Source organism: Bacteroidota bacterium, from assembly GCA_016718825.1.
In the GTDB taxonomy this organism is placed as follows: Bacteria; Bacteroidota; Bacteroidia; order J057; family JADKCL01; genus JADKCL01.
In genome coordinates this window covers 57,672-288,357 of record JADKCL010000005.1, presented here as the reverse complement: position 1 = coordinate 288,357, position 230,686 = coordinate 57,672, and the positions used below count along the sequence as shown (strand labels likewise).

Sequence of the window (230,686 nt, the reverse complement as noted above, 5' to 3'; positions counted from 1 at the left end):
TTTGAGCATATAAACCGCGTCTTGCAGGTGATGCACGCGACATACGGGCACGTGGTTGAGCGCGCCAGCACTCGCCTTCATTGCGTCGGCGCTGATGCGCGCGCTCCCTTGCTCGGGTATCACGATGGCATCCACACCCAAACACTCGGCCGAGCGCGTAATGCCGCCGAAGTTACGCACGTCACTGACTTGGTCGATCATGAGGAGCAGCGGCTCCTTGCCTTTGGATTCGAGTCCGATGAGGACTTGCTCCAAATCGGCATACGGCACCAAAACGGTGAACGCGACGACACCTTGGTGGTTCATATTGCGCGCCAAGCGGTCGAGTTTCTCGACCGGAACAACCTGGATCGGGATGTTGGCCTTCTGCGCAAGGTCATATACATCGTTGCGCAATTCGCTGTCAAGGCCCTTTTTCATGAGGATCTTGTCAATTGCACGGCCTGCCTCCATCGCTTCCATGACGGTGCGGGCACCGTAGATGAAGTCTTTTCCTTCCAATTTCTCCTCGTCACGCGCGTCGTCGCGGCGAGGCGGACGGCTGCTTTGCCCAGCGTCACGACGCTCTGGTGCCGGTCCACGACGGTCATCACGCCTGTCGTTGCGGGGGCCGCGCTTGCCTGAATCCCTATTTTCTGGCTCTGCCATTTTTACTCCTTCTAAAGTATTCAAAACAAAATGCAGGATCGTGGTCAGAACCGCAACCCTGCATTTTTGAAATTCAATTGATCATTCGATCACCACTGGGACCGAGTCGCTGTCTTTGGGGACGTTGAGTTCGATCGGCTGAGGTGCTTTTTCCTTGGGTGCTCCGCCGCCTGCGGCTTCTGCCTTGAACTGCTCGGCCATCGCTTTGTATTGCGGGTCCTTGCTGTCGTCAAAGGCAATTTGTGCTGCACGTGCTGCGGATTCGAAGTCTTTCATTTCGCGCGCCTTTTGCATCACAAATGGCACTGCGCTCATGAGACGGTCGTATTCCGGAAGCTTGATCTCGGACTCGTTGAAGTAAGCGACCCAGGCTTCGGCCTTTTTCAAGACCTTTTCGAAGTTTTTCTTGACCATTTCCACGTTGTCCAAACGCTCCCAAACGGTCGAGGCAAACATCGGATAGATCGCGTCATTGCCACGGGCTGCGTCGCTGATGCTGTCGTCGGCCATCGTCAGAAGCTGGGCAGCCTTGGTTTTGGCCTCTTCCATCTTCTTCTTATTCTTGGCGATCACGGCGTTCAAGCTGTCGGCCTTCTCTGGCGTGGCATTCTTCATCGCGGTCATCATCTTGTTTTGGTTGCCAAGGCAATCCATTTCGTCTGCAAAGGCATTCGCAGCGCGGAAGATCATGCTCGACATGTTGCCGATGATGGTGCGGCGGATGTGGTCATCCAAGTACATCGTAGAATCCGACAAGCCTCTGTAACGGAACTTGTTCATGAGCAAGTCATAAGAAATGTCTGCCTGCACGCGACCCGAACGGGAGTAAGGATCGGTGGCTGGACATGGGAACTTGCTGAAGTCAACCGGAACCACGCGGTTGGCCAAGCCTTCGACTTGGAACCAAGGCTGCAATCCGATGTAGCTGCTCGGTGGAATGGTGCTGCTGAAATAGATCGGACGATCCCAGCCATTTTTGGCATTGGTCATGATGATGTCCAAGATCACCCAGTCTTGCTTCAGGAGGTAGCTTTGTGAGCCGCCACGTGTGGCAATCGGCCAAACGACTTCCGGCGCGATCAGATAGGGAGCGTATTCGGGCAAAACAGTGCCATTTTCAAGCACCTTTTTGCGATCAACCGGGATACGCACCACTTCGCCGCGCTTCCACTGACGGAATGCACCGACATCGCCGATATAGTCTTGCTGTGGCGAAGAGATCGGAAGCGGCGGAGATTCGTTGCTTTGCAACTTCATCTGATCGATGTACCAGTCGGTATTGAGCAAACTCAAGTTCACGACGCGCACGTCCGTTCGCACACCCTCGACCTCCTGAATATACCACAAGGGGAAGGTGTCATTGTCGCCGTTGGTGAAGATGATGCCGTTTTTCTTGCAGCTGTTGAGCAAGTTGTAGGCCGAATCAGGTGCTACATATTGTACGTGACGGTTGTGATCGTCCCAGTTTTGCGCGGCCATGATCACGGGCGAACCCAATGGAAGCAAGGAGAGTGCCATGGCAATGGGTTTTCCAAGCTTGACCAAATCGCGAAGCATGTCATAGATCGCTACAACAGCCAATCCGACCCAAATCGCAAAGGTTTGGAAGGAACCAGCATAAGAATAGTCACGCTCACGCGGCTGTGCAGGGGTTTGATTCAGGTAGAGGATAATCGCAAAACCTGTAAAGAAGAAGAGCAGCAAGATGCTCGTTGCATCCTTGTAGCGTTTCACAAATTGGTACACCATTCCAAATAAGCCCAAAAGCAACGGGATCAGGAAATAGTGGTTTTTGCCTTGGTGGTTCAGCATTTCATGGGGTTGACCCGAGAATTTGCCGAATTCGAAACCGCTTTCCCAGCCCATGTCTTGGCTATCCCCTTCGCGGCCTGCGAAGTTCCACATGAAGTAGCGCAGGTACATGTGACGCACCTGATAGTCAAAGAAAAACTTCATGTCGTCGCCGAATGTCGGCTTGTCATCCGCAGGCGAATCCGAACCGCCTTTGCGTTTGACATAGTTTTTATACCCGAATTCGCCGCCGTAGTGGCCACCTTGGGCAGAGTGCATCCTTGGGAACCAGACTTTACCGGAGGTATAGTCTACGTCTTGTTTGAAGCCATACCAGAGGTAGCGGTCTTCAACACGAGAGACAATTTTGGTTTCTGCATCGACTGTGACCTTGCGTCCATCCTTCAGTTTGGTCACAAAACGGTCGCCGTCGTTGGCGGCAGGAACGGTGAACCCTTCGGCCACACCATTTTTGACATTCAGGCTGCCGCCATCTTTCAAGGTGTAGGCGCCATTTTCCAAAACACGTGGCTCCTTCACTTGGACATAAGCCTCGCGCTTGTATTCGACCTTTTGATTGCGGCCGTCTGCGGCATCGTTGTAGCGCACACCACGCAACAGCGGCGAGTCGCCGTATTGCTCACGCTTCAGGTAGCTGATCATCGATGCTGCCGAACTTGGATCGTTTTCGTTGATCGGTGCGCCGGCACCTGCACGAATCACAATCATAGTGTAGCTGCTATAGCCGACTACGATCACGAGCATGCTCCAGCAAGCTGTATTCAAGATCACGCGCAGGGCGTCACGATTGGCAAACAAACGGTTGCTGACCTTCTGATTTTGCGTGACAAAAAGTCCGGCAAACAGCGTCCCCAAGGCCAAAATCATGAAGACAACGATTCCAGTTCCGAAGCCCATTCCCCATCCGGATGCTTCATAAATTCCGGTTTCGACGTCCATCCGCTCGGAACCGACCATGATGCGCTCAAACAACCAAGCAAATTCAGCAGACTTCTGAATGACACCATATTGAATGAAAGCCAAAATCACGATCGAAGTCATGAAGGTCACGACGATGCCAACCGGATTGATTTTGAATTTCTTGAAGTAGTACACGAATGCCAGCATCGGCACTGCGAGCAAGTTCAGCAAGTGCGTACCGATCGAGATGCCCATCACAAAGGCGATCAAAATGATCCACTTCATGTTGTCGGGTTCGTCGGCGCGTGCCTCCCATTTGAAAATCAGCCATACGACCGCGGCAGTAAAGAAGGAACTCAAGGCATAGACCTCGGCCTCCACCGCGTTGAACCAAAACGAATCGGAAAATGCGACAGTCAAGGCAGCTACGAGGCCGGAACCCATCACGACAAGCGTTTCGTTCATGTCCAATTCCTTCTTGCCATAGGCCACGAGCTTGCGTGCCAAGTAAGTCGTGATCCAGAATGTGAACATGACGCAAACCGCACTTGACAGCACGGAGACCATGTTGACCCACCATGCTACCGTCTCAGGCGTCTTTGCAAACATGGCAAAGAAACGTCCCAAAAGCAGGAAGAATGGAGCGCCCGGAGGGTGAGGAACCTCAAGCTCATTGGCGCAAGCGATAAATTCGCCGCAATCCCAAAAGCTGGCCGTGGGGGCCATCGTGAGGTAATACGTGATGAATGCCACCAAAAAAGTGACCCATCCAAATAAGTTGTTTACCCTGTTGTATTGCATTTTTCCTTGTATTGTTTCCGCAGCCCGGCCTTCCTTTTCAGGTCAGTTGGATGCGCTCCACTGAATCAGCGGAAACGCAGCTGCAGTGCTTTCTTAGAGTCGGATGTAGGGATAATTCGGGGTGTGGTACACGTCTTCGTAGAGTTCGCTGGCGTCGGGATATGGAGATTCCTCGGCAAACTTCACGCTTTCTTCCACCACCACTTCGATTCGGGCCTCGATGGCCTCCAATTCGGCGGGGGTTGCGATGTCGTGCTTGTAGATGTATGCCCTGATTTCCAAGATCGGATCTTCGTTCTTGAAGTGCTCGAGTTCTTCCTTGGTACGGTACTTGGCCGGATCCGACATCGAGTGGCCTTTGTAGCGGTAGGTCTTCATTTCGAGGAAAACCGGACCGTGATCGGGCGTACGAACGAGTTCGACGGCCTTTTTCATTTCTTCATAAACCGCCATCACGCTCATGCCGTCGACTTGCCACGAAGGCATGTCATAGGCGAGACCGAGCTTGTAGAGTTCGGTCACGTTGCTCGTGCGCTCGACCGATGTACCCATGGCATATTCGTTGTTTTCAACGACATAGATCACGGGAAGCTTCCAAGTCATGGCAAGGTTGAAGGCTTCATGCAGCGCGCCTTGGCGGGCTGCACCGTCACCAAACGCACAGACCGAAATCCGTCCGTCGCCGGTGTATTTGCTGGCAAATGCAAAACCTGCTCCCAAGGGGATGTGGGCGCCCACGATACCGTGCCCACCCAACATGTAATGCTCCTTGCTAAACATGTGCATGGAACCACCCTTGCCTTTGGAACTGCCGGTGCGTTTACCATACATCTCGGCCATGACCTGATTGGCACTCACGCCGCGGGTCAAGGCCATGCCGTGGTCACGGTAGGCGGTGATCAAATAATCATCCTTGTGGATCGCAGACTCGATGCCCGAAGACACAGCCTCCTGTCCAATATACAAGTGGCAGAAGCCTTTGATCTTTTGTTGCATGTACATCTGGCTCGCCTTCTCCTCAAAGCGACGCTGCAACATCATTTCTTCATACCAATGCAGCAGCAACTCCCGGGAGTAGGGCTGGGCCGCCTTCGTCTTCGTACTCGTTTTTGCCATGCTTAAACGCGATTTCATCAAATGAGCGGCCAAATTAATCAATTTTTTCAGATATCTAACGGAACCAGCACCTTAAAAAGGCTTAATGAAAGTGAAGGTTCCGAAAGGTGCCTGCACAAGTCAATCACGGCTGCATTCGCGGCGATGCAAGGGCGCCAAATGGTTTTGGATCGATTGCGAAAAGCATGGATATTTGAGCTTTTCCTTCGAATTTCATTCACCATCGCGCTGCATTCTCCATGAAAACCTTCGCCATTCGCCTACTTCCTGGCCAAGATCTCAAGGTCGAACTCCTCGCTTTTAGCAAAAGTCAAGGCCTGCAAGCTGCCTGCATTTTGACTTGCGTAGGTTCGCTCACAAAGACGGCGCTGCGCATGGCGGGACGGGATTTCATCCGAACCTGGGAGGAAAAAATGGAGATCTTGTCACTCTCGGGCACACTTTCGGCAGAAGGCGCCCACCTTGCACCTCGGCATCGCCAACGGCGAAGGGCAAGCCTTTGGCGGTCATCTCGTAGAGGGTTGCCTGGTCTATACAACAGCCGAGATCGTGATTGGCGAATTGGAAGATGTCAAATTCCTGCGGGTTGTCGATCCGGCGACGGGGTACAAGGAGTTAGAGATCGGGAAACGGTTTGGGGAGTGATGAATCCCTTCGAAACGAATGCGCGGCTCAAAACGATACCCGCTTGTAAATGTCTGCCATCCTGATCCTTACACCTAACGGGATCAATTCGACAACGGCATCCAAACCAAAGTAATTGGTAAATCCCCAATCGCCGTTTTCATTTTTGTGGGCGACATACACCCGCGGCTCATTTTGCTCGACCAAGACATACGTTCTCAGCGATGGAATCATCTGGTATTTAAAAAATTTGCTTCCGCGGTCATACTTTGAGGTTCCTCTGGACAAAACTTCCAGAATCAAGCTCGGATTGCGAATCAGATTCGGCATGGATGGGTCGCTTTCCAAGGGCCCACAAAAACGCTTGCGTCGGGGTACAACACGGCATTCAATGATTCAACTTGGATCATCAATCCACTTTCAAACACTTCACAACCCCGGGCCTGAAGGCGTCGATCATCGCGTAAGCGCTATCAAGGGCGATGCGACTGTGCGCTGGTGTTCCACCTGACATCGCATAAATTTCACCATTGTAGAATTCGCTCTTGTACTCTGCTTCCTCTTCCAAAGCGACATACTCTGACAACGACAAACGATGGATTTCTTCAAGATATGCCATATCTCAAATTTACGGATTACTACCCAATTCGCAATTGTGGGCGTTGTTCTTGAGAAACATCGGCCAACCATCCAATTTGCGGTTTTTAGTATCGACGCAGGTAATTTGACCATCGGTTGATGTCACATAAACCCGTCCGTTGACCACGATGGGCTGATTGCGCACTTCCGTTTCAGTGGGGTAAGACTTCCTCAATAAACCGTCCAATTTATTGATAATCAATATTTCACCTTCCAGTGTGCTCGTGACCAAATACCGATCAAGTACCATTGGAATCGTAGCAAGATGGCCGCCCTCCAACTTCAAATTCCCTGGGATCAGATAACTCCATACCATTCCACCACTGCGGACATCGAGGCAAACAACAAGGTCACCCAAGCAGCTGTACAGGTACATGCTGTCAACGACGACGGTCGATCCTACAAAATTTTGAAGGGACGAGATATTGGATTGCCCGACAAGTGTTTCGGCCTTTTGATAACCTGAGACGTCCGGCGTAAAGAAAAAGCCATTCGCTGCGTCCCATTCGGAGCTTTGGTCCTTCAGCAACGAAAGGGCTTGTACCTTGCTATCCAAGTAGGGCGCCTCCCGCACGAGGAGCGTACGCTTGATCCGAAGGCTTCTTTTGTCCAATTCGACAATGGCTTCGCTCACTTTCCCTTTGACCTGCAAGCGTTTGGTGGTATATATGCTGTTCCCGGCAATCGTCGGCAACGAAGTGGCCTGCAAGGTGCTTGCTTTCAGGATCTTTCCCGTTTTTGCCTCAAGCCGGTAAATGGTGCCAGTGAAAGTCGTGAGGTAAATTTCATTCCCACACAAAACGGGTGTAGTCATCACATCACCGTCCAACCATCGTTGCCATTTAACCTCACCCGTCTTGACATCCAATGCAGCAAATGGATGGCTTGGTGCCAATTTTTTGAGCTGCTCAGCTTTTGCCGAAGTGGGTTCGTTCATCAATTTGGGATAGGCTGTAAAAACCAGCTTCCCATCCGAAACGGGATGCGAAAGCAAGGGATCGCCGATCCATTTTGCCCAAATTTGTTCCCCAGAAAACTTATCCAAGGCAAAAATGGTACAGGATTCGGTGTTGAAAATCACGGTCGAATCCAAAACGAGCGCGGAACTTGGGCCATCGTCACTGAGGTCGACGGCCCAAATCACTTTGCCAGAAATCGCGTTGAGCGCATAAAATTCTCGGGAAGTAAACCCACCGGAAGTATAAAGCACTCCGTCGGAGTAGGTTGGCGTGGTCAGAAATGAGCCAACGTTCATTTTCACTTGATACCCCAACTTGGTTTTGCTGGAGGTAATCTTTGGCGATTGTAGGGGAATGGTCCTTCCATCATGAAATGGATTCAGGAAGGGAATCGCATCAGGATCGTTGAGAATGGCGATCTCTTCTTGGATGGAAAGCGGTTTAGTTGATTCTCCAGTTGTTGCCAAACATTCAACAACGGGTTGCGGGCAGGGTTCCTCCACGATTTGTTGCTGCCCTTCCAAATCCTTGTGGGAAATAACCGCCATTTTCGATGGTTCTGTTCCGTTTTGAAAGTAGAAAACCGAAACGGTGCCTCCAACAGTGAGGAACAGAAGTAAAACGACAATCCAAAATGTATGCTTTTTCATGATGTTGTAGCTTTTGTACATTCTACATCACCTAATACCGACAGCTGCAAAAGGTAACCCAGAAACGCAGAAAAAAAACTGAAACCCTTTTACATCAGCGGGTTCAAATGTTGATTGATCAATTCTCATTTCTTGATACAATCCCAAACATTCTCGAAAAAGCCGAGCGGAATACGAAACATGGGCTTCAATTCTTAACGATTTTCAGAACACATGTATTGCATTGCCAATTAATCATTGTGAATTGTCCATTGCACAGTGATCTTTGCCACAATGCACTTCTCCCACCTTCACCTCACCCACTTTCGCAACTATGCGGGCCTGAGCCTTGAGCTCTCACCCGGCATCAATGTGATCACGGGCAACAACGGCGAAGGCAAAACCAACATTCTGGAGGCCGTCCATTATCTCAGCATGACCCGTGGATGGCATTCGAAGACAGAAAAATACGCCCTGAAGGAAGATGAACAGTACTTCATCGTCGAAGGCTATCTCGAGGATACCGACGGCCGGCACAATGTCCAATGCAACTATCTGCCGCCCAAGGGCAAAAAGATGATCCTCGACAAACGGCCGCTACAAAAGATGAGTGACCACATCGGCAGGATTCCGAGTGTGGCAGTGCTGCCGAGTGACACGCAACTCATCGATGGTGGCCCCGGTGTACGCCGCAAATTCATGGACAGCCTGATTTGCCAATACAGTCAGGAATACCTTCAAAAGCTCATCGCCTACGAACATGCGCTGATGCAACGCAATGCCCTGCTCACGCTCATGGGCGAGCGCCGCAAGTGGGATCCCGAACAATTGCAGCTCTGGAGCGCCCAATTGATCGAGCCGGGCATCTTCATTCTCGAAAAGAGGCGGCAGTTTCTGGCGAAGTTCCTCCCGGCATTTCTGGAGTATTTCCGTTGGATCGTTTCCGACAAAGAAACACCCACCATTACGCTGGAATCGCAATTCGTGGAAAACAATGCGGCAGAATGGCAGGCGCGCTTCAAGTCCGACGAAGACCGCGACCGCTATTCGCAACGCACCAATTCGGGCATCCACAAAGACGACCTCGTGTTGCAGATTGACGGACAAGGCGTGAAGAATTACGGTTCGCAGGGTCAGCAAAAGACTTTCGTGATCGCGTTGAAAATGGCGCAGTATGCCTTGCTCGGTGAAGAAAAGGGGCTTGCGCCGCTGCTTTTGCTCGATGACATCTTCGACAAACTTGACATGCATCGCCTCCGCGCCATCGCCCGCATGCTCGACGAACGTGTCAAAGGGCAGGTTTTGATCACCGATACCAGTCTCGAGCGCTGTGCAAGTGTTTTTTCCGAGGTAAAAACCCGCGAAATCAAGTATTTTTACGTCGCAGCTGCTACCGTAAAGCCTGCACCCTTAAATGGCAATGCGTAGAAATGACATGTCGCTCGGCGAAGCGATCGAACTTTACCTCCAATCCAACGGATTGAAGGAGAAAGTGCAGGTCGAGCAACTGATCATGGATTGGCCGCGCATCATGGGCAAAGCCATTGCTGAAAACACCGAACAGATCTGGTTTCGCTCGGGTATCTTTTATGTGCGCATGAAAAATCCCGTCTGGAAAACCGAGCTGGGCTATGCCAAGGGCAAGATCAAGGACATTTTGAACAAGGAGCTTGGAGCGGAATTGGTGGAAGAAGTGAAGGTGATGTAAGCTGTGGATCAAGAAATCACAACCGACAAAAAATTATGAAAGACGAAGAACAACACGATGATGCAGAACGGCGCCGCCAAATTCAAGATCTCAAGCGCCAAGTCATCCGCAAGATCGATGGCCTTAAGGATCCGATTTTGCTGTCGTCGATCCTCGAACTGATCGAGGACGCTGAAAGCGATTTCATGGACGCTGAAAAAGACCCCGAGATCGTGGAGGCCTCCCTCAATGAACGGGATCATCCCGGAAACCGCACCAAAGCTGCCCCCATCAACCGCCCCAACAAAAGCGACGCCGACAGTTGGTTGGACGGACTGGGCAGGTAAGTGAACAGTGAAAAGGGAATAGTGAAAAGTTTTGACACTTTTTGTGCTGTGGTGGAGAGATGAGAGTTGAGAGTTCCCGAATGTCTTTCAACTCTCCCCTCTCCATGTTCAAAATGCAATCCCATTTTCAATTCTCCATTTTCAATTCTCCATTTTCAATTCTCCATTTTCAATTCTCCCTTGATCAAAGACATACATGCTCGGAAGAAACTGTAAAACAATGCCTTAAACCCTAACCTCTTCGAACATGGAAGATGAAATGCTCTCGGTGATCATGTACGTCGTTGGTTTTGCCGCGATCGTACCCATCGTCCTGTTGCGCCGTTGGTTCCGTTATCTCAAGGCACCCCACGATGTGATTCCTGATTCGGAGAAGAATTCCATGTTTTTGGCGCATTTTTTTGCGCAGGCGATCTTCGCGATCATCACAACGGTCTCATTGCGAGGACAATGGCCCGAGTTTGATACATGGCTTGATGAAAACGGGCTGATGATCTTCCCGGTCATCGCGATGATGATGCTGCTTTATTCTTTGACCTTATGGGTACTGATTCAGGCGGCGTTGCGTTTATTGAATCCACGGTACAAGGCTTGGAAGAAGGCGGGTTATCCGAAGGATTCCTTCAAAAATTGACTGCTACGCCGTTTTGCCCATTCTCAGGATCATCGGAAAGGTAACGGTACGCTTCTGATGCGATTCACCCCATGCTATTTGGAGTTCGGGGAGGAACTTGTGCAAAGGATTGGTTCCGGTCTCCCGAATACAATTTTTCACAGCCGACCACGTGTTGAGGTAACCCATCAAATGGTCAATATCCCATTCGTAGGTGCACTGAAATTTGGGGGCGTGGATCTCTTCGAATGGGAACGGAATTGTTCGGTAATCTTCATCGAGGTAACGTCGCTCTGCATCCCAAAAGTCATGGATCGTATGACTGTAAAAGTGCCCAATGACGGCATCCACAACTTCATTGATGCTGAATAACGGATAGCCAATCACAGCAATGCGTGCATCAAATGATGCAACACGGTTCACCTCTGCATAAAACCGATCAAAATCAAACCAGTGGATTGCCTGGGCAACCGTGATCAAATCGATGGAGCCATCTGGCAAATCTGTCTTTTCGGCAGGCTGTCTGGAGAAATACAGTGACGGAATTTGGGGAGCTTGTGCCAGTTGATTCATGCTGATATCGGTCCCATCCACCCGGTCAAAATAGCGTACCAATTCAACCGCCAATTGCCCGTTCCCTGTGCCGCAGTCCCAGGCCCGCTCCCGTCCCGGCGTGTTGCTCAAAACAAAATCCAACAATTCCTTTGGATAAGTCGGCCTGAAGCTCGCATATCCTCCTGAATCGGTTGAAAATCGGTCTTTCATCGCAAATTTCCGCCCAAACGGCGCAATTCGATTTCAGCGGCCTTGGCCGCAAATTCCAGGTTCACAAGCCGGTAGCCCGACTCTTCGAAGCTGTTCTGTGCCTGCTTCAGTTCCAAAATCGTCGCCTGTCGCAGGCTGTATTTTTGCACCATCAAATCGAGCAGTCGCTGCGAGAGTTTGACATTCTGACGTTCATTTTCGAGCAAGAGCAGTGCATTTTGATAGGTCTGCCAGCTTCGCCACAGTGCGGCTTCGCGGTCTTGCAGCAATATTTCGCGGTCCAAAGTTGCATTCCGGGTAGCCAACGCTGCCACCTGCTCCTGCCGCTTCAAGCTGCTGCCGTTGTAAATCGGGACGTTCAGGCTCAAGCCTGCATAGGGACCGTAGTTGCGACTCGCCAACTGAAATCCGCCGTTGCTGATGTTGTTGCCGAAGTTCACGCCTGCATTGGCACGCAACGTGGGCAGGCGCTGCGCACTCACCTCGCGCTCAAGCAATTGCTGCACGGCTATTTCCTGACTTGCGGCCACGATTTCGGGATTCATCCGCAGTCCCGCCACCAAGCTGTCGTAATTCAGAGAGGCATTCACCGCGATGCTATCCGACAAGCTGATATCACTCTGAATGTCTTCGTTGAGCAAGTTGAGCAATTCGGATTTGGCCTGTGCAATGGTCAATTCCTGATTCAGGCGTTGCTGCCGAAGTGAATTCAGGTCCAATTGCGCCTGAAATACATCCGCATCATTGGCCAATCCGGCGCTTTGGCGTACGGTGACGATTTCCAGGTTTTTGTCGGCGACCGCAATCGAACCGTCGATGGTTTTGAGATAGGCCTCCTGACGGCGCACGTCATAGTACTGCGTCATCACGCTCGCCACAGTGTTTTGAATCTGTGCAGTAAGCAGTTGTTGACGTTGTCCTGCGATCTGTTCCAAGCGATCCTTGGTGGCTTGGATGCGCATCCCGTTGTAGAGGACCATGGTCCCGGCAACGTTGGCCGAAAGGTTGTTTCCCAGGGCCCCGTTGCGTTCGATGATGGTGCCTGTCGAGAGTTTCTGGTAGATATTGGTGACTTGTGCTTGGTCGGATGCGGTGGCTGTGACGGTGGGCAAGCCTCCGGCGACGCCGTAGTTGTTCAATATTTCTGCAGCGGCAGCATCGTTTCGCATGACCTCGATGTCCAGACTTTTGCGCAAAGCGATCTGAATGGCATCCTCCAAGGTCAAAACCCGCTGGCCAAAGACCCCCGAAATGCCGCAAAAGCCCAGCAGCAATAACAGCAAGAAGGACCTGCTGCGAACAGCGAAGTGATTGATTGTCTTATACATGGCTTTCTCCTTCCTCGGCTTTGTGCTTTCCGGAAACATAAGAATAGATCGCTGGAATGACCATCAGCGTCAAAATCAAGGAAAACATCAAGCCGCCCACGATCACGATGCCCAGGGAAATGCGGCTTGTGGCGGCATCACCCAAACTCAAGGCAATGGGCAATGCACCAAGTGCCGTTGCCAAACTTGTCATCAAAATCGGGCGAAGACGGTTCGTGGCCGCATCAATCACGGCTTCGACCTTGGCCAATCCCTGTTTGCGCTTCTGATTGGCGAATTCGACAATGAGAATGCCGTTTTTGGTCACCAAACCGATCAGCATGATCATTCCAATTTGGGAGAAGATGTTGAGGGTTTGATCAAACACATACAGGCTCAACAAGGCACCTGCCAAGGCGAGCGGCACAGTGATCATGATCGTGAGCGGGTCGAGAAAGCTCTCAAACTGCGCAGCCAATACCAAGTAGATCAGCAACAATGCCAATCCAAAGGCGAAGGCAATGTTGGAGGAGCTCTCTGCAAAATCCCGCGAAGGGCCGCTCAAAGCGGTCTGAAAACTCTCGTCCAGCAATTTTTCGCTGATGGCGCGCATCGATGTGATGCCGTCGCCAATCGTTTTGCCTTCGGCCAAGGACGCGGAAATTGTGGCGCTTTTGAATCGGTTGTAGTGAAACAAGGTCGGCGGACTGCTGCTTTCCTCCAAATGCGCGACGGCAGTCAAAGGAATATTTTCGCCGCGGCTGTTGCGGACATACAGCTTCTCGATGTCGGCCGGTTGGCTACGTTCGTCTCGCTCGACTTGTGCAATGACTTGGTATTGCCGGCCACCCATGATGTAATAGGCCAACCTGCGTCCACTGAAGGCAGCCTGCACGGCCGCGGCGACATCGGTCGTCGACAAACCCAGATCGCGGGCCTTCATCCGGTCGATGATGAGCTGCAATTCCGGCTTGTTGAATTTCAAGTTCGCATCCACCAATTGGAAAGTCGGGTCTTTGCGGGCCTCGTCGAGGAACTTTGGCAACACGGTCTCAAGTTTGGCGAAGTCCAGATTTTGCAGGATGAATTGCACCGGCAAGGCGCCGCGGGAACCGATTCCCACGGCAATCGTCTGTTCCTGCAGGGCAAAAATGCGCGCATTGTTGAAGCGTGGGAGCTTTTTGTTGATTTCGCCGACGAGTTGAGCTTGCGTCCGCACGCGCTCATCCTTGGGAACAAGTCCAAGACGCCCAAATCCGTTGTTGACGCCCGTGCCAAAAAATCCGGGCGTAGCTGTGAAAACGAAGGAGCGCTCGGGAATCGAATCGTAGAGGAAGTTGGCGACGTTGTCTGAAATCTGCTGCATTTCGTCGTAGCTCGTTCCTTCGTTGGCGGTCAAGGAAAAACGTAAGCTGTTCCGGTCTTCCGTGGGTGCCAATTCGCTTTGAAGGTTGCCAAAGAAGAACCAAATCATGAATCCGCAAACGCCCACGATCGCCCAAGCGGCCCATCGGATGCGCATAAATGACGTCAGCAAGCGCTTATAGCCGTTTTCCATTCCCTTGAAAAAGGGCTCGGTCATGTCATACACCTTGCCATGGCCCGCCTTTTTCCGGTGCAGCACCACGTTCAACACCGGCGTGATCGTGAGCGAAACGAAGGCCGACACCAACACCGCGCAGGCAACGACAATCCCGAATTCGCGGAAAAGACTGCCGACAAAACCTTCGAGGAAAATCACCGGCAAAAACACCACCGCCAATGTGAGCGAAGTAGAAACGACCGCAAAGAAGATTTCCTTGCTGCCCTCAAGCGCCGCCCTGCGAATGGGCAAGCCCTCTTCGAGCTTCCGGAAAATATTCTCCGTGACCACAATCCCGTCGTCGACCACCAAGCCCGTCGCCAAGACAATGCCGAGCATCGTCAAAATGTTGATGGAAAATCCGGCGGCATACATGATAAAGAAGGTCGCCACCAAGGAAATCGGAATGTCGATCAGCGGGCGAATGGCAATCAGCGCATTCCGGAAGAAAAAGAGAATCACCAAAACGACCAAGGTGAAGGCGATGATCAGCGTTTCCTTGACCTCCGAGATGGATTGGCGCACCAACTTGGTATTGTCAATCAGCACATTCAGGCTGATATCCGATTTGTTGGCTTCCTTGATTTCTTCAAGACGCTTGTAAAATTCGTCGGCGATGGCAACGTAGTTGGCACCGGGTTGCGGCACGACAGCGAGTCCGACGCCGTTCACGCCGTTGAGTTTCCAGCTTTGCTCCAGAATTTCGGGACCGATCTCCACTTTGGCGATGTCGCTCAGGCGCACGATGCCTTCAGGACCCTCCTTGATCAACAAATCCGCAAATTGTTGCTCGGTACTCAACCTTCCCATCGTGCGAATGGTGAGTTCGGTGGCATCGCCATAGATTTTACCGGCTGGCAATTCGACATTTTCCTTGGCCAATGCGTTGCTGATGTCGGTGAAGGCAATGTTGCGGGCACTCATGGCATCGGGTTTGATCCAAATGCGCATGGCATACCTTTTTTGTCCGAAAATGTTGATCGCGCTCACCTCGTTAATGGTCTGAAAGCGCTGCAACAGGACGTTTTCTGCATAATCGCTCAATTCCATCAGGTCTTTGCTGCGACTTTGCACCGCCAAGATGATGATGAAGTCATTGCTCGCCTCGCTTTTGCTTACGATCGGGGGCGAATCGATGTCTTGTGGCAAGTTGCGTTGTGCTTGGCTCACTTTGTCACGCACGTCATTCGCGGCATCGTCCAAGTCTACGCCGAGGTTGAATTCGACGGTGATGTTGCTGGATCCTACCTGACTGCTTGAACTGATCGATCGAATGCCGGGGATGCCGTTGATGCCCTTCTCAAGTGGCTCGGTGATTTGACTCTCAATGATATCTGCATTGGCACCGGTATAATTGGTGCGTACGGTGATGATCGGCGGATCGATGGCGGGATAGTCGCGGACGCTGAGGAACGAAAATCCCACGATCCCAAACAGGATAATGAGGAGGTTCATCACCGTCGCAAGCACCGGCCGCTTCAACGAAAGTTCGGAAATGTTCATTTTGCGTCGATTTGTTTGACACTCCTCACCTTCAAAGGCGCATTGGGACGGGCAAAAAGCACACCGTCCACCACGAGGGAATCGCCCGGGGTCAAGCCGCTGACGACCTCAACCATTCGATCTTGGCGCATCCCGGTTTCCACCGGAACAAAAGTCGCCTTGCCTTCCTTGACCAAGACAACTTTTTTGCTCATGGCATCGGGAATGATCGCATTCGAAGGAATCATGATGCTTTTGGCATTGCCTTTACGGGCGATGTACACCTTTACAAATGCCCCTGGATTGGCCTTGTCGCCAGCGAGGATCGCCCTTGCCTTGAGGTTACGCGTGTCGCGATTCGCTTGCGGTTCAATGGCCCAGACCGTTGCTGTTTGCCGCGTTTCCTGATCCAAATCCGTGCGAATGAAAACCGTGTCACCTTTCTGAATGTAGCTACTGAACTCCTCCGGGACGTTGAAATCGACTTTGAGCTGTTGCACTTGCTGCAAGGTCGCAAGCGTCGTCGCAGGCGTCACGTAGGCGCCAGGGCTCACTTGACGCAGGCCCAAAGTGCCTGAAAACGGGGCTTTGACTACGGTTTTCTCAATCAGCGCCGCCGAATAATTCAGGTCGGCTTCGAGCGAATTGACCTGCCCAACGGCGATATCATAGTCAGCTTGATTCACGCCGTTGACGTCCAGCAATTTTTTTAAACGTGCCTCAGTTTGCTTGGCGAGGTCGAGCTGAACCTTGGTTTTGGTGACCTGCGCCTGCAAATCGGCATCGTTGATCCGGGCAATCACAGTTCCCTGGGCAACGTTGCCGCCTTCGGGGACATTCAAATAGGTCAAACGGCCGCTGACTTCGGGATGCAATTCGACAAATTCATTCGCAGCCACCTCGCCATTGACCTCGAGTTCACTCGAAATCTGGGAAGTTTGCACGATCATCACATCGACCACGGTCGGAGGTTGACCACCCGCCTGTTTGAGCGGTTCCTTTTTGCCACCGCATCCAGCAAAAAGCAAGACGCCCACAACCGCCACTGTCGGCAAAATTCGGCGAATGGGTTGATAAGTTGTATTCATAGCGTAACCGGATGCGACAAAAGCTTTAGAACCATGTATCGGAAATTTGAATGACCATTCCCAAACTCCGATTGTTTCAAAAAAGGTGTTGCGACATGCATTTGCCGCAAAGGTCATGCGAATCAAAGGAAGTGGGGCAAACATTAACATTTGCTAACATTGTCATTGACCCGAGACCGAGCGGCAATTTTACTGGAAAATTGAGGATGGAAAGCGGAATCGGCGAGGGAATTGCTCACGAAAAGGAATTTTGTGCCCAACAAAAGCCACAATTCAGCTGGCATAGCCCCTCAAACGTGGAAAACAATGAAGGTTGCGCATAAAAATCATTCGTTTATAAATCGTCTATTGGGGCCACAGGAGCATGATTCCACGGTCAACTTTGAGATTTTTTTCAAGAATCAGAAAAAATTTTCACCAGAAAGTTTGCGGAGAAAAAAACGATAAATATCTTTGTGGCCCGAATTAAAAACGGAATTGGCCGATAGTATAATGGTAGTACAGCAGGTTTTGGTCCTGTTCGTCAGGGTTCGAATCCTTGTCGGCCAACAAAAATAGCTCATGGCCTCCGAAGTCAAAATATTTTCCGGCACTGCGTCCAAGTATTTGGCTGAGGAGATCGCGGGTCAGCTCGGCAAGCAGCTCGGCGCAGTCACTGTCACTCGTTTTCAGGACGGCGAACTCGAGCCTTCTTACAATGAATCCGTAAGGGGCGATGTGATCTTCTTGATCCAAAGCACCTTCGGTCAGGCCGAGAACTTGATGGAGCTACTTTTGATGATTGATGCGGCGCGGCGTGCGTCTGCAAAATCGATCATCGTAGTGATGCCTTACTATGGCTATGCGCGGCAAGATCGTAAAGATAAGCCGCGTGTTTCTATTGGGGCAAAACTGGTCGCCAACCTGTTGACGACCGCAGGTGCTGATCGCATTGTGACGATGGACCTGCATGCTGGGCAAATTCAAGGGTTTTTTGACATTCCTTTGGATCATTTGTACAGCATAGGTGTGTTCTTTCCTTATTTGGAGAATCTGGGTTTGGAAAACGTGGCGATTGCCGCGCCTGACGCCGGTGGGGCCAAGCGTGCGCGTGAGTACGCTAGCTTTATGAAATGCGACCTGATCTTGATTGACAAGTTTCGGGAACGCGCAAATGAAGTGGCTTCGATGAAGGTGATCGGTGAGGTGAAGGGCAAAAATGTCCTGATCATCGACGACTTGGTCGACACTGCCGGCACGCTCTGCAAAGCAGCTGACCATCTGATGATGGAAGGCGCGGCTTCTGTAAGAGCAGTGGTCACGCACCCGATCCTGTCTGGACCCGCCTACGAGCGTATCGAGGAAAGCAGCCTTACCGAACTGATTACCACGAATACGATTCCCTTGCGCGGAACGTCCTCCAAGATCAAAGTACTTTCCGTGGCGCCAATGTTGGCCCGCGCTTTTGAGAAAATTACGAATTACGAGTCGATTAGCTCACTCTATAAGCAATGAAAACAGTAGAATTGAAAGGCACTACGAGGTCTGCCATTGGCAAAAGTGCCATGAAAAAAATCCGTCGCGCTGGCAACGTTCCTGCCGTGGTCTATGGACAGGGTGAGCCTACTGCAGTTGCAGTCGATTTCCAAGCCATGACAAAAGTCCTGCACTCACCCGAAACTTACGTGGTGAAGCTTGACTTGGAAGGCAATACCACCACCGCCATCGTGCGTGAAGTGCAATACCATCCTGTCACCGACAAAGTCCTTCACGTTGATTTTCTCCGCGTGACCGATTCTGAGGCCGTCGAAGTGGACCTGCCAATCAAATTGGTCGGCACTGCAAAAGGCGTTCTCGCCGGTGGTCGCTTGGTTCCAATGCTCCGTAAATTGAAAGTCAGAGGTCTCGTCAACGAGCTTCCTGATAATGTCGAAGTTGACATCAGCGGCTTGGAAATGGGCAAAACCTTCCGTGTGGGCGAGATTCCAGTATCTGGTCTCACCATTACCTCTCCTGCTCCTGCCGGCGTTGCGATCATCGAGATCCCAAGGGCTGTGCGTCAAGCAGAAGAAGCTGCCAAGAAATAATTCCAACCCAGGTTGGTTTTTCATAAAAAGAGCTGATGGTGCAAATCATCGGCTCTTTTCTGGTTTTCGGACATTTGATTGCCCAATCCTACAAAACCACACCGTTGTCCTTGCCCTGATTTCCCGTTAAGAAACACCTGCATCGATGAAGTTCCTGATCACAGGGCTCGGTAACCCCGGTCCAGCTTACCACTACACCCGCCATAACATCGGTTTTATGGTATTGGATCGGCTTGCCGAACGGATGGGCGTGTCATTTGTCCCCGATCGACTGGGCGATACCTGCACCATCAAACACAAAGGAAAGCAACTTTTCTTGCTCAAACCATCGACCTATATGAACCTGAGCGGCAAAGCTGTGCGCTACCACCTCCAAAAACACGGTATCACTCAAAATGAGCTGCTCGTCATTACAGATGACTTGGCTTTGCCATTCGGGAAAATCAGGATTCGTGCCAAAGGTTCGGGTGGAGGTCACAATGGGCTTGGCAATATTCAGGAGGTCCTGGGAAATGAGAACTATGCCCGAATGCGGTTTGGCGTCGGCAGTGAATTTTCAAAAGGTGCTCAGGTGGATTATGTATTGAGTGACTTTCCTGCCGAGGAAAAGGCCGCATTGCCTCCCTTGCTGGACAAAATGGGGGATGCGATTCTAGGCTTCGCGACCATTGGCCTTGAAAGGGCGATGAATATTTACAACGGATAAAGGCCGAAAAACCTTCAAAAGGTCAATTTTCGCTGGGGAAATACAGTTGGTGGTCTTCTTCGTCCTCGATTTCGTAGGGAATAAAAACAAAACCACCCTCGGTTGGCAGGATCACGAAAATGCAAGCACGCTCTTCAGGATCACCAAACGTTTCCAAAAAGTCTTCCAGCTTGTCTTCCTTGACGACGCCACGTTTTACAAAATCTTCGAGAATCGAGACATTGTAATTCCAATTGAGGTGGTCCTTTTCCTTGGACAAAAACGGCTTCCCGACGCTCACGGGATCTTGGTAAGCGATGTAAACAGGAAATTCGGAGATTTCCTCGTTGATGACATGGGTTGAAAAGGAACGCATCATCGGTCCGATGATACGGATGTCATTGCGAATGGCCTCGAGGGCGGGATTTTCAGTGGATTGGGAACTTATCATTGCTTTCTAGCCAATCAAATAGGTTTTCCAGATGTCAAAATTAGAGAATGTCGAGCGAACCCAAGCCTTCGCGCACAATTTCGACGTCATCGTCGCCTTTGCTGCAGTCGATCACGGTGCTCAGCGCACTCAAACCCCAACCGCCATCGATGATCATGGTGACCAAGTGCCCGAATTCGGCCTCGATCTCGTCGGGATCGACGGGGTACTCGTCCCCCGCGATGGGAAGGCTCGATGTGAGAATCGGCCTCCCGAGTGCCTGAACAATGGCCAAGGGAATCGGATGATCGACAATACGGACGCCAACGGTTTTGCGGCGTGACTGAAAATGCTTCGGAATATTCTTGGAAGCCTCCAAAATGAAGGTATAGGGTCCCGGACAAGCACGACGCATCATCTTAAAAACACCATCCCCAATGTGAATGGCATACTCGCTCACGGTTTTCAAATCAGGGCAAATGCACGAAAATTGTGACTTGTCAGGGTCAATTCCCTTGATTTGGCACACCCGTTCCAATGCCTTTTTGTTTTGAATGTCACATCCCAAAGCATAAACGGTGTCTGTCGGATAGATTATCACGCCGCCATCTTCCAAACACTTTACAGCTTGTTGAATGAACCTTGGCTGCGGATTTTTAGGATGAATTTCCAGTCGAATTCCCATAGACGGCAAATATCGCAAAAAACAGGGGATTGTAACGAATTGTCTGGATTAGAGAAGCTTCAAATCTGCGATTCAAGGACAAAATGGGACACGATCGCTTCCCAAAGCATGACGTTGCCCCTTGCCAAAAAGAAAGAGAGGCAAATGGAAATTTGAAGGTTGCGAAATAAGTCTTAGATTTGGATGATTAAAGCCTTACATTTTTGAAGATGAAGAGATTTTCTCATTTGGTTCTTGGACTCTTGATCGTGCTCACTGCTACTCAAGTGGCCTTTGGACAAAAAGGTCTCAAACTTGGTTTTGTTGCATTGCCACAGACTTCGTGGATGCTCAACAAGGATGATCAAGCGGTTCCGCAGGATCAGTTCAAGTACAAAACAACGTTTGGTATGGCAGCAGGCCCCATGGTCGGCTACAACTTTGGGGACGGCATCGGCTTTAAGTTGAATTTCATTTATTCGGCACAAGGCCAGAAATACAGCAACCTCAATAGCGAAGGCACGTTGGTCAACCACACCCGCCGCCTGAACTATATGAAGCTTCCGCTTTTTCTGAGCTTCAACACCGGCACAGAATTCAACAAACTGATCTTCGCAGCAGACTTGGGTTTTCAAGTTGATTTTTTGCTGCGTGCCCGTTATTACAACGACGATCAGAGCTACACACCTGATGAAATTCTCTGGAACCCCAACGTCAGGGATTATCCTAGCACCTACAAGCAATATTCGCTGTTCAATTACGGCCCCGTTGCAAGTGTCGGCTTGGACATCAAGCTTGCTTACAACATCATGGGCAATATCAGGTTGCGCGGCGACTACAACCTGAGCGATGCTGAAAATAAAAATTCGGCATACAAACTTTACACCAACGGTATTCCTGACGACATCAGGATTTGGGATGAGTCCCGCGCGGTGACCAACAACTTGACAGGTGGCCTCATGATTGGCATCACCTATACCTTCACTGAATATTGATTTTGCCTGCATCTGCGGCACTCTAGGTAAATGGCCAACCAGCGCAAGAACGTTCTGATCATTTACACGGGTGGTACTATTGGAATGATCAAGCGTGAGCAAGATGGTTCCTATATCCCCTTTGACTTCAACCTGATCAAATCCGAATTTCCGGAGTTGGACAAACTAGGTTGCTCGGTCGAATTCGAAAATTTTGACCCGCCGCTCGATTCATCCAATATCGGACCTCCGATTTGGATCAAGATCGCCAACACCATTGGCGTCAACTACGACAAATACGATGGTTTTGTGGTCTTGCATGGCTCAGACACGATGGCGTATACCGGGTCGGCGCTCTCCTTCATGTTGGAAGGCTTGGGCAAACCGGTAATCATGACGGGGGCACAGCTTCCGATTAATGAAATCCGTACCGACGCCAAGGAAAATTTAGTCACGGCCCTTCAAATCGCCTCCCATCCCGATTGCCCGATCCGCGAGGTTGGAATCTATTTTGAATACAAACTCTACCGTGCCAACCGCACGCAAAAGGTGCATGCCGACGTATTCTCCGCATTTAATTCGTTGAATTTCCCTCCCTTGGTTGAGGCTGGGGTACACCTTTATTTCCGGCATCCAACACCCGTGGATGCTTGGCAGGACAAGGTGTTCAAAGTGCAGCCCAAACTCGATACACGTGTGGCGCACGCACGATTCTTTCCGGGAATGACCGCTGAAACCCTGGATGCCGTGCTGTCGCATCCCAACCACCGTGGTGTGATCGTACAAAGCTACGGTGCGGGCAATTTGCCGACCGATAAGGCATTCATTGAAAGCATCAAACGCAGCATTGACCAAGGCAAAATCATCCTGAACATCACGCAATGCATGGGCGGATCGGTTGAAATGGGCAGGTACGAAACAAGTGCAATGTTATTGTCGGCGGGGGTTTTGCCTGGGGCTGACCTGACATTCGAAGCAGCGTTGACCAAAATGATGTATCTATTCGGCAAATACGATGACCTTGAAACAGTCAAGCGTCTGCTCGTACGCAACATCCGCGGAGAGATGAAGGCCGAACGTGCCTATACGGACTGAATCCGTACTCCTTTTCTTCCTTCAATCGATAATTTTGGCTTTCAAGGGCAATTCCAATTCCAGCAAGTCCATCCATTTGCGCTAAATTTGGCCGTGGGGAAAACCCATCTTGCAAGAGGGCGAGACCCGTCTAACTTTGCAGGCTCATTTGGAAATCAGGATTATGAAGAATCGCAAAGAAGACGCGCTCGAATACCATCGCAGGGAACCCAAAGGCAAAATCGAGGTCACCTCAACCAAACCGGTTTCCACACAGCGCGATCTTTCATTGGCCTATAGCCCGGGCGTCGCCTATCCCTGCCTCGAAATCGCCGCCGACAAGGACAAAGTTTACGAGTACACAGCAAAAGACAACCTTGTCGCCGTCCTTACCAATGGGACTGCGGTCCTGGGTCTCGGCAATATCGGTCCTGAGGCCTCCAAGCCGGTGATGGAAGGCAAGGCAGTGCTTTTCAAAAAATTTGCAGGTATCGATGTGTTTGACATCGAAATCAATGCCAATACCGTGGAGGAATTTGTCGCCGTCGCCAAGGCGCTCGAGCCGACTTTTGGTGCCATCAACATGGAGGATGTCAAGGCACCCGAAGCGTTTGAAATCGAGCAGCGACTTGTCGCCGAGATGAACATCCCGGTGATGCACGACGATCAGCATGGTACAGCAATCATCTCTTCGGCCGCATTGATCAATGCATTGGTCGTCGTCGAAAAGAAAATTGATGAAGTCAAATTTGTCGTGATCGGTGCTGGTGCAGCTGCCCTCGCCTGCTTGAATCTTTACATCGAGCTCGGTGCCAAGGTCGAGAACATACAGGTTTTTGACCGGGACGGACACATCCACAAAGATCGAATCGACGTCAACCCCTACCAGGCCAAATATGCGCATTCGGCACAAATGACTCTGCTGGAGGCATTTAAAGATGCCGATGTCATGATTGGTTTGGCGGCAGGCGGATTGGTGAGCAAGGAAATGGTGAGCGTAATGGCACCCAATCCTATCGTGTTTGCGTTGGCAAATCCTGACCCGGAAATCACCTATGAAGATGCAATGGCCGTAAGGCCAGATGCGGTCATGGCAACCGGACGCAGCGACTATCCCAATCAGGTCAACAACGCGCTGGGCTTTCCTTATATCTTTCGTGGGGCCCTCGATGTACGCGCCACGACGATCAACACACCGATGAAAATTGCCTCCGCGCGGGCGATTGCCGAACTTGCTCATGAGTCCGTACCGGAAATTGTGATCGAGGCCTACGCGGAAAAAAATATCAGCTTTGGACGTACCTATTTGATTCCCAAACCACTTGACCCACGCCTGATCACTTGGGTATCAAGCGCGGTGGCACGCGCAGCGATGGAGAGCGGCGTCGCCAGAAAACCCATCGCCGACTTCGAAGCCTACAAAGTACAGCTCGAAAAACGTGTCGGCATCTATGAAAGTCTTTCCAAGTCGATCATTGCCAAGGCTCAAAAACAGCCCAAACGCGTTGTATTTGCCGAAGCCGACACCTACAAAATCCTGAAAGCCGCCCAAATCCTGCACGATGAGGGCATTGCCATTCCGATTTTGCTGGGCAACAAAAACAAGATTCAGGCGATTATCGATGAAAACAATCTGGATCTTTCCGGCATCGTGGTCATCGATCCTTGGCACGAGGATGAAAAGCGCGATCATTATGGCAAGCTTTTCCATGAAAAACGCAAGCGCAAAGGATTAACGCTTCATGACGCCTCCAAATTGATGCGGGAACGCAACTACTACGGGGCAATGATGGTCGAAACCGGTGATGCGGATGCATTTGTATCGGGCTTGACCAAAACTTATCCGACGAGCATCAAGCCTGCTTTGCAGGCAATTGGGCGTCCGGCGGGTGATGGCATCCTTGCTGGCATGCACATCATCAAAACCAACCGCGGACCGTTTTTCTTTGCCGATACCACCATCAATAAAAAGCCAACTGCCAAGGACCTCGTGGCAATTGCCGAAATGGTCGAGGGTGCCGTGCGGTTCTTCAATCACATCCCGCGGATCGCGCTGATCTCCTATTCCAACTTTGGGAGCAACATCGACGAAACCACAAGTGTAGTCATTGAGGCCACGAAGATTCTGCGTGAAAAACACCCGGATTGGATTCTCGACGGGGATGTCCAAGCCAACGTGGCAGTGCGTCCAGACATTTTGGAAGAAAATTACAGTTTCAGCGTGCTCGCCAAATCCGGCGGCGCCAATACGTTTATTTTCCCCGACCTCATGAGTGGAAACATCGCCTACAAACTCATGGACGAGCTGGGCGAATTCGAATTGATCGGCCCAATCCTCTTGGGAATGAAAAAGCCTGTTCACATTCTGCAATTGGGCAGTTCGGTGACAGAGATCGTCAACATTGCAGCCATCGCAGTCGTCGATGCACAGCGGAAGGGAGGCATGAAATGATCGTATTCCTGAATGGCAAACTGGCACACAAAGATCCGGCCTTTGTCGTCATCGAATGTGGTGGGGTCGGCTATCAAGCTCGAATCTCGTTGAATACCTATTCCAAGATCGGGAATGCGGAGGCGGTCAAATTGCATACGCATCAGGTTATCAAGGAAGATGCCCACGAATTGTATGCATTCTCCGACCTCAAGGAAAAAGGCTTGTTCATTCAATTGATCAGCATCCAAGGCGTCGGGGGCAATACCGCCATGACCATCCTTTCCAGCATTGATCCGAAGGAATTGTTTCAGGTGATCGAGACGGAGAATCTCAACCGCCTGAAGCAAGTCAAAGGCATCGGCGCCAAGACAGCCTCGCGCATTATCCTCGAACTCAAAGGCAAACTGGTGATGGACGGTGCCGCAAGTGCCGCCAATCCTGCCAATAAGCTTCGTGAGGATGCCATTTCCGCATTGGTGAGCCTGGGAATGCCCAAAGCAGCCATGGAAACCCGCGTGGATGCCATTTTGAAAGCCGCTGGTGCAGAGACACCAACGATCGAGAAGGTGATCAAAGATGCTTTGAAGGGCTAATCCAAAGCCAGTACATTTCCGAGTTCTCCTTGTCGAATCATTTTCGGCCAACCTCTGCTTGACTTTCTTGCGAATGGAGGTCCACCAAGATTGGATGAATATCTAAAAAGTGAAAACCGCTGAGCCCATCTCGATGATCGGCCCAGCGGTTTTTCTTTCTGTCAACCTTGCTTATTGCACGACCAACCTGAACAAGCTGCGTTGTCCTTGCTTGGAGACAACCTCGACCATATAGGTTCCGGCAGCAATTGCTGAGATGTCAAATGCCACTTCTTGTCCGAGGCTCGGCAAATTCTGCTGCACCAAGCGATGTCCATACATATCAGAGATGCTGATGGTCAAGCTTTGCGCAATCGGATTCTCCGTCCGCAGTTTGAATTCGCCACGGGCTGGATTTGGATAGATCGACAAGCCGTAGTTGCTCAGTGACGGATCGACCGTTCCAACCACAACCACGGTCATCGTATCAGACACCGCCGAGCAGCCATTTGCATCCGTGACAGACAGCGAATAGACGCCGCTGGTCAAGGCCGTATGCGTATTTGCAGTCGCTCCGCTGATGCTGCTACCACCCAGCAACCACTGGTAGGTGGTCCAAGTTTGGGTTGAGGTCAGGACGTTGCCCGAAGCCGTAAATGTCGGATTCAATGCGGCAAATGTACCAACCGTCACGGATTGCGTTCCTGTGCAACCATTGGCATCCGTGATGGTGACGGTGTAGGATCCTGCTGCCACGCCTGTCAAGTCCTCGGTCGTTGCACCATTGCTCCAAAGGAAGGTATATCCCAAACAATCGTTGCCGCCTGCGGCGGTGATATCTGCCGAACCGGTTGATGCGCCGAAGCAGGAATTTGTGGTTGAAACCACTGTTGCAGCAACAGGTGTCGGCTCAGTGAGCGTCACAGTTGCTACTGCGGTACCACCTGCGCCGTCGGTGACGGTAACCGTTGCGGTTCCGGCACCCAATCCTGTTGCGGTTGCCGTGATTTGACCATTGCTCCAGAGATAAGTATAGCTTGGGCATCCGCCACCGCCGGTTACGGTTGCAGTACCATCTGCTGCGCCGGCGCAGGAGACATTAAATCCGCAGTTGCTCACAGTTGCCGACGCCGATGCAGTGACGGCCTGCGCGACTACTGTCACGACGGCTGTACAGCTACTCGTATTCCCTGAAAGGTCAGTCACCACCAAAGTCACGGTATTTGCACCTGCATTGGCACACGTGAACACCGTTTGGCTCAAGACCAATGTGTCGACCGTACAATTGTCAGTGCTGCCATTGTCAACTGCTACAGCAGTTGTGCTGCCATTGCCATTCGCATCCAAACTCACTGTCACATTCTGGCAGCTGGCATTCGGTGCAATGCTGTCATTCACAGTGATTACAAAGGAGCAAGTTGCAGCGTTGCCGGCTGCGTCATCTGCCGTATAGGAAACTGTTGTGGCGCCCAAGGCAAATGTACTGCCTGGCGTCTGCGTACCTGAGGCATTGACTACAGCACAGTTGTCCGTTGCTGTCGGGGCCGTCCAAGAAACGATCGCATCGCAAGTGTTGGGACTTGTCGAAACCGTCGCATTGGGAGGGCAAGCAGCCCAAACTGGGGTTTCAGCATCGGCCACGGTCACCGTGAATGTACATGTAGCTGTATTGCCAGCACCATCCGTTGCCGTAAAGGAATTGGTGGTCACGCCGACGGCAAAGCTTGTACCGCTGGCACCGCCCGCAGTCTGTGCGGTCGTTGCTGAACAGTTGTCAACACCAGCAGGCGTTGTGTACACAAACACTGCGCCGCAAAGTCCTGCGTCGTTGATGGTATTGGCATTCGGAGGACACGTGATCGTTGGTAGTTCCGTGTCATTGACGGTCACTGTAAATGCACAGGTAGCGGAGTTGCTGACGGCATCCGTTGCGCGGAAGGTATTGGTCGTCACACCAACCGGGAAGGAGGCACCGCTGGCCAAACCTGCAATCTGTGTCGTCGTTGCACCTGCACAATTGTCCGTTCCGACCGGAGCGGTGTAGGTTACCGTTGCAGCGCATGAACCCACGGTGTTGCTCACGCTGATATTCGCAGGGCAAGTGATCGAAGGCAATTGGGCGTCATTTACCGTCACTGTGAATGCACAGGTGGCAGTGTTACTGGCGGCATCCGTTGCGCGGAAGGTATTGGTCGTCACACCCACGGGGAAGCTGGAGCCACTGGCCAAACCTGCGGTCTGGGTCGTGGTTGCGCCTGCGCAGTTATCTGTGCCGACCGGTGCGGTGTAGGTCACCGTTGCCGAGCATTGGCCTACCGTGTTGCTTACGCTGATATTCGCAGGGCAAGTGATCGAAGGCAATTGGGCGTCATTTACCGTCACGGTGAATGCACAGGTGGCAGTGTTACTGGCGGCATCCGTTGCGCGGAAGGTATTGGTCGTCACACCCACGGGGAAGCTGGAGCCACTGGCCAATCCTGCTGTCTGGGTCGTGGTTGCGCCTGCGCAGTTGTCGGTGCCGACCGGTGCGGTGTAGGTCACCGTTGCCGAGCATTGGCCTACCGTGTTGCTCACACTGATATTCGCAGGGCAGCTAATCGTTGGGAGTTCCGCATCGGTTACCGTCACCGTGAAAGCGCACGTAGCAGAATTACCCGAACCATCCGTTGCACGGAAAGTATTGGTTGTCACACCTACAGGGAAGGTCGCGCCACTCGGCAATCCAGCGGTTTGGGACGTTGTCGCCGTACAGTTATCTGTGCCAACGGGTGAGGTGTAGCTCGAGATTGCTCCGCAAATTCCGAGCGAACTTGAATTCGAGATATTGGCTGGGCAACTGATCGCAGGCAGGATTGGATCGATCACGTTCACCGTGGCGCTGCAAGTGCCCGTGCGGCCAGCACCATCCGTCACGGTAAGCACAACCGTATTGGAACCCAATTGAGCACAATTGAAGTTCGTCGTGTTCAAACTCAAAGCCAAGGATCCAACCGAAGTACAATTGTCGCTAGACCCATTGTTGACTGCGGCTGCCGTTGTTGTACCCGTTCCGCCTGCATTGAGGTTTACAACGACCGTTTGACATACGGCGGTCGGATCAACCAAGTCGGCAACCGTCATTGTGATTGCATTGCTTGTTGCCAAAATTGGCAGTGCACAAGGATCACTTGAGGTAACCTCGCAGGTAACGATATCACCCGTAATCAAAGTTGCGTTGGTGTAGGTTGAACTATTGGTACCTACGTTGCCGCCATTCAACAACCATTGGTAGCTTGGTGTGAGACCAGCGTTGGTCGCTGTGGCAGTGAAGCTGGCAGAACTTCCGGGGCAAATCGTGCTTCCGGGGCTCGCGACAATGCTCACTGTCGGTGTAGTGTTGGTGACCACAGTAATGGTAAGCGCATTGCTTGTGGCCAAAACTGGCGCTGCACAAGTCTCACTGCTTGTAAGTTCGCAGGTGATCACATCACCGTTCAGAAGGCCGGCATCACTGTAGGTTGATGCGTTGGTACCGACAGGCGATCCATTTTTCAACCATTGGTAGGTCGGGGTGCTGCCACCATTTACAGGAACAGCTGTGAACGTCACGTTTGTTCCAGCGCAAATTGAAATGCCCGGATTGGCCGAAATCGTCACCGAAGGTGTCAAATTTGGATTCACCACCATCGTAAGCGTGTTGCTCGTGACGGTCGAAGGGACTGGACAAACCGCGTTGCTGGTGAGCTCGACCGTAATCAAGTCCCCATTGAGCAAACCATTGTCTGTATAAGTAGCTGAATTGGTTCCCACATTGGAGCCATTCTTCTTCCATTGGTAGGCTGGCGTGGTACCGCCATTGACTGGCACTGCCGTGAAGGTCACGTTGGTACCTGCACAGATTGTGGTTCCAGGGTTGGCGCTGATCGTTACCGAAGGTGTGACCACCGGATTCACGGTCATTGTGATCGTGTTGCTGGTAGCAGTGGGAACCGTTGGGCAGGGAGCATTGGTGGTAAGGATGCAAGTGATCAGGTCACCATTCACCAGTGCAGCATCGGTATAGGTAGTGCTGTTGGTTCCAACAGGCAAGCCGTTTTTCTGCCATTGGTAGGCAGGCGTGGTGCCGCCGTTGGTAGGTACCGCTGTGAAGGTCACGCTCGAGCCCGCACAGATTACATTGCTTGGTGAAGCTGAGATGATGATGATGGGTGTCACAATCGGATCCACGGTCATCGTCACCGTATTACTTACGACCATTACCGGGTTGGCACAAGTTGCATTCGAAGTCAATTCACAGGTAACCAAGTCGCCATTGGACAATGCAGCATTGGTATAAGTCGCGGAATTCGTGCCTACGGCACCACCGTTCAGTTTCCATTGGTAGGCTGGCGTTGTCCCGCCATTGGTGATGACTGCCGTGAATGTCACGCTGGTGCCTGCGCAAATGGTTGAGCCGGGATTGGCAGAAATTGAGATAGTCGGCAAGACATCGGGATCACCTGTGCCTTGGATGCTGAAGTCGTAAGCGGCTTCGTCTGCATCATCGCTGTTGAGCGTAACCGTGGCGGTACGCAGACCTGCAGCGGAAGGATTGAACGTGACAACAAACGTCGCCGAGCTATTGCCAATGACGGTCGCTGGCGGAGCTGTTGTGACCGTAAAATCAGCCGCATTGGTTCCCGTAACGGCGACACCCGATATGTTGAGTGTCGATGTACCTTGATTTTGGATCGTGAACGTACGGGCGATTGTTCCAGTACAAGCGAAGATGTTGCCAAAATCCGTATGGTCGCCGAGGGAAGGTGTGATATCGCCATCGACGATGGTGATGGCGTTGCCGAGGATATTGATTTCCGCTGGCGCAGGAACACCGAACTCATCGGCACCAATATCAGGCGTAGACGCAGATCGCACATCGGTGTCAATGTCAGTCGGGACAGTAAGGATCGGTGTACCCAAGTTGTCCAGAGCAACGTTGCTCAACAACGGCAAGTGCAAGTCAGGCGCGCCGACAAAAACAGGCGCGATGCTCAAAGAGTTCAGGTTGCCACCAAATCCAGCTTGGATATCGGCAAGGTTGGCGCGTGCCGACCCAATGAATCCAAGGTTAGGACCAGTAGTGAAGTAGTTGTTGTAGTTGATGTTACTGAACACCGTGTTTGCAGCGCCGCCGTAGATCGCAAACCGATCCGTACCTACGGTCTGATTGTTCACGAAAATATTGTTCCGCAGGTCGATCGATGCTGCTGTCACGACTCCCGAAGTTACATTGAACGCCGCTGGTAATCCATTCACCGTCTGGCTCGTAGTCATGTTCACCGTGTTGTGGAAGATATTGTATCCACCACCTGCCGTGACAACAATTCCGTAGCCGTTGTCGTTTTCACCAGCAGAAATACTGTAGCCGTAGCTCGCTACATCGGAAACAAAGTTGTTGTGAACTTTGATGTTAGCAGCTGTAAGGGTGGAACTCAATTGGATACCGTTCGAACCCCAACCAACAGTATTTGTGCTCTTGATGTTGGATACGTTGTTACGGTCAATCGTAATGCCGCCGCTTGCTCCAGCAATTTGAATACCTGAAGCGGGACCACTTCCACCATACGACGATGTCAATGCAGAAATCGTGTTGTTACTGATGTTGGTGTTCGCTGCGGCCACGCCAGCTACATAACGAACACCCACCGGCATGGCAAGTGTACCGCTCATCGTGGTAATCGTATTTCCGGTGATGTTAGCGTTGGAAGTCCCAGTTGCGATGAAGATTGCATTGATATTCGCCGCATCAGCCGTATTGACGATGTTGCCGATGTTGTTGTTGGAGATCGTGATCCCATCAACACCTTGCGCATAGATTCCCACCAATCGGATGGAGTTTGCGCCAGCGGTATTCAGGTCGTTTTGGGTAATCAACGTACCTGCACCGTTTCCTGGCACTACAGCAGTGATGGCATAGATTCCGATGAAGGCCTTCTGAACATTATTGTTCTGTATCGTGATATTGTTGAAATAGCCTGCCGTTCCCGAGGTCACACCATCAGATACCACCACTGCGGTGTTAGTTTGGGCACCGTTGATCAGAATGCAGTTTTTCAGCGTGGAATTTATGATAGGGGTCGTACCAATCGATCCAAACCAGAATACGGATGGATTAGTGACACTCGTATTGGAGATCGTGAGGTCACGAGAATTGGTTCCACTATTGGAGCCATCCACGGTGACATAGTTGCCGAGCACCTTGATCAGCGCCGTCGTAGCCGAACCGGTAACCGTGCTTGTGGTTGCAGCTGCAGGTCTGATCGTAAGCGTATTGATCGCCGAGGCGCTTGCGTTTTGGTTGACCGTGATGGGGAAGGTCTCCGAAACCGAATAGGTTGCATCGATCAAGCTGAAAACGACTGGGCCTGTGAGACAGGCCGTGTTGTAGGCATTCACAGCAGCTGTCAAAGTCGGGAAGGCCCCTGTGACACCAACTGTATAAGTTCCGTTAAGTGTCAGACCCACAGTTGTCGTATTGGGTGTCGTCGGAGGTGTCGTAACCGTGTTCACATCGGTGGCAACCAAGCCTGTGCCAGGATTGCCGCTGACATTTGGAATCGCGACAATGTCTTGGGCAATCACAAAATAGGAAATCACGTCACCACCAGTCAAGCCACCCATGGCCGCTGCTGAGATCGTGAAGGTCCAAGTACCGTTGGTAGCGTTGCCGCTGCTCAGCACACCTTGCGTGGAAACATATCCACCGGCATTCTTTCTGAAATATACTCTTGGTTGGAGAATGCCTGCTGTAGGAACACCCTCGACGTCGGTGATGGTGGCGGTGAATGTGCGGTCGCCCGTGCTGCAACTCAATGTCAACGGTGTGTAGACAATAATGGGTGCATCAACAGAAAATTCATCGGCGCCCATATCAGGTGTTGTCAAACTTCTCGTCGCACAGTCGATGTCAGTGGTTACCGCCGGGGCCGGCGTACCAAGGTCATTGAGCGCTGCATTCGAGGCAGAAGGCAGACGCAAATTGTTCAACCCGGCAAATACTGGTGCGATGTTCACAGCGTTTGCATCACCACTTGTTGCGGTTTGCCAGTTGGCGAGGGTAGCTGCCGTGGTTCCTGCTGCCAAACCAGCCGTGGTTCCTACAAAATAGTTTCCAGGGCCCGCTCCAGCCGAGAAAAGATCGTTGTAATTGGAGGCAACCGATGTGAATGGACCCGAAAATTGGTAGCCAATGGAAACAAGGCGCACCGTAGCGCTTGTATTCCCCACCTGGGTATTGGAGAAAATATTGTTTCGAATCGTCAGGTTGGTCGGTGCGGTCGCCGCGGTGATCGCGAGACATGCCGAAACTTGCGAGGCAGCGGTAGCGCCGGTGATCGTCCCTTGCATCGAAACCGTATTGTGCAGGACATTGACGGTCGCAGAACCACCACCCAGCAAAATTCCCGCTGCGAAGTCTCCAGAAGTGCCATTTGCCGAAACTCCGGAAATCATGTTGTTGGCGATCAACGTTGTGCCCGAGGTGGCTGATGCAAGCGAGATTCCAGCTGCCGAGAACGTTCCTGAATTGATGACAGAACCAATTACATTGTGCGTGACCGTTGCATTCGTGACTTCGTTGCCCGCGGATGTGGTTGTGGACTGCGTTGCGATGAAGCCCATCGAGATCCCAAAAACGTCTGGCGAACTCGCTTGTGCAATTTCGCTGATGCTGTTGCCAGTGATCGTGATGTTGTTTTCAAATCCCACCAAAATACCGCCCTTGCTCACGTTGTTAGGAGCAGGCGTAATCATCGCGTTTTGGCTGATGATATTCCCGGTATTTTTTGCGCCTGCACTCGCACCTTGTGAATAGATACCGTATTGGAGGTTGCCAATGGCATTGTTCACAAAGGCATTGTTGTTGTTGCCATTTCCCAAACTCGTGGTTGAGATGGTCGACGATCCTGAACCGATGCCAAAAAGCGTTGTTCCAGGAGCATTGCCCGCGATATTGCAATTTTTGATTACGTTGTTAGTTGCACCATCAACACCATTATTTTGGAGCCAAACCACCGCTGAAGATGTACTGGTATTGTTGTTCACGATACCCAAGTCACGCGTCGCTGCGCTGGGTGGACAAACAGTGTTTGCCGTGTTGCCAATCGAACCGTCGATCGTCACAAAGTCAGCACCGTTCAACCGGATCAAGGCGCCGGTATTGGTTCCTGAAATGACAAATGGACCCGTTGGCTTGATTGTCAACGTGTAAGGACCTGCTGCGCAACCATTGTAGTTGATCGCATTCAGGGCATTCGATCCATCTTCTGTAATAATGTTGCCCGTGATGTTCACCAACAAGTTTCCGCTCATGCCATTCGTATTGATTTGGCTGAACAAACCACCCGCTGAAGTCAATGTGGTGATGGTTTCGAGCGGACCGACGTTGACCGTTCCGGCGAGGCCGTTGATCAAGGTATAACTGTTAATCACGCCCGTCAAAGGGAACGCACCGGCAGTCAATGCCACACTTGTGGGTGCAACCGCAAATGTGCCCGAATTGATTCCGATGTTGGGGATACCGTTTTGGTCTTGTGCGACCACAAAATACTGAATGACATCGCCAACAACCGGCGCACCGCCAAACAAAAGGCTGTAGTTGGTCGTGAAGCTAAATGGCGAACTGCCTGCGCCGGTGGCTTCGACAAATTTCCAACCATCGGTGCCGCTTGTATTGTCTACAAAAGTATTTGCGTTGCCAGCCTTTTTGTAATAGAGGCGTGGCCTTGTGCCAGCCGTGATGTCAACGAGGCTCGCATCGGTAATCGTAACAGGCGCCAATGTGCGGTCGGTCAAACAGGCAGCATTCGAAAACAAGGTATAGGAAATCGTCGGGCCGGAAACATCGGAAAGGAGGAATGCCCCTTCGTCGGCTCCGATATCCGGCGTGCTGACGTTGCGGGTATTTCCGTCAAAGTCATCTGTAATACCTGCCACTGGACTGCCGCCACTCTCGACCTGCGTGGCAATCGATGGGTCGATGTGCAGGAAGTTGGAGTTACCGCAAGTGGTGCTCAAGAAAGGCGGATTCTCAGTCACGGAGCCGTTGTCACGGGCACTGACCCTGAGTTTGTAGGCCGCCAATGTTTGGTCATTGTTCGTGCCGTCAAAGTAGATCACATTGGTGGCGCCGGGTGTGCCTGCAAAAAATAAGTTGTTGTTGGATGTAGCGCCATAGCTCGTGAGCGTTGTGGTGCTTCTACGATGGGCAGCGGTGAAGGCTGCACCATTCGCTGTGCCGAGGTTGACAAAAATATTGTTGCGCAGGGTGACGGTAGGCGTAGTGCTCACAGACACTGCACTTGAGCCAAACAACAAACCCGCTGAGGTCGCGGCAATTCTTACGGTATTGAAAGAAGCATTGACCGTGGTGCCACCTGTAATGTTGAGGCCATTGACCGGATTGGCAGCGTTTGCAATTGGGGCCCTGAGGTCGCCAATCAGGTTGTTAAACACATTTACCAAGGTGCCGCCTGAAACCAAGAGACCATTGACCGAAGAACTGGCATTGCTGCCAGACAAATTACAAATGGAATTCTTGAATACGTTTGTTGCGGTAGCTCCCGACACGACCAAGCCGCTCACAGCTGCCCCTGCTGTTGATGACAATGTGCTGATTGCATTTCCATTGATGTTGACTGCAGGGGACGTATTGGAGCAGGTAATACCCACCACTGCGCCGCCTGTGCCTGTTGAGGTTAAGTTCGTTATCGTATTGTTGGCGACGTTCAATGGGTTTCCTCCGTTGAAAGTGCTTCCAATTTGAATGCCGGTAATCGTGGATTGACCGGTGAGGTTGGTCAATGTATTGTTGGAAATATTGGAGGTTGTGCCGCCAATGTAGGCATAGTTGATCACAAGGATCGCGGAAGTTCCGCCCGTCCAGTTGTTGAACGTATTTCCAGTACAATTTTTGGAAGGGCTTGAACCTGAACCATCTGAATTATTAACACCGGTAATGCCAGTCGCTCCTGTCACCGTGATATTGGAAAAGTTATTGTTGGTCACCGTGTTGGTGGTGCCGTTGGGAGAACTTGATCCGGTCGTGGTACAGGTAACTGTGCCGCCTGCGCCAGCCTTGTTGTAGGCTGTCACGATGGCATTATTAGTAATGGTCTGCGATCCAGCTGCAGGCATCGAATAGCCATGGTTGATAAAGGTTGCACTACCCGTAGTGTTGACGTTGAGGTTGGTGAACGTATTGTTTGCAACGGTGTTGTTGAGTGGCGTACCTGTAGAGGTAATGTAGGTATGCGTAGAAGATCCGGTCACGGAATGCACGATCCCGCGGATGTCATTGCCCTGTATCGTGGTAGTACAAGTGTTTGCACCACCCGAGGATGTGATACCAGCAACGGCGCCTGAGGTTGCAGCACTGAATGTAATAATGCCCCCGATTGCGTTACCGATTTGGTTGTTGGTGATGTTGTTGGTCGTCACGATAGCACCCGTATTTGAAATGCCAGTGAGACCGCCACTCGTAGCCGTTGATGTCCAGTTGCGCAGGATGTTGCCCGTGATATTCAGCACGCCATAAGCACCCGTATTGGCAATTCCCACCATCACTGAGGATGACGCCACGCCGCTCACAGCACTGTTCAGCAAGGCGTTGTTGGTGATGTTTAATGTCGCACCTATGGATGCGGCAGCGGTGTTAGTGAATATGTGTTGAAAGGTGCCACTTGTGAAGCCGCTGCTCAAAGTGATTTGATTACTGGAGATGGTATTGGTAAAAGTTCCTATGGGTGCCGCTGTTGTAAAATCCTGTACGATACCCCGGAAGGTTGCCGCGGTCCCCGATACCGTTGCACTTGTGATGTTGTTGAAGGAGACATTGGAGGTGGTCTGATGGTTCATCAGAATACAATATGAAACACCAGAATTTGAAACGTACGAACTCAGGGCAGCCGCGCCACCCCAGTTTGTGATCGTATTCCCTGTCAGCGCGGAAGTTCCACCGACGTCATTACCACTGTCTTGGTTGGCAGCGGTGCCCGAACCGATGAAGGCAATACCCATGTTCACGTTGCTGATGGTATTTCCATAAACGCGGTTGCCACTGTTGGGTGCCGTGGTATTGTTGGTGATGTCCGCAGTGGTCGTGGGTACCGTGGCACTGTGTCGCGTGTTGCTGTAAATGCCCCAGGTATTCGTGTACGTGCGGCTCAGCGAGATGGAGTTGCTGGCAAATGCGTTGTTTTGGCTGCCATCCGTGGTTGAAACATACAGCAGGGCGATGCCCCACTCCGTCATGGTATTGCTTGCCGCCGGCGTGTTCACCGTATTCAGCGGATTCTCGATCATCACAAAACCCTGAATGCCAATGTAGTCGGCACCGACGAGCTTGAAGATCGCATCCGTCAACGATCCCACCGTGAGCGCTGCAGAGGCAGTCACCGTATTGCCGTTACCGTTGATCTGTACATTGTTGGCAAGGCTCGTAGGAAAAGTGCCTGTGATCAAAATATTGGAACCCGCACCACCAATCACGTAGCCACCTGCAGGAGCAGTTTGCGCATTACCCGGAAGCACGTTGAAGATCACCCCGCCTGCACCCACACCCTGCACGTTCAGGTCGGTGATCGCAGCATTCAAATCGGGGTAATCACCCGGAATGTTTTTCGTGCCGGTCAACTGTGCTTGCGCAAGTCCAGCGAAAAAAATGGTAGCGAGTAGTAGATATATTTTTCTCATACGAATAATGGTGATCATTGGAAACTAGTGGATTGAATGGTTGAGTGCCTTGTCCGCAGCGAACATGGCTTCCAAGGAATTAAGTAGGCCCAATTCTTCATTGAAGGGCAGAAACCGTCCATGCGGATTCATCCAGCCTTGTTTTTGGGGGCCAATTTTAACTTCAAGCATATCTTGAGACGACAGGTTTGTCGAGAAGCGGCTTATTATTTAGAAAGTAAGCAAAAGAAAGAATCGTAGGAATTCTCATGGCACGAAGCTACGGAAATAAAACTCCGAACTTAAAATAACCTTAGAGCAATAAAGATCATCCAGTGAACCCCGCACCTGCAATTGTTCAACAAAATCGTCACCCTGTTGATGGGAATGGCGTTTGAAACTCGAAATCACCGAGGAAAAATATTCCAAAAGTGACGGTTGCAAGACAGTTAGACAAACGCGGCACCAGTTCGTCAGACTTCCAAATTCCCGATTATTCTACGACGATCTCATCCGCAAAGATCCAGGCATTGCCGCCCGCTCCGAGGTGCCAAGCAGGACATTTACCGTAATTCACGGCTTTGATCTTAACGTACCTGAGCGGCATCTGACCTGTTTTCATGACAAATTCAGTTCGAATAGCCCCATCTGAAGTGTCCGCCACCATCGTGTTGCGTACAACCTTGATGCTACCAAAGTTCTTCCCATCGTCGGAAAAGGCAAACTGCACTTCCCTGGGCATCCAAATCCAGGAATTGATGTCTTGCAAGAATCCCACTTTGACGGTGCTGACCTTTGTCGGCTTGCCAAGGTCCACCACCACCTCCATGTCATGCTGATAACCCTGCCAACGGCCAGTGCGGAAATTCAACGGACCGCGAAGGCCATCAATCAGGGCATTGTCGCCGCCAGCGGCGTATTGGTTTTCATATTTGGAAAGCAGCTGAAGCTTGCGGTTCGGGTCGATTTTGAAGAATTCGGCGCGGGCAACAGGACTGACGTTGCCACTTTTGTCAACGCAAATCGCTTGCAGAATTGTATTTTCCTTGATTTCGAAGGGTCTTGCGTAAGCGGGCGATGCCTGTGTGGGCAGGCTCCCGTCTTGCGTGTAGCGGATGGTCGCGCCCGGCTCCGCACTTACACTTGCGATGCGCACGCTCAGCGTGTCCGTGAACGTCTGCGAACGCGTCACAAAAAACGGCACCGGCGCGATTTGTGGACCATAGATTTCGCTCGTGGGGCGACGTGGATGGCCACCTGCAAAGCAGATCGCGGTTCGGTCCGGTATCGGCGCCTCCCCCATTTCAAATTCCAGTTTGCCACCCTCCATGATCGTTTTGTGGTCGATCACGAGGCCTTCAAGTCGCTTGCCGTTGAGCTTCGCAGATTGCGGAAAAGGCTTGCCTTTGTCCGTTCCGGGCGCAAGAATCTCAAACTGTTTTCCATTTTCCAGATGGATGACCACCCGCGGGAAAATCGGGGCAATAACATGGTATTCAGGAACTCCCGGTGTCACGGCATACAGCCCCATCGCGCTCATGACATACCAGGCACTCATTTGCCCGCAGTCTTCGTTGCCACTGAGGCCGTCGGGTTGGTCGTGGTACATTTCGTTGAGAATCTGGCGAATGCGTTCCTGGGCTTTCCACGGCGAATCGGTGAAATTGTATAACCACGCCATGTGGTGGCTCGGTTCGTTGCCATGCGCATACTGTCCGATGAGACCCGTGATGTCGGCCTGCTCGCGGCCCGTCGTGGCTTTTTCGGCCGTGAAAAGCTTGTCAAGGTGGGCTTCAAGTTTGTCCTTGCCGCCCATCAAGGTGATCAGGCCTTCGATGTCTTGCGGCACGGCCAAGCTGTATTGCCAGGCATTGGCCTCGGTGAAGTTGAAATTGACCTCCCGCGGATCAAACGGCTCCTGCCAGCAACCATTCATCTTGGCCCGGAAAAAGCCCGTCTTGGGGTCGAATAGGTTTTTGTAATACTGCGCCCGTTTGTAAAAAATCACAGCAATCGAATCATGCCCCATGGCCTTGGCCATTTCGGCGATGCACCAATCATCATAGGCATATTCCAAGGTTTTGGAAACGCTTTCGGCCTCGTCACCTGCCCCGATATGGCCCTGACGCTTGTAAAATTCGAGTCCGAAATGGTCCATGTCCGCGCTGTGCACCATCGCCTTCAAAGCCAATTCGGCATCAAAATCCCGCAGGCCCTTCATGTACGCATCCGCAATTACCGAAACGCTGTGGTAGCCGATCATGCATTCGGTTTCATTCCCGGCGAGCTCCCAAACCGGCAACCGACCACCGTCTTGGTACATCCGCAAAAAGCTGCGAATGAACTCCCCCGTGCGCTTCTGCTCGATCAAGGTGTACAGCGGATGCGCGGCGCGATAGGTGTCCCAAAGCGAAAAAACGGTGTATTGCGGATCCTTCGCCGAATGAATTTTGCCATCCATTCCTCGGTATTGGCCATCGACATCGCTGAAGAGGTTCGGGACGATGCTCGTGTGGTAAAGCGCCGTATAAAAAATGCGTTGCTGCTCCCGAGTGCCGCCTTCGATGTCGATTTTGCCCAATTGCTGTTTCCAGCTATCAATGGCTTTTTGTTTGGTTCCTTCGAAGTCCCAGCCGGGAATCTCGGCTTCGAGGTTTTTGCGGGCACCTTCGATGCTCACGGCGCTGAGGCCAACTTTGATGAGCACACTTCCTCTACTACAAAGATCAAAATTGACCTTTTGCAGGTTTGAAACCATGGAATCTTGCGGAAATTCATCCTTCCAAGGCCCCCCACAACGAAATGGCTGATTAAACGCCATGACAAAAAACAATTTCTGATCCTTCGCCCAGCCCGACGAAAAGCGATACCCTTCGACGACAGAGTCATTCACGATTCGCATTCCGTTTGCTACCGTCACATCGCGGTAGCCCAAATCGAGGACCATTTGGCTTTTGTCGCATCCTTTACCGAAAGTGTAGCTGTGGAATCCGCAATGAGGTGTCGCTGTCAATTCTACTTTGGCGCTGTCCTGCACATTTTGCACCGTGTACCAGCCCGGTCCAGCGCTTTCATTCGTCTTTCTGAAAGCGTACATGTCAGCCGGCAATTCCTTGCCCTGCTTCTCAAGCTTGTCTTCGTAGCTCAACCGGCGCGAAACTGGAAACAACTGGATATCTGCATAGTCACTTACCCCCGTACCACTTAAATGTGTATGCGAAAATCCAAGAATCAAGCTGTCGGAAGCATGGTACCCGGAGCAGCCATCCCAACCATCCCGACGTGTATCCGGACTCAATTGCACCATCCCAAACGGCACCGTCGCACCCGGATAGGTATGGCCATGTCCGCCCGTGCCGATGAAAGGGTTGACCAAATCAATGGGATTTTCGGAAATCGGCGTTGTCTCCTTGCAGGCATTGAGCAACAAAGCCGATGCGAAAAGCAGCAGCACCCAAGAAATGGCGAAAGTGGATTTTGGCATAACTACAAAGATGCCGGATTTGAGGGGAATGGCAAGTTGGTTGTTGGGGTTGAATAAGGCAATCGATCCAGACCAAAGTGACGAGGACCCCGAACCTTACAAGTGTTTGATTTCTTCCAAGAACTCCTCGATCGGCGTACCGACCTCTAACCTCGCCTCTTCCTGACGACGTTGGATCAGGTCCAATAGATGCTGTGGCGTCGGCTCAGATTCCTCCAACACGGCGCGCACGCGCTGCAATTTGGCTGGATCTTCTACGGCCATCAGCATCTGCAAGGTCTCAAGCTTGAGCGACAAAAAGCTATCTGCAACTTTCATGGTATCGAAGATAAGGAAAAGTCAATTTTGTTTCGGTGGCTAATTATCAGCTAACTTGACATTCATAAGGGTAAGCACAAAGTTTCAAATTGAACACAAAACGCATCCTATGGATATCAGCGATGGCCGCCAACGCCGTCATTGCCTGCAATTCCCCCAAACAACATCAAGTTTGGATCCAACAATTGAGTGCAGGCCAACGCGAACTGTATCCAGGGAAAATGCAAATTCTTCCCGATTCAAAACGCGAATGGGTTGGAGACAGCGCGATGAGGACAATGGCGCCCTATCCATTGTTGGCGCAAAATCCAGCATTGCTCAAGGAGAAACTTGGCCTCGAACTTGACGCGCAAGCCTTGCAAGACATTGAAATGGCAGTGGAGCACTGGTCCAAAGGCAATTGGCAGCAAGAGCAGGGTTACCAAACAAGCCAAACTTGGCGGGCAGAATCCCCTTTTGCTCCTGGCGCAATGGGTTTGACAGCGGAGGAATTCCCCCTCGAGAGACCATCCCTATTGCATCCTTCGGACTCAGCATTCCTGGAAAATCCGCGCCATACGCCTGCATGGCCACAAGTCAGCTTTCGCAGCTTGCGCATCATCCGCAAAAGTCCGCTATGCTTGTTGGCAGTGCATGGCGAAATGTGCCACGCATCGCTGTACACCAATTTTCACGACTACCTTTTCTACAACCGCAATGGCCTTTTGAGGGCGATGGTTCACTTGGAGGATGCTTGCGAGGATGGGAGAGCTTTCGCTTATGCCCGCTATCAATGGAGCGACAGCTTGCAAATTGAGCGATTGGATGTCTGGTCAGCCGATGAATCCATAGAAACCATGGAGGTCCATGCACGTCAGGACATTTATCAATGGTAGAATAGGCTGGCGATGGAAAATCCCCCCTCAATTCCCCCCAACCGGCACACAAAACGTTTTCCAAGCCAGCGCCGCAGCGCCTAAAATTGCAGCCGACCTGCCCTGAAGGGCCGAAGGCAGCAATTGGGTGCGTCCCTTGAAGACGCCCAATACGTTTTCTTCCAAGGCACGCCTTGTCGGGGCGAGCAATACATCCCCTGCGCCGGAGACGCCGCCGTAGAAAAAAATCGCCTCCGGACTCAGCAAGGCCACGGCATCCGCCAAGTGCCGTCCGAGCAATTCGCCAGTGAATTCAAAAATTTCCTGCGCAATCGGATCGCCTTCCATCGCAGCTTGGGCCACATTTTTTGGACTTAGTTTTTCTGCCGAAAGTTGGCGCAATTCGCTGGGATATTTGCGGCCGGTGAGAATCTCCACCGTCGTCTGCCGGATGCCACGCGCACTCACATACGCCTCCAAGCAGCCGCGCCGCCCGCAAGTGCACAAGCGCCCGTCCCGTACAGCGATCGTATGCCCCATTTCGCCGGCAAATCCGGAATGCCCATAGAGCAATTCGCCATTGACGACGATGCCACTGCCCAAACCTGTGCCGATGGTGATCACCACAAAGTTTTTCATGCCGATTGCGCCACCATAGATCATTTCGCCGATCGCGGCCGCGTTGGCGTCATTGGTAAGGACGCAAGGTACGTTCAAGGCTTCGCTGAACATCGTACGCAGGTCCACATTGCCTTTCCAGCGCAAATTGGGGGCTTCTTCGACCATCCCCGAATAAAAATTCCCATTCGGAGCACCCAAACCGACGCCACACAAATCGCCATTGCCGCCCATATCGTCGATGCGACAGCGGATCTCATCGGAAAGTGCCTGCACCAACCCTTGTGGCTTTTCAAACGAACGCGTTGAAAACCGCATCTCCGACAGGATTTCGCCACGTCCATTGACCAATCCCAACGTGGTATTGGTCCCCCCGATATCAGCCCCGATTACGATTTTATCTTTCATAAGCCTGCGCTTGAATTCTCTTTCGTCCGATTCCAGCCCCGATCCAGCCATAAAATGCAAGGTACAGATAACATGCCGCTGGAACGACATAAGAAAGTTGAAAACTGCCAAAACTGTCGGCCAAGGTTGCCTGCAATGGAGGTACCAAGGCACCCCCGACGATCGCCATCACCAACAACGAACTGCCTTGACTCGTGTATTTGCCCAAATCCGCAATGGACAAGGAGAAAATATTGCTCCACATGATCGAGTTGAACAATCCGGCGCCGATCACACACCAAGCTGCGAGATGACCGCTGCCGAATGCCCCGACCATCAGCAAGACGATATTCACCAGCGAAAAGATTCCCAACGTGCGTGCAGGCGCATCCCGACCCGCCAGCAATCCGACGTAGGTGACCAGCAAAAGCAACAAATAGATACCCAATTCGGTCAAGGGAAGTGTTTGGTAGGAGAAAACGCCGCCTTCTGTTTTGATGCCGGTGACGAAGTAGATGAAGAAAAAACATGCCGCAGCAACCACGGCCATGTAGACCGCCTTTTTGACCGTTTCCAAAGTTGTACTCAGCGAAATGGCCCCCAACAACCTGCCGATCATCAATCCTCCCCAGAAAAAAGGCAACATTCCGGTGGCTTGCTCCTTGGTCATCCCGAGGACATTCGGATCGCGCAGAAAATCAATGAGAAAGGTCCCGGTGGACACTTCGGCGCCCACATAGACAAAAATCGCAATCACGCCGAGAACGAGGTAGGGAAAACGCAAAACGCCGAGGCCTTTTTCGGCTTTTTCTTCATTTTTGAAGGGCGGCATCGCGGAAAACGCCACAAAAGCAGCGCAAATCACAAACAAGGCCGAATAAATCAAATAAGCGGAGGCGACGGCCGTCGGACTCTTGTCCCCGGTCGAAAACACCTTGAAAATCAGAATCGCGGCGACCAGCGGCCCGACCGTGGTACCCAACGAATTGAAGCCTTGGGCAAAATTCAAACGTCCCGAGGCGGATTCAGGGCTACCCATGATCGCAGCGTAGGGATTTGCAGCAATTTGGAGCATGGTCACACCCGCAGCAAGGACAAACAGCGCAAAAAGGAAAAACCCGTAGGAGGCCATTTGCGCTGCCGGATAAAACAAGGCACAGCCAAGTCCGCAACCGAGCAAGCCAATCACCATCCCCGTTTTGTACCCAATGCGGTTGATCGGGTCACCCATCGTCAGCGAAACGATGTAGTAGATGATCGAAATCACGAAAAATGCGCCAAAAAAGGAAAACTGCACCAAGCTCGATTCCAATGCGCTAAGCTGGAAAATGCCACGAAAGGTGGTCACCAACACGTCATTTGTGACCGTGATGAACCCCCACATGAAAAATAGCAAGGTGAGCAATGCAAATGCGCCCCTGTAATCGCGTGATGTTTCGTTTTGTGCCATTCAGCAAATTCGACTTCATCGAAGATAGCGAGTTTTTTGCAATCTAAAACGATAAAGCTGAAGTTTTCTTACATGCCGTTCTAGCGAACTGGCTTCAACTCATCTCAATCCGCGTCTTCAAAAACTCAAAGTACTTTTTGTCCTCCCCTTCGAAGATCTCTTCGCCGGCCAATCCATAGGCGCGGGTCAGTTCATCGGCGGCGCGGTCGAGGTCGCCCAGTTCCCATTGGCATTGTCCCAGACGGAGATGGAGAAAGGGGTTGCCGATGGCGTCGGGCAAATGCATGGCATTGGCGAGGTTGTCGCGGCCTGCAGCGAAATCGCCGCCCATGAAATTGGCATCGGCAATGGCGCCCAACACCCACAAGGAAGCTTCCCAATCGGCCTTTGGTTCGGGGATCAAGTCATAAGCCTCCCAGTATTTGCGGATCGCATCTGCATATTCGCCGCCATCTGCCAAGGCATCGGCCTTTTCGCAGAGAGTCTCAATTTCTTCGTACACTTTGTCGCTCAATTCAGCCATTTTCTATCTTTTTTCAGTGAAATATTCGGTCAAAACTGCCTTGAGTGCAGCCACCTTTTCAGGGGCAGGTACCCAGGTCTTGGTTTGTTCGTTGGATTGCCAGGTCGGATGGAAGGTCATTTTGCTCGGTTCCTGACGAATGGCAGAGAGGTGAAACTCGACTGCGCCGGTAATTTCAGCAATACCGCGGACATTGTCGGCGGTGACACCGCCTCCGGGCATCACGATCAACCGGTCCCCGGCTTGCTTTTGCAACCATGCCAAATTCTCCGCGCCCTCCTGCGCCGAACCCGCCAAACCGCTTGCCAGCAATCGGTTGCAACCCGTCTGCAACAAATCCGCCAAGCCGGATTCACGATCCGTCACGCGGTCAAAGGCCCGGTGAAAGGTCACCGGCATCGGCGCTGCCGTTTGCACCAACAGGCGCATCCGCGCAACGTCAATCCGCCCATGGGGCAGCAAGATGCCCGCTACGATGCCCGCGGCTCCCATCTCCCGCGCTGCTTCTGCTTCGATCAACAGCGTTTCAAATTCGGCATCGGTGCACAAAAAATCGCCCCCTCGTGTGCGCAGGAGCACATGCACAGGAATTTGCACGGCCAAACACACGCTCGCAAGCAGCCCGCCCCCGGGCGTAAGTCCGCCCAAATCCAAGCCGCTGCATAACTCAAGGCGGTCTGCACCTGCTGCTTCAGCCGCCAAGGCGGCATCCAGACTGTCAACTACTGCTTCTATTGTAAATTGGGAGGGCATAATTAGAAATGAAAAATTAGAAATTAGAAATTAATTGCCTGCTTGTTGCAAACTGAAAACGTCCATGAAACCGCCGATTACTCATGACTTTCAAGGCTGCTAACTACGTCAACACTTCCTGATGTGCTACCTTATCCTATTCTCATTTCTCATTCATTTCCCCTTGTCCCAAATCTTCGCCACAGCATCCACGATTTGAATTTCGCATTCTTGGACGGGTGTGCGGGCTTTTTCGATCGTGAGGCGGTATTGATCCTTGCGTGCGGCATCGGATTGGCCCTTTTCGAGCATGTCGAGCAGACCGATTCCCACCGTGCTCAGGTCTTGCAATTGCTGCGAGATCGGCAACATCGGCCGGATGGCAGGCGCGTTGGCTGCCTGATTTTCGAGCTCCTTGTGGTTGTTGCGGAAGACATCGAGCCAATTTTTCACGACCATTCCCTGAATCGGGTCTGATTTGGCGAGGAATTCATCGACGGCGCGTCCAAACTCCCGCGGCAATTCCGGATCGGGCACACACATGTCAGGAAGGCGGGTCAAGGGCGTTTCCGTCGAATAGGCAATTCCTTGGCCATGCCGTTTGTACCCCTGCAACGGGCCAATGACCGCGCACAATGTCCGCAGCGGACCCGTTGTCTCGCCAGCCAAGGCACGGCGCATGAGCACCTCGGCGTAACGCAAGTGCGTGAGTCCCAATTCCTCGAGATTCAAGCTCACCTTCGCGAGCCGGCGGTACATATCGGCGACGTCCTTGACTTCCGCAGGTGACCAAAGCCGCTCGGCAATCGCGCAAGTACGCGGCCAAATCCGTGAATCAATCGTCTCCGGGGAAACCAATTCGGCCCACATCGTCGCCTCGCCGCCCAAAACATGGGCTTTTGCTTTGGCATCCAACACCACATCGGCCGGCAATGGATCGTGCCCGTAGTGGAAACTCGCCGACTGACAAAGGTCGATGTAGTAACCGCTGCTGAGCATCACGTCATAGCCTGCATTCGCTGCCTTGATCAGAGCTTCCTTGCCGCGCCAGCTTTGGATCACGATGTTGGTCGGCATCGAAGGTTGCAAAATTTCGTCCCAGCCAACCATGCGCTTGCGGTTTTCCGTCAGGATTTCAAGCAGACGCTGGTTGAAATAGGCTTGAACGGCATGGTTGTCGGCCAAGCCTTTGTCCTTTTTAAGTTGATTGACCTCCGCATTTTTCTCCCATTGCTTGCCTTCGTTTTCGTCACCGCCGATATGGAAATATTCGTCGGGAAACAGGGCGCACATTTCGGTCAGGAATTCGTCCAGGAATTTGTAGGTGGTTTCATTGGCGGGGTTCATGGCGGGGTCAAATACCCCGAATTTTTTCTCGATCGCGTAAGGTCCCGGCGCACTTGCGAGCTCGGGATGGCCGACAAACCAAGCAGTGCTATGACCGGGAATGTCAAATTCGGGTACCACTCGAATGCCACGGGCATCAGCGTAGGCGATCACTTCTTTGACTTGCTCTTGGGTAAAATAATCGCCGTTGGAGCCCATTTGATGGAGCCGGGGGAACTTTTTGCTTTCGATGCGGAAGCCTTGGTCTTCGCTGAGGTGCCAATGAAAGACGTTGAGCTTCATTGCGGCCATGCCGTCAAGGTTGCGTTTGATCACATCCATCGGCTGCCAATGGCGGCAAACGTCGATGAGCAGTCCGCGCCAGGGGAATCGCGGCGCATCTTCGATGCGGCAAGCGGGAAAATAAAAGCCTTCGCCATCCACACTGAGCAATTGCAGTACAGTTTCCATTCCCCGGAGTGCGCCGATATCGGTCACCGCCTCGAGCATCATACGTGAAGGGGTAATTACCAATATATAGGACTCATCCTCATGGAGTTTGAGTTCCCCGGGGTGGTCGATCAGGACATTCAAACCATCGACCGGAAAGGAAATGGTGTTGGGAAAATCAGGAATATTGAGGCCGGTGCGTCCGTCGAGACGTTGCAAAAACCGCCGTACACCATCGTCCGCACGGGTGGGAGTCTTCTCTCGAATACTTGCCACGAACTTGGCGGTGACGCGAAATTTCCCTGTGCCCGGCTTGACGACTTTGGGGACAGGCATCAATTGATCCAACTGCGCAAACATTGCATTGGCTGAAAGCAGAAGGATCAACGAAAAGACAAGAACCTTGATTCGAGGCATTGACGGTGGATTTTGCTGGAAAATTAGGCAAAAATAGGGCCATAAAACAGCCATGCGCGACTTTGAGGGGTCACGCATGGCACTATTTCCCCGAAACGGGGATGTCAAAATTCTACAAAGCGGGAGGTTTATTCAGAAAGCGCGATGAGCTCCTGCATGATTTTGGCCATGCCCGTGGTGGCGGGTTCCTCGATAAACCGGTACTTGGAGCCGGAAACCATGTCGGGTTTGTTGGGATCCACGATGAAAACCGGTGCGTTTTTGGGCGCATAGGTCACCAAGGTATTCGCCGGATAAACCACGAGCGAGGTGCCGACCACCAAAAACACATCTGCTTCCCTCGAAAGGTAAACAGCGTTTTGAAACTCTGTCACATCCTCGCCAAACCAAACAATGTGCGGGCGCAGTTGCGAGCCACGTTCGCATTTGTCGCCGACCACGATGTCCTTGCCGCCTTCCAAGAGATACAACAGCTTGGGATCGAGGGTGCTGCGGGCATAGAGAATCTCCCCGTGCAAGTGCAGGATTTTGGTCGAACCGGCCCGCTCATGGAGATCGTCGATGTTTTGCGTGATGATTTGCACGTCGAAATACTGCTCGAGGTCCGCCAAGGCTTTGTGCCCGGCATTGGGATGGCATTTCACCATCTGCCTGCGCCGTTGATTGTAAAATTCGAGGACAAGCTCGCGGTCCTTTTGCCAGCCTTGCGGAGAGGCAACCTGGGTCACGTCGTGGCCTTCCCAGAGGCCGTTGCTTCCGCGAAAGGTCGCGATTCCACTTTCAGCGCTGATGCCCGCGCCGGTGAGCACTACAAGTTTCTTTTTCGTTTTCATTTGCTTTTCGTTGGCAGATCACCTCTCAGAATTTGCTTTCATTCGGGGATTCGCCATCGCAAAATTAATGCAGGAACTGCCGAAACAGGACGCCGTTCGGCCAGTGAATGTAACCGATTACATCCTCAATGCGATGACTTGGGCCTGATCCACGCAAAGGCAAACCTGTAACGACCCATTTCCGCAAAAGAAAAAACCGGAAAATGGCAGTCAACCATTCCCCGGATTTTATTCTGGCAGTGGAGCTATCTTGAAAAATGGTTAAGATTCCAAGAGGTAGAAAAAGTGGAACCTTTCCTAAATAGCTAGAGAACAATAGCGCGCACTGCCAATTATCAATCAACAATTGGCACAATCTTACATTCTTTCCATTAGAATTACAACCCTTTTCATGAAAATTTGACCCAACTGGCAATAGAAAATGGACAACCAACCTGCTCAATCCCAGATAAAATGGTGAATTTCATGAATCTGATCGCAACAAGCGGCATCCGCCATCGCGTAAGATTCCAGGCAGAATTGCTCGTAGAGAATGCTTAATTTTCCGTCGTGCAACGCATCGCAACAATTTTTCGGGATAAATTCTTTTGGATTGGCGTCGTTTTGATCGCGACCATCCAATGGACGATGCTCGCATTGGGCACCCCCTTGTACGAGATCGATACCAATTCTTTCATTCGTGGCGGGCTGAGTTGGGACATTTATCACAACCCTTTGTTGAATATTTACATCGCGGTTTGCACAAAAATCTGGCCCGATGTCTGGTTCATCGTGGGGCTCCAAAGCCTGTTTTTTGCGCTGTCGGCAAGCTTTTTGGCAACAGTGTTGTTTCATGGCCGGCAATGGCTGTTGGTGATCGCATGCTTGTTGGCGGCGCTTGAGCCGCTGACCATGTTTTACAACCATTCCATGCTGGCGGAGAGCTTTTTTACCAGCTTTGCGCTGCTCACCGTGGCGATGCTGATCTTGTGGATGCGCTATGGACGCTGGCAAGACGCCCTTTTCTTGGGACTTGCCATGGGGCTATGCTTTATGGCAAAGTTGAGCGCGATGATCCACATGCCGTTGCTCGCGCTCATGCTTGTGCGTGCGGGCTTCCCGCTCAAGGCGCGCTTACGTGGACTGATGCTTACATTGTTGCCGTTTGCAGCCTGCTATATGTTTGTCTTTGTGGGACAGCGAACGATCAACGAAGGCGATATCTACACGGTCGAAGGGCGGGTGCGCTGGGACTTCTCTTCGGCCTTGTATGACAGCACCGAAGCCGGCAATCCCGAATTTGCCCGATGGGTGCATCCTTACCTCTTTCAAAACGGAAAATTTGTCGCTCACCGCGAACTGCGTCGGGAATTGACCTATCTGGGGTACAAGGACTGCGTTGCAGACTGGGAACGACGCGGTTACGCAGCGCACGAAGGCATCAACAGTTGCGACAGCCTGTTTGGGATCGTCGCCAAGCAGATCATGGATCGCCATTTTTGGGAAGCCGAAAAACAATTTGTTACCGACAATTTCCACTTTGTCCATTCACTCAATTACATCGACTACCGCTTCACGCCCGGCCTGCATTATTACCATCCGCAAGCGGAATATGACTATATCGACAGCCTCATGGCGGTCAACTACGGCTACAACCTCGCCGACCATGCCAATGAAATCCCCAAAATCTGGCGCAGCCTTGAATTTGGCAATGTGTACATGCCTGTGGTTTGGTGGCTTTGGTGGCTTGTTTTGGTCGCCGGATTGGTACTTTGGATCCGCCGCAGAACGACTTGGGAATTGCTGGTGATGGGCATGCTCACAGCGATTCCGATTGTCTTTCATCTGGTTTATATCTCGTACCGCCCCCGATTTCTGGCGCCCTACTTGGTTTTGATGCTGATGCTCCTGCTTTGGGAGGGGGGAATGGTGATTCCGACAACTAAAAAGGCCACCCCAATGGAGTGACCTTTTTGGCGCTGAAAAAGATGAAAAGGAATTACTGTACGATGAGTTTCTGAACCTCCCGACACTTAGCGTTGATACATTCCACAAGGTACATTCCGGCTGGGAGGTCGGAAACATCCAATGCGAAATGGTGTTGGGACGGGCCGAGTTGGAATGACCGCAAGCCACGGCCATTGAGGTCCAAAAGCCGGACCTCAGTTTTACCTGACCAAGTTGCATCCAACTGGACATTCACCTGCTGATGCGCCGGATTGGGGTAAAGGCTGAAGTTGCGCTCCAACTCAGTTGGACCGTCGATGGCTACAAGGTCAAATGTGTTCAGCGTCGTATTGGTGACCACCGGCGCATTGTAGTCAAAGTAGATCGAAGCAGTGTTGGTGATCTGCGTTCCCAGGGGAAGGTTGTCCTTGAGCTTGATGCGGTACATGAGCCAACCATGGCTTGCCGGTTCGTTGATATGGCTATCGGGCAGCATGATGTGGTCGAATCTGAATTCAAGAAAGCCTGGGGCGTCGATGTCCCATGTGAAGGGATGGCTTGCGCCGAGGACTTCGATGGAAAGTGGATCCAAATCGGCATCAAGTGTGTCCATCAGCCTGACCGTGAAGGCAGTATCATTGCCGGTGTTTTGAAATTCGATGGTGTAGGTGAGCAGGGAATCGACATCGGGTTGAAGTTGGCCCTCGGGCACGACCGTTTTGCGGTTGGGATCGTAGGCTGCAATGACGGTTGCGCCGGCGGTATAACTGTTGTCTGATGGAAAAACATCATTCGCAGACGGCAAAATCTCAACCGTATGCGACCAAGGCGTCCCAAAAACGGCATTCGTCGGGATGGAAAATGACGCTTGCAAATAACCAGCTTGATGTGGATGCAAAACCCCGATATTGTAGGTGAGCGTCCTTGTGCCAGGATTGTAATTCGTGAGATTGGAACCGCCATTCAAGAGCGTCATAAGCGGATCATGGACAAAACTCACGGTGGCATTCAAGGCAGTAGAACCTGCATTTTGATACCCGATGGTGACCAATTGGGGCGCTGTTGGACGCGCTGGACCGCTCCAGAACTGTACCCTCAAATCGGAGGTTATACTCGTCGCTTGATCGTAGAAATCATTTCCTGCATACGTTGTTCCGGCAGCCACATTTGGCAGGGTGATGGTGCCGGGTGCTACGGGACAGGCTACTGCGAAATACTCGGGAACCACGGTCTGCTCAATGGTGACACTTCCGGGAAGAACATATTCTTCGTAATAGCCTTGATAATTGGTCGGAACCCAGCTCGAACCAACTTCGACGACAGTTCCACCAAAAGGCAGATCGCCAAGATCGTTCGTGCAGTTGGCATTCATGTCTCCGTAAATGTTACCCGTTACCAGGCCGTAGCAATTCTGGGGAAGTTCCAAGTCCTCATAGGAATAGTCCTCGCAGCCATTTGCATCTTGCACCCGGAGTCCGTGGTAGCCAGCGGAAAGGTTGGAAATCGAATTTGTCGTTTGCCCATTGTTCCAGAGGTAGCTGTAGGGAGAAGTACCGCCCGTCACGGCAACGGACATGGCACCGCCGGTATTGTTGCAATTGGGCACGGTTTCGGTAAGCGTCAAGGTCAGTGGTTCGGTACGCGCAACATGTCGTTGAGCAATTTTGGTGCAGCCGAAGGCGTCCGTAATCGTGACGGAATAGTTGCCATAACTCAGATTGGTAATCGCGGGTGCAACCGTACCGTTGCTCCATTGATAGGCATAAGGTGGCACTCCGCCACTCACGGTCACAAATGCAGACCCATTCGCCTGAAGGCAGGTTTCATCCGTACCTCCGACAGCGGCCGTGATCCCGTTTGGCAATTGACTAACCCATGCCCAACGTGTTGCTGTACAGCCCACGGCATCGGTAACGGTCACTTGATACGAGCCAGAATTGAGTCCGGAAGCTATGGCGGTGTACTGCGGCGGAGTTGTACTCCAGAAGTAGCTGTACGGGGCAGTACCTCCCGTCGCGACAACGCTCGCCTGTCCATTTGCGCAGGTAGTTCCCACAGAACTTGTCGTCAGCTGCACCGGTGAAGTATTCTGTATGACGGCATATAACGACGAGTCCATCTGCGGGGAGATGTAACAGCCCGTAACATCATCGGTGATCGTCACTTCATAAACACCTGCGGATAGCCCTGTAATCGCGCTGGTAGATTGCCCATTGCTCCAGAGATAGGAAAACGGCGGATTTCCACCCGTTACGTTCACAGTTGCAGCTCCGATGCCGCCGTTGCAGACATCATCCGTAGTTGTGAGGACCGGGAGAAATGGACGTGGAATCGTAATCCATTGTGCAACCCATCCCGCAGCAGCATCTTCTACAATTGCGCGATAATCCCCACCGCCTACACCAGTAAGTGTATTGGTGGGGGTCGTTTGCATCCCGTTGGGGCCGAGCCAGTAGTACGTATAAGGTGGGGTGCCGCCAATAACATTGACGGTAGCGCTCCCATCCGCGCCGCAGGCCGGGGTGGAAGACGTAGAGACAATCTGAAGGGCTTGCGCAGGCACAGTCGCGCAGATCAGAATGTTGAACAGCAGAAACAATAGCAGCTTGTGCAAAATTTGTTTTTTCATTTTGGTGAAATGTTTTGTGAATTGTTTGCTCAAAGTTGCGGCGGTGGCGCAAATTGCCCAAACCTACTTTGCAGAAACATTACCCGACCAAAATGAACAATAAATCCATAGTTCATTATTATTCAATTGATTAAACAAAATAACTTGGACTCTAATCAAATCATCCATCAACTCACCAAAGGCTTCAGATCCTTCAGTTTTGCAGCCATCGTCTGCTCCTGAAATTCCTCGACCTGGAGCCGCGGCTCCCATTTCCGGATGATTTCTGCCGCGGAATGGGCATCGTCCCAACCGTTATAGACATGCAAGGGTTGCCAAACATCTTGGTCAGTCGAACGATAGGAAACCACACACAATGGCCGAAGGTCTAATTCGCAGTATTCAAACAAAATTTGCCCGTCTACGGCAAAGCTGCCCGCCCTTTTCCACGGCGCAATAATACCCGAAATGCCCCAAGTGGTCTGAATTTCGCCAGTTTGTCGGTCAAACTGTAGGTATTTGCCCTTGAGCGAATAGGCTGCTCCGAGAAAATACCAAGGCATGAAGGCGTAGGCAATGCGCAAACTCACACTTTTGTGAAGCCCAAGCACATCCATCACCGAATAAACCAGTTGCTTGTCGAGCATCCAATAAATGCCAACGGCGATCACCAACCAAGCCAATACGAACCGCAAAACGTAATTGGGTTTAAATTCCAAACGTTCGTAATCAGGCTCAGGCAAACGGTGAATCATCCTCGAATTTGCAGAAAAATCGCATTTGGGCAGGCAACTGCGTCCATAATTATCCTACCACAAAAACGGCACAACTGCCTTCCGCTCCTTGGGATAATCGGGAAATTTGTCCAAGTACCAGCGATGATGGTCGATCGCTCGTGGCAAAACATTGGCAGCCGTCCAGACGGCGAAGCTCAAGGTCGCGATGTTCCAGCCCATCAGCCCGAATCCGATCCATTCGACGACTTCTCCCAAGAGATTCGGGCAACTCACAAACCTGAACATGCCGCCCTTGGGAATCTTGTAACCTGTTTCGCCAGGCTTGCGCAAGCGCAACAATACCGTATCCGAATGCAAATTGATCACGGCCCCCACCAAAAACAGGACGGCACCGATCAGAAACTGCGGTGACAGGAACCAATTTTCAGGATAAGTCGCATAGTTGCCCAGCCATCCGCCGAGAATGCCGCCATTGACCAAGTTGAAGAAAATCGCCGAAGACATGATCGCGATCGGCATGCGTTTGCCTTGGGTTTTCGTGCGAAACGGGTAAATCAGATCACGGTGGATGTAATGCGCGACATAGCAGCCGACCAAAACGTAATGCACGATCGATTTTTCGCCATTGCCCAGAAAAAAAAGTAACGGCACCAAGATCAACCCCGGCATTTCCATCAGGAGCCATCCCAGCCGATTGGAAACCGTGGGCCCCCAACCCGGTTTGACGTGCCGGCCATAAGGCGCAGCCACGAATTGCAGGGCCACGAATGTCCCCACCGCAACGGCGATCCAACCGACGATCAACCAGAAAATTATCTCTTGTGCAACCATTTGACCGGTAATCTCATCAAATAACCGGTGAAAAAGAAAGAACCCCCGGAAGACCTTGGTCAAAATTTTGACCTAACTTGGCCGAATCGGCTTGCCCAACTTTGCCCTCAATTGCTTGATTGATCGATCTCCTGCATGAAAAAAATCTCTCTTTTGGTATTGTTTTGCCTGTTGTGGTTCAGCAGCAACGCCCAGAAATTTACAATTAGCGGCTTCGTGACTGATGCCCAATCCGGCGAAAAGCTCATCAGCGCCCGTGTTTTTGACCCGCAACGGAAAGAAGGCGCGATCACAAACGCCTACGGATTTTACAGCATTACCACGGAAGGTGGTGACGTTGCGCTTTCCTGCTCCTATGTCGGCTACAAAACGTTTACGACCGGGTTCAGCCTCAAAGGCGATACCACAATCACGGTAGCCCTCGAGCCCGAGGGCGTGCAATTGGACGACGTTCAAATCACTGGCGAAAAGGACATCGCTGAAAATTCGCAGATGAGCCAAATCGATGTGCCGGTGGAAATGATCAAAAAAATCCCGGCGCTCATGGGCGAGGTGGACGTGATCAAAGCCCTGCAATTGCTTCCCGGCGTGCAATCGGGCAACGAAGGCAGTACAGGATTTTATGTGCGCGGTGGCGGTCCTGACCAAAATCTCATTTTGCTCGACGGCGTTCCGGTTTACAATGTTTCCCACCTGTTCGGATTTTTCTCGGTGTTTCCGGCGGATGCGATCAGCAACGTGAGCCTGATCAAAGGCGGATTTCCAGCCCGGTATGGCGGTCGCTTGAGTTCTGTGATTGACATCAGCCTCAAGGACGGCAACATGAAAAAGTGGCATGGCGAAGGCAGCGTAGGCATTGTCGCATCCAAGCTCACCATCGAAGGGCCGATTTGGAAGGACAAAACTTCGCTGATGGTCTCCGCGCGCCGCACCTACATTGACCTGTTGGCGCAACCACTGATCGCGGCATCCTCCGGCGGCAACACCCGCGCCGGCTACTACTTCTACGATGCCGTTGCCAAGGTCAATCACCGCTTCAACGACAAAAATCGCCTCTATGCCAGCTTCTATGGCGGCAACGACAAAGCCTACCTCTCGGACAAGCAAACCGAGAATTTCAACGGAATCGAATATGCTTCCCAAACGAAATTCGATCTGGGATGGGGCAACAAAATTGCAGCCTTGCGCTGGAACCACCTCTTCAACGACAAGCTATTCGCCAATTTTGCCGCGACCTACAGCACCTTCCGTTTCAGAGTCGGCGCTGACCAATCCGATTCAGAAACTGCGAATGGCCAAACCATCACCAACCGCTTTGCATTGGGCTACGATTCCGGCATCCGGGATTGGAATGGCAAGGCGGATTTTGATTGGTATCCATCACCCAACCATTTTGTGCGTTTTGGCGGCTACGGCATCAACCACAGATACACCCCGGGCGTGAGCAATTTGGTGATTGAATCGGGCGGATTCAACATCGACACGGTCCTGGGCGCAACGCCGATCAATGCCAATGAATTCGGGGTTTATATCGAAGACGATTTTAAGATCGGCAGCCGCCAAAAGATGAATTTGGGCCTTCATGCCTCCGGGTTTTTGGTCGATGGCGAATTTTACCGTTCACTGCAACCGCGCCTCAGTTACCGCTTGATGATCGACGAAAACTGGGCAGCCAAGGCCTCCTTCTCGACCATGTACCAATATGTGCACCTGCTCACCAATGCGAGCGTCGGCTTGCCAACCGATCTTTGGGTGCCGAGTACCAAAACCATTACGCCACAGACCGCTTACCAAGGTGCCGTCGGCATCGCCCGCACATTCAAGGATCAAGGCCTGGAATTCAGCGTCGAAGGCTACTACAAATACATGACCGGCCTCGTCGAATACAAAGAAGGAGCGGCATTTTTCACGGAAAGCAGCGATTGGCAAACCAAAGTCGTCCAAGGAAACGGCTGGGCCTACGGCTCCGAATTTTTCCTGCAAAAGAAATTCGGGAAGACGACGGGATGGATCGGCTATACCTTGAGCTGGAACAAGCGCAAATTCGAGGAATTGAACCACGGCAATGTTTACCCCTACAAATATGACCGGCGGCATGACGCCTCCTTGGTGATTGCGCACGAATTCAACAAAAAGGTGGACGTCGGCCTGGTTTGGGTCTTTGGCACGGGGAATGCGACCACGCTTCCCGTGGCGAGTTACCAAGGCAATGCGATGAATCAACTGAGCCAACTCGGGTATCCGACAACCGTGGATTATATCTCTTCGCGGAATGGCTATCGCTTGAATCCTTACCACCGCCTCGACCTGAGCCTCAACCTCAACAAGGAGCTGAAAAGGTTCACGCGCACCTGGTCATTTTCCGTGTACAACACCTACAGCCGTCGCAATCCCTACTTCCTGTACTTTGACAACGACCCGCGCACGGGATTGCGCGTGCTCAAGCAGGTGAGCCTTTTCCCGATCATTCCATCCGTTGCTTACCGCTTCAAATTCTGAGCTTTATGAAATCATTCGCTAAAAATATCGCCCTGCTTTTTGCCCTATCGCTTTGGTTTGCCCGCTGCGAACAAATCATCGAGATTGACCTGCCGGACCAAGATCCGGTGTTGGTGGTCAACAGCACATTTACGCCCGACAGCACTTGGGCCGCAAGCGTCACCAAAAGTCAAGGCATCCAGGTTTCCACGCCACCCGCGGCGGTCACCAACGCCACCATTCTGATTTTGGAAGGCGGAAATGTCATTGACACCCTGCGCCACGAGGTCGATGATGTGTACAAAGCCGTGTTGGGAACGCATCCTGTGGCTGGGCGCTCCTATACGCTGCGCGCCTCCGCGCCAGGCTTTGCAGATGTTACCGGAACCGATGTCGTGCCGGCACCCACGACCGCCTTTGACATGGCTTGGCGCGATTCCGTTTCCTACAACCAATACGACGGTCATTCTGGCGAATTCAGCTTCAAAATCACGGACCGGCCCGGCGAAAAGAATTTCTACATCCTCAATATCTACCGCTTGGATACCATCATTGAATTCGGGGATACGATGGTCTATTTTGGTCCGGCATACGTGTTGGTGCAAGATCCGATCCTTTCTTATGACATCAATTCGAATGGCGTTTTGTTTGACGACGCAACGTTTGACGGGAATACCCGCACGATCAAAGTGCAGATGCAAAGCGATGAACACGCGACTGCTTCCGTGCTGATTTTCGGGCTGTCGACGGTCTCCGAATCCTATTTTTTGTACACGAAAACGCTTACTGCTTACACTACGACAGGCTTCAATCCGTTTTCGGAACCGGTGTTGATCCACAGCAACATGACCCCGGGAATGGGAATTTTTGCCGGCTATGCGGCGACATTTGGATTGGTGCCTTGACGGATCGAAATTGTGGTCAAATCGAGGGTCGTGAAGGCATGAAAGTATTCCACTGGGCAGTTTGGGCTGTTTTGTTATCGTTTTTTGCAGCCTGCAAAAAGGACAAAGCACCCGTTGGAATTGACTTTCGGGCAGAAATGCGCGCGTTGGTGACTGAAATTTCGGTGAATGCCCGTCAGCGGGACGCAGACTTCATTGTCATTCCCCAAAATGGACAGGAGTTGCTGTCGACGACGGAGGATGCAAGTGGGCCCTTGGCAACGAATTATGTTGCTGCGATCAGCGGCATCAGCCGGGAAGATCTGCACTATGGCTACAACAAAGACGATCAAGCCACGCCGGAACCCGACCGCCTGTACGTCGAGGAATTTTTAGACAAGGGAAAGGCTGCCGGCCTGCCGATCCTGGTCACCGACTATTGCAGCAGTCCCTCCAATGTCGATGACAGCTATGCGCAGAATGACGCCAAAGGCTACATCGGATATGCCGCAGACCGCCGCGACTTGGATGCGATCGCGGCTTATCCCGGACAGCCGCACCATGTCAATGCGGATACGATTCTCCAACTCGCTCAAATCCAGAACTATCTTTATCTGATCAATCCCGCACAATTTGCGACGCGCCAAGCCTATATCGATGCGGTCAGAGCCACCAATTATGACCTGTTGTTGATGGACCTGTTTTTCAATGACGGATCAGAATTCACCCAAGCCGAGGTCGAATCCCTGCGCGACAAAGCCAATGGCGGTCGCCGTTTGGTGATCTGCTACATGAGCATCGGCGAGGCCGAAGAATACCGCTACTATTGGAATCCCGACTGGAAATACGGCAATCCCGAATGGCTCCGCAAGGAAAATTCGGCATGGAAAGGCAATTACAAGGTCTGGTATTGGCATAGCGAATGGAAGGCCATCCTTTTTGGCCAAAGTGACAGCTACCTCACCAAAATCCTTCACGCGGGGTATGACGGCGTCTTTTTGGACATCATCGACGGGTTTGAATATTTTGAGAATATCTAAATCTCCGGACGGCTTTCTGTTGCGTTGCCCATTGGCAAATCCCAACCCTTATCGCTAATTTTGCATCGTTTTCGAAAACTGGAAATCATCAAAAATCACAAAGAAAATGGCAATTAATCTCCAAAAAGGCCAAAACGTCAGCCTCTCGCAAGAATCACCCGGTATCAACAAGATTCAAGCCGGCCTCGGCTGGGATACACAGAGCTTTTCCGGTGCTGCATTTGACTTGGATGTCATGCTTTTCCTCACCGACGGCGGTGGCAAAGTCATCAGCGACAGCCACTTTGTCTTTTACAACAACCTCAAAAGCCCCGACGGTGCCGTCGAGCATACGGGAGACAACCTCACCGGCGATGGCGATGGCGACGACGAAGTGATCTTGGTCAACCTCGGCCAAATCGAGCAAAGCGTCGAAAAGGTCATCTTCACCGCGAGCATCCACGAAGCCGAGTCACGCCGTCAAAACTTCGGACAAGTCCAAAATGCCTATATCCGCTTGGTCGACTTGTCGAGCAATGCGGAAATCATCCGTTATGACCTCAGCGAGGACTTTTCCGTCGAGACCAGCCTCGTCGTCGGCGAACTCTACCGCCGCAACGGCGAGTGGAAGTTCAAGGCCATCGGCCAAGGCTACAAAGACGGCCTCGTGGCGCTCTTGCGTGCGCACGGAATCAACGCGTAGGGAATGGAGAATTCAGAATGGAGAATTGAGAATGAACACATTGGCTTCATTCTCAATTCTCCATTTTCCATTCTCAATTATTTGAAAAAGCTGAGATTGAGGTAAAATCCCCAGGGATACAAGGTGAAGTCAAGCCCTTCAGAGTTTTGTTCCTGCACGTGGAGCAAGCGACTGAGCATCAGTTTCACGCCGGGCTCCAAGGCGAGGCCTGAACCGCCGGGCAATTTCACTTCCTTGACGATGCCCGCACCCAAGGAAAAGTTCAACTTCGAATGGTCACGCAATTCGCTGGGGGCATAATCGACAAACTGCGGATTGGGCAAAACGCCGCAATGATGGGTGTATTGCTCGACTTTCCGCTGAATATTGTAGCTGAACATCGGCTGCAGCTTCAGAAAAACAGACATCCGGCGGATGTAGAACTTGAAAGCCGGTTCGAAAACCAGGTTGTAAAACCGAAAGTCGCGACCGGGCAAAGTATCGTTCACCGCCATGAAAGTCGGGAAGCTGTCCAAGGCGCAATCCGTTCCGTAGCCGCCGCTTTTGGGCCAAAAGACATGCTCCAATCCAAAATAAGGAGAAAACTGGACGCCATTGTCGGCCTTCAGATTGATGTAGGCGCCATATCCCAAATGATGTCCGGCTTCAAAAAAGCTGTAATTCTGCGCCCGAACGTAGTTTTTGGAGGCAAACTGAAGCTGATAACCAAACCGGATTCCGAATTGCGGACCCTCCATTTCCGGCGCCGGCGGCGCCTCGGGTCGGGTCTTGGGCAAAGGTAATTCGGCTTGGGCCAGGAGGTCTCCAGCGCCAAGTATCCCCAAAACCACGATGATCCAAATTCGAAACACCTTCATTGGAGCAATATTCAAAGGCAACAATTCATCTTGTTACCCAAATTATCCTTTGCGTTGCACAATTCAGGCTATCCTTAAAACGAAAACTCGGCTATTTCCCCTTGGTTGGATCGCCTTTTTGTGCATTGAGGCTGACCGCCTGCTGGATGAATCCCGTGAGAACTTCAGGGTTCACCTCATCCTTTTCCTTGATTTTGAGGTGTTTCATGCGGTCACCTTCGCCTTCTAGGAGGCCATCGGGATCTTGAAATTCGGCACCGCGCCAGAAGCCAACGGTGACATGCTTGGAGGCTCCGCGGAAAAAAATCATCGGGCCTTCGGCTGTTTCCCAAACCGGTTGCGCCCATTTGATGCAGGCTTTCACAGTTGGATAAGCCGCTGTGATCAAGGAACTGACCAAATCAAAACGCTCCTTTTGCCAATCCGCATTCAATTTGCCATCGCGGTAGGTCAAGATATCATTTCCCTTGTCGGGTCTTGCTGTTGTTGCCATTTTTTATCGTTGATCCATTTTCCAGATCCAAACCTAATTATTTAACCGCACTTTTGGATTAGCAAAGTGGAGATTTCGGAAAAATGATAGTTCGTATGATATCAATCGCGAGGGGCCCCCCCCCCCCCCCCCCCCCAACGTTCGCGAAGTCAAATACAGCTCCCATAGAAAGTTCGACAGTTCCCCAAATCGATGGACTTGATTCCCTTCTCAGGCCCCTGTGGCGGCATTTCCTCCACCTGCCTTGTCAGCGTATCGGGCGGCACCGTGGTCGAAGGGGTGGATTGCCCGCCTAGGGGTAGGATGATTTTCACCGACTTCACCGAATCAACATGCACGGTGTCGTTCTTTGCAATGAAAACATCCGCCTGACCTGCTTCCTTTTTGGGCTTTGCAGGGTCAGGCGGATGCTGAGTGGGTTTTACAGGTGGCTTTGGCGTTGTCGCCGCTCCTGACCCTGCGCTTACTTTTTTCCGTTCAGCGCCCAGTTGTACTCATAGAAGCTCTGGGTGAAGTTGGCGGGAATCGCGGTAATGCGGTATTTGTTGACGTACTCCAAAATCGATGGCTTGACGGCAAGGAAATCATCCTTGTACCAGTCCAAAATTTGGGAAAACTGAACTGTTTTGTTGCCGGTATTCACCTTGATGAAGCTGGTATTGTTCAGTGCAGCTTTGGTGATGGCCTCCAATTTGGTCTCGACGTTGGTCGGGGTGAAAGCATAGTTGGCAATCGGTGGGCAGCTTTTGGCAGCGCAAACCAAGGCAAAGTGTGTGCGTGGATCCTTGAACACCGGACGGATTTTCTTGTTTTCGATGTCGCTGAGCGTGATTTGTGTGCCCGCAAGGTTGAACTTGATGGCATCAAAAAATCCCGTAACGTCGGTTGGCTTGGCGATGGGATAGTGATCGACCACGTTCTTGATCACCAAAATGTTGTAGGCATTGATCAAAAATGCCTTGGAGGTAGCATCGTCGGCAGCCGTCATTTTGTAGGTGCCGATCATTGCCACGAGATCCTTCAACTCGGCGGCGTTGGCCTTGATTCCGGCATAGTCAACCATGCCGGCGCTGATGTTTTTGGCAAAAAAGGCATCCGCTTTTGTGAAGAAATTCGGAGCCTGTGCTTGACCCATGAAACAGGCCAACAGGAGGGCGGTGAAGAGAATGAGTTTTTTCATACGACTGATTTTCCTTGAGAATTCCATTGTGCCAAGCCCCAATGGACTTGCTTGATCGATCTTGCAAAATTCGGGCCGAAATTTTTATTAAGGGTCACCGAACTTCCAAATTCGGGAAATGGGTTGGGAATGACAAGACTTTGGGAAAATTTCGCATCTCAGGGCGGGTCAAGTTGCGACATTGGGGTGTGGCTACTAGTTTGGCAGGGATGACCGCAGTGCAACGGCAATGGCTTCAATTTACCGGACTCCTGATCGTCGGGCTGCTGTTGCTATGGCTGGCCTTGAGGGGGCAGGACTTGACGGCGATCGGTGCCGAAATGACCCGCGCACGCTGGGAATGGATCGGTCTCGGGCTGCTGCTCACGCTCGTGGGGCATGTGAGCCGCGCGCGGCGCTGGCAATTGCTCATCCGCGCCTCCGGGCATGAGGCGGGGTTGATGGCATGTTTCATGACCATGATGACGGGCTACCTGAGCAATCTTGGCATCCCAAGGATTGGCGAAATCAACCGCTGTGTGGCGCTGAACCGGCTTTCAGGTGCGCCCGTGCTGGCCTTGGGCGGTACGGTGGTGGCCGAAAGGGCCGTGGACATGCTGACGTTAGGTGTTTTGGTTGTCGCAGCCATGTTTGGAATGGGTTCCCAGGCGTCAGTGTTCTTTTTTGATGAATTGATGCAGCCGCTTTTTGCCGCTCTGAGCTGGAAACTGGTCTTTGTCGCCTGCTTGGGAATCATCGGTTTGGTTGTGCTTTACGGCGTTGCTTTTCGCCGACGCAACAGCAATCGTCCAGGTTGGTCCTCCAAAATCCAAGGCTGGGCAAAAGAAATCTGGAACGGTTTGATGGCAGCCCTCAAGCTACGCCCGAAGGCACTTCTTGAATTCACCGGCCACACTTTGCTGATCTGGCTGAGCTACTATTCAGCCCCGTTGTGTACACTGATGGCCCTGCAAGTGGATTCTACGAACTTACCATCGCTCGCATTCTACGTTTTCATCTTCGGGAGCTTGTCGAGAACGGTTCCGTTGCCTGCGGGTTCGGCAGGGGCCTACCATTACATTGTTTCGGGTTGGATGATGTTTCTAGGCTATTCGCAATTGGTCGGCATAAGCGTGGCGACTTTGAACCATGCTGTACAAACTGTTTTCTACTTGGTTGTCGGGGCATTGGGTTTGATGGGATTCTTCATCCTGCTGCGAATGCAACCATCTAAAAATCAAAGCCAACCGATTTCAAACAACAAAACTCCTACGCTGTAACTGAATGCATTCGCAGCAAAGGAAAACAGCAGCGCCTTGGGCCATTTCGCTTTGAAAATCAGCATTGCGCAGAGCATTTCGACGACGACAACGCCAATTTCAAGCAGCCAAACATTTGCATCGAATTGTGTCAGGATCAGGTTCAGCACCGGATTGGTGAATCCATTGACAAGAATACAAAATACAACGGCCGACAACCACCCTTCCTTTCGCCAAAAGAGGAGAAAAATGGGCAATTCGAAGAGAATCGTCAGCAGAAGGTAAACGAGCAACGCCGGCAAAGCGATGGATGTTTAATGGTGAACTAGAATGCGAAAGGAAATATCAGCTGTGGACAGCTTTGCGCCGACGCACCACAAAAAATGCGATCAAGCCCAACAAACAGACCGCGGGCAATAGCGCAAACCGAATGATTTCTTGTGATTGGGATCCGACGGTGCCTTTTTTCATTTCGATGACTTCCTCGTAATCGACCATCTTCATGGTAGCCACAAGCTTCACCTCTATTTCGCCATTGCGAATGCTGACCACCTCGATCCGTTGCACGAGGTAGGCAAAGTCGGGTTCCATCTCCATTCTGCTTCCACCGAATTTGACGGTTGATTGAAACAGTTTGCCAGTGGAATCACGTGCGAAAATGAAGGACTTGTCTCCATATTCCGAAGTAGGCTGCGAAATTCCGGGAGAGAGCGGCATTTCCAGAAGCGAATCCGGATCATAGCCGCCATAACCCTCGTAAGTCTGGTATTGCACGAAAAATTGATAACCGGGAAACTTATCTCCGTTCATCAACTCGACATGCACGTAAATCCGTTGCTCGCTGTTGTTGTCGTCAGCAATGTCAGCTCTTAATCCGCTGCTGATCAGCAGCAAAGCTGCCAAAATGAAAAAATGCAGTTTGGAACTCATTTTCATCCTTTTTATTGTGACAACAGAACGCGAAGTCTTGGAATAAGATACAACCATTCGGCAATCGGCAAAATTCCTCAGTGCAGAAGCATCAGGCGGCCAAAGGCTTACGACGCAACAAAAAGAATGCTACCAACCCTGAGAGGCAAATGACGGGAATCAAAACGACGATCCAATTCACTTTCCCACCACCGCTGACATCGCCCTTCAGGATTTCCATCACTTCACCGTTGTGGCCCATGCGTTTCCTTGCGACGACTTTGAACTTCAATTCACCCTTGCGGAGGCTGATCACTTCAATTTGATCGACATAGTGGGAAACATCGACACCGCGCTCGGTTGTCATTCCACCGATTTCCTTCTTCGAAACATACTTCCGTCCATTTTTGTCACGCGCATACAAAAACGAACGTGCACCGCGTTGACCTGTGCTGATTGCTTTGCCAGGCTCCATCACCACATCGACAAGTGAGTCGGGTTTGTGCCCCATGTCATAATGATAACCTTGAAAACGGATATAAAATTCGAAGCTCGGAAAGCGTGCGGCGTTCATCAACTCCACCTTGACTTCGACTTCGTCCCTTGTCGCGATATCGGCCCAAACTGCGCTATTGCCAACAAACATGCACAGAAGAGCCAAAAGGAAACCCAACTTTTTCATCTAAATCTTCAGTTTTGAACAAAGGTATAAAGACATTCGCCGAATAGAAAAACGCATTAGCGCTGATCACCACTTTTCCGGCGACGCAACACAAAAAACGCGACCAAGCCGGTAAGGCAGAAAATCGGGACCAAGATGATCAACCAAGTAGACATTTCACCACCGCTGACATCTCCTTTGATGATCTTGAGGACTTTGTCGTCTCCGCTCATTTTTTTGCGCGCTGCGATTTTGAACTTGATTTCGCCATTTTTGACACTGATCACCTCAATCTGATCGAGATAATAGGCCACATTGGGGCCAAAATCCGAGTCTACACCACCCACTTCGGTTTTGGAGACGAATTCGTTTCCTTTTTCATCACGCGCGTAAAGCAACGATTGATCGCCCCTTCCACCCGTTTCAGTGACGAGCCCAGGCTCGAGCACGATGTCGGTCAGTCCATCGGGCTGATAGCCCATATCGTAATGATAGTTTTGGTACCGGATGAAGAACTCGAATCCCGGGAAATCCTTCCCATTGATCAGTTCAACTTTGACGTCGACTTCTCCTTCGTTGGCGACGTCGGCCCATGCAGTTTGGGTTCCAAAGAGGAATAAAATTGCGGCAAATAAGACGGTGAAATTCTTCATTTTATACTTTTTTTGAGCGTATCGACGATCCATCGGCTCCGAAACTTCAATAATCATTCCAAAAATCAAGTCTAATCTATTTCCTCAACCTGTTGGTGGAATTCAAACTTGTACTTTTCCGCCATTTCCTTTTGAGCAGCTTCTACAGCGGCAAACAGACTGTCTTCTTGATGCTTGAACGCATCGCGGACATCATTTGCATGCTCCAATTGCTCCAAAGTGGCACTGTGACTCGTAATGACAGGCAAAATTTGTCGAAAATCCTGATCCAAACCTTTGATATAATGGCCAACCAACCCTTTTGCTGCTTCAAGGAGCTTGGTTTGTCCATCAAATGGCTTCATGGCTTCCAACTTTTTGAGTCCGACACGTGAACTGTCCAGTGCATCTTCCAAAGCGGCAATGGCTCCAAGGCTATCCCCTTCGTCGGCAGTCATGACAAATTCATCAAAATGCGCCACCACATGCGCTTGTACGTCCACAATCGCATCGTTGTAAGCAACGGCGGTATTTGGCGTGACGCGGTTGCATGCTGCAAACAAGAGGAGAACTCCCAACATGGGTGCAAGGAAAGCGCGGGTTTTCATTTTCGGCATCGGAATTGGAATCCAAATGCAATGTAAAGCATTTCGATCGACTTCAAAAATGATTGTATTGTGTAGCTGGAAGACATTTCCGGATTGCGAAATCCTTGGTTTCTCATGAACTTCCCCAAAATTCAATGATTCCTCCATGCGTCATCTCGCGATATCCAGTTTTTTAAGCTTGCTGCTTTTCGCTTCTAACTCCGCTTTGGGGCAGACCTTTTTGGAGACAAACCCAGGCACTGGTCCGCAGACCTTCGCTGAATTCCAACGAAATCTCGACGAATGGTCACGCAAAACCGACTTGAAAGCCGTCAAAGGTTGGAAATGGATCAAACGCTGGGAAGACTTTAACGCCCATCGCATGAATCCCGATGGCAGCTTCCCCGATCCGGCGACCTATGCCATTGAATCCCAAAAAGTTGCAGACGCAAAATCCGCAACTGCAAAAGCTGCCGCTGCCGACAGCTGGCTCCCGCTCGGTCCAGACCATTATGCCAATCCTGCCTTCCCGGAATGGGAACCTGGTATCGGGCGCATCAATTGTATCGCCTTCCATCCGCTGGATCCGAATACCTTTTGGGTTGGCGTAGCGCAAGGCGGGGTATGGAAAACCGTCGACGGCGGCCAAAACTGGACGCCATTGACCGACAATTTGCCCATGCTACGCATCAGCGACATCGCTGTCAATCCGGTCAACACAGATGAAATCTACATTTCGGTGGGTGACTACGCCTATTTCGGGGCGGGGCTTTCGCTGGATAACCGCAAGCGGCATACCCACTATGGCTTGGGCGTGTACAAAACGACCGATGGCGGCACCACTTGGAATCCGACGGGATTGTCTGTTTTGCAAACGGATGCTGATTTTTCCCTGACAAGGCGGGTTTTCATCCATCCGAGCAATACCTTGACGCTGGTTGCTGGCGGCACTTATGGCATTCGCAGGTCTACGGACGCAGGCGTGAGTTGGGTAAGTGTGCACGACAGCATCATTTGGGATTTGGAAAAGGACCCCGTTGATCCGCAGGTCTTGTATGCCTCCACCGGCTACCGTTCGTCGTTGGACATGGGGACGGTGAGCATCATGAAATCCACGGATTTTGGCCAAACTTGGACGGTTTTGCCGACGGGAATTGCCGGTCGCGGCGTGGTACAACGCATCGAATTGGCGGTTTCACCGACCGACCACAACTATGTCTATGCGCTTTGCGCCGGGATGGACGCCGGCTTTGCCGGACTCTACCGCAGCACGAATGCAGGCGCATCATGGACCCAACAAAGCTCCACACCCAATATTTTGGGCTGGGACGATGGTTTTGGCACAGGTGGGCAAGGCTGGTATGACTTGGCTTTGTTGGTCGATCCGTCGGATCGGAACAAAATCTACACGGGCGGTATCAACGCCTGGGGCAGCACCGATGGCGGCGTCACCTGGGACGGTGTCTCCTACTGGATCAATGCCTATGGAAACAGCCTCCATGCCGATCAGCATCAGTTTGCCTACAATCCTTTGAGCAACAATTTTTATATCTGCAACGACGGTGGATTGTACAGCACGCCTCAAATCACGATTGGGTCTTGGTTTGATGCCATCAATACGTCGGGCTATTTGTGGCCCACTACGTGGACAAAACTCAGCGCCGGAATGCAGGCCACGTCCTTCTACCGTTGCAGCACGAGCCCGGGAAATCCGGGGAATTTGCTCGCGGGTGCACAGGACAATTCGACCTATTTTTATAACGGAACTACCTGGAGCAACGTGATCGGTGGCGATGGAATGGAATGCATCCTTCATCCGACAGATCCCTTGACGTTTTATGGAAGTTCGCAGTATGGCAATATCGTGGGCACGAATGATGGCGGCGCAAGTACATTCGGCGTTTCTTGGGGCATTGCAGAAACAGGCGAATGGACGACACCCTACGTCATGCATCCCAACGATCCGAATACACTTTTTGCTGCCTATGGAAATCTCTGGAAGAGCACAGACGCGGGATCAAGCTGGAATGCAATTTCCAATTTCCCCGTCATTCCGGCCTATGGGCAGCCCAATATCAGTTCGGCACTCGCAGTAGCCCAAAGCGACCCGGACTACATCTATGTTACGAAACGCTTCTATTTTGCCTATTCCGAACCGAGTGCCTTGTGGGTGACAACCAATGGCGGATCGACATGGCAAGACAGAACTGCCGGGCTGCCGGATTCCCTTTACCTGACCTACATCGCGGTCGATGCCGACGCACCTGCCACAGCATGGGTGACAGCAGGCGGATTCGTCTCCGGCACCAAGGTTTTCAAAACGACCGATGCAGGGGCGACTTGGACCAACATTTCCATCAATCTGCCCAACCTGCCGGTGAATTGCGTTGTGCATGACCGACTCCACCCCAACAACCCTGTCTATGTCGGGATGGATGTCGGGGTTTACTACCTTAACGACACGCTGAGCGCTTGGCAGTTGTATGCCCAAGACCTGCCCAACGTGATCGTGAGCGAATTGGAATTGGATGCGACCAATCAACAACTGGTCGCGGCAACCTTTGGACGTGGACTTTGGGGTGTGAGTCTCAAAGACGAAATTTCGGTAAAAAACGATCCATCTAGTCCGCGTTTCTTGACGATGTCGGTGTCGCCTAATCCTAGCGATGGGCGCTTTGAGATCGGCTTTATGGGCAATTCGGACACGGAAATTGTCGTGGAATTGGTCGATGTGATGGGCAGGAAGTTGAAGCGGGAGGTGCTTGCGCCATTTCAAAGCGGGCACCGGTTGTCTTGGGCAACGGATGTGCCTGCGGGCAGTTACTTTGTGGCTGCGACGGGAAATGGGAGCCGCCTTGTGCGGCGCGTGGTGATCGAATGAGGCGGGGAAGGCTTGCTGATTTCGAGGTTTTGGCCTAATTTTAGTCCAAATTGATTGGGAATGTCCATCAAACGCAAGATCGATATCGACAGTCTGCCGCACTATACGGTGGAGGACTGGAAGGAATGGGAAGGTGAATGGGAACTCATCGACGGGATTCCGCATGCTATGGCGCCGATGCCCACGGTCCGGCATCAAGTGATCAGTGGAAACACCTACCGGCACTTTGCAAATTTGCTGGACAATTGCGGCGATTGCAGCGTTTACCTCCCGATCAATTTGCGTGTGGATGATTTCACCGTGCTGCATCCTGACCTCTCCATCGCCTGTGGACAAAGTGAGGACTCCGTTTTTTTTGATGCAATTCCAACGATGGTCATGGAAATCCTATCACCATCGACCGCTTTCAAGGATCGGAATTCGAAGCCCAAAGCTTACGCCAAATTAGGCATCGCCTGGTATTTGATCCTCGACCCCATTGAAGAATACGTTGAAATCTGGAAGCTGAAAGGCGATTCCTACCTGTTTTTGGGTCGCTTCCATTCTGAAAACTTCGAATTTGACCTCGGAAAATGCAACGTCACCGCCGACTTTTCCAAGCTTTGGTAGGCTAGATTTTGCCACGGAGGAATTCGCCGTAGGTAAAGAGCTCTGTATCATCTGCCGGATACCTTTCGAGGAATTCAGTGATCGCAGTCGATAAGCCTTCGTCGGTCCCTGTCCACTGCTTCTGATTCAGTCTGCCGATCAGCATCAACATTTCGCTGTCTTTTTCCATGGCATGCGATTCGAGCAGGGCTGCGTAATCGTGCTTGACTTGCTGGAGGCGGTAGTCGAGGGTCTCGTTGTCGCGTAGTTCCAGGCGCAGGGCAAGCTCAAAAATGTCGATTCGGAGCCTGAAGCCATCATCCGCAGCCGTCAAAGATTCGTGCATACGCAGTTTAACGACGTGCTTGATCGCGGCTTTGTAATGCTTGAGGGTGTACTCCATCAAGCCGAGGTTAAGGTAGATGAAGATCAAATACTGCGGCATGGCTGCTATCGAATCGATTGCTTGCATTTTTTCCAACACCTTGATCGCTTCGGCTTGGTCCTTGCCAGAGTAATTCAAAAACAAGCTGTTGTAATAAAACAACTCATACTTCGATTGCAACATATGCCCATATTGATCCATTGCTATCCGCAAACGTTCGGCATAGGCAAGCGAAGCGTCGATCTTTCCATTCTTGAAAAGGGCGTTAATGATGTAGGTGAGCATTTGGAGCTTAACATCATGGTTGCCTTTGTTAAAAAGTCCCTCTTGCAGCAATGCATCATAGGTTTCGATCATATAGGCTTCCAAGGCCAAATAGTCCCGTTGTTCGAGCAAAATTTTACTTACCGCATCGTATACCCTGAACCGAAATTTGGGATCCGCCATGATAATTGCATCAATTGAAAACTCTTCGACTGTTTTTCTTAGAATATTCATGACACTGGCGTCGCCTTTTCCGAGATTTTGGGATCGGCGAAGGCGATGGTTCATTGTAGCGAGCACATTGTCGATTTCCCAAAGTTGGTTGAGTCGTCGACGATTTTCTGTTCGCTTTTTTATATAGATAGCCGGATCAATCCAAGTGACTTCCAATGAAAGGCTGATAAATTCGCCAAGGACAATGTCCAGTAACTCTGGCAAATCTAGCTTGGACACCTTCTTCTCTGCCTTATGCAAATAGTATTCAGCTATCTCAAATTGCATCTTCCTCCGAAACAGCATTGCAAGTGTGAGCTCGTGAACAGCGCAAATCGTTTCGTCCTTTTCCCAATGCAACAATGACATGCTCTTACCTAATTCCTGAAGCAAACGGTTCCGAAGACGGTGATACGTATTGGGTCTTGCGTTCTTCCCATAGAGCTGCTTAACCGCCGAACGATCTTCAAATCTGTCTCCCTCCTTACGAATCAGGTCAAAAAGCTGAATGTCCTTCCGGTCGGGATCTTCATGCGACCGCAGGGCAAAGAGTTTGAAGTTTCGTTGCTCCTCTTTGGTCATGAGACCAATGATTTTGTTCAGAATATCTGCCATATTTTTACTTTGGATGCGTAATCAAATCAAAAAAGAATTTGGCCTTTTACCTAGGATTCCCGTACGTTTATTTGTTGTATCTTAGGTTTGTCAAAAATTACTGAACAGATAATGCAGTACAGGTTCGTCAGGATCGCTTTGCTTTTGCTCACCCTCATGGGTTCAGTCCCGCTTTCAGCGCAGTATTCGTTTCACATTTCTTGGGACAGCTTGAACGTACCAAATCCCTCTGTAGTCAATGTAAATGATACTTTCAGGTATGATTTAACCATCAACAACCTGACCAACAGCGCATTCAACGATTCATTGTATTTCAATCTCCGTACAAATCTTGGCGGCCCCTTCAGGATTGCCGCATTTGACTCTGTAGCCATTGCGGCGCTTGGCTCGCAGGCCTTCAGCATTCCAGATACTGCGAGTGCGCTGCGCTATGGAGGTGGGGTAAACGTTGTTGTGATTTGGCCGACTTCTCCGGCACAGATCACCACGGACAGCTTGATTGACACTTTGACGGTCATCATTACAAGCGTGGATCCTGCCTTTTCGCAGTGGCTTCCAATCGACGTTTTCCCCGTTCCGAGCCAGCAAGAGGTATTTTTCAGATTGCGAGACAACAAGGTTGTCATCCGAAGATCAGAGATCATCAATCTCTCTGGATTGGTAATTCGCAGCTACGATGAATTGCCCCGGAGTATGTCGGTGGAAGACTTGGCAGCGGGCATCTATTTCATCCGAATCGAGGATGAACTCGGCCGAACCGCCCACCTGAAAATGGTCAAACAATAGCTTCAACTTTTTTTTCAGGTTCCTACAACCCAATCCGAATTCTTCCGTAAGTTTGCTTTGTACTGCAAAGTGCTTTGAATATGGAAGATATCAAGGAACATCTCAAAGACATCTCGGAAATGCGCGCCATGATGGAACGCAATTCGAAGTTCCTCTCCCTGAGCGGGCTCTCAGGCGTGAGCGCCGGGCTCGTAGCACTTGCAGGAGCCGTCGCCGCTTGGTGGTACTTTGGGAAGTCCTTTGATTACATCCGCACCCCGCTGCAACATACCCGCGAAGAAGTCTATACCTTCTTTGCAGCCGATGCGGGTCTCGTAATGTTGCTTGCAGTGAGTTTGGCAGCATTGTTTTCCAGGAGAATGGCCAAGAAAAAAGACCTTCCCCTCTGGACCGCAACAAGCAAAACCTTGCTGATCAACCTCTTGCTCCCCCTTTTCGCCGGCGGAGCCTTTTGCCTCATTTTGCTCTGGCACGGCGCCGTGGCCTTCATCCCAGCCTCCATGCTGCTTTTTTATGGGATGGCATTGTTGAATGCCAGCAAATTCACCCTTCCTGAAATTCGCTACCTTGCCCTCACCGAATTGGTTTTGGGCCTCGCTTGCGCCGTATGGATCGGCCACGGACTCGTATTTTGGGCCTTGGGATTCGGAATTGCCCACATCGTCTATGGCGCGGTGATGTACTTCAAATATGAACGGTGAAAGAACACCTCGATCATATCAACAAGGTTTTTGAAAACCGCATCCGGCTGGCGATCATGTCGTTGCTGATGGTGGCGGATGACATCGACTTCAATACCTTCAAGGAAAAGCTGGACTTGACGGATGGCAACCTGGCGAGCCATACCACCAAGCTTGAAGAATGCGGCTATGTCGAGGTCAGTAAAAAATTCGTCGGGAAAAAGCCCCATACGAGTTACCGGGCGACGCTCTCCGGCAAAAAGGCCTTTCGGGACCACTTGGATGCCTTGGAGCGGATCATCCGCGGGGGTGGCCTGAGTTGAACCGCATTTTTTTTGAATTTTCACTTTGCACTACAAAGCACTTTTTAAAATATGAAAACCTCAGACAGTTTTGCAGCTTGGGCGGATTGGTACCGGGACTTCCAATCCCGGCAATTGCCCATCGATTGGAACAATTTCGAACGGATTCCTCCGGAAATCCATCCGATTGTCGCCAACAGCATCCGACAATTTCAGCTCGGCGAAAGTTCGGAGGCGCGCAACCTCAAGGCCAAGGTCGCCAAACTGATCAAAAAGGGCGGCGATCCGGCCTACCAAGACGCGATGGATTGGTTCATCTTCGAAGAAAACCGCCATTCGCGGCTCCTCGGCAGGTTCATGGCCCTGGAAAACATGCCCAAGGCCGAAGGTCAATTCACCGACAAGATTTTCCGCCTGTCACGCCATGCCTTTGGTCTCCGCAACAGCCTCATGATCCTTGTCTCCGCCGAACTCATCGCGGTACCTTATTATACGGCGCTCAAAAACGCCACGCGCTCCCCGATCCTTACTACCATCTGCGACCAAATCCTCCGCGACGAATCCATGCACATTCGTTTTCAAGCCAAAGCAATCGCCATGTTGCTCGACGGCAAAAGTGCGCTGCGGCGCAAAATCGCGCACTTCAGCGCACGCATCATGCTCGAAGCTGCCTTGGATGTCGTTTGGTTCAACCATGCCGACCTTCTGAGGCTCTCCGGGTACCAATTCGCGGATTTGCGGCGGGAAAGTTTGGCGCAATTCAACTGGGCTTGGGCAATGATCAATGGGCTCGAAGCCAATCCCGAACCCAAAAAAGTCGCCGCCGCCCAAGACAAAAACGAAGCGCTGGAATCCGGTCTTTCCCGGCAGCGCCTTTCCCGCAAGGCCCTCTGGGCAGACCAAGTTTGATCCACCTTCAGCGCATTACCTGAAATGAAACTGACCCGCACATTTTCTGCCTTGCTCCTTCGCATTCCCGTTTTCCGCCGTCGTTATTACAAATTTTCGCTCATCCTTTTCCTGTTACAGTCATGAAAAAGCACCTCGATTCGCTCATTCTTTTGCTTCCGATCCTGATCTGGGGACTCAGTTCCCTGTTGTTGGGAGACCAATTCACCTTGCCCAACCGCCTCATGCTCGCTACGCTTTGCACTGCCGCGGGCGCCGGCGCCATGCTCACGCAACGAAAGCTTCCCGGCGTGCTATCGCTCGTTGCAGGCTTGGGCATGCTCGCATCCGTTCCCGTCGAACATGAAATTCCAAAATCAGCCATCACCCTGCGCTTGAGTGAATATGACATTTCAGGCGAATCCAACACTCCACTACTGCCCATTTCGGAGCTGATTCCAGAAAACGGTGCAGATCTCATCAGCTTAAAAACCAACCCTGACCAAGCGAATTCGCTCCAAGCGATTCCAAAGAGCCATCCCTATATCTACACACATTGCGGAACGGGGCGCAGCTTTCTGTCCAAGTACCCGATTTTAGGTATTCAGGAAAAGCAGCGATTGGGCGCGACGCAAGTTTCCGGCGAATTGCAGGCGGGAGATACCGCCATCGGCTTTGTGATGTTGGATCTATCCGGCGCACATTCAGAGTCAGAAGCACGCAAATTGATCGGGGAAGCGCTTGCAGAGGACCAAAATACCCGCATCGCCTTGATCGATACCGGGAAAACCGGCACACGTATTCCCTTGGAATGGATCACGTATACCACGGGATTTGCAAGGAGCCAACGTCCTTGGACGACCTTCACCGGCAGCTTTGACGTGGCGCATGACGATACGACCCAAATGCTGCTCTATTCACCCGAATTGCGTTGCAAAGGCTTTGAACAACCCATTTCAGGAATTCCAACCATCCAAGGAACCTATGTCATCGGTAGCTGAACCCACGCTTGAACGGCGGTCAGATCGTCGGTCAAGCCTTCATTTTCCATCGCAACTCCGCGAACAATTGCTGATGCTGGCCCTCTTCGGACAAACAACGGCAGGTTTGTGTGCCGGAACACTGATCCTCGGAAACTTTTGGGTCAATATTCCCTGGTGGACAGCTTTGGTGATTGGCACCGTCGTCAGTGCACTGTTCTTCGTCGTCACGGGTTTGGGAAAAGTCGAATTTCCGTTGATCGCCTCCTTGGGATTGCAGGGTTATATTTTCCACGAATCGCATGTCGGTTCGTTGATGCTCGGATTTGCATTGGCGGTCTTTTTCAGCATCGTCGTCACACTTGCGGGCGCCACGGGCCGCACGGATTCGTTTTCAATCGTCGGAAGGGTGATTTACCGCATTCTGATTCCGCTGGTGATTGTTGAATTGTTGGTGCTCATTCCCTTCATATTATTTGTGATCGGCTTCCTGCTGACGTTTGATCTTACGGGATTCGGGTGAACAAATTTCAACATGTTCCCCTTTGAAGTCCGACAAAATCTACTCTTGGCAGCCTTGCTGACGCAATTGGTAGGCCTATCCATGTTTCTGATGTCCTACTACGGCGGTTCAATTCCAGCGACAGATACGGCAAGGCTCCTGATTTACATGCAAATCATGATTACCATGGTTTGGCTATTTACAGGAATCGGCAAAAGCCTGGAATTCTTTTGGGCATTCATACATATCGCATGGTACGTTCAAGGCGAGGAATACCGACTTTCCTACCAAGATGTCCTCTTCTTCATCGCACTCGGGCTTGTTCTCGTATCGGTCTTCCTCTACCTATTGGCCATGCGGGGGAAAATGGAGACCTTTCAACGCCCTACACCGACATTGCCGGACTTTTATTTCCGTTCATTTTGCTCGAAGTGCTTGGGCTCCTACTCGTTTTGGCGGTGGTGATTTTGCTGGCCTTTGACGACGGACGGGGATGGGGACCAAGTTTTGGGTAGGATTTCGCGGTTCTCGGTCGAACCAATATCCAACACCCTCCAAATGAAAAATCCAATCTGGTTTCCCGTCTTCCATGTAAATTCCCACAATGAAATCCATGGATGAATTGATGCAGCAATTTCCGCGGCAAGGTAAAGTGGCTTGGATCGGCCTTCGACCTGAGCGCAAAGCTGCTTTGAAAGTGGTCTCCGAAGTCGTTGCCATTGCCGATCGTGGCCTCGAAGGTGATCGGAAATCGGAGAAAAAAGGCGGAAAACGACAGGTCACGCTCATTCAAGGCGAACATTTGGATGGCGTAGCCTCGATGCTCGGCATTGACAAAGTCGATCCCGGACTCACCCGGCGCAACATTATCGTGCGAGGTATCAACCTACTTTCCCTCAAAGGCCAACGCTTCAAAATAGGGGAAGCAGAGTTGGTCTTGACTGACGAATGCCATCCCTGCTCACGCATGGAAGAAAATTTGGGTCCCGGCGGCTACAATGCCATGCGCGGCCATGGCGGATGGTGCGCTGTGGTTGTCAATGGCGGTTTGATCAAAGTGGGGGACGTCGTCCAACGGATCGCAGCGGTTGAAAAAGGACAGGAAACTGCAAGCGTTTGATTTGGCGTTTTCAGCCTTCGCAAAACACATTCGCCCAAAATCGCAGCTTAGCCTTTGTCCACAGCAATGTTCAGATTGGGAAGGCTGACAACAAACTTGGTACCGACACCTTCTTCGGAGAACATTTCAATCGTGCCCTTCATCTTTTCGACCGCATTCCGGGTGATGTACAGGCCAAGGCCTGAGCCGAAACTCTGGTTGCTGGCACGGTAAAACAATTCGAAAATGCGCCCTTGGTGCGCGGCAGCGATCCCTACGCCGTTGTCTTCGACGGTGATCTGACATTCTTGGGGAGTAGTATTGACCGTGACCTTGACCCAAGGGTCCGGCTTCTTCAGGTCTTGGTATTTGACGGCATTGGACAACAAATTCCCAAGGACAATGCCAATGTGAAAGCTGTCACCAATAAATGCAGGTCCCGGCGACAATTCGATTTGCTGCGCAACGCGTCCTGCGTTTTCCATGTATTTCAGTCCTTCGCCCACCTCGGCGATCAATTCGTTGAAATCAACACCTTGGTTGCGAATCTCCAACCGTGCAATCTTGCTGAACTCCGTCAAGTTCCGGATGAAGGTGTCCAACTTGATGACACTTTTGTCCATCAAGTGCAGATAGGTTGCCAATTCGGGATCCTTGCTTTCGGACTTCAGGATCTCGATGAGTCCCATGAGGGAATTGAGCGGGGCTTTGAGGTCATGCGAAGCCCGGTAGACAAAACTGTCGAGTTCGTGATTGCGTTGCACGAGTTCCCGCTCGGTTTTTTGCGTTCGGTGACGTCCCGCGCCATCAACAGGGCTTCGCCCGGACCGCTTGGCGTGAGCCGAATCTCGAGGTCACGGAGATTTCCTTGAAGTTCAAGCTCGCATTCATAGGCCACCAAATCACCCGAGGTCAACGCCAATTGCACCTGTCGAATGGCTTCTGCAACAAACTCCTCCGGGAAAAATGCTGCCAAATTTGCGCCATCCTCCTTGGGAAACAATTGCGAAAGCGGGCCCGATTCAGGCATTTTGAGGTCGAGAATGGTGCCCGCAGGATCAACACGGGCGATCAAATCCGGAATGGCCTCGATAATTGCCTTGTTCCGTTGTTGTGATTCGAGGATTACGGCATCGGCACGGACGCGCTCGGTGACATCCCGGTAAAACCAGACGCGACCGACGACATCGTCCCGCACGCGCAAGACTTCGGTAAACCGCTCCACAATCCGGCCATCCTTGAATACGAGGTTTTCCGTATGGTTTTGGTCCGGATTGGACATCAGGAAGCGCATTGATTGAACCACCGAGGTTGAATCCACCAATTGGCGCCTGCTTGCGGCGATGACTTCGTCTGGTTCGCCGTTGAAGGCAAAATCGCGGTCCAGATCAAAAATGTTCAAGTAGGTATTGTTGCAATCGATCAACGTGCGGTCGGGCCGGGTCACGAGTATACCGACCCCCGTGCTTTCAAAGACGGCCTTGAGCAAGGCGATCGAGTTGGCAAGCTGAGTTTCGGCCTTCCTGCGTTCCAAGGATTCAAAAAACACGGCCAGCAAATCGCCGACAGAGGCTAGGAATTGCTGGTCTTCGATGGTCCAATCCTGACCTTCTCGCTCCGCGGATAGCACACCATGCAGCCGGCCGGCGATGCGCAATGGCACATCCAACACGTTGCGCTCCCTTTCACCCACGAGGTAAGGAAGTTGGAATCCTTTTGTCAGCGGATTTCGATTTGCATGGGGAATATGAATGACACGTTCCGTGGCGAGCTTCTCAAAATAGGCGGGGCTTTGGCCGGCGGAGACGACCGTGCCTTTCTGATGGATGTCCAGTGCCCTAAAAAAGATGTCTTCGCAGACCAATTGTTGGTTGGCATTTTCAAGTCGCCAAACAGCACCCCGGTCGGCGTCCAAAGAATAAACGACTTCTTGGGTCACCAAGCGCAAGGCAGCCTCAAAGTCACTCCCCAACATTTCTTCGTGCAGCGAGAGTTTGACGAGGGCCGCATTTTGGCGGCGCAGCCGTTCGTGAGCCTGCTCCATGGCCTCGGCATTTCGCCTCGATTTGGTCACATCCCTGAAAAACCAAATTCGACCCAAGGTCTCCTCGTTTTCGATCACGGGCTGGGACCGCAGTTTTACAAAACGCCCATCGCGCAAGGCCAACAATTCTGAAATGTTCTTGGTTGGTTCCAAATGGGCTTCTGAGTTGATTCTCAGAATTTGGCTTGGGTCAAGGAGCTTCCCTTGCAACAGCGGAATCCAAGAGGAAACCGTAGAATCCCCCGGTTTTTCATCGCCGTTTCGCCAGAAGTTATGGAATACAGCATTGTAGGTCAGCACCTCACCAGAAACATCTGTCACGACGATCGCATCGGTTGCCGTACCAAAGGCTGCGCGATTGATGGACCTCAACCGCAATTCTCGCTGGCTTACCGACCAATATTCCAACCAACCCGTGGCAATTCCCGCACTCGCAATCAGCAAAATGGTGATCGCCATCACTGCAAAGGTCAATGGACTAAAAACTGGATTCTCAACCAACAATGCACCGACAATGACCCCAATCGTATGCAAAACGACCACGGGCAGGAGCCATCGCCAGTCACGCATCAAAATCAGGGAAGCAAAAAGCATGATTTGATAGCTCGAAGCGTAGGATTGTGCAAGGCCATTCGCAAATGCCAATACCAGCATCCAGACCGTCAACAGAATGCAAAACAAATAGGTCGCAGGCATGGCTTTGCGCCGCACACGTGCAGATACGAAACTGGCAATGATGACGGAAAAGATGATAGCCGACAGCGCCCATCGCATCCACATCGGATCAAAAGACGCTTCAGGAAAAAGATAGCGATAAGGTGGCAATATCAATCCCACAAACGCTCCCAAGCCCCTGATGAGCCAAATCGTGTTTTGGTGCAGAAATACCTGCGCCTGTCCTAGCTTCATTCTTCTAAAATAATCCTACACGCGATGAATGTCGTTTTAGCGTTGGTTGCCAAAAAAACACCTGTATCGCGGTCAAGGTAGGAAAAAAATCAACGAAGAGGCTTGGTGCATCGAATTTGACGGGCGCTTTGTGTATTTTTCCAACACATCTGCATTCTTAATGGGTAAAACACCTTCGGATGGCATGAATACCACGCGTTTACTCTTCTTCCTGCTAGTTTCACTCGGGCTCTCGTTGGTTGCCACGGCCCAAGGTATCCAATTTGAATCCGGCGAATTTGAAGCGGCGCAAGCCAAGGCGGCCAAACAAGGAAAAATGTTGATGCTGTTTGTCTGCGGGGACGTCCTTGAAGTTTGCGAGATCATGGAAAAGGACATTTTTGTCGAAAAGGAAATCGGCGATGCCTTCAACCCCTACTTTGTGAGCTTTCGGCTCGATGCCCAACAGCTCGAATCCAGCCCCTATTTTGCTGGTGTGCGGGTTCTGAGCATTCCCGAATTCATCTTTTTCGACAGCAAGGGCAATGCCCAATACCGCGAGAAAAAGCTGCACGACCACGACGAAATGCTCGCAATGGCGACAGCAGCCCGCAACAAAACGTTGCATCTCGACAGCCGGACAGCGCGGTACAATACCGGCTACCGCGAGCCTGCCTTCGTCCAACGCTATCTCATCGAAATGGATGCCGCCGGTCACGACGTGCACGTTCAATGCCGCGAATACCTTAAAAAAATCCCAAGGGAAGCCCTCATGGAAACTGAAAATTGGATCATTGCCACCATCGGCACGCAGTCGGTCACCGACGCCGAGTACCAACACGTATTGACCAACAAAGCAGCTTTTGTGCAACAATTTGGCGAGGCTCCCCTGCAGGAATTTCTCGGCGGCGTCTTCAGCAAAAGTTTGAACGATGCCGCAACGGCCCAAAATGGACAACTTTTTGCCGCCTGCAAAAAAGCCGCGCAACAGCTTTGGGAGCCATCCGAGGCCAACCAAGTCATGCTGCAAGCCGAACTCGCCTACCATCACGCCGGGAAAAATTGGGTGGCCTACCAAAAATCAGCCGAGGCGCTGTTTGCAATCTACAAGGGCGACGACGCTGCCCTCTACAACGATGCCGCTTGGGCCTTTCACGAGCATTTACAGCAGCAAGAAGCCCACAAACTTGCCCAAAAATGGGCGCAACGCTCCACCGAAATCCAGCCTGCAAGTTGGAACCATCACACCTTGGCCTCCTTGCAATTGAAGAATGGAGATCTCGATGCCGCTGAAAAATCAGCAAAAACATCCCTCGAATTGTCAGAGCCAGAATCCAATGAGGCCAAAGAAGCCCAATTATTGCTGGAAAGGATCAGGAATTCCCGTTGATTTGCGGCATGAAACTACGGTACGTCTTGGGCATCTTGCTGCTGAGTGCATTTGGATTCGCCTGCAAACCATCACCACAGCCCAAACCGGCTGAGGCTGCAAAAACCATCGTAGCACAAGATTCTGCAATCGAGAGCAACACCACGTCTGCCGATGGCGAGCCTGTCAAAGCAGCCTTGGATTCGATTTTGCAAAAAGCAAGACTCGGAGACTGCAACGGCATGGCTCCGCTACTTGTTTACCGAGAGGGAGATGGAAACGATGCCTGGCACCGCGGCCTGCGTTATGAAATTCCTGAAGAGCAGCTTGCTGCGGAAAAAGAATGCGCGAAGCTGCAAGTGTTGGTCACTGGACTACAGGCACATGAATACTTGGAATTTGCGACTGAGAAAGAACGGGAAGGAGAATGGTTGATCTGGAAAGTAGCCCTGCACTATCAAGACGGGGAAAATGACGAGAAGGTCTTCGCATTCCTGAAAATTGGTACTCAATACCTTTTGGGAGACATTGATTAAAGTCCAAACCGGAATATTCCAGGAACAATTAAGCGATTGAGTTGATTCTGGCATAGTTTTTATAACTTCATTCCCTGAATCTCTCAGAGAATGCAAAACAAGATGAGAAAACTGGCGATTTTGTTCCCAATTGTGTTGTTCGCGGCATTTTTCCAGATTGCCGGCGCTCAGGTCGTCGGCGTTGGTGCCAATGAACAACCCTTGACAGCCAAGGAAAAAGCAGAAGCCGGGACCAAGCTCGCGGTCGAAAAGGCGCTCAAATATGCCCAAGCACGCAATTATGAATCCTTTGGCCGGATGTCCTTGTATGCGGGACGCGAACCGAACCGCACCATGAAAGTCAAAGTGAACATGCAAGACAGTTATGAGCGCCTCGATCTGGAAAATACCGTCAATTACATCCATCACATCCTGGAAAAGACGGTGATCTGGAATGCGACCAACTTCCGGATCGTCAATGCAGTGAACGAAAGGTACTTTTATTGGGATATTGAATTCACAGATGAGAAGATGAAAACCAAGGTTTTCACAATCCTCCTAGGTGAATTGAAGGGCGAATTCCTCTTTGCACGCTTTGAGAAGAAGTGAGCTGAGCATTCCCCGAATTTGTAGTATTTGCAGAGAAATCTTTATCTTCGTCCAAAAGCAAAAGAAATGCAGAAGTTTATTGGATATGGCATGGCCTTCGTAATGGTTGCTTCACTGATGTTGGCAACGGGCTGCGGAAGAGGCTACATGCGCGTGCGCCGCACCAACGCAGGTGACAGGAGCGTGACGATTGTTCACCGCCCAAAATACAAAGGTGTTTATGGGAACACCAAGCCGCAGATGTCTGCGCCCAAAGTCGTCCCCAACAGGAAATAATTCCTTGCTGAGTCATCTCAGCTAAAAGCACCAATGCACGACCGCCTGAGGCAAATCGTGCATTGGTGCTTTTTCTTTTGCCGTTTCCGGCGAATTCTCGGTGATTAATTGGTCGCAGCTGCGTCCTTTTTCCATTTGATGCCGCAACCAATTGCCTTGGTAAACTGCGGCTCAGGGGACTGACCTGATTCCAATTTGGCGATAGCCTCCTCCAAATACTTGGTACCGACTGCCGTTGCATCCTGTGCATTGTCGTCGATCGCGCCTACATAACGCACGATAAACTTGCCATTTTCATTTTGCAGCAAATACACATGCGGGGTGCGGGTCGCTCCATAGGCTTTGGCAGAAGCTTGTGTTTCATCAAAAAGATAAGGGAAAGTGAATCCTTTTGCCTTGGCACGCTTCTTCATGTTGGCAGGGCTGTCGTCAGGATACTGCTTGATATCGTTGGGGTTAATGGCTACGACGGGGTAGCCTGCCGCCTTGTACTTGGCGTCCAAAGCGATGATCCGATCCTCATAAAGCACCGAATAAGGGCAATGATTGCAGGTAAAAATCACAATCATGCCTTTGGCATTCGGGAATTTGTCGAGGGAAACGGTTTTTCCGTCGATGTTTTTCAACGAAAATGCCGGAGCTTCCTTGCCGACCAAATCAGCATCCACTTGGGCTTTTGCTGTGAAATTCAGTAGCGTGAACAATGCCAACGCCATCAAAACAATGCTAGTTTTTTTCATTTTCCTTTGTCGATAAAAGCGAATTGATAGTAGTAATCAGATCTTCGTAGGTATAGTCTCCTTCATGAAATTGCCGAATCCCCTTCGAATGCTGGACAAACAGCGTGGCCGGAATCGAACCCGACCATTTCGGATCGACCTTGTCGATGTAGCCGTCAAATTTGGGTTCATCCAAAAACAACACCTTGGAATACAAATTCTTCTTGGCGAGGAATGGAACCAAATGGGATTCGAATTGTGCCTTGAAATCCAAGCTCAAAAAGATCACTTTCACCTTTTGAGACTCCAATTCCCGCTGTGCACGGTCAAAATAAGGCATTTCCGCGACGCAAGGCCGACACCAGGTACTCCAGAAATTCAATACATAAAGGGTGTCATTGTCTACCTGCGTCAATGCCTCAAAATCACTGAAACGAATGCTCTCAGGACGTTGTGCACGAACGTTGGTTGCCAAAGCAACACAGCAAAACAGGACGACAATTGCATTCTTCATCTACAGCAAACAACCAGAAGTTCCAGATAAAGTTAAACATTCCCAACCAAAATTAATATTCTCCCTCCAAGAGGAATGCCAAACCGTCTGTCCTTCAAGGCACTTGAAAGCACCAATCGGGGTCAGGTTTGTCTATAATTGATTGTCAATTTTCATTTAGAGGTCTATCTTTGTGCTGCTGTGGTAGCGGTTTGCATGATTGTTGACCGCTTTAATAGGGAATCCAGTGTAAATCTGGAGCAGTCCCCGCTGCTGTAACCCTGTCGCAATCGTGGAATGCGGCAATTCGGAGAAAACGCCACTTTCCGCTTGCGGAAGGGAAGGTTCCGAACCAGGGAAGTCAGAAGACCTGCCACCGCAATTTAAGGTTCATTGCTTTCGGGAGAAGAGCCGTGGAGCCACCTTCGGGTATGCCTCCGCAGCCAATCTACCGCCTTGGTTATTGGAAAATTGTTGATTTGCTATGAAGGCCGCTCTAAAATTATCCTTGCTTCTTAGTCTGCTGATTGGGAGTGCCCATGTGGTGCTTGCACAAGCGCCGTCACAGGTGATTGTGGCAAATGGCGGCATTGGCGGGGACTCCAACCTTGTGCATATGGCGGCTTGGAATCTGGGCACGGGGAACTATTCCGTTTTCGATTCTATTGAAGCAGGATCTGTGCAAAGCGTCTTTATCTGGGGAAGGGATGCGTATGTCTGTGCAGACAGCATGCTCATCCGGTACAACCTCGATACTTATCAGCGTGAGGCGTCTGCCGTGATCAAAGGGGTGCGCCGTGTTGCCGTTTGGGAAGACAAAGTCCTTGTTTCCAAGGGCGTCGGCGCAATTGGCGATCATTTCGAAGTGCGGTACGCTGCCAATTTGGGGCCGTGCTTTGGGGTGCCGACGATTGGTGGCAATTGCAATGGCGTGGTCGTCGTCGGTGACACCGGCTATGTTGCCAATCCGGTGTCTTTTGTGAATACTACAGGAAATCTGGCGGTGGTAGACATGCGTGGCGCAGCCCTGCACCGCGTCATGGACATGGACACCATGGGGAAATTCATCGACAGGCTTTACGTTCACGAAGGAAAGGTTGTCTCCACCAACATTGTGAAATTCAACAATCCGCTATGGGGATGGATCTCTCAATACGACATCGCCAATGGCACATTTACGCACCACAAAGTCAACATGCCGCTTTCCCAAGGTGCCGGCATTGACAACGGTAAGCTTTACGCCAATTTCGGAGGCAATGTCGGCGGATTTGATTTGGCATCAGGGCAATTGACAGATCCGGTGGTGGTGCCGGGCACTTGGACCGCCATGGTCCTGGACTCCGTCAACAACCGCTTTTACCTTTCGCGTTCCGATTTGGAGACATATGGCTGGCTGATTCAATTTGACTACAACGGAACAAGGCTGGATTCTGTCGAAACCGGCGTTTCTCCCGTTGCCTTGGCAGTAGATTACAACATGACCGTCGGAAACCAACCTCGCAACAACGCCAATTTTATCAAGGCTTATCCGCAGCCTTTCGCTGACGAATTGATCGTCGATTTACGCCACGTGAAAAGTCCTGCACAACAGGTGACGATCCACGATCTCGCTGGAAAACTCATTTACACCACCAAGGTCGCAGGAAACGAATTCTTGAAGATTGAACTTCCTCACCTTGCCGCGGGAGCATATATTCTCACCCTGAGAACGCGCGCTGAAGCATTGACGCTCAAGGTGATCAAGACTCCAAAATAGGCTGATGAAAATTTGGGGTCAAATTTGGAGAGTATTGTTTTGCCTGGGATTCGTCCTCGTCAACAACGCGGTCTTTTCCAATAACTTGCGATTTGGAACAGTCTCGTGCGACCGTACCTCGCTGCAAACCACCATTTCCTGGGACAATGGGTGGAACCTCCCCAACGGAACGGGCAACCACGATGCGGTCTGGCTTTTTGCCAAAATCAAACCCGCCCTCGGCGAATGGCAGCATCTGCGCTTCTCCACCACCCCTGCCGCACATTTCTGCGGCAATCCAGGCTTACTTTCCTTGGAAACAGCCCAAAATGGCGAAGGCATCATGGTCCGGAATGTCGGCAATGGCGCAGGCAATCTAACTTCTGTCTCCTTGAACCTGGCTTTCGAAGAGAAACTCAGCCCCGGAATTTATGAAATACAAGTCTTCGGTATCGAAATGGCTTTTGTTCCTGAAAGCCCGTTTTGGGTCGGCGACGGGAGCAGCAACTTTGCCCTCCATGACTCCGCAAATGGTCAACCTTATTTTTTGACCTCCGAGAATGCCATTCCTTCCGATGCACTGGGCGCAGATGGCGGAAAAGCACCTGCCGCTACGATTCCGTCTGCCTATCCCAAGGGATTTGCGGGTTTTTACCTGATGAAATATGAATTGAGTCAGGCGCAATACGTTGACTTTCTGAATACACTCACGTTTGAACAACAGAAGGCGAGGACGGCTTCGGATCCGGAAGGGGCCACAGGCACGCTCGCGCTCGCAGGCGTGAATGCGAACCGCAGCGCGGTCGTACTCGCAGCGCACGGGCACCCGGGTGAATCCACGGCGCGGTACGCATGCAACCTCGACGGGGGCGCCAACAATGGTGATCAAGACGGTCAAAACCGGGCCTGTAACTGGCTCAGTTGGCCAGACTTGGCAGCCTACCTCGATTGGGCGGCCCTGCGGCCCATCACCGAATTGGAATATGAAAAGGCTTGCCGGGGCAATCTCGCACCTGAATCCGGCGAATTTGCTTGGGGTACTCCCGAAATTGTCGATGCCAACGCTGTTTTAAATGATGGTTCGCCTGCCGAAGGGGTATCTGATTCAGCAACCTTCAATGCGGGCCTGGGCAGCCACGGTTACAACGGCCCGCAAGGCCCGCTACGTTGCGGCTTTGGAGCAAACTCCGCGAGCGACCGCCTGCAGGCTGGCGCAGGATTTTATGGCCACATGGAATTGAGCGGCAACCTCTGGGAGCTTTGCGTGAGTGCGCGCACAACCGGACTCAATTTCCAAGGCGGGCTGGGCGACGGAACCATCAGCCCCACTGGCGAAGCCAATGTCAACGATTGGCCTGGCCCGGAGGGGGTTGGATTCAAAGGCGGGGCTTGGAACAGCGGGATTATCCCCGGATTTCGTGATTTGGCGGTTTCGGATCGGTTTTACATTGATTGGGCATCGGATGTCCGGAGAAATACTGCAGGAGGGAGAGGAGCGAGATGAGTGCAAGGAAACAGTCTGAGGAAACAGGTCGAGCGCTTGCGTTGGCCACCAAGGCACCAAGACACCAAGTGCTGGGTTTCGGTCGCTGCCTTTTTTCGGGCCTGTTGAAATTCGCTTTTGGTTTTCTGATTCTTCCTTGCCTCCTCCCAAGCCGTTTTCTCCCAGGCGCCTTATCGGGGCGGGAATGGCGATGGCTATGAAATGGGAAGCACCTTGGTGAGTGTTGCTTGGGACATTACTGAATTCGATTCGCTGACGGTGTTTCCAAATTTGGTTTCTTCTGGCGATATCGTTTTCATTGCCGTGCAAGGCATTCGGAGCAAACTTGAAATTTTGACGCACGATGTCGGCGGCAACTTGGTCTGGCAATCCGAGCAATGGAACCTGGACGAGTCCGTCATCATCGAAATGCCCACTGAAAATCTTGCTGCAGGCGTCTATGTGCTGGAAATCCGGGTGGATGGGTTTGCCGAAAAACGAAAAATCGTGGTACAGCGAAAATGAGTAGCTGGCTACGAATTCTCGGATTGATTTGCTGCCTTTTGGGGTCACTTCCTTCGAATGCGCAGGTGGATTCGATGCGTTCCAAGCCGGATGCGGTCTTTTCAACGGAGGAATCAGACACCCCAGACATTGAAAGCACTTATCTGACAAGTCCCTTGGAGGCTGTCATCATTCGCACGCATTGGGGGCCGCAAAATTCAGTGACAGGCGCTCACTACTGGATTTCTGATTCGCTTACCCAAGCAAATGGAAAAATGGGAAGTGTCGCCGATATCCTACGTGAAATGCCTTCGCTGAGCCTGAAACGCTACGCTCCTGGCGGACTTTCGAGTCCGACGATGCGGGGAACGGGTGCGGGTCATACGCAAATCTATTGGGAAGGCTTGCCGCTGAATTCGCCGATGCTGGGGCAGCAGGATTTTGCGCTCAGCGGTGGTGGATTGTTTAACCATGTCGAGGCACGCTACGGCGGCAATTCCTTGGTGCAGGGCTCCGGCGGACTCGGAGGGGCCATCCTGCTAGGGTCAGCACCGCAGGTACAGTACTTCAAGCCGGCTTTGATTTCCTATTCGCAGCAAGTTTCCTCCTTTCGGAATCTTTCTTCGAATCTAGGCTTGCAATTCGCGGGCAAACGCTTCAGTAGCAGCACCAAGCTGTACTGGAACTCCGGCCGCAACGACTTCCCTTTTGTGAATACAGGGCAGGCTGGCGAACCCGTTCAGCGCCTCGAAAATGCTGCAATCCGGCAGTTGGGTGGAATGCAGGAAATTCAAGGCTTTGTCAAACGCAATGATTTCAACCTCAAGGTCTGGACCTTTGCATCTGAACGGGAATTGCCGCCGACCATGCTTTCGGGCAATACGCGGGAATCGCAAAGCGACCGCGCGGTTCGTGCGATGCTGCGCTGGCGCAAGTACATTCCGCAGGCCTACATTCAAACGAATGTTGCCTATTTTCGGGAATCGCTCACTTACCGCAACCCTACGGCCGGAATTTTGGCGCCATCCTCCTTTGACCGGTTCATTGCCGAAAGTCAATATGTACGCCATTCCGGCGGTGAACCCGCCTTCAAGTTTCAAAATGCAGGTTTGCGATTTGTACATGATCAGGCGCGTAGCGATGGCTTCACATTGGCAGCGCAACAAAATCTCTGGTCAACATTCGCCCATGGCGAATTGACGTTGGGTAAAAAGAAGACCTCCAAAATCGGTCTGGTCTTGCGGGAAGAGCTTTACAATCAACGCCTGTCGCCCTTGCTGGGATTGTTGGGCTGCAGTTTTGGCAACAAAACGCGGTTATCGGGCAGCATTTCCCGCAATTACCGCTATCCCACGCTCAATGACCGCTATTGGGTGCCGGGCGGCAATCCCGATCTGCGACCGGAGCAAAGTTTGTCTGGAGAATTTTCGATCCTACGTTGGCTACCATGGACAGAAAACGGCATTCTGGAATATTCACTCGGCGGCTATTGGAATGAGGTCGACGATTGGATTCTTTGGCTTCCGGGCAATGGAAATATCTGGTCACCGGAGAATGTGCAGCATGTGCAGGCGCGCGGAATCGAGGCCAATTTCCATTGGAAAGGTCCTTTCCAAAACATTTACCCGTGGATGTACCACGACATTTCGGTGAATTACAACTTCAACGACAGCCGGAACCAAGACGGAGATTTATTGATTTACACGCCAAGGCACAATGCGACGTTTCGCCTCGGCTTGCAATGGGCACGCTGGAGCCTGCAATATTTCCAGGATTGGAATAGCCGCCGGTACACCACGGCCGACAACAGCGATTTCATCCCGGGATTCAGCACTGCAGACGTGAGTGTGGGTTGCCGCCTCGGGAAAGCCGTGGAATTACAGGAATATCGTTCGCCAACCAAAGAAAAAGTCCAGATGAACCCGCATCTGTTCAAGCATTTCCATCTGCAAGCAGGTGTCCGCAACCTGTGGAATGCCCAGTTTCAGACCGTGGCATGGCGGCCGATGCCCGGAAGATCCTACTTTTTGCGACTGGATGTCGATCTTTGGAAGCAACGGGGGGGAATTGAAAATGGAGAATGGAAAATGGAAAATGGAGACTCGTAAGATCGGCGCAGCAATCAGCGAAGCTAATCCCCGCGTGTTCCAGTCTTTGGAAATAGCGAGGTGGGCCCTGCTGTTTCTCTTGGCAACTACCACATTCCTTGGTTGCAAGGACAAGCCTGAGCCCGAGGTTCCTTTTGACTATGCAGATGGTGTTTTGGTGGTCAACGAAGGGAATTTCCAAGGTGGGAATGCAAGCCTGGGTTTCATCCGACTGACGGACGATTCGCTTCGGGAGGATATTTTTGAACTGGAGAATGCGCGGCCGTTGGGCGATGTCGCGCAGAGTGTTACCATCGTCGGCAACCGTGCTTACATCGTCGTCAACAATTCGGGGAAGATCGAAGTCGTGGATTTGCCCAGCCTGAAAAGCAGTTGCACCATCACAGGACTGCAATCGCCAAGGTATTTGTTGCCGATTGGCAACAACAAGGCCCTGGTGAGCGATCTTTATTCCAAGTCGATTTCGGTGGTCAATCTTGTGGGATGCAATGTAGAAGGCACGATCGCGACAGGCGGTTGGACGGAAGAAATGTTAATGGTCGGCAACCGCGTGTTTGTCACGCAAACCGGAACGGACAAATTGCTGGTGATCGATCCGAGCACGCTCACTTTGACCGACAGCGTCTATGTTGGACGGGAGCCCAACAGCCTCGTTCAGGACCAAAACGGCAAACTTTGGGTGCTTTGCGGCAATGCCTTGGGACAGGCCGTCCCGCAGTTGGTCCGGTTGAATCCCGACTCGCTGAATCTGGAAGCCGTTTTCCCATTTTCGTCAGCAACCCAAGCACCGAGCAAACTCTGCATCAACATTGCGGGGAATCAACTCTTTTTCCTGAACGGAGGCATCTTTCAGATGGCAATCACGGACGGGAGCTTACCGACGCAAGCTTGGATTCCGCAGGGTAGTCATACGTGGTACGGCTTGGCGGTGGATCCGCTTACGGACTTGATCTACGCAGGTGACGCCCTTGATTATCAGCGACGTGGCGTGGTGTATCGCTATACAACCGGATCTTCGACGCCGCTTGCCAGCTTTCCATCCGGCATCATCCCCGGTGAATTTGCCTTTTTGCCTTGAGAGAATACTTTGAAGGAAACCCAGCCTCGATTAAGGCTGTCTTTCATGGGAATTGCAGGCTTGCTCTAGGCAAACTGCCTTCCCAGCCATTGCCCGATTCCGATTCCCAGAAAGCAGACAGCAACCGATGCAACCACATAAACGGCCATCAAAGCAAGTTTTCCGCTTTCCCAGAGTCCGACAGACTCCAGACTGAACGTCGAAAAGGTGCTGAATCCGCCGCAAAATCCCGCCGTGATGCCGATGCGAAGCACGGGGTGAATCTGAAACTTATTCGAAACAAATCCGGCGACGAATCCCAAAATCAGGCAGGCAACGATGTTGGTGAGAAAAGTCGCCAATGGAAAACCTGCGGCAGTCGTTCCCAGCCATTTGCCCATCCCAAGTCGTGCAAGGGAACCCATTCCACCACCTAGGAAGACTGCGAGCCATTCCATCATAGCATTCGAGCTTGGATCCTCGTATGGAGTGCGCCCCCCATCAAAACATCGGTGATGGTTTCGATGAGATGGTCCATGTAATGGCCTTGTTCGTCAAAATGTACAATGATCCTCACATCCAAGTCATACAATGGGCTTTCCTTGACGATATGCGCCTCCGCTTTACGCAAAACACCAGTGCCTGCATCGAGCTCAAAGCTCTGCAAGCGAAGCTTGGCGTCCTCTTTGGTATGGGCAATTGCGTGGACAGATTGGCCCTTTCGATCCACATTCAAATTTTCCGAATGGTAAGGATTGTCAAACATGTATTCAAACAGATGCCCGAATTCCTCGGGATTCAAGCCAATTTTTGTTTCTCCAGCAGTGGCAACGCCATGCAAACAATCGAGTTCAAAAACCTTGGTTTCCGTCTTGGGACTTCCAGCATCATCAAACTCCGTGACGGATTTTTCCCAACGCAGTCCCGGTCGGCAGGTAGCCGACAATTGCTTCCAAAACAGCGCTTTGTAAAACGCACCGTCTTGGGCCTTGCAGACGACCGCTGTCAGCGTCAGAAACAGCAAAATCCCAAAGACTTGCTTCATTCGATCACAAGGATTTCACCGGTCATTTCGGCAGGAATCGGCAGGCCCATCAGATGCAAAATGGTCGGAGCCAAGTCGCCTAGTTTGCCGTCCTTCAACTTGTATACTTTGTCAAAACCCTTTGGTGCATGCAATATCAATGGAACCAAGGCCGTTGTATGGGCAGTATGCGGACTTCCATCGGGGTTCATCATGCAATCGACGTTGCCATGGTCGGCCGTAACCAAGACATGATAGCCATTTGCAGTGGCAGCCTCAACGACTGCCTTGGTGCAGGCATCCACGGTTTCGCAAGCTTTCACAGCTGCGGCAAACACGCCCGTATGGCCAACCATATCGGGGTTGGCAAAGTTCAGGCAGACAAAATCAACATCGCCCTTTTGCAATTCAGGGATGATCTTGTCGCGAATCTCGGCAGCACTCATTTCCGGCTGAAGGTCATAGGTGGCGACCTTCGGCGATGGGCAGAGAATCCGGGATTCTCCCACAAATGGCTCTTCCCTGCCGCCATTGAAGAAAAAAGTCACGTGCGGATATTTCTCAGTTTCAGCAATGCGAATTTGTTGCTTGCCATGTTTGGCCAAGGTTTCGCCGAGACCCATTTGCACATTGTCCTTTTCAAACAATACGTGGATGCCTTTGTAGGTATCATCATAGCGCGTAAGCGTGCAATAATGAAACGTATTGGGACGCATCCCAAGTTCGGGGAACTCCTGTTGCGTCAGCGCTGTCGTGAGCTGCCGGCCGCGATCCGTGCGAAAATTGAAGAAAAGGACACCGTGATCTTTGTGCAACAAACCAATCGGCGTTCCATTCTTGACGATGGTCGCGGGTTCGATAAATTCATCGGTGACGCCGGCAGCGTAATTGGCATCGATGGCTTCCATGGCCGAATGGAACCCTGCACCTTGACCAAATCGAATCAGGTCAAAGGCAATTTTCGTGCGTTCCCAAGCCTTGTTGCGGTCCATCGCATAATAGCGTCCGACCACGGAAGCGATGCGACCAATGCCCGTTTTTGCCATTGTCGCCTCTAGATCTTGGATGTAGCCACGCCCGCCATTGGGGTCCGTGTCGCGGCCGTCCATAAACATGTGCAAGTAAACAGGCGGCAAATTGGGTTCCTTGGACAGGATCTCCAAAATGCCCTTGAGATGATCGATGTGCGAATGCACGCCACCATCGCTCAACAAGCCCATCAGATGGAGCGGCTTTTGATTGTCGCGGCAGTAATCAACCAACCCTTTGAATTCCTTATTCGCAGCAAACTCGCCTGATTCGATTGCCAAGCCGATGCGCACAAGGTCTTGATAAACAACCCTTCCAGCACCAATATTGGTATGCCCGACTTCACTGTTCCCCATTTGCCCTGCGGGCAAACCCACTTGTTGCTCGCTTGCATACAAGCGTGCATGCGGGCGAATGCGCAAGGATTCGTCGTAGAATGGGGTTTGTGCTGCTTCTATGGCGCTGACCTTGGGGTCGCGGGCAATACCCCAACCGTCCATGATCACGAGGACTACTTTTTGGCTCATGTTGCAAATTTAAAAGAAAACCTGACCTTGCAGGATCAGAAAGGGAAACTCTTCGTCCTTCCAAAGTGTTCAAGGCAAAGGGTCAAATACTGATTCCAATGTGTCCCACATTCGCATTCTTCCTTTAAATTTCTTTTCTTGGTGAAACATTTGGCATGGAATGTGTACCCATTGAAGCATTATGAAAACTCTGAAAACACTGCTCGCATTTTTGATCGCTTTGCTTTTTGTAGTGGCTGGAACACAACGCGCAAAAGCACAAAGCACTCCTGATGAGGCTTTTAGCAAAATTGCGGCTGCAATTCAAGCGGGAAATTCAGATGCGCTGACTGCCTTTTTTCAGTCTCCCGTCGAGCTAACCCTCCCCGGTTCAGACCAAGCGTATTCTTCGCAGCAGGCATCCTTTGTTTTGAAGGAGTTCTTCTCTAAAAATGCCCCAAAATCATTTGCTGTGATCCACAAAGGCAATTCAGGTGCGACCAACTACGCGACAGGTACATTTGTGAGTGGAGGCGGCACCTATGACACCAACATCTTCCTCAAGAATGTCGGCGGTGTCTATAAAGTCACGCAGTTGCGTTTTGAAGCCGAATAATCAAGGTGTATAGAAATATAGGAGGAGCCGTCCAGAAATTGGACGGCTTCTTTCTTTTGAGACATAACGGAGCATTTTCGGCTGTTGAGTAAGTCAGCGCAATCAGATTCGATCCGCAGGTGCAAAGCGCCGCATTTGTTTCAAGGCGACATTCACCAACAAAATCAAAACAGGAACCTCGATCAGCGGACCGACCACGCAAGCAAATGCCTCCTTGGATTCGATCCCAAATACGGCGATCGACACTGCGATTCCCAATTCGAAGTTATTGCCGGCTGCAGTAAAAGCGAGCGAAGTACATTTTGGATAGCTACCACCGAGTTTCTTTGCCGCAAAGAATGCCGCAAAAAACATGATCACAAAATAGAGCGTCAAGGGCAGTGCAATCCGCAATACATCCAAGGGAATGTCCACTATCATCTTGCCCTTGAGGCTGAACATCAACACAATCGTCAGCAATAAAGCCACCAAGGTAATCGGACCGATACGTGGCAGGAATTCATTTTCATACCAAGCCATTCCTTTGGCTTTTACCAGCACGAACCGCGTGGTGATGCCCATCAAAAATGGAATTCCGAGGTAGATCAGCACACTTTCGGCGACTTGGGCAATTGTGACATCGACCCGCGAACCGGGCATTCCAATCGCCTTGGGCAGCACGGTCACGAAAATATAAGCGTAGAAGCTGTAAAACAGGATCTGGAAAATGCTGTTGATGGCCACAAGTCCGGCGACATATTCGCGGTCGCCCAGGGCAATGTCGCTCCACACAATGACCATCGCGATGCAAGGCACGATGCCAATCATCATCAAGCCAGTGAAATATTCGGGTTTGTCCGGCAGCAGCAACCATGCCAGCAAAAACATCAGCAGCGGTCCCACCACCCATGTCAGGAACAAAGATAAAAACAGCAGCTTGCCGCTTTTGAAGACCTTGGGCAGTTGCTCAAACTTGACCTTTGCCAACGGCGGAAACATCATCAAGATCAATCCGATCGCTAAAGGATAATTGGTCGTGCCCGACTGGAATTGGTTGATAAAATCCTGTGTGCCCGGAACAAAATAGCCGATCCCGACGCCGATCAGCATGGCAAGAAAGATCCAAAGCGTCAAATAACGGTCGAGAAAAGACAAGCGCTTGGGTGTCGGAAGTGCGTTTTCAGTCATTTTTAGGGTCGAATCAAAAGCGTGTTCTTCGGAAAATCTCAGAATGCCTTGCGCAACATTTCCGCAAAAATGTCGGGCAAAGGGCTGCGTTCGATGGCCGTGGCCGTGCGCTCAATGTCGTAGGCAACGCGGATGAATTCCACTTTGATGCTGTCTGACAGCCGCATGGAAGTATTCGGCTGAATGTCGAGCATCACGTAGCAGGCACGCACGTCACCATCCTTGGGTTTGCCGACTGAGCCGATGTTGATCGCATGACGGAGGCTATCTTGCCCGGGATTGGGCAGCACACGGTGGTAGGGTTTGTGGGTATGCCCAAAGGCCAAAATGTCAGCCCCTGCTTCCTCCATGATGCGGTGCAGGCTCTTTTCTTCCCGGTCTTCAAAGAGGTATTCGTTGATTTTGCGCGGGCTGCCATGCACGAGCAAAAGTCGGAAACGTTCGTCGTTGAATTCAAAGTCGAGGGCAAAATGCCTGGGCAAGTTGCGCAGGAATTCTCGGTGGGTGATGCCGATTTCGAGGTTGGTGTAGCCGATCGACAAAGCGCCGTTGGCGCGGTCTAGGTCGGTTTTGTAGGCGCAGCCGCAATCCGACGAATTGTTTCCGACACCTTCGTCGTAATTGCCGGCGATCGTGGGAATCTTGCGGTGGCGAATCAGGTCTACCACCTCGTTGGGGAAAGTAGCGTACCCTACGAGGTCACCCAGGCAATAGATCGCATCGGGATGACGGCTGTCGATGTCGAGCAACACGGCCTCCAAAGCGGGCAAATTGGCGTGAACATCGCTAAAAAGTGCAATTTTCATGAGAATCGAAGCTTAGCAGTTGCAATCAAAACACTGTGTGGTTGCGAGAAAAAGCCCTTCGAATTTTGCCTTGACCTCTGCCCATTTCTGGGTGTCGAGACAATAATTGACATTCAGGCCATTGATTTCGCCTTTGATGAGACCTGCTTGTTTGAGCTCTTGCAGGTGTTGGGAAACCGTTGCGCGGCTGAGGGGCAATTCGTTGGCGATGTCGCCCGAAATGCAAGATTGCCGCTCGGCGAGGAGCTTCACGATCGCTACCCGTGCAGGATGCGATAGGAGCTTGGCATACAGCGCGATCTCCTGTAAGTCGATGTCAAATGCGGCGGTTTTGGCAAACATGTCTCTTTCCTATATGTATGCCGTAAACATACGGCATAAAAGAGAGAAACAAAAACTTGCACCAGCATTAGGCCATGAAATTCAAGCGAATATTCTCAGAAAGAAGATTGTATGCGCAGAAATCCTCAGGAACATGTAGCTCCCATCTGCCTTTGAACCAAGCAAATAGGTTATTCCATACAAATGAAGATTCACGTAATACAGCCGGAGGCTTGCTGTCGATCAGCCTTTGGCCGGAGGCCAAGGCTTCCTCAAATCCGGTTGGTCTCTTTCAGTTCACGCAACTCGCGGATGCGCTTGCGCACCTCGACGATATACATGCTGCCCGTATAGGTTTTCAAGAAGTCAATGTAGAGCGACATTGCTTTTGCTTTGTCCTTCAAGGTATAATCGAAAATCTTTGCCTTGGTGTACAAGGCATCGTCGCCGTAGATATCGGTTGGAAAATCTGCAACGATCTTGTCGAGGAAGGTCAAGGCCTTGTCCACTTGATTTTGCTGCAGGTAAATATTGGCCTTTTCCCAAATGATTTCGTCGGCGAGGCTGTTGCTTGGGAAGGCGAATGCAATGCTGTCCAGCAGTTCCAAAGCCGGGGTGAAGTCGCGCTGATACACCATCAACTGCGCCTGCGCAAAACGACCCAAGGGATACGTGGTCGTATCCAAGCCGACGTTGTCCTGGATCAGCAAAAACAGTTGAATCGCATCGTTGCTGATGTCATTGCTCGTATTGTCCTTGATCGTCTGAAGACGCGCCTTGCTGTATTCAAAGTCGCCTTTGAAATAGCTGAGACGACCTTGTTTGTACTTGGCTTCGGCTCCAATTTGGCCTTCCTTCCAAGCCTCGGCCACTTCGTTGTACTTGAACTTGGCTTGTGCGTATTCCTTTTTCATGAGCAGGACATCGCCCGTGAGCAAATTCACTTGTGCCAACTCCTGCGGCTTCAATTGCTGTTGCGTCGCCAAGTCCAATTCTTTGAGCGCCGGGTCCAATTCAAAGAGGTAAAAAGCCAGCAACTTTGCCTTGCGGTACATCGCATCGTAAAATACGGGGCGGCGGCCAAACTTGGCAAACAGGTCGTCGTAGGCGGTGACGGCTTCACGAATGCCAACCGTGTCGACGGGGAGTGCCTCAAATGCTTGCATTTCGCCATTGACAGCCTTTTCCTGAAAAGCGCGCATGTAATACGGCGAACCTTCATGGCTCTCGATCACATAGTCGAGGGCCTTGTTGCTCATTTTGTATTCCTTGTTGTTGCGGAGGGTCAAGGCGTATTGGAATACCCGGCCGCCGTCTTCGTTGTTGACCTTGTCGATGCTTTTGCATTGCACCAAGGCTTCGTAGAAGTTGCCACTCAACACATAAAAATCAAAAACCATCGAGCGTAGCCCGACATCTTTGGCGCTTTTGCCCACCGCGTCGAGCAATACCTTTTCGACGATGTCTTTGGACTTGTCGTTGACCAACGTGAGAATATTGGTTTTGATGGTATTGACAAACGAGGGATTCAGATAATACTGCTCCAAATATTCCTGTGTGGCCAATTCGTATTCACCCAGCAATTTATAGAGATGGCCAATTTCAGCACCGAAGACATATTTGCTGCGGAGGGTCTTGCGCCCCTGCAAGTACACGCGCAAGGCCAGTTCATTCTTCCCCAAATCGACCAACCAAGATCCGACGTCCATAAAATCGGCTTCGGACTGAAGGCGTTTGGAAATCACTTCACCTTCCGTGCTTTCGGCCTTTTTGAATTCGCCTTGAAGACGATAGGCATCTGCAAGCACAAACGGGTAATAATGATCGGTCGGGTTGCGGCGGGCGGTTTTGTCCAAAAATGAAACGGCATCGGCATATTGACCGAGCTTTTGCATGCAATCTGCGATGCGCAGGTTATAGGTTCGGTTTTCTGGCTCCTTTTTTTGCAGCTTTTCGTAGAGTTGCAGCGCATTTTCGTACTCTGCGGACAGATAATACTTGTCAGCCAGCTCTGGTTCGCCCGTCTGGGCCAACATCCACAGCGGGAACAAAAAGCCCACAAAAACCAATAACCACCGTCTCATGCTCGATTTTAATTGCTATACGCAGAAATGGCCCCGAGAGGTATGGGAAAGAAAAAAATTCGAGGTCTCCATGCACCAACGACACGAAGACCTCGAAAAATGAAGTCGTAACCGAGATTCTGGCCTCAGGCTCCGATCATCTTCTTGTAGTCAGTGGCGTTCATGAGCGAGTCACGGGATGCGCCTTCGGCAATTCTCACCTTGATCATCCAGCCGTCACCATAAGGATCGCTGTTGACAACCTCGGGGGTATCGTTCAGCGCACTGTTCACTTCGACAACCTCGCCGCCAATCGGCATAAACAGGTCTGAAACGGTCTTCACCGCCTCAATCGTGCCAAAGAGATCATGCTCCTCCAAGGATTCGCCCAACGTTTCTACTTCGACATACACGATATCACCCAATTCGCCTTGGGCAAAATCAGTGATGCCTACGGTAGCAATTTCTCCGGAAATACGAACCCATTCGTGGTCCTTGGTGTAAAGCAAATCGGCTGGATAACTCATCGTTTCAGGTATTAATTTCAGGGAGCGAAGCTATATTTTTTTCCGCAAAAAAGCCACGAGAAAAAGTGAATAGTGAAAAGTGAATAGTGAAAAGTACGGTTGCGTAGCCGCTTGGGGAATTGAAAGTGCTTCTTTGGAGCTCAAAATCAACGACATATCGCCTGGATGCACTGGACACCGCAGCGATGGTCAGTAACATTTGCTACCGAACTTACAGATGCTTCGCTACCAATGACCAAAACACCCTGAACTCTGAACTTACAAAGTAAACCTCACCTGAAAGCCCACCGCAGTATAGCTGCTCGGGAAGCTCGTAGAAATCGCCGGGCGGTTGCGCGTGTGCTCGATGTAGAAGCGCACGTTGAGTTTCTGATTGATCACGTAGTCGATACTTGGCTTCACGATCAACATGAAGTTACCTGCTGTGAAGTCGCTGTTCCCTTCGAAGTCAAGCTTGCGGTTGCGGGTTTTGCTGTCGCGCAACGAAACCTCCAACCTCGAATTCAAGGCATTCTTCAAGTTGATGGTGCGTCCGAAAAGATTCAGTGTCTTTTCCAACTTGTCTTTGCGATAGCTCACGGAAAGGCTGAAGTCCTTGGAACGGGTTTCCGTGAGTTGTTGGTTGCCCAAGCTCATCGAAACGTTGCGGTTCATCTTCAAGTCCAAACCGGCCGTCAAACCATTCTTGAAATTCAGGTTGATCCCCGCTAGCGGTGCAAATGACTCGTTGAAAGCAACTTGTGGAATCACATACTGACTCTGAATATTGTAAATCGAATCAGATGGTGAACCCGGAACCACCGCGACTCCGAAGAAGTTGCTGGTGAAGCCGCTCAGATCGTCGCCCGTGAAGCGTGAGTTGGTCGTGTAGCCCCCGACGGTGTAAGTGCCGCGGTACGCATGCTTGATGGCGATCGACGTAAAGTGCTTCTTCATCGAAGGCAATTTGCCCAATCCGGTATAGTTCACGTTCCAGTTGGGAAGCGGAATCGCCGGGAAAGCAGACAGACCGATTTTATCTGCCTTGCCAATTCCGTAAGCCGCCAAGAAACTCGGAATCAGCACCTCCTGCGAATTTCGGTAATAGCCTTGCGTGTATTGGCCGTCGACCAAACTCGGCGTGGTACCGGAACGCGACAAAAAGTCGCCGTAAAATTGATTTTCCGTCGCCAAACGCTGCGAAACCACCCCGCGGGATACATTCTGCAATTCCAAATACGTCTTGCTCAAGTCCACATTCGATTCAAAGGCAGTACCCAGGAAGATGTAAGAAACCGAATATTGGCCCGTGCTCAGACGGTTGTCGTGTACGTGCTGGAACAGCGTGTCATCGTAGTGAAACAGTTCGGAAGCATTCACCGAATTGTTTTTGGTCACGTTGAGGTCGATTTTGAAGTCCTTGAGCAAGGTGATGGACGTACGACCGGTGAGTTGCTGCGACCACGTCTGTGTAAACGGCGTCGACAGGGTGGAATTGTTGGAGATCCAGCCATTCTGCACGAAGTTGTCGAGCATGGCCGGATTGCCGACTTGCGATGCGCGCCAAACTTCCGGTTGCCATCCCACGACAAACGGCAAACCGGGTGCCCAACGATTGTTGGCAATTGTCTGCGAGCTGTCGACGGTCAAGTATTGGAACTTGTAGTCCATCCCGAAATTGTCGCTACTTGGCATCCAGCCCGCGATCGAGGTTGCGGCATTCGTGGTATAGTTCACGTCCACGTTGCGCACGCACATCACAAGGCGCATGAACTGACTGCCGATCTTCTTGAGCACCGCAAATTTCTGTGCCTTCGCGATGCTGTCAGCCTCCGCTGCAAGTTGCTCCTCGGTTAACGGAACCTTCGGCTTTGGCTTGACATCGGCCTTTGGTCCGCCAGGCTTCTCCGGCGTGCCGCCTGGACCTTTGTTTTGCTCGTCCAGAATCTTCTTCATGAACTTGACCTTGCCATACAGCTGCTCCAGGTTCAAGCGCGAGTTGGCGGTGATCGCCGAACTGTTGTTGATCATGTTGCCCAAGCTCAGGTTATTGTCCGGGGCGGAAAGCCAGTTGTAGCTGCCTTGGTAACCCACGGTTGCATTGATCCAGCTTGTCGGCTTGAACTTGTCGAATGGCAAAATGTAATTCAAGCCAACTTGTTGGCTGAAATTCATGTTGCGGCCAAAGTTCATGAACTTATCCCTTCCAAGGCTGTCCCTTCCGAAAGAATCCTGCTCAGCTCCAAAATTCAAGATGTTGTTGTACAATGAGTCGCGGTTAGTCTCAGTAATACGACCCACAGGTTCGTCGACCCTACCCGAATTTGCGGCAGCGTAGTTGAAGCTCAAACTTTTGGTCAAGTCCCAACGCAGGTTGTAGTTGCGGGTAATCATGAACCGCTTCATAAACGTCGGCGCAATGGGAGCAAATGATGACGACTGTCGAATCTGATTCTCCTCGTATTGCCTGTCCAGGGCAATGTTAAACCCGATCGTTTTGGGCAATGGATTGAAGTTGAACAGCGTGATCGGGTTCTTGTGCTTCGCGTTTTTAAAGGGCTCAATCGGCTTCGAATCAAAATTGTAAGCATAGCCCAATGCAGCCTTGTGATTCTTTTGGATGCGTGAGAGCGTTGTGTAGTTGCTCATAAAAGTCTCATTGTAAGAGAGACTGAGCGTCAAATTCTCCACGTCCCAAAGGTGCGTCTTCGGCGGATTCTTGCTGTTGCCAGGTTGCTGCACACGCACCTTGCGGATGTTGTTGAGCGAGATGCTTCGGTTCACCCTTCGATCTTGCAACGAATAGAGGATCGAATCTCGGTCCTCCTGCTCCTGCTCTGCAAGGTAATTGACCATCTGCACATCGGCCTCCAACGGGTTGAACTTCGGATCGATCACCCGTTCGCCATAGCTCAGGTACAATGGCAACTGAAGGCCCCAGTTTTTCGGGAAAAACTTGCCCATGTTGAAGTTGCCCGCCACGTCAATACTCTTGGTCGTTTCGCGACTGCGGTTGTTGATCTTCTGCTCCAAGGCACCAAACCCAGGAGTTTTGATGCTTCCCGAAAGGCTGATATTTGCAAAGTCCGCCAATTTGATCGTCGCCCTTGCATTGGCAGCCCAACCTGTGGATTCGTCAAAGTCCACCAAACGCAATTCATTCACCCAGACCTCTGCACAAATCGGACCTTTCCCATCGGCTTCATTTCGAATGCCCACCATCATCGCCTTTACATCGGAAGTTTTGGGCGTACCCACCACGTAGACACGGTGCCCCGGTCGATTGGGATCTTGCAAGTCGTATCGGAATCGGTTGATGACCGGGAAGTTTTGTTGATTTCGCTCCGCCTTGGCGATCGCCAAATCCGCCAGTACCACATCAAATTGATTGGCCCATATCCCCAAGGAGTCTGCCGCCCCCGGGTCTGAGGGCTTTAGGGGGATTTCGTATTCGTAGTAGTTGTTTTGAATATCAGACCCCAATCGAATAAAGGCCCGCAATTCACCATCCTGAAACTCCTGCGCCGAACCGGGCACATTCTCTGCATGCACCCACATTTTAAGGCGTTGGTAAGAGCGCATGTCGTAATTCACGAGCTTGAAAGCGCCACGGCCATCGCCGTCGGTGAGTCCGCAGGTTTTCATCACCAATGATTGCTCATTTTGCAGCAAACCGGGCTGCGTACTTGCAATCTGCTGTTGCCTCAAGATTCCGGGAGGCAAAACATAAGGGAATGGCTGCCGGTTGGCATTTTCCTCGATGTTGACCGTACCGATGTTGAAGAAGGAACCGGGCTGCGGGTCAGGAAGGAGCGTATCGGTTTCAGGACCCATATAGTCGCGGGCAGTTCTCCAAGGTGGTGCTCACCAGTTGGAATCTTGCAAAACGAATCACAGCCTCCTTGCTCCAACCATTCATGTACATCCGGATGAATTCAATGGCTTTGAAGTCAGCGATATCGCCGATGGCTTTGCCAGAATTGAGCGGAACGCGGAATTGATACCAACGCACCGTATCGGTAGTATTGTTGATGAGATTAACCTCCGCTGGAATAATGTCCACGATGTAGTTTTTACCCACCACCATGTCGCCGGGGGTAAGGTTCATTTTGTATTCCCAATACCGTTCTCCCGTATTCAAGGTGCTGTTTTGGTTCAAATCTTCCGTATCGGGCGTGGGAGAACCTTGTGTACTGTAACCATTCTGCGTCGAATTCAGTGGCGTATTTCCCTCATGGCCATTAAAAGGGAGGTAACGCTGCAGGATTCCCTGCCCGCTGAGATCGGTTCCACGGAAATATTTGTAGTCGTCACCGCTCGGGTCGGCTGTGGCCTGCTGCACAATCTGCGGCGTGCCAGGGAAGGCAATATTTAAGGCATCTAGGTAACCATTGAAAAAGTCGACTTCCTTGGTATTGCTCAAGCCGTCAAGACCTACGTCCTGATTGGGACGCTCATCAGGCTCATTGCTAAACGATGTTGTCGGTGGCGTCGTCAGCGGATACATTCCCCAAGCCGAAGTGTCCACGGTGTTGATGTCATTGGGATCGCCCGGTAAGCCGTTTTCGAAATTTCTCACATTGTCGCGCAAGACATCTTCGCTGATCGCACCCAAGTCCAACAGCAATTGCCCACCATTGTTGGGTTCATTGATGAAGGGGTCCATCATCCAGAATTCGATGAATTCAAAGTTGGCAGCTTCAAAGTCCGTATTGCCGCTCGTACGCCGCTGAATACCTGCCCACATTTCTTCCGGATTTTGGAAAGTACCGTCGGCGTTCAGCACATTGGGATCCGCTTCATAGTTGTACATACCCCGCTGATTGGGGATGTAGTGCAAATCAAAGGTGCGCAGCAAGTTGTCGCCTGTGATACGCGTTTGGTTGGGGAACACCTCATTAGGAGTTACCTGACGCGTATAATGATTGCTCAAATCCGATTCAGGAAACTCCTCGTCGGTACTGCCATAGTAAAAGCTCGGGTCAATCGAATACCATGCAAGTCGGCCACGGTTGAAGCCTTCGCTCAAGGCAGCATTCCATCCCGGGCCGGGCGTAAACATGTTGTTGTTGCCGTTATTGCCTGGGAAGGAGGCCAATGACCATGCCCGGAAGCCCATCAAATCAAACGTTGTTTTGGCACTTTCAAAGTCATCCAAATAGGCAATTCCCTTTTCGCCATTGACTTCGATCGCGCGCGGGTGACCAGGAATCAATTGGGCAAATTCGCCCTGTGCCTGAATCGTCGAAATTTCATTTGTCTGCAAAAACGGCAACTTGTCCACCATTTTCGTCAGGAACTTGCTGTCTCTCCGGAAGATTCCGTCCAGACCCCAGATGGTATTGGCCGTCGGCTCGTCACCAATGATGATTTTGTTGGTGAGCGGCTTTTCATTCATGTGCAGAATCGTACCACCCAACTGGAAATCCTTGCTCAACGTCAGGTCAAAACGAGAACCCACCATCGTTTTGGTATCGATCCCAAAAAGGGAATTCGTTTCGAAGGTCACCTTCAATTCTTGGCCCGAAGTCAACACGCCCTGGTTCAGAATCATCACCTTACCAATGGTGTAATCGACCTGATAGTCAATGCCTTCCTGGAGCGTGATGCCGTTTGCCGTCACCTTGACGGACCCCGGTGCGACGTTGATCGAGTTCAAGGAAATTTCGGAACCACGGCTTCCTTGATAGGACCCTTTCAAAAAGTAGCGGTTTTTGTCGGTCGCATAGTTGATAGCGTCCTGTTGTGTTCCCGAATACAAGGTATCAAAGACATACTTGTCCACGTCTTCGGCCACGTTACGCAATTTGGCCCGCAAGTGATCACCAAAAGGCTCCAATTCGGGGAAGATGATCATGCCCTTGTCAGGAATGATCGTGATGCGGTCGATGTAGTCAAAAAAGTTGTCTGGACCAGATTGGTTGTTGTTTTGGAGGGTGTCCAAGCCAAAAACCTGAATCAGCGGGATATTTTTGACCGCACCGGTCGGCAAATAACCGATGTCACCGGCCTGACTCCGTGAATCATAAATAATGTCCAACCGGAAATTGTCTGCCGAAAGACCGTAACCGCCGATGCTGTAGATGTTTTTCATCATCAGGTCCCAGGTCGGGAACGGCAGGTTGTTGGAACGCGGTTGCACCTTGTCAGGCTTCAACATTTTCAAAAAGAGCACGTTGCTGTTCAGGTCATTGGCCTGCTTGCCCGGATCCTGGGTAAAGTCACCCACTTGATAGACCTGCGAACCCAAGCGGTATTCGTAGGCGACAAACAAAACTTGATTCTGTTGCAAGGCACTGTTCAAGCTCACAAATCCCAACTGCGGATGGAATGTGTATTCATTGGGATTGAGCTTGCGCATGTTTTCGACCTTGAGGAAGTCATTTCCGTTTTGCAAGCCCAGATTGTTGACCAAGGCGGTGTCGACCGTCGCCTTTTCAAAATAGCGGGCATCGGAATTGATTTGCTGATAAAGATTGTTGGCACCATTGCCCGGGTAACTCGAATAATCGATCAGGCTTTGGTTCCAGATGCGGCCTTTTTGGTTGGGGAAACTGCCGTAGGGGGCAATTTCAGATTCACCCAAGTCCACAAAGCCCACGCCGTTGCGGTTGTCGACGGTACTTGAGCTGTTGTTGTTGGTAATCCAGACCTCGATCCGCGTGATGGTAATCGGCGAATTGATATTTGGACGGCCTTTGAGGGCGTATTCGTAGCGGGAGCGGAAGTAGTGACCGAGGAAAAAGTGGCGGTTGTAGTCATATTCGTCGCCACGCTTGCGGAATTCGGTGACTTGGGCGCCGCCGGTGGCGGTCACGGCTTGGGTTTTACCCTTTTGCTGCGAAGCAACTGTCGTGACCATCAATGGACCGAATTTCATCGCGGTCTTGATGCCAAACAGGTTTTGCCCACCGCTGATCAGGGAGCCATTCAACGGAAGGCTCACGTTACCGGCTTCGATCTTTTGCAAAATCTCATTGGGGGTGCCGGTGTACTCGAGGTTTGATCTGATTTTCAAAGTCGAATGTCGCCTGCGTGTCCCAGTTGGCATTCAGACGCAGTTTCTCACCGATTTTTCCCACGACGTTGAGCTGGATTTGCTGGTCAAATCGCAGGTTGCCGGTGCGCTGCTGACGGATTGGCAGCGAGGGATTCTGACTGCGGTTGAATTCGCCGCCGATGTCGAGCAGGGCCGTACCATTGGGACGGATTTCCACGCTTCCGCCGCCAAAAATGTCCTTTAATGCATCCGAATTGGTTGCAAACTTAAAGTCGAGAGGATTGTTAGAGCTAATAACGTTGTTGCCGTTGCTGCGTTCTTTCCAGTGATCGCGTACCGTATTTTTCTTGCGCCAGTCGAGGTATTGGCGCATGGTGATGTGCGAAGGTGGACGCACGTTGATGCCGCCCATCCGCTCATAGACGTAGTAGCCGGTGCCTTCCTCGTCGAGTTGGAACACGGTTTCGATATTGCCGGGAGTTCCCGTGGAAAATGGATTGTCTGGCGGGCGCGTGGTCGGGTCACCCGGACCTGGCGCATTCACCGGCGGAGGTGTATCCACCGGCATGACGTTGTACAGCAGGTCATTTACCCAATCTTCCGGCGGACAGCTGAAGTCGATGTATCGCGTCGGCGTGGATCCCTTCATGCCAGCTTGTGTCGCCACCAACAACGTCACGAGACTCGCAAGAGAAAATACTATGGTCTTGATTCTGGACAAAATACTACCTCAACTTTACGATAAAGCCAATCGAACTAACAAGTCAAATACGAAAGTTCTAGGTAAAGTTTCAGATCATAGGCTAAACGCCAGTATTTTTCAGCTTCTATCAAAATGTGCTATTACCGATAAGCACACCACAAATATAGAAAAAAGATTCTGCCTGTCCAGTGCAAAAATTGATACCGTGTAGCGAGAACCACCCTCAATCGCAACCTTTGCCCCCACCACCTGCCGCTTCGTCCTACGAAAATGCCCGTTGGATAAATCAACCTGCCAGTTCGTCCTCCGAAACGGCCCGTTTATACATTCTCCCATTTTTTGATTTTTCGGTCACCTAGCTTTGTACCGTCTTACAATCACCCAACATTCTTCACTCAAAATGAAACCTTTACAGCGTATTTCAAGAACCCTTTGCACCCTAACCCTGCTGCTTTTTGCCTGTTTTTATCTCCCTGCCCAAAGCCTGACAGAAACCCTGCAAAAGCAGGTTTGGCCCATGTCCCGTCCGCTGTCGCTCGATGCTTGGGATATCTTGTTGCCCGGCATTGGCCAAGACACCCTCTTTGACCCTTCAGGCCTCAACGCCGAAGCCGTTCTTTTGGATATGAACGGTCGACCACAACAAGTCATTCAACTCCACCGTTTTGCCGGTCAATGGATTCCCCAATCCCGTACCCTTGCCGAATTTGATGTGTTTGGTAATGTTGTTTTCCTTCAAAGTTGGAAATACCAAAACCAACACTGGGAAAACGAGTCCTTGGCCGTGCGGGAAATCGATTCAAATGGAGAGGAGATCGGCTTCGAATTCCAACTTTGGGAGGAAGCCGGCTGGAATTTGCATTACCATCAGGTTACGAATCAAGGCAATCAAACAATGAGCGCACAATTGGCTCCTTGATTGCCCCAAGTAGTAGGGAAACGGGACCAAATCCGGCCCAAAGTATGCAAATCAGCCTTTGGCCGTTGCCTCTGGGTCTGAGGGCTCCTTGGGAGCGCCCTTGATGTAGGCCTTCGCGGCAACAATGAGATATATGCCCACGCCAAAAGTGATGTAGAGGTCGGCGACATTAAAAATGCCCGTCCCTGCAAATCCGAAGTGCATGTGCATGAAGTCCACCACTTTACCTGCCATGACGCGGTCGATGATGTTGCCCAGGCCGCCGGCTGCAATCAGCGCAAAAACCACGGACTCGAGCGTGCGAACCTTGTCATTGCTCAGGAAATAGACCAATACACCCAACAACAACAAGCCGGGCACAACCGTGAGCAGGATCAGGCGGAGGGTAGGATCCCAAGTCGAACCCATGCTCAAAAACGCGCCATCATTGTAAATATGGGTCCAACTGAAAAACGCATCCGGATCCCAATTGCATTCCCCTTGTTTCTGATAGTCAAAATCAGGGTATTCCGGGTTGCAATAGGTCCCCAAGTGAATGTTGGCCAAATGCTTGGTGTATTGATCGAGCCCGACCCCCAAGACGATGATCAGAATGAAGATGAGGTATTTTTTGCCTTTTGACATCGTGGGCGAAGGTCGTGGGTTTTGGTGGAATTTGCAATGCTGTTGCAGTTGCATCTCGAATCTCAAACAAAAAGGCCACCCTTACGAGCAGCCTTTTTGCATTTTTTTATTCACAGCAGGATCAACCCGCACTTGCCAAAGCCTCGGCACCGGCGACGATTTCCAAGATTTCCTTGGTGATCGCTGCTTGGCGCGCTTGGTTGTAGGCAAGCTTCAATTGCTTGATGAGCTCCTCTGCATTCGTTGTAGCATTGTCCATGGCGACCATCCTTGCACCGTGCTCGCCTGCATTGCTTTCCAATACGGCTTTGAAAAAGCGCGTACGGAGGCTTTTAGGGATCAGGTCCTTGAGGATGTCGGCCTTGTTGGGTTCGAAGATGTAGTCTGTCGCAGCCGTCTCAGCGCCGGAGCCACCTGCTGCGGGCGCAGGCGTGCCCGCAATCGGCAGAAACTGCTCATGCTTTTTGACCTGCGACATCACATTCTTGAACTCGTTGAATACGAGGTCCACGCGGTTCCACTTGCCTTCGACAAAGCCATCCATCACCATGGAAGCGACAGCATTGACTGTGTCGAAACTCAGGTTTTGGAACACGTCATTGTTTTCTCCGACGAGGGGGAAACCACGCTTCTTGAAGTATTCAAAGGATTTCTTGCCGATTGCCAACACGGACACATTGCCCGCTGCCAATTGCTCAGCGTAGACTCCTTTGGCAACCTCAAAAGCGCCTTTGTTCACGTTGGTGTTGAAGGCACCGCAAAGACCGCGGTTGGAAGTGATCACAACGAGCAATACCTTTTCGGGCTTTTGCTCCTTGGTGTAGGGGCTGTCGAGATCGTCGCTCATGTCTGCTGCGATATTACCCATGATCTCACCGAGCTTCTGGGCATAAGGACGCAGTTGAACAATCGCATCTTGGGCACGCTTCAACTTGGCCGCTGCCACCATTTTCATGGCGCGCGTCAACTGTTGCGTGCTTTTGACACTCTTGATCCGTTCCCGTAATTCCTTTGTATTCGCCATTTCGGCAAAAAGTTAATTTTATCAGTTCTTGAAAATGGCCGCGACAGACTTGGCCGTATCGGTGAGCACCTTTTCGACGGCTCCGACGTCACCACCCTTCTTGGCCAATTCGACCAAGACATCGTTGTGGTTCAAACGCAGATCCTCGATGAAGGCACGCTCAAATTCCTTGATCTTCTCGACAGGCACCACGTCCAAAAGACCTTTGGTACCCGCGTAGATGATCGCGATTTGCTCCTCGACCCGGATCGGGCTGAGTTGCTTTTGCTTCAGAATTTCGACGAGACGCTTGCCACGCTCCAACTGAGCCATGGTGCTTTTGTCGAGGTCCGAACCAAACTTGGAGAAGGCCTCCAATTCGCGGTATTGGGCGAGGTCCAGCTTCAAGGTACCTGCAACTTTCTTCATCGGCTTGATCTGCGCGGAACCACCGACGCGGCTCACGGAGATACCGACGTTGATCGCAGGGCGCACACCTGAGTTGAAGAGGTTGGATTCCAAGAAAATCTGACCGTCGGTGATGGAAATCACGTTGGTAGGAATATAAGCCGAAACGTCACCTGCTTGCGTCTCGATGATCGGAAGCGCAGTCAAGGATCCACCGCCTTTGACGATCTTCTTGAAGTTGTCAGGAAGGTCGTTCATTGCGGCCGCGATGGTATCGTTTTCGATGATTTTCGCAGCACGCTCGAGGAGACGGCTGTGCAGGTAAAACACGTCACCTGGATAAGCCTCGCGACCTGGAGGACGGCGAAGCAAGAGGGAGACTTCGCGGTAAGCGACAGCCTGCTTGCTCAAGTCGTCAAAAATCACCAATGCGTGACGGCCTGAGTCGCGGAAGTACTCCCCGATGGCCGCACCTGCAAAGGGTGCAAAGTATTGCAAAGGTGCTGGAGCGGATGCTGGAGCAGCGACGACCACGGTATAGGCCATGGCGCCGGCTTTTTCCAAAGCCTTGACCACCTGTGCGATCGTAGAGCCTTTTTGGCCGCAAGCAACGTAGATACAGAAAACGGGTTCGCCTTTTTCGTAAAACTCCTTTTGGTTCACGATGGTATCGATGGCAACAGCAGTTTTACCTGTCTGACGGTCACCGATGATCAACTCGCGCTGACCGCGACCGATGGGAATCATCGAGTCAATGGCCTTGATGCCCGTCTGCAACGGCTGGGCCACTGGCTGACGGTAGATCACACCGGGAGCTTTGCGTTCAAATGGCGAATCAAAAAATTCACCACCCATTGGGCCTTTGCCATCGATGGTTTCGCCGAGCGGATTCACGACGCGACCGATCATGCCTTCGCCGACTGGCAAAGAGGCAATACGGCCTGTACGCTTAACGGTGTCACCTTCTTTGATCCCTTCGCTCTCACCAAAAAGCACCGCTCCGACGTTGTCTTCTTCCAAGTTCAACACCATGCCACGGAGGCCGTTTTGAAACTCGATCAACTCGCCGGCCTGCACTTTGGATAGGCCATATATCCTTGCGATACCGTCACCAATTTGCAATACGGTACCGACTTCCTGCAATTCTGCTTCCGTCTTGAAACCGCTGAGCTGTTGGCGCAGGATAGCGGAGACTTCGTCCGGTCTTACTTCTACCATTGTTATACCTGTTTAACGTAGGGATTACTGTCAAATTCATTTTTCAGCGCACGAAGGCGCGTGGAGATACTGGCATCAAATTGACGGTCGCCAATGTTGAGCACAAAACCACCAAGCAACGAAGGGTCGATCTCATGCACAATCTCAAAGCTAGTCTTGAATTCCTTCTCGACGAGCTGCTTGATTTTTGCAATCTGATCAGCAGTGAGCGGAGCGGCGGAGCGCAAAATACCACGGGTGATATTGTTGAGCTTGTCATATTGGAACAGATAGCGATCGGCGATATCGTCCAAATAACCTTCGCGGCGCTTGCGCACGATGATTTCAATGAGTGTCTGCGTGATGTCGCAGAAGCTTTTGCCAAAAATGGCGTCCAGAATGTGCTGCTTCTTGTCTGACTTGATGAGCGGGCTTTCCAGCATGTTCACAAAGTCAGGGTTGCTGCGGCAAACCTTCTGGATCAGTTGGAAATCCTCACGCACACGCTCGACCTGTCCGCGCTCTTGTGCGAGCACGAGGATCGAGTTGGCGTAACGGTCTCCTAATTTGATCTCAATCATGGCTGAATTAGTTGAGGTTCATGTCGTTGACAAAACGATTGACCACGTCTTCCTGCGTTTTGCGGTCGGTCAATTCCTGACGCAGAATCTTTTCGGCAACCTCGATGCTGAGGTTGGCAAGCTGATTCTTGACATCGACGAGTGCCCGCATCTTTTCGGAGCGGATGTCTTCCAACGCCTTTTCTACCATACGCTTGTACTCAGCCTCGGCATCGCGGTGCGACTTGGCGACGATTTCCTCACCCATGGTGCGGGCCTCCTTGAGCAAGGATTCGCGCTCTGCGCGGGCCTGGGCAAGCAGGTTTTCGTTTTCTGCCTTGAGGTTGGCCATCTCCGCACGAACCTTCTTGGCTTCGTCGATGGAGGATTGGATTCCTTCTTCACGTGCATTGAGTGCAGCGATGATTGGCTTCCAAGCAAACTTCTTGAGCAGCATGACCAAGATCAAAAAGATGATCAGCGCCCAAATGAATAAACCAAGTTTTGGTGTTAACAGCTCCATTTTATTGCTTTATCGCTTTCTGCGAACGTTTTTTCCTATTCTTCGAAACCATGTACAACACTGCGAAAACCACTATTCCTGTTACCAAAGCCAACCCGATAAGGGCATAGAAGAAAAATCCTAGCTTGGGCGTCAGCAAATCCATGCAGCTGTACCTTTAAGAGCGGATGGAAGGCCGAGGCATTCCCTCGGCCTGTTTTCCATCGTTTTTCTAATTATTGGCCACCACTTAAGGACTGCCAACAAACAAATCACTTCGCCGAAGAGTGCAACCCCTTCAACGAAAGCCGCAGTAAGAATCATGTTGGCGCGAATGTCGCCAGCGGCCGATGGTTGACGGGCAATCGACTCCACAGCTGCTGCTGCGAGTTTACCGATACCCAAACCTGCTCCGAGCACTGCCAATCCGGCACCGATTCCTGCTCCTGCTACTGCATCCATGTTCGTAAAAATTTATAGTGATACAATGATAAAATACTAATCAATGGTGAGCTGCTACTTCGGCATGCTCGTCGTGGTGCTCGTCATGCCCATGGGTCTCCATCGCTTGACCGATGAAAACTGCGGTGAGCAAAGAGAAAACAAATGCCTGTACAGCTGCCACCAACAACTCCACCGCGAAGATGAAGAGCGAGAACGCAACTGAAAGCGGCATGATCGTGATCGCACCGGCGGTGCTATGTCCGTTGTCACCCAAGATGAAGATGAGGCAGATGAGTGCCAACACCATGAAGTGACCTGCGGAAATGTTCGCAAAAAGACGAATGGCCAAAGCTGCAGGCTTGGTGAAAAAGCCCATGAGCTCCACCACCAACATCAACGGCTTCATCCAGATGGGCACACCGGGGAACCAGAGAATGTGCATCCAGAAATCCTTGGTCGAGTTGAGCACGATCAGGATCAGCGTCAGCATCGCCAACATGATGGTGATCGTCGTGTTTCCTGCGATGTTGCTGCTCAATGGGGTCAAACCAAACATGTTGGAAAACCAGATGAAGAAAAACAACGTGAGGAAATAAGGCAGGAAGCGCTCGTGCTTACCATGCAAGTAAGGCTTGGTGACATCGTCACGAACGAAGAGGATCACCACTTCCATAAAACCCTGCAAGCCTTTTGGTGCAAGACCGTCACGTTTTTTATAGGCGCGGGCAACAGATGTGAAAATCAAGAACATGACGATCGCCACGATCAGAATCTGCAAACCCGTTTTGGTCAGTGAAAGGTCGATCAACGTAGCGCCTTGCACCAATTCAAAGACTTCAACGTGGTCCACCTTCTCTTTCTTGCCATCTGCCAACCGCTTGATGCCTTTGTGATGAACAAATGCATACTTCCCTTGGCTTTCCTTGACTAAAGCATTCAACTCCGCCTTCTCACCGGCATCCGTAGCTACATTGTGAAAGGTATACTTCGGCTCTTTACTCGACACATAATATACCTTGTCGTGTGATTCGATATAATTGGCGTTCTCTACGAGCGAATGGGTGCTTGAGAAGAATTCGAGGCCCGTCTTTGAATTGTAGAGAATCCAAGGGAGATGCAGTGCGATTGGCGTTTCTCCCACATCGGCGAGGTGCCAATCGTGGGTATCCATCACGTGGTGGATAATCACATCAGAAATTTCGTCTTCGAGCTCCTCTCCGCCATGCCCGCCGGCAGCTTCCATTCCGCCATGTGCATCATGCCCGGTGGTTGCATGTGCGTCATGCCCGGTGGTTGCATGTGCATCGTGTCCTGCATGAACAGTATCTCCGTGAGCGTGGTCTTCATGACCCTGAGCCTGGAGGCTGCTTGTGTTCAGTGAAAAGGCAAGGCCCAGAATCACTGCGAGACTCAAATAAAAACTAGAAATTCGGCTTCTCATCTTACGTTTCATGCCCACCTTTTTTTGAAATCGGGCGCAATTTACGCATCAACCAGTAAACCTCAAGGGAAGTAAAAACAAAATAGCAGAAAAAGTAAGCAAGAACGAACGGAGTGGCGAAATCCTTGAATTTAAGGGCAATTAAAAATACTGCCATGACGCCAATCATCATCTTCAACAGCATACTTCCGCTCACATAAGCTGTAAAAAGTGAAATTCTTCTTTCAATCCCGGAATAAACGATCGCGTAGGCGACAATTCCGGAGATGCTCGACAAGGCGATGGCGCCGAGCACAAATCCGATGCTGCCGGGAGGCAACAGCGCGTCCTGCGCGAACCAGGCCACGGCCATGATCACCCCCATGATGAGGATCGAAACGATGGTATATTTAAGAATACTCATTCTGCTTTGTTCTCGTCTTCTTTTTTGATCGTGGGCTTCTTTTTGGTCGGCGGGAGGAAGGACTTTACCATGAAAATCATCGCGATCACGACCCCGAAGATGGCCAAGATGGCTGTCCAAATTGGTTTGGAAGTTTCGAAATGCTTGTCCGCACGTGTGCCGAGGTAGGTAAACAGCAAAATGGTCAACACCATTTGTATCCCTGCGGAACTATAATGTATGTAGTCTTTGCGCTTTTTGTCGGGCTCACTCATTGACGAGGCTTACATTGGAAGCTTGCTCTTCCACGCCATTGTGACCGTTGATGGCAACCTTTTTGGGGGATTTGCGGTCGCCTTCGGCGGTATCGAATCGACTTTGGGACTCGGCAAGCATCGCCTTGGCATCCTGCCCCATGCGACAATTGCCGGTAAAGACCGCGCCAACCTGTACAGAAAGCTTCTGTGTGAAGATGTCCCCGTTGATTTGTCCCTTTTCTTGGAGCTGCAACAATTCGCGGACGACGACTTGCCCTTTCACCTTGCCAGCGATATAGGCGTTGCGGGCGTCGACGATGCCTTCGACCGAACCTCTCTCGCCGATCACAAGTTTGGCATCACATGTAATGGTGCCGATCACGCGTCCTTCGACACGGATATCGCCTTTGGTGATGATCTTCCCCTCAAGTACCGTTCCTTCTGCGATGGTGTTCAATACGTTTTCGACTGCCATACCCCTACTATTGTTACTACCCTTTGATTTCGAAGATCCAAACATAGACCGCGCCTAGTTGAAGTTGATGTAATCAGCCGGATTGACCGGGCTGCTGTTGTACCACAGCTCAAAATGGAGGTGTGTACCGGAAGAATTGATGCCGGTATTGCCGATCACTGCGATCGCTTCGCCGGCAAAGACATAAGAACCCACCGTCTTGAACAGGCGGCTGTTGTGCTTATAAAAGGACAGCAGGTTGTAATTGCTGTGCCATATACCGACGACATAGCCGGTGGTATTGGAATATTCAGAGAAGACGATGACGCCGTCGGCGACGGAGCGCACGAGCGAATTTTCTTCGGCACCCAAATCAATCCCGAAATGCGGCTTGTCTTTGGGCTCGAAGTCCTTTGTGACATAGCCGTCGATCGGCGGCACGAGGTTCAGGACCAAACCGCTGCTCGGTTTGCGGGCTGTGATTTCGCGTGTACCCGAATTGGCGGGCGGAATCGCGGCCTCTACGGGTGCAGCCTCTTGTACTTGTTGTCCAAATTCGCTGGCCTCGGCGTCCGAGGGCCGCATGTCGGCAGGCTCGGGCATCGCACCTTCCCAGACTTTGGGATTCGTCTTCGGCCGAGCATCTCCAGCACTCCATGCCGATTTAAGGACGACCAAAATGGAATCCAAGGCACCAACCTGACGCTCGAGTTCGTTGTTTTTCTGCTGCAGCGATTTGAAGTCTTCTGACAAATGTGACTCAAACCCGGGAATGGCGCGGTGGATGAAGGGAACCTTGAAAATAAGCAGTGAAGTGATCCCCGAAATGGCCAAAAAAGCACCTGAGGCAATCAACACTACGGCAACCGGTTTGAAGATGATATTCTTGGATTGGGAGAGAGATTCTTGGTCATAGACGACCAGTCGGTATTTTTTCACCAACTTCGCCCACACCGCTGTCACTCTCTCTTTCAGCATCTCTTTCCTTTTCCCTATATTTGTCGTGCAGGTACCCGATTTTTACCTAGCCGCGTTTCGAGAAGAATCCGTTATTTTCCCGAACAATTTGGAACATTGAAGCACAAAGTTACATATTTTCTCACAATTCTCCTCGCAGTTTTGTGGATAAGTTCCTGCGGTGTCCGCCGGAACAACATCGTTTCCAGGAGTTTTCACAACACCACGAGCCTTTTCAATTACCAATACAACGCCCAGCTCAAGCTGAAAGAAGGTGTTCAAAAAATCAATGCGGCCTACCGTGTGCCGCCTGAGGGATACATCCCTGTTTGGTTTGCCGGAACGGATGAGGATGTAAAGGCAAATTCGACGCTGTTTGACAACGCAATCGAGATTTGCGAAATCGCCCTTCAGAAGCACAACCAAAAAGACAACAAGTGGATCGACAATTTTCGCTTCAACATTGGCAGAGCTTGGTTCTATAAAAGAAACTACATTCTCGCGCTGAGCAATTTTGAATTCGTCCTCAAGAGCTACCCCGATTCCAAGCTGGTGCCACTCGTTTATATGTGGATGGCCAAAACCCACTTCATGGATGACAATAGCACGCAAGCCTTGAAAATTCTGGAGGAGGAACTTGGGCACATGGACCTCAAAAAGAAGGAAAAAGGCGAATTGGCATTGGTGAAGGCACAAATGCTGTTGGACCAAATGAAATACGATGAGGTGCAACGCACACTCAATTCCAACAAGAAGTATATCAAGGGTGCCAACAACAAGGCTCGTGTGCACTATTTGCTTGGTCAGTTGTACCAGGACCAAGACCAATACACAAAGTCCTACGAGAACTACAAGGCCGTCACAAAGCTTAATACGGATTACGAGCTGATTTTCAACGCAAAGCTGAACCTGGCTAAGTTGATGATCGCCAACCAAGATGGCGATGCGGAAAACGAGAAGTTGATGCGCATCCTTAAAAAGATGCTGCGTGACGAAAAGAACATCGACTACCGTGACCGTGTTTACTATGAGATTGCCATGCTCGATCTCAAACTCGACAAGAAAAAGACAGCGATCAAGGATTTGAAAAGGTCCATTGCTGCAAACACCAACAATCAGCGTCAAAAGGCCCTCTCCTATTACAAAATCGGGCAAATCTATTTCTACGACCTCAAGGACTTCACCCATGCGCAAGTCTATTTTGACAGTGCGTCTTCGGCCATCAATCCGGAGGCTCCTGAATACCGCGAAATCTCCACGATCAGTACGACGTTGAAAGAATATGTCGGTTATCTGAACACGATCAACCTCCAAGACAGCTTGCTTCAACTAAGTAAATTGAGCGAAAATGCGTTGGAATCGTATGTAGATGACTATCTCGAAGCCGAATCCAAGCGCAAGGAAGCCGAGGAACAGAAGAAGATGGAGGAAATGAATGCCTTGAACGATCCCAATCTCTTCAACCAATTTGGTGAAAACGACAAACAGCGCGGTTCAGGGTTCTATTTTGATTCGCCCGACCAAGTCAATTCGGGGAAAGTCAAATTTGAGCAGGTTTGGGGAACGCGAAAGAACGAAGACAACTGGCGGAGGAAGAACAAAACGCTGCAAGTTGGTCCTGATGAGGATACCGTTGCATTGGCCGTCGTGACCGAGGAAGATGTAAAAAAGTATGGATCTGCCGAAAAAGCGCGGATGATCAAGAATGTTCCACATTCGGAGGATGAAATTGCGGAGGCCAATGCAAAAGTTGTCGAGGCACTTTACGGGTTGGCGCAGGTTTACAACAACAAGCTGAACATTCTCGACTCGGCTGTTGCGGTGTACACACGGTTGGTTGCACGTTATCCCGATTCTGAATTTGCCCTCAAATCTCGTTATGCGCTCTACAAAATCCATAAAGACGCTGGTGCGGAGGACTTAGCCGATGAGCAGAAACGTAAAATTTGCGGAGCTGCACCGGCGAGTCGCTATTGCAAGTACTGCAACAATGAGACGTTTGAGGATGGATCGAAAGAGTCCATGGAAAATTTCGCAAGCGCCTACAAGGCCCTCCTTGAGACCTTCCAACGGAAGGAATGGAATACCTGCATTGAATTCAGCAACTTCATTCTAAGCCAATTTCCTGAAGATCAAGGCTTGGCAGAGGTGTTTATGATTCGCGGCAAAAGCTATGCAGGCATGGGGCAGAAGGATAGCCTGATTGCGATTTACAACTATACCAAAACCAATTATCCTGATTCGGATGTGATTCCTGAAGTCAACCGCACGTTGGCATTTCTCGGAGGCGGGTCCGCAAAGCCGGGAGAGAGCCCCAAACCCGGCGAAAAACCTGGCAATGATGGAGAAAACGAGGAACTGAATCCAAAATTTGCCGGATTTGAAGCGACCCGGAAACCGCATGAAAAGGTTTACGTCGTGGCCTTGATCAAAAAGGAAAAGCTCCAATCCAATGAGCTTCAACAGAAATTCAACGAGTTCAACGGTAAGTACTTTGTCGAAAAGCGCCTGAATGTGAGTGTCTTTCTGTATCAGAATCAATTTCACATGCCTTACATCAGTCAGTTTGATTCTGAAAAGGATGCACTCAGCTACATGAGCGCTTTGCGGAAGGACATGGAACTTGCTCCGCTGTTCACCGATCCTACGGAGCAATCGGTGTTCATCAGCCCTGCCAATTTCCGTACTGCCTACGGCAAAAAACGAATGGAGGACTACCTGCTGTACTATGAGGAAGTGCTACTTCCAGCCGTGCAATAGCACATCGCGCATTTTCTCCTTCGTTTAGTTTCACCCTCCTTCGTGATTAATTGTTAAATTCGCAGGCAGTAATCATCGCGCGCATTGGCAGCTAACTTTATATCTGAGAATCCTGGTGCTGAACCCAAGCGGGTACATGCACGATTTGAACAACCCAAACCCAAAGTTGGCCGGAAATGGTTTCGTTTCTTCCGCTACCTGATTCTCGGGACGGTGGGTTTTGTCGCAGCCGCTGTGATCACCGTGGTCGTGATTGCATTGTCAGACATGCCGCCGATGGACATCATCGAAAATCCGCATTCTGACCTTAGCACGCGCATTTACTCTGCCGATGGTGTCGTTTTGCGCAACCTCTACGACGAAAAACACAGGGTAAGCGTCAAACTCGCCGATATTTCTCCGCACGTTGTACATGCCTTGATTGCAACCGAAGACCTTCGCTTTCAAAGCCATAGCGGGATCGATCCCCAATCCTTTTTTGCCATCGCCAAAGAGGTTTTGGCAGGCAAAAAACCGAGAGGTGGCAGTACCGTAACCATGCAATTGGCGAGAAACCTCTACGAATTGATCGGGCGAGAACGCAGCCTATGGCGCAAACTCAAGGAGATGGTAGTTTCCGTGGTCCTTGAACGTGAATTTACCAAGGACGAAATTCTCGCTGCATACCTCAATACGGTCTCTTTTGTCGGCAACACCTACGGCATTGAGAATGGCGCTGAAGAGTTTTTTGGGAAGGATGCAAGCCAACTGACCGTAGAGGAATCTGCCATGTTGATCGGCTTGCTGAAGGCTCCTGATTCGTATAATCCACGCCGCCATCCGGAAGCATCGCTCAACCGTCGCAATACCATTCTGGAAATGATGGCGGAGCAAGGTTACATTGACCGCGTGGATCTTGACAGTCTCAAAGGCATTCCCATTACGGTCAAGGACAAAAGTGATTACCGGGATTTGGGCCTCGCACCGTATTTTACCGAGCACCTCCGCGAATGGCTGAAGTCTTGGTGTGAAGCGACCGGGCATGACCCCTACCGCGACGGGCTCAAGGTCTATACAACGATCGACTCACGCATGCAGCGCTATGCCGAAGAATCCACCACGGAGCATCTTTCCTGGCTGCAAAAGATTTTTGACAAGCATATTACCGGCAAGGAACCTTGGGTAAAGGATTCGACGTTCATCATTGATATCCTGAAGCTGAGTGACCGTTACCATTCGGCAAAAGCAGCCGGATTGAACATGGAAGAGATCATGGAGGAGTTCCATACCCCCGTGAAAATGGATATGTTCAGCTGGGACAGAAAGATCGAAGATACCTTGGTTAGCCCTTGGGATTCACTCAAATACTACGCACGCTTCCTCGAGTCCGGATTTATGGCCGTGGATCCGACCAATGGCAATATCAAAGCTTGGGTGGGAGGAATCAACCACCGATTCTTCAAATACGACCACGTGTACAAAGGCAAACGACAGGTCGGTTCTACCTTTAAGCCATTTGTTTACTGTGCGGCCTTTGACAACGGCAGCACTCCTTGTGACTTGGAGCTGAATCAGCCGGTATTCTTCTACAACGAAATCGGCAAGATGATTTGGGCACCCAAAAATGCCGATGGTAAAATCAGCGGTTTCACGACCCTCCGCCGCGGTTTGGCAACCTCGACCAACTTGATCACTGCTCGCGTAATGAAGCGGATCGGTCCTCAAGTCGTCTGCGAATGGGCGAAAAAGATGGGGATTACCTCGCCATTGGATTGTGTACCGTCCTTGGCATTGGGTACAACGGACCTCAGCGTTCACGAACTCACGGGAGCTTATTGCACATTCGCCAACAAGGGGATTTACAACGAGCCCATGTTTGTGACCCGGATTGAAGACAGGAACGGAAACGTACTTGCTACATTTTCACCGCAAGGGCGTGAAGCCATCTCCGAGAATACCGCCTATATGATGATCGACATGCTCAAGGGCGTCGTCACGGAACCTGGCGGGACGGGCGGAAGACTTCGTGGAAGGTACCATTTGAACAATGAAATCGGCGGAAAGACCGGAACCACGCAAAATCAAAGTGATGGCTGGTTTATGGGGGTTACGCCATATCTCGTGGGCGGTACTTGGGTCGGCTGTGCAGATAGACGGATGCGTTTCCGTTCGTTGGAATACGGTCAAGGAGCGAGTCTGGCATTGCCGATTTTTGGCCTGTTCATGCAGAAGGTTTACGGTGACAGCACGATTGGCTTACCAAAGGACCGTTTCCCCGTGCCAAGCAATTTTGATATCGAACTTGACTGCTCCAAATACGACAAACAACGCAAAAATTTCTCCATGGACAGTTCGTCCAACGGGAACAAGTCGATCATGAATGTCGACAATGAGTTCTGAGGCCCATTCGGAGAAAGTCAGGGAACAACTTCGCCTCGTCCCTGACGCGCCCGGCGTGTACCGATATTATAGCAAGTCTGGGAACCTGCTTTACATCGGCAAAGCCAAAAGTCTCGCCAAACGGGTACGTAGCTACTTCAATTCCGGTCGCTCCCATAGCTACCGCATTGGATCGATGGTCACGCAGATCGCCGACATTCAATATACAATTGTACATAGCGAGACTGAGGCGCTGACCCTTGAGAACAACTTCATCAAGGAGCATCAGCCCAAGTACAACATCAATCTCAAAGACGGAAAAACCTATCCGTATATCTGCATCCCAAAAGAACGGTTTCCGAGAGTATTTTCCACAAGAGACCGCACAGATCCAAATGCGGAATACTTTGGCCCGTTTACCTCGGTCAAGGTGATGCACTCCTTTATTGACTTGATTCGTCAAAACTACAAGTTCAGGACTTGCAACTACCTATTGAGCGAATCGAATGTCAAGGCTGGAAAATTCAAACTTTGCCTGGAGTATCAGATCGGCAATTGCCTCGGGCCCTGCGAAGCGCAGATTTCCGAAGAAGAATACAACGCCAACATCATTTCCATTCGCAAGATTCTCCGTGGCCACATGCGCGAATTGCTGGAGCAGTTGGAGCAGGAGATGTATGCCTATGCCGCCGAATATGCTTTTGAGAAGGCAGAAAAAGTGCGGGTGATGATTGAAAAGATCCGGGCGTTCAAACTGCGCAACACCGTCGTTTCCGAGGAAATCGATGCCATCGACGTCCTGACGGTAGATCGCCTCAATGACTTGGCCGTTCTGAATCACTTTCGCGTGGCACGCGGAGCAATCGTGGCCACGCATAGTTGGGAGGTGCGTATTCGCAACGATGAAACCGACGAAGAGTTGCTTGCCTCCGTTTTCGAACGGCTTCGTTTGGAGGAAGGACTTGGAAAAGAGTTGCTCACCAACGTGAACTTTGATCCGGAAGAGGAAATCGAATGGGCAGGCCATATCAAGGTCCCTACACGCGGAGACCGTAAAATGCTCGTGGACCTTTCCATGAAAAATTGCAGGGTTTTGTTGGAAGAAAAGGTTTGGAAACAAAGTCTACGGAAGAAGAATCCAAACGAACCGATCCTTGAACAGCTTCAAAAGGATCTCCATTTGGTCAACCTTCCAAAACATATCGAATGCTTTGACAACTCCAACTTCCAAGGGCAATACCCGGTTGCCTCCATGGTGGTATTCAAGGATGGAAAAGCCTCGAAAAAAGACTACCGTCACTTTAAAATCAAAACGGTGGAGGGGCCAAATGACTTCGCGTCCATGGAGGAGATCGTCCTCCGCAGATACAAACGTTGCATCGATGAAAATCTCCCCTTTCCGGATCTGATCATTGTCGACGGCGGCAAAGGACAGCTCAGCAGCGCCGCAAAGTCTTTGGAGGCACTAGGCCTGATTACCAAAATACCTATTATCGGCATTGCCAAGAAACTAGAGGAGATCTACGTTCTCAACGATCCTTTTCCACTCCATCTGGACAAGCGGAGTACCTCCTTGAAACTAATTCAACAGCTTAGAAACGAAGCCCACCGGTTCGGGATAACCTTTCACAGGGACTTACGGAGCAAGGGAACCTTCGTAACCCATCTCACGGATCTATCAGGGATCGGAAAAGGAACAGCAACCAAGCTTTTGAGTCATTTTCGCTCTGTCAAAAAGGTCAAGGAAGCCACTTTGGAACAACTGGCAGAAGTTGTCGGACAATCCCGCGCAGCCCTGATCAAACAAGCCATCGACGACGCTGCGATCTAGGTTCCGAATTGGGATTTAAACTCTTTAGTGGACAACTCCACCGTTTGTAACAACCTAAGCAAGAACCCATTCACCAAACCATCGCACGAAAAAAGGGAGCGGAAGCTCCCCAATATTCTCTTAGTAAGCAGATTTCATCCCAGTAGACCAATACCAGCAAACATGATCAAGCAACTATTCAAAAAAAAACAGCACGAAAAAGGGGAGCCGAAGCTCCCCAATATTCTCTTAGTAAGAAGAGTAGATCTTAGTAGCACCACAGGTGATGCTCAAACTCTACGAGTTGGTTGCGGCGGAAATCGGATTCTTCCAAAGTCCTGACACCACGACCGGAAACGTTGATAATGTAGCTGCTGAAAAGGCGCAATTCAAAGATTTCGCGCATGTTGCGATACTCGGCATCATTGAACTTGTTCTTCCACTGAGTGTCTTCCAAAGTTTCAAGGATGTCTGCATACCGGAAGCAGACGAAGTTCTTGTCAGGCAAAGTTTCACCTGGATCGACCCAAACAAGGCGCAAGAACTGGATGTCATACACCATGTCCGAACGATTCTTGTCAAAAATACGGTCTTCAATGAACTCAAGGACAGACTCGAATGCGGCATAGGAAAAGTCACCCTCGACTGCACCGCCAGCAGCGCCAGCAGCAGGATCGGAGTCACCTTCGGTACCACCGTCGCCCATGTCATCACCAAACTCGTCGCCGCCGAATTCGTCTCCACCGAAGTCATCGCCGCCTTCGAAATCATCGAAGCCACCTTCTTCTTCGTCAAAGCTTTCGCCGTCGCCACCGCCATCGCCTTCGATCTGTTGTGCAATCTTCACAACATCTTCGTAGGTCAACGACTTGTTCAAGGAATCTGGATGATAGGCAAGGTACTTGCCAGACTTCAGACCGTTGATCAGCGCGGTAATGATACCTTGGGTTTCACCGTAAGCTGGGTTTCCGTACAAGCCGGGGCTTTCAGCATAGGTGAGAGGCTCGTTGATCTTTTCGGTGAGATCCAGTCGGTTCACGACTTTCCTTCTCCAAAAGTGGTCATCGACACGCGGAGGTATGCGGGCGCCCGGAATCTGAGCAGCCACCTCCGTCATGACACCGCTCAGGAGCAGCAGGAAAGAAAGAAAAGCTAATCTTTTCATGACAGATGAATTAATTATTTGATAATTGCGCCAATATAAAGATCCCTATCCCCGAATTGTTCTTCGACCTTCTTGTTCTGGAAGTTCATACGGTAAACAGCACCGATCTTGAAGAAGATTTTCGTTCCTGGAGGATCACCCCTGAGGGAGCTACCAAGCGGAACAGAAACACCTGCAACAGCATCTTTGCCATTACCGCTGAAGCTGGCAACCTTTGCAGGAGCGCCCAAGCTGCGAGCAGACAACAGATCCACAACATCGATCACGTAACGAGCGTCTTTAGGAAGTGCATTGCGGAAGTCATTGTCAGGACGGATTTTGACTTTGCAATCTGCCTTTGCAGGAATGGGTGTTGCACCATTGTACTCCTTGCCCAGCACTTCCAACACGATTTCAGGGCGTGGTGGCTTGATGACTTTGTACTTGATGTCATCAATTTTGATGTTTTGACCATTGGTCAAAGAAGACACGCCCAAGATACAAGTTTTGCCAGTAGGCACGATCGTGATCACACGCTTGTCAGTTCCGCTAGGAAGCACTTGGGCTTCTGTTGCTGTGAACTTAGGCGAGTAAAACTCACCCAATGCAGGACAATCAACATTGATCGTATTACCGCAGTTTGCATACAGGTTTTGAACCGATGCAGAGGTAATAACAACTTCAGGCTTCCTGATCGTGTACTTACCTTCGACTTTGAGGACAGCAACGTCTCCATTAGCTTTAGGCACTTTGATCTGTGCATGATACGTCGCTTCCTTTTCCGTTTGGCCTTTTGCGAAACCACCTGGAGCCGTAAACGTCATCGTTGCAGAGTTACCACCTTTGTCAGTTGTTACACCTGAGCCAAGGAATTCGGGCTTGATCTCGCTAGAAGACATCGCTACGAAGAGCTTCGTCTCAAACTTCATGCCTGCTGCAACAACACGTGAAGTTGGCGCATCCACGGCGATCAAGGAGTCGATTTTGAAAGTCACCGAACCCAATTTAGCTTTTACCAAGCCGAGAAGGTCAGAGTGAATTTCTTGAACGTCCAACTTGAATTTTTCCATCATTGCCAAGTCAGCAACGACTGGCTTACCATAAAAGGTGTGATACTCCCAAACCTGCTCCTTTGGTTCGTGGCACATTGGTTTGAACATATCTTCAACCTCTTTGGCCTTGCCTGTGGAATCCGTCGTTCCAACGAGTCTATTTTCTTTGACAAACTTATTTGCCCAAGCAACAAAACCGTTCAGCTCTTCCTTCAGTTTCTTGGCTTCACCTTCACCACGACCACCATTTGCAGCATCATTGCCACCCATCCAGAAACGGTAGTTGGCTTCGAGCTCCTTGATGTTGGTCATTTCGCCGGTCAACGGATCAAGTCCTGAAATTTCTTCCAAAACCTTGATGCGCTTCTCAATTTTACCGACCAATCCGGTTGCTTCCTTTTCGATTGCATCAGTGATGGCCATCAGGTATTCATTTTTCTTGTTTCCCTGACCAAGCTCTTCCGTGATTTTTGCTTTGATACCACCTTGGGTATCCTTGTTTTTTTCGCCGAAACTTTCGGCGGACTCGTGCAAAGAATCTCTGAGGCTTTTGAAGGCATCGAGGATCTCAGCACTCACGTTGAGCGCAAGAAGCGCCGTGAGTACGAGATACATCATATTGATCATCTTTTGCCGAGGGGATAGATTTCCACCTGCCATGATTTACTCCTTTCTAAAGTTTAACCGCTAAGAAATAATTAGAATGAAATAAATCAACCGCGATTCGACATTGCAGACAGCATACCGCCGTAGATGCTGTTCAAGTCGCGGAGGTTTTTGGTGAGGCTAGAAACCTCATTACGGTAAGCTTCGGCATCTTTGGAGGCTTCGACCATGTTGGTCATTGCTCCACCGAGGCTTTCGTAGAATTTATTGATGGTTGCAATGTGCTGTTGGGCGTCTTGCAATTCCATTTCATAAACGGCGTTGAGTGATGCCAAGTTTTTGGTCACGCGCTGCACTTCTTCATGATAAGCATGTGCTTGGGTAGCTGCACCACCCACGCTGCTTGACAGGCTGGTCATGGCGTCGACAGTCGAAGCATAGCCGTCGTTCAACTGAGACATTTTGCCGGTAGCATTGCGCACGCTAGCGGTGTACTCGTTGGTTGCAACAGTTGCATCTTCAATCTTGGCCAACTTGTCGACGTTGCTTTTCAAACCTTCCAAGGAACCGGAAAGTGAGTCAAACAAATCGGACGAAAGTTCAATGCCACCCATACCTCTTTCGGCAATTGCCAAGGCCTCTTCTGCAGACATACCTGATTTATCATCAGCCGTGTCCATCACAAATTCATCGTCTTCGTTCAATTGTGGGTACACTTTACCCCAGTCAAGTTCTGCGTGCAATGGTTCAAACGCAGACACGAAAAACACCACAACCTCTGTACCCATACCTGCGATCAGCATCTCGTTCGCGAAGGGCCAGTGCATGATTTTGAAAAGTGCGCCACCGATCACAACTGCTGCACCAAGACCGTAGACGTACTTCATGAACAGTTTGAATCCGCGTGATTCCAGAAAACCTTTTTTCTTAGCCATTTTGTTTACTTCTCCTTAAAAAGTGAATACTATCAAGAATAATTCCAGTGAATTCAAAGGGATATCACTCCCAGCGGTTGACTGAGCTAAAGATGCTTTTCTTGTGGTTGAATTGAGAACATCCTCATCCAGGCACCGCAGCTTGCGTTCTGAATTTAGAACGCAGCTGCACCCGAGCGACCAATCTGAGTGACCACCGAACGGAAGCCAACAAAAGATTTCGTGGTGTCGGAGTACTCATAGGTACGGGTTCCGCAAGAGAGGAAATAACCGATGTCTTTCCAAGAACCGCCGCGGATGACCTTACGGATATTAGCTCCGCCTGGTACTCTTTCTTCCGCCTTGTAACGTGGGTCACGGTAGACAGGGTTCAAATCGTGTGCATAGATGTAGCCAGACTCTTCGAAGTCATCCTCGCACCATTCGGCCACGTTGCCTGGCATGCACCAGAGACCGTAGTCATTTGGCCAGTAGCTACGTACTGGGCAGGTGTACTCGTAGTTGTCTGCGATATAATCACCACGGCCCGGCTTATAGTTTGCCAAGAAGCAACCTTTGGAGTTACGGATATATGGACCTTCCCATGGGTAGAGCTTGTGCTCAAAACCACCACGTGAAGCATATTCCCACTCAGCCTCGGTTGGGAGGCGGAAGCGTGGCATTGGAGGCATTTCAATCGATGCACGATAGGCATTGTAATGCGCTGTCCTCCAGCGGCAGAACTCCGACGCAGCATACCAGTTCACACCGACGACCGGATACTCATCAAAGGCAGGATGCCAATAATAGTTTTCGGTCAACGGCTCATTGTACGCAAACACAAAGTCGCGCATCCAGACACCAGTGTCAGGATAGACGAGCTTGGCCACGTCAGCTGCAAGGGTGTCCATTGCAGTTTCAATGAATTGACGGTATTCATTGTTGGAGATTTCGGTGTCATCCATGTAGAATGCACTCATGGTAATCTGACGGTTGTGAGCTACTTGTGAGTAGTTCACGTCCTGATCATTTTGACCCATGTGGAAGCTACCGGGTGGAATCAACACCATGCCGTAAGGAGTGGGCTGGTCCCAATCCGGACGGTCCATCACGCCTGTCAATTCGCCATTTTTGCCCGTTTGCTTACCTCCGAAAAGACCGCAACCACTCGCAAAAACAGAAACTGCAACAAGAACAAACAATAACCTTTTCATAGCAGACAAATTGAAGAATGTTGCAAACTAATGCGCCTATAATTAACAAACTTACAGATCTACGACCAACAAAACAAGAAATTCGTACTATCAAAACAAGCTCACAAACAAATAATCAGAAGCTTGGCCTATTCTTTGATAATTTAACTTTTCCTGAATGAACGATCGCGTCTAAACAAAGCCCCTAAACGGCCCTACAAGTCTTAGATATTGTTGATGTACAAGGTACGGGTACCGCGCCTTGGTGGCAAATTCTTGAACTTGGAAGGAAACGTATAAGAGAGTATTACTTCGTGTGAACCGGTCGTGAAGCGACCAAGTCCAGACGTGGTGTAATCGTAAGAATATCCGATAAACATGTAGGTCGAAGCATTAAAGCCGACGATACCGGAAAATGAATCATTGTTGGCTCCAACAAAACCGCGGTGGCTGATACCAAACACCATCGGGCTCACGTAGAGGTTCAGGTTAATATCAAACTGTGTGGTTGGGCCAGCCATTCTGAAGTTGACATTGGGCTCCAAGAAAGTTGAAGGACCCAAGTCGAAAACAAAACCTGCCTGCGCAGAAATGCCGCGGGAAAGCACGGTCTTTACTTGGTCAGGCACTGCCATCAAATTTTCCATGGAAGGCTCCAAGATGTGGGAAACTGCACCTCCGATATAAAACTTGTCCTGTGGATATGCACTTGACGATGCCGTCTTGAGCGGAACGTGGAAATAAACACCTGCATCAAGGTCAGGAACTGTGAGTGGAGTCTTGGAGAGCGGCAATACAGGGTCAATCCCAGCGCTTTGATTGTAGATCCAATCACCATTCAGCACCTTCTGATACACGCCACCAGCGACACCGAGGTTCAAATATGCCTTCTCTTCACCGAATTTAAGGTGAAATGCATAGGCCCCCTTGATACCGACAGTGCTCAATGGACCCAAGCGGTCACCGATCAGGTAGGCACCAAGCCCGCCGTGCAATGCCTTGCTATATCCGTTGATGCTTCCAGTCGTCGTGTTAGGCGCCTGCGGGATTCCCACCCACTGCGCCCTGCCCAAACCTGTAATGTTGGTAGCCTGTAAGGCACCAGCATAGGCAGGATTTTGCACGAACCGATTGAACATAAACATCGTGTACTGTGGGTCCTGCTGCGCAAATGCCGCAGGCGATAGTACAATCACCAACAAAAACCCCAGTAATAAGCTCCTCATGTATGCTTTGAATAAATTCAGACGTTGAAATTGGGAATTATAATTCAAAGTTACAAATTTTTTTGAGTCAGGAGCCGCTCACCACTCGTTCGGAGAATGCACTCTTGCCTTACAAATTCAAATCGGTAACACATGTGAATTCAGGTATTTGCAATTTTTTTTCGTGTGAGGTCATGCTGGAGTTCCGTGTCTTTTCCTTCCTGGCCCCACCCGCTTTCAGGTGCCATGCTACCCGCAAAAGGCAAGGCAACATGCAGACACATATTATATATGTGTTACTTGTTAAATTCCTTCAAATATGCCTCAATTGCGGCCGTCATGGAAGGGATGTTGGGCAAGGGTGCCTCGATGTCCACACGCAGTCCAGCATCGCGAATTGCCTTGGCAGTCGTCGGGCCAAAGGCCGCGATCACCGTTTCATTCTGCTTGAAATCAGGAAAATTTTGATTCAACGATTCGATTCCAGAAGGAGAATAAAAACAAAGCATGTCGTAATAAACATCCCGAAGGTCGGATAGGTCGCTGCTGACCGTGTTGTAAATGACTGCCTCGACCAAGTGGTACTTTTGCTCAATCATCCAATCCGTCAATGCAGTTGTATGAATGGAGCTACATGGAAAAAGGAATTTCTCCTTGTTGTGCTTCTTGACGATGTCAATCAGGTCATTGCTCGTCCGCTCGCCTACGTATAGCTTTCTTTTACGGATGACAATGTATTTCTGAAGGTATTTTGCGGTAGCATCGCTCACGCAGAAGTACTTCATTTCAGCCGGCATCTCGATTTTCAATTCCTTCAGCAAGCGGAAGTAATGATCGATCGAGTATTTGCTGGTGAAAATCACCGCTGTAAAATCAAGGGGATTGATATTTTGTTTTCGGAACTCGTTCAGGGTCACACCTTTGATTTCGATAAAATTCCGAAAGTCAATTTTGAGACCCCACTTCTCCGCCAACTTCAAGTAGGGAGAATTCTCATCGGTTGGGTACGGCTGAGAGATGAGAATGGATTTAATTTTCTTTCCCATGGAGAATAGTTCGAGCTCCTTTTTGTAATAACAATTCAGCGAGGCGCTTGCCGGTTGCCTCTGCCTCTGACAGGCTGCAATCGGCCGACTCACGCAGCACCTGACTTCCGTCGGTCGAGGCAATGCCGCCCATCAGGCTAAGTGTCTGCCCGACGACAGTACCGAGGGCAAATATCGCAGACTGACATCCGCCTTCCAAGGTATGCAGGAAGGCACGTTCTGCCTTTACGGCCAATTCGGTATCGGCGTGATTGAACAAGCTTCGCAAAGTATCCGTCGCCGGATGACCCGCAGGCATTGTAACGCCGATCGCCCCCTGACCAACTGCCGGCGTAAACGTCGACACGTTGAGCTTACGCGTAATCAGATGTGTCAATCCCATCCGTTTGACACCCGCATAAGCCAAAAGTATCCCATTGCAATCGCCGGCAAGCATCTTTGCAACACGCGTATCTACATTCCCGCGCATAGGTACAACCTTGACATGCGGGAGGTAATGCATTAACAAAGCTTTACGTCGCAAAGACGAAGTGCCAACGGTGATACCGCGTGCTACATTGTCCAAGTCATATTCTTCACTTGAACTCAGCAAGACATCACGCGGATCTTCCCGATTTCCAACAGCCGCGAGGACGATTCCCTCAGGCAATTGCGTCGGCAAATCCTTGGCACTGTGTACTGCAACATCGATTTCACCGCGCAACATCGCATCGTCAAGCGCCTGTGTAAACAGACCTTTGTCCCCGATTTCGTGGAGGGGTTGCGCTTGTTGCAGATCACCTTTCGTTGTGTAAAGAACCAATTCCACCGATAGCCCACCGCCCTCAAGCACATCCTTTAAGTGATGCGCCTGCCACAAGGCAAGCTTGCTGCCCCTGGTACCAATCTTGAGGTTCATCGGCAAAAAAGCTTCATATAAGGATTAACCACGGTAAAATTTCGAGGGTGCAAATATACAAAATTTTCAGACTCCCCGAAATCTGATAAAGACGCCCAATTCCGCTGTAAAGCAGGAAAATGCGCCTTGCTCCATAGAGCAAAAACAAAATCCCCCAAATCCGCAAAACGATGGCACCTGGCGCAGGATCAAGGAAAAAGATGAAGCTCGCAGGCAAATAGGGAATCAAATTCAAAGGAAATGCCGCAAAAACATCCAAGTTCTGAATGGACGCACTCAAATTGAATACCCTGAAAACGGTTCCGATCGAATTGAAAAGGAAATATTTGAGCATGTTGAGAAGCACAACAAGCGTAAATGCCTCCAAGAAAAGTTGCCAAAGCGGTTGCGCAGCTCCTGCCAAGGTCCGATAAACAATGCTACGTGTGGTAAACAGGTTCAAAATCGACCAGGTTTCAGACAACTCCACATAATAAAGGAACAACGCAACAGTCACCGACGTCACAATCATGCGCAGGAGGTTCATGAGCCAGCGCTGCTCGATTTTGAGGAACTTGTTGTCGGCGATCAACTCCAGATAAATCTTGGTCTTCGTGACATATTCCCCAAGGCTGCCATAGGCACGCGGGGCGATCAACTTGAGGCTGATCATGCACAAAACAGGTACAAGCAGGAAAATAAGCAAGGAAACCTGATCCGGCGGATTCAGATCTGGGCTGCTGATCGAATGTTGAGATTGAAAATTGCCATAGTTGCCGGTCGGACGCAACTTGGGATCTCGCCAAAATTTCAGGCTTTTGTGGTCGGCTTGGCTGGCGTAAGGGTAGGAATTGTAAATCGCAAGGCTGTCTGCTGCTTGCGGATTGGAAAGCACCTTGATTCCCAGGCTTGCAAGGATCGACAACGAACGGTTGCTCGGGCGAAAGGGAAATGTAATGGGATCTGCAAAAGGATAGGCAAACAATCCGGTTGCTAGCTTCTCGATAATGACCGTGTCGTTCAAATACTGATGCTCAGGTGACCATGCTGCGATCAATGCAGCCTTTTTTGAAGTGACAACAGTTTCCGGAAATCGAATCGGCACGGGCAAGCTGTCGGCTTGAAGCAACAGAACCTGCCTGAAAATTCCGACAAAACGCTCGGGATACCATGGGAATGAAAGTCCACCGGTAGATAAATGAATGGTCAATTCATTGTTGAGTGGTTTGAGCCACTGCTTTTCGAGGGCAAACAAATGCTCCTCAAAAGGGTCTTCCGTGACTGCGAGCAACCTTTCGTTCAAAAAAATCTCACTTGTCCAAGCGACCGCTTCAAAATAGAGATAGAGCGTATCTTGTAGCTTGTCAAAATCCTTGAGGTCAAAATTGCACTTGATCTGCATTTCCTTCCGATCAAAAAGATTGAAAGGAACGACATGGCGGTAGTTGTTCTCATCAAACCAGATTCCTTGCAAATCCAAAACAACACCAAGACCACTCGTGAGTGGGCTCGGATAGTAAGGTGTGTCCGCGGCTTTTGTGCGGCCGTTGGCAAGGAACAAGCATGCAAACATCAAGCCTACGAGCCCAATGATCCTAAACTTGCTTACATGCGTGTTGTATACTGCCATTTGAGGGGAAATACCGCCGCGAAGATAATTCTTTTCAGTTGAAATGCCCCGATTTGCATGTCAAAAGACCTTTTCTATGTCGATGAAACAGTCGAGGTAAAGGGCAATTACATTTTGCACCATTGACAGGAGCAAAAGAACGGCAAGCACCGCCCTACCCAACCAAGACCTTCCTGACCATTCGATCAGCGGCCAAGACATGAACAGCATCAAAGGCATGAAAACAATGTGCCAACGCATGCCGATGCAGTCGCCACCGTAGTTGTGGGTGCGCAGGCCGATGTAGGCAATCACCAAGACGATGCCTGCCGTCAGCAGTTTGAGCATCGGAGTCAGGGTTGAAAGCTGCCTTCGAATGGCGGGAAGAAGGCTTGCCATTGGCATCAACAACAAAGGCGTCACAAAAAACAAACCCTTGATGCCAAACAGCGTCTTGACAAAATAAAGTGCCTGCGGCTCCAGCAACAGGTCGCTGTCTTTGGGTTGGGCCCAGTAGCTTCCCTCGAAGCGGTAAAGTTTGCCTTGCATGTAAAAGGGCTTCCATTCGCCGGAAATCGCATGAAACACCAGCATGGAAGGAAAAATCGGAACCAACATGCCCAAGGCCGCCAACAATCCGCCTTGCCATTTTTTCCAGAAAAGCATCCCCAGTAAGATCAAGCCAAAGGCAAGCGCCGGCAATTCGAAGGAAACCGTCAGGCCGATGAGCAAACCTGTCAGGCCCATTGCCCAAAGCCGTTGTTCACGGCCGATCCAGACACGATAAACGAGGTAGCAAGACAGAAACAGCAAGGATGCTCCCGGCGAATGGTTATTGATCTCCGGGGTGTAGCCAAATGAAATGAGACCCAAACTCATTCCCAACAGCATAAAATGCTGCGTCCAAGCGTCCTGCGTGAATTCGCCGAGCCAGCGCATCGCCACCCAGAGCATCAAGAGGTAGGGCAAAATTTGGTTCAGCAGAATGAGAAAGCGCAAATAATCCTTGCGATGGGCATAAAATTCCCATCCGGTGACGGCCTTCAGCGCCTTGGCCTCCCCTGCCATGATCAGTGGGTAAAGTGGCGGCTTGGAAGAATAAATCCGGTCATTGATCTTGATCGCGTCGATGCTCAAGTCAAACGGGGTCGTATCTCCGGGCGCGACATGCGCCCAGGAATTCCGCTCCACCAAACGTTCGACCGTGATAAACCGCGAACGGGCGTTGTCTCCCAATCGGCCCTTTTTCCAGAATGTACTTACCAGCAACAGGATCCCCAATCCGGCGATGATCCAGATCAAGCTGCGGCGCATTTTGGGAACCGAGTCCATGGAAGAAACAGTCATTCGCTGCAATTACGCGGTTTAATTGGAGAATTTGAAGGTTTCAAAGGGTCTTTTGCCGGGACTGTCCGCGCAAAATCCAGTACAGGATCCCCGAAAGCGCAATCAACCCCTGACAAACCAGCGCAAAGTGGTAGCCATACACAGGTTTTGGCATCAGTTTTCCAAAAAAGGGCATGTCGCTGGCATTTCCGCCAATTGTGAACGCGCCGATGATCGCCAAAATAAAGACGACGGTGGCAAATCCGGTGGCGATCATGGCCAACTTTTCGCCCTTTTCGAGCCCAACCATGATGGCTGCGACTGCTGTCAAGATTCCCAAAGCAAGGTAAAGTCCCGGAACAGCGACCATGAGCAAGTAACTGCTGTCGTCCAACATTTTACGCAGGTGTTCGGTGTCTTTGAATGCCAACTGCATTGCATCCCAGCCATTGAGTTCAAGCGTGGCCATGGTATAATTGGGCAGCAGGAAAAGCAGCATCAACAAAAAGGCCAAAATGCCCCAGAAATAGCCCAGGAGGCGGTGCGGACGCGTTATTGCAATCTGAAATTTCCAGGCCTGCGGGCCGGGTGTCGGCGAATTTTCTTCCATTTGAAGGCTCAAATTCGTGAAAAAATAGCATTCGCAGCGGTGAACTTCCTGCATACGTTGAATTGTCGCTAATTTCGGGCCATGAACATCAGGATCGGATTCGGATTTGACACACATCGCCTTGTAGAAGGGCGCGACTTGATTTTGGGCGGCATCAACATTCCGCATGAAACCGGCTTATTGGGCCATAGCGATGCGGATGCGCTGCTGCATGCGATCTGCGATGCCCTCCTCGGCGCCGCCAATCTCCGCGACATCGGCTTCCATTTCCCGGACACCGACCCCAAATACAAAGGTGCCGACAGCCGCTTGCTGCTTGCTGATACCGTCAAATTACTCCGCGAAAAAGGCTGGCAAACGGGAAACGTCGATTGCACGATCGTCGCGGAGGCGCCCAAACTCAACCCGCACGTACCTGCGATGCAGGCCGTGATCGCGCCCCTGCTCGGCGTGGACATCGACGCCGTCTCGATCAAAGCCACCCGCAACGAAGGCATGGACGCCATCGGAAACCGCGAAGGCATGAAAGTTTATGCCGTTGCGCTTGATCACACGAATTTGAATTGAGAATGGAGAATGGAGAATTGAGAATTGAGAATGGAGAATGGAACTGAGCATTCTCCATTCTGAATTCTCAATTCTCCATTATATATTCCTTCCTGCGTAGGCACTTTGCATCTGCGCCACCAGCTGATTGTATTGCCGCTCGCGGCCGATCGTCGTGGGTTCCATGTGGCCGGCATAGACCTTGACATCGTCACCCAAAGGAAATAGTTTGTTCACGATCGAGTCGATCAATACCGCTCCGTTTCCGCCCGGCAAGTCCACCCTGCCCACGCTGTCAAAAAACAGCACATCGCCGCTGAATACTTGTTTGCTATCGCGGTGAAAAAAGGAAACATGCCCTGCCGAATGTCCCGGCGTAAACAACACCTCCAATTTTGTATTCCCGAATTCGACGACGTCTCCCTCCTCGACAAAAAGGTCGGGTTGCGGTGACGGGTCAATGCTCAAGTTGTACATGCGCGCGAAAGCGTCTGCACCCACAAGGTTGTACAAATCGTCCTTGTGCGCCACCAAAGGCACATTGTAACGCTTTACCAGCATGGCATTCCCCAAAATATGGTCGATATGGCAGTGCGTATTGAGGACCTTCTCCAAACGCAAGCCCGCATTTTCAATGTAGGCCACGAGTTCGTCGCGTTCATGGCGGTGGTAGCAGCCGGGGTCCACGACCACGCAAGCACCGGTCTCATCACTGAGGACGTAGGTGTTTTCGCCGAAAAACTCTGTGAAAAACGTGAAACTTTTGACTGTAAGCATGACCTTTGGGAAATTCAGTGGCACAATGGAAAACCGGCCGCAAAAATAGGGAATGCGTTTGAAGGATGACAATCATCAGGGAGAATCAAAATTCAGGGGGACGAACATAACAACGGCACGCATTCAGCGTTTCACATGCAGATGGTAGCATCCAAAAATGTATTGATCGTCGGTGGCGGCTTGGCAGGCTGCTTCATGGCGATGGAATCGGCCAAACGGGGGCATCGCATCCGTTTGGTGGATCGCTACAACCCGAAATCGGCGAGCCGCGTGGCGGCGGGACTGTACAATGTGATCACGGGCAGGGAAGCCAACAAAACCTGGATGGCTGACGAAATGCTCGCTGCCTTGGCAGCTGTCACGGCACATCCTGCATTCGAAGAACTCGGCAAGTTCATCCATCCCATGCCGATCCTGCGCCCATTTCCCGACGGCACCAATTACAATGACTGGATGGTGCGGCTTCAAGACCCCGAATTTTCCTGGCTTGCAGCGCATCAAGGAATACCCTTTCGGCCAAATGTGCTCAAAAATCCCATCGGCGGATTGCGGATTTTGCCCTGCGGCTGGGTCGAAACGGAGGCGATTTGCAAGGCAATTGTGGAGATTTTGACCGCAAAATTTGATTTTCAGCGCGTCGAATCCCCATTCTACTACGCAAGCCTGAATCCAAATACCGGAGAATGCAGCCAACCCGGACTGGAAGACACCTACGACGAAATCATCTTCGCGGAGGGAATGGGCATCATGGGCAATCCCTGGTTTCAATTCGTGGAAATCAGGCCGCTCAAAGGGCAGATTCTGGAGCTGAAAATGGAGGATGGTTTGGGCGAAGAACAGATTTTGCTGCGCAAGATGTTCCTGATTCCCAAGGGCGACCTGTTTTACACGGCAGGATCCACCTACGAATTGCATTTTGAAGACGATGAAACGGACGCCGAAGGCATCAAAACCATCACGGATTCCGTAGAAGAAGTTACGCCCTTGGGCTTTGAAGTCCTTTCTGCACGCGCCTCGATCAGGCCAACCACGCCCAACCGGCGCCCGATTTTGGGTCGTCATCCGGAATTTGAGCGCCTGATAGTTTGCAATGGACTGGGAACCAAGGGTGTATTGCAGGGCCCCTATTCGGCCCTCATCTTGCGGGATTGGCTTGATGGCCACGCGCAAAGCCTTGGAAAGGACGTTTCCGTCCTGCGATTTTTGAAAAAGTTTGCCTAGATTACACTGAGAAATCATGATGCGTCTCAGAATAGTATTTTCTCTTGTATTGCTTGCGATCGGTGTTCAGCTGACCGCCCAGACGAATATGCTGGGCACGACCAACATTCCTGTCAACAAACAGCTGAATTGGAAAAATGTCTCCACCGAATTTTTTGACGTGCATTACAGCACCGACGATCCGGTCATGGCCGGTGTGGCGGGCAAGATGGCCGAAGAGGCACTTTGGGATATTTGCAAAGCATTCGACTACAAAAACAGGTCCCGTTTTGCATTTTACCTGTACTTGAGCCCCAACGACCTGATTCACAGCAATTCCTATCCCGTTCGGAATGAAAAAGACAACGGATTGACGCCACTGCGGATCAATTCGACGAATCTCCTTTTCCCGGGCAACTATGAAGCATTTCGGGAGCACGTCCGTTCCGAGGTGACCAAGTTGGTGATGGAGGACTATTATTTTGGCGGACAAATTCAGCTCAGCATCCAAAATACCGTACTGCTTTACTTGCCCGATTGGTATGCCGAGGGTTTGCCGGCCTACTTGGGCGAAGGTTGGGACTACGAAGACGAATTTTGGCTTGCCAGCCTCGAAAAATCCCACATGCTGAATTTTGCGATCGAAGGCCAAGGCCCCATTTACCATACCGCCCGCAAGTCGATTTGGTACTTCATTGCGCAAAATTACGGCCCTGAAAAATTGGGCGAAATCTTTTACATGACCCGCCTGACCCGCTCGGTCGAGGATGGCGTGATCCATGTTTTGGGCATTACCCTGAAGACGCTGACCGAAAAATGGCGGGAATTTGTACTGCAGCACATCACAGACAATGCCAATTTCCGCGAACCGATCGACAAGGAAAGTGTATTGGCCGAATTGGCGCCGGGAGACAAGGTGCTTTCGTTTGCCTTGCACCCCAACAAAGCCAAAGCTGCCCTCTACCTCAACAATGGCGGCAAGCATCGGGTAGTGATCTACAACTTTGAAACCGGAAAAATCAAGTCCACACCCATCGAGGGCGGATTTGCGACGGAGCAATACGACCGTTTTCGCTTTGAAATGCCGATGGCTTGGAGTCCGGATGGCAATCAGTTGGTGACGACCATCTATGACAAAGCAGGCGAATACTTGGCGTGGTACGACATGACCAAGGGTTCGGTCAAATTCGTTACGTTTCAGCCGGGCTTGGACCGCATTTACCAAATCGCATGGAGCCCTGACGGGGCGCAGTTGGTGTGTTCAGGTTTGCAGCAAGGACAAATCGACCTATACCGGTTTGTGCCCGGAACGGGATCTTTTGTGCAGCTGACGAATGACTTTTACGACGATCTCTATCCTGTTTGGAGTGCCGATGGCGGCCGCATCTACCACGCATCCACACGGCAGCAGGCGGTCTTGGCGCCAGGCGTGAATGCGCGCTACGACGCCAACGAATTGGGCCTCGACATCTGGGCCTACGATTTTACCGAACACAGCCTTAGCCGCGTGACCACAAGTCCTGACTTCAATGAAGTGCCCGTCGGCATGTCCTCAAGCTTCGAATTGCTGATCAAATCCGACCAAACCGGCTTGAACAACTTGCAAAAAATCAATGTTTTCGTTGGCGACTCAAGCTATCAGACCAACATGAGTCCGGGCATGTATCGCGCCGCGGTCAACGACTCGCTCCTCGCCTATTCGACCTCCTTCAAAGGCGACCTGATGGTCTATGTCGCCCCGCGTGAAGCGGTTTTGCAAGACCAAGTCGCCACCCGCACCATGCTGCGTCAACGCAACGACAAGGCGGCAGCCTTGCAGCGCCTCAAACTGCAGAATGCTGCAAAAATGGATTCCATCCGCAAAGCCGGCACAGCCTTGCCCGATCCAAAAAATACGGACAACGAAAAACCGGAGGCCGATTCCGCCAAATCCAACAACAAAACCGTCAAATACTACGTCTTTGATGACGACGAAGGCGATGACAAGGAAAAACCACGCAAACGTCCAAAGAAATCCAACGGCGACTACTTGCTGAAAAAGGAACCCGAACGCCCGAATTTTGATGCGGTCGTGGTCAAAAGCCCGACCTATTCCCGCACGGTTTGGTCGGCAGACCGGGTTACGACGAGATTCGGCTACGATCCGGTATTCAAATTGAGTTTTCTGGCGGAAGCGAGACTACGTGATCAACAGGGCAACCATCAAATCACGATGGGTTTCAAGTCCTACTTGGACTTGCGCAGCAACGACACATATATAAGGTATGCCAATCTGAAACATTCCTTGGATTATCAGGTCGGATTTACGCATTCGGGAAGATTCCTGAACAAGGCAGGGTTGGCCGCGCGTTACAACTGGACACGCTTGGATGGTTCCTTGGTTTTGCCGTTGAATCGCTATTTGAGTATCGGTGGCGGAGCGCATCTTTCCCTGATCAACCGGAAGAACATTGCCTTGCTGATTCCCAAAACGATCGATGGTCAAGCTTTGATGGCGGGCGGCAGGCTCAACATGACCTTTGACAAGACGGTATTTGAAGGGAATTTCATCCGGAAAGGGACCTTTGCGACGGTCGACTTGACGAATGCCTATTCGTTTTCCAACAACAGCGACAATTTTGTCACGGGCCGCGTCGACTTACGGAAATATATTCCTGTGCGGCGATCGGTGCTTGCCGGCAGGTTGTCAGGCGCTTGGTCTGAAGGGCCGATGCAACAGCAATTTTTCCTCGGTGGTACACCTGAGGCACTTTTGGCCCGCTTCCAAAACCCTGCGGATTTCCCGATCGAAAGTCCGCATTTGCCCGCCTTGCACTACATGGAATACATCACGCCGATTCGGGGCTTCCAATTCAACGGTCGCAACGGCACAAAATTTGTCGCCGCCAATGCCGAATTGCGCATTCCACTGTCCCGCATCATGCTCAATTCGCTGAATACCAATCCGGCATACAACATCGAATTGATCCCATTCTTTGACATTGGCACAACTTGGACGCAGGGCAATCCGCTGTCGCAAAAGAATCCGATTGATACACAGGTGATCAATTCCTATCCGCTGACGATCACGGTGCAGACGCTCAAGAGTCCGTTTCTGATGGGATTTGGTGCGGGAACGCGGCTGCAAATGTTTGGCTACTCGATGCGGGCCGACCTCGCTTGGGGGGTCGAAGACTACACGATCCTGAGTCCAAGGCTGCATCTTTCCTTGGGCAAAAATTTCTGATCCGCAATTCCGCTTGAACAAACGCCCTACAGCTTTGCTCGCCCACTTGGCATTGGCTGCGGTGGCCCTGTTTTATGGCCTCAATTATTTTGTACTCAAACCGGTCTTTGCCACGGGCATCAACAGTTTTGCGGTTTTGGCCATTCGCTGTGCATTGACGGCAGGCTTCTTTTGGGGCTACCATGCGCTGTTTGTGCGGGAGCGCGTACGCGAACGGCGTGATTTCGGAAGGTTGCTGCTCGCGGCATTTTTTGGCGTCTCGGTCAACCAAACCTTTTTCTTGTGGGGCCTTTCGCTGACAAGCCGGGTCAATGCCTCGGTTTTGATGATTCTCACGCCGGTTTTTGTTTTTCTGGCAGCCTGGGTTTTGCGCGAGGAACGGTTTTCAATGCGGACATTGTCTGGATTGATCATTTCGTTTGCCGGCGCATTGGGATTGATCCTCAGCGGGAGTGACCAAACCTTTCAAGTCGGCGGCGCCACGATTTCCGGAGATTTGATGATCATGGTGAACGCAGCATCCTATGGACTTTACTTGGTGTTTGTCAGGCCCTTGGTGCAGAAATACAATACCTTCACGATCATTAAATGGTTGTTCCTCTTGGGATCCATCCCCAATATCCTGATCGGTATCGTCCCACTTTCGCAAGTACCCACCGGAATCTTCACGACCGAAGTTGTGCTCCGAATCGGATTCCTGATCGTTTTTGCTACGATTGGCGCCTATTGGCTGAATGCCTGGGCAATGAAGCGGTTACCCTCGTCTGCGGTCGGCATTTACATCTATGCACAGCCGGTTTTTGTGACCTTGCTCTCGGCGGGATTGGGCATGGGCGAGGTAACTTGGTTATCGATTCCGTTTATTTTCCTGATATTTGCAGGGGTTTGGTTGGTAAGCATGCGCAAGCCTGACCAACCGCAAGGACAGGCGAAGGAATTGTGAATAATTTTGCCTTCTGTCTCTGAAATTATGTGGTAATTTGAATGAAGCGGAACGATTGGCAGTGATGTCGACGTTTCAGGACGCCAAGGGAAAGCCAATTTGGGCCAACCAAAACACGTTCGATACTGAATGGAAAGATTCGAAGATTTCGGGCAAGAAGACCAAGGCGATCAACGGCTGCAACAAGAGGCGAGCCGTTTTGAAGCTATGCTCAAGGGAGATGCCTACCATTTCTTTGACATGCTCACGCTGGAGGATCTTTTTTTCTATTACATGCGTCACAACAAATTCAGCAAGGCTTTGAACTTGGTGAATTACAGCCTGAAACAACACCCCAACAGCGAGGAATTGTTTTTCAAGCGGGCGACGGTCCTTTTGGAAATGGGCAAGCTCAAGGAGGCCCGTCGAGAGGTCAAACGTGCGATGGAAATCAATCCGACGCAGTTGGACTATGTTTTTCTCGATTCCGAAATCCTTTCTCAGCTCGGAAAATACAAGGAGGCCATGGCTTCCTTGGAAAAATTCCTGTCGCTGACCGATACCCCCGAGGAAGTCTGGTTTCACATGGGCAACCTCGCCCAAAACCTCGGCCACGTCAAGGACGCCGAAAAATGCTTTCGCAAGGCGATCGAGTTGCAGCCCGACTTTGAGGAGCCGGTCTACGAATTGGCATATTGCCTGGAAAGTCAGGAAAAAGTCGATGATGCCGTAGCACTCTACAATAGTTTTCTCGACAAGCAGCCTTTTGCCTATCCTGTTTGGTACAACCTGGGCATCTTGTACGCGCGACTTGGGCTTTTTGAAAAGGCCATTGATTGCTACGACTTTGCTTTGGCCATCGAAGACAGTTTTGCCTCCGCATGGTACAATAAGGGCAATGTGTTGATGGACTTGGAAAAGTACGAAGAGGCGCTCAAGTGCTTCCTCGAGGCTTGCGTCCATGAAAAGCCCGACCTTTCCATTCACTACAACATCGCGGAATGCTACGAACACTTGGGGCATTATGCGATGGCCGTGAAATACTACTTCCGCTGCACCGATTCCAATCCTGAGTACACTGACGCTTGGGTAGGCTTGGGCTATTGCATGGAATGTCAGGAAAAACCTTCGGAGGCGATCACTTTCTACAAAAAGGCCGCCACGATTGATTCGGAAAATTTTGATACTTGGGTTTCCCTTGCCACCTGCGAATATCAGGTTGGCCATACACTTTCAGCCTACGAGGCGCTGCAGCAGGCCTTGCGCCTGAACAGCAACGAGCTGAAAATGTGGCAAGAATGGGCCCATCTGCTCTGGGATGATGACAACAAGGATGGCGCGATTTCCTTCCTTGCCGAGGGCATCAAGCTCAATCCATCGATGGCCGAATTGTATTTTCAAGCAGCTGCATTCTGCTACATGAAAAAGAAGGTGAGCAAGGGCGCCAATTATTTGGAGAATGGCCTGTTGCTCGACCCAAGTAAATACAAAATCATGCTGCGCATCGAACCCGCGCTTGCAGACCTTCCCACCGTGAAAAATCTGATTGCTCAATACGTTATAGAATGAGTTTCGAATTAAAAAATCTCCCTTACAGAACCGCGAAGCCGCGTGAGTCTGGCATCACCATGGTCATGGACAAAGGCTTGAGCATACGCGAAGCCGAAGACTTGATGGATGTAGCAGGTCATACGATCGATGTCGTGAAACTGGGTTTTGGCACGAGTGTCGTGACCAACAACTTGGCCAAGAAGCTGGAAGTGTACCGCGCCGCCGGCATGCCCTATTATTTCGGAGGCACCTTGATGGAAGCCTACGTGATCCGTGGCCAATTTGACGATTACCGTCGTCTCATCGAGCACCACAAATGCCAAGTCGTCGAAGTGAGCGATGGCAGCATCGACATGACCACCGAAGACAAGATTGGCTATATCCGCACGCTCGCCCAAGATTTCCGCGTGCTTTCCGAGGTCGGTAGCAAGGATGCCAATGTCGTGATTCCGCCCTACAAATGGGTCGAATTGATGAACATCGAGCTCGAAGCCGGTTCTTGGAAAGTGATTGCCGAGGCCCGCGAAAGCGGCACCGTCGGTGTGTTTGAAAAATCCGGCTCCGCCAACTCCGGCTTGATCGACGAGATCATGCACTACGTGCCTTCGGAAAAAATCATGTGGGAAGCACCATTGAAAGCACAGCAAGTCTGGTTCATTCAGCTGCTCGGCACCAACGCCAACCTCGGCAACATCGCGCCTAGCGAAGCCATCGCCCTGGAAACGTTGCGCATGGGTCTGCGCGGAGATACTTTCTTCACGTTTTTGAAGTAAAGGTTTCCCGATCTAAAAGAGAATGCTTGGGGCTACGCATGTGGTTCCAAGCATTTTTTTGTGGGCTGTTTTTCGTCTAACATTTCGATCTATTCCTAAAATCGGAAAGCTTGCGCCCGCTTTCCTTACAATCCAAACTCTACCAACAAACAAAACTTCTATTTCTGTACAGGGTGACCTTCACCTTCCCACTTCATCATTCCGCCCTGAAGGTTATAAATATTGGTAAAGCCTTTTTCCTTCAACTTTTCGGATGCTTGAGAACTACGGCTTCCGGCCTTGCAATATACAACGATCGGAAGTGCCTTGTCAAATGTTGTTTCGGCACGGGAAGCAAAATCTGCATCAAACCAATTGATGACTTTGGCGCCTTTGATCGTGCCGAGGGCAACCTCCTCAGGTGTGCGCACGTCGAGGATTTGAAGACTGGCATTTTCGGCCATCATTTTTTCCGCCTCAACCGGACCAATCGTCTGAACGCCTTGGGCTTTGGCAGGTGCGGCTGTGGTTGCTGGCGAATTGCCTGTTGCTTCCTGCTGCGCCTGACAACCGGCGGCCAAGAAAAACAGGCTGGCAAACGATGCTAAAATGCTGATTTTGAAGAATTTTCTCATTGCACTTCGGGATTTGAAGACGTTGACTTACGCTTTGAAGGTTGAAAAATTGCGGCGACACAAAGTCCGATGATACCGCCCCGCGCCATGCTGAGCTTCCAACTTGAATCAATTGGGCAGCTGTCGGTACAGCCCCAAAAGTTCCAGTAGAGGAAGCCACCAAGCAAGCCTAGAAGGCCGAGCGTCAGGTAGATATATCCGTATTTGAGTTTTCCCACACTACAAAACTATACCGCTACAAAGCCCGTCTCTGTAACCAATGTTACAGAAAATTCGTCACCAAAGTTACGCCCAGCGCATTTATGCCCGAATCAAACTCCTACCCCAGCTTTTCCTTGATCAACTGCTCGGCCAAGCTGAGATCAACTTGCTCGACATCAGTAAGATTTGCAGCAAGTGCATGCAAAATTTCATCGTTGATACCGCCCCGTCGCAAGGCCTCGGCATACGGCGTACGTGTGAAGGACACCATTTCGTAGCGGGAAACATAACTTTCAGGGAAAGTCTTTTCGAGTTTGTGCTCGATGAGTTTCCTGAAGCGCCAATTGGGGTCACCGACGCGGTCGCGCATCTCAAAATAGTTGTCGACGGCCATGTCGGCAATCGCTTGTCCATTGGCGACGCGTTGCCGGCTGTATTCTGCGAAGACTTCCTCCCAATCCTTGCCTTCGACGATACAATTGTTCAAGACGGTGCAATCTTCGAATGCCGCATTCATCCCCTGCCCGTAAAATGGAACGACCGCATGCGCGGCATCGCCCACCAAGGCACATTTTCCGCCAAAATGCCAGGGATCGCATTTCACCGTCACCAACTCACCCGTTGGATTGCTGAAAAACTCTTCGGCGAGATTGGGAATCAAGGCTTTGGCATCGGGGAATTCCTTTGCGAAAAAAGCCTCAACCGCCTCGGCGGTGTTCAGTGTCTCAAAGCTATCCGGCCCCACGGCTGGATAAAACAGCGTCACCGTGAAGCTTCCATCCATATTGGGCAGGGCAATGAGCATAAAGCTGCCGCGTGGCCAAATGTGCAAAGCATTGCTTTCGATCCGCCATTTTCCATCCTCCGAAGGCCTGAAGCTCAATTCTTTGTAGGAAGCAGGATGATACGTCTGCGAAAAATTGAACCGTGGCGACCGCAGCAAACTCGCGCGTGCACCCGAGAAGGCGCCATCGCAAGCGATCACCGTTTGTCCGGAAACGCGCAGGTTTTCGCCCGTTTTTTCATTCAACAACAATGCTTCGCCCGTATCGAGGTCCATTCCCACACAACGGTGGTCGAAATGAAAGCTGACATTCGGAAAAGAGGCCGCAGTATTGATGAGCAGGATGTTGAGATCCCCGCGCGAAATCGAATTGATGGCCTTTTGACCGTCTTTGCTGTAAAACTGAAAATCGGTATTGCCTTGGCGGTCGTGAATCATGCGGCCATGCATCGGAATACACATTTCCTTGACCGCATCCTCCAATCCGACGTCTTTCATCGCAAACAATCCGCGGACGGAGATTGCCAAGTTGATGGATTTGCCGACGTAAAGGTCGGTCGTGCGGGGATCGGGACGGCGTTCATACACTTCGACCTTAAATCCGCGGCGCCCCAAATAGGCGGCCATGAGTCCACTGCTCAGGCCTGCGCCGAGCAAAATGATCGGTGCTTCTAAGTTGATCTTTGCCATGCCCGAAAAATACAGAAAAGATCGCGAAGCGCGGTCCGGTAATTCGCTGATTTATGTTTGGATTTGGAAAGCGCAAATGCTTTTCAGTCTTCGTAGTCGATGCGAATCGTCAACTGATGCAGCTTCGTCTTTTCATCGATCTTCTCGTTGGCGGAGGCGATGATCGCATATTCCTGCGTTGCACTTCCCGAACTGTAATTGGCAATCGCTGACCATTTTTTGGAAGGTGTCGGCGGAAGAAGTTTGAATTCCCCGAAGGTCTTGCTCAGATCAGCAAGTGTCGTTTTCCCAATCAGAGTAAAATAAATGGCTCCCAAGCGTTCGCCGGCAGCTTCCTTCACAAAAGTGAGTTCGGCTGGGCATACGGGATCGGTTACCCCGAATTGCGTTGCGAAATGGGGTTCATCTGGTACAGAATGCCCCGCGCGTACGGCAGCATAGCTGGGTCCAAATTTTTCAAACTCAGTGATTTGGTACCGGATACAATCCCCGATATCTCTCTTCTTCTCCGTCATAGATTGCAAGTTGATCAACAAAAGCCCCAACAGGAACATTGTCTTCATTTGGATTCTATTTCTTCTTCTTTTTGTCGGCCTTTTTTGCATCGGCCTTGGCTTTAGCTGCTTTTTTGGCCGCCACTTTCCGCTCGGTTTTGAGGGTCACGTCAAATTCGTCGCCCACACGCCAAGCATCACTTTCCTCGGGCAGGTTGCGGTAGTCTTCGTAGGAGCCATCGTCGCCCAACACTTGTTCGCGGTGATCGCTACCGCTGCCGTAGATGCTTTCGTACCAATTTTTGGCCACGAGCGATTTGACCTCGCCCTTCCCGATCGGATTAGCGCAAGCTGCCTTGGCAATCTTGGAAGGAATACCCATTTCGTCAGCGATATCCTTGGCCTTTTTACCTTCGCCTGCGAGTTTTTGCGCCATGTTGAACCATTGCTCGGCGTGGCGGGCTTCGTGGATGACGGTATTGGCAAAGTCATCGAGTTGCTTTTGCGTCAATTTTTCCTGGCTCAAAAAGTCATTGCCAACCAGGATCGTCCAGTCGGTGAAGTCAAATTGGCCGGAATCCTCACCGAGGTCGCCCACGCGCACGGCGCATTCAGGAACGCCGGCTGCCTTGAGTTGCTTGTTGATGAGCTCCACCATCTTGCCGCCACGTTGCTCGGCCGTTTTCAAGCTCGACCAATCAATGCCGAGGTAGTCCTGTGAAAATTCCTGTTCGACTTCGCTCGTAGCAAGACCGTGAGCAAACAACTTCGGAAGGGTTTTGGGGCCAAGCATGCCGTCGGCAGAAAGTCCGGCGGATTTCTGGAACTTGGCGATGGCCTGCAAAGTGGCATCGTCCATGGTACCGGACTCGGGCGTGCCTACTTTAGCCTGAATTTGCTTGATGATCTCCTCGCTGAAGTCGGCTGTATTTCCTGCATAAAATGCCTTTGCAGCTTCCAGCTTTTTGCCGCTGAGCAATCCCTTTTTCTGAACCGTCTTTTCGCCTCCGGCAAATCCAAACTTGGGTGGCGCCATGACGGTTCCACTTTGTTTGCTCATTTCCGGCTGATCTTGGCGAATGGCCTCCTTGCGCTGCAAGGGTGCGACTGACTTGGATTGGAACATGCTGCCCATGATACTGACTTTTTTGGCTGACGGACTTTAGACTTCGGCGATCATCCCCTCAAACCCTCCTTCAAAGCCTTAAATATAGCAAGTTCTTGCGAAAAATGCATTTCGGATTCGCAATTCTGATGGCATGCAAAAAATCCAACTCTCAACTTTCCACTCTCCACTCTCAACAAAATCAGCCCCCACGGAATTCAGCAGTCTAAACTACTATCACCTACCGTGTGTAGCGCTCCAAATACCGCGCATTGAGATCTTTTTGCTTGTTGTTGAGGTCAATTTGGCGTCCTTGGATGAATGCCAATTCCACTTTGCTTGTGCGCATGTCGAGCAAGTCGCCTGCGGAGACCACCAAGTTGGCATCCTTACCAACCTCGATGCTGCCGGTGCGTTTGTCGATTCCAAGGATTTTGGCTGCGTTGAGCGTCACCAATTGCAAGGCGACTTCCTTGTCCAATCCTGCGGCTGCAGCTTGACCTGCTTGGAAGGGCAGGTTGCGGTAATTCCAGAAGTTGTCCATGCTCAGGCATGTGAGCAGACCTGCGTTGTGCAGGATCATGGGCGCACGGAAGGGTTGGTCGATGGGATCGTCTTCGGTGCGGGGCAGGCGCTGCGCCTTTTGCAACACCACCGGAATTTGATGTTGACGCAGGAGGTCGCTGAGCAACCATGCATCCGCCCCGCCGACGAGCACCATTCTGATCTTGTGACGGAGGGAAAATTCGATGGCCGTGCGAATGTCCTTTTCGGTATTGGCTTCGATCCAGAGGGCCTTGGTGCCATCGATCACCGGCAGCATTGCCTCCCAGCGGAGGTCGGTTTTCAGCAATTTTCCGGCCGCCTTTGTCTCGGCATAGGCACGGGCATCGCGCATCGCTCCTTCGATTTCGCTCATGCGGTCCTTGAGCCGTTTCTCCTGTTCCTCACGCGGTGGCGCATACGGCGAATTGGAAATCTGTTGCGAAGGCCAACCCAAATGCATCGCATCATCCGTCTGATAAGCAGCGTCTTCCCAGCTCCAGGCATCCAATTGCACCACCGAACTCTGCCCTTTGAGCAGATCTCCGTCGGGCGTGACCTGCGCGAGCAAAACGCCGTTGGAGCGCACCGTGGTGGCGACACGCGAATCGGTATTGAAGCCGATGATGGCCCGGATGTTGGGATTGACTGCCCCGATTTCCGAACGGTCATTGGTCGAGCGAACTGCCTCGATTTCGGAAAGGCCCAACTGTGTAACTGGCGCAATCAAGCCTGGGTAAACATGTTTCCCTTTGAGGTCCACACGCTGCAGGTCTTGCGGCAGCAAATCCGTCACACCAACGGCGACGATTTTGTCATCGGTAATCAGGATATTTCCCTGAGCGATCACCGTGCCGTTGCCCACGTGAATGGTCGCATTCTCCAGCAGCAAATGGCCCTTGTGCGCAGGCGCAGGCTTCGGAACCTCCTGGGAGAACAGTGTGAGTGGGAGGGTGAGAGTGAGGGCGAGCGTGAGGGCACGCCGCAGGCGTGAAGCAGTCCCCGTCCTGAATACGCGTTTCATAATTTGATTATTCTTCATGGCCATAAGATTCGCAGTGATGGATTTGAGGGCCGTTTTTGCCTTCGAATTTCTTTTTGTCCTTGTCGGGGCTTTCGATCATTTTCTGGATCAGGCGCTGACGCTCTGAGGCAACGAGGCGCTGCGCGGCAGCATCCGTTTCGCGGTCAAAATAAAGGCGCCCATCGATGAATGTCTTTTGTGCCATGGCATATACCGACAGTGGATGGTCGCTCCAGAGAACCAAATCGGCGTCTTTTCCAGGTTCGATGCTGCCGACATAGGCATCGATGTGCAAGGCCTTGGCCGGATTGAGCGTTACCATTTTCAACGCATCCTCCTCGCTCATGCCGCCATACATGACCGACTTTGCAGCCTCCTGATTGAGGCGGCGCCCCATTTCGGCGTCGTCGCTGTTGATGCAAACGTTGACGCCGACACGCTGCAAAAGGTTGGCGTTGTGCGGGATGGCATCGATCACTTCGTATTTGTAGGCCCACCAATCACTGAAAGTCGAGGCATTGGCACCATGGGCCTTGAGTTGTTCCGCCACCTTGTAACCCTCGAGCACGTGGGTGAAGGTGTTGATTTTGAATCCAATGGATTCGGCCAAGCGCATCAGCATGAGAATCTCGCTTTGCACGTAACTGTGACAAGTGATGAATCTTTTTGCATCCAAGATTTCCAGCAGCGTTTCCATCTGCAGGTCGCGGCGCAACGGAAGCCGATTGCCGATGCCTTTTGCGATTTCATCTTGATGCTTTCGGTAATCGAGCGCTGCAGTAAAGGCGTCGCGGACAAATTGCTCGACGCCCAAGCGCGTCTGCGGGTACCGAACGGTAAACTGCTGCCCCCAATTGCTTTGCTTGACGTTTTCGCCGAGCGCGAATTTGATGAATCCCGGTGCCGCCTGAAATTTCATGTCTTCGGGCATCGCTCCCCAACGCAGTTTGATGATGGCACTTTGTCCGCCGATGGCGTTGGCTGAGCCGTGGAGGAGCTGCGAAGTCGTCACTCCACCCGAAAGCTGTCGATAGATATTGACATCATCGGAATTGATCACGTCGCCGATGCGTACCTCGGCGGTATTGCTGTTGCTGCCTTCGTTGACGTCGCCGGCAATGGCAATATGGCTGTGCTCATCGATCATGCCAGGGGTAATGTGCATTCCTTTGCCATCGATCACGACCGCGCCCGGCGGCTGCAACAAATTCTGCCCGACCGATTGGACTTTTCCCGCGGCGATCAAGACTTCGGCATTTTCCAGTTTTCCTTGCGCCGAATTGGTCCAAACCGTCACATTCTTAATCAGCCAAGTTTTTTGCTCAGGAATTTTGGCATTCCCGAATGGACCAAATGGTAATGTCGGCTTGGCAAAATCAACAAGATCCACGCGTTTCAGCTGCCCGGTGGTATCGGTCTTGGTAGGCATTTGGCCAACAAGTGTGGCTCCCCAAGTCAACCGGGCGCCGTCCAATGCAACACCTTCACCCTGCATCCGGTCGCTATTTCCGATTCCATAAAGACGGTATTGAGGATTCGGATTTCCTTTCCTGATGGGCAGAATCAGTGCGACATTGTAGTTTTCCAGCTTCACCGTCCCGTCAATGGTATCCTTGCCGATGACCAAACTCGCCTTGGGTTGCGCCAATCTTCCATGAATGAGCAAACGCTGCACGTCATTGCCCGCTTTGAGCTCATATTGCCCGCGCGGGTCCCACATCGGCATTTCTTGCACGACGTAGCGGCGGCCACCAACCCAAGATTCATAGATGGTGACACGCTCTTTGGCAAAAACATCGTCCTCCGCGATGAAAAAATTGGCGAATTTGCCGGGCTCCAAGGTTCCAAGGCGCTTTTCGAGTCCTAAAATCGCGGCCGGCGTCGTGGTAAGTGCCGCCAAAGCAGCCTCAGAACTCAGTCCGTGACGCAAGGCTTTCTGCAACATCGGCCAAAAGTCCGCAGACTTTTTCAAGTCACTTGTTGTCAACGCAAAGCGTGCGCCTGCCTTCTCCAAAACTGCCGGATTGGTCGGTGCGCCTTCCCAATGCAGGAGGCGGCGCAAGGGCACCTCTCGCGCATCGGCAGGATCCTTGACATCAAAGGCCTCCGGAAAATTGAGCGAAACAATGAGCGGATTGCTCTTGATATAAGGCATGTCCATCCGCTGATAGGCGCTGCCATCGGTTTTGAAAATGAGCTGCAAACCAAATTCGGATGCGATTTTTTGGGCGCGGGCGATGCCCTGCCAATCGCCGCATTCGAAGAAGACGGGCATTTTGGCGGCTATTTGCCGATTGAGCGCCTCAAGGCTGAGATTGGTTTCAATTTGGGGCAAAATCGGCCGTTGTTTGCGTTCGGCGGCCACCTTGGCGTACCATGCGGCATCGATGAGCGTTTGCCGGATCAAGGCAATGCTGCCCATCAGCGAGGAGGGATAACTCTGCGTGGACGAACCTTTGTCAAACGAAAGGCAGGTAGCGACTTCGGATTGCACCATTTCTTGACGCAAACCTTCGTCTCCGAGATTGATGAGCGCAGATGTTCCGCGAAAGATCCCATCGTTGGGCACCACATGTAAGGTGGTAAATCCGAGGCTGCGCAATTCGGCGACTGCCTTTTTGTCCGGATTGAGTACCTCTGCTGCCACGAACTGAGGTTTGACGGCATCGTTCCAGCCCCAAGGGCCGTTGGATTTGCTGAGATATTGCGGCGGAGCACCGTAGGGTTCGTTTTCGCGTTTGGATTTCTCGATGCCAAGGGTTGAATAGGCGTCAATGAAGCCCGGAAAAATCCACGCTCCCCGCAGGTCGTGAACGACCGCACCCTTTGGCACCGAAATGTTTATCCCCACGTTATCCACATTCCCGTCGCGGATGACCAAGGCTGCATCCATTAGAATATCGCCTGGCCCACGCACGATATTGGCATGCAAAAACGCGTGCAGCGAGGGAGTATTGTCGCGAATTCCCATCGCAGGAATTGTCGATTGGGCTGATATTCTGACAATTGCGAAACAAAGGAGCAAAAGGACCAGACAAAAACTTCGGAATGCGCTCTGCATGGGAAATGAAAAATTGTAACGTGCTTCTTGGGATCAAAACTAATAGGAATGTGGAAATTATCTCAGTCATTCCTGCACCGCATCCGTAGTCGGTGGAATTTTTTTGGCAAAGTCTTTGTAATTTCGAGCGTTAATGCTCCGCTGAACGACCCAGCGGGGAATTCGGAATTGATTTTGAAAGTCGCCACCTACATCCTCGCCGTTTTGGCTGTACTTTTTTGCTCGACCGCGCTCCAGGCGCAGTCGGTCAATCATGGTACGCACGTGGTGGAGGCGAAGCTGGATCTCAAAGGCGCCGAAGTTCAGGGTTCCTACCTGATCATTTCCTACGAGATCCCCTATTCGGGCATGGTGGAAATCAGGCTCTTCAACGAAGGCGGTCAAAAAATCTGGCAAAATCAGTACGCAGACACCTTCGGCAAAAACAAAATCGTCCTCAAAGCCTCCAAATTCAACCCCGGCGAAACCTACGCCTACCAACTCAACTACAAACGCGACGAAGTCAAAGAAAAGATCGTCATTCCGCCGCTCGGATTTAATTAGCAGTTAGAAAGTAGCAGTTAGCAGTTGGGGCTTGCTTTGTGCGGGTATGCCTACGACGCCTCTTTTGGTTGCAAAAATTTCAAAAAGGCCAATCCGGGACTCAGAAATACGAAACTGCTAATTGCCAACTACTCACTGCTAACTTCTTATTCGTACCTTCGCCCTACGAATATCAAAAGCATGATTCAATCGATGACGGGCTACGGGGCGGCAAGCCTCAGCTCTGACAATTACAAGGTCAGCGTAGAACTCAAATCCCTGAACAGCAAGTTCATGGAGATCAACATGAAGTTGCCGCGCTCCTATATGCAGGAGGAATTGCTCATTCGCAACATGCTCACGGCCGCCCTCGAGCGCGGGAAGGTGAACATCAACCTTTCGATTGAGATCCTGAACCCTGACAAACACAAGTTGCGGCTGAACCGGCCCTTGATTCAGGCTTATGCCCGCGATTTGGAAAAATTGCGCGCCGATTTGGGCCTGTCTGCCGGCGTTTCTTTGGAGTATATCCTTACGCTGCCCGACGCTATGACGCCGGAAAGTGCCGATGGCGATCCCGAGGAATGGAACATGATCGAGCAATGCTTCCGTGAAGCCATCCACCTGCTCAATGAAAGCCGCGGCAGCGAGGGCGCAGCATTGGCTGAGGATTTGCGCTTGCGCAATGAAAACATCGGTCGTCTGCTTGCTGAAGTGGGTGCCATTCTCCCGAGCCGTTACGAAGCCATGCGCAACCGGGTCGAATCCGTCTTGGCCGATATCAAGGAAAAAGTGGGCAACAACGCCGACCGATTCGAGCAGGAACTGATTTTTTATCTGGAGAAGCTTGATATCAACGAAGAAATGGTGCGCTTGGAGCAGCACATCAATTACTTCACGCAGGCGCTCAACGAACCTGTGAGCAACGGCAAAAAATTGGGCTTCATTTCCCAGGAAATGGGCCGCGAGATCAATACGATCGGTTCCAAGGCCAACGATGCCACGATCCAAGTGTTGGTCGTGCAGATGAAAGAGGACTTGGAGCGGATCAAGGAGCAAGTTCTGAACATTGTCTAAATGAAAGTCGGACTCTTTTTTGGCAGCTTCAACCCCGTGCATGTCGGGCACCTGATCATCGCCGAGTCAGCCCTCAACGAGACGGACTTGGATCGGGTTTGGTTTGTCGTTTCGCCCCACAATCCGCTGAAAAACAAGGCGAATCTCATCAACGAGCACGACCGCCTGCAGATGGTGGAGATCGCGCTGGGAAACAATGACAAGATTCAGGCCTCCAACTTCGAATTCAGCCTGCCCAAGCCGAGTTACACCATTGACACCCTGCGGAAACTCAAGGAATTGCATCCCGGCTATACGTTTTCGTTGATCATGGGCGAAGACAACCTCGATCATTTGCACAAATGGAAGGAATACGAGGAGATTTTGCACCATTATCCGATTTGGGTCTATCCGCGAACGGGTTCCGACGGTTCGGGATTTGACCGTTATCCGCAGGTGCGGAAATTCAGCTTTCCCTACCTCGACATCTCGGCGACCCGCGTCCGCGAACTTTTGGCCGAGCGTAAGTCGGTACGGTACATCGTGACGGAGAAAGTCTATGACTACATCCTCAAATACGGCCTTTATGCAGCGAATTAGGAATGCAATTCCGAATCTGCTGACCCTAGGGAACCTGGCCTGTGGGTTGGTGGCGATTGTGTTGCTGATGGATCGTGACATGTTGCGCGAGGTCCCCTACGCAACGATTGGCTTGTTGATGGTGGGAGCAATGGCATTTGACTTTGCAGATGGGTTTGTGGCGCGGGCCTTGAAATCAACTTCGGCTGTCGGCAAGGAACTTGATTCCTTATCCGATTTGGTAAGCTTCGGGGTGTTGCCTGGGTTGATGGTGTACACGATCTTGAAGGTGGAAGTCCTGGTCGCATCTCTGCCACATGCTAAGGGCTGGACTACACTCACTTTGAATGCGTGGGCAGCCATACTCCCGTATTGTGGCTTGCTTATCCCGCTATTTTCCGCCTACCGCCTTGCCAAGTTCAACGTTGATACCCGCCAATCTTACGGATTTCTCGGCCTTCCCACACCGGCAAATGCGTTGTTCTTCTTGTCGATCTTCCTCGTTTTTGGCCTTGACAGCCGAGGAGTCGGATCTTATTATTTTAGTGAGGATTGGACCTCAAGAGGATATTTCGAACATGCTTCGGCAGTCGTGCAAATGACCTTGCCAATCCTTCAATGGCTCTACAACCCTTGGGTCCTCGCCGCCCTCACCCTCATTTTCTCCATCCTGCTCGTCACGGAAATCCCGTTGCTGGCGATGAAATTCAAGGATTATACGTGGAAAGGCAATTGGCCACGGTATGTGTTGATCCTGATTTCTGTAACTTTGCTGGCGATTTTGTGGTTCAGGGCCATCCCCCTGATCATCGTTTTGTACTTCCTTTTTTCATTCATCGATACACGGATACATAAGAAAGCATGAAATTCCAGGCCAATATCCACATCATGCCCCGTCCCGAATTGCTGGACCCACAAGGCAAAGCCACGCAACATGGACTGAAAAACATGGGTTTTGACACCGTTGCCAACCTCCGCGTCGGCAAGCGCATCTCCTTGGAGATCGAAGCCAAAACCAAAAAAGACGCCGAAGCCAAGGTCGATGAGGCCTGCAAAAAACTCCTGGCCAACCTGATCATGGAAAGCTACGAGTTTGAATTGGTACAGTTGAACTAGTTTGACTCACAAAGCATTACGAAATCACCATTTAATTTTATCCCGTTGTAGGGACAGGTCGCGACCTGTCCCTACAACGGGATAAAATTACGTCCAATCGCACATGAAAACCCCATCTACCTCGACAACAATGCAACCACTGCCCTCGACGATCGGGTATTGGAGGCCATGTTGCCGTTTTTGAAGGGGATGTACGGGAATGCGGCGAGCAGCACACATAGCTATGGATGGCAAGCCGCCGAAGCGGTCAAAATCGCCCGCGAACAAGTCGCGAGCCTGATCGGGGCCACGCCCGAAGAAATTGTCTTCACAAGCGGCGCCACCGAAGCCGACAATCTCGCCCTCAAAGGCGTTGCCGAAGCCTATGCGACCAAGGGCGACCACATCGTGACTGTCGCTACCGAACACAAAGCCGTGCTCGACACCTGCAAATGGCTGGAAAAAACCGGCCGCCGCGTTACATATATAGGTGTGGACGGCGATGGCTTGATCGATCTCTCCGAATTGGAAGCGGCGATCACTCCGCAGACCGTCTTGGTCTCGGTCATGATGGCCAACAACGAAACCGGCGTCCTTCAACCGATGGCAGCGATTTCGGAGATCGTGCACCGCAAGGGTTGCCTGCTGATGAGCGATGCGACCCAAGCCGTCGGCAAGGTCAATGTCGATGTGAATGCGCTCGGGATCGATCTGCTCGCCATGAGCGCGCACAAGTTGCACGGGCCCAAGGGCGTGGGCGCCTTGTACGTGCGCAGGCGCAATCCGCGGGTGGCGCTCGCGGCGCAGATGCACGGAGGCGGACACGAGCGCGCGATGCGCAGCGGCACCCTCAACGTCCCCGCCATCGTCGGGTTCGGCAAAGCCTGCGCAATCGCCCAAACGGAACTCGTAAAAAACCATTATCACCTCGCAGATATAAGGGAATACTTCGAAGCGGCCATTCTCCGGATCCCAGGCACAAAACGCAACGGCCACGAGACCGAGCGCCTGGTCAATACGCTGAATGTGAGCTTCGAGGGCGTGGAAGCGGAAGCCCTGATCAACGCCATGCCCGGCATTGCGATTTCGACGGGGAGTGCTTGCACCTCGGCCTTGATGGAACCCTCGCATGTCTTGAAGGCCATGGGCGTGGCCAATCAAGCGGCTTATGCGTCGATTCGGTTCAGCTGGGGGCGGTTTAGCACGATGGAGGAGATGGAATTGGCTGTGGCCGAAGTGGAGAAGGGTGTTGGGAAGTTGCGAGGGGAATGAACCCCACATTAGAATCATTCTAAATTAGACGCTCACCACCGCAACATTCCATCCTGATTTTTCGTTACTTTGCAGTATCAGTTCAATGGAATAGATAAGAATATGAGTGTTGCAACGAAAGAACCCTTGGTCAGCATTTCTTCAAAGGCTTTGGCGCAATTGAAAGTGCTGCGTGAACAAGAAGGCCATGGCGAAGATGCCGGCGTGCGTGTCTCCGTCAAAGGTGGCGGATGTTCCGGACTTTCTTACGATTTAGGCTTTGACGCAACCGAACAGCCTGGAGACCATGTCTTTGAGCAGGAAGGTGTCAAAATCTTTGTCGGCGCAAAAAGCTTGCTCTATTTGGTCGGAACGGTGCTGGAATACAGCGACGGCCTCAACGGCAAAGGCTTCCAATTCAACAATCCGAATGCATCTCGCACCTGCGCATGCGGGGAAAGTTTTGCAGTCTAAGCGGATTGCATGCTAAAAAATATCAAGGATATGCCTCACGGTGTATCCTTTTTGGTTTAACTTCATAGCAGTCATTCCCCTATGGAAAAGAAAAAAATCACCGAACTCAATGCCGTGGCTGCCGTCATGGATTCCATTTTCCAGCAGGTGGATGAACGATGGGGCGTGATTTGGTTACCGGCGGAACAAGCTTTGCGCGAATCGGGTGTCAAGCTCGAAAAAAGCGACTTCATCAAATTCAACTTTTCCTTGGCGGCGATTGCCATCAACTTCAGGTCGGCGTTTGACTTGTTTCCGCCTGCGCAAGCCGAGCGGCTGTTTACGATTCTACAGCAACTGCTCAAAGATCAATTTGGTGAGGGACAGGCATTTGTCGCAGTTCGCAACGCCGTGATCAAATACATCGAAGCCTACAACAACGGCGTTTTGAAGATTCGAAACCCCGTTTTGGATGTTTCAATGCTGCTTTATTACAAGATCGGCCTGCAAAACACAGCTCAAAAGGTGGTTGACGAAACCTATTATGTGCCTGAACCGGAAATGGTTGACCTGCTCACGCGGTCATTGACGATGTTTTTGGGCAAATGGGATATTTTGTTGGAACGATTCGAAGTGGTCAATCCGGCAAGAGAGGCAGCATTTGAGGAAGAGCGTTGATTTAGAAGCCGATTCGAAGAAAAACTGCCCAATCGGTGCTTCCCTCCGCGTTGCCTTCAATGGTACTTTCCAAACAATTGTCCGGCCAAAATGGCTGCTTGCTGCAATTCCGTTGTATTCAAGCCTGAATCAACCCGTTGTTCGTGTAAAAATTCCAGCAAGGATTCGGTAGCGATATTCCCGACAAGTTCATCCTCTGCAAAGGGACAACCGCCGAAGCCCATCATGGCGCTGTCAAACCTCCGGCAGCCTCCGTCCCACGCGGCAGCAAGCTTCCCGCGGCGTTTTTCGGCCGTGGCATGAAAGTGCGCGCCGAATTCGACATTCGGAAAACGCGGAATCAGCTCCTCAAACAGCGGCTGAATGGTCGCAGCATCCGCAGTACCGACGGTATCGGCAAGCGAAATGATGCCGACGCCCCGAGCAGCGATCTCTGTCACCCAATCGGCTGCCAACTTCGGGCTCCAGGCATCGCCATAAGGATTTCCGAATCCCATGCTGATGTAGACGACCAATTGTTTGCCCGCCGTCAAACAAAGCGACTGCATTTCCTCCACCAAAACGACCGATTCGGCAATGGTTTTGCGTGTGTTGCGCATTTGAAAGGTCTCCGAAATCGAAAAAGGATAACCGAGATACTGGATTTGCGGGAATGCTGCGGCCTCTTCGGCACCACGCAGATTGGCGACGATCGCCAAAAGTTGGGTCTTGGTGGAGGTCAAATCCAGCCCGGCAAGCACCTCGGACGTGTCCGCAAGTTGCGGAATGGCCTTCGGAGAGACAAAACTGCCAAAATCAAGCGTGTCAAATCCGACCTTGAGCAATTGATTGAGGTAGGCAATCTTTTCCTCTGTGGGAATGGGCTGCAAAATGCCCTGCATGGCATCCCGCGGACATTCGACGAGTTTCAGTGGAAGGGACATAAGATTAGGATTTATTGGCTTTGATCGCTTTTTGAATCGTAGGCTCCAACATGCCGACGCCGTTGGCCTTTTTCACTTTGCCGTCCATGCGGATCACGAATGCCGTCGGAATTGCTTTGTGGGGAAAATGGGCATCAAAATAGGCGGATTGTGCCTTGGTAATGCGGATGTGCTGCCAAGGCATCTGAAAGCGATCGAGTGCGGAGCGCCATTTCACTTCCGATTCGTCCCAAGAAATGCTGATGAACCGCACCTTCTTGTCGGAGTACCTGCGCTGGATTTGTTTGAGATGGGGAATGGATTCGATGCAAGGTCCACACCAGGATGCCCAGAAGTCGATCACCCAGATTTCATCCTTGGGTTGAAGGGCCTCCTTCTCAAACATTGCCTGTGTCATTGAAAAATCATGACCTGCCGCAGTTTGGCTGTAACCCTGCTGCATTAGCAGGAGTAAAAGAAAGAGCTGAGGTAAGATTTTTCTCATAATTGAACTCGGCGAACCCTTGAATAGTCTGGTAAATTTAGGATATTTGGACAAAGAATGCATTTCATCGTTTCCATATTGATCGCCATGTCTGTTGCCTCATGGGTGCAGCCGGGCGGAGGTAATGACCAATACGGCATTTCCAAGGGAACCCCTGAAATCACTTTGCACCTAAAGCAGCCGCTTGTCAGCGGCAACTCTGTGAAATTGGGATACGAAATTCCGTATGCCGGATACATTGAGTTTCACCTTTTTGATGCGACAGGGACACAAATTTGGGTGGACTATGGGGTACGCGACAAAGGCGAACACGTACAGGCATTGCGTGCCGACAAGCTTACTGCAGGGCAGGTTTACAACTACGAATTCTGGTACAAGGGCAAGCCTTACCCAGGAAAATTCAACGTTTGATTCCGACACTTCCTCAATTGGTTGGTCGCATTGCTGGAAAAAAGCACTTCCCTCTCAATTCTCTCAATCTTTTCCCTTGATTCCTTCGCTTTCATTCGGTTGTTTTATTCCGTAATTTGGTAGTGGATGAAAATGGGTTTCCTCATATTGATTTTGGGCATTTTTGGAGCAATTCAATTGCCTGGGCAATGTGAAGGATGCAAGTCGGTCGCTGGAGAGGTGATCGATTTTTGTTTTATAGAATCTGAATGGCCCGACCATTGCGTTCAATTTACCGAGGAAAATCCTTATTTTTATTATCAGGCACCAGGGGTGAATAAGGGCAAAGCTGTCAAATTTTACTTCCCTGAAAATGACCAGCCTACCAACACCAGTTACTTCGTTGGTCTATCTCGCACCCATAAAAATCTCAAGCTCACACCGAGAGATTTGCTGATCATGGAGCACGGGATTGAACAGTGGCGGCAGTTGGAGGGTTTAAGAAATTGGGACAAGAAATTTGTCAATAGCGGCTACACGATATTGCCGAGCGGTCTTGCCTATAAGCCCCTGAAAGTGGGAAATGGCAAGTTGGCTCAAAATGGTAATCGTACCACCGTTCATTATACCGGCTATCTTGAGAGCGGCAAAAAATTTGCGAGCACGCTCGACGGAAAGCAATCCTTCCAGTTCACCCTCGGGAATGCCGAGGTGATCAAAGGGTGGGAAGAGGGTTTGGCGACAATGACAGTCGGCAGCCGCTACCTACTCAGGATACCTCCCGACCTCGGTTACGGCCAAGCGGGAGCAGGAGCTGGGGCTATTCCCCCTAATTCAACGCTTTACTTTGACATTCAGCTGCTTGCAGCAGAATAATTCCACAGCTTATGGAAGCAATCATGAACAAGAAGATCAGTGTCCAACGTGTGAGCCAAAGCAGGATTCACACCGTAGATTTTGATCATATCCCATTTGGGAAAATTTTTGCCGACCACATGTTGGTCGCTGACTATGCCGATGGAAAATGGGGCGAACCCACCATCATGCCTTATCAGAACATTTCTTTCTCGCCTGCAATGTCGGCCTTGCATTACGGACAGTCGATTTTTGAAGGCATGAAAGCCTACAAAACGACAGAGGGCAAGGCTGTGCTGTTCAGGCCGAAGGAAAACTGGGAACGCATGAACCACTCGGCGGCACGTATGTGTATGCCCGAGGTACCTTATGAAATCTTCATGGATGGCGTTCAGCAACTGGTCAATCTCGACCAAGCTTGGATTCCGCAACAACACGAATGCTCGCTGTACATCCGGCCATTCATGTTTGCGACCGACGAATTTGTCGGCATCCGCCCGTCGGAAACCTATCGGTTTATCATCTTCTGTTGCCCGGTGGGCGCTTACTATCCGGAGCCTGTCGGGCTGATGGTGACCGCCAAATACGTGCGTGCCATCGACGGTGGTACGGGCGAAGCCAAGGCAGCCGGCAATTATGGCGGCAGCCTTCTAGCTTCCAAGGAAGCCAAGGAGCGCGGCTATCACAACGTTTTGTGGCTCGATGGCCGCGAACGGAAATACGCCGAGGAATGCGGAACGATGAACATCTTCTTCGTGATTGACGGCGTTGCGGTAACCCCGATGCTGTCAGGAACGATTTTGCATGGTACGACGCGCCAAGCCTTGATTCAACTCTTGCACGACATGGGCGTCGAGGTTCAGGAGCGGCATATTTCCATCGAAGAGATTTTCCAGGCCCACGAGGCCGGCAAACTCGAGGAAGCCTTTGGCGCAGGCACTGCAGCTACCGTCGCCCCGGTTTCTCGCATCGGTCACGACGGTTCGGTACCCGTTTTGGAAGGCCGCGACGAAATCGTGTTGCCAGCGATGGATACCCGCAAAGTCGGCCCTGAACTCCTCAAGCGCCTCAGCGAAATTCGCGTAGGCATCGCACCTGACATCCATGGATGGCTTTTGCCAGTGTGAGATTTAAGTGAAAAGTGAAAAGTGATCAGTGAAAAGTGAAAAGTGGCTTGCTGCTTTTCACTTTTTTTGTTGCTGGAAAGCACTTTGGTTGACATTTTCCGAATCGTGCAGAATGTCTAAATTCGATCCTATGGGCATCGAGGAAGAAATCAAGCGCTATACCCTCACGGAATACCTTGCCATAGAGGAGGAAGCTGAGTACCGCAGCGAATTTTACAATGGGCAAATTTTTTCGTTGGCTGAGCGTTCACCAGAGCATAGCGCAATCGCTGCTAATTTCATCTATGGATTGGCCAATGCATTTCGTGATAAAGCTTGCCGTGTATTTGATTCGAGTATGATGGTGAGAATCGAGGACCTCAACTCCGTACTTTATCCAGATGCCTCAGTAATTTGTGGCCCGCTAAACCGCGATCCGCAAAGACGCAATTTGGTTCGAAACCCAACTTTGATCGTTGAAGTCCTATCCAAAAGCACCCATCGATACGACCGCGGCAACAAATTTTTCAAGTACCAGATGATTCCTTCCCTCCGAACCTATGTTTTGGTGGAGCAAGACGAGCCAACAGTGCACGTCTCCCACAAAAATGAAGATGGGGCTTGGGATGTCGACAACTACTTCGGTCTTGAAGGAACCGTGGACCTGAAGCCCCATGGCGTATCCGTCACGATGGCACAAATCTACAATTAAGTGAAAAGTGAATAACGAAAAGTGAAAAGTGGCTGAAGGGACTATTCACTTTTAACTTATCACCATTCACTTATCACTTTCCCGGTTTGGGATGGATGTTCCCGCAATTTTTGCAGGTACGAAGCTCTTCGGATCCGTAGAACTTTTCGAAGACAGGTTGCATTTGCGTAGCAATATTGGTCATGAAGAAATACTCTTCGTAGACTTTGCTGCCGCATTTGGGGCAATACCAAAGCAGACCATCGGTCATGCCGGGTTGCCGTACTTTTTCGACGACGAGGCCGACGGTATTGGCTTTGCGCTGCGGCGAATGCGGAACTTTGCCGGGCAAAAGGAAAATTTCACCTTCCTTGATGGGGACATCGACAGGCTTGCCGTCTTCGATGAGGCGTAGCACCATGTCACCTTCCAACTGGTAAAAAAACTCCTCCGATTCATTGTAGTGAAAATCGGTCCGCGAATTGGGTCCACCGACCACCATCACGATAAAGTCATTGGTTTCCGTCCATATAGGCTTGTTTCCGACGGGTGGCTTGAGCAGGTGGCGATTTTCGTCGATCCAATTTTTGAAGCTGAAGGGAGAGAATTTCGACATATCCGTTTCCTTTTATTGCGAAGTGTGTCTCGAAATATAGCGTAATTTGGGATACAATGCACAAAAGCGACCTTCAACCTGCGGGATCGCCCCTGACCGGTAGGTTGGTGGGACTTTTGATGGCATTGGTTCTGACGGCTTTGGGCTTGAATCTCCTGATCCGATTTGGTGCGCCGCAAATCTGGGACGATGCCTACTTTTTCACACGATACGCCGACAACTACCGCGCAACGGGCGACTATTCGTGGAATCCGGGCGAGGCACCGAGTTATGGACTGACCTCGGTCGCCTACGGCGCCTGGGTCTATGTGATGCGCTTGCTCGGTGGCGAAGCCCCCTTATCCCTCTGGCTCAGCAGCCTATTTTGGGGAATTGTGACAATGATTGGCCTTTGGATGCTGGTCAAATTGCAGGCTGGAGCCGAGGTCGCACAACGAAAGGCTTTGTATGGCATGTTTTGGTTGGTGGTCGGGCTGAATGTGCTCAATCTTTCCGTGCACTTCAGCAGCGGCATGGACACCACCTTGGCCATGGCATGGCTTGGGGGCTACATTTACCTGTGGAAACGCTTCGAAGGCAGGCTTTCGCCGGGCAAAGCCTTGGTCTTGGGCCTCTTCGGAGGCGTCGCTTGGTTCATTCGGCCCGATTTGCTGCTCTTCCCCATTTTCATGCCACTCGCCCAAGCCCTCCTCGGCATCCGTCCGCTGCAACGCAAAATGGCGGGCTACATTCTCCTTTTCACTTGTTTTATGGTGTTGCTGCTCATGGGCGGCGGCGTCAAATACCTCGGCGGATTGTTTCCGCTCTCCTTTTATGTGAAGAGCTTGAATTCTTACGGCGAAGGCATTTCCCAAGCCTACTGGCTCGAAGGGCTGCGACATTTGTTGTTGTTTTTGGCATGGAACTTTCCGCTGTTGATCCTCATGCCCGTAGCCGTTTTCGCGGCGCGCAGGCAAAAACAATCCGCATTCTCAAGACCCGACAAGGCGCTGATGGCTTCCTTGCTGATATTTTTGATCTTCCATACCTTTTTGGTGACACCCATCATGGGCTACCATCAACGCTTCCTCTATCCTGTTTGGCCGATTTTGGTGTATCTGACCTGCAAAAGCTGGACGGTTTGGATGCGCCTGCGTGGAGGCCCGCCAAAATTCCCACGCTGGATTCCACTCGGTGCCATAGCCGGCCTGTCGCTGTGGATGTTGGCTTTTGCATGGATTCACCGTCCGGCAAATATCCAAACGACAATCGGGAAAATGGACCTCCAAACAGCCTACCGCGAACTCGGGCAAAACAATTGGCCCTATCTTCCTGAATTCCTGTATCTCGGCGACAGTCTTAAAATTGCCTCGACGGAACTTGGAATCTTGGGGGCAATGGCTCCCCGCAACACGGTTTATGACCTTTCGGGGCTGCACAACCTCGAAACAGCTCGCTACGGATTGGATACCGATCGCTTGCTGCGCGAAGAACAACCGGACTTGATTTACATGCCACATCCTGACTATGTCGAAATGATTGCAGCCATCCGGCAAGACAGCAGCTTTCAACGTCATTACCTCGAATTTCCAGCAGAAAACCTCAACAGCTGGCTCGGAATCGCCCTTTGGAAAGAAAGTCCGTTTTTTTTGCAGATGCAGCATATTGTAACGACTGGAAAAAACGTTGATGTTGAAATAGTGCCCTAAATGCCCGACTCGTCCCCTGAAATTTCTGCAAAGCGACTGCCGATTGGCGGATTACTGTTCATGCTCGCAGCATCATTGGTGCTGGGAATGGCGCTGTTGAGTCGTTTTAACGGCTTCAAAATCTACGACGATGCCTACATGTTTGTCCGCTATGCGGATCATCTCCTGGCAGGTCACGGGCTGGTCTGGAATATCGGCGAAGGTCCGGTTTACGGCGCGACTTCCTTGGCTTATGTCTTGGCATTGATCCCCTTCCGACTCCTTTTTCCAGACAATCCCGCGGCGGCATTGTTCAGTTCAAGCTTCTTCTGGGGACTGACTTTCCTGCTTTTGGTCTTCCGAATGGGCTTGAAAACGATGCAAACGGGCATTGCCTTCAAACCTTATGTGGCGGGATTGTTGTTTCTGACGCTGCTTGCGGCGGGCAGTACCTTGCGGGCACACTTCGCGAGCGGCATGGAAACAACCTTTGTGCTCAGCTACCTGACGCTTTGTCTGTTGAGCTGGGAAAACCTTCGAATCGGGAAGGGCAATGCCTGGCTTGTCGGAATACTCGGAGGATGCGCTTGGTGGATCAGGCCGGATCTGCTCATTTTCACTTGGGGCGTGCCAATGGCGGTTTGGGTTTTGGGCAAAACTGAGGAAAAAAATGAATGGTTGCGGGTGATTTTGGTGACAGCCGCATTTACAGGAATTGCTTTGTTGGGCGCAAAAATGTTGACGGGGGCATGGTTGCCACTGAGTTTCTTTGCCAAAAGCACATCCCTTTACGGACCTGAATTTGCTTCGCAATACCGGGGGCTGCCATTGGCTGAGGCGATGCGGTTCATGGGACGAATCTGGCCACTGGCAGTCTTGCTGGGCTTGGGTGTCTATATCAAATGGTCGCGGTTACGGACTGCCTATTCGCCGTTGGACAAGGCCATTTTTGCAGCGATGCTCGTTTTTGGCGTGTATTTCACCTTCTTCGTTCTGCAAATCATGGGCTTTGGGCAACGGTTTTATTATCCGTTGTTGCCCTTTTTCATCTATCTGGGAATCCGGGAACTGCTGGAGTTGCCCAAAAACCTGGCACAAGGTCCCGGCCTGCAATTCAAACGAATTCCGCATCAGGTCGAGCGAATCGGAACAATAGCCCTTGCGGGGCTGCTGATTTATTACGGGATTAGCTTCGGAATCAATCTAAAGACCGCGCAAATGGACAGCCGGTTTGCCGTTTTTAATGCAAAGGCCACCTACCGAGCCGAATTGACCGACTATTGGGCGCATTTGGATGCCTTGGAAAACCTGCCGAATGATCTTGAAATCGCCACAACCGAGGTCGGAATGCCGGCGGCATTGTATCCAAAACGGAAAATTCATGACTTGGCTGCCCTCAACAATCCGAAATTGCTCGAGGCCGGATTGAGCGCGGCGAGCGTCCTGAAGCTTTGTCCGGCAGACTTGATCTACATGCCGCACAAACATTATGTGCGTTTCCACACAGATTTGATGCAATCAAAAGATTTTGCAGCGCGTTATGTTTTACTGGATGCAAAAATCGTGAAAGCCTCGATGGGCGTGGCCATTCGTAGGAACAGCCCTTATGCCGAGGCACTTTTGCGCATTTTTCAATCAGAATAAATTGTGCCCATTTTTGCCCCTTGAGGATTTTTGGCTATTTTGACACCGAAAATCACTGCTGTTGCTATGAAGAAGTATTTGCATATTGTTTTGGGATTGATTGGCGCCGGTTTGGTCGGATATTCCGTGAGCCAAGGTTGGGCGGGATTGGATTTGCCCATCGCTGGCATCACAATCAAGGAACCGGGTTACAAATTTATGCAAGGCATGATTGCAGCAGGAGCAGCAGCTTTGGCATTCATACTGTTGTTTGTAAAGCCTAAGATTGCCGTCGTTCCGGCGCTGCTTGCCTCCGGAGCCGCGCTTTGGATTTATCTCGTACCACCTGTGATCGAAGAGCAGGCCTACGAACCGCAAAAAGCGATCTTTTTCGCGATAGCTGGCGGTGTCGCGCTTGCTTTGGCAGGCTTGATTGCACCCAAAAAGAAATAATTTTCGCTTTTGGAATCACTTGCGCTGCGACAAAAAAACGCAGTGTTTTGTCATGCCTACTCAAAAGAGGCATCTATGGATTCGAAGAATGAAAACGTGTGGTTGGATATGAAACTTAAGTTCATGCTGCTCCTGCTGGTTTTGGGCAGCTATTTTTCAGCTTTTGGCAATGGTGACGACGCGAGGCTACCCAAACGCGCACCGCAAACCCGGCAACGTTTGCGCCTAGAATTTTCTGTTGTCGACTTCCCGCAAAATTTCTTGCCCAATGGTCATTTTCCGAGCATGCGGCAAAGCCTTCAGATGAGCAACAATTTCTACGAATTGGGCTATTGGGGCATTGAGTCCCTGCGGGATGTTTTGGTCAAAAATCGGGAAACACGCTTCCGCAAATACCTGCATCGCGGCATCGGCTACGCCATGAGCCTTGCATTTGTGCGTTGGGGCAGCGACCTGCCCATCCCCCTGGGCACTTGGGCGCACGAGGAATTTCACCGCTCCGTGCTCGGCTTGCAAGGTCTCCGAACCTACAATGGCAATTGGATGCTCCGCCGCTGGGATGGCACCGTATTTGGCACAACCGATGCTGAACTGAGCAATTTGAAGGTCACCGCACTCCCCGAATTGCTACGCGCCTACACCGTCGGTCTTGAGGCACAAAATGCAAGCAGCCGGTCCAATGCACTGCATGACTTCTATACCGAACGCACGATGCCCAAAAATGCGCTTTACCTCTACAATGCTTGGTATGTCTGGAATTATTTCCGGGTTTCCTGTGGTCCGGCTTCGGATGCGGTGAAGGGCTTTGCGCCTGACTTCCTTTCCGAAGATCAGCGACAGCGCGACTTCGCCGGCCTCGACCTCACTGCGTGGGCCTATGACATGACCGAGCCCAATGCTCCCTATACAACACGCGATACATTGCCCGGTCTCTCAGGCGTGAACCGCTATGTGGGATTCAGCGACTTGCAAGACGGCGCACAACAGTATTTGCAGCGGCAGCGCAATCTATCCTTGCTCAACTTTATACAGCCTGCGATCTTTTTCAAAAACAGATTCCGGCTCGGCCCTTCCCTGCGGGCGACCTTTATGGTTCAGTATGCACCAACGTCGTTTGGGAATGCGATTTCTTTGACGGTTCCGTTCATCATCGGGCAGAATCGCAATTTTTATGTGGGGATGCATACCTACAACAACAATGTCAAGCATCTTCCGGGATTGGAATTGGGCGTATATCAAATGCCCGTGACGGCAAGTAAAAACGTGTCGTTGAGCGCCTCAATCCAAGGATGGATGCAGCCCAAAGGTCAAGACTTTTTTGCAAGCGAAAGCCAACTGGGTGGTGCATTGGCGGTGCGCGGAGACTATAAATTCCATCGTATGTTTTCAGCATTTGCGGGTGTCAATGCAAAAACCAAGGGCTGGCTCCTCGCCAATCCCTACCTCGGCAGCAATTTCAGTGTCGATGCTGGAATCGCCTTCCAAATCAATTCCTCCCGCTACGCTTGGTGAAGCATTGATTTGTTTCGGCGAATCTCATTCCCCGATAGAATCCCGCAATTGCCTTGATTCCGTGAGTAGCAGGGACAGCCGCGCGCAATCCCGGATGCCGTTGCGGTCGCGTTTTTCTGCGTGGCCGATGTCTCCCCTTCCTTTGCCAGCGCAGTAGCGGTAAAATTTGAAATAGCCAACGGTCGGGTCGGCGAGAATTTCCAATAATTCCGGGTTGTCGACAATGGGATAGAAGTCCGTGCAGAAAAATCCTGTGCCGAGCCAAGTGTCATGTTGGATGGGCTTCTTGACTTGCGGCCATAACTGTTCGGCCTTGTGTCCGCTACTAGGGATCACGATCGTGGTGTCACGCATTCGAAGCTCGAGCCAAGAGTTTTTGTAGTCGCACAATTCCATTCCTTGGGCTCCCCTGAAGCTGCCCTTGGGTTTTTCCAAGCTGCTGCAATTGTAGGAATCGATCAAAAAGAAAATACCGTTTTCGTCGACACCGGCCATCAAGGCATTGTCTTGGACATAGTAGCGGTAGTTCCAGTTTTGGTGGTAATAGGACGCTACAGGCAAGTTTTTCTGCCGAATTTGAAACTTCGTTTTGAGTTGGGTGAGTTGGGTATCTAATTGCGCGATTTGCTGGCGAATCGACAATGTGTCTTTTCGGTCATTTACCGAATCCAATTCGCTGATCTTCTCGGATTCGTTCTCCGTGTCTTGGATTGTCGTGCTACATCCCAAGAAAGTCATTGCCAATAGGCAAACCAATACCAGAAAAACGGGTCCAAACTTCATTCTGCCGTCCATTTCCAGATGTAGTTTCCTTCAAGATTGACGATGGATTGCGTCATCTGGCCATCAATCGATTTTCGACAGCGGAAGAATCCACAGTCTACGGGCTGAATTTCAACAAATTCCGCTGGAAAAATCACTTTCCCGGTACTGGAATTCAATCCTTCAAGGCCATTTTTCTTTACCCAAACCAGATCCCCAATGGGTGAAATCGATTCGTATTCCCTCGGTAGCAGCACCTTGCCGTTGGCATCGCAAAGTCCCCAAACATCAATTTTGCCAAAGCGCCATTGGCCGTTTTCCAAATGCTTCAATTCGCAGCTGTCACAGTCATATTCCGGATGCGCTTGCAGGAATTTGTAGATGATCGCCGGGTTACCGTCGCCGAAGACCGGCCCAACGACACTGTCTCCTTCAATTTGCCGTCCATAGTACCCGCCGTCAAAACGCCATCGATACCAGAGCCAACCGTCTTGGATTTCGCATTCCGAGGGCCCGAATGTATCCCGCACCAATACATTGTGCAGACTGTCCATCACGACAAAGATGTCGCCTGTCTTGTAGCTCAAACAACCGTTCCCTACGCTTTCAAAATAGAGGGGCTCCGCCGAAATCGCGAAAACTTCGCCATGCAGGGTGTAACAGGTGTTTCCTCGCGCATTGCGTGCATAGATGAAATCCAGCTCGGGAATCACATCGATGTCGCTAAACCTGGTGGGAACAATTGTCTTGCCGTTCCGGTCGAGCAATCCCAGTTGGATGGTTGGCTCCATGGTAGAAAAACCGTCCCAAACCTCATTTTCAATGGGTTGAGATTGATTTTTTCCATTTGCAGAAAAAGCTACGAGGTGACGCACCAATACCGTTTCACCATTGGCAAGCTCATAATGATCTGTGCCAAAATCCGTCAACCGTTTGCCGTTGATGATCGCCAAGGCCTGCTTTTTTCCGCGCACACGTACCTCAAGCCCTATGCTGGCGAGCGCCTTGGCGCGAATTTCGGCGCAGATTTCTTCCAAATGCAATTCGGAGGGAAAGTTCTCGGCATAGGACAGGTCTTTGGGAATCAAGTGGCCATTCCGATGGTCCTCAGGACTTTCCCGACAGGGCAACATCGGTGGCATGTACCGCGAAATCCAATTGGAGGCTTGCTTCCGCCAACCGATCGGCCAGTCCTCCATTTCCAGTTGGGCAGGCCAATCCAGTGGCAATAGACGCCCATCAGGCATCAAACTGACCCAGTGTCCATCTCTCCGCAGGGCCAGTTTCCACAATCTCAAGTCTGGCAAGCCTTCCCTTTCCTCCATGGAATACCGCCGATTGGCAATCACTTTATCAAAAACAAATCCAGTCACCAGCTTACCGGTGGAGTCCATCAAAGCGATTCGTTCATCTTTGTAAACGGGGGTATGTCCGTTGACGAATCCCAATGCAATGTCATCCAAACTGTCGACCAAGATACCGTTGCGATTGATCAGCGAATACCGCCCGCCTTCCACGTGGTGGGGTTCCATGCAATACTTTGCAACCTTGCCTCCGTTGCATAGCCAATAAATACCATGCCCAAAATCACCGATATGGTCACTCGCAGGTTGTACGAACCATTTTCCGGTGGTATCCAAAATCCCAGAGCGCCCATAGGGGAAAATTGGACAAATACGTTCCGGTCTTCGCTCCCAGTATTGTACCGACTCCCGCTCATTGGCGGCAATCAGGCCGTTCCCGAGATTCACAAGGTGTAGGGGGCCAAACGGAAAGTGAGGTTCGCCATTTGCATCGATGAAGCCATGCAACCCGTGCGCAGTAACGGGAATCCAGCAATCCGAAGCCTGTGCGTCAATTGATTGCGGGATGAAAAAAAAGATTAACAGGAGACGCAACCCGGCATACCATCGAATGGTCTTTGAGCAAATTCTGTCTTGAACTCGTACTTTCAGTTGGATGCAATGATTTTGAAGCATGAGGCCTAAAAATACTGAATTCCGCTCCAATGCAACTCCTTTGACCACTCATATTCTGCGACAATGAAAAAAATAGTCTACCTGATTTTGGCACTGACATTTTCCTGTTGCGGCCTGCAAGCCGCCGAAATGGACACGCTGCGCGTTTATTTTGACAATGGGCAAACGGGAATCTCGGGATTCCAGCAAAGCTTGATCGACATTTTTCTCGAGACACATTTTGCGCAAGGGCAAATGATTGTCGCCGGACACGCCGACGACCTCGGCGACAATGTCACCAACCTCAACCAAAGCCGCACGCGCGCCACCATGGTCGCCGAATATCTCTTGGGAAAAGGTGTCGCACCGAGCCAACTGCTGCTGCAAGCTTGGGGCGAAACCAAACCCTTGGTTCCCAACACCAACGCCATCAACCGCACCAAAAACCGCAGGGTCGAGATCATCGGCCTGCCCTATCGCACGACCAACCTCGATGTCATCGGACTAAGTCCGAAGCCCATTACCCTCCGCAACGGACTCAGCGTCCAATACAAAGAAATGACCACCCAAGACGGCAAACCCAAACAGGTCTTCATGATTGTCTTACGGAAGGGCGAACCATTGGAAGCCGTAAAGGTGGATTCTACAGTGGCTAGAATGTCTTTCATTTGCGGTTTTCGGAAAGGAGATTACATCGTCAAATGCCCCAACCGCGATGCTTTCCAGCACAAAATCGAGGTCGCGGAAAATTTCCGCTGTCCGTTGGATCAGTTGGTATTCGAAGACAAGCAAGTGAATGCCGCCAAAGCAGATCGCGACGAAAAGGATTATGTCTATACCGCCACGCCGCTAGACAGCAGCTATTATTTTCTGGTTTCGTTGTCGGGTACGACGGAATGTAATTCGCTCGACCTCGGCTTTGGGGCCGGTTGCTACACGGTGCATCCGGCCAAGATCTTTTTCGATGGCCTCAAAGTCAATTATTTGCGGGGGAAAGCAGCCAAAATGCCGATGAATCAATCCGCCAAGTTGCAGGTCGATGGCTCCTGGCAATTGGAATATACCGACGAAAATCCCGCGACGCTGAAGCTGTTTGCGCAATTCGTCAAAGGCAAGCACCGGAAAATGGGCTTCAGAAATGTTGCCTTGGACCAACTATCCTTCGACCCGGAACGCGGCGCCTACGTCGTCACCAAAAAAGACATCAAGAAATTGCGGAAGCAGTAGCAGGCCCATTTTGTAAGCAGCATTTTTCGGGAACCGGCAAGGCAGACGCTTGTTCCAAAGCAATGCGCCTACCCTTCAACAAGGTAGGCGCATGCTTTTTATTGTTTTCGAAATCCGTAATCGGATCCGAATGGAACTCCGATCAAACGGACGATTTTGCCTTGAAAACTTCGGCGCAATCGCGGGCGAACTGATCGTTGATTTTCAAATAGGCTTTGATCTTGTCCATGACGGCGATCTCCTTGGGATCAACACTGCCATCGGAAAACACCATGTCGCAGGCGGTCGCAAAGACGCCTTCGTAGATGTCATTGGAAAGACCTTCGGCACTCAGGCGGATGAGCTCGTCCATGCCTTTGGTGTCGTGCACGCGCAAACACTTGTCAATGCACTTGCTCAGATATTCGGAGGAGGCGCCCTTCAAAATGGTGGCCTTCTTGATGGCGGAATGAAAATCGATCACTTCCTCCTTGGAAATGTGGCCGTCGGCCAAAATGATCGAAAGGAGGATGCCAACGTATCCTTCTTGGCGATTGAACTCGTCGGACCTGCCGCCTCCGCTCAAAATACTATCCATGAAACTCATAGTCTTCTGCTTTTTGGGATGGGAAATGATTAAACGGAAGCTTTTGCTTTGGCGACGCGGCCTGCCTTGGCTGCAAAATCATCGTCGATCTTGAGCAAGTCCTTGATACGGTCGAGCATCTTGGCTTCGGTGGGATCCACATTGCTGTCGCTGAATACGAGGTCGCAGGCATAGGCAAAGACACCCTTGGCTGTATCCGGAGTGGTTCCGAGTGCGCTCAATTGCAGCAATTCTTCGAATCCCTTCTTCTTCAAGACGTCCATGCACTTTTGGATGATCTTTTTGAACGCATCTTGCGAGACGTTTTCCATGATCTGAGCTTTGTTCACCGCGGAATAGAAATCCAGGATTTCTTCGCTGGTGATGACGCCATCGGCAGCAATCACGGCGAGCAAAAAGCCGGTGAATGCCTCCTGGCGATTGAAGGAAACGGGCTTGTCTTGACCGCCTCCAAACATGTTGCTAAAAAGACCCATAAATGAAATCGTGTATTGGGTGTGGGATGATATAAATGAATTTTCGAAGGGCAAATCTAGGGAAAAGGCCTTGGATGACAAATGGAATCCCGTTTGCCTTCAAGCGAATTCTCTCAAAGATTTTTCAGGTGCCTCAATGCGGACAAGGCCTATTCGGCGACCATGAATTTGCGGGTGAGCGAACCGGCTTTGAGGATATAGGCACCGGCAGCAAGGCCTGTCATCGGAGAGCTTCAACTCGTGGTGACCAGGGTCGGTTTCCGGGAATATTTCTGTGCGGGCCAATCTCCCGTCAATGCCGATGATTTGAACTTCTGCGGCCTGCCCCGTCGTGGAATTGTATTCTACCGTGAGGAGTTCATCTTGCTTGACGGGTGAAGGGTAGGCAAGCAGGAAGTCAATTCCGGCCTCAAAGCGTTTGGCCTCGATGACCTGTGAAAGGTGGGTATTGCCATCCTTCATCACCGCCCTAATTCTGTAAAAAGAAGTCGGCATGTGGCTGTGAAGGGTGTCCTTTTGCGCATAAAGCTGCTGGCCCTCAATCGCTTTGATCTTTTGTCCCTCGGCAAAATCATGTCCATCGTCAGAATGCTCCAACTGGTAAAAATCGACATCTTCTCCTTCGAAATCCCAGGTCAGGTTGGCGATATTTCCCGCAACATCGACTTCTGCTCGGTTCCATTTTACATTGAGCACTACCGGCGGAACGGTACTTACATAACATTCATCGATGAAGCAATAACTGTGATACCCGATCGAAACGGAGGTACCTACAAACTGCACGGTGCAGTTGGCATCAGTGAAAAAGTTGCCGATGTTGAGCGCGGTATAGGCAACCGTGGGTACAAAAGTCCCAAAGACGGTCGTCCAATTGGTCTTGTCGCTGATGACAGTGTTGGTGTACACATGCGCATTGTTCTGAAACGGATAGTTGCTGTTGTAGCTCGTGACAAACTGTACACCAGCCCTGTTGATCGCATAAGGCGAATTGTCAACCAAGTTGATTTTGAACTGGACATAATAGGTTTGTCCCACGACCATCGGGCTGCTGAGTGTGACGTAAAAATATTCACGCAGGTCGGCGAGGTAGCTACTGAGGAACGATCCGTAAAACAATCCGCCTCCATACGCCTGCCCATGAGCCGGAACCTGATACCCGAAATAATTGGTGGGAGTATCGGAATAGATTCCAGATGAGCAGGAATGCAGGTATTCCGGGGAATTTTTTGCCGCATTCCAAGAAATGGCCTGCGGGATGGCGGAGGCACCATTTGGGCAGCTCGAATAGTTTTCGAGGCTGTAATTGTTGACCAGATTCTGGCTGATGAGGTGTGTGGAGGCTCCCAAAACCAACAACATCACCATGAGTGACCTTTTCATTTTCTTCCGTATTGATCCAGTGCAACGAGGGCTGGAGGGTGAAACTTGCTGACGAAACTTCGCTAAAATACAAAATTTCTAACATGCCGCAAAGGGCGAAGTGCCAACGGTTTGTATGGCTGCCTGAATGGAAAAACGAGCCCTCCATGAGCCAGAGTTGTCCTCTTCACGCATTCGTCCACGGTGTCCCTTCACAATTTGGGAAGTTTCTTTTGCAAAGAATACACCCAACCTGTTCCCCAATGCTTGATCAACGAGACGAGCAGCAAGGCCAGATAAAGCTACGATCGCGCGCAAGGCAGCACCCATCCGATGATTTTCTCAAGGACCACAACGGAAAGAGAGGGTGCATCGGGGAATGAACAATTGACCTCCGGGTAATTGGAAATGCACCTTTCGATGATGCAAGGCCGTCCATTCTGGAAGCAAAAACCGAAGGAAATCAAACGCGAAAAAGCATTCCCAATCAAAAATTTCCCTATTTTGTTCTTAACATCATTGAAAATGCAATTTCCACCGAAAACACACCTTGCTTTTGCCTGCTTGATTTCCTGCATTCTCCGATTTGGGATGCTGCATGCCCAATCCCCCTACCCTTTGGAACCCGGATTCCAGATCGATTCAGTGATGGTGACGCATTCAGGACCCAACAAAATGGCTTGGGATGCTGTTTCGGGACATCTGTTTTATTGTCTTCCGGGCGGAGATATTTATGAAATTTCGATGCCGACGGGGCAGCAAGCTACCGAAGCACGCGTCGCGGTCTTTGCAGACCATGGCATCACGCATCCGCAGGGTTTGCATTTTCGCGACAGCGTCTTGTACCTGAGCGGGAACACAAACGCAACGCCCGGCTACGTCACCGCGCGCATCAGCAAGGGGACCTTGCAACCCAATGGCAGCCGCATCTGGACCACGGTCGTGCAAACACAACCGCATCCTGCAAGCAAGCACCCGTTCACAAGCGTGATGACCGACCCGCAAGGTCTCTTCCTGTATTGGGCGAGCGGTGCCCGCACGATGACCGGCGAAATTTTTGATGACAATGGTTTCCATCCCGGTCGCCGCGAAGGCGCCTACAATTCAAGACTTTACAAGATCCCCGTCAACACCGTTGGCCTCACGCTCCCTTCCGATTCATTGGCCCTTGACAGCAGCGGCTACGTCTTTTGCTGGGGGCTGCGCAACGCCTACGACATGGACTGGAATGCTGCGGGCGAATTGTTTGCCATCGACAACAGCGGCGAACGCGACGATCCCGAGGAACTCAATTGGCTCCAACAAGGCAAACACTATGGCTTTCCCTGGAAAATGGGTGACCACTGGAACCCGCTGATGAATCCCAATTACGATGTGAACCAAGATCCGCTGGTCAATCACCTTTGCGGAGGTTATCTCGACGGTATTTTCGCTGCCGATCCGACCTTTCCTGCTCCGCCCAACACGATTCTGCAGGACCCGATACTCAACTTGGGGCCAAGCGCGATTTATTACCGCGACAGTATCACGGGCCTTGTTCAAAACGCATTTGACATCGGCGGCAATCTGCGCAGCTTTACCGCGCACCGTTCTCCCCTCGGATTGATCATCGACCGGGACAGCTTGTTTGACGGTGATTTTGCAGGAGCAGGATTGGTGCTCAGCTACATGCCCGGCGGAGACAGCACCGGAATGAGCCCGATCGCGCCGTGGGGCACACCGGGACCCTTTGTCGATCCCTGCGAAGACATGCTCAAGCTGGATATTTCATGGAATCAGGGTCTGGGCGAATATGTCATGACTTCGCGACGCATCATCGCCGGATTTTACCTTCCCGTTGATGCCGTGCAAGTCGGCAACGATGTTTATGTCATCGAGCAGCGTGGCGGCGGACGCTCCAACCTCTGGAAGGTCTCGTTTCCACTCAATAACAGCAGCGCCATAAGCACTCCTTTGCGCACATATCAACTCGAAGCAGTCCCCAATCCGACGCGGGACAAAATCGAGATTTACTTGCACGTCGGAAAGCCGGACTTGGTCAACCTGTTGATCACCGACCTCCAAGGCAAGGAAGTGATGCAGGCAAAAGATTGGCATCTGCAAGCTGGAGACAACAGGCTGCGCTTGGACCTCGGGAAATTGCCTGCCGGAATGTACGTCGTCAGGGCAGAAGGCAAACAAGGAACTGGCGCTCTGCGAATTGTGATCGAATAATCTTGTTTCAGAACTTTAGTTCGAGGAAATCTCCGGGTTTCAGGGCTTCCCATTGTTGGGTCAGGACTTTGGCTTGGGCGATCAATTCGCTCAGGATTGACGGTGCAGGCAACTCCGGAAAGGGAATCCCCGAAGTGGTGGCAGCATCGCGCAACATCTGCACGTAGAATTCTGAAATTTCGCCCGTCGGAACGGCGCTTTGGACCAAGGTCGCGAGAAATTCGGCTTGATAGCCTTGCGGGCTGATTGGGAAGGGTCTTGTTTCATTGGGGAGGTTATATTCGTCGAATGAGTAACCCTCCGAAATTTTGCCCCAAATCCCCTCGGTAAGTACCAGTTTCGATTCGACGACAAAATGCGCAAGGTCGTGGTAGGCACTGCCATAGGACAAAACCGTCTCACAAATACTGTCGTCCTTGCGATGGCAAGTCAAGACATCCGGACCGTCGATTCCCTTTTGAAAAATGATGCGCATTCTGCTGAAATTAGGAAAAAGTCCGCAAGGAATGCAATTTGGGGCCATAACTTTTGAGGGGAACGAGATGTCACTAATTTTGGGAATCTACCATCGCAGCAATCGCATTTCAGCGGAAGCTGTCCAACCAATGGTCGATGCATTTTCGCATTACAGCACATACCTGCACCGACGAGATTTCCCCGGATTTATTTTACTCTCCGTCAATGAATTGCAGGACGAGACTGCATTTGCCTCCAATGGTCCGGGAAATCAACTGATCGGATTTATCGGTTCGGTCGTGGAAAATGGTCAGGTCACCTCTCCTCCCGCCGATGGCTTTGGCGCTGCATGGACACGGCTTGGTCCTGCTTGCCTTCCCCAATTGGATGGCGCATTCTGCGCTGCCATCTACGACCCCGATTCGCATCAGCTTACACTGGTCAATGACAAATTTGGAATGCGTCCGCTATTTGTCTGTGCCACGGAAGAATACGTCGTGTTTTGCAATGAGATTGCCCCGCTGCTTCACTTGCAAGGATTCCGGTTTTCGGTGAATAAGGAAGCTGTCACCGACTATTTTTGTTTGGGCACCACCTTGGGTGACGAAACACTGATCGAAGGCATTTCCAATTTACCCTGCGCAGCAAATTGGGTGATTTCAAACGCGACGGTCCAAAAGGCCGCGTATTGGCAACCCAAGATCGCGATCGATCGCGTATCCAGCATCGAGGAGCATGCCAAACGCATTTCGGAAGTTTTGAAAACCATTGTTCAGCAACTCTTCACGCAACTTACAAATGTCAATTGCCTTTTGTCAGCCGGTGCGGATTCGCGCCTGATTTTGAGTTGCATGACCCCTGAGCAGCTCGCTGCAACAAAATTTTTGACGAGCAAGCTTTCGATTCTGGAGGCTTCAGAAGACAAAGATCTTATTGGCGCAACGGCTTTGGTAAGCCACCTTGGCCTTCAACATGAAATCCTCGAAATTGCCTTTTCCGAGCGCGACTTTGGACAGGACTATTTTGACGAATCCCAGTACATTCGCACCGCAAAAATCATCGGCGGCTGGCACGGCGGCGAATTTCTCGGCGGATTTTGCGCCAAGGCAGCACCGATTCGGAAGGAACTGACCTTTGAGGAAGTGGATGCCAAACTCCGCGGGATATTCTCTTGGTGGTTTCGACGAAAGTTGAAGCGTCACCCGTTTGACCATTACCGCACGGTTTTGAATGAAATGACCTCCGAAAACCGTATGCTGCAATTCCAGATGCAGCAATTTTACCGCGGCACGTTTACCAACATTTACAACGGATCACGCGGCACGTGGCTACAACCCTTCGAAATCATCAACCAAGGATTTTCACCCTTTTGGGACAGCCGCTTTTTGCAGGCTTTGTTGGCGATTCCTTTCGAAATGCTTGCCGACTATCAGCTTTACAATGTCATTTTCCGCGATTGCCTGACTTCACTCGCACATATCCCTTCCAATTCGCCGCTGACGCATCGCCCAGACAGTGCGTTGCCGAAGATGACTGCGGGGACGGATCCGAAGATCGCCTTGAAGCCCAAATACCAAAATGCATTGGACCAGTATACAGCCGACCCCGGAACGTGGCGCCGGTATGTTTACCGTCGTCGACGAATGCGACAAACTTTGCTGGATGGGGATTCTCCGATCACGATGCAATTTCTCGACTTTGAAGCCTGGCGACGCCGTTTCAGCAAATTTTGAAAATTCCCCGAGCTGCATTACCTTGGATCTAGAATTAATCCCCTCAATCAATGGACGCTTCAGGAACAGATATGGCAGTGCGGAGCGGCGGACGCATCCGCGGCAAACAGTTGTATGACTTCCGCCTCGTCGAGGCAAGTGATCTTACCGGCTATGAAAATGCGATTGCTGACCTGCAATCACGCAAATACGATGGTATCTGCGTCCGGGGCGCGATTCCTGAAGATGTTGTCGATCAGATCAATGCAGCCGCCGCAAAGTTGCCGCAGGACATCAAGGTGATGATGCCGGTTGGGTGGTCATTTCCTCCGATCTTTGCTGCTCAAATCGGTCAAGCTTTCCGGAATGGCGAGGAAGAAGGGATGAAGCGCATGAAATCCTACTTCGAGATCAGCGAGAAGTTTTACCACAATTCCAAAGACTACCTCGGAGTCGACACAACGGCACTCGTCGAAAAATGGCTCACAGCATTTTCCAACGGTCTCCCGATGGCCATTCCGAAGGGATATGACAACGAAGGTCAGTATGCCAACTGCACCTACCGGGCCTACTACGGTAACGGCGAGGGCAATATCAGCATCCACTGCGCGAATTATTTCCAGACGGCTTGGCAGAAATTTTTCAATCACCTCGAGACCCAAACCGACGTTTACGATCAATTGAGCTTCTTTTTCATGTTGCAGGAGCCTGAAAGCGGCGGGGAATTGACCCTGTATGACTTCGAATGGGAAAAGGGTCAGACCAAGAAGAGCAACCATGAGAACAAGGAAGTGATCATGGCCGACGGTAGTATCCGGTACATCGATGGGGAGGAAGTGCAGATCATCGATCCCAAGAAAGGGGACCTGATTTTGTTTGCAGGCGGCCAAATCTGGCACCGCGTCGAGGAAGTCCTCGGCACCCGGGAAAGGATTACTTTGGGCGGCTTCTTGGACTACGGCTGGGACAAAAAGAAGATATTCTACTGGTCTTGAGGGCCTTAACTAATTAGTGCAATTTCAATCATCTGCTGAAACCAGCTGCCGGAAAAAATATTTCTCATTTTTTAACCGGAGGACTTGCAAAAAGCAAAAACTCCCTGCATCTTTGCATCCCCAAACAGGGAAAGTTCATTGAGCATTGATAAAATTTGGCGGCACCATTCGCCAAAATTTGTAAAAATATATTGCGGGGTAGAGCAGATGGTAGCTCGTCGGGCTCATAACCCGGAGGTCGCAGGTTCGAGTCCTGTCCCCGCTACTAAAAGCCGGCTCCGCCGGCTTTTTCAGTGTGAGGGCGGAGTGTGAGTGAGGAGCGAAGCGACGAATGAACACCCGACAGAGCACTGACGCACTCACACTCCATCTCACACTGAAGCAATCCTTTGACGGCAAAAATTCGAGAGTTCGTGAGAAGCAGTTTGGGCTATTGATTTGATTTCCAAACCCAAACTAGAACACAACCATGTTCGACTTCGAAAAACTCACCGTTTACCAGAAAGCTAAAGCATTCCACAAGGAAATTGTCAATTGGCTACGTAGCAACCCCAAAATTGACAGTGTTACGCGTGACCAACTACGCAGAGCTGCACTCAGTATCCCGTTAAACATTGCTGAAGGCACTGGCCGTTTCACACCTAGGGACCGTCGGAACTTTTACGTCATTGCCAGAAGTTCCATACTTGAGGTCCTATCATGATCTATCGATCGCAGTAAGTGGACTGACTCGGTCGATTTGGTTTCGGAAAATTCCAATTGGTTGCCGACGAACGTTCAAGGATTTTGTCGACACCGATTGAAAATCTCCGGTCTGCATCGGAAGTTTGTCTTTTGCTTTGTGGCTAGCGCGCGCTAAGGCGGGATTACCCTCATGTCGTTGCCAATTTCGACAGAAACTCCTTGAGACCTTTGCCCGCATCAACTACATTGATTTGGTGATTCGAGTAATTACGTGATATAACCGTCAAGACAAATTACCGGGTTCGCACAAATAACTTTTCCAATGCCCTAACCTCGTATTTTCCACCATTACCTAAAAAAATAGATTCGTTTAACTCTGTCATGGAAAGCGGTTTTTGAATGATTTGCATTCTTTGCGGCGACTGTAGCGAATTCGTCTAAATTCTTGCCAGCACGTGAAACTTTATGTTTCCATTGTCGTATTCATGACAAATTCACCCTTTAAATAATTACGATTATGGCAGGAAAGGCTTTTAATGACGGGGAAAAGACTGGTTCAGAAGGTGGAAAGAGAAAACCACCAACTAATGCCAATAGTGCAATTTCGAACATATTTGATTCGAAGTCGACTCGGGACAGAAAAAGAGCTCAAAACGATGCCTATAACAGAGGCTTCAGTAAGGGCAAAAAAGGGTAAGTAGATTACCGCTTTGCCTGTTCTAAAAGTTGAACTGGCATATTTGATATAGACACAGTACTTAAATTTAGATATGAAGTGTTACTATGCTTCACCTATCAGTACTGCAAAGCGCATTCCGTTCTATCTTTTATGAGGAACAAACTTGCTGGTGGACCTGGTCCTTTCAATTGAAAATTTTCCATTGTTGGCAAGAAATACTCAGCCGCCCTACCGAAGTCTCGATGGGGCGGCTAGGCATTGCGACTGCTCCCAACAAATTACCACTCGGCAAAAGCCGTGCAAAAAACCAAAACTTTTAGTGGCTCTCATTCAAACTCCTCAAGCACTTCGTTACTTTTGAAGCTGTGGACTATCGATGTACCAACCCCCAAAATCCATGACAACTTGATTTGAGGTAATCAAAAGAAGACGTAAGGCTAACAATTGTCTGATCGCTTTGCTTTTTACTTTTGGGTGGGGGCCGTTTGAAATCAGTTGCGAATGATTCTTATGTTTTTGCTTGCTAAACAATGTTAATTAGCGTGCAGGGATTGGCAGTATCTAAATGAAACAACCGAAAGTAACACTCAAATTTTGGCAATATAATCTTTGAACCCAATTGGCGTTAGACTTTCCTCCATTCTATTCTCAGATTCCTCATTCAATGCATAACTTATTATTTCCGGATGAATTAACAGGTTCAATTCGCCTTCGGAACGAAAATCTTGTGAAAGAAGTTTCCATTTCAGTAATACGAGTCCCTTTCGCGGAAAAGGTTTGAGGTAAATAGAATTAGATATAAAGCTGTCACCAGGAACTAACGTTTCTTCTTCGGGAACAATCTTTGCCTTTCCTCCTTCTGACAATCGAATCTCTTGGAATCCTGCATTGGCGAAAATTGAAAAAAATCCCTTCTCATTTCCTTTAGCTAAACTCTGGATGGAGGGATCGAAGCAAATTTCTAATTTATAGTCCACGATTGGTTCTTCTCCAGAATTGAAGACTTTTAAGCAGAATGGATAGAAGCTACGATTTACGTAGACGTCATAGGCCCCGCGGCGACCTAAATCCATGTGTCCAAACGGGCTTTCACCTAATCTAAGGTTTGACAAGTCAACTGGGGCAATTGGTGGCGGATAGTTCCTTTCCCAATCATCTTCGTTGATTTTGTCTGTTGTTGCTTCGAACCAAGGTTTGCATACGATCTCTATTTGGTCGTTATCAAAGGTCACTGTCACCTCCCTGCTGGCTTTATAATTTTGACTCTTTACATACCAATCGTGGGTGGTTTTGTTTTCATCGATCAAATCGACAATTGCTTCCCAAGCAAACAAGTGAACTTCAAATAGGCCCTGTGCCCGATGTTCCAGATCGATGCGCCGAATAATTGCCTGGATCTTGCTGTCATTCGGTGCGGTCGTGGCAAGGTAGAACTTCTTAAGTTTTGGTTCAAAGGTCTTTGCTTTCTCGATTTCAGTAATGACCTCTTCTTCTGAGAATTGGTTGTGGGAGTATTCGCTTTTTCCTTTGCATTGGATGCCAAAGTATCCATCTTCTCCTTTTGGTATGCCAAAAATATCTACCCCAAATTGCTCTTGCCCCAGACGACCATGCTGTTGGATTTCTGGACATTTCCAAATCTCTCCCCAAAGTTTTTTGCATAAACTTTCAAAGTCTTGCCAATTTGCCGGCCTTCTTAGTGTCTTTCGGGACTCCATTGAACTATACTGCCTTTTTGTATCAGGTAAACATACCAAATCGTGTCGATGTTTTTCAGTGAAAAAATTCTCCTGCAACAGTAGTGGTTAGCCTTCCCTAGAAACCAGCTGGTTTACAAATCGAGCCTCGACCCCAATTCCGTAAACCCTTCTCAACCCGACACAACGTCATACGGCAAGGCTTCGTCGTTGCAGCCGACACCTTAAACACTATTGAATGTTTCCGCTCCGCCGAAGGCGGACGCAGGTTCGAGTCCTGTCCCCGCTACTAAAAGCCGGCTCCGCCGGCTTTTTCAGTGTGAGGGCGGAGTGTGAGTGAGGAGCGAAGCGACGAATGAACACCCGACGGAGCACTGACGCACTCACACTCCATCTCACACTGAAGCAATCCTTTGACGGCAAAAATTCGGGAGTTCGTGAGAAGCAATTTTGGCTATTGATTTGATTTCCAAACCCAAACTAGAACACAACCATGTTCGACTTCGAGAAACTTATTGTATATCAAAGGGCCTAGTCCTCTCCTTCTGGATAAGGCCAGACCTACTTCACGTCGGCAACAATATGGTCGATGAGGGGCGGCGCAGAATGCGAGTTCGCCATCCCACGCACCATATCCCTAGCACGGACCGGAAACATATAACGGATACCGTGGACAAGGAACTCCTTCAGAGCACCTTTCATCATATGCTTTTTACCGTCACTACTCAGGCCCGCAGTTACGCTGCGCTCAATGGACTCTGTGGCTTCGCTTGAGCTGATCATCAGCTCAGCCAGGAAGGTCCTTCATCCGCCACTCCATACCATCCTTGGCTACGATTTTCAGCAGCAGGACAATTCCTTGTGGGCGCATTCCTCTTTGTTTTCTCATTGCTCCATGCCGCCCTCACTCAGGATCAAGCCTGATCTCCAAATCCGTATCAAAGGTCCCCACATCAAGGCTTTGGGAGACATACCCAGGCTTCGAAGCCAGGATGAAGAATTCATTATTGCCGAAACGTCCAAAATCATAAAGGAAAAAATGTCCAAGACTGTCGGAGTATTCCGCCAAATTTAAGCGGGCTTCTCTTTTGTCAATGTAGTAGAGGCTTACGTGCGCGCTGTCAAGCGGGGCCTCGGTGTCGGCATCCAAGACTCTGCCACCGACGAATACATCGGTTTCACCGCAGCCTGCAAGAGAGCACATCGCAATCACTGAAAAAAGCAGACCAAGGCCACGAAAAAGGCGTGTGAAGAACGTCTTCATGCTACTCAACGATGTTTGAGGCGGACATTGAGGGCTGCATAATTGTTTACACCGATGACCGAGGCGAAGCTGTCTTTTTCGACGACGATCTGTAGGGTCACTCTGCGAGAGCCGAAACCACAGAGACCCGCATCCATGGAAAAACTGCCGCTCGAATCCGTGTAGGTTTCACAAAGCAACTCCCCCGAATCCTTGGAAACCGCGATCTCCATCACATGTGCCCCCACGATAGGCGCACCCGTATCAAAATCTACCACAGAGCCATTAGCAAAAGTCTCAACTTCGCATCCAGAAAGCCCCATTCCCAACAACAGGATTGCCGTCATCCACAGCTTTGAATTTACGTATTCGCCCATACCGAAAGGTAGGCATTTTAGGTGAATGCTGGTAAATCAGTCAGGTACTATCAAGCGGCCCCGTTTCACTTCCTCCACAAAAACCATCGTGCGGCTCAAATCACCCCACAATGGGTTGGAACTTTGTCTCGATGGCCTTCTTCAGTCTAAGAAAGGAGCGAAGCGACGAATGAACACCCGACGGAGCACTGACGCACTCACACTCCATCTCACACTGAAGCAATCCTTTGACGGCAAAAATTCGGGAGTTCGTGAGAAGCAATTTTGGCTATTGATTTGATTTCCAAACCCAAACTAGAACACAACCATGTTCGGCTTTGAATGAATCCTTGCACCGCAACCCTTGAAATCCGCAGTGCTTCCAACAGAAAACCGAAGGCCAAAGCCCTCCGCCCCATGGAGCAACTTTGACAAAGTGGTCGTATCCGATCCCGCAGGTCTGTCTGGCTGGGTCCAACTACAAAAAAAGGAGAGCCAAAGCTCTCCTTGATATTTTAAATGGGGATCATGTGATGATGTCCTCCTTCAGAATCCCTTACTAGGCCCGTAAATTGGCTCCCTGAAACGCCTTGCGATTTTCGCTTTGGGTCCTCTATATCCGGGTGCATTTGCTGAAATTTCAATCTCCACCATGTTTTCTTGATGAGCATTGCCATTGCCATTGGTGGTTTTGGGCAGGATATTGAAATCGACTTGCCATTCTGGATCTGGATCCAAATAACGTGACTGGTCGAGGAGAATTTCTTGTTCACCGCCAATAATACGGTCTCCTTTGATTGTGTAGATTACCTCGGTGACGTCTGGCGCCAATTGACCTACGAGTTTGAGGGTGATGTACGCTTGGTTGGGGGCGTACTCGATCACTTCAACTTGGGCAACGTTCACATTGCCATTGTTGTTTTGTGAATTGCCTTGCGCATTGACCTGTGCGCCCAAAAGGCCTACCATCAACAATACCAAAAAGATTTTTACAGTTCTCATATTCAATCGCTTTGAAGGTTTAAAATAAAAACTGAAACAACGTTAGCGCACACTTTCAGGTGCTGCAAATGTGTTATAAGAATGGACGGTTTTGATTTACGAATGGAATTTTCAGCTCCGAATCGCCGCTTCAAACTCGGCCTTTTGGTATTTGGAGAGCTTGGCTACGAGACCGTCTTTGAGGGGAATCATCATTTCCGATCCGCAGAAAGTAAGGTTCGCCGGCTTTTTCATTTTGAGGACGGGAGTGTGAAGGAGGACAATTTTCCTTTTGCTGACTTTCTGGAAGTCGATCACCAGACTCAACCATGCGAAGGCGGCCGAAATCTGAAGCCCCCTACAACCCCACCAACTCCTCATGATTCCCATCTGCATCCATTGTCACAAGCGCGTGGGTGACGCGCATCTCCGAATATGAAAGCGGCGTCAGGGTGATTTTTAGCCAGATCAGCTTGTTGAGGGTCGGCGAATAATCAGGGAATTTGTACAACACGGAATTGCAGGTTTCCCGCAAGACGGTCTTTTTCCGGGTTTGGATGTCCATCGCATAAATGCCCGAAGGATAGGCAAAAACCAAGGTATGGTCATCCACAAACACAGCCCCGCCGCCGGATTGCCCATTGTCAGGTTCGGACTCGAGGATGATCAAGGAATCCCGTTCCGTATCCGTCAAAGGACAAGTTGCGCCGAATACGCGCCCGGCGAATAGGTCGGATGGTTCCAGGATTGGCCCAATCCAGAATTGATCAGTGTATCGATCGGCGTGCCGTCTTCATGAAACAAATAATACAAATTCGTACCGGTGCCGTTGCTCCTGAAGCCGTAGCGTAGGCCATCGACGTTCCAAACAGGGTCATAATTTGCCCCTGAGGAAGTCAGGGCTTGTAAACTATCGCCGCTTTCATGAATTCGATAAACTGTTCCAGCCCCTTCCACGAACAGAATCCATCCATTTTTTCCCCAAGACGGCACTGCGTCAACGTTGCCTTCATAAATGCAGCGACGCGCAGCCGTTGCAGTGTTCAAGATGCAAATCGACGTGCGATGGGGCACCCAAGTATAGTCAAGGATTACAATTTCATTCGGATTGTTGGGATTGAAGCGGGCACCACCCACAACAGGTGTATCAAACGAATAACGCCAACCCCATCCAGGGCTATCAGGAAGTGCCTTGCAAATCACGTCCGCAGAGACGTCGACTTTGCGGCAGCCTGCCATTGCAGCAAAAAGGGCCAACAGCAGCAAGCTGTGCAATAAGTAGTTTTGGGGTGTTTGGTTCATGGCGGTGTTTCAAGTGGATTATCGTGGCAGTGCCGGCGGAGGTGGTGGCGCAAGCTCAAATGCATTTCGGCCCAAAACCCAGCCGCTTGTCACTTTGCCCGCGTCCTCGATGACCAAAGTGTGGTTTTGATCGCCATACTTGAAGTTCACGGTGATGTTGGCGAGCATATTGTCAGGGCCTTGCCAGCTGGAGAATGAAACCTCGCCGATTTTGGCTTTGGACAGGACGATGCCTTCTTTGGAGGCCATGTCGCTTGCTTTTTGAAAGGCTTGCTCGGCCGATGCCTGAAATTCGGCAATGATTTGCTTCATTTCCTGCTTGAAAGCCGCCAATTCGTCCTCGGGCATATCGGCGGTTGCAAGGAAACTTTCCAAATCCTTTTCTGTCGGAATGACCATCGACAAACCCACCTTGATCTTGCTTTTGCAAGATCTTGAACACGGTCTTGCCCAGCTTTTCCGGCGTCGAATGCGGATAAGAATGCACGCATCCGCTCAGCAACAACGCCAGCATCATTCCCAAAAACGCCGTCCGCAATGAAATTGCTCGCATTTCCATGTCAGATATCTCCCTGCATGATGTAGGCACGCAAATCCTCGACCTGCGCATTGCTCAGGCGCTCTGCGGTGTAGTTGGGCATGTAGGCGCGGTGGCCCGTGTCGGCGTAGGTGCCATGGCGCACGATTTCATACAAAGAAAGGTGGCCCTTGCTGCGCAAGTGCTGACGGAACATGCCAAGCGAAACAGCGCCATTGTCCAGCTTCAGATAATTGCTCGGACCCTGCTCGTCGTGGCACATCAGACAGCTGTTGTTGTAAATGAGCTTTCCACGTTCGGCATCGGCCTTGCGGCTGATTTCGTAACCCTTGCTTTTGTCCTCAGGTGCTTCCAAAAACGTTGCGGGCGAGCCCGAAAGATAGAAGCTGCGGAGCCATTCAGCGGCGGTGGGATCGGAACCTTTGCCTTCGAATGCCTTCAATTTTTTCCAGTCTTCGGCGGTCAGGTTCAAATCACCCAACTTGTAATCAATGGACCAATAATAGGCCAACATGGCCTTCATTTCCCAATCGGTGAAGTCGCGGCCTTGGCTGCAAACCGTGGCACAGAGGTGGATCGCATATTCCAGACTGTTGTAGGCCGGGCGCACCAAGTCGCCGTATTTGCGGAGATAATCCCCATTGTACCAGCTCTTTTTATTGACCGTACCGTACATGGTGGTGGCCGGAAGGAAGGAAAGACGATTCGCCAGCACGAAATCCAATCTGGCATCGGGGTCGCTCACCCGCAAATCCGGATCTTCCTTGGCGGAGTTGTGACAGTTGCTACAAACAAAGTGGCGGCTTTGCAGGCGAATGTTTTTCCCATCGGGCCCTACGGTAGTTCCCGTATGGAAAATTTCCTTGCCTTTTTGCGCCAATTCGGCGGATTCTTCACCCGGATGGGTAACAGGATAAGGTTCACCCAATGCTTTCAGCACATCTGCAACGGGCGTGTCCTTGGTCCATTGTGCTGCCGGGGCATCATCCGAACGCAAAAATTGTGTTGCGGTGAGTCCGAGACCCAACGACAACAAGCCTATAAAAACTATGAATTGGCGTTTCATTTACCAGAAGAATTGTACTGAAAGCAAACTAAAGAAAAAAAGCGAAATATTCACGCCCAACCTTGGGCCACAAATTTTGGAATGGTACGCATCAATGTTGGTTGACGAGCACCTTTTCGACATCGAGCAGGACATCGTCTCCCAACAGCCTCAAGAAATATACTCCTGCAGCATATTCAGCGATATCCAGTTCCATCGTCTGTGCATTTCCTTGGCCGACGAAGGTCCAATCCTTGAGTACTTTACCATCGATACCTGTCATTTCCAACTTCAAGGATCGTCCCTCGAATGCACCTAGCGCCAACTTGAGTCGCAGCTTGCTGTCGACCGGGTTGCCGCGCAAGCGCATCACATCCACAGCCGCAAGCGGCTCGGCCCTTGAAACTGCCTTGGAAATCTCCAAGTCAATCGTCAACGGATGGTGGTCGCTCATGAGCTTGATATAGTTCAGCACGGTATTGCCAACTGCCGCATTCGGTGCGTATGGATTGCCCAGCACCCAATAGGATCCGGGTATGTAGCGTACATCGTCCGTATTGTTGAAAATGCTGTTGGAAACAAGAATGTGGTCAAAACGATCATCCAAAGCCCCTCCTGATCCGCAAGGATTGTTGGGATTGGGGTCCGTGGCTTGGGTCATCGCTGGGCGGCAGTTCGTATTGCCATGCCAATTGCCGGTGAGACCGAGCAGATCATTCAATTTGCAATCCGCATTGGGATGGGCGACAAAGTTCTGAAAGGCCTGCTCCGTGCTACCATCGCCATTAAAATCGCCCTGTACGATGAAATTGCCGGGCCTTGCGAGACTGTCAAGGAAATGCATGATGGCTTCCGCCTGCACCGCGCGGGTATTGGCATCGGAGGCATGGAGGTGTACCTGAACAACCTCAATGAATGTGGTATCTCCCAGCGCGAGCCCGGGACCCTTGTAATAAAACTTATAGTAGTTGATGTCGCGCAAGTTCAGGGTCGGCTCTGGAATCACAGCTTCCTGGGCAAGGCCGAGCTTGTCGCTGTTGTAATACATCATATTGGTCACGTCCTGAAACCCGTTGAAGGTAATGGTCGCGGCCCGGTAAGCTGGGTTGATGGGCTGCAGGATGTTGATGAGCAGGTTATGCGAAGGGCTGGTCGGGCCAGCCGCCGGGCCCATTTCATTGACGCCAAATATATCGGGGCGTGCCAGATTCAGAATGCCGGAAATCCATGTATTCCGTGCCGAAACACCAGTCGGTGTACAGCCAATTCCTGCCGCGCCGTAACGCAGGAGGTTGTAATCCATGATGCGCAGGCTGTCTTGCGCCAAAGTTTGTTGCATCAAACCCAGCATCAGCAAGAACACCCAGCCTGAAATGTGCGATTTCCTCATTCCCCTTTTGAATTGAATACCTGATTCAAAACTAGCACTATTTCGCTGAAAAGCCGTATTTTTAACCCAATGTCCACGATAATTCATCGGCTCCAGAATTTGATCAATGTGCATGCTGCATTCTTGATCCTTTTCGCATTCGGTGCAAATAGGGCCACTGCACAATGGGCGTTTTTGGGTAATCCACTCATCAGTGACAATGCCGTAAGCAGCCAAGCACTCGCCCTTTCCCCGCAATGGAATCCGTACCTCGCCTACACTTCAGGGGGAGCGGTATTTGTGGATTGGTTTGATGGCAGCGAATGGGAAAATCATGGAACACAAGGCCTCCCTACCAACGGGGTGAACGATTGCGCCTTGACATTTTTGCCTGATGGCACAGCCTGCCTTGCGATTGCACCCGATTTGGCAACCTACCAGTTTGACAATGGCAGCTGGCAATGGATGCCTGGGCTCGTCGGCATTCAAAACATCCAAGGATTGCAAATGCGCGTGGCTTCCGACGGTAGGCTCTGGCTCGCCGGATTCCGCGCGGGGCCGACCGACTCTACCTTGATTTTCTCCAAGGCCGTCAATGGCAATTGGCTTGCGCATGGAATGCTGGAGGGCAGGTTGATCGACATGGAATTGGATGATCTCGGTGAGCCCCTGATTTTGATGTCCACTGCGCATGCAATTCTTCACCGCGTCAATGGCTTATGGCAAAATCTTCCCTCCTTTTCTCAACCTGACGAAGAATACATCTCGTTTCAAATGCTCTATGACGGCAGCGGAACGGGAATGGTCACGCTGCGACGCGATACAGCAGATGGGATCACAGCAGAACAACTCAGCCTTGGCGCATGGACACAAATGGGTACGGCAGGATTCACAACTGGAGATATTGCAACGCTGGGACTCAGCCATGCCGGGACTGCTTATGTCCTAAGTGTGGATCACGCAGCTGGCGGACCACCACGCGCCTACGAATTTGTGGCGGGCAACTGGCAATTTTTGGGCGGCCAATCGGTTTACAACAACACGGTGAGTGAACCTCAATGGGCCTTTGACCCGACGGCGGCCTACCTCGTGTTTCGCGACGATGAGGAAAACTCCCGCAACAGCGTCATGTTTCTGGGAACCCCCAACGCAGTGGAAGGCCTTAAAGACCCGAAAACCGTACACCTTTGGCCCAACCCAACTTCGGAATATGTTTGGATCGAATGCAAAACGAACCTGAAAAACGCGGAGATCCAAGTCCGTGACCTCATGGGCAAAATCGTTTTGCACGAACGTACCCTAGGGAACAGCCCCATCAAGCTTTCGGTCGGCCAATTGCCGGAAGGACAATATTCGATCCTTGTGACAAGTTCTCACGAACCACCGCATTACGGCACATTTACCAAACTGAATTGACCCATGCGCATTGTTCTCATTTCTGACACCCACAACCTCCACAATACCCTGAGTTTGCCCGAAGGCGACCTTCTGATACATGCCGGGGACTTTTCCGGCCAAGGTTTGCAAAGGGAAGTAATGGCCTTTTTGGACTGGTTTGGCCGTCAGCCGCATCCGCACAAAGTGCTCATCGCTGGCAACCATGACTTTTTGGCCGATAAGAATCCCGAACTGTTTGAATCACTGATCCCAGAAGGTGTCACCTATCTCAACGACAGCGGTACGGAAATCGAAGGGTTGAAGATTTGGGGTTCGCCGGTGCAACCGTGGTTCCATGATTGGGCATTCAACCGGCAGCGCGGTGCTGAAATCGCCCAACACTGGGAATTAATTCCGCAGGATACCGACATTCTCATCACGCACGGTCCGCCGTTTGGGATTTTGGACAAAGTCGAACGTGGCCCCAATGTCGGCTGCGAAGAATTGATCAAAAAGGTCGAAAGCGTGCAGCCCATGCTCCACGTTTTTGGCCACATTCACGAGCAACACGGCGAATTGCAGCAGGGCAAAACCAAATTTGTGAACGCGAGTGTGGTCAATCATCGCTACCTCGTGGTTTGGGATGCGACAATCGTGGAATTGTAGAATGATCTAAAATCTTGCTTCAGTGAAAGCGACTAGGGTTTGCCCGGCAAGGTCATGGCTCGGACTTCCAATACTTCCTCTTCGGTGACCGACGGCTTCCATGTAGCCGACTTCGGGAAATGCTCCGGGCAATTGCAGGGCCCGAAAAAATCAACTTTGCTTGATCCGCTATCCGGGAGAAAAAACATCATTTGCTCGGCCTGAAGGTACTCATCCAAAGAAGCATAACCCTCAATATCAGCATCTGCTTGCTGAAACCTGACGCGACACAGCGGACAGGTTTCACCAGATTCGGATAGCGTGACAAACCCGCAAACAGGGCATTCCTTGAGCTTGGAGAAATCATATCCGAAAATTCTCACCAAGCCAAAGGCTGCTCCCACCGTCAAAACAGCAAACAGGGCCGTGAAAATCATCCGGAATTTCATGCCGCGTTTGAGGCTTAAATAATGGATGGTCGCACCCAAGGCACCCCAAGCAACAGAAATCGGAATCGCCAACTCAAAGGGCATGCTTGTGTGCTGTAGGAGGTAGAAGGAAACAAATACCACAAAACAGGCAGGAATAATCTGTGCGACCAGCCACCATTTGAGCGTATTCCAATTGTATCGTGGCTTCTTTTCCTGAGTTGCAGAAATTTGTTGTTTCTTCTTTTCCGTCATCGGAATCTATTGCTGATATTGGATACAAAAGAAAAATAGGAGTTACAAGGTAACGTCCTATTTTTCTCAACTACAAAGAGACTTACCCTTAGTTAAAGGGTTTCTCCGTATTCTCCGCCTTTTGGACCTAAATCTCCTACGCAGATTCGGATAAAGTCAATCAGAAGAAGAATTCCACAAAGGCCACCTGTTAGAAGCATGAGAACTCCCAAACCAGTATATCCAAGATAGAATCTATGAATTCCAAGTGCGCCAAGAAAAAAACAAAGCAATAAAGCCACCAATTGACTTTTACCGCCTGTGGTTTTGCCAATCTCGGCTTTGCGCATTTCTTTCTTGACCATTTTAGCGACAATCTTGGCAGCCACTTTCTCCTTGAGGGAGGCTTTGTGATCAACAGGAACCTTGATGGTTTGGGTTGCAGTTCCAGCAATCTCCGAAGATTTGTCGGCTACAGCAGGAGCTGCCATTTCATTTGCTGTGATGCTGCCGGGATTTCCCTGAACGGCAACACCTTGCTCCTTACGCTGTGGTTCGGTGGATTCAGTGCTACGAGCGGCAATCATAAAGAAAGCCACGAGCGCCAATACAGACACCATCGCGTACGTTTTAAATTTTTTCATGTTTTTGAGTTTGGTAATGAATTATTGAGAATCCGAAATTAGAAAAAATTTACAATTCTCCGAATGGAGGCTGCAAAATTTCAGAAGCCCTGACGCACCCATCCAAACCTTAAATGTATGAGCCCAACAAAATCTGCAACTCCATCGCTTGTGGTGACGGAGGAAACGAGGAAAGACCCTTATTTAAGTATTTCGGAGGGTGTCCCATTTTGCTTGGGCACCCGTTTGCTTGAGCGAATCGTATCTCGTCTGATGGTTTTGGTACTCGTTTTTGTGGTGCTTGAATCCACTTTTATTGTCGTCTGCCCGATTTGTGGCGGCCATTTTTCATGCAGCACAAATTTCCATACCGCCCAGCCGATACCGAGAGTGATGCCGAGTTTGATCAGGAAACGCATCAAACTGCCGAGAAAACTCCTGGTTTTGGGCGCATTGACGGATGGCGTATAGGTATCCATCCCTGCGGCAAGGGCCGCTGCTTTGGCAGCTTTCATTTCTTGTTGCAGTCCAACCTTGGCCGTTTGGGCCGTGGCGGTATGCATCGCGCGCAGCATCGCCAAGGTCTCGGCAAGCTCCGGCTCGCGCTTCAATCGCGCTTCACAATCAAGCAAAGCCTCCCCTTCCAACTCTCCGGCGAGATAGGCTTCCAACAGGACGATATCTTGTTCCTGCAATTCCATCTACTGCTGATTCCCTTTCTCAACCATGAGCTTACGCAAACGCAAAATGCATTTGTACTTCTGATTTTTCACATTCTCCGCATTGGTGTAGCCCAATTCGGCAGCGATTTCTTCCATACTCATCTTAAAATAATAGAATCGCTCCAGAATTTTGCGGCAGGAATCGCCAATCGTTTCCAGGCAATCCCGCAAATTCTGAAGGATGGGTTCATTGGATTCCTCCGGCGAATCTTCCACAACTTCAACGGGCGTTTCGAAATCGATCAACTTGGTCTTTCCCTTGTCCTTCAACCGCTTCAACCACAAATTCCTGCACACCGAATATAGATAAGTCTTCAGGGAGGCAGTCAAATGGAATTCGGGTAAACGCAGTTTTCCGATCAACACCAACAATCCATCTTGAAAGACATCGTCTGCCTCTTCATTGGAACCCGAATTTTGCACCACCAAATACCGCACCATAGGATAATGCTGCTGATAAAGGCGCTTGAAAGCATCAGGCTGCCCTAATCGGAGGCCTTGCAGCAATTCTTGTTCTGTGGGTGCGCCCTTCATGTTGGGTTGAATGCCACAATTTAGGAAATGTAACCCAATCGACGGACCAAAATTCTCATTCCGCCAATTGTTGCGCGGGAGGCAATTGGGGCCAATAAAATTGGAATCCCTACCTTTGCGCCATGATTTCAGTCACAGAACTGCAGCAAAGGGCTTTGGACCGCTTATGAAGCAGGACAAATCGAAGCTGCATTGCAGGATTTGAGTTTGGTTTTGCAACAGCAACCGAGCAATGCGACGGCTTGGTACAACCGCGGCATCATTGCTGCAGAGGTCGGTGACCACAAAACGGCTGTCCATGACCTTGGTCGCGCCATCGGCCTGCTCCCTGACAATGCGGACCTCCTGCATGCACGTGCGCTTTCATTGCGAGCGCTCGGTGACCATCCCGCAGCATTGGCCGATGTGGATTTGGCCATCGCCTTGTTGCCCGAAGACCCCGACAATTACCTGCTGAGAGGCAATTGCCTGGTGAAATTGGGCGACCGCAAAGGCGCCTTGTTGGCTTATGGAGAGGCGATTCGCATTTTTCCCGAATTTGTCGCGGCTTGGTACAACCGTGCATTGACCTTCATCGAGCAAAAGGATTATTATCCCGCCTTGCGTGATCTTGGAAAATGTATTGGTTTGGAGGTGAATGCGCCAGGATATTTGATGGATCGTGCAGGCGTGTTTGCTACGTTGGGGGAATTTGAAAAGGCATTGGCCGATTACGATGCGGCCATCCGGCTCAATCCCCACCATCCCGAAATGTACTTTTTGAGGGGGCATGCCTTGGCAAAACTGGACCGCATTGCAGATGCCGTTGCCGCATACAGCACGTCGATTCGACTGAATCCAGGTTTTGCGGAGGCCTATCGCTTTCGTGGTGCTGCCAAAATGCACTTGAAAGACAAATCAGGCTCCTGTGCCGACTTTTTGCAGGCGTCGGAATTGGGTGACCTGGAAGCCCGTGCTTACTGGGAGAAAAACTGCAAAACGAAGGACTAAGCACCTCAATGTCAGCCGTTGAATTGGACCTGATTTGTAACTCGAAATTCAAAAAGGCAGTATTCGCTGATTTGGTTTAGAAATTCGAATGGATGAAGAATGGAGAAAGGCTAAATTTGTCCATTCTTGGGCTTAAAACATCCCAAAATGTATGCACTATGGGTTTGATGGATCCTTCCGAAGACGATGAGCAACGCGAGAAAAAACCGCGATTTGCCCAAGAGTTTGTCTATATCTTCATTTTTCTGGCCGCGGCTGCGATCTATGGTTTGTTGGAGTGGTTGGTCTTCTGAAGGAATTTCAAGGAGGGGCAGTGATTTGCACTTCATTTCTGACCGATGAACCCTTATATTTGAATCAATGAAAAAGCTGATCAGTCTCACCGTGATGATGTGCATGATGGCCTTGCTGTCGGCGCAGCAAGGTCCGCAAAGTCCATTGCGGCTGGGAATGGGATTGCAGGGCACAACTTATGTCGGGGACTTGAACAGCACGGGCGGTTCTTGGGAACGATTCTCACCGGGCGCTGCCCTTTCGCTGCAATTCGCCTCCCAAAAATTGCTTTCGCCCCAACTGAATGTCGGTTTTGGCCGAATTGTGGCGCAGGATCGCGATTTGGAACCGGTGGAGGGTGTACAACCCAATACATTCGTGCAGACTCCCTTTTTTTTCCTCGACCTGCGTTTGAAGGCAAGGTTCCTGCGTGAGGCACCCGTGCATCCGCACATCAGTGCAGGTGTAGGTATGTTGGGGTATTCACCCAAAGACGGCGAAGGCAACAATTTGATCGACAATTTTGCAACCCGCAACGAAGGCGAAACCTATGGCTCCATGACTGCAGCATTTCCTTTGAGTGCCGGCATTGAAGTCCCCGTTCATCCGATATTGCTCCTTGGCCTCGAATACACCTACCGCCCAACCACATCTGACTACTTGGACAATGTGGGTCAAATCGGCTTGCGCAAAGGAAAAGACAAAATGCAAAGCTTGATGCTCACACTTTACGTGACCTTTGACCCCAATGCAGTCACCAACGGGAGTATCCGTGGCCGCGACCGCAACTGATCCGCATACGGCTCATTCTTTTTCGGCAGCCTCGTAAGCCTCAAAGGTCTCGCACATTTTGGCATAAAAATCCTCGCCGAATTTACGCGTCAGTGGACCCTTCAAGAATTTGTACACCGGCATCTTGAGCTGCCTTCCAAGCTTGCATGCGGCATTACAAATGTCCCATCGGTCGTAATTGATCGCTTCCATCTCCATCAAGGCCATGTCTTTCAGCCGCACGGGATACAAATGGCAGGAAATGGGTTTCAAAAACGGAATCTTTCCATCCTTGTGGGCCATTTCGATGCCGCAAAGCGCCATTCCTTCTTTGAAAACCACATAAGCGCATTCCTTGCCGTTGACCAAGGTGGTCGAGGCAAAGCCATCTTCATCCACGACGTATTTCCCTTGTTGGGCGATTGCCTGCTGCGATTTTTCGCTGAGGTAGGGTTGCACCGCCGGATAAATCTCATCCAGAATCGGGAGTTCATCGGCGTCAAGCGGTGCGCCGAGATCGCCCTCGACACAACAGGCTCCCTTGCAGGCATCGAGGTCGCATACAAAATGTACACGCAGCAAGTCTTCGCTCACCAGTTTGTCATCGATTATGAACATGTCTTGAGAAATTGGAGGTTGGATTGGGCGGGCAACAACGGTTCCGCGCCGATGAATTCAGGGATATTGATTAAAATTGGATGGCTACCTGGAACAACTTCGAATCGACTGACATCCAGCGCCAAAGCCTTTGCACCATTGAGGGTAGCCCAACGCAGCAACAGCTCCGAAGGAAGAGGAAATGCCGACTGCAAAGCATGCATTTCCGACAAGATCGACAAGCGGTCATTGCCTGCCAAGCTATCCGTACCCAAACAAATCCGGTCGGGGTAAGCAGCGAAGGTCGGCGCATCGGGCAGCGTTCCATGAATGTAGCGATTCGCCTCCGGGCAAAGGACGAAATAACTTCGTGGCCAGCCTTTGGCAATGAAATCGAGTTCAGGGGAGGTCATTTCGGTGTTGTGTACCAGCAAAACATTGCAGTTGTGCGGCAGTGACTCCGTCACAAAGTCGACGACAGATCTGTAGGTATGTGCCTGAAAAACAGCGCCAATGTCGCGGATGAATGCCATCAAGGGCCCTTCAAGGTCCTCAAACAACTGCCGTTCCTCTTCGGATTCGAGCATGTGGATGCTTTGTGGCCATTCCCGCCGACGGGCATACTCCAACAGTTTGTCGCGCAAGGCGACAGACATCGAATAAGGCGCATGCAAGGTGATGGAAGTATGCCGGCCAAATTCGCGGAGCAGTTCCAGCCCGCGCATGAAAATTTCCTCCGCCATCGCCGGATTCAACCCAAACAATTCGATGAAGTTGTGGAAGAGAAAATCGGGATGTGCCTGTTTGACTTGAAGCGAGGTCACACCATTGCAGATGTCACCGATCGCGGCAATTCCTCCTTGGTGCATTTCCTGCATCGCGGCATGCATCGCTGCAACCTTTTCGTCTTCTGAAAATTTGTCACGCAAGGGTTGCAGGGTCCGTACGAAGCCCGCCATTCCGGTATGCCGCGGAATTTGTCCCTTGAGATGGCTCAACTCCAAGTGACAATGCGCATTGACGAAGGCTGGGCAAATCAGGCCATCCTTCCATTTTGCATCGGCAGCAATTCCGGCTTCAATCGCTTGAACTTTGCCAGCCGCGTCCAAAACCACGGTGTGGTCAGGAAGTAATTCCGTGCCGGTAAACAGCCAATTTGAAGCCAATTTGAGCATGGGCCAAAGATAGGAAAACCTCTCATCGGAACCCGAAACAAAAATCCCGCCTTGAGGACGGGATTTGGCCACGTGGGTGGCTGTATTTTCTATGACGGATCAGAGATCGTCGTCGTCGAGGTCTTCATCGATGTCGATGGCATCGTCGAGATCATCGCCGCCATCGAGCAGGTCAGAATCGTCTTCAAAGTCATCGCCAAGGTCGATATCATCCCAAGAATCATCTTCTTGGAAGAGGTCGTCCATGTCGCCGTCGTCCTCCAAAAGATCATCCATGTCATCTTCCAACAAGTCGTCTTTGACCACTGTGGTGGTTTTAGTGGTTGCGCTTTCACCGCGCATGGCCATCGGCTGCGAAGGCTTGGGTGTCGCAGGCTGCGCGGCGGCGACTGGCTTGGACACGGCTGGCGATGGTTGTGCCACCGGCTTGGAAGGCGCGGGCTGAACAGCCACAGCAGGCGTTGCCGGCTTGGTTGCGACCACAGCAGGAGCTGGTTTGGTCACAGCAGGCTGCGGAGCTGGGGTTGGTTGCTTCACAGCAACGGGCTGGGTTGCCACAGGTTGAGCACCGGCAGGTTGCGCAGCTGCAAGACTGGTCTTGCCGATGGGCTTGCCTTCCAAATCAAAGCGCATACGCTCAACACCTGCGGCATTGGCGACCTGCACTTCGTAGTATTTCTGATTGGTGCGGTTTACAACTTTATAAGCATACTCGACATTGCCCTTGGGATAGGCCGCGGCCACTGCGGAATTTACAGTAGCAGGAAAAGCACCCACGGTTGAGACAATCTTCTTTTGCTGTAGCTGACCTTCCTGATCATAGACATAGACCATTTTCTGGCCTTCCTTGACAAAAGTCGCTTCGTGACTGCGATTGGGCCCGGCCATCCACGTTGCGGCGGCTCCTCCCGAAGAGGCTTGAAATGCCTTCACGGTATTTGCGGGTACGCTGGAGGCCGAAACCGTTTGCGCCATCGTAGTGGTGTGCAAGAAACCTACGAACAAAGCGGTGCCGAGGACAAACCTTCCAAAGCTAACGATCATTCTGTTTTTCATTTTCTGTAGCGGAGGGACCGCATAGATGCACTCCCGAACCTAAAAATAGCATTTTTTTCATTCCTGAAAAGAAATCCACAAAAAGTTTATTTCCATGAGGGTCTTTTTTTTCGGCGGATCATGCTGCCCACTGTGAAAAATTGGAACTTCGAAGGCATGAATTTCGGGAAGTTGCCAGACATCAGCCGGGTGGATTTTACCTTGCCTTCAGACCACGAAAGGACTTCGCGGGTGCTGGCCGCTACAGCCAAATACGCTGACAGTCAACCGCGCATCTACATTGGGGCAACGGGATGGGGCAACAAGGAATGGTTGGGAAAATGGTACCCTGCGAGGACCAAGCCGATCGATTTCCTGACACATTACACCCGACAATTCAACACGATTGAATTTAACATGACCCATTACCGTATTCCGGATGCGGAGATGGTGGACAGGTGGCGGATGCAGGCAGCGGCGGGATTTGTCTTTTGCCCGAAGGTCCCGCAACAAATCAGCCATCGTGCGCGCTTGCGCGCCGAGGAACCCACCCTTCGTTTTGCGGAAGTCATGGCAGGTCTTGGTGAAAGGCTTGGGCCTTCGTTCATTCAACTTCCTGACCATCATGGCCCCAAAGACCTCGATTTGATTCGGGACTACCTGAAAATGTGGCCCGACGAGCAGCGTCTGCATTGGGAACTGCGCCATCCGGACTGGTTTGGGGAGGGAAATGGCATCGCCGAACGGGGATTCGATGCATTGGAGGCGGCAGGACATGGGACGGTGATCACCGATGTGGCCGGCCGGCGTGACGTTTTGCACATGCAATTGACCACCCCGGTTTTGATGTTGCGTTTTGTGGGCAATGGCCTCCACCCGACCGACTATTCCAGAACCGACGCGTGGATAACCCGCATCGGAGAATGGTGCGAAAAGGGGCTCAGGGAAGCTTATATTTTTATCCATCAACCCGAGGTAGAGCAAGTACCCGAATTCACTGCTTATTGGATCAAGGCTTTGAACAAGTCCTTGATGCTCGACATAGCCTTGCCAAAACCGATCGATACTGCCATTCAAGGCACCTTGTTTTAAACTACTTCCTTCGAATCCTATGGAAAATTCATCCGCAGACTCCATTCGCAGCGACCGCAGCGCCGTCAAAAGGCTCAGTGACAGGGGCCACTACGACCGTGATCTTGTCGACCGCATTTTGGACGCGCAAGTCATGTGCCATATCGCCTTCGTGCACGAGGGGCGGCCGCATGTGATCCCGACGCTTTATGGCCGCGATGGGGATCGGGTATTGTTTCATGGTTCGGCTTTGAGCCGTATGCTGCATGCTGCCACCGAAGGTCCGGAAATTTGCTTTTGCGTTTCCATCCTGGATGCAATGGTGTTGGCAAGGTCGGCCTTTCATCACAGCGCCAACTACCGCAGCGTCATCCTGTACGGAAAACCCATTCTGATAGAAGGCGATGCAGCCAAAAATGATGCGCTTCGGATCATCAGTGACCATGTATTGCCGGGTCGCTGGGAAGAATGCCGGCCACCAAGTGCTGGCGAACTGAAGGCAACAACGGTTTTGGCATTGGAAATCAAGGAAGGGGCAGCAAAAGTCAGGGCGCATGGTGCCAAAGACGATCCGGCAGACAAAACCCTCGATTTCTGGGCTGGACTCTTGCCGATCTATGCACAAATGGGAGATCCGATTCGTGCGAATGATCTCCGCGGGGACATTCCGCTTCCGGAAAGCATTAAACAATTTCAGGAGTCCCCTTTTCTTTCAAAGGACAAGGACTTTGACCTCACTTGAACCGTTTGACGGTTCGGGCTTTGTGGTAGCCATATCGGTCATGAAACAATTCCCAACGGAAGACCGCGATGGGCTCCAAGGTCACCTTTCGAATGGGGAACCAACTGAATCCCAGGCCTGAAACGTAGTCCCGTTCGCCGAGAAGGGGCGCGCTGCTCCAGAAGGAATAACCGAATCGAAGGCCAAAGTCTACTACAAACCGCTGGAAAATGGTCTTTTTGCGCAGCGGATTCCAGGTATAACCGAGATTAAGCGCGGCGCTCATGACATTGACGCTTTGGGAAACGGTAACGGGCGGCGCCGTCGCCGCATCACAGGTATTGATCCGTGCACTTTCGTTTTGCCGGCTGTAGACCAAATCCAAGCCCCACCAAGGATGGTTGGCATGATGGTCGGTGGTCAGACCGTTGCGTAGACCCAAACGCATGTGCCATCCGCCATTTTTGAATTGCTTGAGGCATTCGGCTTCCCGGCGGGCAAAGTACATGGGGCCGTGGAAGGTATAGCCACCGCTAAAGGAAACGGCGATCCAATCTTCGTTTTTGGGATAATAAAGCAGGCCTGCATCAAGCGTGCGGCCTAGGATCGGTCCTGCATTGTAGCCTGCAAAAAGTTGCGCATTGACCTCATTTTGAAAGGTCAGGAGCAATCCAGCAAACAATACAAGTATCTTGAGCCAACGCATCGTCGGGTAAAAGTACGCAATTCGGGCAGGAAGGCAAATGAATCGAATCCTAGGCATTTGCCAATTGACTTGCATTGACGTCGCCTTTGCTGTACCGATCGATTTCCCGGTGCATGACCCAAAACCAAAGCGGCGGAAAAACAGCGAGGACCAGCATGCCGGGATACCCCGTCGGCATTTGCGGGCTGCCTGCCATGTGGCGCAAGGTTTGGTATTTGCGTCCTGCCCGGTAATGGTGGTCGCTGTGGCGACTCAATTCGAAGAGCAGAAGACGCCCAAAAAGATGGTCCGAATTCCAACTATGCTCCGGCAAAACGGATTCGTAGCTTCCATTGGCCATTTTCTTCCTTTGCAGGCCGTAATGCTCGATGTAATTGACGGTTTCGAGGAGGAGGAAGCCGCTGACTGCGGCGGCAACAAAATACAACATCACCTGCCATCCGAAGGCAAAAGCGATCGCGGCAAGGGCGGCGGATTGCAGCAGGTGATAGACCACCATTTCATTGGAAAGGGACAGAATGGGCTTGCCCAGCTTCTGCACGCGTTTGTTTTCGATTTCCCAGGCGCTCCAATAGGATCCCCAAACAGAGCGAAACCAAAAGGTAAACAGCCATTCGCCGCGTCTTGCGCTCGCGGGATCCTCGGGCGTAGACACATGCTTGTGATGCCCGCGGTTGTGCTCGATGAAGAAATGCATATATAAGGATGTGAGCAACAAGATTTTGGCCATCCATTGCTCATACCAAGTGCTGCGGTGGCCCAATTCGTGGGCGACATTGATGCCCAAGACACCGCAACCGATACCGGTTGCCCAGATTTTGCCGACGATTTCTGCGACGGTCAACCCCGGCTGACTCAATTTCCAGCTCAACATTACGATCATCCCGACTTGCACCGGGACGATCATGTACAAAAGGAAATCGTAGACGCGATCCTGCTTGACCATCTCCATTTCGGCACCTTCAATGTTGTGCGGATCAGGTTTGATGAGCAATTCCAGCAATGGAATCAGCCCAAAGGCATAGATCGGCAGGCAATAACTCCAAATGCCCGGACCCAAAATGGATATCAACCCAGCGGCAACGCCAGTCAATACGAATGCATATTTGAAGGCACGTAAATGCTTCATGGAAATCTTGGCAACATTGTTTCAATAAGCAAGATATGTAAATTCGCGATGGACTTCCATGTCAAATTGGGGTGCTATCAAAAGGTTTGGTAAATTTATCATTATGAAACAAAACTCCCCGTTTCCAAGAATTGTGTGGCTGCTTTTCGGGTTGTTGGCTACGAATGCAGCATTCGCCCAAGGGCAAATTCCCAACGGGGATTTCGAGGCTTGGACCGCCCCGCCCTTTACCGGCTACGAAGAACCTAGCAGCGGATGGTGGACGACGCTGAACACGCTCAACTCGATCGGCGGACCCGAGACAGTGGAGAAAACCACGGATGCGCATGGCGGCAGCTACGCTGCGGTGCTCACAACAAAACAATGGGGCACGCTTACGATTCCAGGATTGTTGGTTTCCGGCGAATTTGACATTCAAAACCCCAACTTTCTGGTGCAAGGGCAACCCTTTACCGACTTGCCGAATGCATTTCAGGGATGGTTCAAGTACAGCCCGGTCTCGGGCGACAGCGCAGGTTTGGCGGCCCTGCTCACGCGTTGGAACACTTCCCTGCAGAAGCGCGACACGCTTGCCCAAGCCGCGTGGGTCGTGACAGCCGCCTATCCCAATTGGACCGAATTTGACCTACCCTTCACCTATTTCCAGACAGGCATCACGCCCGACAGCATCCTCGTGGCTTTGGTTTCGAGCGGCGATGGGCAGAATTTCAATGGCCAAGTCGGCAGCAAGTTGTGGATTGACGATGTGCGGCTTGATTATGCGACAGGAAATGCGGAATCGACATTGACTGCGAAGCCGTCGGTTCAAGTTTTGGGAAATCAGCTCGCAGTCCATCTGCCAGCGTCGGGAGCCGCCTCGGAATTGCATCTTTACGACCTGCAAGGCAAGCATTTACTCAGCCAAACGCTGCACAGCGGTGATCAAAACATCGACTTGGACCATGCCAACGGAATCTATCTGGTCGAAATCCGGCAGGGAACCAACGTGCGGCTTCGTCAAAAAATCGCCTGTTTTCGCCCATGAAAAGCGTGTGGATCGCACTTGGCTTCTTGCTGTTGACCACGGGTTTGTGGGCACAATCGCCTTGGCATTGGGGAGTACGTGGCGGAGTGATGCTCGGCGGACCAATTCCGGCGAAGTCCAATCCTGACAGCAGCGGCGGAAAATTGGCCGTGGGCCCGTCGGTCGGCGGTTTTGTAGAATATAGTCTTGCCGAGCGTTGGCGCATTCAGGCTGGACTTTCGTACGCGTACAAGGGCGCGACCTATCAGCAGCTCTACCGCAACGATACGCTGATGCCGTTGGAGATTTTTCCGGGTGTCGTCGACACCGTTCCCACCTTCTACTATGCCGATGTCAACGGCAAAATGTCCCTGCACTACCTTGACCTGCCCATTTTAGCCGAATGGCGCGCCACCAAGCGCATGTGGGTTCAAGGTGGCGTTTACGCGAGTGCTTTGCTCGGGGGCAGCGACAAAGGCGATATCCAAATCCAAATCGGAAACGGCCAAGTCTTTCCAGACACGACCACCACATTCGACAACATCCAGGAAATCCAGCGAATCGATTTTGGCGTTACCCTTGGTGGTCGCTACCAATGGGAACGAGGACCCTTCATTGAATTCCTGGCGCAACGCAGCATCAGGAGCCTCTACCGAAAGGGCTTTTTTGCCAGCCAAGGCTTGGACGAAGTGCCCTTGTACCATACCCAGTTTTACATCGGTGTGGGATGGTGGTTTTGAAGGAAAAGAGGGAAAACAAGTCGGATGGGATCAAATTTCGGTTGAATAAAGCTTGATGCGAATCTTTCGCTTGCGTGGCCATCTTGAAATGTGCCGCTTATTGTAGCCACGGAAAAGGATACGGTACTTCCCGTTTTCCTTTTCATCGACGTATCCTTGGATCCAAAATGCTCCACGATCAAAATCGTCAGGAACAAAGTCGAACTCCACCCATTCATTGTTCCGTGTTTCGAATTCGGCGACAAATTGCCTTCCAACCCGAATGCGGGAAGAATAGACCGTCTTTTGAGGATCAAATTGCAGCTTCTTTTCACGAAAACTCAGCTTCCAACGGTAGTGATGGGATTTAGGGACGGCAGAAACTGCCGATTGACCAACAAGACTGCCGCTGCAGAGGAAATGCAAAACAAAAATCGAGACGATTGGGATGAGGATCCGGCTCACTGCCTCACCATTCTTAAAATGAAAGGTTTTCCGGCAGTGATGCATTTCACAAAGTACACGCCGGAAACCAAGTTTGGAACCGATTCTTCGAATCGACTTTGTACCTCGGCGGCTGTGCCTTTCCATTCGGCAATCAAATCTCCATAGATTCCGATCAATTGCACTTGGCAATTTTCGACGTCGACAAGCTGCAAATGCACTTCCCCGTCGTTGGGGTTGGGCCAAAGTTTGGGTTCGGTTTCCCCTGTCAAAGAATTCCAAACCTCGTCGGTCGCCACGCGCGCGCGGTTGCCGTTCACATCCGTATGGTACAATTCGTACCGAATGAGTCCTGCAGGGGCATTGAAATCTTGCGTAGAAAGGGCGGAATTAGTTCCAATGGGCCAATTTCCAAGCGAGAATTCATCGTCACCCACCCTACGCAGGAGTTCAAATTCGCCATTCATGTCTGCTGAATCCCAGGTCCAGTCGATGTCCACTGTGGTCTCACCCACCGGTGTCGCCTGCATTTTCACATCGCCCTCTTGTAAGGGCAGGTTGTGAAGCGCAATCGCAAAGTCGCTGAATGCAGCGAGACCGGTCCGCGAACAGGTTACCTCGCCCACGATTTCAGTAAATCCGGCATGCGTGCCGGGATTGGCCCAAATTCCGAGGGCATCGGGCCGCTTGACGTTGATGTATTTTGTCGCACCGCCGTTGGTGTAGCCCCGCTCATGCAAGGTAATGTCGTAGGAACCGACAAACGGCAAGTCTGGCGCCAAAGTCCAAACGCCGGCGTTCAAAATTTGGTCATAAAGATCCCCCGCCTCCACGATGCTCGGAGCGGCCCCGCCGATCAACGGATTGAAAAATCCTCCGATCACGGTAAATCCTGAAGGATTGGTGAGGCTCAGCGTCGCCAATTCGTAAAACGCCGCTGTCCCCAGCGGGTAATCATAAGTGCGGGTTCCTGGACCTGTCTGAATAGCGCGCACCAAATTCCCATTCACATAAGAGGCTGTGCTGTGATTGATCACTGCTCCCGGCAAAGGATTGGCAACGATCGTGGCATTGGCTGCGGTGGTGACCTTGCCATTTGTGAGATTCAAAACACCCCCGACTTGAATGCTTTTCGCAAGGACCACGTCTCCGCCCGGTTTATTCACCACAACATTGAAAAAGTCCTCTGTCGGCTGAATCGTTCCAAGCGTAATGGTTTGATTGGCCGCTCCGAGGAAATTGACGGTGCTTTCGCCCTCGACAAAATCTCCTGAGCTGGAATTGTTGGTCCAGTTTCCGTGCAAGTTGAGGGTGCCGTCCGGCGTGCCGGGAATGGCATCACTGAAATCGAGCACCAAGCTGCCTGCTGTCGTTGCATTCGTCAGGTTCCCAAAAACGGTGAGCATCTTCAAGGGATTGCCTTCGGCTTTGATCGAATGACCTGCGGCACCGGAACAGAGAATGTCGTTGCATTGGCAATTTTGCCCGGCTTGGATGACGATGTCATTGTTGCTGCCGGTTGGGAAGGTGACATTGGTCGCCGCTGTTGGCACCTGTCGATCATCCCAGTTGCAAGGGTTGAACCAGTTGTCGTCAACAAGTCCATTCCAGAGGCCGGCGGTTCCGGGGAAATTGTAGCCCAGTGTCGTCGTCGTAAGGGATACATCGTCCAGATAAAAGACTTCATCCGACCGATTGACGCGTGCGCGGACCCGAAACTCGAACGTGTTGGTTCCGGGAGGAACAGTGTACACCCAAGGATTGGGCATGGCCGCGGGAATCCCGACAGGATTGGTGGCGTACGTCCACGCATAGTCTCCGAGCGCGATCATCGCAGTGATGGTCGTCCATGCGCCGCCATTGAGCCGAACCTCAAATTTGAGACTGTCAGATCCGTCCCAACCACTTCCCGAGCAAAAGGTATGGCTACGATGGTGAACGGTGAGTTGCACGTTGTCGAGGCAGGCCACATTTACCGGATTGAATTGAATCGTATTGCCGTGCATAGGGCATCCGGTGGATCCGCCGCCAGCAATACAATTCGCGCCCGAGGAGCAACCTGCGGTGTTGCCACCGCCAGCGCGGATGGCAAACGAGCCTGTGCGCGGCAAAGCCGCAACGATTCCCGGAGCGATGGGTCCGCCCGCATTTGTGATTGCCTGAAAGGCCCAATTGTCTGCCGGCGTGCCCTCCCCACCCTGAAAAGCGATGGTCGTTTGGGCATTCGCAGACCAAAAACAGCACAAAAAGGCAAGAAAGAGGGCAACGTGCAGGGTAGACACGGTCTTCATAGGCAGTCGATTCAAACAATGCCTACAAATTTATCAAAATTGGCCAGATTTCCTTGGGAGCGACAGGATTCCTCCTGATTCCTACTGCCTTCAGGCACCGAACTCCAAGACTTCCAAAGAAAACAGCGGATTAGCCCCAGCTTTCTTCGGGAGAAATCAGTAAATCTTTGCTTTCAAGTCTTCGGGATCGCTGGGCTCAAAACCCCGCATCGCGCAGCAGCGGCATCGACATACAATGCGAACCCCCGCGTGCACGTGACAACTCCGTCGAAGGCAACAGGATCAGCGTATCTGTAACATCCTGCGGCTTGAGTTCGCCGTTTTCAAATTGCTTCAGGAGATCCTCGGCTGCGATGACATCAAAATCCAATACATTTTCGAATTCAATTGCCGTACGCTCGTTGCGGTCGTAGCCAAGAACGACACCTTCCTTCAATGCCAACACGTTGCAGGAATCGGTCCACTGCTCACGCTCGTCAAAGGGGAAGTAATCGCTGCCGCCGCCGCTGTACACCACGCGCACATCTTGCGGTTTCACGCCAAAATCCTCGATGCTGATGCGGTGCAACAAGGTTTCCAAGCCTGGAAGCGGCTCCTCGCTGATGCCTTCGCCGTTTTTCATGTATGGAACACTTGCCGGCTTGCGGAATTGGATAACCTTGGTCGTATGTTCCTCGGGCGCATCTGAAAATCCTGCCGAGAAGTCGACCTTTTCCTCGCCACGTTTGCGTTTGTGGATTTCGCTGTATTCGCCAAACATCACCCAGGCATGGCGACTCACTTGTGTGAAAATGGTATCAATGTGCATCACCGTGCGTTCCTGTGGGATCTTGACCACCGAAATTTTCTCGATTCCCAAGGAAGGAATCGGCGCATCGGGATTTTTGTCGATCGACTTACCGCCGTTGGCATCCCAACCAATGGAAAAAATCCGGTGGATGATGGCATCCACAGCACTTGCTGTGGTGCGTTCGCTGCAACCTACGATCAAGTGGTTGGGGCTGATCATCATCACGTCCCCGCCTTCGATCGAGATGCGCTTGTATTTCTGCACGTCTTCGTCTTCCAAAAAGAAGTCGCTGTCTTCAGAAATTTCAATGATGCGCTTGCGATTCTCTTTGAGTAGTCCGTAGTAGGTCACAAATTTCATGAGCAAGGACTCCCGCTTACGCGCGGGCATAGCCAATTTGCTCACAAGGATATGATCCTTGATGGTGATGCCAATGTCGCGGGTAAAGACGAAGTTGGGAACGGGCGGAAAAATGAATTTCATTTTCTTCTGCCCCTTGCGTTTGGTCTTGCGCTTGCGTTCGTCGTCTTCGGGCTCATAAGAAATGAAGCCTGAGATGAAGGTTTTGGCAAGATCCTCGGGCTCCATTTGCTCGAGTTCTTCCTGGATTTCGCGGTTGAGCCCTTCGAATGCGGATACGGCCACGATCATGCGGGTGCGCACATCCTTGTCTTTCAGTATATTGGCCATGAGCCGCTGCACCTCGACGACGCGCTCGCTGTTGTGAAAGTGCGGACTTGTCGGCTTGAAGAAGTCTTGACGGTCTTCGTATTCCTTCTTCTCGTAGCGCTGCATCACCTCCGGATCAAGGAACCAAAGCAGAATTTTGACATACTGGTCATACTCCTTCTGCATGCGGATGAGCTGCACGGTATCGTCATAGAGCCATGCATTAAACTTGCTCGGGATGATCTTGCCGATGCCACCATCCGGGCTGTGAATGAGCAACTTACGAAGTCTTCCGACTTCATTGGTCACAAAAATATCCTTGACGGTCTGCGTCGGTTGCGACTGGGTATCCATGATGAAGCGTCTTTAGTAGAGAATGTCGAACTAATCCCGTTTTTGTCTTCAGGAAGCGCAGGCGCGTTGGCCTTGCATCCCGAAATGCGGGGCAATTTAAGCAAATTCCGCCATTTTGGAAGGGCCGAAACGCGTAGCACCGGACCAATCAAACGATCCTTAACAGGTGTTATTCCTGCAACTTTTCCCATTCTGCGCGCCAGATGCGATAGACAAAGACTTCCATGTCCTTGAATTCGCAGGCTTTTTCGCGTTTCATGCCATTGTTGGTGGCTACGGCCTGACTTCCAATATTTTCCCGATGTATGATCGAGACAATCGAGGGCGCCAAATTGTGTTGAAATCCGAGATCACGAAATGCACGCGCGGCTTCGGTGGCATATCCTTGGAGCCAAAATTCCGGGAAGATATGGTAACCCACTTCCAATTCTGCGGTGCCATCGACCTGTTGGCCAAGCAGGCCGCATTGGCCAATCCATGCGCCGGATTCCTTGTCGATCAATGCCAAAAGTCCATAGGACCCTTCGCTGTACCGTTTCAGCTGACTCTCGATCCAAATTTCGGCGCGCTCCGCAGGCGTGACCGGCAGCTTTGGGAAGTATTGGGTCGCTTCAGCATTTTCCAGAAAATGTGTCCAAGCCTCGGCGTCTTGCAACGTCAAGGCTCGGGTGTAGAGCCTTGCGGTTTCGATTCGAAGGGGATAATTCATGCGCGTCCTTGCCTTTCGTAGGTTTCACGGTCAATCTCCCAGCGCCAAACCGGGCCTTCATCCGGATCGATGAGGTCTGCGACTTTGACCATGCCACAGTGCGCCAAGATGCGGGTAGAGGGATTTTGCTCGGCGAGGGTATGGGCGATGACCTTTTTGACTTCTGCCGAACGGAAGGCGAGGTCCCGCAACGCGAGTGCGGCTTCGGTGCCGAGCCCCTTCTGACGGTGTGCGGCTGCGATTTCGTAGCCGATTTCGACCTCGCCGGCGGCGTTGGGCTTGCCTTTGAAACCACAGCTGCCAACCAGTTCATTGGTTTCGCGCAAAACAGGTAGCCAAGACCACCATTCGGCATCTTCGGGGTTTGACTTCAGCCGCTCCAAAGTGTATTCGAAGATCGGCGCTCCAAATTCGGTCCAACCGGCCGGCACTTGGATCGCAAAATACATGCTCAGGACTTCGTTTCCTTCCAACACCATCTGAATGGCTTGCAAGTCACAATTGATGATGCGCAATTGATCTGTAGAGAGTTCCTTGTCCATTTTTGATTCTTCCGAGGTTTTAAATAGGGGTATTGCTCACGCTTACGATGCATTGTCGCCAAGGCTGGTACTGCTGATCTGAAGTCACCACCCGGGACGCTGTTTCAGAAACTCAAAATTAAGAAAATTAACGCTAGTTGCCCCTGGGATGGACACATTTTGAGCATTCGAAAATTGGAGCGTCCCGCCCCTGTTTTGGACAGCGACGTTGGCATTTGAATTTGAATTTGAATTTCCCAATCGTACGGCTATCGTATCAAATGGGATCGTATCCTTCCTCGGCGGGGCCCGGTTCATTGTGCAGTCTGCACCTCAAACCGAGAAGGGTTCGGTCATCGCAAATCGGGTCACAAAACCTGAGATCGTATTCAGTATCATTTTGGGCAGTGCCTGAAGTAGCCCGAAGCCTCGATCAATTCGAGTTCCAATGGCCCGACCGGGCGGTAAAGGAGGGTGGTGTTTTCGGTCATATTCTGCGAATGAAATGGTTTTAAAAGCTGCTTCGGCTTACGGCCCGCAAACTTGTGCAAGGTAGTATGAATCCATCCATTAACATTCCCGCAAACGATTCACCCGCCATTCTTTACGTGTGAGCGGGCTGTATCGGCGGTTCGAGCAACATTGCAGGACAATTGATTGGTTTTGATTTAATTGCAGTTCATTATCGACCCAAGAACATGAAGTCAAAATTCTTAGCATCCGCCTTTTTTCTGTTTTTGTCCTTCTGTGCCATGGCACAATCGCATTCGTTGCATTGGGCCAACATCACGCCCGTCAATGTAGAGGTGGTGCAAGTGGATGCCGATGACCAAGGAAATTCCATTGCGGTCGGTCATTTCTCAAGCCAACTCATCATCGGCAACGACACGCTCAATTCGAGTGGCAGCCTGAATGTCTTTATAGCAAAATACGATGTGAATGGCACGCCGATCTGGGCCCGCAAATTTGGCGGCAGCAGCACCGATATTGTCTACGGTATGGGAGTCGACCCCTTGGGTTTCGTCTATATCACGGGAGGTTCGCGCAGCAGCATGACAGTGGCTGGAACGGTTTTCCCAGCGAATCAATATGGTGACTTCTATCTGGTCAAATATGCGCCCAATGGTAATTTGTTGTGGGCCGTGCACGGCGGAACACCCGGCGGGGAATCGGGCGAAAACATCGGCTTTGACGCGCAAGGAAATGTCTATGTCGCGGGTTCGATGGGCAACGCACTTACCATTGGAACGACGACGTTGCCTCAGGAAGGTGTTGCGTCGGCTTTTGTTGCGGTGTTTTCCCCACAAGGTCAAGTCCTTCGTGCACACAACCATAGCGGTCCGTTTGCTTACAATGGCGCAAGAGGCATTGCCGTCCTTGCCAACGGAGACCATTATCTTGTAGGACAATACGATGGGTCGGTCGTTTTCGGAACGGACACCCTCCAAGGCATCGACAATTGCTGGGTCGCCAAATTTGACGCCGCTGGCAATTATCAATGGAGCCGTGACATGCAAGGCCCTGATTACCACGTCTGGTACGACGTAGGCGCATCGGCAAATGGAGACGTATTTTTGGTCGGCGATTTTTACGACACGCTATACTTCGGCGGCAATGTTTATCCCGTTGTCGGCCTCAACGACATCATCATCGCGCACTATGATGCCAATGGCAACCTGCTCGACCACCGCATCATCGCCACGCCAGGCAACGAAGACGGTCAATCCATCGCTGTCAAACCGAACGGGGATTATTATATCTCAGGAGAATATTCCTCGGGGGCGAGCTTTGGCGGACCTTCGATGCCTTCCTTCGGATTTTTTGACCTTTTCGTCGCGAAATACAGCGCCAACGGCACCTATCAATGGGCAGTGACCGGCGGTTCGTCCTCTTGGGACAAGGCACTTGATGTAGCGACCGACGGCCAAGGCCGTGTCTACGTCGTCGGCAGCACCACCGCAGGCATGTCCCTGTTCAACATCGCAGGCCAGATCTACAATCAGGCGGGCGGCTACATTTTCAAGGTTTTGGAAGATGCCAACCACGTCTCCGGACGCGTGGCCATGGACTACAACCACAATTCGATTTATGAGGCCTCCGACCTCCCTTGGAATGGCGGACAGGTCAACCTCACACCCGCGCTGCAAACGCGCATCACCGATGCAGATGGCGAATTTGATTTTGCGGCAGATACCGGCACCTATACATTGAATTTGCCGACGCCGCCCTCCTATTACAACTTGGTTCCAAGTACCCATACCGCGACCTTCTCTGCCTTGGCCTCTTATGACACCACCAACTACTTCCTGTTGGAACCCATTCCAGGCATCACGGATGTGCGCGTGAGCTTGACGGCGCTCAACAATCCAGGGCCGGGAAGGGACTATTGGCTGCGAATGACCTATCAAAATGTCGGCACCGACACAGCATCCGGAACCGTTTCCTTGGAGCATCCCAATCGATTTGCATTCGTCAGCGCCAATCCGAATTACAGCGCAGTTTCTGTCGATACATTGAAATGGAACTATTCCAACCTTTTGCCTTGGGAAACCAGAACGATACTCGTTTGCATGCAGCCTGACACCTTCTACTTTATTGGTCAACAAGTACAAGTGATGGCCGACATCACACCATTTGCCAGCGACGCCAACCAAACCAACAACCTCGACACCCTCACAGATTGGATCAGCACGAGCTTTGACCCCAATGACAAACTCGTTTCTCCAGCAGGGCCTTTCACCCCGCTCGAAGCCCAAAACAGCATCTGGCTCACCTATACCATTCGCTTCCAAAATACAGGGAATGATACCGCTTATGTCGTGCGCCTCCAAGACTCCCTGCAGTCCAACCTCGACATTGCCAGTTTGGAATTGCTCGATGCCAGCCATCCCTACACGTTCCAGATGGCAAATGGCATCGCACATTGGCGGTTTGAAAACATCTTGCTTCCCGACAGTGCTACCAACCCCGGCGGAAGCATGGGCTTTGCGAAGTACCGCATCAAAACGGTCCCTGGGCTTGACTGCAGGAAGCCAAGTCGACAACTTCGCTGACATCTATTTTGACTACAACGCCCCTGTACGCACGCCGACGGCCACCGTTTTGATTCAAAATCCGGTCGCGGCATCTGATGAAGTTCAGGTACTGCCTGGATTCACGGTTTTCCCGAATCCCAACAATGGCCAATTTGCCTTCCGCAGCGACAAAGCAATTCCCTCGATCATCAATGTCAAGTTGCTCGACCTCCAAGGCCGTCAACTATGGGAAAAGGAACTGCGCGGTTTGGGGGCCAATCAAGTCGTCCAATGTCCAACCATGGATTTGCCACAAGGCATTTACCTGCTGCAATTGAATTCGGCTGGGAAAAACGACTATCTGAAGGTGGTGGTTCGGTAATTGCCCGACTGCTTACTGAATGATGTCCTTGTAACGCCGCTTGGGGTCGTCGGTCCATTGATGGTAGCCAAACATCTTGGACACGAGCCCCTTCGGGAAAAAGCGCTCCAGATTTTTGTACAGAATCAGGTCATACTTCCGGTGGAAGTTGATCCAGCAACCATTGCAGTTGTCGTGGTGGTCGTTGAGCGTGGCAATCGTCGCTTCTTGGGCGAGGATTTCATCCAAGGTATTGTTGTGAATGTTCCCCAGTTTGTCGTCGAGGTGCATGCAAATCGGCACATCGCCATTGGGCAGCACGACCACCGAGTCCAGAATGCTTTTGCAAGGCAGAATCAATTTTCCCGCGCGCCATTCGTCGTAGAGTACGAGGTAGTCGTAGTTTTCCTTGAATTGCTTCAAGTTTTCGGGGATCTCCCCCAAACTTGCTTGCTGATAGGCTTCGTCCTTCGTGTCAAAAAATTTGATGTCGCTGTACACGCCCACGCGCAGGTCCACCCCGTGCAAGCTGCACACGTCGGCGACGTGCGCAAGGTCCTCCATCGAATTCCAAGGCGAGGCGCAGTACATCACCGAGATCGGGACAACGCTTTTCAGCGCCTCGATCACCTTGATCACATTTTTGTAGCCGTCCTTGCCGCGCATTTCCTTGTAGGTTTCCTCGGTGCCATCCAATGAAATGTAAAGGCGCACCGGCGGGGAAGCTCTGACAGCTTCGATGAGGCTATCGGGCTTGAGGCAATTGCTCAACAGGTCAAAATTGGGATGGTTTTCGCGGAACCAAGCCATGATTTCCCGTGACTCGGGATGAAGGAGAAATTCGCCGCCTTCGAGACCGACTTTGGTATGCTTGGAGATGCATTTGTTGTCCAACAGGGCATAAATGCTCTCCTTGGGAAGGTATTTGACGGGGCGCTTGGCCCAGATCAGGCAATGCTTGCAACGCGAATCACAAAGATCGGTGGCATAGATCATCAGCGTCGAAATCTTCCGATGCCGAGGAAACAGCCGGTTGTGGAGCATCCGACTGCCCCGGTCAAAATAATCGCGCGCTTTGTACATGCAACGCAAAGATAGGGTTTTGGGAATGGAGAAACGAAGTTCAGCGAAGCTAATTGGGAATTGAGAATGGAGATGCGCCGCAGGTGGACAGCGAGGCTAATTCAGAACTGCGAAGCAATTTCGAGGTACATCACGAAGACCTTTGAAATTAGACAACACCGAGTACTTCACGAAGCCGGATAAAATTCATCACCAATCCGCATCATCTTTTTCCCGAAATTCGCCACGGACACAAAACATGAGCGGATTCCGATATACCCTTGCAGAAATTGCCCGCATGATGGGCGACGATGCCCGTTTGGTCGGGACCGCTTCCGACCAATTGCTTTCCGAGGTCGAATTTGACTCGCGCCAAATTCATGACGGAGCAGCAACTTTGTTTGTGGCGATCAAGGGCGAAAACCGCGACGGGCATGCGTTTTTGCGGCAAGGGTTTGAGAAAGGCGTCCGGCATTTCTTGGTTTCGGATTCTGCAAAATTGCCCGAAGGTAGCGCGGCCATCCTTGTCCAAGACACCGTTGCGGCTTTGCAGGCCTTTGCTGCTGCGCATCGGAGACGATTTGATTATCCGGTCATCGCCATCACGGGCAGCAACGGCAAAACGACGGTCAAGGAATGGCTCGTGACCTTGTTGGGCGATCATTTCCAAGTCGTGAAGTCGCCACAGAGCTACAACAGCCAAATCGGTGTCGCGCTTTCCCTGCTGCAAATGAATGCCGATCACAATTTGGCCATCATCGAGGCGGGGATTTCCCAAGTTGGCGAAATGGCCAAATTGGCGCAGATGATCCGCCCGGAAATGGGGATTTTGACCCACTTTGGTGATGCGCATGCCGACGGATTTTCCAATTCGCAGGAAAAACTTCGTGAAAAGCTCCGCCTGTTTGACCATACGGAGGCGATTTTGGCCGATACACTGGACGAATCGGTTTTTCAAGGGCTGCATACCCACCTCGCTTCGCATCCGCAGCGCTGCTCAACATTGGGTAATGGTCCCGGCCGCACACATCTATTGACCGCGGTGAAATCCGAACCATCAGCCATCCAAGCGGAATTGAATTCGCCCGATGGCAACTACATCTTGGATATTCCGCTGCCCGGGGAAGCTGCCCTTGCCAATGCAGCCCTCGCCGTGATGGCCTGCCTGCAACTTGGGCTGACATTCGAAGACATCCAACCCCGCCTCCAATTGCTGCGTCCCGTTTCGATGCGCATGGAGATGATCACCGACAATCCGGAGATCACCATCATCAACGACGCCTACAATGCGGATTTGAGTTCGGTGAAGAATGCCTTGTCGTTGCTCGCCACCGAACGCTACCATGCGACACGCAGCCTGATTCTCACCGACATCGACCATCAAGGACAGCATCAGGAGCGCATTCAACGGGAAATACTGGACATGGCGGTGATGGCCCTCGGGGCCGACAATATCATGGTCATCGGTCCGGTGTTTGACCGAATGCTTGCGGATGTGCCGTGGATTGCAAGCTATCCGAGTACCGAGGCATTTATTCAAGCATTTGACTATGAGCGGTTTCGCAACCGCACGGTGTTGCTCAAAGGTGCACGGCGCTTCGGTCTTGACCGGCTGATTCCCTACCTGAGTCGCCGCGCGACGGCTACTTGGTTCAAAATCAACATGAATGCCCTCGCCCACAACTACCGGCAGTTTCGGGCAAGGGTGCCCAAGTCGACCCGCACGATGGCGATGGTCAAGGCATTTGCCTACGGCTCAGGCTCTTGGGAAATCGCACAGGCGGTCGTGCGCGAGGGTGTGGACCAGCTCGCGGTCGCCTACACGAGCGAAGGCATCATGCTGCGCACCCGCGGCATCCACGTGCCGATCATGGTCATGAATGCCGATTTGCAAAGCATCGAGCAACTCTACCAATTTGACCTCGTTCCCGAGGTGTACAACCTTGCCTTTTTGCGTCAGTACATTCAAGCCGGCCGTCAATTGGGGAAATCCAGGTTTCCCGTGCACATCAAAGTCGATACCGGAATGGCGCGTCTCGGCTGGGATTGGGAGTCGCCCGATGATTTGATTGCCTTCCTGCAGCGTGAACCTGGCGTCGAGGTCGAATCGGTCTTGAGCCACCTTTCCAGTGCCGATGCTGGCGAACTCGACGCTTTCACCCATTTGCAGGCCCGTAGGTTTCTCGGGTTTTATGAACGCCTCATCCATCAGGTGAAATTTGAACAACTGCCTTTGCGGCACATCTGCAACACGGCCGGGGTGCTGCGATTCCCCGAATATGCCTTTGACATGGTGCGCCTCGGAATCGGACTCTATGGCGTGCCGCCCTTTGAGGGTGCTGGCATTCACTTGCAGGAAATCGGCAGCCTGCATACCGTCGTGACGCAAGTCCATGATTATCCAGCAAATACACCGATCGGCTATGGCTGTAGTCAAGCGACGCACGGCATCGCGAGAATTGCAACGCTGCCCATCGGCTATGCAGATGGCATTCGGCGCAGCCTGGGCAATGGCAACGGGAGGTTTCTCGTGCGGGGCAAGCGCGCACCTGTGATCGGCCGTGTCTGCATGGACATGCTCATGCTCGACGTCACACACATACCGGGCGTGCAAGCGGGCGACGAAGTGGTGATCATGGGTGCCCAAGACGGCGACTTCATTTCCGTCGAAGAAATCGCTCGACGCTGCGATACGATTTCCTATGAAATCTTGACCGGCATCTCACAGCGGGTCAGAAGGGTGTATGTCAGGGAATGAATCCCTAAAAATGAGGACTTGACCACCATTTTTTCATTTCTCATTTCTCATTTCGCATTTCTCATTTCTCATTCCCGATCACATTGATTAATTTGCCGCCTCGATAAAAAATCGATGCCCAGATATGTCGGCTGATACAGCGAATTTGTTGATGAACTTGATGATCGTGTCCCCCATGATTGGGGTTCCGCTCGTCCTCTTGATGGGTAACAAGCAAGCCAAGGTGACCGCCTTGCTCGCTTCTTGCGTGCCATTGGTACTCTCCATCTTGGTTTACATTTATTACCTCGACAACTCCGGTCTCGCAACGGCAGATGTCGGCGGAAATCCCAATTCGACGCTCAACAACTACGTGTTGTTCTCGATCGGCGATTGGTGGTTCAACATTCCAGGCTTGGATATCAAGTTCATGACCGGAATTGACGGCATTTCCATCTATTTGGTGCTGCTGACGACAATTCTCTTTCCACTCACGATTTTCTTCTCTTGGGGATCGGTGGACAAGATGGAAAAAGGCTACTACGCCCTTTTGCTGGTCTTGCAAGTGGGTGTCCTCGGCTTTTTCTGCTCGCTGGACATGGTGTTGTTTTACATTTTCTTCGAAATGGTGCTCATCCCGATGTACTTCTTGATCGGGATTTGGGGAGGCAAGGAGCGTATTTACGCCTCCATCAAGTTCTTCCTCTACACGTTGGTGGGTTCGCTGCTGATGTTGGTGGCGATCATCTGGGTGGCGATTGAAGCTGCTCCAATGGCACAGCTCCTTTATCCAGACGCACCTTCGATCCTCTTTACGACTGATTACCATGCCATTCTGAATGCAAACATCCCCTTGGGTGCTCAGACTTGGTTGTTTGCTGCCTTTGCATTGGCATTCGCCATCAAAGTGCCGCTTTTCCCTTTGCATACTTGGTTGCCCGATGCGCACACCCAAGCGCCTACCGCTGGTTCGGTGATCTTGGCGGGTGTTTTGCTGAAAATGGGAACCTACGGCTTGGTCCGTTTCTGCCTGCCATTCTTCCCTGAAGCCTCCGTGGACTTCGCTCCTTTGATGTGTTTCTTGGCAGTGGTCGGCATTATCTATGGTGGAATGGCCGCCATGGTGCAGACGGACGTGAAACGCTTGGTCGCTTATTCATCTGTCTCCCACTTGGGCTTCATTGTGTTGGGAATTTTCTCCTTCACCCCCGAAGCCTTGAATGGAGCCGTCCTTCAAATGGTGAGCCACGGTATCACCACTGGCGCTTTGTTCCTCATGGTCGGTATGATTTATGACCGTCGCCATACCCGTATGATCGCCGATTTCCAAGGTTTGGCCCGCCAAATTCCAATTTTCACCTTGTTTTTCATGATCACGGTGCTCGCCTCCGTCGGTCTGCCCGGCTTGAATGGGTTTGTGGGTGAATTCATGATTCTCGCAGGATCTTTCGCCTCCAACTTGGTCTCCGATTGGTGGGCTGTCATCGCCGCTTCCGGTGTGATTGTCGCTGCCGTTTACCTTCTGTGGATGTTCCGCCGGGTGATGTTTGGCGCATTGGACAAGGAAGAAAACCGCAAGGTGACCGACTTGACGCGCAATGAAATCTGGGTAATGATCCCCCTCGTCTTGCTGATGTTCTACATGGGCTTCAATGCAGGTCCATTCCTGAAGCAAATCGACAACAGCTCGGTGGTCATTTTGAAGCATATTCCCGGAGCAGGAAGCACCGTGCGCCACAGCAGTGGCGACGCCACTACCGCACCTACCCCTGTTGCTGAAAACGCACATTAAAATGTGCGTGCAACGATAAAATACATCAAACCCCGGTCAAAAGCTGGGGTTTTTTGCTGAACCGAAAACTGGAAACACAATGGCTGATACGCTCAAGGAACGCTTTTTTGTACAGTCCTTTTGGGACGAATTGGGAAAGAACCTGCAACTGATCCTGCCGGGATTTGATGGCAGCGCCTTTCAAAAAACCGTCTGCAATGCAGATTGGGAGCGCCTCGAACTGAAGCAACGCATCCGCCGCGTGGCGGTTTGCCTACGGCCTTTCTTGCCCGAGGCCTATCCCGCAGCAGTCGCAAAACTTGTGCAATTGGCGCAACACCGGCTCGACCACCCAAGGACCGGTCATGGATTTGCCTTCCTTTTCTTGGCGGATTTCATCGAAGAATTTGGTCTGGATCACCTTGAAGCCTCCATCGACGCATTTCCTGTGATCACCCAAGTGATGTCCTGCGAATTTGCGGTTCGGCCGTTTATCATTCGTTATCCCAAGGAGATGCTGGCCGCGATGCTCACGTGGGCAGAAAACCCCAATGTACACATCCGGCGGCTTGCGTCGGAGGGTTCCCGTCCGCGGCTGCCCTGGGGTATGGCCCTGCAATTCCTTAAAAAAGATCCGGCACCCAGCATTCCGATTCTGGAAAAACTCAAGTCCGATCCCGAGGAATACGTGCGCCGCTCTGTAGCCAACCACCTCAATGACATCTCCAAGGACCATCCGGATGTCGCGATCAACTTGGCCAAGGCCTGGATCGGTCAATCCAAGGAAACCGACCGCTTGATCAAACATGCCCTCCGAGGATTGCTCAAAGCGGGAAATGAGACTGCCTTGGGGCTTTTTGGATTCGTCACGTTGAAAAATGTGGCAATTCAAGGCTTGCGTTGCCAACCTAGCGTCGCCATCGGCGGGGATTGGGAATTTTCCTTCGAATTGGTGGTCGGCGGAACTGCATCTCAACACCTGCGGCTGGAATTCGGAATCGACTATATGAAAGCCAACGGGAAGGCTAACCGCAAGATTTTCCAAATGCGCGAGTCGACCTTTGCGCCGGGAACCTATGCCATGGCGAAACGGCATTCCTTTTTGGAGCGCACCACGCGCAAGCACCACATCGGACTGCATGCGGTTGCCGTTTTGGTGAATGGGGTGGAACTCGGATTGGCTGAATTTGAGGTTACGGGCCATATTTAGGCGATCATATCAATGACAATTCGAGCCATCCACCCTGCAAGTAGCAGCGTCGATGGCTCGAATTCAGCTTCCAGTACAAATTTCGATTAATCCACGACGGTGAACTTCAGGCTCTGGGAGCCGCTTGCCGAGTGGCATAGGCGGGCAAAGTACAATCCTGCCGTCCATTGCGAGACATCCAAGTTGAGTTCGTGAACGCCACCAACTTCCGCCGTGATCCCGGTTTGGATTGCGATCCGTTTACCTTTCAAGTCAAAGACCTCCAAGGTCATCGTTCCAGATTCTGGCGAATTCACTCGAAAATGGAGCGCATTGGTCGCTGGGATTGGATATGCGGTCAACTTCAATTCCATCACCTCTGGTGAAAGAATTGCTTCTGGTTGGCCGGCTTTGTTTGTGCAACCGCCCAATAGGTCACCATGGTTGAGGTGGGTCGCCACTTGTGACTGCGTCACGCACGAGGTGGAACCGTTGTGGCAAAGCAGCACTTTGTTGAGATTATTTCCACAACGCACATCCACTACATTGACCGTCACATCATCGGTGATGGTGGCTGCACAGGCATCGGTCACAGTGACGAAATAATTGGTGGTCGCCGTCGGGCAAACATTTACCGATGAAGAAGTTGCGCCATTGGACCATTGGTAGGTAAATGGTCCAACACCACTGCTCGGGACTGCAGACAATGTGGTGCAACTCCGTGGCGAATAGCCGCGGTAAACCGTCCTGTTGGCTCCCAAATTCAGAGCCAATGCAATTGGCGCATTGACGACAATGGAAGTGCTTTTGTGGCACAAGCCGGTTGCGTCCGTCACTGTGATGCCATAGGTGCCCGGCGACAGACCCGAAATGCTCGAAGTCGTGGCGCCATTGCTCCACAGGTAGGTGTAGGGAGCCGTTCCACCTGAAGGACTCAGGGCAATGCTCCCGGTCGATCCCTGACAGAGGGGATGGGACACGATTTCATTCAAAGGGATACTGCACCCGCCATTCGCCGGATATACCACCATGTCAGGACCGAAGCAACCTCCCAAGATATTGCCGGCTGCCTCCAAACCGCGCATCCACAAAGAGTCTGGCAATCCGTCAGTAATCAAAGTGATGTCGTAGCAAACCGTTTGGACAGGTCCACATGTTGAGGAGATGCAGGCCCAAGGTTCGTTTGCAACATCGTTGAGTTCGTTGCGGTTGAAATACAACAAGGAATCGCCACCAAAGAGGGTGTCTTCATAGGTATAGCCGGTCTGTGGACTGACAATATGGGAGGGCTGACCAACAAAATTGGCATTCGAAGAGAGAAAAAATGCGAAAGTACTGGTGTTGTCATCCGCACCTGACTGACTGCCGTTGTTGCCTGCCCCGGCACAGAAACGTATGTCGAGGGCATACCTTCCACCAGGTTGCGGGGTGATTGCGGTCAATGTAATGCCGCTGCGGTCACAAGCTTTGGTCTGCACGGCCATCAGCAGCACGACCGAAAAGAACATGAGTGTTCCGAGAGAATTTTTGATCTTTTTCATAGATAACGGGTAATGTGGGTAAAATATAGAGCAATGACAATACAACTTACCGATGGTTGCTCAACCAGCTGCGCGTTTGTAAATCGATTTTACAAAATACATTCAATACGTGTTATATATACTCCCCATTTCGGTGATATTCGAAGCGGAAATAAGCCTTCTGAGCAAAATGACCCACCTTGTCATAAAAATCTCCCTGTAAGATTTATGGTTTGTTTCCTTGCGATCAGCACAAAATTCTCTGAAATGGCAGCTATGCTTTGCAGGCAAGATGCATATTGTCACAACCGGAAGTATCTGGTGGGGGGGTGTTTTCAGCCTGAAATAAGCCCCCCCCCGGGGGGCCCCCCCCGGCCGGGGTCCCGACACGAAGTCCCCGCCCCCCCCGGGGGGGGTTTTCCCCCCCCCCCCCCCCCCCCCCCCCGGGGGATCGTCCGAGGCCCCCCCCCCTGTATCTCTTGGAGTGGCTGAGCCCGCTTTCCGTGCCTGCCCTGCCCCCCCACATTTGAATTTCAGGCTTTTCTCAACTCGATAAGGCTCACCTCCGGCCAAATACCAACACGCCCCGGGAAGCCAATGTGGCCAAATCCGCGGTTGACATAAAGATGCTGTTGGTTGTCGGAGTAGAGTCCCGCCCATTGTTTGTACCTCCACTGTGCGGGACTCCATTTCACGCCGGGAATCTCGACACCAAACTGCGCGCCGTGCGTGTGCCCGCTCAATTGCAGGTGCACATGCTTGCGGTGGTCGCGCACCTGCGCATCCCAATGCGAGGGATCATGCGACATGAGGACTGCAAATTCGGAGTCTTCAACCCCTTCGAAGGCAATGTCCAAATCGCCATACTGCGGAAATGGTGGACTGCCCCAATTCTCCACGCCAGCCAAAACGATGTTTTGGCCATCCTTTTCCAGTCGGATATGGGCGTTGTTGAGCAATTGGAAGCCCATTCGCTCATTTTGTTTGCGGATGGCAAGGTGGTTGGCAACTTTGGCTTCCTGCGATTCAAACTGATAATAATGTCCGTAGTCGTGGTTGCCCAAGACTGAAAACTTGCCCATTGGCGCTGACAGTCGGGCAAACATTTCAATGTAATCTTCTGCCTCGGTCGCCAAATTATTGACCAAATCCCCTGTAAACAGGATCAAATCAGGTTTTTGTGCCATGATGAGATCCAATCCTTCTTGCACGCCCGCGATGCTGTCAAAGGTTCCGGCGTGGATGTCGGAGATCTGCACAATCCTCATGCCGTCAAATGCTTCGGGCAAGTCCGCAAAACGTAAAGTCTCCTTGTGTAAGGTGAAATCATATTTCCCTTTCAGCATGCCGTAAAGGGCTCCCGCGAATGGAATTCCGACAATCACCAAGCCCAATTGGCCCATGAATTTGCGACGGCTTGGCATCACGACCGGATCAGGTTCGGTGGCAACTGCTGCCGCACCCTTTTTAAAAAGCCATTGAAACAGCCGTGCGATGTCGTCGATCAGAAAAAACACCGACAACATCAACTTGCTGATGATGAAGACAAAGCCAAGTCCCATCAAGAGATTCACCCAAAAATTGGCGCGGCTGTAACCGCCGGAAAAAATCGTAAAAATGGTGACGATGGCTGCGATTTCTATTCCGAGCGAAACGAAATAGCCGATTCGCGCAGCTTTCATGGCCCAACCCGTGCGAAATGTGGCTTTCAGCGCGAAATAGACATAAAACTCGATGCCGATGAGGATTGCGAGGAAACCCCCCAAGAATATCATCCTGGAATGCCATGAGTTAAATTTGAGCGTGACCGAAGTATGACGAACAAGCCGGAAGGATTGTTTTGCGGTTTTTTTTTTTTTTCTTTCCCTTCTTTTTTGGGGGGGGGTCCGGCCCTTTTTGGGGGGGCTTCCCTCGTTTTTGCCCCGTCCCCGTCCCCGGCGGGGGTCCCGGGGGCGGGGGGGGTTGGGGAAATGGGGGGCCGGTTCCCCCCCCTCCCCCCCCGCTGCGGGGGGGGGGCCGGTGGGGGGGGGGGGGGCGGGGGGGGGGGTTTGGGGCGCCGGGTGGGGGTTTCTGGGGCGGGCCTCCCCCGGGCGGGGGTTTTTTCCCCCCGCTCGTGTTTCAGCCAAGTTGATACGAAAAAAGGCCATCCGAGCGGATGACCTTTTTTGGAATTTTGCGGCCCCTTGGTTGGACAAAGGGGTTGGATCCGCATGTTGGAATTAAAAGACTAAAAAAGAACAACTGTCTTTGCAAGCGCACGGTATTTGGAAGATAGAAATTGGGACTGCTGAATTTACCGCGACGCTTGCCCTAATCCTTCTTGACGACATACCTACGCAGCAAAAGTTTCCTTGGATCAATCCGGATCGAAAAAAATTTTACCCCTTTTCGAAACGCAAAAACAGCTCTCGAAGCATCGAATGTGCCTATTACAAAAAGGCTGCCCCAAATGGAGCAGCCTACCACAATACAATGAAGAACACTTTTATAGCATCGATTTGGCCTTTTCTGCCAACGGATGATCCAAATAGGGGTCAGTCGAGAGCGCCTGCTTGATTTGCGCCAAACCGGCGGCTTTGTTGCCGGCGGCAACCTCGATCAGACCCGCGACACAATTTTTTGCAGGATCCTTGGACCCCGTGCGCAGGGCGACTTTCATGTATCCCTGTGCCTTGGCAAAATCTCCCAAGGCATAGTGGATCTCTGCAAGGGCTGCATTCACGTCAATGTTTTCGGGGCGTACAGCGAAGGCCTTTTCTGCATAAACCTGTGCCGCCTGCGCATCATTTTGCAAATGCAACTTGGCCATGGCCAATTCCAAATCGACCAAGTGGCCGCTTTCCTCGTCCTCGGCCATCATCACCATCACTTCTTCGCCGATGGCCTTGGCTTCGGCCTCATTGCCCAGTTGCAGCATCAGATCGGCTTTTTGCTCATAGAATCCCACCTCGGGAATCAATGCAATCGCCTTGTCGAGCAGTTTTCCCGCCTCGGCGGTATTGCCTTGCTTCATGGCAATGGAAGCCAGTCCGCTGTAGGCAAATGGATATTCGGGGCGCTCTTCCAGGATGATCGTGTAGTGCATCTTGGCATCGTCGAGCTTGCCGTAATTTTCATAAAGTTTCGCGAGGGTCAGTCGGCACCAAGCAGACTGCTCATAGCCCGGCATAGCGGCATCGACCGCCATTTTCATGGCTTCGATCGCACCTTCGGGATCGCCGTGAATCTCACGGAGGTAGCTGATCCTGGAATAGGAGCGCAAATCGGGACGGATGCCCACCATGATGTCGGAGAGGCGCACGGCTTCGTCATAATTTCCCAATTCCACATTTGCGTCGATCAGGACACCATGGATGCCTGCATTCTGCGGGAAAATCTTCCGGCCTTCCTCGCCTGTGGCGAGTGCCTTCTGGAATTCGTGTTGGGACAACTGTACGGTTGCTTTGTAGTAGGCTGCCTGGAAACGGATCTCCTCGCTGCATCCAGCAAGATTCGGGATGAGGTCGATCATTTTCAGCGCTGCCGGATAATAATAAGGGTGTTCCCCCGTAATGCGAGCTTCGTTCATGAACAGCTCCGCGAGTGCCAGGTAAGCCTCGGCATTGTTGGCATCCTTTTGAATGGCGGCCTTCTGCTTGTCGTAGATCGTCGCGACATTCGTTACTTCGTCGGGGCTACCAAGACCTGCCTTGCGGCCTTTGAGGAAAGGGATTGCCGATGCAGTTCCTTGCGGCAGTTCCATGCCACCTGCACGTGTATCGCCGCAGCCTGTGAGTACAAACGAGGCGGTGCATACCATCAAAATCAATGCTACGAGGGGAGTGAACTTTTTCATTTTTCTTCTTCTTGTATCGTGTGGATGAATCGTGGGGCTGATCTATTAAAGCAGTCGAATGGTTTGTTTCAGGATGTGCTCCCATCTCCTTGCAGCCATCGGCCTTGGGGAGATGGGAATACAATCCATTCAGCATTATTTGGTTTTCACCAATTTGAAGCTTTGCATGACCTGGGCTTCGGTGCCTTTGCCGACGATCACTTTGGCGAGATAGACACCTGCGGGGGCATCTCCTGCGTTCCAAGTGTGGCGGTATTCACCTGCGCCTTGGGCCTTTGGAGCCATTTTGTGCACGAGTTGGCCATTGAGGGCATAGACCTCGATGCTCACCTCGGCGTCACCGTTCATGCGGTAACGGATGGTTGTGGATTCAGCAAACGGATTGGGACCTGCCGCCGCAAATACTTCAGGTGCTGCCAATCCCAGACCCACGGATGGACCCAACACGGCTGGCTGTGTGTAGCTGATCGCTTTGCCACTGCATTTGCCCGTACCACTCCAAGGTTGTTGCACGTAGGGGAAGCTGCTGCGGAAAGTCGTGTCATTGTTTTCGACGCCAGTAGTGTAGCCGAGCACGCCGCCCAAGGCAGCCGTCACGGGATTCGGTCCGCCAGCGGTGTAGTCGTCATACCAGAGGCCGATCGCAGCCAAGGCCACGCCAGACACTGCCTGCAATTCAATGCGGGTCACATCATCTTCCAAACGGCGGCCGTTGGGGAAGCCATCCATGTTGGGGATGAAGACGAGATTGGCATTGGCGTTGTAGGGTGCAGTCGTGAGACCCAAGACAGCTGCCTGCACAAGGCCAAGCGCGCTGAAGTTGGGGTCGTTGCGCTGGGTCACAGGCACTGCCATGTTCAGGCGCAACATGTCACCAAAAGTCGGCAGGAAGTTGTTGATGAAGGGTTTCCCCACCGCCAACGGATTGCCACCCGCCTTGCCGGTCCACAACTGATAGGGGGCAAGGTTGGGGACACCTGTGTAGAAGATCGGCAGGAGGTCCACGGAGCGTGGCTTGCCTTGACGCAACAGGTAGTTGCCAAAGAGCATCGTGTCCAACGCGGTTCCGGCACCGCCATTGCTCGCCCGGATCGGCCATAAGCCGTCATGGGTATTGCCGAAGTCAAAGGATTGCAGCGAATTGCGTTGGATGCGCAAGGGCGCCATGGCTGGCACAGCACCGCCAAAGAGGCTGTTGTCCATGTAGAGACCCAATTCCGGATTGCAGAAATAGTCGTCCATGGCAGGATCCTCGGAGTAAGGCGTCAATGAATTCCAGCGGTCTTTTTGGCCAATCGGAATCACGACCTCGTTGGTCAGGGGCATGCCCAGACGGCTCACTTGCACAAAGTTGCCGCTGTAGCTCGTGCTGCCATTCGTGTTGAGGGTGCGGATCTGCTGACGGCTTGCACTTGCCCAGACCCCGATGATGAAGTCGCTGTCCAGGATGTTCACGGCCGATGTGACGGCTTGGCCGTTCTTCTGCAATGTCGCGATCGGCACCTTGATGGCGATCGTGCTCACGTTGAGGCAGGCAAGGCCGTCCCTCGGGCCTCCGCCTTGGCGAGGCAAGTCACCTACGTCGAATACGCCACCGAGATCGACATAAAACGGATCATCGGTCGGGCCACAAAATACCTTTTCGCCGCCAGTACCCGTTGCAGTGGTAATCGCCGCGTTGAAGAGTGCATCATAGGTCGTGTTCAGACCTGCGCCACCCGTGATGCTGCGCGGACCAATGTTGTAGGGGGGCACGATGCCTCCGCTCACGATGGTTGTAAATGCGCCACCATTCACGCTTTTCTCCAAAATATAGGTCGTCTTGAGGTTTTGCTGCCCTAGACGGATGTTGAAGAAAGTGGTCGCGTCCTGATTCGTCTTGCTGAATGTGAACCGGTAGGTGATGTCGTCACCCGCGGTGCCATCGTTCTCAATATGAATCTCGTAGCGGATATTTTCGCCGAATCCATAGTAGTTGGGACCACCGTGGGGCAATTGCAAGGGCACGTAGTTGGCGATGATCGTCACAAAGTTGGTATCATCGGGGCTACGGAAGACGTAGAGGTCGGTGTTGTCGGCCAGCGGATCATCGGCGATCAGCGGCGCCTCACGGTGGCTGGAGGCTTGCAAGCTTCCGCCGAATGTGAGCAACAACGCGAGGAGGATTGCACTCCCTGTCAATGTCTTATGAATGAGCTTCTTCATGCTTTCTTTTCTTTTTGCTTTGGATAATCTGTGCATGGGATCAGATGTCGGTTCCCCTCCAAGGTGTCTGCACATAAGGGAAGGAGCTCTTGAACGTGGTGTCATTGGCCTCCACACCGGTGGAGTATTGCACGATGTTCAGCATCAGGTTGCTGGGCACAGGTACACCATTGAGCTGATCGTCGCAAGTGACACCAATGGCCGCAAGGGCGATACCGGCGACAGCTTGCAGTTCGATGCGGGTGACGTCATCTTCCAGACGGCGACCATTGGGGAAACCATCCATGTTGGGGATGACCTGCAAGGTGGCATCGGCATTAAAACGCGGATCGGTGATACCGAGGACCGCTGCCCAGACGACACCCAACGAACTGAAGTCAGGACTGTTGCGCGGGGTGACCGGCACGGCCATGTTCAACCGCAACATGTCTCCGCCATTGGGCAGGAAGTTGTTGATGAACGGCTTGCCAGCTGCCAATGGGTCGCCGCCTTTGCCTGTGAGCAAATGGTAAGGACGCACCGCAGGCACACCGGTATGGAAGATGGGCCAAATGTCGGCCGATCTCGGCTTGCCGGCGCCGGGCAACAACAAGGTGCCGAATACGTTGTCGTCCAAGGCAGTACCTGCGACTGCAGGCGTGCCTTTCAGGGCAAACAATCCGTCGTGGCCATTTCCAAAGTCAAAGGCGCCCAATGAATTACGTTGGACACGCAGGCCCGCCATGGCAGGCACAGCGCTGCCAAACTGACTGTCGTCCATGTACAGCGCCAATTCCGGATTGTAGAAATAACCGTCCAGCGTGGTGTCGGTGATTTCCTGGTAAGGCGTGAGCGCGTTCCAGAAATCCTTCATCCCGATGGGAATCACGGCTTCGTTGGTGAGGGGCATGCCCAAACGCGAAACTTGGACCCAGTTGCCGGAATCGACGTAGCCGCCATTGCTTGTGTTGAGCGTGCGGGTAGCCTGACGGCTTGCACTTGCCCAGACACCGATGACGAAGTTGCCATCGAGGATGTCGGTTGCGGCCGTGACAGGCAGTCCATTCTTTTGCAACAAGGCAATGGGCACCTTGATGGCAATGGTATGGGTATTGTAACGGGCCAAGCCGTCGCGCACGATGCCACCGCTGTTTTGGCGGGGGGCATCACCGAGATCGAAGATGCTGCCCAGATCGACAAAAAATGGATCATCGACAGGTCCGCAAAACACTTGTTCGCCAGCGCCAGTCGTCCGAATGGCGGCGGTCATCAGGGAATTGTAGTTGGCGGCACCCAGGCCAACCGTTCCGTTTTCAATGGAGCGGGGGCCGATATTCGCCGGGGGAACAACGCCACCTGTGATGATGGTGCTGAAAGACACACCGCCATTGGTGCTCTTTTCCATCGTATAGGTGGTTTTCAAGTTTTGTTGTCCCAAACGAATGTTGAAAAACGTCGTCGGGTCTTCGTTCACACGGGTAAACATGAAGCGGTAGATGATCTCATCGCCAGCGACGTTGGCATCGTTGTCGATGTGGATCTCATACCGGATGTTTTCCCCGAATGTGTGATAGTTGGGTCCACCAAACGGAGCCTCGCCAGGGATGTAGTTGGCGATGATGGTGACCGTGTTGGTGTCGTCCGGGCTTCGAAACACGTAAAGATCCGTGTTGTCGGCCAAGGGGTCATTGGCGATCAGCGGCGCCTCTCGGTGGCTCGATGCCCAGCCAAAGCCAGGCAAAGCCAACATCGCCGCAATCGCTGCACCCGTTCGCAGGAGTCTGCGCAAAGGCGGCAATTTTCTTGTAGTGATGCAATTTTCCATGTAAAAAATTGAAATTGAATTATTGGATGAATTCGCGATACCTACGCAGGCCAAGGGGGGAATGGATCACAGCGGTGCAATAGATTTATTGCCGAAGAACCCCAAATGCCGAAAACCATGTTGCAAACCCTGCGTCTTGAGGGTGTCAGGTTAGCTTTTTTAATGATGGCGATCCATTCCGTCCAGACATAACAACACGGCTGCCCGTAGAAAATGCATCCCAATGACCCATCAAAACCAGATCAGAAAAGGAAAAATCAGAAGGGTGAGCTTGTGCTGCGTTGCACGATGAAATAACAGGGGTTTGTACTTGTGACCCAACCTTCGTGAGGCAGGTGCAGCGGTATCGTGACTTGGCTTCCAATATGGCAAGCCTTTCTTTCACCGCCGATCAAAAATTCGCATTCGCCCTCCAGGATCAAGATGCGCTCGACCTCCGTGGTATGCACCTCTTGTGGAATCCCCGTACCGACCTTGACCAAAAAGGTATGGGTATCCTCGGTGCGGCCGATCGGGAGACACTTGAAGTCATCCTTGCTTGCGCGCATTTCAGGCAACAATCCCTCCACCCATGGTGCAAACTCCGCGGGCTTGGATTGCGAATGGATCAGCGGAGGCTCCTGCGTCGGACGGGCTTGCTCGATGGCGTCGATGCGCTGCATCAACTGCCCAAAAACTGCCGCACGTGGTCTTGCACTCACCTTCGTCACTGCATCTTCCAAATTGTGGCGGTGCAACTCGAGCAATTGGTGAAATTCAGGATCTTGCACCGACCTTGCCTCGATGGCCACACATTCGTCAGCAGACAAACCACCCAACACATACATGGTGAGCATTTCCTCGAGCGGTAGGTGGTCGTTGTAATGCATTCTCTAAGCTGCGATTTGCTGTACGATCAGTTTGCACGGTGTCGAGGAAGTGACATAAACGGTATGTTCCTTGAACTTGGGAATGCTCATGTAGTCTCCTGCCTTGAGCGGAAACTGCTCCCCTTCGATATCGATCATGCATGTGCCTTCGAGAACCAGAAACTTTTCGACGGCATCCAAATGTACCTCTCCCGCGATTTGCGATTTGACCCATACCAACAAAGTCAGGCATTCCGGGCTGGCGTCGATGGGTTGAACGAATACATTTTCAAAACTTTCCGGCGGCGCGATGCCCGCGCGATTGACCCAGGGCGCGTAGTCGTTGCTGCTTGATTGGCTGTTGAGATAAGGCGGAGAAACAACCCTGTCTGTGGCTCCCTCCTCTTCTGTGGCATCCATGAAGTTCAGCAAACGTTGCTTGCTTCTTTCTGGCGCAGTCACACCTTTAGTGGACTCCAGGATGAGCAGTGCATTCAAATCCTCCAACGCATCCATCTCAGCTTTGATCTCCGGATGTAGTTGCACCATCAGTTCCACCATCTGTTGCTCGGGCTCGCTGAGAGAACCCTGGATATAGGCCT

At 51.3% G+C, this 230,686-nt stretch carries 199 protein-coding genes, 2 tRNA genes, 1 pseudogene and 1 riboswitch (2 of these 203 only partly in view); of the genes and pseudogenes, 85 read left to right on the top strand and 117 right to left on the bottom strand.

The genetic code is table 11. The annotated features are described in order from the left end of the window. The 3 genes from rlmB to pdhA all read right to left on the bottom strand — a co-directional run. Positions 1 to 648, bottom strand: the 5' portion of a protein-coding gene (gene rlmB, locus IPN95_07785; GenBank protein ID MBK9449304.1) for a 23S rRNA (guanosine(2251)-2'-O)-methyltransferase RlmB. Its footprint begins 240 nt before the window's first position; the window shows 648 of its 888 coding nt (coding positions 1-648); it begins with the start codon at positions 646 to 648; its stop codon lies beyond the left edge, outside the window. A gap of 81 nt (positions 649 to 729) precedes the next feature. Beyond that, on the bottom strand, positions 730 to 4,161 hold the full coding sequence (locus tag IPN95_07780; protein MBK9449303.1) for a DUF2723 domain-containing protein: 3,432 nt from the start codon (positions 4,159 to 4,161) through the stop codon (positions 730 to 732). Positions 4,162 to 4,254: 93 nt separating this feature from the next. Next, complete coding sequence (gene pdhA, locus IPN95_07775) at positions 4,255 to 5,295, bottom strand: pyruvate dehydrogenase (acetyl-transferring) E1 component subunit alpha (GenBank protein ID MBK9449302.1); 1,041 nt, start codon at positions 5,293 to 5,295, stop codon at positions 4,255 to 4,257. A gap of 221 nt (positions 5,296 to 5,516) precedes the next feature. On the opposite strand from pdhA, the pseudogene IPN95_07770 reads away from it, so the two are divergent. Continuing rightward, a pseudogene (locus IPN95_07770) lies at positions 5,517 to 5,922 on the top strand (DNA-binding protein). A 27-nt stretch (positions 5,923 to 5,949) separates the two neighbouring features. Here the strand turns inward: IPN95_07770 and IPN95_07765 are convergent. The 3 genes from IPN95_07765 to IPN95_07755 all read right to left on the bottom strand — a co-directional run bounded on the left by IPN95_07765 (position 5,950) and on the right by IPN95_07755 (position 8,149). Further along, positions 5,950 to 6,231 (bottom strand): Uma2 family endonuclease, encoded by a 282-nt coding sequence (locus IPN95_07765; protein ID MBK9449301.1) that lies wholly within the window; start codon positions 6,229 to 6,231, stop codon positions 5,950 to 5,952. A 79-nt stretch (positions 6,232 to 6,310) separates the two neighbouring features. Beyond that, positions 6,311 to 6,520 (bottom strand): Uma2 family endonuclease, encoded by a 210-nt coding sequence (locus IPN95_07760; GenBank protein ID MBK9449300.1) that lies wholly within the window; start codon positions 6,518 to 6,520, stop codon positions 6,311 to 6,313. Positions 6,521 to 6,529: 9 nt separating this feature from the next. Beyond that, positions 6,530 to 8,149 carry a PQQ-binding-like beta-propeller repeat protein gene (locus tag IPN95_07755; protein ID MBK9449299.1) on the bottom strand — a complete coding sequence of 540 codons (1,620 nt, stop codon included), beginning with the start codon at positions 8,147 to 8,149 and terminating at the stop codon, positions 6,530 to 6,532. A 258-nt stretch (positions 8,150 to 8,407) separates the two neighbouring features. Between IPN95_07755 and IPN95_07750 the strand changes: the two genes are divergently transcribed. The 4 genes from IPN95_07750 to IPN95_07735 all read left to right on the top strand — a co-directional run bounded on the left by IPN95_07750 (position 8,408) and on the right by IPN95_07735 (position 10,796). After that, a complete protein-coding gene (locus tag IPN95_07750; GenBank protein MBK9449298.1) occupies positions 8,408 to 9,556 on the top strand; it encodes a DNA replication/repair protein RecF in 1,149 nt (382 codons plus the stop codon). Further along, positions 9,549 to 9,836: a DUF721 domain-containing protein gene (locus IPN95_07745; GenBank protein MBK9449297.1), complete on the top strand. Its 288-nt coding sequence runs from the start codon at positions 9,549 to 9,551 to the stop codon at positions 9,834 to 9,836. The genes IPN95_07750 and IPN95_07745 overlap by 8 nt, the downstream gene beginning before the upstream one ends. Before the next feature lie 35 nt (positions 9,837 to 9,871). Further along, entirely contained in the window at positions 9,872 to 10,162 is a 291-nt protein-coding gene (locus IPN95_07740) for a hypothetical protein (GenBank protein ID MBK9449296.1), read from the top strand. 247 nt (positions 10,163 to 10,409) lie between these two features. Continuing rightward, positions 10,410 to 10,796 carry a hypothetical protein gene (locus IPN95_07735; GenBank protein ID MBK9449295.1) on the top strand — a complete coding sequence of 129 codons (387 nt, stop codon included), beginning with the start codon at positions 10,410 to 10,412 and terminating at the stop codon, positions 10,794 to 10,796. Between the two features lie 3 nt (positions 10,797 to 10,799). Here the strand turns inward: IPN95_07735 and IPN95_07730 are convergent, their stop codons facing one another. From IPN95_07730 to IPN95_07715, 4 genes are read right to left on the bottom strand one after another with little or no spacing between them, the layout of a single operon-like run. Further along, positions 10,800 to 11,540 (bottom strand): class I SAM-dependent methyltransferase, encoded by a 741-nt coding sequence (locus IPN95_07730; GenBank protein ID MBK9449294.1) that lies wholly within the window; start codon positions 11,538 to 11,540, stop codon positions 10,800 to 10,802. Continuing rightward, positions 11,537 to 12,868, bottom strand: coding sequence for a TolC family protein (locus IPN95_07725; GenBank protein MBK9449293.1), 1,332 nt, complete (start codon positions 12,866 to 12,868; stop codon positions 11,537 to 11,539). Before IPN95_07725 ends, IPN95_07730 begins: the two co-directional genes overlap by 4 nt. Next, positions 12,861 to 15,932, bottom strand: coding sequence for an efflux RND transporter permease subunit (locus IPN95_07720; GenBank protein MBK9449292.1), 3,072 nt, complete (start codon positions 15,930 to 15,932; stop codon positions 12,861 to 12,863). Before IPN95_07720 ends, IPN95_07725 begins: the two co-directional genes overlap by 8 nt. Then, positions 15,929 to 16,957 (bottom strand): efflux RND transporter periplasmic adaptor subunit, encoded by a 1,029-nt coding sequence (locus tag IPN95_07715; protein ID MBK9449291.1) that lies wholly within the window; start codon positions 16,955 to 16,957, stop codon positions 15,929 to 15,931. The genes IPN95_07720 and IPN95_07715 overlap by 4 nt, the downstream gene beginning before the upstream one ends. Positions 16,958 to 17,477: 520 nt before the next feature. On the opposite strand from IPN95_07715, the gene IPN95_07710 reads away from it, so the two are divergent. The 4 genes from IPN95_07710 to IPN95_07695 all read left to right on the top strand — a co-directional run bounded on the left by IPN95_07710 (position 17,478) and on the right by IPN95_07695 (position 19,771). Beyond that, positions 17,478 to 17,548, top strand: a tRNA-Gln gene (locus tag IPN95_07710). A gap of 12 nt (positions 17,549 to 17,560) precedes the next feature. After that, positions 17,561 to 18,493, top strand: coding sequence for a ribose-phosphate pyrophosphokinase (locus IPN95_07705; GenBank protein ID MBK9449290.1), 933 nt, complete (start codon positions 17,561 to 17,563; stop codon positions 18,491 to 18,493). Beyond that, complete coding sequence (locus IPN95_07700) at positions 18,490 to 19,065, top strand: 50S ribosomal protein L25 (GenBank protein MBK9449289.1); 576 nt, start codon at positions 18,490 to 18,492, stop codon at positions 19,063 to 19,065. The genes IPN95_07705 and IPN95_07700 overlap by 4 nt, the downstream gene beginning before the upstream one ends. A gap of 145 nt (positions 19,066 to 19,210) precedes the next feature. Next, on the top strand, positions 19,211 to 19,771 hold the full coding sequence (locus IPN95_07695) for an aminoacyl-tRNA hydrolase (GenBank protein ID MBK9449288.1): 561 nt from the start codon (positions 19,211 to 19,213) through the stop codon (positions 19,769 to 19,771). Between the two features lie 22 nt (positions 19,772 to 19,793). On the opposite strand, the gene IPN95_07690 is transcribed toward IPN95_07695, so the two are convergent. Both IPN95_07690 and IPN95_07685 read right to left on the bottom strand, forming a co-directional pair. Further along, on the bottom strand, positions 19,794 to 20,201 hold the full coding sequence (locus IPN95_07690) for a hypothetical protein (protein ID MBK9449287.1): 408 nt from the start codon (positions 20,199 to 20,201) through the stop codon (positions 19,794 to 19,796). A 40-nt stretch (positions 20,202 to 20,241) separates the two neighbouring features. Continuing rightward, positions 20,242 to 20,865 (bottom strand): threonylcarbamoyl-AMP synthase, encoded by a 624-nt coding sequence (locus tag IPN95_07685; GenBank protein ID MBK9449286.1) that lies wholly within the window; start codon positions 20,863 to 20,865, stop codon positions 20,242 to 20,244. Between the two features lie 209 nt (positions 20,866 to 21,074). Here IPN95_07685 and IPN95_07680 point away from each other — a divergent pair, with 209 nt between their 5' ends. The 4 genes from IPN95_07680 (at position 21,075) to ruvA (ending at position 25,919) form a co-directional block, all read left to right on the top strand. Further along, positions 21,075 to 21,839, top strand: a complete 765-nt coding sequence (locus tag IPN95_07680) for a PorT family protein (GenBank protein MBK9449285.1) — start codon at positions 21,075 to 21,077, stop codon at positions 21,837 to 21,839. A 30-nt stretch (positions 21,840 to 21,869) separates the two neighbouring features. Next, positions 21,870 to 22,913, top strand: coding sequence for an asparaginase (locus IPN95_07675; GenBank protein MBK9449284.1), 1,044 nt, complete (start codon positions 21,870 to 21,872; stop codon positions 22,911 to 22,913). A 163-nt stretch (positions 22,914 to 23,076) separates the two neighbouring features. Further along, positions 23,077 to 25,344 carry an NADP-dependent malic enzyme gene (locus IPN95_07670; protein ID MBK9449283.1) on the top strand — a complete coding sequence of 756 codons (2,268 nt, stop codon included), beginning with the start codon at positions 23,077 to 23,079 and terminating at the stop codon, positions 25,342 to 25,344. After that, a complete protein-coding gene (ruvA, locus tag IPN95_07665) occupies positions 25,341 to 25,919 on the top strand; it encodes a Holliday junction branch migration protein RuvA (protein MBK9449282.1) in 579 nt (192 codons plus the stop codon). The genes IPN95_07670 and ruvA overlap by 4 nt, the downstream gene beginning before the upstream one ends. 171 nt (positions 25,920 to 26,090) lie before the next feature. Here ruvA and IPN95_07660 read toward each other — a convergent pair whose 3' ends face one another. The 3 genes from IPN95_07660 to IPN95_07650 all read right to left on the bottom strand — a co-directional run bounded on the left by IPN95_07660 (position 26,091) and on the right by IPN95_07650 (position 41,388). After that, entirely contained in the window at positions 26,091 to 37,607 is an 11,517-nt protein-coding gene (locus IPN95_07660; protein ID MBK9449281.1) for an HYR domain-containing protein, read from the bottom strand. A gap of 472 nt (positions 37,608 to 38,079) precedes the next feature. After that, positions 38,080 to 41,070: a GH92 family glycosyl hydrolase gene (locus tag IPN95_07655; protein ID MBK9449280.1), complete on the bottom strand. Its 2,991-nt coding sequence runs from the start codon at positions 41,068 to 41,070 to the stop codon at positions 38,080 to 38,082. A 96-nt stretch (positions 41,071 to 41,166) separates the two neighbouring features. Then, the gene (locus IPN95_07650; GenBank protein ID MBK9449279.1) at positions 41,167 to 41,388 is read right to left on the bottom strand and encodes a hypothetical protein; all 222 of its coding nucleotides are present in this window, start codon (positions 41,386 to 41,388) and stop codon (positions 41,167 to 41,169) included. Between the two features lie 122 nt (positions 41,389 to 41,510). Between IPN95_07650 and IPN95_07645 the strand changes: the two genes are divergently transcribed. After that, positions 41,511 to 42,263, top strand: a complete 753-nt coding sequence (locus IPN95_07645; protein ID MBK9449278.1) for a hypothetical protein — start codon at positions 41,511 to 41,513, stop codon at positions 42,261 to 42,263. A gap of 27 nt (positions 42,264 to 42,290) precedes the next feature. Here IPN95_07645 and IPN95_07640 read toward each other — a convergent pair whose 3' ends face one another. From IPN95_07640 to IPN95_07615, 6 genes are all read right to left on the bottom strand, one after another. After that, positions 42,291 to 43,268, bottom strand: a complete 978-nt coding sequence (locus tag IPN95_07640) for an ROK family protein (protein ID MBK9449277.1) — start codon at positions 43,266 to 43,268, stop codon at positions 42,291 to 42,293. Then, on the bottom strand, positions 43,258 to 44,697 hold the full coding sequence (locus IPN95_07635) for a sugar MFS transporter (GenBank protein MBK9449276.1): 1,440 nt from the start codon (positions 44,695 to 44,697) through the stop codon (positions 43,258 to 43,260). The genes IPN95_07640 and IPN95_07635 overlap by 11 nt, the downstream gene beginning before the upstream one ends. Positions 44,698 to 44,791: 94 nt before the next feature. Beyond that, positions 44,792 to 45,220 (bottom strand): hypothetical protein, encoded by a 429-nt coding sequence (locus tag IPN95_07630; protein ID MBK9449275.1) that lies wholly within the window; start codon positions 45,218 to 45,220, stop codon positions 44,792 to 44,794. Between the two features lie 3 nt (positions 45,221 to 45,223). Further along, positions 45,224 to 45,973, bottom strand: a complete 750-nt coding sequence (locus tag IPN95_07625; GenBank protein ID MBK9449274.1) for a copper homeostasis protein CutC — start codon at positions 45,971 to 45,973, stop codon at positions 45,224 to 45,226. A gap of 153 nt (positions 45,974 to 46,126) precedes the next feature. Beyond that, positions 46,127 to 48,145: a family 20 glycosylhydrolase gene (locus IPN95_07620; GenBank protein MBK9449273.1), complete on the bottom strand. Its 2,019-nt coding sequence runs from the start codon at positions 48,143 to 48,145 to the stop codon at positions 46,127 to 46,129. 128 nt (positions 48,146 to 48,273) lie between these two features. Next, on the bottom strand, positions 48,274 to 48,978 hold the full coding sequence (locus IPN95_07615) for an NAD-dependent deacylase (protein MBK9449272.1): 705 nt from the start codon (positions 48,976 to 48,978) through the stop codon (positions 48,274 to 48,276). 549 nt (positions 48,979 to 49,527) lie between these two features. Here IPN95_07615 and IPN95_07610 point away from each other — a divergent pair. After that, entirely contained in the window at positions 49,528 to 50,925 is a 1,398-nt protein-coding gene (locus IPN95_07610) for a hypothetical protein (GenBank protein MBK9449271.1), read from the top strand. Between the two features lie 31 nt (positions 50,926 to 50,956). Here IPN95_07610 and IPN95_07605 read toward each other — a convergent pair whose 3' ends face one another. The 3 genes from IPN95_07605 to IPN95_07595 form a co-directional block, all read right to left on the bottom strand. Next, positions 50,957 to 53,533, bottom strand: a complete 2,577-nt coding sequence (locus IPN95_07605) for a T9SS type A sorting domain-containing protein (GenBank protein ID MBK9449270.1) — start codon at positions 53,531 to 53,533, stop codon at positions 50,957 to 50,959. Between the two features lie 167 nt (positions 53,534 to 53,700). Then, positions 53,701 to 54,267 (bottom strand): hypothetical protein, encoded by a 567-nt coding sequence (locus IPN95_07600; protein ID MBK9449269.1) that lies wholly within the window; start codon positions 54,265 to 54,267, stop codon positions 53,701 to 53,703. Between the two features lie 54 nt (positions 54,268 to 54,321). Beyond that, positions 54,322 to 55,080, bottom strand: a complete 759-nt coding sequence (locus tag IPN95_07595) for a DUF1295 domain-containing protein (protein MBK9449268.1) — start codon at positions 55,078 to 55,080, stop codon at positions 54,322 to 54,324. Positions 55,081 to 55,215: 135 nt separating this feature from the next. On the opposite strand from IPN95_07595, the gene IPN95_07590 reads away from it, so the two are divergent. The 4 genes from IPN95_07590 (at position 55,216) to IPN95_07575 (ending at position 60,164) form a co-directional block, all read left to right on the top strand. Next, the gene (locus tag IPN95_07590; protein ID MBK9449267.1) at positions 55,216 to 57,579 is read left to right on the top strand and encodes a TonB-dependent receptor plug domain-containing protein; all 2,364 of its coding nucleotides are present in this window, start codon (positions 55,216 to 55,218) and stop codon (positions 57,577 to 57,579) included. 5 nt (positions 57,580 to 57,584) lie between these two features. Beyond that, positions 57,585 to 58,463 carry a DUF4249 domain-containing protein gene (locus IPN95_07585; protein MBK9449266.1) on the top strand — a complete coding sequence of 293 codons (879 nt, stop codon included), beginning with the start codon at positions 57,585 to 57,587 and terminating at the stop codon, positions 58,461 to 58,463. Positions 58,464 to 58,501: 38 nt separating this feature from the next. Next, positions 58,502 to 59,482 carry an endo alpha-1,4 polygalactosaminidase gene (locus IPN95_07580; GenBank protein MBK9449265.1) on the top strand — a complete coding sequence of 327 codons (981 nt, stop codon included), beginning with the start codon at positions 58,502 to 58,504 and terminating at the stop codon, positions 59,480 to 59,482. A gap of 106 nt (positions 59,483 to 59,588) precedes the next feature. After that, positions 59,589 to 60,164 (top strand): TerD family protein, encoded by a 576-nt coding sequence (locus IPN95_07575; GenBank protein MBK9449264.1) that lies wholly within the window; start codon positions 59,589 to 59,591, stop codon positions 60,162 to 60,164. Positions 60,165 to 60,241: 77 nt separating this feature from the next. On the opposite strand, the gene IPN95_07570 is transcribed toward IPN95_07575, so the two are convergent. From IPN95_07570 to IPN95_07560, 3 genes are all read right to left on the bottom strand, one after another. Beyond that, positions 60,242 to 61,021, bottom strand: a complete 780-nt coding sequence (locus tag IPN95_07570) for a hypothetical protein (GenBank protein MBK9449263.1) — start codon at positions 61,019 to 61,021, stop codon at positions 60,242 to 60,244. A 91-nt stretch (positions 61,022 to 61,112) separates the two neighbouring features. Then, entirely contained in the window at positions 61,113 to 61,514 is a 402-nt protein-coding gene (locus IPN95_07565; protein MBK9449262.1) for a DUF1801 domain-containing protein, read from the bottom strand. Between the two features lie 463 nt (positions 61,515 to 61,977). Further along, a complete protein-coding gene (locus IPN95_07560) occupies positions 61,978 to 62,694 on the bottom strand; it encodes a DUF547 domain-containing protein (GenBank protein MBK9449261.1) in 717 nt (238 codons plus the stop codon). 188 nt (positions 62,695 to 62,882) lie between these two features. Here IPN95_07560 and IPN95_07555 point away from each other — a divergent pair, with 188 nt between their 5' ends. Beyond that, entirely contained in the window at positions 62,883 to 63,953 is a 1,071-nt protein-coding gene (locus IPN95_07555) for a flippase-like domain-containing protein (protein ID MBK9449260.1), read from the top strand. On the opposite strand, the gene IPN95_07550 is transcribed toward IPN95_07555, so the two are convergent. The 5 genes from IPN95_07550 to IPN95_07530 form a co-directional block, all read right to left on the bottom strand. Then, positions 63,911 to 64,234, bottom strand: a complete 324-nt coding sequence (locus tag IPN95_07550) for a hypothetical protein (protein MBK9449259.1) — start codon at positions 64,232 to 64,234, stop codon at positions 63,911 to 63,913. The two genes, IPN95_07555 and IPN95_07550, sit on opposite strands and share 43 nt — an antisense overlap. Positions 64,235 to 64,277: 43 nt before the next feature. Then, a complete protein-coding gene (locus tag IPN95_07545; GenBank protein ID MBK9449258.1) occupies positions 64,278 to 64,862 on the bottom strand; it encodes a hypothetical protein in 585 nt (194 codons plus the stop codon). A 91-nt stretch (positions 64,863 to 64,953) separates the two neighbouring features. Beyond that, on the bottom strand, positions 64,954 to 65,523 hold the full coding sequence (locus IPN95_07540) for a hypothetical protein (protein ID MBK9449257.1): 570 nt from the start codon (positions 65,521 to 65,523) through the stop codon (positions 64,954 to 64,956). Positions 65,524 to 65,579: 56 nt separating this feature from the next. Continuing rightward, positions 65,580 to 66,155, bottom strand: a complete 576-nt coding sequence (locus IPN95_07535; GenBank protein ID MBK9449256.1) for a hypothetical protein — start codon at positions 66,153 to 66,155, stop codon at positions 65,580 to 65,582. Positions 66,156 to 66,226: 71 nt separating this feature from the next. Further along, complete coding sequence (locus IPN95_07530; GenBank protein ID MBK9449255.1) at positions 66,227 to 66,742, bottom strand: hypothetical protein; 516 nt, start codon at positions 66,740 to 66,742, stop codon at positions 66,227 to 66,229. A gap of 220 nt (positions 66,743 to 66,962) precedes the next feature. Here IPN95_07530 and IPN95_07525 point away from each other — a divergent pair, with 220 nt between their 5' ends. Together IPN95_07525 and IPN95_07520 are read left to right on the top strand one after the other, a co-directional pair. After that, positions 66,963 to 69,602, top strand: coding sequence for a hypothetical protein (locus IPN95_07525; protein ID MBK9449254.1), 2,640 nt, complete (start codon positions 66,963 to 66,965; stop codon positions 69,600 to 69,602). A gap of 60 nt (positions 69,603 to 69,662) precedes the next feature. Further along, complete coding sequence (locus IPN95_07520; GenBank protein MBK9449253.1) at positions 69,663 to 70,211, top strand: Uma2 family endonuclease; 549 nt, start codon at positions 69,663 to 69,665, stop codon at positions 70,209 to 70,211. A gap of 1 nt (position 70,212) precedes the next feature. Here the strand turns inward: IPN95_07520 and IPN95_07515 are convergent, their stop codons facing one another. Continuing rightward, complete coding sequence (locus tag IPN95_07515) at positions 70,213 to 71,667, bottom strand: hypothetical protein (protein MBK9449252.1); 1,455 nt, start codon at positions 71,665 to 71,667, stop codon at positions 70,213 to 70,215. A 111-nt stretch (positions 71,668 to 71,778) separates the two neighbouring features. On the opposite strand from IPN95_07515, the gene IPN95_07510 reads away from it, so the two are divergent. The 8 genes from IPN95_07510 to IPN95_07475 all read left to right on the top strand — a co-directional run bounded on the left by IPN95_07510 (position 71,779) and on the right by IPN95_07475 (position 76,925). After that, on the top strand, positions 71,779 to 72,453 hold the full coding sequence (locus tag IPN95_07510; protein ID MBK9449251.1) for a T9SS type A sorting domain-containing protein: 675 nt from the start codon (positions 71,779 to 71,781) through the stop codon (positions 72,451 to 72,453). 80 nt (positions 72,454 to 72,533) lie between these two features. Then, the gene (locus IPN95_07505; protein ID MBK9449250.1) at positions 72,534 to 73,154 is read left to right on the top strand and encodes a hypothetical protein; all 621 of its coding nucleotides are present in this window, start codon (positions 72,534 to 72,536) and stop codon (positions 73,152 to 73,154) included. Beyond that, positions 73,151 to 73,456 (top strand): transcriptional regulator, encoded by a 306-nt coding sequence (locus IPN95_07500; protein MBK9449249.1) that lies wholly within the window; start codon positions 73,151 to 73,153, stop codon positions 73,454 to 73,456. The genes IPN95_07505 and IPN95_07500 overlap by 4 nt, the downstream gene beginning before the upstream one ends. A gap of 51 nt (positions 73,457 to 73,507) precedes the next feature. After that, positions 73,508 to 74,344, top strand: a complete 837-nt coding sequence (locus tag IPN95_07495) for a hypothetical protein (protein MBK9449248.1) — start codon at positions 73,508 to 73,510, stop codon at positions 74,342 to 74,344. Between the two features lie 122 nt (positions 74,345 to 74,466). After that, on the top strand, positions 74,467 to 75,324 hold the full coding sequence (locus tag IPN95_07490; protein ID MBK9449247.1) for a hypothetical protein: 858 nt from the start codon (positions 74,467 to 74,469) through the stop codon (positions 75,322 to 75,324). Between the two features lie 73 nt (positions 75,325 to 75,397). Further along, on the top strand, positions 75,398 to 75,826 hold the full coding sequence (locus IPN95_07485; protein ID MBK9449246.1) for a hypothetical protein: 429 nt from the start codon (positions 75,398 to 75,400) through the stop codon (positions 75,824 to 75,826). 12 nt (positions 75,827 to 75,838) lie between these two features. Further along, complete coding sequence (locus IPN95_07480) at positions 75,839 to 76,270, top strand: hypothetical protein (GenBank protein ID MBK9449245.1); 432 nt, start codon at positions 75,839 to 75,841, stop codon at positions 76,268 to 76,270. A gap of 139 nt (positions 76,271 to 76,409) precedes the next feature. Then, positions 76,410 to 76,925: an MOSC domain-containing protein gene (locus IPN95_07475; GenBank protein ID MBK9449244.1), complete on the top strand. Its 516-nt coding sequence runs from the start codon at positions 76,410 to 76,412 to the stop codon at positions 76,923 to 76,925. A gap of 47 nt (positions 76,926 to 76,972) precedes the next feature. Here the strand turns inward: IPN95_07475 and IPN95_07470 are convergent, their stop codons facing one another. Together IPN95_07470 and IPN95_07465 are read right to left on the bottom strand one after the other, a co-directional pair. Beyond that, complete coding sequence (locus IPN95_07470) at positions 76,973 to 77,668, bottom strand: HAMP domain-containing histidine kinase (protein MBK9449243.1); 696 nt, start codon at positions 77,666 to 77,668, stop codon at positions 76,973 to 76,975. Beyond that, complete coding sequence (locus IPN95_07465; protein MBK9449242.1) at positions 77,572 to 79,857, bottom strand: GAF domain-containing protein; 2,286 nt, start codon at positions 79,855 to 79,857, stop codon at positions 77,572 to 77,574. The genes IPN95_07470 and IPN95_07465 overlap by 97 nt, the downstream gene beginning before the upstream one ends. 184 nt (positions 79,858 to 80,041) lie before the next feature. On the opposite strand from IPN95_07465, the gene IPN95_07460 reads away from it, so the two are divergent. The 4 genes from IPN95_07460 (at position 80,042) to IPN95_07445 (ending at position 82,605) form a co-directional block, all read left to right on the top strand. After that, complete coding sequence (locus IPN95_07460; GenBank protein MBK9449241.1) at positions 80,042 to 81,226, top strand: hypothetical protein; 1,185 nt, start codon at positions 80,042 to 80,044, stop codon at positions 81,224 to 81,226. An 8-nt stretch (positions 81,227 to 81,234) separates the two neighbouring features. Then, positions 81,235 to 81,741, top strand: coding sequence for a hypothetical protein (locus IPN95_07455; GenBank protein MBK9449240.1), 507 nt, complete (start codon positions 81,235 to 81,237; stop codon positions 81,739 to 81,741). 90 nt (positions 81,742 to 81,831) lie between these two features. Beyond that, on the top strand, positions 81,832 to 82,329 hold the full coding sequence (locus tag IPN95_07450) for a hypothetical protein (GenBank protein ID MBK9449239.1): 498 nt from the start codon (positions 81,832 to 81,834) through the stop codon (positions 82,327 to 82,329). 66 nt (positions 82,330 to 82,395) lie between these two features. After that, positions 82,396 to 82,605 carry a hypothetical protein gene (locus IPN95_07445; GenBank protein ID MBK9449238.1) on the top strand — a complete coding sequence of 70 codons (210 nt, stop codon included), beginning with the start codon at positions 82,396 to 82,398 and terminating at the stop codon, positions 82,603 to 82,605. A 104-nt stretch (positions 82,606 to 82,709) separates the two neighbouring features. Here IPN95_07445 and IPN95_07440 read toward each other — a convergent pair whose 3' ends face one another. Both IPN95_07440 and IPN95_07435 read right to left on the bottom strand, forming a co-directional pair. Next, positions 82,710 to 83,345: a thioredoxin family protein gene (locus tag IPN95_07440; protein ID MBK9449237.1), complete on the bottom strand. Its 636-nt coding sequence runs from the start codon at positions 83,343 to 83,345 to the stop codon at positions 82,710 to 82,712. Next, positions 83,332 to 83,838, bottom strand: coding sequence for a TlpA family protein disulfide reductase (locus IPN95_07435; protein MBK9449236.1), 507 nt, complete (start codon positions 83,836 to 83,838; stop codon positions 83,332 to 83,334). Before IPN95_07435 ends, IPN95_07440 begins: the two co-directional genes overlap by 14 nt. Before the next feature lie 164 nt (positions 83,839 to 84,002). Then, a riboswitch (cobalamin riboswitch) is annotated at positions 84,003 to 84,210 on the top strand. A gap of 91 nt (positions 84,211 to 84,301) precedes the next feature. Between IPN95_07435 and IPN95_07430 the strand changes: the two genes are divergently transcribed. The 5 genes from IPN95_07430 (at position 84,302) to IPN95_07410 (ending at position 90,725) form a co-directional block, all read left to right on the top strand. Continuing rightward, positions 84,302 to 85,573 carry a T9SS type A sorting domain-containing protein gene (locus IPN95_07430; GenBank protein ID MBK9449235.1) on the top strand — a complete coding sequence of 424 codons (1,272 nt, stop codon included), beginning with the start codon at positions 84,302 to 84,304 and terminating at the stop codon, positions 85,571 to 85,573. Positions 85,574 to 85,577: 4 nt separating this feature from the next. Then, complete coding sequence (locus IPN95_07425; GenBank protein MBK9449234.1) at positions 85,578 to 87,056, top strand: SUMF1/EgtB/PvdO family nonheme iron enzyme; 1,479 nt, start codon at positions 85,578 to 85,580, stop codon at positions 87,054 to 87,056. Between the two features lie 201 nt (positions 87,057 to 87,257). After that, the gene (locus tag IPN95_07420; protein MBK9449233.1) at positions 87,258 to 87,560 is read left to right on the top strand and encodes a T9SS type A sorting domain-containing protein; all 303 of its coding nucleotides are present in this window, start codon (positions 87,258 to 87,260) and stop codon (positions 87,558 to 87,560) included. Next, the gene (locus tag IPN95_07415; GenBank protein MBK9449232.1) at positions 87,557 to 89,647 is read left to right on the top strand and encodes a TonB-dependent receptor; all 2,091 of its coding nucleotides are present in this window, start codon (positions 87,557 to 87,559) and stop codon (positions 89,645 to 89,647) included. The genes IPN95_07420 and IPN95_07415 overlap by 4 nt, the downstream gene beginning before the upstream one ends. Continuing rightward, positions 89,634 to 90,725 carry a hypothetical protein gene (locus IPN95_07410; protein ID MBK9449231.1) on the top strand — a complete coding sequence of 364 codons (1,092 nt, stop codon included), beginning with the start codon at positions 89,634 to 89,636 and terminating at the stop codon, positions 90,723 to 90,725. Before IPN95_07415 ends, IPN95_07410 begins: the two co-directional genes overlap by 14 nt. Before the next feature lie 65 nt (positions 90,726 to 90,790). Here IPN95_07410 and crcB read toward each other — a convergent pair whose 3' ends face one another. Genes crcB through IPN95_07395 form a run of 3 tightly spaced genes read right to left on the bottom strand, consistent with a single transcriptional unit; the run spans position 90,791 to position 93,284 of the window. After that, positions 90,791 to 91,165, bottom strand: coding sequence for a fluoride efflux transporter CrcB (gene crcB / locus IPN95_07405; GenBank protein MBK9449230.1), 375 nt, complete (start codon positions 91,163 to 91,165; stop codon positions 90,791 to 90,793). Continuing rightward, positions 91,162 to 91,749, bottom strand: coding sequence for a hypothetical protein (locus tag IPN95_07400; protein MBK9449229.1), 588 nt, complete (start codon positions 91,747 to 91,749; stop codon positions 91,162 to 91,164). Before IPN95_07400 ends, crcB begins: the two co-directional genes overlap by 4 nt. Continuing rightward, positions 91,746 to 93,284 carry a 2,3-bisphosphoglycerate-independent phosphoglycerate mutase gene (locus IPN95_07395; protein ID MBK9449228.1) on the bottom strand — a complete coding sequence of 513 codons (1,539 nt, stop codon included), beginning with the start codon at positions 93,282 to 93,284 and terminating at the stop codon, positions 91,746 to 91,748. Before IPN95_07395 ends, IPN95_07400 begins: the two co-directional genes overlap by 4 nt. 181 nt (positions 93,285 to 93,465) lie before the next feature. Between IPN95_07395 and IPN95_07390 the strand changes: the two genes are divergently transcribed. Then, a complete protein-coding gene (locus tag IPN95_07390; GenBank protein MBK9449227.1) occupies positions 93,466 to 93,879 on the top strand; it encodes a DUF4783 domain-containing protein in 414 nt (137 codons plus the stop codon). Positions 93,880 to 93,981: 102 nt separating this feature from the next. On the opposite strand, the gene arsB is transcribed toward IPN95_07390, so the two are convergent. The 8 genes from arsB to IPN95_07350 form a co-directional block, all read right to left on the bottom strand. After that, on the bottom strand, positions 93,982 to 95,046 hold the full coding sequence (gene arsB, locus IPN95_07385; GenBank protein ID MBK9449226.1) for an ACR3 family arsenite efflux transporter: 1,065 nt from the start codon (positions 95,044 to 95,046) through the stop codon (positions 93,982 to 93,984). Between the two features lie 38 nt (positions 95,047 to 95,084). After that, a complete protein-coding gene (locus IPN95_07380; GenBank protein ID MBK9449225.1) occupies positions 95,085 to 95,852 on the bottom strand; it encodes a metallophosphoesterase family protein in 768 nt (255 codons plus the stop codon). A gap of 12 nt (positions 95,853 to 95,864) precedes the next feature. Further along, on the bottom strand, positions 95,865 to 96,194 hold the full coding sequence (locus IPN95_07375) for a winged helix-turn-helix transcriptional regulator (protein MBK9449224.1): 330 nt from the start codon (positions 96,192 to 96,194) through the stop codon (positions 95,865 to 95,867). A 251-nt stretch (positions 96,195 to 96,445) separates the two neighbouring features. Continuing rightward, the gene (locus IPN95_07370; protein MBK9449223.1) at positions 96,446 to 98,257 is read right to left on the bottom strand and encodes a tetratricopeptide repeat protein; all 1,812 of its coding nucleotides are present in this window, start codon (positions 98,255 to 98,257) and stop codon (positions 96,446 to 96,448) included. A gap of 125 nt (positions 98,258 to 98,382) precedes the next feature. Beyond that, complete coding sequence (gene gcvH / locus IPN95_07365; GenBank protein MBK9449222.1) at positions 98,383 to 98,763, bottom strand: glycine cleavage system protein GcvH; 381 nt, start codon at positions 98,761 to 98,763, stop codon at positions 98,383 to 98,385. A 258-nt stretch (positions 98,764 to 99,021) separates the two neighbouring features. Next, positions 99,022 to 102,576: a cell surface protein SprA gene (sprA, locus tag IPN95_07360; protein MBK9449221.1), complete on the bottom strand. Its 3,555-nt coding sequence runs from the start codon at positions 102,574 to 102,576 to the stop codon at positions 99,022 to 99,024. Next, complete coding sequence (gene sprA / locus IPN95_07355) at positions 102,566 to 105,760, bottom strand: cell surface protein SprA (protein MBK9449220.1); 3,195 nt, start codon at positions 105,758 to 105,760, stop codon at positions 102,566 to 102,568. Before sprA (IPN95_07355) ends, sprA (IPN95_07360) begins: the two co-directional genes overlap by 11 nt. Beyond that, positions 105,717 to 106,463: a hypothetical protein gene (locus tag IPN95_07350; GenBank protein ID MBK9449219.1), complete on the bottom strand. Its 747-nt coding sequence runs from the start codon at positions 106,461 to 106,463 to the stop codon at positions 105,717 to 105,719. Before IPN95_07350 ends, sprA (IPN95_07355) begins: the two co-directional genes overlap by 44 nt. Positions 106,464 to 106,845: 382 nt before the next feature. On the opposite strand from IPN95_07350, the gene IPN95_07345 reads away from it, so the two are divergent. Continuing rightward, a complete protein-coding gene (locus IPN95_07345) occupies positions 106,846 to 107,364 on the top strand; it encodes a hypothetical protein (protein MBK9449218.1) in 519 nt (172 codons plus the stop codon). 51 nt (positions 107,365 to 107,415) lie between these two features. Here IPN95_07345 and lspA read toward each other — a convergent pair whose 3' ends face one another. The 11 genes from lspA to IPN95_07290 form a co-directional block, all read right to left on the bottom strand. Continuing rightward, positions 107,416 to 107,988, bottom strand: a complete 573-nt coding sequence (gene lspA / locus IPN95_07340) for a signal peptidase II (GenBank protein ID MBK9449217.1) — start codon at positions 107,986 to 107,988, stop codon at positions 107,416 to 107,418. Between the two features lie 121 nt (positions 107,989 to 108,109). After that, on the bottom strand, positions 108,110 to 109,012 hold the full coding sequence (atpG, locus tag IPN95_07335) for an ATP synthase F1 subunit gamma (GenBank protein ID MBK9449216.1): 903 nt from the start codon (positions 109,010 to 109,012) through the stop codon (positions 108,110 to 108,112). A gap of 21 nt (positions 109,013 to 109,033) precedes the next feature. Next, a complete protein-coding gene (locus tag IPN95_07330) occupies positions 109,034 to 110,617 on the bottom strand; it encodes a F0F1 ATP synthase subunit alpha (GenBank protein MBK9449215.1) in 1,584 nt (527 codons plus the stop codon). A gap of 2 nt (positions 110,618 to 110,619) precedes the next feature. Further along, complete coding sequence (atpH, locus tag IPN95_07325; GenBank protein ID MBK9449214.1) at positions 110,620 to 111,177, bottom strand: ATP synthase F1 subunit delta; 558 nt, start codon at positions 111,175 to 111,177, stop codon at positions 110,620 to 110,622. 7 nt (positions 111,178 to 111,184) lie between these two features. Further along, positions 111,185 to 111,679, bottom strand: a complete 495-nt coding sequence (gene atpF, locus IPN95_07320; protein MBK9449213.1) for a F0F1 ATP synthase subunit B — start codon at positions 111,677 to 111,679, stop codon at positions 111,185 to 111,187. A 132-nt stretch (positions 111,680 to 111,811) separates the two neighbouring features. Next, positions 111,812 to 112,120 (bottom strand): ATP synthase F0 subunit C, encoded by a 309-nt coding sequence (atpE, locus tag IPN95_07315; GenBank protein MBK9449212.1) that lies wholly within the window; start codon positions 112,118 to 112,120, stop codon positions 111,812 to 111,814. 40 nt (positions 112,121 to 112,160) lie between these two features. Further along, positions 112,161 to 113,555: a F0F1 ATP synthase subunit A gene (atpB, locus tag IPN95_07310; protein MBK9449211.1), complete on the bottom strand. Its 1,395-nt coding sequence runs from the start codon at positions 113,553 to 113,555 to the stop codon at positions 112,161 to 112,163. Continuing rightward, positions 113,545 to 113,907 carry a hypothetical protein gene (locus IPN95_07305; protein MBK9449210.1) on the bottom strand — a complete coding sequence of 121 codons (363 nt, stop codon included), beginning with the start codon at positions 113,905 to 113,907 and terminating at the stop codon, positions 113,545 to 113,547. The genes atpB and IPN95_07305 overlap by 11 nt, the downstream gene beginning before the upstream one ends. A 35-nt stretch (positions 113,908 to 113,942) precedes the next feature. Next, a complete protein-coding gene (locus tag IPN95_07300) occupies positions 113,943 to 114,200 on the bottom strand; it encodes an AtpZ/AtpI family protein (GenBank protein ID MBK9449209.1) in 258 nt (85 codons plus the stop codon). Continuing rightward, complete coding sequence (locus IPN95_07295) at positions 114,193 to 114,657, bottom strand: polymer-forming cytoskeletal protein (GenBank protein ID MBK9449208.1); 465 nt, start codon at positions 114,655 to 114,657, stop codon at positions 114,193 to 114,195. The genes IPN95_07300 and IPN95_07295 overlap by 8 nt, the downstream gene beginning before the upstream one ends. A 54-nt stretch (positions 114,658 to 114,711) precedes the next feature. Then, complete coding sequence (locus IPN95_07290; GenBank protein ID MBK9449207.1) at positions 114,712 to 115,614, bottom strand: M23 family metallopeptidase; 903 nt, start codon at positions 115,612 to 115,614, stop codon at positions 114,712 to 114,714. 96 nt (positions 115,615 to 115,710) lie between these two features. Between IPN95_07290 and IPN95_07285 the strand changes: the two genes are divergently transcribed. The 3 genes from IPN95_07285 to IPN95_07275 all read left to right on the top strand — a co-directional run bounded on the left by IPN95_07285 (position 115,711) and on the right by IPN95_07275 (position 122,542). Further along, positions 115,711 to 118,353, top strand: coding sequence for a tetratricopeptide repeat protein (locus IPN95_07285; protein MBK9449206.1), 2,643 nt, complete (start codon positions 115,711 to 115,713; stop codon positions 118,351 to 118,353). 84 nt (positions 118,354 to 118,437) lie between these two features. Continuing rightward, positions 118,438 to 120,732 (top strand): transglycosylase domain-containing protein, encoded by a 2,295-nt coding sequence (locus IPN95_07280; GenBank protein ID MBK9449205.1) that lies wholly within the window; start codon positions 118,438 to 118,440, stop codon positions 120,730 to 120,732. Next, positions 120,722 to 122,542, top strand: a complete 1,821-nt coding sequence (locus IPN95_07275) for an excinuclease ABC subunit C (protein ID MBK9449204.1) — start codon at positions 120,722 to 120,724, stop codon at positions 122,540 to 122,542. Before IPN95_07280 ends, IPN95_07275 begins: the two co-directional genes overlap by 11 nt. Before the next feature lie 247 nt (positions 122,543 to 122,789). Here IPN95_07275 and IPN95_07270 read toward each other — a convergent pair whose 3' ends face one another. From IPN95_07270 to IPN95_07225, 10 genes are all read right to left on the bottom strand, one after another. After that, on the bottom strand, positions 122,790 to 123,686 hold the full coding sequence (locus tag IPN95_07270) for a hypothetical protein (GenBank protein MBK9449203.1): 897 nt from the start codon (positions 123,684 to 123,686) through the stop codon (positions 122,790 to 122,792). Between the two features lie 14 nt (positions 123,687 to 123,700). Beyond that, positions 123,701 to 125,335 carry a hypothetical protein gene (locus tag IPN95_07265; protein ID MBK9449202.1) on the bottom strand — a complete coding sequence of 545 codons (1,635 nt, stop codon included), beginning with the start codon at positions 125,333 to 125,335 and terminating at the stop codon, positions 123,701 to 123,703. Between the two features lie 95 nt (positions 125,336 to 125,430). After that, positions 125,431 to 126,258 (bottom strand): gliding motility protein GldL, encoded by an 828-nt coding sequence (gene gldL / locus IPN95_07260; protein MBK9449201.1) that lies wholly within the window; start codon positions 126,256 to 126,258, stop codon positions 125,431 to 125,433. 155 nt (positions 126,259 to 126,413) lie between these two features. Beyond that, a complete protein-coding gene (locus tag IPN95_07255; protein MBK9449200.1) occupies positions 126,414 to 127,451 on the bottom strand; it encodes an SUMF1/EgtB/PvdO family nonheme iron enzyme in 1,038 nt (345 codons plus the stop codon). 203 nt (positions 127,452 to 127,654) lie between these two features. After that, positions 127,655 to 128,656: a type IX secretion system membrane protein PorP/SprF gene (locus IPN95_07250; protein MBK9449199.1), complete on the bottom strand. Its 1,002-nt coding sequence runs from the start codon at positions 128,654 to 128,656 to the stop codon at positions 127,655 to 127,657. A gap of 275 nt (positions 128,657 to 128,931) precedes the next feature. Then, positions 128,932 to 129,681 (bottom strand): uroporphyrinogen-III synthase, encoded by a 750-nt coding sequence (locus tag IPN95_07245; GenBank protein ID MBK9449198.1) that lies wholly within the window; start codon positions 129,679 to 129,681, stop codon positions 128,932 to 128,934. Then, positions 129,665 to 130,579, bottom strand: a complete 915-nt coding sequence (gene hemC / locus IPN95_07240) for a hydroxymethylbilane synthase (GenBank protein MBK9449197.1) — start codon at positions 130,577 to 130,579, stop codon at positions 129,665 to 129,667. The genes IPN95_07245 and hemC overlap by 17 nt, the downstream gene beginning before the upstream one ends. 13 nt (positions 130,580 to 130,592) lie before the next feature. Beyond that, positions 130,593 to 132,188 (bottom strand): DUF4271 domain-containing protein, encoded by a 1,596-nt coding sequence (locus tag IPN95_07235; GenBank protein MBK9449196.1) that lies wholly within the window; start codon positions 132,186 to 132,188, stop codon positions 130,593 to 130,595. 60 nt (positions 132,189 to 132,248) lie between these two features. Further along, positions 132,249 to 133,514 carry a hypothetical protein gene (locus IPN95_07230; protein ID MBK9449195.1) on the bottom strand — a complete coding sequence of 422 codons (1,266 nt, stop codon included), beginning with the start codon at positions 133,512 to 133,514 and terminating at the stop codon, positions 132,249 to 132,251. Between the two features lie 40 nt (positions 133,515 to 133,554). Beyond that, positions 133,555 to 134,157, bottom strand: a complete 603-nt coding sequence (locus IPN95_07225; GenBank protein MBK9449194.1) for a hypothetical protein — start codon at positions 134,155 to 134,157, stop codon at positions 133,555 to 133,557. A 27-nt stretch (positions 134,158 to 134,184) separates the two neighbouring features. Between IPN95_07225 and IPN95_07220 the strand changes: the two genes are divergently transcribed. After that, on the top strand, positions 134,185 to 134,670 hold the full coding sequence (locus IPN95_07220) for a 2-C-methyl-D-erythritol 2,4-cyclodiphosphate synthase (protein MBK9449193.1): 486 nt from the start codon (positions 134,185 to 134,187) through the stop codon (positions 134,668 to 134,670). 78 nt (positions 134,671 to 134,748) lie between these two features. Here IPN95_07220 and IPN95_07215 read toward each other — a convergent pair whose 3' ends face one another. Then, entirely contained in the window at positions 134,749 to 135,426 is a 678-nt protein-coding gene (locus IPN95_07215) for an MBL fold metallo-hydrolase (GenBank protein MBK9449192.1), read from the bottom strand. 141 nt (positions 135,427 to 135,567) lie between these two features. Between IPN95_07215 and IPN95_07210 the strand changes: the two genes are divergently transcribed. The 5 genes from IPN95_07210 (at position 135,568) to IPN95_07190 (ending at position 143,098) form a co-directional block, all read left to right on the top strand. Further along, complete coding sequence (locus IPN95_07210) at positions 135,568 to 136,647, top strand: FAD-dependent oxidoreductase (GenBank protein ID MBK9449191.1); 1,080 nt, start codon at positions 135,568 to 135,570, stop codon at positions 136,645 to 136,647. Between the two features lie 19 nt (positions 136,648 to 136,666). Next, positions 136,667 to 139,852 carry a PD40 domain-containing protein gene (locus IPN95_07205; protein ID MBK9449190.1) on the top strand — a complete coding sequence of 1,062 codons (3,186 nt, stop codon included), beginning with the start codon at positions 136,667 to 136,669 and terminating at the stop codon, positions 139,850 to 139,852. 13 nt (positions 139,853 to 139,865) lie between these two features. After that, the gene (locus IPN95_07200) at positions 139,866 to 140,795 is read left to right on the top strand and encodes a DMT family transporter (protein ID MBK9449189.1); all 930 of its coding nucleotides are present in this window, start codon (positions 139,866 to 139,868) and stop codon (positions 140,793 to 140,795) included. Between the two features lie 129 nt (positions 140,796 to 140,924). After that, positions 140,925 to 142,343 carry a tetratricopeptide repeat protein gene (locus tag IPN95_07195; GenBank protein MBK9449188.1) on the top strand — a complete coding sequence of 473 codons (1,419 nt, stop codon included), beginning with the start codon at positions 140,925 to 140,927 and terminating at the stop codon, positions 142,341 to 142,343. After that, the gene (locus IPN95_07190) at positions 142,340 to 143,098 is read left to right on the top strand and encodes a phosphosulfolactate synthase (protein MBK9449187.1); all 759 of its coding nucleotides are present in this window, start codon (positions 142,340 to 142,342) and stop codon (positions 143,096 to 143,098) included. Before IPN95_07195 ends, IPN95_07190 begins: the two co-directional genes overlap by 4 nt. Positions 143,099 to 143,256: 158 nt before the next feature. Here the strand turns inward: IPN95_07190 and IPN95_07185 are convergent, their stop codons facing one another. The 7 genes from IPN95_07185 to IPN95_07155 all read right to left on the bottom strand — a co-directional run bounded on the left by IPN95_07185 (position 143,257) and on the right by IPN95_07155 (position 151,524). Beyond that, entirely contained in the window at positions 143,257 to 143,712 is a 456-nt protein-coding gene (locus tag IPN95_07185; protein ID MBK9449186.1) for a rhodanese-like domain-containing protein, read from the bottom strand. Then, positions 143,709 to 143,930 carry a hypothetical protein gene (locus tag IPN95_07180; protein ID MBK9449185.1) on the bottom strand — a complete coding sequence of 74 codons (222 nt, stop codon included), beginning with the start codon at positions 143,928 to 143,930 and terminating at the stop codon, positions 143,709 to 143,711. The genes IPN95_07185 and IPN95_07180 overlap by 4 nt, the downstream gene beginning before the upstream one ends. A 101-nt stretch (positions 143,931 to 144,031) precedes the next feature. After that, positions 144,032 to 145,387, bottom strand: a complete 1,356-nt coding sequence (locus IPN95_07175) for an FAD-dependent monooxygenase (protein ID MBK9449184.1) — start codon at positions 145,385 to 145,387, stop codon at positions 144,032 to 144,034. An 83-nt stretch (positions 145,388 to 145,470) separates the two neighbouring features. Next, positions 145,471 to 145,950, bottom strand: coding sequence for a hypothetical protein (locus IPN95_07170; protein MBK9449183.1), 480 nt, complete (start codon positions 145,948 to 145,950; stop codon positions 145,471 to 145,473). 7 nt (positions 145,951 to 145,957) lie between these two features. Beyond that, a complete protein-coding gene (locus IPN95_07165) occupies positions 145,958 to 147,016 on the bottom strand; it encodes a peptidoglycan-binding protein (protein MBK9449182.1) in 1,059 nt (352 codons plus the stop codon). Between the two features lie 211 nt (positions 147,017 to 147,227). Then, entirely contained in the window at positions 147,228 to 148,571 is a 1,344-nt protein-coding gene (locus IPN95_07160; GenBank protein ID MBK9449181.1) for an amidohydrolase family protein, read from the bottom strand. Next, positions 148,561 to 151,524 (bottom strand): amidohydrolase family protein, encoded by a 2,964-nt coding sequence (locus IPN95_07155; GenBank protein ID MBK9449180.1) that lies wholly within the window; start codon positions 151,522 to 151,524, stop codon positions 148,561 to 148,563. The genes IPN95_07160 and IPN95_07155 overlap by 11 nt, the downstream gene beginning before the upstream one ends. A gap of 138 nt (positions 151,525 to 151,662) precedes the next feature. Between IPN95_07155 and IPN95_07150 the strand changes: the two genes are divergently transcribed. The 8 genes from IPN95_07150 to IPN95_07115 all read left to right on the top strand — a co-directional run bounded on the left by IPN95_07150 (position 151,663) and on the right by IPN95_07115 (position 157,248). After that, positions 151,663 to 152,157: a hypothetical protein gene (locus tag IPN95_07150; GenBank protein MBK9449179.1), complete on the top strand. Its 495-nt coding sequence runs from the start codon at positions 151,663 to 151,665 to the stop codon at positions 152,155 to 152,157. A gap of 180 nt (positions 152,158 to 152,337) precedes the next feature. Beyond that, positions 152,338 to 153,213, top strand: a complete 876-nt coding sequence (locus IPN95_07145) for a YicC family protein (protein ID MBK9449178.1) — start codon at positions 152,338 to 152,340, stop codon at positions 153,211 to 153,213. Continuing rightward, complete coding sequence (locus tag IPN95_07140) at positions 153,214 to 153,792, top strand: nicotinate-nucleotide adenylyltransferase (GenBank protein MBK9449177.1); 579 nt, start codon at positions 153,214 to 153,216, stop codon at positions 153,790 to 153,792. Then, on the top strand, positions 153,779 to 154,636 hold the full coding sequence (locus IPN95_07135; GenBank protein ID MBK9449176.1) for a CDP-alcohol phosphatidyltransferase family protein: 858 nt from the start codon (positions 153,779 to 153,781) through the stop codon (positions 154,634 to 154,636). Before IPN95_07140 ends, IPN95_07135 begins: the two co-directional genes overlap by 14 nt. Continuing rightward, positions 154,633 to 154,887: a phosphoribosylformylglycinamidine synthase subunit PurS gene (gene purS / locus IPN95_07130; protein ID MBK9449175.1), complete on the top strand. Its 255-nt coding sequence runs from the start codon at positions 154,633 to 154,635 to the stop codon at positions 154,885 to 154,887. Before IPN95_07135 ends, purS begins: the two co-directional genes overlap by 4 nt. A gap of 96 nt (positions 154,888 to 154,983) precedes the next feature. Next, the gene (locus tag IPN95_07125; protein MBK9449174.1) at positions 154,984 to 156,138 is read left to right on the top strand and encodes a cysteine desulfurase; all 1,155 of its coding nucleotides are present in this window, start codon (positions 154,984 to 154,986) and stop codon (positions 156,136 to 156,138) included. Positions 156,139 to 156,264: 126 nt separating this feature from the next. Continuing rightward, positions 156,265 to 156,591 (top strand): iron-sulfur cluster assembly accessory protein, encoded by a 327-nt coding sequence (locus IPN95_07120; protein MBK9449173.1) that lies wholly within the window; start codon positions 156,265 to 156,267, stop codon positions 156,589 to 156,591. Between the two features lie 81 nt (positions 156,592 to 156,672). Next, entirely contained in the window at positions 156,673 to 157,248 is a 576-nt protein-coding gene (locus IPN95_07115; GenBank protein ID MBK9449172.1) for a hypothetical protein, read from the top strand. A gap of 56 nt (positions 157,249 to 157,304) precedes the next feature. Here the strand turns inward: IPN95_07115 and IPN95_07110 are convergent, their stop codons facing one another. Beyond that, on the bottom strand, positions 157,305 to 158,171 hold the full coding sequence (locus IPN95_07110; protein MBK9449171.1) for a hydroxymethylglutaryl-CoA lyase: 867 nt from the start codon (positions 158,169 to 158,171) through the stop codon (positions 157,305 to 157,307). A 4-nt stretch (positions 158,172 to 158,175) separates the two neighbouring features. Next, complete coding sequence (locus IPN95_07105; GenBank protein ID MBK9449170.1) at positions 158,176 to 158,655, bottom strand: TlpA family protein disulfide reductase; 480 nt, start codon at positions 158,653 to 158,655, stop codon at positions 158,176 to 158,178. Positions 158,656 to 158,742: 87 nt separating this feature from the next. Between IPN95_07105 and IPN95_07100 the strand changes: the two genes are divergently transcribed. The 4 genes from IPN95_07100 (at position 158,743) to IPN95_07085 (ending at position 161,718) form a co-directional block, all read left to right on the top strand. After that, positions 158,743 to 159,066 carry a hypothetical protein gene (locus tag IPN95_07100; protein MBK9449169.1) on the top strand — a complete coding sequence of 108 codons (324 nt, stop codon included), beginning with the start codon at positions 158,743 to 158,745 and terminating at the stop codon, positions 159,064 to 159,066. 438 nt (positions 159,067 to 159,504) lie between these two features. Beyond that, positions 159,505 to 159,921: an FKBP-type peptidyl-prolyl cis-trans isomerase gene (locus IPN95_07095; protein MBK9449168.1), complete on the top strand. Its 417-nt coding sequence runs from the start codon at positions 159,505 to 159,507 to the stop codon at positions 159,919 to 159,921. Between the two features lie 11 nt (positions 159,922 to 159,932). Beyond that, positions 159,933 to 161,027 carry a branched-chain amino acid aminotransferase gene (locus tag IPN95_07090; GenBank protein MBK9449167.1) on the top strand — a complete coding sequence of 365 codons (1,095 nt, stop codon included), beginning with the start codon at positions 159,933 to 159,935 and terminating at the stop codon, positions 161,025 to 161,027. Positions 161,028 to 161,139: 112 nt separating this feature from the next. Beyond that, positions 161,140 to 161,718, top strand: coding sequence for a Uma2 family endonuclease (locus IPN95_07085; GenBank protein MBK9449166.1), 579 nt, complete (start codon positions 161,140 to 161,142; stop codon positions 161,716 to 161,718). 73 nt (positions 161,719 to 161,791) lie between these two features. On the opposite strand, the gene IPN95_07080 is transcribed toward IPN95_07085, so the two are convergent. Then, a complete protein-coding gene (locus tag IPN95_07080; protein MBK9449165.1) occupies positions 161,792 to 162,313 on the bottom strand; it encodes a 3-hydroxyanthranilate 3,4-dioxygenase in 522 nt (173 codons plus the stop codon). A gap of 56 nt (positions 162,314 to 162,369) precedes the next feature. On the opposite strand from IPN95_07080, the gene IPN95_07075 reads away from it, so the two are divergent. The 4 genes from IPN95_07075 (at position 162,370) to IPN95_07060 (ending at position 167,568) form a co-directional block, all read left to right on the top strand. After that, positions 162,370 to 164,001 (top strand): hypothetical protein, encoded by a 1,632-nt coding sequence (locus IPN95_07075; protein MBK9449164.1) that lies wholly within the window; start codon positions 162,370 to 162,372, stop codon positions 163,999 to 164,001. A 60-nt stretch (positions 164,002 to 164,061) separates the two neighbouring features. Beyond that, a complete protein-coding gene (locus IPN95_07070; GenBank protein MBK9449163.1) occupies positions 164,062 to 165,624 on the top strand; it encodes a hypothetical protein in 1,563 nt (520 codons plus the stop codon). A gap of 66 nt (positions 165,625 to 165,690) precedes the next feature. Then, complete coding sequence (locus IPN95_07065) at positions 165,691 to 166,056, top strand: hypothetical protein (protein MBK9449162.1); 366 nt, start codon at positions 165,691 to 165,693, stop codon at positions 166,054 to 166,056. 108 nt (positions 166,057 to 166,164) lie between these two features. Next, positions 166,165 to 167,568, top strand: a complete 1,404-nt coding sequence (locus IPN95_07060; protein MBK9449161.1) for a hypothetical protein — start codon at positions 166,165 to 166,167, stop codon at positions 167,566 to 167,568. Between the two features lie 24 nt (positions 167,569 to 167,592). On the opposite strand, the gene IPN95_07055 is transcribed toward IPN95_07060, so the two are convergent. Both IPN95_07055 and IPN95_07050 read right to left on the bottom strand, forming a co-directional pair. Then, positions 167,593 to 168,351: a hypothetical protein gene (locus IPN95_07055; GenBank protein ID MBK9449160.1), complete on the bottom strand. Its 759-nt coding sequence runs from the start codon at positions 168,349 to 168,351 to the stop codon at positions 167,593 to 167,595. Further along, positions 168,348 to 170,081, bottom strand: coding sequence for a WG repeat-containing protein (locus tag IPN95_07050; GenBank protein ID MBK9449159.1), 1,734 nt, complete (start codon positions 170,079 to 170,081; stop codon positions 168,348 to 168,350). The genes IPN95_07055 and IPN95_07050 overlap by 4 nt, the downstream gene beginning before the upstream one ends. A gap of 291 nt (positions 170,082 to 170,372) precedes the next feature. Here IPN95_07050 and IPN95_07045 point away from each other — a divergent pair, with 291 nt between their 5' ends. Beyond that, entirely contained in the window at positions 170,373 to 171,515 is a 1,143-nt protein-coding gene (locus IPN95_07045) for an OmpA family protein (GenBank protein MBK9449158.1), read from the top strand. A 142-nt stretch (positions 171,516 to 171,657) separates the two neighbouring features. Here the strand turns inward: IPN95_07045 and IPN95_07040 are convergent, their stop codons facing one another. From IPN95_07040 to IPN95_07030, 3 genes are all read right to left on the bottom strand, one after another. Further along, a complete protein-coding gene (locus IPN95_07040) occupies positions 171,658 to 172,101 on the bottom strand; it encodes a tellurite resistance TerB family protein (GenBank protein MBK9449157.1) in 444 nt (147 codons plus the stop codon). A 29-nt stretch (positions 172,102 to 172,130) separates the two neighbouring features. Continuing rightward, positions 172,131 to 172,577: a tellurite resistance TerB family protein gene (locus IPN95_07035; protein ID MBK9449156.1), complete on the bottom strand. Its 447-nt coding sequence runs from the start codon at positions 172,575 to 172,577 to the stop codon at positions 172,131 to 172,133. Between the two features lie 99 nt (positions 172,578 to 172,676). Then, on the bottom strand, positions 172,677 to 173,957 hold the full coding sequence (locus IPN95_07030; protein MBK9449155.1) for a hypothetical protein: 1,281 nt from the start codon (positions 173,955 to 173,957) through the stop codon (positions 172,677 to 172,679). 504 nt (positions 173,958 to 174,461) lie between these two features. On the opposite strand from IPN95_07030, the gene IPN95_07025 reads away from it, so the two are divergent. Further along, positions 174,462 to 176,150, top strand: coding sequence for a T9SS type A sorting domain-containing protein (locus IPN95_07025; protein ID MBK9449154.1), 1,689 nt, complete (start codon positions 174,462 to 174,464; stop codon positions 176,148 to 176,150). A gap of 7 nt (positions 176,151 to 176,157) precedes the next feature. Here the strand turns inward: IPN95_07025 and IPN95_07020 are convergent, their stop codons facing one another. Next, the gene (locus IPN95_07020; GenBank protein ID MBK9449153.1) at positions 176,158 to 176,625 is read right to left on the bottom strand and encodes a hypothetical protein; all 468 of its coding nucleotides are present in this window, start codon (positions 176,623 to 176,625) and stop codon (positions 176,158 to 176,160) included. 67 nt (positions 176,626 to 176,692) lie between these two features. Between IPN95_07020 and IPN95_07015 the strand changes: the two genes are divergently transcribed. The 4 genes from IPN95_07015 to IPN95_07000 all read left to right on the top strand — a co-directional run bounded on the left by IPN95_07015 (position 176,693) and on the right by IPN95_07000 (position 180,016). Continuing rightward, positions 176,693 to 178,339 carry a hypothetical protein gene (locus tag IPN95_07015; protein MBK9449152.1) on the top strand — a complete coding sequence of 549 codons (1,647 nt, stop codon included), beginning with the start codon at positions 176,693 to 176,695 and terminating at the stop codon, positions 178,337 to 178,339. A 50-nt stretch (positions 178,340 to 178,389) separates the two neighbouring features. Further along, on the top strand, positions 178,390 to 179,313 hold the full coding sequence (locus tag IPN95_07010; protein MBK9449151.1) for a 2OG-Fe(II) oxygenase: 924 nt from the start codon (positions 178,390 to 178,392) through the stop codon (positions 179,311 to 179,313). Between the two features lie 192 nt (positions 179,314 to 179,505). After that, positions 179,506 to 179,578, top strand: a tRNA-Met gene (locus IPN95_07005). A gap of 204 nt (positions 179,579 to 179,782) precedes the next feature. Beyond that, entirely contained in the window at positions 179,783 to 180,016 is a 234-nt protein-coding gene (locus IPN95_07000; GenBank protein MBK9449150.1) for a four helix bundle protein, read from the top strand. A 1,247-nt stretch (positions 180,017 to 181,263) separates the two neighbouring features. Here the strand turns inward: IPN95_07000 and IPN95_06995 are convergent. The 9 genes from IPN95_06995 to IPN95_06955 all read right to left on the bottom strand — a co-directional run bounded on the left by IPN95_06995 (position 181,264) and on the right by IPN95_06955 (position 189,228). Next, positions 181,264 to 182,394: a hypothetical protein gene (locus IPN95_06995; GenBank protein MBK9449149.1), complete on the bottom strand. Its 1,131-nt coding sequence runs from the start codon at positions 182,392 to 182,394 to the stop codon at positions 181,264 to 181,266. An 883-nt stretch (positions 182,395 to 183,277) separates the two neighbouring features. Continuing rightward, complete coding sequence (locus tag IPN95_06990; GenBank protein MBK9449148.1) at positions 183,278 to 183,637, bottom strand: hypothetical protein; 360 nt, start codon at positions 183,635 to 183,637, stop codon at positions 183,278 to 183,280. Positions 183,638 to 183,642: 5 nt separating this feature from the next. Further along, entirely contained in the window at positions 183,643 to 183,993 is a 351-nt protein-coding gene (locus IPN95_06985) for a carboxypeptidase regulatory-like domain-containing protein (protein MBK9449147.1), read from the bottom strand. Positions 183,994 to 184,518: 525 nt separating this feature from the next. Beyond that, positions 184,519 to 184,974 carry a hypothetical protein gene (locus IPN95_06980; protein ID MBK9449146.1) on the bottom strand — a complete coding sequence of 152 codons (456 nt, stop codon included), beginning with the start codon at positions 184,972 to 184,974 and terminating at the stop codon, positions 184,519 to 184,521. A gap of 337 nt (positions 184,975 to 185,311) precedes the next feature. After that, on the bottom strand, positions 185,312 to 185,647 hold the full coding sequence (locus IPN95_06975; GenBank protein ID MBK9449145.1) for a hypothetical protein: 336 nt from the start codon (positions 185,645 to 185,647) through the stop codon (positions 185,312 to 185,314). After that, positions 185,644 to 186,255 carry a hypothetical protein gene (locus IPN95_06970; GenBank protein MBK9449144.1) on the bottom strand — a complete coding sequence of 204 codons (612 nt, stop codon included), beginning with the start codon at positions 186,253 to 186,255 and terminating at the stop codon, positions 185,644 to 185,646. Before IPN95_06970 ends, IPN95_06975 begins: the two co-directional genes overlap by 4 nt. A gap of 18 nt (positions 186,256 to 186,273) precedes the next feature. Then, positions 186,274 to 186,654, bottom strand: a complete 381-nt coding sequence (locus IPN95_06965) for a hypothetical protein (protein ID MBK9449143.1) — start codon at positions 186,652 to 186,654, stop codon at positions 186,274 to 186,276. Between the two features lie 161 nt (positions 186,655 to 186,815). Further along, positions 186,816 to 187,859: a cytochrome c gene (locus IPN95_06960; protein ID MBK9449142.1), complete on the bottom strand. Its 1,044-nt coding sequence runs from the start codon at positions 187,857 to 187,859 to the stop codon at positions 186,816 to 186,818. A gap of 91 nt (positions 187,860 to 187,950) precedes the next feature. Beyond that, positions 187,951 to 189,228 (bottom strand): hypothetical protein, encoded by a 1,278-nt coding sequence (locus IPN95_06955; GenBank protein ID MBK9449141.1) that lies wholly within the window; start codon positions 189,226 to 189,228, stop codon positions 187,951 to 187,953. A 69-nt stretch (positions 189,229 to 189,297) separates the two neighbouring features. Between IPN95_06955 and IPN95_06950 the strand changes: the two genes are divergently transcribed. Beyond that, positions 189,298 to 190,623: a T9SS type A sorting domain-containing protein gene (locus IPN95_06950; GenBank protein MBK9449140.1), complete on the top strand. Its 1,326-nt coding sequence runs from the start codon at positions 189,298 to 189,300 to the stop codon at positions 190,621 to 190,623. Between the two features lie 3 nt (positions 190,624 to 190,626). Then, a complete protein-coding gene (locus IPN95_06945; protein MBK9449139.1) occupies positions 190,627 to 191,250 on the top strand; it encodes a metallophosphatase domain-containing protein in 624 nt (207 codons plus the stop codon). 32 nt (positions 191,251 to 191,282) lie between these two features. Here IPN95_06945 and IPN95_06940 read toward each other — a convergent pair whose 3' ends face one another. The 4 genes from IPN95_06940 to IPN95_06925 form a co-directional block, all read right to left on the bottom strand. Further along, the gene (locus IPN95_06940; GenBank protein MBK9449138.1) at positions 191,283 to 191,912 is read right to left on the bottom strand and encodes a hypothetical protein; all 630 of its coding nucleotides are present in this window, start codon (positions 191,910 to 191,912) and stop codon (positions 191,283 to 191,285) included. 92 nt (positions 191,913 to 192,004) lie between these two features. Beyond that, positions 192,005 to 192,256, bottom strand: coding sequence for a TM2 domain-containing protein (locus IPN95_06935; GenBank protein MBK9449137.1), 252 nt, complete (start codon positions 192,254 to 192,256; stop codon positions 192,005 to 192,007). Positions 192,257 to 192,714: 458 nt separating this feature from the next. Beyond that, positions 192,715 to 193,215: a hypothetical protein gene (locus IPN95_06930; protein ID MBK9449136.1), complete on the bottom strand. Its 501-nt coding sequence runs from the start codon at positions 193,213 to 193,215 to the stop codon at positions 192,715 to 192,717. Further along, the gene (locus tag IPN95_06925) at positions 193,216 to 193,770 is read right to left on the bottom strand and encodes a sigma-70 family RNA polymerase sigma factor (protein MBK9449135.1); all 555 of its coding nucleotides are present in this window, start codon (positions 193,768 to 193,770) and stop codon (positions 193,216 to 193,218) included. 201 nt (positions 193,771 to 193,971) lie between these two features. On the opposite strand from IPN95_06925, the gene IPN95_06920 reads away from it, so the two are divergent. Further along, positions 193,972 to 194,760, top strand: a complete 789-nt coding sequence (locus tag IPN95_06920; GenBank protein ID MBK9449134.1) for a tetratricopeptide repeat protein — start codon at positions 193,972 to 193,974, stop codon at positions 194,758 to 194,760. 360 nt (positions 194,761 to 195,120) lie between these two features. Then, positions 195,121 to 195,825, top strand: a complete 705-nt coding sequence (locus tag IPN95_06915; GenBank protein ID MBK9449133.1) for a hypothetical protein — start codon at positions 195,121 to 195,123, stop codon at positions 195,823 to 195,825. 12 nt (positions 195,826 to 195,837) lie between these two features. Here IPN95_06915 and IPN95_06910 read toward each other — a convergent pair whose 3' ends face one another. The 3 genes from IPN95_06910 to IPN95_06900 form a co-directional block, all read right to left on the bottom strand. After that, positions 195,838 to 196,422 (bottom strand): DUF3109 family protein, encoded by a 585-nt coding sequence (locus tag IPN95_06910; GenBank protein ID MBK9449132.1) that lies wholly within the window; start codon positions 196,420 to 196,422, stop codon positions 195,838 to 195,840. Beyond that, a complete protein-coding gene (locus IPN95_06905; GenBank protein ID MBK9449131.1) occupies positions 196,413 to 197,576 on the bottom strand; it encodes an amidohydrolase family protein in 1,164 nt (387 codons plus the stop codon). The genes IPN95_06910 and IPN95_06905 overlap by 10 nt, the downstream gene beginning before the upstream one ends. 99 nt (positions 197,577 to 197,675) lie before the next feature. Next, complete coding sequence (locus IPN95_06900) at positions 197,676 to 198,632, bottom strand: hypothetical protein (protein MBK9449130.1); 957 nt, start codon at positions 198,630 to 198,632, stop codon at positions 197,676 to 197,678. Between the two features lie 156 nt (positions 198,633 to 198,788). Between IPN95_06900 and IPN95_06895 the strand changes: the two genes are divergently transcribed. Together IPN95_06895 and IPN95_06890 are read left to right on the top strand one after the other, a co-directional pair. Next, positions 198,789 to 199,703: a DUF72 domain-containing protein gene (locus IPN95_06895; GenBank protein ID MBK9449129.1), complete on the top strand. Its 915-nt coding sequence runs from the start codon at positions 198,789 to 198,791 to the stop codon at positions 199,701 to 199,703. 19 nt (positions 199,704 to 199,722) lie between these two features. Then, positions 199,723 to 200,424: a pyridoxamine 5'-phosphate oxidase family protein gene (locus tag IPN95_06890; protein MBK9449128.1), complete on the top strand. Its 702-nt coding sequence runs from the start codon at positions 199,723 to 199,725 to the stop codon at positions 200,422 to 200,424. Here the strand turns inward: IPN95_06890 and IPN95_06885 are convergent. Both IPN95_06885 and IPN95_06880 read right to left on the bottom strand, forming a co-directional pair. After that, positions 200,417 to 201,166: a hypothetical protein gene (locus IPN95_06885; GenBank protein MBK9449127.1), complete on the bottom strand. Its 750-nt coding sequence runs from the start codon at positions 201,164 to 201,166 to the stop codon at positions 200,417 to 200,419. The two genes, IPN95_06890 and IPN95_06885, sit on opposite strands and share 8 nt — an antisense overlap. Then, positions 201,159 to 202,238, bottom strand: coding sequence for an alkane 1-monooxygenase (locus IPN95_06880; protein MBK9449126.1), 1,080 nt, complete (start codon positions 202,236 to 202,238; stop codon positions 201,159 to 201,161). The genes IPN95_06885 and IPN95_06880 overlap by 8 nt, the downstream gene beginning before the upstream one ends. Positions 202,239 to 202,341: 103 nt before the next feature. Between IPN95_06880 and IPN95_06875 the strand changes: the two genes are divergently transcribed. Both IPN95_06875 and IPN95_06870 read left to right on the top strand, forming a co-directional pair. Continuing rightward, positions 202,342 to 203,262, top strand: a complete 921-nt coding sequence (locus IPN95_06875) for a PCMD domain-containing protein (protein ID MBK9449125.1) — start codon at positions 202,342 to 202,344, stop codon at positions 203,260 to 203,262. Next, positions 203,259 to 203,981: a PorT family protein gene (locus IPN95_06870; protein ID MBK9449124.1), complete on the top strand. Its 723-nt coding sequence runs from the start codon at positions 203,259 to 203,261 to the stop codon at positions 203,979 to 203,981. The genes IPN95_06875 and IPN95_06870 overlap by 4 nt, the downstream gene beginning before the upstream one ends. A gap of 30 nt (positions 203,982 to 204,011) precedes the next feature. Here IPN95_06870 and IPN95_06865 read toward each other — a convergent pair whose 3' ends face one another. The 5 genes from IPN95_06865 to IPN95_06845 all read right to left on the bottom strand — a co-directional run bounded on the left by IPN95_06865 (position 204,012) and on the right by IPN95_06845 (position 209,759). After that, positions 204,012 to 204,425: a hypothetical protein gene (locus IPN95_06865; protein ID MBK9449123.1), complete on the bottom strand. Its 414-nt coding sequence runs from the start codon at positions 204,423 to 204,425 to the stop codon at positions 204,012 to 204,014. Continuing rightward, entirely contained in the window at positions 204,422 to 206,695 is a 2,274-nt protein-coding gene (locus IPN95_06860) for a hypothetical protein (GenBank protein MBK9449122.1), read from the bottom strand. The genes IPN95_06865 and IPN95_06860 overlap by 4 nt, the downstream gene beginning before the upstream one ends. A 196-nt stretch (positions 206,696 to 206,891) precedes the next feature. Beyond that, positions 206,892 to 208,508: an amidinotransferase gene (locus IPN95_06855; protein MBK9449121.1), complete on the bottom strand. Its 1,617-nt coding sequence runs from the start codon at positions 208,506 to 208,508 to the stop codon at positions 206,892 to 206,894. A 169-nt stretch (positions 208,509 to 208,677) separates the two neighbouring features. After that, positions 208,678 to 209,217 (bottom strand): GNAT family N-acetyltransferase, encoded by a 540-nt coding sequence (locus tag IPN95_06850; GenBank protein MBK9449120.1) that lies wholly within the window; start codon positions 209,215 to 209,217, stop codon positions 208,678 to 208,680. Further along, positions 209,214 to 209,759 carry a GNAT family N-acetyltransferase gene (locus tag IPN95_06845; GenBank protein ID MBK9449119.1) on the bottom strand — a complete coding sequence of 182 codons (546 nt, stop codon included), beginning with the start codon at positions 209,757 to 209,759 and terminating at the stop codon, positions 209,214 to 209,216. The genes IPN95_06850 and IPN95_06845 overlap by 4 nt, the downstream gene beginning before the upstream one ends. A gap of 731 nt (positions 209,760 to 210,490) precedes the next feature. On the opposite strand from IPN95_06845, the gene IPN95_06840 reads away from it, so the two are divergent. Then, entirely contained in the window at positions 210,491 to 212,791 is a 2,301-nt protein-coding gene (locus IPN95_06840) for an SBBP repeat-containing protein (GenBank protein ID MBK9449118.1), read from the top strand. After that, positions 212,757 to 213,134 (top strand): T9SS type A sorting domain-containing protein, encoded by a 378-nt coding sequence (locus IPN95_06835; GenBank protein MBK9449117.1) that lies wholly within the window; start codon positions 212,757 to 212,759, stop codon positions 213,132 to 213,134. The genes IPN95_06840 and IPN95_06835 overlap by 35 nt, the downstream gene beginning before the upstream one ends. Before the next feature lie 12 nt (positions 213,135 to 213,146). Here IPN95_06835 and IPN95_06830 read toward each other — a convergent pair whose 3' ends face one another. Then, positions 213,147 to 214,196, bottom strand: coding sequence for a radical SAM protein (locus IPN95_06830; protein ID MBK9449116.1), 1,050 nt, complete (start codon positions 214,194 to 214,196; stop codon positions 213,147 to 213,149). A gap of 238 nt (positions 214,197 to 214,434) precedes the next feature. On the opposite strand from IPN95_06830, the gene IPN95_06825 reads away from it, so the two are divergent. The 3 genes from IPN95_06825 (at position 214,435) to IPN95_06815 (ending at position 219,893) form a co-directional block, all read left to right on the top strand. Continuing rightward, entirely contained in the window at positions 214,435 to 216,933 is a 2,499-nt protein-coding gene (locus tag IPN95_06825; protein MBK9449115.1) for a bifunctional UDP-N-acetylmuramoyl-tripeptide:D-alanyl-D-alanine ligase/alanine racemase, read from the top strand. A gap of 124 nt (positions 216,934 to 217,057) precedes the next feature. After that, on the top strand, positions 217,058 to 218,704 hold the full coding sequence (locus IPN95_06820) for an NADH-quinone oxidoreductase subunit M (GenBank protein ID MBK9449114.1): 1,647 nt from the start codon (positions 217,058 to 217,060) through the stop codon (positions 218,702 to 218,704). 79 nt (positions 218,705 to 218,783) lie between these two features. After that, positions 218,784 to 219,893, top strand: coding sequence for a DNA alkylation repair protein (locus tag IPN95_06815; GenBank protein MBK9449113.1), 1,110 nt, complete (start codon positions 218,784 to 218,786; stop codon positions 219,891 to 219,893). A gap of 86 nt (positions 219,894 to 219,979) precedes the next feature. Here the strand turns inward: IPN95_06815 and IPN95_06810 are convergent, their stop codons facing one another. From IPN95_06810 to IPN95_06780, 7 genes are all read right to left on the bottom strand, one after another. Continuing rightward, complete coding sequence (locus IPN95_06810) at positions 219,980 to 221,413, bottom strand: T9SS type A sorting domain-containing protein (GenBank protein MBK9449112.1); 1,434 nt, start codon at positions 221,411 to 221,413, stop codon at positions 219,980 to 219,982. A gap of 512 nt (positions 221,414 to 221,925) precedes the next feature. Then, the gene (locus IPN95_06805; protein ID MBK9449111.1) at positions 221,926 to 223,167 is read right to left on the bottom strand and encodes a metallophosphoesterase; all 1,242 of its coding nucleotides are present in this window, start codon (positions 223,165 to 223,167) and stop codon (positions 221,926 to 221,928) included. 710 nt (positions 223,168 to 223,877) lie between these two features. Further along, on the bottom strand, positions 223,878 to 225,227 hold the full coding sequence (locus IPN95_06800; GenBank protein MBK9449110.1) for a tetratricopeptide repeat protein: 1,350 nt from the start codon (positions 225,225 to 225,227) through the stop codon (positions 223,878 to 223,880). Positions 225,228 to 225,362: 135 nt separating this feature from the next. After that, positions 225,363 to 227,432 carry a DUF4331 family protein gene (locus tag IPN95_06795; GenBank protein MBK9449109.1) on the bottom strand — a complete coding sequence of 690 codons (2,070 nt, stop codon included), beginning with the start codon at positions 227,430 to 227,432 and terminating at the stop codon, positions 225,363 to 225,365. A 40-nt stretch (positions 227,433 to 227,472) separates the two neighbouring features. Beyond that, positions 227,473 to 229,161, bottom strand: a complete 1,689-nt coding sequence (locus tag IPN95_06790; protein MBK9449108.1) for a DUF4331 domain-containing protein — start codon at positions 229,159 to 229,161, stop codon at positions 227,473 to 227,475. A 332-nt stretch (positions 229,162 to 229,493) separates the two neighbouring features. Continuing rightward, positions 229,494 to 230,105 carry a cupin domain-containing protein gene (locus IPN95_06785; protein ID MBK9449107.1) on the bottom strand — a complete coding sequence of 204 codons (612 nt, stop codon included), beginning with the start codon at positions 230,103 to 230,105 and terminating at the stop codon, positions 229,494 to 229,496. A gap of 3 nt (positions 230,106 to 230,108) precedes the next feature. Next, positions 230,109 to 230,686: the 3' portion of a cupin domain-containing protein gene (locus IPN95_06780; protein MBK9449106.1), read on the bottom strand. Its footprint extends 217 nt past the window's final position; 578 of the gene's 795 nt are visible here — the last part of the coding sequence; the start codon falls outside the window, past its right edge; it ends in the stop codon at positions 230,109 to 230,111.

Coding starts and splice junctions, on each gene's coding strand:
- IPN95_07270 (MBK9449203.1), bottom strand. CDS start 123,686: ATGAAAAGATTAGCTTTTCTTTCTTTCCTGCTGCTCCTGAGCGGTGTC.
- IPN95_06900 (MBK9449130.1), bottom strand. CDS start 198,632: ATGAAAAACAGAATGATCGTTAGCTTTGGAAGGTTTGTCCTCGGCACC.
- IPN95_06960 (MBK9449142.1), bottom strand. CDS start 187,859: ATGAAACGCCAATTCATAGTTTTTATAGGCTTGTTGTCGTTGGGTCTC.
- IPN95_07510 (MBK9449251.1), top strand. CDS start 71,779: ATGCAGTACAGGTTCGTCAGGATCGCTTTGCTTTTGCTCACCCTCATG.
- IPN95_07225 (MBK9449194.1), bottom strand. CDS start 134,157: ATGCAGGAAGTTCACCGCTGCGAATGCTATTTTTTCACGAATTTGAGC.
- IPN95_07490 (MBK9449247.1), top strand. CDS start 74,467: ATGAAAAAGCACCTCGATTCGCTCATTCTTTTGCTTCCGATCCTGATC.
- IPN95_07170 (MBK9449183.1), bottom strand. CDS start 145,950: ATGAAGACAATGTTCCTGTTGGGGCTTTTGTTGATCAACTTGCAATCT.
- IPN95_07565 (MBK9449262.1), bottom strand. CDS start 61,514: ATGGCAACAACAGCAAGACCCGACAAGGGAAATGATATCTTGACCTAC.
- IPN95_07235 (MBK9449196.1), bottom strand. CDS start 132,188: ATGGCAGTATACAACACGCATGTAAGCAAGTTTAGGATCATTGGGCTC.
- IPN95_07380 (MBK9449225.1), bottom strand. CDS start 95,852: ATGAAAATTGCACTTTTTAGCGATGTTCACGCCAATTTGCCCGCTTTG.
- IPN95_07010 (MBK9449151.1), top strand. CDS start 178,390: ATGGACGCTTCAGGAACAGATATGGCAGTGCGGAGCGGCGGACGCATC.
- IPN95_06820 (MBK9449114.1), top strand. CDS start 217,058: ATGTCGGCTGATACAGCGAATTTGTTGATGAACTTGATGATCGTGTCC.
- IPN95_07175 (MBK9449184.1), bottom strand. CDS start 145,387: ATGGCAAAGATCAACTTAGAAGCACCGATCATTTTGCTCGGCGCAGGC.
- IPN95_07110 (MBK9449171.1), bottom strand. CDS start 158,171: ATGTCCCTTCCACTGAAACTCGTCGAATGTCCGCGGGATGCCATGCAG.
- IPN95_07570 (MBK9449263.1), bottom strand. CDS start 61,021: ATGAAGGTGTTTCGAATTTGGATCATCGTGGTTTTGGGGATACTTGGC.
- IPN95_06800 (MBK9449110.1), bottom strand. CDS start 225,227: ATGAAAAAGTTCACTCCCCTCGTAGCATTGATTTTGATGGTATGCACC.
- IPN95_06995 (MBK9449149.1), bottom strand. CDS start 182,394: ATGGAGTCCCGAAAGACACTAAGAAGGCCGGCAAATTGGCAAGACTTT.
- IPN95_06965 (MBK9449143.1), bottom strand. CDS start 186,654: ATGGTCATTCCGACAGAAAAGGATTTGGAAAGTTTCCTTGCAACCGCC.
- IPN95_07680 (MBK9449285.1), top strand. CDS start 21,075: ATGAAGAGATTTTCTCATTTGGTTCTTGGACTCTTGATCGTGCTCACT.
- IPN95_07015 (MBK9449152.1), top strand. CDS start 176,693: ATGTCACTAATTTTGGGAATCTACCATCGCAGCAATCGCATTTCAGCG.
- IPN95_07605 (MBK9449270.1), bottom strand. CDS start 53,533: ATGAAAAAACAAATTTTGCACAAGCTGCTATTGTTTCTGCTGTTCAAC.
- IPN95_06850 (MBK9449120.1), bottom strand. CDS start 209,217: ATGAATTATCCCCTTCGAATCGAAACCGCAAGGCTCTACACCCGAGCC.
- IPN95_07720 (MBK9449292.1), bottom strand. CDS start 15,932: ATGAACATTTCCGAACTTTCGTTGAAGCGGCCGGTGCTTGCGACGGTG.
- IPN95_07115 (MBK9449172.1), top strand. CDS start 156,673: ATGGAAAAGAAAAAAATCACCGAACTCAATGCCGTGGCTGCCGTCATG.
- IPN95_07615 (MBK9449272.1), bottom strand. CDS start 48,978: ATGAAAACGAAAAAGAAACTTGTAGTGCTCACCGGCGCGGGCATCAGC.
- IPN95_07375 (MBK9449224.1), bottom strand. CDS start 96,194: ATGTTTGCCAAAACCGCCGCATTTGACATCGACTTACAGGAGATCGCG.
- IPN95_07400 (MBK9449229.1), bottom strand. CDS start 91,749: ATGAAGCAAGTCTTTGGGATTTTGCTGTTTCTGACGCTGACAGCGGTC.
- IPN95_07105 (MBK9449170.1), bottom strand. CDS start 158,655: ATGAGAAAAATCTTACCTCAGCTCTTTCTTTTACTCCTGCTAATGCAG.
- IPN95_07250 (MBK9449199.1), bottom strand. CDS start 128,656: ATGAGGAGCTTATTACTGGGGTTTTTGTTGGTGATTGTACTATCGCCT.
- IPN95_07135 (MBK9449176.1), top strand. CDS start 153,779: ATGCAGCGAATTAGGAATGCAATTCCGAATCTGCTGACCCTAGGGAAC.
- IPN95_06910 (MBK9449132.1), bottom strand. CDS start 196,422: ATGTTCATAATCGATGACAAACTGGTGAGCGAAGACTTGCTGCGTGTA.
- IPN95_07045 (MBK9449158.1), top strand. CDS start 170,373: ATGAAAAAAATAGTCTACCTGATTTTGGCACTGACATTTTCCTGTTGC.
- gldL (MBK9449201.1), bottom strand. CDS start 126,258: ATGGCTAAGAAAAAAGGTTTTCTGGAATCACGCGGATTCAAACTGTTC.
- IPN95_07090 (MBK9449167.1), top strand. CDS start 159,933: ATGGAAGCAATCATGAACAAGAAGATCAGTGTCCAACGTGTGAGCCAA.
- IPN95_06980 (MBK9449146.1), bottom strand. CDS start 184,974: ATGAGAACTGTAAAAATCTTTTTGGTATTGTTGATGGTAGGCCTTTTG.
- ruvA (MBK9449282.1), top strand. CDS start 25,341: ATGATCGTATTCCTGAATGGCAAACTGGCACACAAAGATCCGGCCTTT.
- atpE (MBK9449212.1), bottom strand. CDS start 112,120: ATGGATGCAGTAGCAGGAGCAGGAATCGGTGCCGGATTGGCAGTGCTC.
- IPN95_07580 (MBK9449265.1), top strand. CDS start 58,502: ATGAAAGTATTCCACTGGGCAGTTTGGGCTGTTTTGTTATCGTTTTTT.
- IPN95_07505 (MBK9449250.1), top strand. CDS start 72,534: ATGGAAGATATCAAGGAACATCTCAAAGACATCTCGGAAATGCGCGCC.
- IPN95_06795 (MBK9449109.1), bottom strand. CDS start 227,432: ATGAAGAAGCTCATTCATAAGACATTGACAGGGAGTGCAATCCTCCTC.
- IPN95_06885 (MBK9449127.1), bottom strand. CDS start 201,166: ATGCCTAGGATTCGATTCATTTGCCTTCCTGCCCGAATTGCGTACTTT.
- IPN95_07435 (MBK9449236.1), bottom strand. CDS start 83,838: ATGAAGAATGCAATTGTCGTCCTGTTTTGCTGTGTTGCTTTGGCAACC.
- IPN95_07650 (MBK9449279.1), bottom strand. CDS start 41,388: ATGAAAGTTGCAGATAGCTTTTTGTCGCTCAAGCTTGAGACCTTGCAG.
- IPN95_07450 (MBK9449239.1), top strand. CDS start 81,832: ATGCAAAACAAGATGAGAAAACTGGCGATTTTGTTCCCAATTGTGTTG.
- purS (MBK9449175.1), top strand. CDS start 154,633: ATGAAATTCCAGGCCAATATCCACATCATGCCCCGTCCCGAATTGCTG.
- IPN95_07295 (MBK9449208.1), bottom strand. CDS start 114,657: ATGGCAGTCGAAAACGTATTGAACACCATCGCAGAAGGAACGGTACTT.
- IPN95_07390 (MBK9449227.1), top strand. CDS start 93,466: ATGAAAACTCTGAAAACACTGCTCGCATTTTTGATCGCTTTGCTTTTT.
- IPN95_06805 (MBK9449111.1), bottom strand. CDS start 223,167: ATGATATTCTTGGGGGGTTTCCTCGCAATCCTCATCGGCATCGAGTTT.
- IPN95_06845 (MBK9449119.1), bottom strand. CDS start 209,759: ATGGACAAGGAACTCTCTACAGATCAATTGCGCATCATCAATTGTGAC.
- IPN95_07430 (MBK9449235.1), top strand. CDS start 84,302: ATGAAGGCCGCTCTAAAATTATCCTTGCTTCTTAGTCTGCTGATTGGG.
- IPN95_07515 (MBK9449252.1), bottom strand. CDS start 71,667: ATGGCAGATATTCTGAACAAAATCATTGGTCTCATGACCAAAGAGGAG.
- IPN95_07535 (MBK9449256.1), bottom strand. CDS start 66,155: ATGAAGAATTTCACCGTCTTATTTGCCGCAATTTTATTCCTCTTTGGA.
- IPN95_07620 (MBK9449273.1), bottom strand. CDS start 48,145: ATGCCTCGAATCAAGGTTCTTGTCTTTTCGTTGATCCTTCTGCTTTCA.
- IPN95_07455 (MBK9449240.1), top strand. CDS start 81,235: ATGAAACTACGGTACGTCTTGGGCATCTTGCTGCTGAGTGCATTTGGA.
- IPN95_07415 (MBK9449232.1), top strand. CDS start 87,557: ATGAGTAGCTGGCTACGAATTCTCGGATTGATTTGCTGCCTTTTGGGG.
- IPN95_07030 (MBK9449155.1), bottom strand. CDS start 173,957: ATGAAAAGGTCACTCATGGTGATGTTGTTGGTTTTGGGAGCCTCCACA.
- IPN95_07330 (MBK9449215.1), bottom strand. CDS start 110,617: ATGGTAGAAGTAAGACCGGACGAAGTCTCCGCTATCCTGCGCCAACAG.
- IPN95_07230 (MBK9449195.1), bottom strand. CDS start 133,514: ATGACTGTTTCTTCCATGGACTCGGTTCCCAAAATGCGCCGCAGCTTG.
- IPN95_06790 (MBK9449108.1), bottom strand. CDS start 229,161: ATGTTGGCTTTGCCTGGCTTTGGCTGGGCATCGAGCCACCGAGAGGCG.
- IPN95_07195 (MBK9449188.1), top strand. CDS start 140,925: ATGGAAAGATTCGAAGATTTCGGGCAAGAAGACCAAGGCGATCAACGG.
- IPN95_06950 (MBK9449140.1), top strand. CDS start 189,298: ATGTCCACGATAATTCATCGGCTCCAGAATTTGATCAATGTGCATGCT.
- IPN95_07255 (MBK9449200.1), bottom strand. CDS start 127,451: ATGAAAAGGTTATTGTTTGTTCTTGTTGCAGTTTCTGTTTTTGCGAGT.
- pdhA (MBK9449302.1), bottom strand. CDS start 5,295: ATGAAATCGCGTTTAAGCATGGCAAAAACGAGTACGAAGACGAAGGCG.
- IPN95_07625 (MBK9449274.1), bottom strand. CDS start 45,973: ATGCCCTCCCAATTTACAATAGAAGCAGTAGTTGACAGTCTGGATGCC.
- IPN95_06810 (MBK9449112.1), bottom strand. CDS start 221,413: ATGAAAAAGATCAAAAATTCTCTCGGAACACTCATGTTCTTTTCGGTC.
- IPN95_06880 (MBK9449126.1), bottom strand. CDS start 202,238: ATGAAGCATTTACGTGCCTTCAAATATGCATTCGTATTGACTGGCGTT.
- IPN95_07445 (MBK9449238.1), top strand. CDS start 82,396: ATGCAGAAGTTTATTGGATATGGCATGGCCTTCGTAATGGTTGCTTCA.
- IPN95_07040 (MBK9449157.1), bottom strand. CDS start 172,101: ATGAGTTTCATGGATAGTATTTTGAGCGGAGGCGGCAGGTCCGACGAG.
- IPN95_07460 (MBK9449241.1), top strand. CDS start 80,042: ATGAATACCACGCGTTTACTCTTCTTCCTGCTAGTTTCACTCGGGCTC.
- IPN95_07190 (MBK9449187.1), top strand. CDS start 142,340: ATGAGTTTCGAATTAAAAAATCTCCCTTACAGAACCGCGAAGCCGCGT.
- IPN95_07690 (MBK9449287.1), bottom strand. CDS start 20,201: ATGATAAGTTCCCAATCCACTGAAAATCCCGCCCTCGAGGCCATTCGC.
- sprA (MBK9449221.1), bottom strand. CDS start 102,576: ATGGGTCCTGAAACCGATACGCTCCTTCCTGACCCGCAGCCCGGTTCC.
- IPN95_07085 (MBK9449166.1), top strand. CDS start 161,140: ATGTCTAAATTCGATCCTATGGGCATCGAGGAAGAAATCAAGCGCTAT.
- IPN95_06945 (MBK9449139.1), top strand. CDS start 190,627: ATGCGCATTGTTCTCATTTCTGACACCCACAACCTCCACAATACCCTG.
- arsB (MBK9449226.1), bottom strand. CDS start 95,046: ATGACTGAAAACGCACTTCCGACACCCAAGCGCTTGTCTTTTCTCGAC.
- IPN95_07265 (MBK9449202.1), bottom strand. CDS start 125,335: ATGATGTATCTCGTACTCACGGCGCTTCTTGCGCTCAACGTGAGTGCT.
- IPN95_06825 (MBK9449115.1), top strand. CDS start 214,435: ATGAGCGGATTCCGATATACCCTTGCAGAAATTGCCCGCATGATGGGC.
- IPN95_06860 (MBK9449122.1), bottom strand. CDS start 206,695: ATGAAGACCGTGTCTACCCTGCACGTTGCCCTCTTTCTTGCCTTTTTG.
- IPN95_07635 (MBK9449276.1), bottom strand. CDS start 44,697: ATGGCACAAAACGAAACATCACGCGATTACAGGGGCGCATTTGCATTG.
- IPN95_07655 (MBK9449280.1), bottom strand. CDS start 41,070: ATGCCAAAATCCACTTTCGCCATTTCTTGGGTGCTGCTGCTTTTCGCA.
- IPN95_07730 (MBK9449294.1), bottom strand. CDS start 11,540: ATGAAAGACCGATTTTCAACCGATTCAGGAGGATATGCGAGCTTCAGG.
- IPN95_07305 (MBK9449210.1), bottom strand. CDS start 113,907: ATGGGGGTGATCATGGCCGTGGCCTGGTTCGCGCAGGACGCGCTGTTG.
- atpG (MBK9449216.1), bottom strand. CDS start 109,012: ATGGCGAATACAAAGGAATTACGGGAACGGATCAAGAGTGTCAAAAGC.
- IPN95_06985 (MBK9449147.1), bottom strand. CDS start 183,993: ATGGGCGAATACGTAAATTCAAAGCTGTGGATGACGGCAATCCTGTTG.
- IPN95_06895 (MBK9449129.1), top strand. CDS start 198,789: ATGAATTTCGGGAAGTTGCCAGACATCAGCCGGGTGGATTTTACCTTG.
- IPN95_07060 (MBK9449161.1), top strand. CDS start 166,165: ATGAAACTTAAGTTCATGCTGCTCCTGCTGGTTTTGGGCAGCTATTTT.
- IPN95_06785 (MBK9449107.1), bottom strand. CDS start 230,105: ATGCATTACAACGACCACCTACCGCTCGAGGAAATGCTCACCATGTAT.
- IPN95_07020 (MBK9449153.1), bottom strand. CDS start 176,625: ATGCGCATCATTTTTCAAAAGGGAATCGACGGTCCGGATGTCTTGACT.
- IPN95_07630 (MBK9449275.1), bottom strand. CDS start 45,220: ATGGCTGAATTGAGCGACAAAGTGTACGAAGAAATTGAGACTCTCTGC.
- IPN95_07735 (MBK9449295.1), top strand. CDS start 10,410: ATGGAAGATGAAATGCTCTCGGTGATCATGTACGTCGTTGGTTTTGCC.
- IPN95_07725 (MBK9449293.1), bottom strand. CDS start 12,868: ATGTATAAGACAATCAATCACTTCGCTGTTCGCAGCAGGTCCTTCTTG.
- IPN95_07740 (MBK9449296.1), top strand. CDS start 9,872: ATGAAAGACGAAGAACAACACGATGATGCAGAACGGCGCCGCCAAATT.
- IPN95_07575 (MBK9449264.1), top strand. CDS start 59,589: ATGGCAATTAATCTCCAAAAAGGCCAAAACGTCAGCCTCTCGCAAGAA.
- IPN95_07560 (MBK9449261.1), bottom strand. CDS start 62,694: ATGAAAAAACTCATTCTCTTCACCGCCCTCCTGTTGGCCTGTTTCATG.
- IPN95_07065 (MBK9449162.1), top strand. CDS start 165,691: ATGAAGAAGTATTTGCATATTGTTTTGGGATTGATTGGCGCCGGTTTG.
- IPN95_07700 (MBK9449289.1), top strand. CDS start 18,490: ATGAAAACAGTAGAATTGAAAGGCACTACGAGGTCTGCCATTGGCAAA.
- IPN95_06870 (MBK9449124.1), top strand. CDS start 203,259: ATGAAAAGCGTGTGGATCGCACTTGGCTTCTTGCTGTTGACCACGGGT.
- IPN95_07590 (MBK9449267.1), top strand. CDS start 55,216: ATGAAAAAAATCTCTCTTTTGGTATTGTTTTGCCTGTTGTGGTTCAGC.
- lspA (MBK9449217.1), bottom strand. CDS start 107,988: ATGTCAAAAGGCAAAAAATACCTCATCTTCATTCTGATCATCGTCTTG.
- IPN95_07215 (MBK9449192.1), bottom strand. CDS start 135,426: ATGCTTACAGTCAAAAGTTTCACGTTTTTCACAGAGTTTTTCGGCGAA.
- IPN95_07765 (MBK9449301.1), bottom strand. CDS start 6,231: ATGCCGAATCTGATTCGCAATCCGAGCTTGATTCTGGAAGTTTTGTCC.
- IPN95_07000 (MBK9449150.1), top strand. CDS start 179,783: ATGTTCGACTTCGAAAAACTCACCGTTTACCAGAAAGCTAAAGCATTC.
- gcvH (MBK9449222.1), bottom strand. CDS start 98,763: ATGAGTTATCCAGCCGATTTGCTTTACACCAAGGACCACGAATGGGTT.
- IPN95_07165 (MBK9449182.1), bottom strand. CDS start 147,016: ATGGGCAGCATGTTCCAATCCAAGTCAGTCGCACCCTTGCAGCGCAAG.
- IPN95_07345 (MBK9449218.1), top strand. CDS start 106,846: ATGAAACCTTTACAGCGTATTTCAAGAACCCTTTGCACCCTAACCCTG.
- IPN95_07100 (MBK9449169.1), top strand. CDS start 158,743: ATGTCTGTTGCCTCATGGGTGCAGCCGGGCGGAGGTAATGACCAATAC.
- IPN95_07540 (MBK9449257.1), bottom strand. CDS start 65,523: ATGAAAAAGTTGGGTTTCCTTTTGGCTCTTCTGTGCATGTTTGTTGGC.
- crcB (MBK9449230.1), bottom strand. CDS start 91,165: ATGATGGAATGGCTCGCAGTCTTCCTAGGTGGTGGAATGGGTTCCCTT.
- IPN95_07210 (MBK9449191.1), top strand. CDS start 135,568: ATGGTAGCATCCAAAAATGTATTGATCGTCGGTGGCGGCTTGGCAGGC.
- IPN95_07530 (MBK9449255.1), bottom strand. CDS start 66,742: ATGAAAACCCGCGCTTTCCTTGCACCCATGTTGGGAGTTCTCCTCTTG.
- hemC (MBK9449197.1), bottom strand. CDS start 130,579: ATGAACCTCAAGATTGGTACCAGGGGCAGCAAGCTTGCCTTGTGGCAG.
- IPN95_07440 (MBK9449237.1), bottom strand. CDS start 83,345: ATGAAAAAAACTAGCATTGTTTTGATGGCGTTGGCATTGTTCACGCTA.
- IPN95_07480 (MBK9449245.1), top strand. CDS start 75,839: ATGTTCCCCTTTGAAGTCCGACAAAATCTACTCTTGGCAGCCTTGCTG.
- IPN95_07660 (MBK9449281.1), bottom strand. CDS start 37,607: ATGAGAAAAATATATCTACTACTCGCTACCATTTTTTTCGCTGGACTT.
- IPN95_06855 (MBK9449121.1), bottom strand. CDS start 208,508: ATGGATACCCAGTCGCAACCGACGCAGACCGTCAAGGATATTTTTGTG.
- IPN95_06990 (MBK9449148.1), bottom strand. CDS start 183,637: ATGAAGACGTTCTTCACACGCCTTTTTCGTGGCCTTGGTCTGCTTTTT.
- IPN95_07150 (MBK9449179.1), top strand. CDS start 151,663: ATGTGGAAATTATCTCAGTCATTCCTGCACCGCATCCGTAGTCGGTGG.
- IPN95_06905 (MBK9449131.1), bottom strand. CDS start 197,576: ATGCTCAAATTGGCTTCAAATTGGCTGTTTACCGGCACGGAATTACTT.
- atpF (MBK9449213.1), bottom strand. CDS start 111,679: ATGGAGCTGTTAACACCAAAACTTGGTTTATTCATTTGGGCGCTGATC.
- IPN95_06955 (MBK9449141.1), bottom strand. CDS start 189,228: ATGAGGAAATCGCACATTTCAGGCTGGGTGTTCTTGCTGATGCTGGGT.
- IPN95_07370 (MBK9449223.1), bottom strand. CDS start 98,257: ATGAGACGGTGGTTATTGGTTTTTGTGGGCTTTTTGTTCCCGCTGTGG.
- IPN95_07185 (MBK9449186.1), bottom strand. CDS start 143,712: ATGAGAAAATTCTTCAAAATCAGCATTTTAGCATCGTTTGCCAGCCTG.
- atpH (MBK9449214.1), bottom strand. CDS start 111,177: ATGATTGAGATCAAATTAGGAGACCGTTACGCCAACTCGATCCTCGTG.
- IPN95_06925 (MBK9449135.1), bottom strand. CDS start 193,770: ATGAAGGGCGCACCCACAGAACAAGAATTGCTGCAAGGCCTCCGATTA.
- IPN95_07695 (MBK9449288.1), top strand. CDS start 19,211: ATGAAGTTCCTGATCACAGGGCTCGGTAACCCCGGTCCAGCTTACCAC.
- IPN95_07520 (MBK9449253.1), top strand. CDS start 69,663: ATGTCCATCAAACGCAAGATCGATATCGACAGTCTGCCGCACTATACG.
- IPN95_07675 (MBK9449284.1), top strand. CDS start 21,870: ATGGCCAACCAGCGCAAGAACGTTCTGATCATTTACACGGGTGGTACT.
- IPN95_07760 (MBK9449300.1), bottom strand. CDS start 6,520: ATGGCATATCTTGAAGAAATCCATCGTTTGTCGTTGTCAGAGTATGTC.
- IPN95_07145 (MBK9449178.1), top strand. CDS start 152,338: ATGATTCAATCGATGACGGGCTACGGGGCGGCAAGCCTCAGCTCTGAC.
- IPN95_07025 (MBK9449154.1), top strand. CDS start 174,462: ATGCAATTTCCACCGAAAACACACCTTGCTTTTGCCTGCTTGATTTCC.
- IPN95_06830 (MBK9449116.1), bottom strand. CDS start 214,196: ATGTACAAAGCGCGCGATTATTTTGACCGGGGCAGTCGGATGCTCCAC.
- IPN95_07070 (MBK9449163.1), top strand. CDS start 164,062: ATGCTCGCAGCATCATTGGTGCTGGGAATGGCGCTGTTGAGTCGTTTT.
- IPN95_07300 (MBK9449209.1), bottom strand. CDS start 114,200: ATGAGTGAGCCCGACAAAAAGCGCAAAGACTACATACATTATAGTTCC.
- IPN95_06840 (MBK9449118.1), top strand. CDS start 210,491: ATGGCACAATCGCATTCGTTGCATTGGGCCAACATCACGCCCGTCAAT.
- IPN95_06815 (MBK9449113.1), top strand. CDS start 218,784: ATGGCTGATACGCTCAAGGAACGCTTTTTTGTACAGTCCTTTTGGGAC.
- IPN95_06915 (MBK9449133.1), top strand. CDS start 195,121: ATGAAAAAGCTGATCAGTCTCACCGTGATGATGTGCATGATGGCCTTG.
- IPN95_07640 (MBK9449277.1), bottom strand. CDS start 43,268: ATGAAAGATAAAATCGTAATCGGGGCTGATATCGGGGGGACCAATACC.
- IPN95_07275 (MBK9449204.1), top strand. CDS start 120,722: ATGAGTTCTGAGGCCCATTCGGAGAAAGTCAGGGAACAACTTCGCCTC.
- IPN95_06935 (MBK9449137.1), bottom strand. CDS start 192,256: ATGGTCAAGAAAGAAATGCGCAAAGCCGAGATTGGCAAAACCACAGGC.
- IPN95_07140 (MBK9449177.1), top strand. CDS start 153,214: ATGAAAGTCGGACTCTTTTTTGGCAGCTTCAACCCCGTGCATGTCGGG.
- IPN95_07290 (MBK9449207.1), bottom strand. CDS start 115,614: ATGCTGAAAGAGAGAGTGACAGCGGTGTGGGCGAAGTTGGTGAAAAAA.
- IPN95_07495 (MBK9449248.1), top strand. CDS start 73,508: ATGAAAACCTCAGACAGTTTTGCAGCTTGGGCGGATTGGTACCGGGAC.
- IPN95_07055 (MBK9449160.1), bottom strand. CDS start 168,351: ATGAAGTTTGGACCCGTTTTTCTGGTATTGGTTTGCCTATTGGCAATG.
- IPN95_07075 (MBK9449164.1), top strand. CDS start 162,370: ATGCACAAAAGCGACCTTCAACCTGCGGGATCGCCCCTGACCGGTAGG.
- IPN95_07035 (MBK9449156.1), bottom strand. CDS start 172,577: ATGGGTCTTTTTAGCAACATGTTTGGAGGCGGTCAAGACAAGCCCGTT.
- IPN95_07705 (MBK9449290.1), top strand. CDS start 17,561: ATGGCCTCCGAAGTCAAAATATTTTCCGGCACTGCGTCCAAGTATTTG.
- IPN95_07780 (MBK9449303.1), bottom strand. CDS start 4,161: ATGCAATACAACAGGGTAAACAACTTATTTGGATGGGTCACTTTTTTG.
- IPN95_07645 (MBK9449278.1), top strand. CDS start 41,511: ATGGCCGCCAACGCCGTCATTGCCTGCAATTCCCCCAAACAACATCAA.
- IPN95_06970 (MBK9449144.1), bottom strand. CDS start 186,255: ATGAACCAAACACCCCAAAACTACTTATTGCACAGCTTGCTGCTGTTG.
- IPN95_07585 (MBK9449266.1), top strand. CDS start 57,585: ATGAAATCATTCGCTAAAAATATCGCCCTGCTTTTTGCCCTATCGCTT.
- IPN95_07465 (MBK9449242.1), bottom strand. CDS start 79,857: ATGAAGCTAGGACAGGCGCAGGTATTTCTGCACCAAAACACGATTTGG.
- IPN95_07670 (MBK9449283.1), top strand. CDS start 23,077: ATGAAGAATCGCAAAGAAGACGCGCTCGAATACCATCGCAGGGAACCC.
- IPN95_07545 (MBK9449258.1), bottom strand. CDS start 64,862: ATGAGTTCCAAACTGCATTTTTTCATTTTGGCAGCTTTGCTGCTGATC.
- IPN95_07160 (MBK9449181.1), bottom strand. CDS start 148,571: ATGAAGAATAATCAAATTATGAAACGCGTATTCAGGACGGGGACTGCT.
- IPN95_07205 (MBK9449190.1), top strand. CDS start 136,667: ATGCGTCTCAGAATAGTATTTTCTCTTGTATTGCTTGCGATCGGTGTT.
- IPN95_07420 (MBK9449233.1), top strand. CDS start 87,258: ATGGGAAGCACCTTGGTGAGTGTTGCTTGGGACATTACTGAATTCGAT.
- IPN95_07220 (MBK9449193.1), top strand. CDS start 134,185: ATGAACATCAGGATCGGATTCGGATTTGACACACATCGCCTTGTAGAA.
- IPN95_07685 (MBK9449286.1), bottom strand. CDS start 20,865: ATGGGAATTCGACTGGAAATTCATCCTAAAAATCCGCAGCCAAGGTTC.
- IPN95_07595 (MBK9449268.1), bottom strand. CDS start 55,080: ATGGTTGCACAAGAGATAATTTTCTGGTTGATCGTCGGTTGGATCGCC.
- IPN95_07095 (MBK9449168.1), top strand. CDS start 159,505: ATGGAGCACGGGATTGAACAGTGGCGGCAGTTGGAGGGTTTAAGAAAT.
- IPN95_07410 (MBK9449231.1), top strand. CDS start 89,634: ATGGAGACTCGTAAGATCGGCGCAGCAATCAGCGAAGCTAATCCCCGC.
- IPN95_07745 (MBK9449297.1), top strand. CDS start 9,549: ATGCGTAGAAATGACATGTCGCTCGGCGAAGCGATCGAACTTTACCTC.
- IPN95_06940 (MBK9449138.1), bottom strand. CDS start 191,912: ATGACGGAAAAGAAGAAACAACAAATTTCTGCAACTCAGGAAAAGAAG.
- IPN95_07475 (MBK9449244.1), top strand. CDS start 76,410: ATGAAATCCATGGATGAATTGATGCAGCAATTTCCGCGGCAAGGTAAA.
- IPN95_06930 (MBK9449136.1), bottom strand. CDS start 193,215: ATGGAATTGCAGGAACAAGATATCGTCCTGTTGGAAGCCTATCTCGCC.
- IPN95_06875 (MBK9449125.1), top strand. CDS start 202,342: ATGAAACAAAACTCCCCGTTTCCAAGAATTGTGTGGCTGCTTTTCGGG.
- IPN95_07425 (MBK9449234.1), top strand. CDS start 85,578: ATGAAAATTTGGGGTCAAATTTGGAGAGTATTGTTTTGCCTGGGATTC.
- atpB (MBK9449211.1), bottom strand. CDS start 113,555: ATGAAACGTAAGATGAGAAGCCGAATTTCTAGTTTTTATTTGAGTCTC.
- IPN95_07755 (MBK9449299.1), bottom strand. CDS start 8,149: ATGAAAAAGCATACATTTTGGATTGTCGTTTTACTTCTGTTCCTCACT.
- IPN95_07155 (MBK9449180.1), bottom strand. CDS start 151,524: ATGGGAATTCGCGACAATACTCCCTCGCTGCACGCGTTTTTGCATGCC.
- IPN95_07080 (MBK9449165.1), bottom strand. CDS start 162,313: ATGTCGAAATTCTCTCCCTTCAGCTTCAAAAATTGGATCGACGAAAAT.
- IPN95_07245 (MBK9449198.1), bottom strand. CDS start 129,681: ATGGGAAAGAAAATTAAATCCATTCTCATCTCTCAGCCGTACCCAACC.
- IPN95_07600 (MBK9449269.1), bottom strand. CDS start 54,267: ATGATTCACCGTTTGCCTGAGCCTGATTACGAACGTTTGGAATTTAAA.
- IPN95_07485 (MBK9449246.1), top strand. CDS start 75,398: ATGCTGGCCCTCTTCGGACAAACAACGGCAGGTTTGTGTGCCGGAACA.
- IPN95_07395 (MBK9449228.1), bottom strand. CDS start 93,284: ATGAGCCAAAAAGTAGTCCTCGTGATCATGGACGGTTGGGGTATTGCC.
- IPN95_06890 (MBK9449128.1), top strand. CDS start 199,723: ATGGAAAATTCATCCGCAGACTCCATTCGCAGCGACCGCAGCGCCGTC.